The sequence below is a fragment of the Streptomyces albiflavescens genome, from assembly GCF_014645835.1.
Lineage (GTDB): Bacteria > Actinomycetota > Actinomycetes > Streptomycetales > Streptomycetaceae > Streptomyces > Streptomyces albiflavescens.
Genome location: NZ_BMMM01000002.1, coordinates 682,575 through 913,260 on the forward strand (window position 1 = coordinate 682,575; position 230,686 = coordinate 913,260).

At 70.4% G+C, this 230,686-nt stretch carries 192 protein-coding genes, 3 tRNA genes and 7 pseudogenes (3 of these 202 cut by a window edge); 85 read left to right on the forward strand and 117 right to left on the reverse strand.

Annotated features, from left to right (window positions below; all coding sequences use genetic code 11):
• Positions 1-36, forward strand: the final stretch of a protein-coding gene (locus IEY95_RS07915; RefSeq protein ID WP_189185147.1) for an MmcQ/YjbR family DNA-binding protein. The gene continues 324 nt to the left of window position 1, outside the view; only the last 36 of its 360 coding nucleotides appear in the window; the start codon falls outside the window, past its left edge; its stop codon occupies positions 34-36.
• On the opposite strand, the pseudogene IEY95_RS50595 reads toward IEY95_RS07915, so the two are convergent.
• Positions 1-177, reverse strand: a pseudogene (locus tag IEY95_RS50595) (MFS transporter) (its annotated part extends 3 nt beyond the left edge of the window); the annotation flags it as partial. The gene IEY95_RS07915 and the pseudogene IEY95_RS50595 overlap by 39 nt on opposite strands.
• Between IEY95_RS50595 and IEY95_RS07920 the strand changes: the two are divergent.
• Both IEY95_RS07920 and IEY95_RS07925 read left to right on the forward strand, forming a co-directional pair.
• Positions 166-387: pseudogene (locus IEY95_RS07920) on the forward strand (XRE family transcriptional regulator); the annotation flags it as partial. The pseudogenes IEY95_RS50595 and IEY95_RS07920 sit on opposite strands and share 12 nt — an antisense overlap.
• A 49-nt stretch (positions 388-436) precedes the next feature.
• Complete coding sequence (locus tag IEY95_RS07925) at positions 437-790, forward strand: cytidine deaminase-like protein (protein WP_189185148.1); 354 nt, start codon at positions 437-439, stop codon at positions 788-790.
• 96 nt (positions 791-886) lie between these two features.
• Here the strand turns inward: IEY95_RS07925 and IEY95_RS07930 are convergent, their stop codons facing one another.
• The 3 genes from IEY95_RS07930 to era all read right to left on the reverse strand — a co-directional run bounded on the left by IEY95_RS07930 (position 887) and on the right by era (position 2,723).
• On the reverse strand, positions 887-1,459 hold the full coding sequence (locus IEY95_RS07930; RefSeq protein WP_189185149.1) for a DinB family protein: 573 nt from the start codon (positions 1,457-1,459) through the stop codon (positions 887-889).
• 45 nt (positions 1,460-1,504) lie between these two features.
• Positions 1,505-1,639 (reverse strand): hypothetical protein, encoded by a 135-nt coding sequence (locus IEY95_RS50135; RefSeq protein ID WP_268240433.1) that lies wholly within the window; start codon positions 1,637-1,639, stop codon positions 1,505-1,507.
• A gap of 124 nt (positions 1,640-1,763) precedes the next feature.
• Positions 1,764-2,723 carry a GTPase Era gene (gene era / locus IEY95_RS07940; protein WP_189185150.1) on the reverse strand — a complete coding sequence of 320 codons (960 nt, stop codon included), beginning with the start codon at positions 2,721-2,723 and terminating at the stop codon, positions 1,764-1,766.
• A gap of 166 nt (positions 2,724-2,889) precedes the next feature.
• Here era and IEY95_RS07945 point away from each other — a divergent pair, with 166 nt between their 5' ends.
• Both IEY95_RS07945 and IEY95_RS07950 read left to right on the forward strand, forming a co-directional pair.
• Positions 2,890-4,197, forward strand: coding sequence for an ammonium transporter (locus IEY95_RS07945; RefSeq protein WP_189185151.1), 1,308 nt, complete (start codon positions 2,890-2,892; stop codon positions 4,195-4,197).
• Positions 4,194-4,532, forward strand: a complete 339-nt coding sequence (locus IEY95_RS07950) for a P-II family nitrogen regulator (protein ID WP_189185152.1) — start codon at positions 4,194-4,196, stop codon at positions 4,530-4,532. Before IEY95_RS07945 ends, IEY95_RS07950 begins: the two co-directional genes overlap by 4 nt.
• A gap of 101 nt (positions 4,533-4,633) precedes the next feature.
• On the opposite strand, the gene IEY95_RS07955 is transcribed toward IEY95_RS07950, so the two are convergent.
• Positions 4,634-5,110 (reverse strand): hypothetical protein, encoded by a 477-nt coding sequence (locus tag IEY95_RS07955; protein WP_189185153.1) that lies wholly within the window; start codon positions 5,108-5,110, stop codon positions 4,634-4,636.
• Between the two features lie 297 nt (positions 5,111-5,407).
• The gene (locus tag IEY95_RS07960) at positions 5,408-6,250 is read right to left on the reverse strand and encodes a helix-turn-helix transcriptional regulator (protein WP_189185154.1); all 843 of its coding nucleotides are present in this window, start codon (positions 6,248-6,250) and stop codon (positions 5,408-5,410) included.
• Positions 6,251-6,390: 140 nt separating this feature from the next.
• Here IEY95_RS07960 and IEY95_RS07965 point away from each other — a divergent pair, with 140 nt between their 5' ends.
• Positions 6,391-7,248 (forward strand): NAD-dependent epimerase/dehydratase family protein, encoded by an 858-nt coding sequence (locus IEY95_RS07965; protein WP_189185155.1) that lies wholly within the window; start codon positions 6,391-6,393, stop codon positions 7,246-7,248.
• Positions 7,249-7,411: 163 nt separating this feature from the next.
• Here the strand turns inward: IEY95_RS07965 and IEY95_RS07970 are convergent, their stop codons facing one another.
• The 4 genes from IEY95_RS07970 to IEY95_RS07985 form a co-directional block, all read right to left on the reverse strand.
• Positions 7,412-8,671 carry an MFS transporter gene (locus tag IEY95_RS07970; protein ID WP_189185435.1) on the reverse strand — a complete coding sequence of 420 codons (1,260 nt, stop codon included), beginning with the start codon at positions 8,669-8,671 and terminating at the stop codon, positions 7,412-7,414.
• Complete coding sequence (locus tag IEY95_RS07975) at positions 8,668-9,984, reverse strand: GH1 family beta-glucosidase (protein ID WP_189185156.1); 1,317 nt, start codon at positions 9,982-9,984, stop codon at positions 8,668-8,670. The genes IEY95_RS07970 and IEY95_RS07975 overlap by 4 nt, the downstream gene beginning before the upstream one ends.
• A 336-nt stretch (positions 9,985-10,320) precedes the next feature.
• Positions 10,321-10,587: a protealysin inhibitor emfourin gene (locus IEY95_RS07980; RefSeq protein ID WP_189185157.1), complete on the reverse strand. Its 267-nt coding sequence runs from the start codon at positions 10,585-10,587 to the stop codon at positions 10,321-10,323.
• Between the two features lie 32 nt (positions 10,588-10,619).
• The gene (locus IEY95_RS07985; protein WP_189185158.1) at positions 10,620-11,690 is read right to left on the reverse strand and encodes a M4 family metallopeptidase; all 1,071 of its coding nucleotides are present in this window, start codon (positions 11,688-11,690) and stop codon (positions 10,620-10,622) included.
• A 330-nt stretch (positions 11,691-12,020) separates the two neighbouring features.
• Here IEY95_RS07985 and leuA point away from each other — a divergent pair, with 330 nt between their 5' ends.
• From leuA to IEY95_RS08015, 6 genes are all read left to right on the forward strand, one after another.
• Positions 12,021-13,751: a 2-isopropylmalate synthase gene (gene leuA, locus IEY95_RS07990; RefSeq protein ID WP_189185159.1), complete on the forward strand. Its 1,731-nt coding sequence runs from the start codon at positions 12,021-12,023 to the stop codon at positions 13,749-13,751.
• 186 nt (positions 13,752-13,937) lie between these two features.
• On the forward strand, positions 13,938-14,633 hold the full coding sequence (locus tag IEY95_RS07995) for a tellurite resistance TerB family protein (RefSeq protein WP_189185160.1): 696 nt from the start codon (positions 13,938-13,940) through the stop codon (positions 14,631-14,633).
• 140 nt (positions 14,634-14,773) lie between these two features.
• The gene (locus IEY95_RS08000; RefSeq protein ID WP_189185161.1) at positions 14,774-16,864 is read left to right on the forward strand and encodes an MMPL family transporter; all 2,091 of its coding nucleotides are present in this window, start codon (positions 14,774-14,776) and stop codon (positions 16,862-16,864) included.
• Between the two features lie 57 nt (positions 16,865-16,921).
• Complete coding sequence (locus tag IEY95_RS08005) at positions 16,922-18,328, forward strand: sensor histidine kinase (RefSeq protein WP_373294444.1); 1,407 nt, start codon at positions 16,922-16,924, stop codon at positions 18,326-18,328.
• The gene (locus IEY95_RS08010; RefSeq protein ID WP_189185162.1) at positions 18,325-18,996 is read left to right on the forward strand and encodes a response regulator transcription factor; all 672 of its coding nucleotides are present in this window, start codon (positions 18,325-18,327) and stop codon (positions 18,994-18,996) included. The genes IEY95_RS08005 and IEY95_RS08010 overlap by 4 nt, the downstream gene beginning before the upstream one ends.
• 113 nt (positions 18,997-19,109) lie before the next feature.
• On the forward strand, positions 19,110-20,318 hold the full coding sequence (locus IEY95_RS08015; RefSeq protein ID WP_189185163.1) for a sialidase family protein: 1,209 nt from the start codon (positions 19,110-19,112) through the stop codon (positions 20,316-20,318).
• A 149-nt stretch (positions 20,319-20,467) separates the two neighbouring features.
• Here the strand turns inward: IEY95_RS08015 and IEY95_RS08020 are convergent, their stop codons facing one another.
• The 5 genes from IEY95_RS08020 to IEY95_RS08040 all read right to left on the reverse strand — a co-directional run bounded on the left by IEY95_RS08020 (position 20,468) and on the right by IEY95_RS08040 (position 27,294).
• The gene (locus tag IEY95_RS08020; protein WP_189185164.1) at positions 20,468-21,451 is read right to left on the reverse strand and encodes a dihydrodipicolinate synthase family protein; all 984 of its coding nucleotides are present in this window, start codon (positions 21,449-21,451) and stop codon (positions 20,468-20,470) included.
• Positions 21,448-22,515 carry an oligopeptide/dipeptide ABC transporter ATP-binding protein gene (locus IEY95_RS08025; protein ID WP_189185165.1) on the reverse strand — a complete coding sequence of 356 codons (1,068 nt, stop codon included), beginning with the start codon at positions 22,513-22,515 and terminating at the stop codon, positions 21,448-21,450. Before IEY95_RS08025 ends, IEY95_RS08020 begins: the two co-directional genes overlap by 4 nt.
• 101 nt (positions 22,516-22,616) lie before the next feature.
• A complete protein-coding gene (locus IEY95_RS08030; RefSeq protein WP_229702679.1) occupies positions 22,617-24,635 on the reverse strand; it encodes a dipeptide/oligopeptide/nickel ABC transporter permease/ATP-binding protein in 2,019 nt (672 codons plus the stop codon).
• 51 nt (positions 24,636-24,686) lie between these two features.
• Positions 24,687-25,646 carry an ABC transporter permease gene (locus tag IEY95_RS08035; protein WP_189185166.1) on the reverse strand — a complete coding sequence of 320 codons (960 nt, stop codon included), beginning with the start codon at positions 25,644-25,646 and terminating at the stop codon, positions 24,687-24,689.
• Between the two features lie 19 nt (positions 25,647-25,665).
• Positions 25,666-27,294 (reverse strand): ABC transporter substrate-binding protein, encoded by a 1,629-nt coding sequence (locus IEY95_RS08040; RefSeq protein WP_189185167.1) that lies wholly within the window; start codon positions 27,292-27,294, stop codon positions 25,666-25,668.
• Positions 27,295-27,529: 235 nt separating this feature from the next.
• Between IEY95_RS08040 and IEY95_RS08045 the strand changes: the two genes are divergently transcribed.
• Both IEY95_RS08045 and IEY95_RS08050 read left to right on the forward strand, forming a co-directional pair.
• A complete protein-coding gene (locus IEY95_RS08045) occupies positions 27,530-28,270 on the forward strand; it encodes a FadR/GntR family transcriptional regulator (RefSeq protein WP_189185436.1) in 741 nt (246 codons plus the stop codon).
• Between the two features lie 166 nt (positions 28,271-28,436).
• Positions 28,437-28,877, forward strand: coding sequence for a protein-tyrosine phosphatase family protein (locus IEY95_RS08050; RefSeq protein WP_189185168.1), 441 nt, complete (start codon positions 28,437-28,439; stop codon positions 28,875-28,877).
• Positions 28,878-29,076: 199 nt separating this feature from the next.
• Here IEY95_RS08050 and IEY95_RS08055 read toward each other — a convergent pair whose 3' ends face one another.
• From IEY95_RS08055 to IEY95_RS08065, 3 genes are all read right to left on the reverse strand, one after another.
• Positions 29,077-29,487, reverse strand: coding sequence for a cupin domain-containing protein (locus IEY95_RS08055; protein ID WP_189185169.1), 411 nt, complete (start codon positions 29,485-29,487; stop codon positions 29,077-29,079).
• 72 nt (positions 29,488-29,559) lie between these two features.
• Entirely contained in the window at positions 29,560-30,408 is an 849-nt protein-coding gene (locus IEY95_RS08060; protein ID WP_189185170.1) for an ABC transporter permease, read from the reverse strand.
• Positions 30,405-31,319 (reverse strand): ABC transporter ATP-binding protein, encoded by a 915-nt coding sequence (locus tag IEY95_RS08065; protein ID WP_189185171.1) that lies wholly within the window; start codon positions 31,317-31,319, stop codon positions 30,405-30,407. The genes IEY95_RS08060 and IEY95_RS08065 overlap by 4 nt, the downstream gene beginning before the upstream one ends.
• Before the next feature lie 133 nt (positions 31,320-31,452).
• Here IEY95_RS08065 and IEY95_RS08070 point away from each other — a divergent pair, with 133 nt between their 5' ends.
• Positions 31,453-32,664: a sensor histidine kinase gene (locus IEY95_RS08070; RefSeq protein ID WP_189185172.1), complete on the forward strand. Its 1,212-nt coding sequence runs from the start codon at positions 31,453-31,455 to the stop codon at positions 32,662-32,664.
• A complete protein-coding gene (locus tag IEY95_RS08075; RefSeq protein ID WP_189185173.1) occupies positions 32,661-33,317 on the forward strand; it encodes a response regulator in 657 nt (218 codons plus the stop codon). Before IEY95_RS08070 ends, IEY95_RS08075 begins: the two co-directional genes overlap by 4 nt.
• A gap of 62 nt (positions 33,318-33,379) precedes the next feature.
• Here IEY95_RS08075 and IEY95_RS08080 read toward each other — a convergent pair whose 3' ends face one another.
• On the reverse strand, positions 33,380-33,655 hold the full coding sequence (locus IEY95_RS08080; protein WP_189185174.1) for a DUF397 domain-containing protein: 276 nt from the start codon (positions 33,653-33,655) through the stop codon (positions 33,380-33,382).
• On the reverse strand, positions 33,637-34,470 hold the full coding sequence (locus IEY95_RS08085; protein ID WP_189185175.1) for a helix-turn-helix domain-containing protein: 834 nt from the start codon (positions 34,468-34,470) through the stop codon (positions 33,637-33,639). Before IEY95_RS08085 ends, IEY95_RS08080 begins: the two co-directional genes overlap by 19 nt.
• Before the next feature lie 185 nt (positions 34,471-34,655).
• Here IEY95_RS08085 and IEY95_RS08090 point away from each other — a divergent pair, with 185 nt between their 5' ends.
• The 6 genes from IEY95_RS08090 (at position 34,656) to IEY95_RS08110 (ending at position 38,071) form a co-directional block, all read left to right on the forward strand.
• Positions 34,656-34,814: a hypothetical protein gene (locus IEY95_RS08090; protein WP_189185176.1), complete on the forward strand. Its 159-nt coding sequence runs from the start codon at positions 34,656-34,658 to the stop codon at positions 34,812-34,814.
• Positions 34,811-35,029 carry a hypothetical protein gene (locus IEY95_RS48805; protein WP_229702684.1) on the forward strand — a complete coding sequence of 73 codons (219 nt, stop codon included), beginning with the start codon at positions 34,811-34,813 and terminating at the stop codon, positions 35,027-35,029. The genes IEY95_RS08090 and IEY95_RS48805 overlap by 4 nt, the downstream gene beginning before the upstream one ends.
• A 112-nt stretch (positions 35,030-35,141) precedes the next feature.
• Positions 35,142-35,756 (forward strand): DUF1266 domain-containing protein, encoded by a 615-nt coding sequence (locus IEY95_RS08095; RefSeq protein WP_189185177.1) that lies wholly within the window; start codon positions 35,142-35,144, stop codon positions 35,754-35,756.
• Between the two features lie 22 nt (positions 35,757-35,778).
• Entirely contained in the window at positions 35,779-36,525 is a 747-nt protein-coding gene (gene recO / locus IEY95_RS08100) for a DNA repair protein RecO (protein WP_189185178.1), read from the forward strand.
• A gap of 72 nt (positions 36,526-36,597) precedes the next feature.
• Positions 36,598-37,443 carry an isoprenyl transferase gene (locus tag IEY95_RS08105; RefSeq protein WP_189185179.1) on the forward strand — a complete coding sequence of 282 codons (846 nt, stop codon included), beginning with the start codon at positions 36,598-36,600 and terminating at the stop codon, positions 37,441-37,443.
• Positions 37,444-37,519: 76 nt separating this feature from the next.
• Positions 37,520-38,071: a YcxB family protein gene (locus IEY95_RS08110; protein ID WP_189185180.1), complete on the forward strand. Its 552-nt coding sequence runs from the start codon at positions 37,520-37,522 to the stop codon at positions 38,069-38,071.
• Positions 38,072-38,143: 72 nt separating this feature from the next.
• On the opposite strand, the gene IEY95_RS08115 is transcribed toward IEY95_RS08110, so the two are convergent.
• From IEY95_RS08115 to IEY95_RS08130, 4 genes are read right to left on the reverse strand one after another with little or no spacing between them, the layout of a single operon-like run.
• Positions 38,144-38,560 carry a Fur family transcriptional regulator gene (locus tag IEY95_RS08115; protein ID WP_189185181.1) on the reverse strand — a complete coding sequence of 139 codons (417 nt, stop codon included), beginning with the start codon at positions 38,558-38,560 and terminating at the stop codon, positions 38,144-38,146.
• 58 nt (positions 38,561-38,618) lie between these two features.
• On the reverse strand, positions 38,619-39,521 hold the full coding sequence (locus IEY95_RS08120) for a metal ABC transporter permease (RefSeq protein WP_189185182.1): 903 nt from the start codon (positions 39,519-39,521) through the stop codon (positions 38,619-38,621).
• Positions 39,521-40,288 (reverse strand): metal ABC transporter ATP-binding protein, encoded by a 768-nt coding sequence (locus IEY95_RS08125; protein ID WP_189185183.1) that lies wholly within the window; start codon positions 40,286-40,288, stop codon positions 39,521-39,523. Before IEY95_RS08125 ends, IEY95_RS08120 begins: the two co-directional genes overlap by 1 nt.
• Positions 40,289-40,305: 17 nt before the next feature.
• Complete coding sequence (locus IEY95_RS08130) at positions 40,306-41,268, reverse strand: metal ABC transporter substrate-binding protein (RefSeq protein ID WP_189185184.1); 963 nt, start codon at positions 41,266-41,268, stop codon at positions 40,306-40,308.
• A gap of 220 nt (positions 41,269-41,488) precedes the next feature.
• On the opposite strand from IEY95_RS08130, the gene IEY95_RS08135 reads away from it, so the two are divergent.
• Positions 41,489-42,871 (forward strand): glycine--tRNA ligase, encoded by a 1,383-nt coding sequence (locus IEY95_RS08135; protein ID WP_189185185.1) that lies wholly within the window; start codon positions 41,489-41,491, stop codon positions 42,869-42,871.
• 138 nt (positions 42,872-43,009) lie between these two features.
• Here IEY95_RS08135 and IEY95_RS08140 read toward each other — a convergent pair whose 3' ends face one another.
• Positions 43,010-44,359: an MFS transporter gene (locus IEY95_RS08140; RefSeq protein ID WP_268240441.1), complete on the reverse strand. Its 1,350-nt coding sequence runs from the start codon at positions 44,357-44,359 to the stop codon at positions 43,010-43,012.
• A gap of 182 nt (positions 44,360-44,541) precedes the next feature.
• Positions 44,542-45,594 carry a chitinase gene (locus tag IEY95_RS08145; protein WP_189185187.1) on the reverse strand — a complete coding sequence of 351 codons (1,053 nt, stop codon included), beginning with the start codon at positions 45,592-45,594 and terminating at the stop codon, positions 44,542-44,544.
• Positions 45,595-45,883: 289 nt separating this feature from the next.
• Here IEY95_RS08145 and IEY95_RS08150 point away from each other — a divergent pair, with 289 nt between their 5' ends.
• Positions 45,884-46,900, forward strand: a complete 1,017-nt coding sequence (locus IEY95_RS08150; RefSeq protein WP_189185188.1) for an aldo/keto reductase — start codon at positions 45,884-45,886, stop codon at positions 46,898-46,900.
• Between the two features lie 26 nt (positions 46,901-46,926).
• On the forward strand, positions 46,927-47,514 hold the full coding sequence (locus IEY95_RS08155) for a TetR/AcrR family transcriptional regulator (RefSeq protein WP_189185189.1): 588 nt from the start codon (positions 46,927-46,929) through the stop codon (positions 47,512-47,514).
• A gap of 9 nt (positions 47,515-47,523) precedes the next feature.
• On the opposite strand, the gene IEY95_RS08160 is transcribed toward IEY95_RS08155, so the two are convergent.
• The 3 genes from IEY95_RS08160 to IEY95_RS08170 form a co-directional block, all read right to left on the reverse strand.
• Positions 47,524-47,742 (reverse strand): hypothetical protein, encoded by a 219-nt coding sequence (locus tag IEY95_RS08160; protein WP_189185190.1) that lies wholly within the window; start codon positions 47,740-47,742, stop codon positions 47,524-47,526.
• 186 nt (positions 47,743-47,928) lie between these two features.
• Positions 47,929-49,224 (reverse strand): MFS transporter, encoded by a 1,296-nt coding sequence (locus IEY95_RS08165; protein WP_189185191.1) that lies wholly within the window; start codon positions 49,222-49,224, stop codon positions 47,929-47,931.
• Positions 49,221-49,760: an ArsR/SmtB family transcription factor gene (locus IEY95_RS08170; protein WP_189185192.1), complete on the reverse strand. Its 540-nt coding sequence runs from the start codon at positions 49,758-49,760 to the stop codon at positions 49,221-49,223. Before IEY95_RS08170 ends, IEY95_RS08165 begins: the two co-directional genes overlap by 4 nt.
• Positions 49,761-50,152: 392 nt before the next feature.
• Here IEY95_RS08170 and IEY95_RS08175 point away from each other — a divergent pair, with 392 nt between their 5' ends.
• Genes IEY95_RS08175 through IEY95_RS08185 form a run of 3 tightly spaced genes read left to right on the forward strand, consistent with a single transcriptional unit; the run spans position 50,153 to position 53,141 of the window.
• On the forward strand, positions 50,153-51,277 hold the full coding sequence (locus IEY95_RS08175) for a tyrosine-type recombinase/integrase (RefSeq protein ID WP_189185193.1): 1,125 nt from the start codon (positions 50,153-50,155) through the stop codon (positions 51,275-51,277).
• Positions 51,274-51,609 carry a helix-turn-helix domain-containing protein gene (locus IEY95_RS08180; RefSeq protein WP_189185194.1) on the forward strand — a complete coding sequence of 112 codons (336 nt, stop codon included), beginning with the start codon at positions 51,274-51,276 and terminating at the stop codon, positions 51,607-51,609. Before IEY95_RS08175 ends, IEY95_RS08180 begins: the two co-directional genes overlap by 4 nt.
• Positions 51,606-53,141 (forward strand): site-specific integrase, encoded by a 1,536-nt coding sequence (locus tag IEY95_RS08185; RefSeq protein ID WP_189185195.1) that lies wholly within the window; start codon positions 51,606-51,608, stop codon positions 53,139-53,141. The genes IEY95_RS08180 and IEY95_RS08185 overlap by 4 nt, the downstream gene beginning before the upstream one ends.
• Positions 53,142-53,181: 40 nt before the next feature.
• On the opposite strand, the gene IEY95_RS08190 is transcribed toward IEY95_RS08185, so the two are convergent.
• From IEY95_RS08190 to IEY95_RS08230, 9 genes are all read right to left on the reverse strand, one after another.
• Complete coding sequence (locus IEY95_RS08190) at positions 53,182-53,817, reverse strand: hypothetical protein (RefSeq protein ID WP_189185196.1); 636 nt, start codon at positions 53,815-53,817, stop codon at positions 53,182-53,184.
• A 483-nt stretch (positions 53,818-54,300) separates the two neighbouring features.
• The gene (locus IEY95_RS08195) at positions 54,301-54,792 is read right to left on the reverse strand and encodes a Hint domain-containing protein (RefSeq protein WP_189185197.1); all 492 of its coding nucleotides are present in this window, start codon (positions 54,790-54,792) and stop codon (positions 54,301-54,303) included.
• A 588-nt stretch (positions 54,793-55,380) separates the two neighbouring features.
• Entirely contained in the window at positions 55,381-56,355 is a 975-nt protein-coding gene (locus tag IEY95_RS08200; protein WP_189185198.1) for a hypothetical protein, read from the reverse strand.
• A 169-nt stretch (positions 56,356-56,524) separates the two neighbouring features.
• Positions 56,525-56,692 carry a hypothetical protein gene (locus IEY95_RS08205; protein ID WP_189185199.1) on the reverse strand — a complete coding sequence of 56 codons (168 nt, stop codon included), beginning with the start codon at positions 56,690-56,692 and terminating at the stop codon, positions 56,525-56,527.
• 148 nt (positions 56,693-56,840) lie between these two features.
• A complete protein-coding gene (locus IEY95_RS08210; RefSeq protein ID WP_189185200.1) occupies positions 56,841-57,752 on the reverse strand; it encodes a hypothetical protein in 912 nt (303 codons plus the stop codon).
• A 904-nt stretch (positions 57,753-58,656) separates the two neighbouring features.
• The gene (locus tag IEY95_RS08215; RefSeq protein WP_189185201.1) at positions 58,657-60,099 is read right to left on the reverse strand and encodes a hypothetical protein; all 1,443 of its coding nucleotides are present in this window, start codon (positions 60,097-60,099) and stop codon (positions 58,657-58,659) included.
• Positions 60,100-61,044: 945 nt separating this feature from the next.
• The gene (locus IEY95_RS08220) at positions 61,045-61,317 is read right to left on the reverse strand and encodes a hypothetical protein (protein WP_189185202.1); all 273 of its coding nucleotides are present in this window, start codon (positions 61,315-61,317) and stop codon (positions 61,045-61,047) included.
• A gap of 1,013 nt (positions 61,318-62,330) precedes the next feature.
• Positions 62,331-62,906, reverse strand: coding sequence for a hypothetical protein (locus IEY95_RS08225; RefSeq protein WP_189185203.1), 576 nt, complete (start codon positions 62,904-62,906; stop codon positions 62,331-62,333).
• A 393-nt stretch (positions 62,907-63,299) separates the two neighbouring features.
• Positions 63,300-63,878, reverse strand: a complete 579-nt coding sequence (locus IEY95_RS08230; protein ID WP_189185204.1) for a GNAT family N-acetyltransferase — start codon at positions 63,876-63,878, stop codon at positions 63,300-63,302.
• Between the two features lie 242 nt (positions 63,879-64,120).
• Here IEY95_RS08230 and IEY95_RS08235 point away from each other — a divergent pair, with 242 nt between their 5' ends.
• Positions 64,121-65,842 (forward strand): IS1182 family transposase, encoded by a 1,722-nt coding sequence (locus IEY95_RS08235; protein ID WP_444544760.1) that lies wholly within the window; start codon positions 64,121-64,123, stop codon positions 65,840-65,842.
• A 288-nt stretch (positions 65,843-66,130) separates the two neighbouring features.
• On the opposite strand, the gene IEY95_RS08240 is transcribed toward IEY95_RS08235, so the two are convergent.
• Together IEY95_RS08240 and IEY95_RS08245 are read right to left on the reverse strand one after the other, a co-directional pair.
• Complete coding sequence (locus tag IEY95_RS08240; RefSeq protein ID WP_189185206.1) at positions 66,131-66,358, reverse strand: hypothetical protein; 228 nt, start codon at positions 66,356-66,358, stop codon at positions 66,131-66,133.
• Positions 66,359-66,979: 621 nt separating this feature from the next.
• A pseudogene (locus IEY95_RS08245) lies at positions 66,980-67,153 on the reverse strand (Tn3 family transposase); the annotation flags it as partial.
• A 194-nt stretch (positions 67,154-67,347) separates the two neighbouring features.
• On the opposite strand from IEY95_RS08245, the gene IEY95_RS08250 reads away from it, so the two are divergent.
• Positions 67,348-68,247, forward strand: a complete 900-nt coding sequence (locus tag IEY95_RS08250; protein ID WP_189185207.1) for a hypothetical protein — start codon at positions 67,348-67,350, stop codon at positions 68,245-68,247.
• Between the two features lie 127 nt (positions 68,248-68,374).
• Positions 68,375-68,587 (forward strand): hypothetical protein, encoded by a 213-nt coding sequence (locus tag IEY95_RS08255; protein WP_189185462.1) that lies wholly within the window; start codon positions 68,375-68,377, stop codon positions 68,585-68,587.
• 436 nt (positions 68,588-69,023) lie between these two features.
• Here IEY95_RS08255 and IEY95_RS08265 read toward each other — a convergent pair whose 3' ends face one another.
• Both IEY95_RS08265 and IEY95_RS08270 read right to left on the reverse strand, forming a co-directional pair.
• Positions 69,024-69,554 (reverse strand): hypothetical protein, encoded by a 531-nt coding sequence (locus tag IEY95_RS08265; protein WP_229702688.1) that lies wholly within the window; start codon positions 69,552-69,554, stop codon positions 69,024-69,026.
• 217 nt (positions 69,555-69,771) lie between these two features.
• A complete protein-coding gene (locus IEY95_RS08270; protein WP_189185208.1) occupies positions 69,772-71,202 on the reverse strand; it encodes an MFS transporter in 1,431 nt (476 codons plus the stop codon).
• 101 nt (positions 71,203-71,303) lie between these two features.
• Here IEY95_RS08270 and IEY95_RS08275 point away from each other — a divergent pair, with 101 nt between their 5' ends.
• Complete coding sequence (locus IEY95_RS08275; protein ID WP_189185209.1) at positions 71,304-72,311, forward strand: helix-turn-helix transcriptional regulator; 1,008 nt, start codon at positions 71,304-71,306, stop codon at positions 72,309-72,311.
• 37 nt (positions 72,312-72,348) lie between these two features.
• Here IEY95_RS08275 and IEY95_RS08280 read toward each other — a convergent pair whose 3' ends face one another.
• Entirely contained in the window at positions 72,349-73,812 is a 1,464-nt protein-coding gene (locus tag IEY95_RS08280) for an MFS transporter (protein WP_189185210.1), read from the reverse strand.
• Between the two features lie 130 nt (positions 73,813-73,942).
• On the opposite strand from IEY95_RS08280, the gene dusB reads away from it, so the two are divergent.
• Entirely contained in the window at positions 73,943-75,097 is a 1,155-nt protein-coding gene (dusB, locus tag IEY95_RS08285; RefSeq protein WP_189185211.1) for a tRNA dihydrouridine synthase DusB, read from the forward strand.
• Positions 75,098-75,360: 263 nt separating this feature from the next.
• On the opposite strand, the gene IEY95_RS08290 is transcribed toward dusB, so the two are convergent.
• Positions 75,361-77,298: an amylo-alpha-1,6-glucosidase gene (locus IEY95_RS08290; protein WP_189185212.1), complete on the reverse strand. Its 1,938-nt coding sequence runs from the start codon at positions 77,296-77,298 to the stop codon at positions 75,361-75,363.
• On the reverse strand, positions 77,295-79,007 hold the full coding sequence (locus IEY95_RS08295) for an MGH1-like glycoside hydrolase domain-containing protein (RefSeq protein ID WP_373294445.1): 1,713 nt from the start codon (positions 79,005-79,007) through the stop codon (positions 77,295-77,297). The genes IEY95_RS08290 and IEY95_RS08295 overlap by 4 nt, the downstream gene beginning before the upstream one ends.
• A gap of 119 nt (positions 79,008-79,126) precedes the next feature.
• On the opposite strand from IEY95_RS08295, the gene IEY95_RS08300 reads away from it, so the two are divergent.
• Both IEY95_RS08300 and ppdK read left to right on the forward strand, forming a co-directional pair.
• Positions 79,127-80,350: an ROK family transcriptional regulator gene (locus IEY95_RS08300; protein ID WP_189185213.1), complete on the forward strand. Its 1,224-nt coding sequence runs from the start codon at positions 79,127-79,129 to the stop codon at positions 80,348-80,350.
• A 511-nt stretch (positions 80,351-80,861) separates the two neighbouring features.
• Positions 80,862-83,603 (forward strand): pyruvate, phosphate dikinase, encoded by a 2,742-nt coding sequence (gene ppdK, locus IEY95_RS08305; protein ID WP_189185214.1) that lies wholly within the window; start codon positions 80,862-80,864, stop codon positions 83,601-83,603.
• 136 nt (positions 83,604-83,739) lie between these two features.
• Here the strand turns inward: ppdK and IEY95_RS08310 are convergent, their stop codons facing one another.
• Both IEY95_RS08310 and gmd read right to left on the reverse strand, forming a co-directional pair.
• Entirely contained in the window at positions 83,740-84,456 is a 717-nt protein-coding gene (locus IEY95_RS08310) for a hypothetical protein (RefSeq protein WP_189185215.1), read from the reverse strand.
• Between the two features lie 93 nt (positions 84,457-84,549).
• Positions 84,550-85,560: a GDP-mannose 4,6-dehydratase gene (gene gmd, locus IEY95_RS08315; RefSeq protein WP_189185216.1), complete on the reverse strand. Its 1,011-nt coding sequence runs from the start codon at positions 85,558-85,560 to the stop codon at positions 84,550-84,552.
• 149 nt (positions 85,561-85,709) lie between these two features.
• On the opposite strand from gmd, the gene IEY95_RS08320 reads away from it, so the two are divergent.
• Both IEY95_RS08320 and IEY95_RS08325 read left to right on the forward strand, forming a co-directional pair.
• The gene (locus IEY95_RS08320) at positions 85,710-86,717 is read left to right on the forward strand and encodes a GDP-L-fucose synthase family protein (protein WP_189185438.1); all 1,008 of its coding nucleotides are present in this window, start codon (positions 85,710-85,712) and stop codon (positions 86,715-86,717) included.
• A 417-nt stretch (positions 86,718-87,134) separates the two neighbouring features.
• A complete protein-coding gene (locus IEY95_RS08325) occupies positions 87,135-88,061 on the forward strand; it encodes an oxidoreductase (RefSeq protein WP_189185217.1) in 927 nt (308 codons plus the stop codon).
• Between the two features lie 4 nt (positions 88,062-88,065).
• Here IEY95_RS08325 and IEY95_RS08330 read toward each other — a convergent pair whose 3' ends face one another.
• From IEY95_RS08330 to IEY95_RS08350, 5 genes are all read right to left on the reverse strand, one after another.
• On the reverse strand, positions 88,066-88,845 hold the full coding sequence (locus tag IEY95_RS08330; RefSeq protein ID WP_189185218.1) for an SDR family NAD(P)-dependent oxidoreductase: 780 nt from the start codon (positions 88,843-88,845) through the stop codon (positions 88,066-88,068).
• A gap of 75 nt (positions 88,846-88,920) precedes the next feature.
• Positions 88,921-89,505 carry a TetR/AcrR family transcriptional regulator gene (locus tag IEY95_RS08335; RefSeq protein WP_189185219.1) on the reverse strand — a complete coding sequence of 195 codons (585 nt, stop codon included), beginning with the start codon at positions 89,503-89,505 and terminating at the stop codon, positions 88,921-88,923.
• Between the two features lie 83 nt (positions 89,506-89,588).
• Positions 89,589-89,939 carry a nitrite reductase small subunit NirD gene (gene nirD / locus IEY95_RS08340; protein WP_189185220.1) on the reverse strand — a complete coding sequence of 117 codons (351 nt, stop codon included), beginning with the start codon at positions 89,937-89,939 and terminating at the stop codon, positions 89,589-89,591.
• Positions 89,936-92,542 (reverse strand): nitrite reductase large subunit NirB, encoded by a 2,607-nt coding sequence (nirB, locus tag IEY95_RS08345; protein WP_189185221.1) that lies wholly within the window; start codon positions 92,540-92,542, stop codon positions 89,936-89,938. Before nirB ends, nirD begins: the two co-directional genes overlap by 4 nt.
• Positions 92,542-93,792, reverse strand: a complete 1,251-nt coding sequence (locus IEY95_RS08350) for an NAD(P)/FAD-dependent oxidoreductase (RefSeq protein WP_189185222.1) — start codon at positions 93,790-93,792, stop codon at positions 92,542-92,544. The genes nirB and IEY95_RS08350 overlap by 1 nt, the downstream gene beginning before the upstream one ends.
• Before the next feature lie 237 nt (positions 93,793-94,029).
• Between IEY95_RS08350 and IEY95_RS08355 the strand changes: the two genes are divergently transcribed.
• From IEY95_RS08355 to IEY95_RS08370, 4 genes are all read left to right on the forward strand, one after another.
• Entirely contained in the window at positions 94,030-94,575 is a 546-nt protein-coding gene (locus tag IEY95_RS08355; protein WP_189185223.1) for a sensor domain-containing protein, read from the forward strand.
• Positions 94,576-94,786: 211 nt separating this feature from the next.
• Entirely contained in the window at positions 94,787-96,064 is a 1,278-nt protein-coding gene (locus IEY95_RS08360; RefSeq protein ID WP_189185224.1) for a sensor histidine kinase, read from the forward strand.
• A gap of 32 nt (positions 96,065-96,096) precedes the next feature.
• A complete protein-coding gene (locus IEY95_RS08365; RefSeq protein WP_189185439.1) occupies positions 96,097-96,744 on the forward strand; it encodes a response regulator transcription factor in 648 nt (215 codons plus the stop codon).
• Between the two features lie 217 nt (positions 96,745-96,961).
• A complete protein-coding gene (locus IEY95_RS08370) occupies positions 96,962-97,744 on the forward strand; it encodes a sulfite exporter TauE/SafE family protein (protein ID WP_189185225.1) in 783 nt (260 codons plus the stop codon).
• 28 nt (positions 97,745-97,772) lie between these two features.
• Here the strand turns inward: IEY95_RS08370 and IEY95_RS08375 are convergent, their stop codons facing one another.
• The 3 genes from IEY95_RS08375 to IEY95_RS08385 all read right to left on the reverse strand — a co-directional run bounded on the left by IEY95_RS08375 (position 97,773) and on the right by IEY95_RS08385 (position 100,334).
• The gene (locus tag IEY95_RS08375) at positions 97,773-98,849 is read right to left on the reverse strand and encodes a S1C family serine protease (RefSeq protein WP_189185226.1); all 1,077 of its coding nucleotides are present in this window, start codon (positions 98,847-98,849) and stop codon (positions 97,773-97,775) included.
• Between the two features lie 126 nt (positions 98,850-98,975).
• On the reverse strand, positions 98,976-99,620 hold the full coding sequence (locus IEY95_RS08380; RefSeq protein WP_189185440.1) for a class F sortase: 645 nt from the start codon (positions 99,618-99,620) through the stop codon (positions 98,976-98,978).
• 201 nt (positions 99,621-99,821) lie between these two features.
• Positions 99,822-100,334 (reverse strand): GVDTG sorting domain-containing protein, encoded by a 513-nt coding sequence (locus tag IEY95_RS08385; RefSeq protein WP_189185227.1) that lies wholly within the window; start codon positions 100,332-100,334, stop codon positions 99,822-99,824.
• Between the two features lie 358 nt (positions 100,335-100,692).
• Here IEY95_RS08385 and IEY95_RS08390 point away from each other — a divergent pair, with 358 nt between their 5' ends.
• On the forward strand, positions 100,693-101,316 hold the full coding sequence (locus tag IEY95_RS08390) for an NADPH-dependent FMN reductase (RefSeq protein WP_229702692.1): 624 nt from the start codon (positions 100,693-100,695) through the stop codon (positions 101,314-101,316).
• Between the two features lie 157 nt (positions 101,317-101,473).
• Here the strand turns inward: IEY95_RS08390 and IEY95_RS08395 are convergent, their stop codons facing one another.
• From IEY95_RS08395 to IEY95_RS08405, 3 genes are all read right to left on the reverse strand, one after another.
• Positions 101,474-102,859, reverse strand: a complete 1,386-nt coding sequence (locus tag IEY95_RS08395) for an ankyrin and HEAT repeat domain-containing protein (protein ID WP_229702694.1) — start codon at positions 102,857-102,859, stop codon at positions 101,474-101,476.
• A 61-nt stretch (positions 102,860-102,920) separates the two neighbouring features.
• A complete protein-coding gene (locus IEY95_RS08400; protein WP_189185442.1) occupies positions 102,921-103,571 on the reverse strand; it encodes a formylglycine-generating enzyme family protein in 651 nt (216 codons plus the stop codon).
• Between the two features lie 113 nt (positions 103,572-103,684).
• A complete protein-coding gene (locus IEY95_RS08405; RefSeq protein ID WP_189185229.1) occupies positions 103,685-105,328 on the reverse strand; it encodes a M4 family metallopeptidase in 1,644 nt (547 codons plus the stop codon).
• A gap of 209 nt (positions 105,329-105,537) precedes the next feature.
• Here IEY95_RS08405 and cutA point away from each other — a divergent pair, with 209 nt between their 5' ends.
• Together cutA and IEY95_RS08415 are read left to right on the forward strand one after the other, a co-directional pair.
• Positions 105,538-105,864 (forward strand): divalent-cation tolerance protein CutA, encoded by a 327-nt coding sequence (gene cutA / locus IEY95_RS08410; protein ID WP_189185230.1) that lies wholly within the window; start codon positions 105,538-105,540, stop codon positions 105,862-105,864.
• Between the two features lie 5 nt (positions 105,865-105,869).
• Positions 105,870-106,286, forward strand: coding sequence for a gamma-glutamylcyclotransferase family protein (locus tag IEY95_RS08415; RefSeq protein ID WP_189185443.1), 417 nt, complete (start codon positions 105,870-105,872; stop codon positions 106,284-106,286).
• A 259-nt stretch (positions 106,287-106,545) separates the two neighbouring features.
• Here IEY95_RS08415 and IEY95_RS08420 read toward each other — a convergent pair whose 3' ends face one another.
• Positions 106,546-108,741: a molybdopterin oxidoreductase family protein gene (locus IEY95_RS08420; RefSeq protein ID WP_189185231.1), complete on the reverse strand. Its 2,196-nt coding sequence runs from the start codon at positions 108,739-108,741 to the stop codon at positions 106,546-106,548.
• Between the two features lie 151 nt (positions 108,742-108,892).
• Positions 108,893-109,606 carry a SanA/YdcF family protein gene (locus tag IEY95_RS08425; RefSeq protein WP_189185232.1) on the reverse strand — a complete coding sequence of 238 codons (714 nt, stop codon included), beginning with the start codon at positions 109,604-109,606 and terminating at the stop codon, positions 108,893-108,895.
• 212 nt (positions 109,607-109,818) lie between these two features.
• On the opposite strand from IEY95_RS08425, the gene IEY95_RS08430 reads away from it, so the two are divergent.
• The 5 genes from IEY95_RS08430 to IEY95_RS08450 all read left to right on the forward strand — a co-directional run bounded on the left by IEY95_RS08430 (position 109,819) and on the right by IEY95_RS08450 (position 117,006).
• Positions 109,819-110,739: a sirohydrochlorin chelatase gene (locus tag IEY95_RS08430; RefSeq protein WP_189185233.1), complete on the forward strand. Its 921-nt coding sequence runs from the start codon at positions 109,819-109,821 to the stop codon at positions 110,737-110,739.
• A gap of 74 nt (positions 110,740-110,813) precedes the next feature.
• Positions 110,814-112,190, forward strand: coding sequence for a deoxyguanosinetriphosphate triphosphohydrolase (locus IEY95_RS08435; protein ID WP_189185234.1), 1,377 nt, complete (start codon positions 110,814-110,816; stop codon positions 112,188-112,190).
• A gap of 93 nt (positions 112,191-112,283) precedes the next feature.
• Positions 112,284-113,549, forward strand: coding sequence for an NAD(P)/FAD-dependent oxidoreductase (locus tag IEY95_RS08440; RefSeq protein WP_189185235.1), 1,266 nt, complete (start codon positions 112,284-112,286; stop codon positions 113,547-113,549).
• A gap of 46 nt (positions 113,550-113,595) precedes the next feature.
• A complete protein-coding gene (dnaG, locus tag IEY95_RS08445) occupies positions 113,596-115,497 on the forward strand; it encodes a DNA primase (RefSeq protein WP_189185236.1) in 1,902 nt (633 codons plus the stop codon).
• A gap of 204 nt (positions 115,498-115,701) precedes the next feature.
• A complete protein-coding gene (locus tag IEY95_RS08450) occupies positions 115,702-117,006 on the forward strand; it encodes an RNA polymerase sigma factor (RefSeq protein ID WP_189185237.1) in 1,305 nt (434 codons plus the stop codon).
• 192 nt (positions 117,007-117,198) lie between these two features.
• On the opposite strand, the gene IEY95_RS08455 is transcribed toward IEY95_RS08450, so the two are convergent.
• The 4 genes from IEY95_RS08455 to IEY95_RS08470 all read right to left on the reverse strand — a co-directional run bounded on the left by IEY95_RS08455 (position 117,199) and on the right by IEY95_RS08470 (position 122,968).
• Positions 117,199-119,178: an ABC transporter ATP-binding protein gene (locus IEY95_RS08455; RefSeq protein ID WP_189185238.1), complete on the reverse strand. Its 1,980-nt coding sequence runs from the start codon at positions 119,176-119,178 to the stop codon at positions 117,199-117,201.
• The gene (locus IEY95_RS08460; RefSeq protein ID WP_189185239.1) at positions 119,178-120,911 is read right to left on the reverse strand and encodes an ABC transporter ATP-binding protein; all 1,734 of its coding nucleotides are present in this window, start codon (positions 120,909-120,911) and stop codon (positions 119,178-119,180) included. Before IEY95_RS08460 ends, IEY95_RS08455 begins: the two co-directional genes overlap by 1 nt.
• A 186-nt stretch (positions 120,912-121,097) precedes the next feature.
• On the reverse strand, positions 121,098-122,552 hold the full coding sequence (locus tag IEY95_RS08465; protein WP_189185240.1) for an FGGY family carbohydrate kinase: 1,455 nt from the start codon (positions 122,550-122,552) through the stop codon (positions 121,098-121,100).
• 110 nt (positions 122,553-122,662) lie between these two features.
• A complete protein-coding gene (locus tag IEY95_RS08470) occupies positions 122,663-122,968 on the reverse strand; it encodes a YtxH domain-containing protein (RefSeq protein ID WP_189185241.1) in 306 nt (101 codons plus the stop codon).
• A 144-nt stretch (positions 122,969-123,112) separates the two neighbouring features.
• On the opposite strand from IEY95_RS08470, the gene IEY95_RS08475 reads away from it, so the two are divergent.
• From IEY95_RS08475 to IEY95_RS08490, 4 genes are all read left to right on the forward strand, one after another.
• Positions 123,113-123,185: transfer RNA gene (locus IEY95_RS08475), tRNA-Asn, on the forward strand.
• Between the two features lie 5 nt (positions 123,186-123,190).
• A tRNA-Asn gene (locus IEY95_RS08480) sits at positions 123,191-123,263 on the forward strand.
• Between the two features lie 165 nt (positions 123,264-123,428).
• Positions 123,429-123,502, forward strand: a tRNA-Ile gene (locus IEY95_RS08485).
• Between the two features lie 113 nt (positions 123,503-123,615).
• Positions 123,616-123,828, forward strand: a complete 213-nt coding sequence (locus tag IEY95_RS08490; protein WP_229702698.1) for a hypothetical protein — start codon at positions 123,616-123,618, stop codon at positions 123,826-123,828.
• A gap of 384 nt (positions 123,829-124,212) precedes the next feature.
• Here the strand turns inward: IEY95_RS08490 and IEY95_RS50600 are convergent.
• The 3 genes and pseudogenes from IEY95_RS50600 to IEY95_RS08505 form a co-directional block, all read right to left on the reverse strand.
• Positions 124,213-124,674: pseudogene (locus IEY95_RS50600) on the reverse strand (DDE-type integrase/transposase/recombinase); the annotation flags it as partial.
• 31 nt (positions 124,675-124,705) lie between these two features.
• Entirely contained in the window at positions 124,706-125,503 is a 798-nt protein-coding gene (locus tag IEY95_RS08500) for a hypothetical protein (RefSeq protein WP_229702700.1), read from the reverse strand.
• Positions 125,496-126,224, reverse strand: a complete 729-nt coding sequence (locus tag IEY95_RS08505) for an RNA polymerase sigma factor (protein ID WP_189185445.1) — start codon at positions 126,222-126,224, stop codon at positions 125,496-125,498. The genes IEY95_RS08500 and IEY95_RS08505 overlap by 8 nt, the downstream gene beginning before the upstream one ends.
• A 713-nt stretch (positions 126,225-126,937) precedes the next feature.
• Here IEY95_RS08505 and IEY95_RS08510 point away from each other — a divergent pair.
• From IEY95_RS08510 to IEY95_RS08525, 4 genes are all read left to right on the forward strand, one after another.
• Positions 126,938-127,435, forward strand: coding sequence for a DUF1877 family protein (locus tag IEY95_RS08510; RefSeq protein WP_189185243.1), 498 nt, complete (start codon positions 126,938-126,940; stop codon positions 127,433-127,435).
• A 291-nt stretch (positions 127,436-127,726) separates the two neighbouring features.
• Positions 127,727-128,485 (forward strand): hypothetical protein, encoded by a 759-nt coding sequence (locus tag IEY95_RS08515; protein WP_189185244.1) that lies wholly within the window; start codon positions 127,727-127,729, stop codon positions 128,483-128,485.
• Positions 128,486-128,499: 14 nt separating this feature from the next.
• A complete protein-coding gene (locus IEY95_RS08520) occupies positions 128,500-130,896 on the forward strand; it encodes a glycosyltransferase (protein WP_229702702.1) in 2,397 nt (798 codons plus the stop codon).
• Between the two features lie 230 nt (positions 130,897-131,126).
• Positions 131,127-133,229 (forward strand): transglycosylase domain-containing protein, encoded by a 2,103-nt coding sequence (locus IEY95_RS08525; RefSeq protein ID WP_189185246.1) that lies wholly within the window; start codon positions 131,127-131,129, stop codon positions 133,227-133,229.
• A gap of 171 nt (positions 133,230-133,400) precedes the next feature.
• Here IEY95_RS08525 and IEY95_RS08530 read toward each other — a convergent pair whose 3' ends face one another.
• Positions 133,401-134,141: a CPBP family intramembrane glutamic endopeptidase gene (locus IEY95_RS08530; protein WP_229702704.1), complete on the reverse strand. Its 741-nt coding sequence runs from the start codon at positions 134,139-134,141 to the stop codon at positions 133,401-133,403.
• Between the two features lie 513 nt (positions 134,142-134,654).
• A complete protein-coding gene (locus IEY95_RS08540; RefSeq protein WP_189185249.1) occupies positions 134,655-135,413 on the reverse strand; it encodes an SDR family NAD(P)-dependent oxidoreductase in 759 nt (252 codons plus the stop codon).
• 209 nt (positions 135,414-135,622) lie between these two features.
• On the opposite strand from IEY95_RS08540, the gene IEY95_RS08545 reads away from it, so the two are divergent.
• Complete coding sequence (locus IEY95_RS08545; protein ID WP_189185250.1) at positions 135,623-136,597, forward strand: alpha/beta fold hydrolase; 975 nt, start codon at positions 135,623-135,625, stop codon at positions 136,595-136,597.
• Between the two features lie 82 nt (positions 136,598-136,679).
• On the opposite strand, the gene fxsT is transcribed toward IEY95_RS08545, so the two are convergent.
• From fxsT to IEY95_RS08595, 10 genes are all read right to left on the reverse strand, one after another.
• Positions 136,680-140,615, reverse strand: coding sequence for an FxSxx-COOH system tetratricopeptide repeat protein (gene fxsT, locus IEY95_RS08550; protein ID WP_189185251.1), 3,936 nt, complete (start codon positions 140,613-140,615; stop codon positions 136,680-136,682).
• The gene (locus IEY95_RS08555) at positions 140,612-141,937 is read right to left on the reverse strand and encodes a TIR-like protein FxsC (RefSeq protein ID WP_189185252.1); all 1,326 of its coding nucleotides are present in this window, start codon (positions 141,935-141,937) and stop codon (positions 140,612-140,614) included. Before IEY95_RS08555 ends, fxsT begins: the two co-directional genes overlap by 4 nt.
• A gap of 98 nt (positions 141,938-142,035) precedes the next feature.
• Positions 142,036-142,809, reverse strand: a complete 774-nt coding sequence (locus tag IEY95_RS08560; protein WP_189185253.1) for an AAC(3) family N-acetyltransferase — start codon at positions 142,807-142,809, stop codon at positions 142,036-142,038.
• The gene (fxsBH, locus tag IEY95_RS08565) at positions 142,802-144,961 is read right to left on the reverse strand and encodes a radical SAM/SPASM protein FxsBH, inactivated beta-hydroxylase extension form (RefSeq protein ID WP_189185254.1); all 2,160 of its coding nucleotides are present in this window, start codon (positions 144,959-144,961) and stop codon (positions 142,802-142,804) included. The genes IEY95_RS08560 and fxsBH overlap by 8 nt, the downstream gene beginning before the upstream one ends.
• 654 nt (positions 144,962-145,615) lie before the next feature.
• Positions 145,616-147,082: a sensor histidine kinase gene (locus IEY95_RS08570; RefSeq protein WP_189185255.1), complete on the reverse strand. Its 1,467-nt coding sequence runs from the start codon at positions 147,080-147,082 to the stop codon at positions 145,616-145,618.
• A 25-nt stretch (positions 147,083-147,107) separates the two neighbouring features.
• A complete protein-coding gene (locus IEY95_RS08575; RefSeq protein WP_189185256.1) occupies positions 147,108-148,148 on the reverse strand; it encodes a rod shape-determining protein in 1,041 nt (346 codons plus the stop codon).
• Positions 148,149-148,277: 129 nt separating this feature from the next.
• A complete protein-coding gene (locus IEY95_RS08580) occupies positions 148,278-153,341 on the reverse strand; it encodes an SAV_2336 N-terminal domain-related protein (RefSeq protein WP_229702706.1) in 5,064 nt (1,687 codons plus the stop codon).
• Positions 153,331-154,383 carry an AAA family ATPase gene (locus IEY95_RS08585; RefSeq protein ID WP_189185257.1) on the reverse strand — a complete coding sequence of 351 codons (1,053 nt, stop codon included), beginning with the start codon at positions 154,381-154,383 and terminating at the stop codon, positions 153,331-153,333. Before IEY95_RS08585 ends, IEY95_RS08580 begins: the two co-directional genes overlap by 11 nt.
• A gap of 45 nt (positions 154,384-154,428) precedes the next feature.
• The gene (locus IEY95_RS08590) at positions 154,429-156,081 is read right to left on the reverse strand and encodes a VMAP-C domain-containing protein (protein ID WP_189185258.1); all 1,653 of its coding nucleotides are present in this window, start codon (positions 156,079-156,081) and stop codon (positions 154,429-154,431) included.
• Positions 156,078-156,443, reverse strand: a complete 366-nt coding sequence (locus IEY95_RS08595) for a CU044_2847 family protein (protein ID WP_189185259.1) — start codon at positions 156,441-156,443, stop codon at positions 156,078-156,080. The genes IEY95_RS08590 and IEY95_RS08595 overlap by 4 nt, the downstream gene beginning before the upstream one ends.
• Positions 156,444-156,669: 226 nt before the next feature.
• On the opposite strand from IEY95_RS08595, the gene IEY95_RS08600 reads away from it, so the two are divergent.
• Complete coding sequence (locus IEY95_RS08600; RefSeq protein WP_189185260.1) at positions 156,670-160,287, forward strand: S8 family serine peptidase; 3,618 nt, start codon at positions 156,670-156,672, stop codon at positions 160,285-160,287.
• A 69-nt stretch (positions 160,288-160,356) separates the two neighbouring features.
• Here the strand turns inward: IEY95_RS08600 and IEY95_RS08605 are convergent, their stop codons facing one another.
• The 3 genes from IEY95_RS08605 to IEY95_RS08615 form a co-directional block, all read right to left on the reverse strand.
• The gene (locus IEY95_RS08605; RefSeq protein ID WP_189185261.1) at positions 160,357-161,697 is read right to left on the reverse strand and encodes a carboxyl transferase domain-containing protein; all 1,341 of its coding nucleotides are present in this window, start codon (positions 161,695-161,697) and stop codon (positions 160,357-160,359) included.
• Positions 161,690-163,171, reverse strand: coding sequence for an acyl-CoA synthetase (locus IEY95_RS08610; RefSeq protein ID WP_189185262.1), 1,482 nt, complete (start codon positions 163,169-163,171; stop codon positions 161,690-161,692). Before IEY95_RS08610 ends, IEY95_RS08605 begins: the two co-directional genes overlap by 8 nt.
• Before the next feature lie 61 nt (positions 163,172-163,232).
• Positions 163,233-163,982, reverse strand: coding sequence for a metallophosphoesterase (locus IEY95_RS08615; protein ID WP_189185263.1), 750 nt, complete (start codon positions 163,980-163,982; stop codon positions 163,233-163,235).
• Between the two features lie 121 nt (positions 163,983-164,103).
• On the opposite strand from IEY95_RS08615, the gene pdxR reads away from it, so the two are divergent.
• The gene (gene pdxR, locus IEY95_RS08620; RefSeq protein WP_189185264.1) at positions 164,104-165,525 is read left to right on the forward strand and encodes a MocR-like pyridoxine biosynthesis transcription factor PdxR; all 1,422 of its coding nucleotides are present in this window, start codon (positions 164,104-164,106) and stop codon (positions 165,523-165,525) included.
• A gap of 68 nt (positions 165,526-165,593) precedes the next feature.
• The gene (locus IEY95_RS08625) at positions 165,594-166,652 is read left to right on the forward strand and encodes a MerR family transcriptional regulator (protein ID WP_189185265.1); all 1,059 of its coding nucleotides are present in this window, start codon (positions 165,594-165,596) and stop codon (positions 166,650-166,652) included.
• A gap of 130 nt (positions 166,653-166,782) precedes the next feature.
• Here IEY95_RS08625 and IEY95_RS08630 read toward each other — a convergent pair.
• From IEY95_RS08630 to IEY95_RS08655, 6 genes and pseudogenes are all read right to left on the reverse strand, one after another.
• A pseudogene (locus IEY95_RS08630) lies at positions 166,783-166,978 on the reverse strand (RNA polymerase sigma factor); the annotation flags it as partial.
• Positions 166,957-167,232, reverse strand: a complete 276-nt coding sequence (locus IEY95_RS08635; protein WP_189185266.1) for a hypothetical protein — start codon at positions 167,230-167,232, stop codon at positions 166,957-166,959. The gene IEY95_RS08635 and the pseudogene IEY95_RS08630, both read right to left, overlap by 22 nt.
• Positions 167,229-168,446, reverse strand: a complete 1,218-nt coding sequence (locus IEY95_RS08640; RefSeq protein WP_189185267.1) for an MAB_1171c family putative transporter — start codon at positions 168,444-168,446, stop codon at positions 167,229-167,231. Before IEY95_RS08640 ends, IEY95_RS08635 begins: the two co-directional genes overlap by 4 nt.
• 6 nt (positions 168,447-168,452) lie before the next feature.
• A complete protein-coding gene (locus IEY95_RS08645; RefSeq protein ID WP_229702708.1) occupies positions 168,453-169,055 on the reverse strand; it encodes a toxin-antitoxin system, toxin component family protein in 603 nt (200 codons plus the stop codon).
• Positions 169,052-169,660, reverse strand: a complete 609-nt coding sequence (locus IEY95_RS08650) for a helix-turn-helix domain-containing protein (RefSeq protein WP_189185268.1) — start codon at positions 169,658-169,660, stop codon at positions 169,052-169,054. The genes IEY95_RS08645 and IEY95_RS08650 overlap by 4 nt, the downstream gene beginning before the upstream one ends.
• Before the next feature lie 236 nt (positions 169,661-169,896).
• Positions 169,897-170,295: pseudogene (locus IEY95_RS08655) on the reverse strand (Rrf2 family transcriptional regulator); the annotation flags it as partial.
• A gap of 86 nt (positions 170,296-170,381) precedes the next feature.
• On the opposite strand from IEY95_RS08655, the gene IEY95_RS08660 reads away from it, so the two are divergent.
• Entirely contained in the window at positions 170,382-171,110 is a 729-nt protein-coding gene (locus IEY95_RS08660; RefSeq protein WP_189185269.1) for an SDR family oxidoreductase, read from the forward strand.
• Between the two features lie 208 nt (positions 171,111-171,318).
• Entirely contained in the window at positions 171,319-172,194 is an 876-nt protein-coding gene (locus IEY95_RS08665; protein WP_189185270.1) for an ATP-grasp domain-containing protein, read from the forward strand.
• Here IEY95_RS08665 and IEY95_RS08670 read toward each other — a convergent pair.
• The 10 genes from IEY95_RS08670 to pgfA all read right to left on the reverse strand — a co-directional run bounded on the left by IEY95_RS08670 (position 172,175) and on the right by pgfA (position 184,772).
• Positions 172,175-172,780, reverse strand: a complete 606-nt coding sequence (locus IEY95_RS08670; RefSeq protein WP_189185271.1) for a hypothetical protein — start codon at positions 172,778-172,780, stop codon at positions 172,175-172,177. The genes IEY95_RS08665 and IEY95_RS08670 overlap by 20 nt on opposite strands.
• A complete protein-coding gene (locus IEY95_RS08675) occupies positions 172,686-173,591 on the reverse strand; it encodes an FkbM family methyltransferase (RefSeq protein WP_189185272.1) in 906 nt (301 codons plus the stop codon). Before IEY95_RS08675 ends, IEY95_RS08670 begins: the two co-directional genes overlap by 95 nt.
• Positions 173,588-173,815 (reverse strand): Trm112 family protein, encoded by a 228-nt coding sequence (locus tag IEY95_RS08680; RefSeq protein WP_189185273.1) that lies wholly within the window; start codon positions 173,813-173,815, stop codon positions 173,588-173,590. Before IEY95_RS08680 ends, IEY95_RS08675 begins: the two co-directional genes overlap by 4 nt.
• Positions 173,812-174,717 (reverse strand): hypothetical protein, encoded by a 906-nt coding sequence (locus IEY95_RS08685; RefSeq protein ID WP_189185447.1) that lies wholly within the window; start codon positions 174,715-174,717, stop codon positions 173,812-173,814. Before IEY95_RS08685 ends, IEY95_RS08680 begins: the two co-directional genes overlap by 4 nt.
• Before the next feature lie 15 nt (positions 174,718-174,732).
• Positions 174,733-175,467 (reverse strand): class I SAM-dependent methyltransferase, encoded by a 735-nt coding sequence (locus IEY95_RS08690; protein WP_189185274.1) that lies wholly within the window; start codon positions 175,465-175,467, stop codon positions 174,733-174,735.
• Entirely contained in the window at positions 175,464-176,957 is a 1,494-nt protein-coding gene (locus IEY95_RS08695; RefSeq protein WP_189185275.1) for a condensation protein, read from the reverse strand. Before IEY95_RS08695 ends, IEY95_RS08690 begins: the two co-directional genes overlap by 4 nt.
• Positions 176,954-181,498 (reverse strand): alpha-(1->3)-arabinofuranosyltransferase, encoded by a 4,545-nt coding sequence (locus IEY95_RS08700; protein WP_189185448.1) that lies wholly within the window; start codon positions 181,496-181,498, stop codon positions 176,954-176,956. Before IEY95_RS08700 ends, IEY95_RS08695 begins: the two co-directional genes overlap by 4 nt.
• Positions 181,495-182,253: a class I SAM-dependent methyltransferase gene (locus IEY95_RS08705; protein WP_189185276.1), complete on the reverse strand. Its 759-nt coding sequence runs from the start codon at positions 182,251-182,253 to the stop codon at positions 181,495-181,497. The genes IEY95_RS08700 and IEY95_RS08705 overlap by 4 nt, the downstream gene beginning before the upstream one ends.
• Positions 182,250-183,401, reverse strand: coding sequence for a glycosyltransferase family 4 protein (locus IEY95_RS08710; RefSeq protein ID WP_189185277.1), 1,152 nt, complete (start codon positions 183,399-183,401; stop codon positions 182,250-182,252). The genes IEY95_RS08705 and IEY95_RS08710 overlap by 4 nt, the downstream gene beginning before the upstream one ends.
• Before the next feature lie 393 nt (positions 183,402-183,794).
• Positions 183,795-184,772 carry a cell envelope lipid trafficking protein PgfA gene (gene pgfA, locus IEY95_RS08715; protein ID WP_189185278.1) on the reverse strand — a complete coding sequence of 326 codons (978 nt, stop codon included), beginning with the start codon at positions 184,770-184,772 and terminating at the stop codon, positions 183,795-183,797.
• 325 nt (positions 184,773-185,097) lie between these two features.
• Between pgfA and IEY95_RS08720 the strand changes: the two genes are divergently transcribed.
• The 9 genes from IEY95_RS08720 (at position 185,098) to arfA (ending at position 194,260) form a co-directional block, all read left to right on the forward strand.
• Complete coding sequence (locus IEY95_RS08720) at positions 185,098-185,250, forward strand: hypothetical protein (RefSeq protein WP_189185279.1); 153 nt, start codon at positions 185,098-185,100, stop codon at positions 185,248-185,250.
• Positions 185,251-185,252: 2 nt separating this feature from the next.
• Positions 185,253-186,494, forward strand: a complete 1,242-nt coding sequence (locus IEY95_RS08725; protein WP_189185280.1) for a PucR family transcriptional regulator — start codon at positions 185,253-185,255, stop codon at positions 186,492-186,494.
• 218 nt (positions 186,495-186,712) lie between these two features.
• Positions 186,713-187,486, forward strand: a complete 774-nt coding sequence (locus tag IEY95_RS08730) for an IclR family transcriptional regulator (RefSeq protein ID WP_189185281.1) — start codon at positions 186,713-186,715, stop codon at positions 187,484-187,486.
• Positions 187,483-188,334 (forward strand): SMP-30/gluconolactonase/LRE family protein, encoded by an 852-nt coding sequence (locus IEY95_RS08735; RefSeq protein WP_189185282.1) that lies wholly within the window; start codon positions 187,483-187,485, stop codon positions 188,332-188,334. Before IEY95_RS08730 ends, IEY95_RS08735 begins: the two co-directional genes overlap by 4 nt.
• A 153-nt stretch (positions 188,335-188,487) precedes the next feature.
• Complete coding sequence (locus IEY95_RS08740; protein WP_189185283.1) at positions 188,488-189,846, forward strand: extracellular solute-binding protein; 1,359 nt, start codon at positions 188,488-188,490, stop codon at positions 189,844-189,846.
• Positions 189,843-190,802, forward strand: coding sequence for a carbohydrate ABC transporter permease (locus tag IEY95_RS08745; RefSeq protein WP_189185284.1), 960 nt, complete (start codon positions 189,843-189,845; stop codon positions 190,800-190,802). Before IEY95_RS08740 ends, IEY95_RS08745 begins: the two co-directional genes overlap by 4 nt.
• Positions 190,799-191,656, forward strand: a complete 858-nt coding sequence (locus IEY95_RS08750) for a carbohydrate ABC transporter permease (RefSeq protein ID WP_189185285.1) — start codon at positions 190,799-190,801, stop codon at positions 191,654-191,656. The genes IEY95_RS08745 and IEY95_RS08750 overlap by 4 nt, the downstream gene beginning before the upstream one ends.
• Positions 191,657-191,677: 21 nt before the next feature.
• A complete protein-coding gene (locus IEY95_RS08755) occupies positions 191,678-192,646 on the forward strand; it encodes an arabinan endo-1,5-alpha-L-arabinosidase (RefSeq protein ID WP_189185286.1) in 969 nt (322 codons plus the stop codon).
• 111 nt (positions 192,647-192,757) lie between these two features.
• Complete coding sequence (gene arfA / locus IEY95_RS08760; RefSeq protein ID WP_189185287.1) at positions 192,758-194,260, forward strand: arabinosylfuranosidase ArfA; 1,503 nt, start codon at positions 192,758-192,760, stop codon at positions 194,258-194,260.
• 28 nt (positions 194,261-194,288) lie between these two features.
• Here the strand turns inward: arfA and IEY95_RS08765 are convergent, their stop codons facing one another.
• Positions 194,289-197,258 carry a beta-galactosidase gene (locus IEY95_RS08765; RefSeq protein ID WP_189185288.1) on the reverse strand — a complete coding sequence of 990 codons (2,970 nt, stop codon included), beginning with the start codon at positions 197,256-197,258 and terminating at the stop codon, positions 194,289-194,291.
• A gap of 109 nt (positions 197,259-197,367) precedes the next feature.
• Here IEY95_RS08765 and IEY95_RS08770 point away from each other — a divergent pair, with 109 nt between their 5' ends.
• A complete protein-coding gene (locus IEY95_RS08770) occupies positions 197,368-197,805 on the forward strand; it encodes an RrF2 family transcriptional regulator (protein ID WP_189185289.1) in 438 nt (145 codons plus the stop codon).
• A gap of 49 nt (positions 197,806-197,854) precedes the next feature.
• Here the strand turns inward: IEY95_RS08770 and IEY95_RS08775 are convergent, their stop codons facing one another.
• From IEY95_RS08775 to IEY95_RS08810, 8 genes are all read right to left on the reverse strand, one after another.
• Positions 197,855-199,564: a pyridoxal phosphate-dependent aminotransferase gene (locus tag IEY95_RS08775; RefSeq protein WP_189185290.1), complete on the reverse strand. Its 1,710-nt coding sequence runs from the start codon at positions 199,562-199,564 to the stop codon at positions 197,855-197,857.
• Positions 199,565-199,745: 181 nt separating this feature from the next.
• Positions 199,746-200,894 carry an aldose epimerase family protein gene (locus IEY95_RS08780; protein WP_189185291.1) on the reverse strand — a complete coding sequence of 383 codons (1,149 nt, stop codon included), beginning with the start codon at positions 200,892-200,894 and terminating at the stop codon, positions 199,746-199,748.
• Positions 200,895-200,947: 53 nt separating this feature from the next.
• Complete coding sequence (mmsB, locus tag IEY95_RS08785; protein ID WP_189185292.1) at positions 200,948-202,195, reverse strand: multiple monosaccharide ABC transporter permease; 1,248 nt, start codon at positions 202,193-202,195, stop codon at positions 200,948-200,950.
• Positions 202,192-203,742, reverse strand: a complete 1,551-nt coding sequence (mmsA, locus tag IEY95_RS08790) for a multiple monosaccharide ABC transporter ATP-binding protein (protein ID WP_189185293.1) — start codon at positions 203,740-203,742, stop codon at positions 202,192-202,194. The genes mmsB and mmsA overlap by 4 nt, the downstream gene beginning before the upstream one ends.
• A gap of 32 nt (positions 203,743-203,774) precedes the next feature.
• Entirely contained in the window at positions 203,775-204,881 is a 1,107-nt protein-coding gene (gene chvE / locus IEY95_RS08795) for a multiple monosaccharide ABC transporter substrate-binding protein (protein WP_189185294.1), read from the reverse strand.
• A gap of 141 nt (positions 204,882-205,022) precedes the next feature.
• Positions 205,023-205,991: a hypothetical protein gene (locus IEY95_RS08800; RefSeq protein WP_189185295.1), complete on the reverse strand. Its 969-nt coding sequence runs from the start codon at positions 205,989-205,991 to the stop codon at positions 205,023-205,025.
• Between the two features lie 126 nt (positions 205,992-206,117).
• Positions 206,118-207,158, reverse strand: a complete 1,041-nt coding sequence (locus tag IEY95_RS08805) for a zinc-dependent alcohol dehydrogenase (protein ID WP_189185296.1) — start codon at positions 207,156-207,158, stop codon at positions 206,118-206,120.
• Complete coding sequence (locus tag IEY95_RS08810) at positions 207,155-208,312, reverse strand: mandelate racemase/muconate lactonizing enzyme family protein (protein WP_189185297.1); 1,158 nt, start codon at positions 208,310-208,312, stop codon at positions 207,155-207,157. The genes IEY95_RS08805 and IEY95_RS08810 overlap by 4 nt, the downstream gene beginning before the upstream one ends.
• A 254-nt stretch (positions 208,313-208,566) precedes the next feature.
• Here IEY95_RS08810 and IEY95_RS08815 point away from each other — a divergent pair, with 254 nt between their 5' ends.
• The gene (locus tag IEY95_RS08815; protein ID WP_189185298.1) at positions 208,567-209,346 is read left to right on the forward strand and encodes an SCO2400 family protein; all 780 of its coding nucleotides are present in this window, start codon (positions 208,567-208,569) and stop codon (positions 209,344-209,346) included.
• Between the two features lie 23 nt (positions 209,347-209,369).
• Here the strand turns inward: IEY95_RS08815 and IEY95_RS08820 are convergent, their stop codons facing one another.
• Positions 209,370-209,804 (reverse strand): MarR family winged helix-turn-helix transcriptional regulator, encoded by a 435-nt coding sequence (locus IEY95_RS08820; protein WP_189185299.1) that lies wholly within the window; start codon positions 209,802-209,804, stop codon positions 209,370-209,372.
• A gap of 146 nt (positions 209,805-209,950) precedes the next feature.
• Between IEY95_RS08820 and IEY95_RS08825 the strand changes: the two genes are divergently transcribed.
• Together IEY95_RS08825 and IEY95_RS08830 are read left to right on the forward strand one after the other, a co-directional pair.
• A complete protein-coding gene (locus tag IEY95_RS08825) occupies positions 209,951-210,973 on the forward strand; it encodes an NADP-dependent oxidoreductase (RefSeq protein ID WP_189185300.1) in 1,023 nt (340 codons plus the stop codon).
• Positions 210,974-211,112: 139 nt separating this feature from the next.
• Positions 211,113-211,532 (forward strand): organic hydroperoxide resistance protein, encoded by a 420-nt coding sequence (locus IEY95_RS08830; RefSeq protein ID WP_189185301.1) that lies wholly within the window; start codon positions 211,113-211,115, stop codon positions 211,530-211,532.
• A gap of 61 nt (positions 211,533-211,593) precedes the next feature.
• On the opposite strand, the gene IEY95_RS08835 is transcribed toward IEY95_RS08830, so the two are convergent.
• Positions 211,594-214,134, reverse strand: a complete 2,541-nt coding sequence (locus tag IEY95_RS08835; protein WP_189185302.1) for a M14 family zinc carboxypeptidase — start codon at positions 214,132-214,134, stop codon at positions 211,594-211,596.
• Between the two features lie 249 nt (positions 214,135-214,383).
• Between IEY95_RS08835 and IEY95_RS08840 the strand changes: the two genes are divergently transcribed.
• Genes IEY95_RS08840 through IEY95_RS08850 form a run of 3 tightly spaced genes read left to right on the forward strand, consistent with a single transcriptional unit; the run spans position 214,384 to position 216,727 of the window.
• Positions 214,384-215,256 carry a hypothetical protein gene (locus IEY95_RS08840; protein WP_229702710.1) on the forward strand — a complete coding sequence of 291 codons (873 nt, stop codon included), beginning with the start codon at positions 214,384-214,386 and terminating at the stop codon, positions 215,254-215,256.
• A gap of 53 nt (positions 215,257-215,309) precedes the next feature.
• Positions 215,310-216,116, forward strand: a complete 807-nt coding sequence (locus IEY95_RS08845; protein WP_189185303.1) for an EI24 domain-containing protein — start codon at positions 215,310-215,312, stop codon at positions 216,114-216,116.
• A complete protein-coding gene (locus tag IEY95_RS08850; RefSeq protein ID WP_189185304.1) occupies positions 216,113-216,727 on the forward strand; it encodes a LysE family translocator in 615 nt (204 codons plus the stop codon). Before IEY95_RS08845 ends, IEY95_RS08850 begins: the two co-directional genes overlap by 4 nt.
• On the opposite strand, the gene IEY95_RS08855 is transcribed toward IEY95_RS08850, so the two are convergent.
• Entirely contained in the window at positions 216,699-218,051 is a 1,353-nt protein-coding gene (locus IEY95_RS08855; protein WP_229702712.1) for a pyroglutamyl-peptidase I, read from the reverse strand. The genes IEY95_RS08850 and IEY95_RS08855 overlap by 29 nt on opposite strands.
• 225 nt (positions 218,052-218,276) lie before the next feature.
• On the reverse strand, positions 218,277-219,230 hold the full coding sequence (locus IEY95_RS08860; RefSeq protein WP_189185450.1) for a LysR family transcriptional regulator: 954 nt from the start codon (positions 219,228-219,230) through the stop codon (positions 218,277-218,279).
• 82 nt (positions 219,231-219,312) lie between these two features.
• On the opposite strand from IEY95_RS08860, the gene IEY95_RS08865 reads away from it, so the two are divergent.
• Genes IEY95_RS08865 through IEY95_RS08875 form a run of 3 tightly spaced genes read left to right on the forward strand, consistent with a single transcriptional unit; the run spans position 219,313 to position 220,879 of the window.
• Positions 219,313-220,125 carry an NAD(P)-dependent oxidoreductase gene (locus tag IEY95_RS08865; RefSeq protein ID WP_189185305.1) on the forward strand — a complete coding sequence of 271 codons (813 nt, stop codon included), beginning with the start codon at positions 219,313-219,315 and terminating at the stop codon, positions 220,123-220,125.
• Between the two features lie 9 nt (positions 220,126-220,134).
• Positions 220,135-220,524 (forward strand): RidA family protein, encoded by a 390-nt coding sequence (locus tag IEY95_RS08870; protein WP_189185306.1) that lies wholly within the window; start codon positions 220,135-220,137, stop codon positions 220,522-220,524.
• A gap of 25 nt (positions 220,525-220,549) precedes the next feature.
• Positions 220,550-220,879 (forward strand): YrdB family protein, encoded by a 330-nt coding sequence (locus tag IEY95_RS08875; RefSeq protein WP_189185307.1) that lies wholly within the window; start codon positions 220,550-220,552, stop codon positions 220,877-220,879.
• A gap of 16 nt (positions 220,880-220,895) precedes the next feature.
• Here IEY95_RS08875 and IEY95_RS08880 read toward each other — a convergent pair whose 3' ends face one another.
• Entirely contained in the window at positions 220,896-221,471 is a 576-nt protein-coding gene (locus tag IEY95_RS08880; RefSeq protein ID WP_189185308.1) for a TetR/AcrR family transcriptional regulator, read from the reverse strand.
• 129 nt (positions 221,472-221,600) lie between these two features.
• Here IEY95_RS08880 and IEY95_RS08885 point away from each other — a divergent pair, with 129 nt between their 5' ends.
• Positions 221,601-224,033 (forward strand): beta-glucosidase family protein, encoded by a 2,433-nt coding sequence (locus IEY95_RS08885; RefSeq protein WP_189185451.1) that lies wholly within the window; start codon positions 221,601-221,603, stop codon positions 224,031-224,033.
• 125 nt (positions 224,034-224,158) lie between these two features.
• On the forward strand, positions 224,159-225,094 hold the full coding sequence (locus IEY95_RS08890) for a hypothetical protein (RefSeq protein WP_189185309.1): 936 nt from the start codon (positions 224,159-224,161) through the stop codon (positions 225,092-225,094).
• 4 nt (positions 225,095-225,098) lie between these two features.
• On the opposite strand, the pseudogene IEY95_RS08895 reads toward IEY95_RS08890, so the two are convergent.
• Positions 225,099-226,113 (reverse strand): annotated as a pseudogene (locus tag IEY95_RS08895) (aldose epimerase family protein).
• A 37-nt stretch (positions 226,114-226,150) separates the two neighbouring features.
• Positions 226,151-227,047, reverse strand: coding sequence for an SGNH/GDSL hydrolase family protein (locus IEY95_RS08900; protein WP_189185310.1), 897 nt, complete (start codon positions 227,045-227,047; stop codon positions 226,151-226,153).
• A 220-nt stretch (positions 227,048-227,267) separates the two neighbouring features.
• Here IEY95_RS08900 and IEY95_RS08905 point away from each other — a divergent pair, with 220 nt between their 5' ends.
• Positions 227,268-227,762 carry a DUF3145 domain-containing protein gene (locus tag IEY95_RS08905; RefSeq protein ID WP_189185311.1) on the forward strand — a complete coding sequence of 165 codons (495 nt, stop codon included), beginning with the start codon at positions 227,268-227,270 and terminating at the stop codon, positions 227,760-227,762.
• A 169-nt stretch (positions 227,763-227,931) separates the two neighbouring features.
• On the opposite strand, the gene fabF is transcribed toward IEY95_RS08905, so the two are convergent.
• From fabF to IEY95_RS08920, 3 genes are all read right to left on the reverse strand, one after another.
• A complete protein-coding gene (gene fabF, locus IEY95_RS08910) occupies positions 227,932-229,203 on the reverse strand; it encodes a beta-ketoacyl-ACP synthase II (protein WP_189185312.1) in 1,272 nt (423 codons plus the stop codon).
• Positions 229,204-229,331: 128 nt separating this feature from the next.
• Complete coding sequence (locus IEY95_RS08915) at positions 229,332-229,580, reverse strand: acyl carrier protein (RefSeq protein ID WP_189185313.1); 249 nt, start codon at positions 229,578-229,580, stop codon at positions 229,332-229,334.
• Positions 229,581-229,652: 72 nt separating this feature from the next.
• Positions 229,653-230,686: the 3' portion of a ketoacyl-ACP synthase III gene (locus tag IEY95_RS08920; protein WP_189185314.1), read on the reverse strand. Its footprint extends 34 nt past the window's final position; the window shows 1,034 of its 1,068 coding nt (coding positions 35-1,068); its start codon lies off the right edge, out of view; the stop codon is at positions 229,653-229,655.

The following is a 230,686-nucleotide window of genomic DNA, read 5'->3' on the forward strand; positions in this document are numbered from 1 at the left end:
CCGAAGGCGGAGCGCCTCCGCCTCGACCGGCCCTGAGCCCGCCTTCGGGCCTCGTCGGCCGAGTCCCACCGCGACCAGCACCGCCGCCAGGACGATCGCCGCGTCGGGGGCGAGGACCGTGTGGACGCCGCTCAGCAGGTCGTCCGACGTCGTCGCGAGGACGCCGAGCGGCGGGACATCGAGGACGCCGGGCAGATCCGCAAGGAGCTCGACCATCCGCTGGTCGGTCTGCCGGCCGTCGAGTCCACCGCCATGAAGGTGCCGGCGCGGCCCGACCTCACGATCGTGCCGCACACGCCGCTGCCGGAGGCGAACACGGCGGTGAAGCTGGAGTGGCCGGCCTCGCCGGAGGGACGGCGGGGGTCGATGTACCCGGTGGCCGGGTAGCCGCGTACCGCCGCGCGGGGTCGGAGCGGGGCTTCGTATGCTCGGGGGCATGACCGACAGCAGCGCGCTCGACCCCGAGGACCGCAAGATCGTGACCCTGGCCCGTTCCGCGCGGGCCCGCAACGGTGTGCCCGAGGGGGCGGCTGTGCGGGACGAGACGGGCCGTACGTATGTCGCCGGGACGGTGGCTCTGCCCTCCCTGCAGCTCAGTGCCCTCCAGACCGCCGTGGCCATGGCGGTCGCTTCGGGGGCGAAGTCCTTGGAGGCGGCGGCCGTGGTGTCCGAGACGGAGGCCGTGTCCCCGGAGGACCGGGCAGCCGTAGGGGACCTCGGCGGGGCCGAGACGCCGGTGCTCCTCGCGGGGCCCGACGGGACGGTGCGCGCCGTCGTCACCGCGGGCTGAGGCATCAGCGGGTTTTCGTCCCCTCCGCCCCTCCCCGTCCCGTGTCCGGGGGCTGCCGCCCCCAGACACTCCGCTTCGGCCTGAACGGCTTCGTCGTCACAGGCCGGACGGGCTAGCGTCGCGTGGTGGGTCCTCACCCACCAGTCCGTCCACCGCTTCCCTGATCAGGTCGGCGTGGCCGACATGGCGTGCGTACTCCTCGATCATGTCGATGAGAATGCGGCGCAGGCTGGGGGCCCGGCCGTCGGGCCAGCCGCGGTCGGCCGGGCGGTCCAGGCCACCGTCGGTCAGCGCCTGGGCGACGAGGGAGCGGGAACGGGCCACCGTGTCCCGCCACAGGGCGTAGAGCTGCTCGGGGGTGTCCTCGGCGGCCGAGCGCCAGTCCCACTCGGGGTCGGTGTCCCAGTCCGCCGTGTCGAACGGAGGACTGGGCTCGCGCCCGAACAGCCGCCCCGAGAAGTAGTCGTCCTCGACATGGGCCAGGTGCTTGAGCAGCCCGCCCAGGGTGATCGACGAAGCTCCCACCGTCGCCGTCAGGCCGGCCGCGTCCAGTCCCCCGCACTTCCAGGCCAGGGTCGCGCGCTGCCGCTCCAGCGAGCCGAGCAGGGTGGCGGTCTCGTCGCCGGCGACGGGGGGCTCCGGGTGTACGTGCTCTTCCACGTAGGTCATGGGCGGGGAGTGTAGGCGGGCCCACCGACAACTCGCCCGGACCCCTTACTCGTTGTGCAGCACCTCGGCGATCGTCAGACGCGCCGCGCCCCGTGCCGGGAGCAGCGCGCCCAGTACGGCGATGGCCACGCCCGCGAGGGCCAGGGCGGTCAGGGCCGGGGCCTGCCAGACGTCCGTCATGTATGCGGGCAGCGTGATGTCCACGGCGCCGGCCAGACGGGGCCGTTCAGGCCGATACGGGGGTCCGGGGGCGGAGCCCCCGGGGAAGGCACGAGTAGGGGCGGAGACGGCGGGAGAACCCGGCTCAGAACCCCAGCTTCCGCAACTGCCGAGGATCCCGCTGCCAGTCCTTGGCGACCTTCACATGCAGGTCGAGGAAGACCGGCGTACCCAGCAGCGCCTCGATGTGCTTGCGGGACTTGATGCCGACCTCCTTCAGGCGCTTGCCCTTGGGGCCGATGATGATGCCCTTCTGGCTGGGGCGCTCGATGTAGACGAAGGCGTGGATGTCGAGGAGGGGCTTGTCGGCGGGCCGGTCCTCGCGCGGCAGCATCTCCTCCACGACGACGGCGATGGAGTGCGGCAGCTCGTCGCGCACGCCCTCCAGCGCGGCCTCGCGGATCAGCTCCGCGATCATGACCTGCTCGGGCTCGTCGGTGAGATCGCCCTCCGGGTAGAGGGCCGGGCCCTCCGGCAGCAGCGGCACGATCAGGTCGGCCAGCAGGCCCAGCTGCTTGTCGCCGACCGCCGACACCGGCACGATCTCCGCCCACTCGAACCCCAGCTCCTTGCCGAGCTGGTCGATCGCGATGAGTTGCTCGGCGAGAGCCTTGCTGTCGACCAGGTCCGTCTTGGTGACGATCGCGATCTTCGGCGTCTTCTTGATGGACGCCAGTTCCTTCGCGATGAAACGGTCACCGGGGCCGAGCTTCTCGTTGGCCGGCAGACAGAAGCCGATGACGTCGACCTCGGCCCAGGTGGTCCGTACGACGTCGTTGAGCCGCTCGCCGAGGAGCGTGCGCGGCTTGTGCAGACCGGGGGTGTCCACCAGGATCAGCTGGGCGTCGGGCCGGTGCACGATGCCCCGTACCGTGTGCCGCGTCGTCTGCGGCTGGTTCGCGGTGATCGCCACCTTCTGGCCGACCAGAGCATTCGTAAGGGTGGACTTGCCCGCGTTGGGGCGGCCCACGAAGCAGGCGAAGCCGGCGCGGTGGGGGGCCTCGGACGGCTTGGATGACGGGGTACGAACGCTCATGGCGCCCATTCTCCCTGATCCACAAGCCCCCGCCGCACGCTGTGCGCTCCGGCCGTGCGCCGTGAGGTTCCGGAAACCCTCACGCAACACGAAACATGCCGGAAACGCGTGTGTGCACAACCGGAAACGCGCGCCCGTGACTCTCTGACGACGCCCCCGGACCGCTGGAGAGACCGTGACCCTGGCAGCGCCCCACATCGACACCGGTGACACGGCCTGGCTGCTCGCCGCCACCGCGCTCGTCCTGCTGATGACGCCGGGCCTCGCCCTGTTCTACGGCGGCATGGTCCGCACGAAGAGCGTCCTCAACATGCTGATGATGAGCTTCGTGTCGATCGCCCTGGTCACGGTGGTGTGGCTGGCCGCCGGCTACTCGCTCGCGTTCGGGGACGACGCCTTCGGCGGGCTCGTCGGAGGGCTGAAGTACGCGGGCATGGCGGGCCTCGGCCCGGACAGTGTCCAGGGCACGGTGCCCACCCTCCTCTTCGCCACCTTCCAGCTCACCTTCGCGACCATCACCGCCGCGCTGGTCAGCGGCGCGATCGCGGACCGCGCGAAGTTCGGGGCCTGGCTGGTCTTCGTGCCGGTCTGGGCGCTGCTCGTATACGTTCCCGTGGCCCACTGGGTGTGGGGGCCCGGCGGCTGGATCCTGGACAGGCTGGGCGCGCTGGACTTCGCGGGCGGTATGCCGGTCGAGATCACCTCGGGCGCCTCCGGGCTCGCGCTCTGCCTGGTCCTCGGCCCGCGCCTGGGCTTCAAGAAGGACGCCATGCGGCCGCACAACCTGCCGATGGTGATGCTGGGCGCCGGACTGCTGTGGTTCGGCTGGTTCGGCTTCAACGCGGGCTCGGCCCTCGGCGCCAACGGTCTGGCCGCCGCCGCGTTCCTCAACACGCTCGCCGCCGGGTGCACCGGCCTGCTCGGCTGGCTCTTCGTCGAGCAGAAGCGCGACGGGCACCCGACCACGCTGGGTGCGGCGTCCGGCGCGGTCGCGGGTCTGGTGGCCATCACCCCGTCCTGCGGGTCCGTGTCGTTGCTGGGCGCGCTGGTCGTCGGCCTCGCCGCCGGTGTCGTCTGCTCGTACGCCGTGAGCTGGAAGTTCAAGCTGAACTACGACGACTCGCTGGACGTCGTCGGCGTGCACCTGGTCGGCGGGATCATCGGCACGCTGCTCATCGGGGTCTTCGCGGCCAAGGAGATGACGGGCGGGACCGAGGGGCTCCTGTACGGCGGCGGGCTGGGCCAGCTCGGCAGGCAACTGGTCGCCGTGGTGGCCGTCGGGGCGTACGCCTTCGCCGTCACCTACGGCATCGGGAAGCTGATCGACCGGCTCATGGGCTTCCGGGCGGACGAGGAGCAGGAGCAGACCGGCCTGGACCTTACGGTGCACGCCGAGAGCGCCTACGATCACGGGGTCCTGGGCCACGGTGCCCCGGTCTCGTCGTCCCTCCCCACCGCGCAGAAGGTCAAGACCCAGGCATGAAGCTCATCACCGCGATCGTCAAGCCGTACCGCCTCGACGAGGTCAAGACCGCCCTGCAGGAAATCGGCGTGCACGGGCTGACCGTCACGGAGGCCAGTGGGTACGGGCGTCAGCGCGGGCACACCGAGGTGTACCGCGGGGCCGAGTACCAGGTCGACCTCGTCCCCAAGGTGCGGATCGAGGTCGTCGTCGAGGACGCGGACGCCGACGAGGTCATCGACGCGGTGGTGAAGGCCGCGCACACCGGGAAGATCGGGGACGGCAAGGTGTGGGCGGTGCCGGTGGAGACGGTGGTGCGGGTCCGGACGGGGGAGCGCGGGCCGGACGCGCTCTGACCCTCCACCCGGCTGTGCTCATCAACTCCCGGTGCACACAGGGTGTTTGAGTGAACCGGTGCCGCTGCGCGCGGGCGGCACCGGTCTTCATGCAGGTGGGCTCAGTCGAACACGAACGGGCCCGGGGACTGCGGTGCGTCCGCCGTGCAGGTGATCGTGATGCCGAAGACCACCATCTGCAGGGAGCCGCCGTAGGCCTCCAGGCTGTCGCCGGAGGCGACCGTGCCGTCGAGCGGCCCGACGGAGACGCCGCCGCCCGCGGAGATGGCGGGGTTCTTCGTGCCGGAGAAGACGGTGGTACCGCCGCTCGCCTTCACCATGGTCAGTGTGGAGCTGACCGAGTCCTGGGCCACGTCGATCGGGGCCGTGATCTCGGTGGAGCTGAGGGTGATGGTCGCGGCCGTGCCGTCCTGGGTGGCGGTGAGGGTGGCCGCGCCGCTGCCGCCGATGCTGCAGGTCGCGTTGATGGTGGCTGTCTGTGGGGTGACGGCCGCGGCGGCGGGCGCGAAGGCCAGGCCGGTCGCGGCGAGGGTGCCGGCGGCTAACGCCGCGGAGATTGCGAGTTGCTTGCCTCTCATCGGATTCCCTTCCCTTGTACGGGAATTGCCATGTGGGGATGGTGGGACCGGACCGCCCTGTCCGGGCACACGGGCTTCTCACCTCTGTGCCGGTGAGGGTGCGGGGAGATGTGTGCGCGGACCGTCCGCGAGTGGGGTGCGGGACGCCATGCGGCGGCGTATCTGACGGTCCGTCGGAACGTGCGGTTCCATTGATGCGCGGGTGGCTCACGAATGCAAGGGATGCCGAGGCTTTCCTTCAACGGTCGTTAAAAGTGGCCGAAGTTGGGTGCCGGGTTGGGTTGCGAAGAAAAGCTGTCAGGAGCGGTCCGTGGCCGCGGACATGTCCTGGAGGCCCACCACGCGCAGGAGTTGGAGGCGTTCGTAGGACTCGGTGCCGGGGCGGGCCGTGTGGACGATCAGGAGTTGGTTGTCTCCGGAGCTCAGCAGGATTTCGCAGTCCAGGTCGAGCAGTCCGACGGTGGGGTGCAGGAACCTCTTGGTCGAGGCACGCCGCACCGCCACCTCGTGCGACTCCCAGAGCCGGCGGAACTCCTCACTGGCGGAACGGAGTTCGGCCACCAGACGCGCCGGCCCCGGATCCTCGGGCCGGGCCGCGGCGACGGCACGCAGATTGGCGACATGGTTGCGCGCGTGCTCGGCGCGGTCCTCGGGCGGAAAGAGGGCACGGCTCCGCGGGTCGGTGAAGAAGCGCCGTACGACATTGCGGTCGGCGCCCGCCTCGCCCACCAGGGCCGCCGCCAGCGCGTTCTGCGCGAGCACGTCGCCGTAGTCGGTCATCACCTGCGCGGGCGCGTCGTGCAGCCGGTCGAGGATCAGCAGCAGACCGGGGCGGACATGCGCAGAGGCGCTCTCGGCGCGCGGTGGTTCCTCGCCCACCAGGTGGAAGAGGTGGTCCCGTTCGTCGCCGGTGAGGCGGAGTGCCCGCGCCAGCGCGCCCAGCATCTGGCGGGACGGGCGCGGACCCCGCGACTGTTCGAGCCGGGTGTAGTAGTCCACGGACATGCCCGCCAGCGCCGCCACCTCCTCGCGGCGCAGGCCCGGCGTACGGCGTCGGGCGCCGGCCGTCAGCCCCACGTCGGAGGGCTCCAGCCGGGCGCGGCTGCGGCGCAGGAAGTCGGCGAGTTCGGCTCGGTTCACCTCTCCAGCCTGGCCGAACCCGCCCGTCTTATCCAGGCACTGCCGGTCCCCGGATCAGCGGGTCTCTCCCGTCGCCCCGGGCACGGGCCGAAGCTGAAGGAGACCCAAGGAGAACCGACGAACCGACGAGAGGAACCATCATGCTGACGTTGGTGACAGGCACCACTGGTCAGGTGGGCCGCCGCTTCGTACCCCGACTGTTGAGCCAGGCACCCCCCGGTGATCATGTGCGGGTCCTGGTCCGCGACGAGGCGAGGGCGGCCGCCCTCGCCGACCTCGGCGCGCAGGTCGCGGTCGGTGACCTGCGGGACGCGGAAGCGCTCGGCAAGGCCCTCGCGGGCGTCGACGCGGTGGTGAACATCGCGGCCGCCTTCCGAGGTGTACCCGACGAGGAGGCCCGGGCGGTCAACCGGGACGCAGCCCTGGAGCTGGGCCGCGCGGCCGAGACCTCCGGCGTACGCCGCTTCGTGCAGGTCAGCACGAACGTCGTCTACGGAACGGGTCGTGGCCGCCCGCACACCGAGGACGACCCGACCGTGCCCGGCGGCGAGATGTGGGGTGCGTACGCGGAGTCGAAGGGGGAGGCGGAGCGGGGCCTTCTCGCGTTGGAGGGCGGGATGGACGTACGGATCGGGCGGCTCGCCTTCGTCTACGGCGAGGGCGACCCGCATCTCGCCGACTCGATGCGGTGGGCCGCGCACTGGGCCGCCACCCAGCGCCTCCAGATGGTCCACCACGCGGATGTCGCCCAGGGCCTGCGCCGCCTGCTGTACGCCCCGGGCGCGGCGGGCGGCATCTACAACATCGCCGATGACGCCCCCGTCACCACCGTCGACCTCCACCAGCTCAACGGCGTCGACATCCCGCCCGCGCTGTACGAGCGCACGGACCCCGATCCCTGGTTCGGGATCGTGTCCACGGCCCGGATCCGCCGGGAACTGGGCTACCGCCCGCTGTACCCGTCGGTATGGAACGCCCAGGACGCGGGCGCACTGTAAGCAGGCCACCGCTCGGCAGGCAGGTCACCGGCCGGCAAGCAGCTCGCCGCTCGACAGGCAGGTTGCCGCTCGGCAAGCAGTTCACCGAGCGGCAGGCGGCAGGCGGCAGGCGGCAGGCGGCAGGCGGCAGGCGGCAGGCGGATGACGGATGACGGATGACGGATCAGTCCACGCCCCTGATCCTCCCCACGAGCACCGCCCCCGCCATTCCGATCACCGCCGCGACCAGGTACAGCACCCGGTATCCACCCAGATACGTCACGATCGGCGCGGCCAGCGCGGGCGCGGCGACCTGGGGCAGGGCGTTGGCGATGTTGATGACGCCGAGGTCCTTGCCGCGGTCCAGGGCCTTGGGCAGGACGTCCGTCATCAGGGCGAAGTCGACGGAGGTGAAGACGCCGAAGCCCACGCCCAGGACCGCCGCCGCGACGATCGCGCCCGGCCAGGTCTGCCAGCCGGACAGGGCCGCCGTGGCCACCGCCATCAGGACGCCCGACCAGATCACGAACGGTTTGCGGCGGCCCACCCGGTCCGACCACGCCCCGCCCACCACGACGGTGGCGAGCAGCGTGACACCGTTCACCGCCGTCAGGATCAGCACGCCGTTCTCGGGGTCGTCGTAGTGCAGCCGGTCCCTCAGGTAATACAGCAGGTAGAGGAGTACGAGAGCGTTGCTCAGGTTGATCAGGAAGCGGGTCAGCCAGGCCCAGGCGAGGTCCGGATAGCGGCGCGGGCTCAGCCAGAAGGAGGACAGGAAGACGCGCCAGGCCCAGGCAGGGCGGGCCGAGGCGGGCAGGCGCAGGTCCGGGTGGCGCAGTACGTACGGCAGGACGCCCGCCAGCGTGAACACCGCGCAGGCCGCGTACCCGCCGCCCACACCGCCCGCCACCGTCGCCAGGCCCGTCCCGCCGACCACGCCCAGGATCTGCGCCGCGCCCAGCCAGCCGCCCACGGAACCCCGCTGGAGTCGTGGCACCCGGTCGGGCACGGCCGCCGTGACCGCCGCGAAGGCGGCGTTCAGCGTCAGCTGGACCAGACACCAGCCGACCGCCATCGTCCACACGCCGCCCGCGCCCGCCAGGAGCAGCAGGGACAGCGCACCGCCCGCCGCTCCCGCCACGATCCACGGTGTGCGGCGGCCCCAGCGGGCGGTCGTGCGGTCGGACAGCGCGCCGAAGAGCGGATTGGCGACCAGCGAGACGACCGCGCCCGCGCCCGTGACCCACGCCAGCATCGTCTCCTTCGACATGCCGGTACCGGGAGCGAAGTCCTCCGCCTGGGAGGCGAGGAGGATCTGCAGGGGGCCGTACCAGCCCACCCAGATCGCCCCGTTGGCGAGCGAGAGCGCCGAAGTCCAGCCCCGGCCGACCCGCTCGACGGGCTCGGCGAGAGCGGTCACCCGTACAGGGTCCTCGGTGGTCATCTCCGCGCCCGCAGGGCGTCCCGCAGCCACGCGTACGACGCCTTGGGTGTCCGCTCCAGCGTGTCGTAGTCGACGTGGACGAGACCGAAGCGGCGCGCGTATCCCTCCGCCCACTCGAAGTTGTCCATCAGCGACCAGACGAAGTAGCCGCGTACGTCCACCCCCTGCTCCAACGCCCTATGCAGCGCACGGACATGACCGTCCAGAAACGTGATCCGCTCCTGGTCGTCGATGCCGTGGTAGGAGCAGCCGTTCTCGGTGATGACGACGGGCGGGAGCCGGTCTCCATAGCGCTCGTGGAAGCCGACCAGCAGCTCGGTGAGTGCCTCGGGGACGACCGGCCACCCGAAGTCGGTGACCGGGTAGCCCTCCAATTCGCGGACGGAGAATGGGAGTTCCGCGGGCAACGTCAGTCCACTGAACTCGATCTCCTCGCCCTCGGGGGCGCCGACCTTGGTCGGCTGGTAGTAGTTGATCCCGTACCAGTCGAGCGGCTCCGCGATGACCTTCAGGTCCGCCTCGACGTCTCCCGGCATCAACTCCCCGATGCCCTCGGGATATTGGCCGAGCAGGAGCGGGTCCGCGAACAGGCGGTTGAGGAGGATGTCGTAGAAGTCTGCGGCTTCCACGTCCTCGGTCCGGCGCGATGCGGCCCAGGTGGGCCCGTGGGAGTTGGCGATCCCGATGTCCGTGGCCCCGGCCGCGCGCAGGGCCCGTATGCCGAGGCCGTGGGCGAGGAGCTGGTGGTGGGCCACCGGCAGGGCGTCGAACAGGAGCTGCTTGCCGGGGGCGTGCGCGCCGAGCGCGTGGCCGAGCAGGGTGTGTTCGGCGGGCTCGTTGAGGGTGATCCACTTCTTCACCCGGTCGCCGAGGCGTGCGGCCACGACACCGGCGTACTCGGCGAAGCGCTCCGCCGTGTCCCGGTCCAGCCAGTCCAGCTCCAGCGGCAGGTCCCAGTGGAAGAGGGTCGGCACGGGGCGCACGCCCGCGGTGCACAGCTCGTCGACCAGGCGGTCGTAGAAGTCGAGGCCGCCGGGGGAGTTCACCCGGGGCCAGGAGACGGAGAAGCGGTACGCGTCCACGCCGAGGTCGGCGAGGAGTGCCACGTCCTCGCGGTAGCGGTGGTAGTGGTCGCAGGCCACCTCCGCGGTGGTGCCGTCCTTGATCCGGCCGGGCTCGGCCGTGAAGGCGTCCCATACCGAGGGGGCGCGCTCGGTCGCGGCCCCCTCGATCTGGTGGGCCGAGGTGGACACGCCCCAGAGGAAGCCGGGCGGGAACTGCGGGATGGGGTTCGTCGCCATGCGCGCGATCATCCGTACCGGCGGTAACCGAAGTCAACGGGCCGGTGTGAACTGGCCGTTACTTGTTGGGCGCCTGACGTGCCGGGGCGCCTGGGGAGAGGGGTGGTGCGACCCCGGGCCGTCGGGGACCGGTCGCGCGGTCCCCCGCGCCCCTGGCTCGAGCCCTGTTTCCTAGGCCCTGTCGTCACATTCCCGTCTGCCCCGCGACGCCATGCACGCACTCTCGCCGCACCGGGCACAGACCCAAGTACATCCAGTACGAGGGCCTGTGCCCGGCACGCCGAGAGCACGCACCTGACGCCGCAGGGCCCGCCCTCCGGGCGGACGACGGGAATGTGACGACAGGACCTAGGCGCCCTCCTTCAGCACCCGCGAAATCAGCTTCCGCTGCTCCTCCGTGAGCCGGGGATCGGCCGCGTACACCGTCTTCCCGTCCACCGTGATCTCGTAGCTGAAGCCGTCCGGGACACCGATGGGGGGCGCGCCCCGGCCGGCGGCGATCGCCTGCTCGGCCAGGGCGTGCCACTCATGGGCGTCGGGCCGTCCCGAGGTGTTCACCTCGGCATGGCGCTCGATGCCCGCGAATCCGCCCGTGCGCCTCACCTGAATACGCATGGGTCCTGTCTAGTACGAGTCGGGGGCCGGGGCTACGTGGTCGGTACTCCGACCTGTTCCCAGGCCTTCACCACGGCCTGGAGCTCCTCCCCCTCGTTGTACCGGGAGCGGGCCGCGGCGAGCGTGAGCCGTGCGAAGTCCGAGAACAGCGCCTGCGAGGGAAGCTCGCCGCCGGTCAGCACGTCGTACCAGATCTGCCCGGCCCGCTCCCACGCGTGGCCGCCGAGTGCCTCGGCGACGAGGTAGAAGGCGTGGTTGGGGATGCCGGAGTTGATGTGGACGCCGCCGTTGTCGCGGCCGGTGCGGACGTAGTGGTCCATCGTCGCGGGCTGCGGGTCCTTGCCGAGCACATCGTCGTCGTACGCGCTGCCCGGCTCCTTCATGGAGCGCAGCGCGGTGCCGGTGACGCGCGGGGCGAGCAGGCCCGCGCCGATCAGCCAGTCGGCCTCGGTGGCGGTCTGGCCGAGCGTGTACTGCTTGATCAGCGAGCCGAAGACGTCCGACATGGACTCGTTCAGGGCGCCGGGCTGGCCGAAGTAGGTGAGGTTCGCCGTGTACTGGGTGACGCCGTGGGTCAGCTCGTGGCCGATGACGTCGACCGGGATGGTGAAGTCGAGGAAGATCTCGCCGTCACCGTCGCCGAACACCATCTGCTCGCCGTTCCAGAACGCGTTGTTGTAGTTCTGGTCGAAGTGCACGGTGGCGTCGAGAGGCAGGCCCTCGCCGTTGATCGAGTTGCGCTGGTACGCGTTCAGGTAGAGCTCGAAGGTCGCGCCCAGACCGGCGTACGCGCGGTTGACGGTGGCGTCCTTGCCCGGCTTGTCGCCCTCGCCGCGGACCTTCTTGCCAGGCAGGTCCTGGTGGTGGCGGGCGTCGTAGATCGTGCGGTGCGGCTTCTGCTCGGCCGCTTCCTTGGGTGGCGCGACGGTCGGGGCGCCGATGACCGTGGTCAGCCGGCGGTGGGTGCGCTCATAGGCGTCGCGCTCCAGGGTCTGGCGCGCGGGACCGGCGAGTGCGGGGTCCTCGTGCTGGGCGAGCTTGTCGAGGACGTGGGGCGGCACGATGGTGCAGAAGACGGGCTCGAAGCCCCCGTTGGTCGTCATGCCCGGCACCCTTGCACTGAGTTATGCCTCTGTCACTACCTGCAACCATGATTGGTGAAATGGGGCGATAAGGAGCCTCGGAGTCCGGCCGGGAGTGGTATGGCGCACCTTTTTGCACCTTTCGCTCCTTTCATGGGCGCGATCCCGCATACTGATACAGCCCTCCGTACGGAGCACGGCTCGGCTAGGCTGCAGAGCATCATGCGTTTCGGGCTGCTTCTCCTTAGCTGCCGCGGCGAGGGCCTGTAGTCGAGGCCGACCCCCTCCCCGCGGAGTCTGGCGTTGCGCCGTCGGCCGTCCTTTCCGGACACCACGAGGAGCCCACGCACCATGGCGAACAGCCAGAACCGCCAGCAGCCCACGTCCATGCCGGTCCACAAGTACGGTCAGTACGACCAGGTGGACATCCCGGACCGCACGTGGCCGGAGAACCGGATCACCGTCGCCCCCCGCTGGCTCTCCACGGACCTGCGCGACGGCAACCAGGCCCTGATCGACCCCATGTCGCCCACGCGCAAGCGCGCGATGTTCGACCTGCTGGTGAAGATGGGCTACAAGGAGATCGAGGTCGGTTTCCCGGCGTCGGGACAGACGGACTTCGACTTCGTACGGTCGATCATCGAGGACGAGAACGCGATCCCGGACGACGTGACGATCTCCGTGCTGACCCAGGCCCGTGAGGACCTGATCGAGCGGACCGTCGAGTCGCTGAAGGGCGCCAAGCGCGCCACCGTGCACCTGTACAACGCGACCGCGCCGGTCTTCCGCCGGGTCGTCTTCCGCGGCTCCAAGGACGACATCAAGACGATTGCTGTTGACGGCACGCGCCTTGTCATGGAGTACGCGGAGAAGCTGCTGGGCCCGGAGACGGAATTCGGCTACCAGTACAGCCCCGAGATCTTCACCGACACCGAGCTGGACTTCGCCCTGGAGGTCTGCGAGGCGGTCATGGACGTCTACCAGCCCGGCCCGGGCCGCGAGATCATCCTCAACCTGCCCGCCACGGTGGAGCGTTCGACCCCCTCCACGCACGCGGACCGCTTCGAGTGGATGGGCCGCAAGCTGTCCCGCCGCGAGCACGTCTGCCTGTCCATCCACCCGCACAACGACCGCGGTACGGCCGTCGCCGCCGCCGAGCTGGCGCTGATGGCCGGCGCCGACCGCGTCGAGGGCTGTCTGTTCGGCCAGGGTGAGCGCACCGGCAACGTCGACCTGGTCACCCTGGGCATGAACCTGTTCTCCCAGGGCGTCGACCCGCAGATCGACTTCTCCGACATCGACGAGATCCGTCGTACGTGGGAGTACTGCAACCAGATGGAGGTCCACCCGCGCCACCCGTACGTGGGCGACCTGGTCTACACGTCCTTCTCCGGCTCCCACCAGGACGCCATCAAGAAGGGCTTCGACGCGATGGAGGCCGACGCGAAGGCCAAGGGCGTCACCGTCGACGACATCGAGTGGGCCGTCCCGTATCTGCCGATCGACCCGAAGGACGTCGGCCGCTCCTACGAAGCCGTCATCCGCGTCAACTCGCAGTCCGGCAAGGGCGGTATCGCGTACGTCCTGAAGAACGACCACAAGCTGGACCTGCCGCGCCGGATGCAGATCGAGTTCTCGAAGATCATCCAGGCGAAGACGGACGCCGAGGGCGGCGAGGTCACGCCGAAGGACATCTGGGCGACCTTCCAGGACGAGTACCTGCCCAACCCCGACAACGCGTGGGGCCGTATCCAGGTCAAGAACGGCCAGTCGACCACCGACACCGACGGCGTGGACACGCTGAAGGTCGAGGCCGCGGTCGACGGTCAGGACACCGTCCTGACCGGCTCCGGCAACGGTCCGATCTCCGCCTTCTTCGACGCCCTGCAGTCCGTCGGCATCGACGTACGCCTGCTGGACTACCAGGAGCACACGATGAGCGAGGGCGCCTCCGCGCAGGCCGCCTCGTACATCGAATGCGCGATCGACGACAAGGTTCTGTGGGGAATCGGCATCGACGCGAATACGACACGTGCCTCGCTCAAGGCCGTCGTGTCCGCCGTCAACCGCGCGGCCCGCTGACCTCGTTCACCTGGTTCTTTCCGGCTCCGTCCGCCTTTCGAGGCGGGCGGAGCCGCATCGTTTACCGGCCAATCCGCGTGGAGGTCACGAGCAGGTCTCGTCCTGGGTACTGACTCCACATCAACAATGTGGCTAACATCACGCCATCGCGGCGATGTTGCCGCAGGGTTACGGAGGTGTGCGACGGTGCTGCCAGGACGGGGACGAAACGGTCGTGCAGTTCAGGTTTCCCGCGTTCTGGGCACCCGTACCGCGTGGACCACCGTCGGCGACGGCGAGTTCTTCTGCCCCGGCTGCGGAGGCGACCGCAACTACCAGCGCCTCACCGGCCGTCGCCGCTTCACCCTCCTCGGCGTTCCCGTTCTCCCGCGCGGCGAGACCGGGCCCGTCGTCGAATGCGCCGCCTGCCGTCAGCACTACGGCACCGATGTCCTCGACCATCCCACCACCACCCGCTTCTCGGCGATGCTCCGCGACGCCGTCCACACCGTCGCCCTCGCCGTGCTCGCCGCGGGCGGCACCTGCGCCCGTACGTCGCTGGAGACCGCCGCGAGCGCGGTGCGCTCGGCCGGCTTCGAGGACTGCACGGAGGACCAGCTCGGCGCGCTGGTCGAGGCGCTCGCCGCGGACACCGGCCGGGTCTTCGGGGAGCCGTGCGGGGCGAGTCTGGCCATAGAGCTCCACGAGGCGCTGGACCCGCTGGCCCCGCACCTCGCGCCGACCGGCCGGGAGGCGATCCTCCTCCAGGGCGCGCGCATCGCGCTGGCGGACGGCCCCTACACCCCCGCCGAGCGGGACGTGCTGGCCACCGTGGGCGCGGCGCTGACGATCTGCTCGGACGATGTGACGCGGCTGCTGGTGGCGGCGCGTACGCCGTCGTAGTACTCCCCGGGGAGTAATGCCCGCGTCTCGCCACCCCTCGCAGTAGCCCCGAACTCGCCCTCCCGCGCGACGATTCCGGTCCCGCGCGCCGGGAGTCTGGTGCCTGTCCAGACATCCGGCCAGGAGGGGAGGACCCCGTCATGGGGCCCGGAAACACAACCACGCACAGGCGGCGCAGGGCCGTGCCCTGGGTGCTGCTCGGGCTCTGGGTGGCCGTGCTCGCCGTCGTCGGGCCGTTCGCGTCGAAGCTCGCGGACGTGCAGCACGACCGAGCCGTGGACTACCTGCCGGCGAGCGCCGACTCGACCCAAGTGGCGAGGATCGAGGACCAGCTGCCCGGTGGCGAGACCACCGAGCTGGTGCTCGTCTATCACCGCGACGGCGGGCTGAGCGCCGCCGACCACGCGACGGCCGCGCGCCAGGTCGCCGAGATCACCAAGGAGAACCCGCTCACCGCACCCCCGAAGGGCGTGCCCTCCCGGGACGGCACCACGCTGATGTACCCGGTCGCCAGCTCCGCGCCCGGGACGGACGAGAAGAAGCGCGACGCGTTCGTGAACGACGTACGCGACGTCGCCCGCACCGAGAACGGTATGACCGTCGACGTGGGCGGCACCGGCGCGCTCGCCACCGACGCCGCCGAGGTCTACAACTCGCTCGGCGGCCCGCTGCTCTACACCACCGTCGCCGTGGTCGCCGTCCTGCTGATCCTCATCTACCGCAGCCCGCTGCTGTGGCTCGTACCGCTCGCCGTCGCGGGCGTTGCCGACTATCTGTCGATGGGTGTCGCGTACGGCCTCCACCAGGCCTTCGGGACCACCATCTCCGGTCAGAGCTCGGGCGTGATGACGATCCTCGTCTTCGGCGCCGGGACCGACTACGCGCTGCTGCTGATCTCCCGCTACCGGGAGGAGCTGCGGCGCGTGGAACGGCCCTACGACGCGATGCGGAAGGCCCTGCGCGGCTGTGGGCCCGCCGTGCTCGCCTCCTCCGGCACCGTGGCCGCCGGACTGCTCTGCCTGCTCGCCGCCGACCTCAACAGCAGCCGGGGCATGGGCCCGATGGGCACGGTCGGCGTGTTGTGCGCGCTCGTCGCCATGCTGACGCTGCTGCCCGCCGTACTCGTCCTGCTCGGACGCCGGGTGTTCTGGCCACTCGTGCCCGCGTACGGGAGTGAGCCCAAGCAGCGGCGGAGTCTGTTCGCCGCGATGGGGTCCTCCGCCGGACGCAGGCCCTACGCCGTCCTCGCGGGCGGGGCCGTGCTGCTCGGGGCACTCGCCCTCGGCACGCTGAACCTGCCCGGCTCGCTCAAGCAGCAGGACTCCTTCGTCCACACGCCCGACTCGGTCGCCGCGATCGAGACACTCGCCAAGGCCTACCCGGGGCAGGGCACCCAGCCGATCACCGTGATCACCCCGACCGGACGGGCGGACGCCACGCTGGCCGCGGTGCGGGACCAGCAGGGTGTCGCGAGCGCCGAACGGGGCCGCAGCGGGAAGGGCTGGACGGAGATCTCCGTCATCGCCAAGGGCGCTCCCCAGTCGGCGGCCGAGACCGCCACGATCAAGTCCTTGCGGGGAGGTCTCAAGGGCTCGGGCTCGTACGTCGGTGGCCCGAGCGCCGAGCAGATCGACCTCCAGGACACCAACGCCCGCGACCGGCTCGTCGTCGTGCCGATCGTGCTCGCCTCCGTGCTGCTGATTCTGATCGCGCTGCTGCGCAGCCTGGTCGCCCCCTTGCTGCTGGTCGTCGCGGTGATCGCGGTGTGGGGCGCGGCGCTCGGCATCGGCGGGCTGGTCTTCGGGCCGCTGTTCGGGTTCGAGGGGACCGACCCGGGGCTCGGGCTGCTGTCCTTCGTCTTCCTCGTCGCGCTCGGTGTCGACTACGGGATCTTCCTCATGCACCGGATGCGCGAGGAGTCCCTCGCGGGTGCCGAGCCCGCCACCGCCGCGCTGACCGCGCTGCGGACGACGGGAGGTGTGATCGCCTCGGCCGGACTGGTCCTGGCGGCGACCTTCGCGGTGCTGACGAACATGGGACTCGTGCAGCTCGTCGAGCTCGGGTTCGTGATCGCGGTCGGGGTGCTGCTCGACACCTTCCTCGTCCGCACATACCTGGTGACCAGCGCGAGTGTGGCGCTGCGGAGGAGGGTGTGGTGGCCGGGGCGGCTGTCACAGGAGCCGTCGCAGCCACCCGAGCCGCGGCAGAAGGAACCCGTCGTCGTCGCCTGAGCGGCATGTGGGCGCCCCTGTCTCCCGCAGGGGCGCCTCCTCACGGAGGATGAACCGGTGGACCCCAAACGCATACTGCTCACGGGCTTTGCCCACCGGGGGAGCGTCAGCCCCGCACGGATCCTGCGCCAGGATGCGCTACTGGCCGCCGCGCTGCTGGTCGTCGACGTGTCCGTGGCGCTCGTGCTCGACACCGACGGCCGACGGCCGAACGGGCTCGGCTGGCCCCTCCTGATCGCCGGGCATGTCCCGATGGTGTGGCGGCGCCGCGCCCCGCTCGTCTCGTTCCTCGCGCTCGTGGCCTGCGTCGGCCCGTACCACGCGCTCGGCTTCGACCACACGGCGCCGCTGCTGGTCTCGATGCTCGGCCTGTTCACCGTGGCCGTCACGGGGCGCCCGCTGCGCTCCGCCCTGGTCGGCGGTGGCGTCATCGGCATCATGCTCACCGTCAAGTTCGGGCAGGGCACCGCCGAGGGCGCCCAGGCGCTGCGTGTCACCGGCTGGATCGTCGCGTTCCTCGTGCTCGGTGTGTACGCGCGCGTGCACCGCCAGTACGTCACCTCGGTCGTCGAACGCGCCGAACGCGCCGAACGGACCCGCGAGGAGGAGGCCCGCCGCCGGGTCGCCGAGGAACGCCTGCGCATCGCCCGCGACCTGCACGATCTGCTCGCCCACAGCATCACCCTCATCGGCGTCCAGACGTCCGTCGCCGCGCACGTCCTGGCCGCCGACCCCGACCGCCTCGACCGCACGGCGGTCGCCCGGGCCCTCGACGACATCTCCGAGACCTGTCGCACCGCGCGCGGCGAACTGCGCACCACGCTGGAGGTGCTGCGCGCCTCCGAGTTCGGCGGAGACGGGCGCGGGTCGCTGCCCGGGCTCGACGGGGTGCCGGACCTGGTGGCGGCGGCACGCACCGCGGGCGCCACGGTGGAGACCGAGGTCGCGGTGGAGGCGGGGGATGTCCCGTCCGCCGTCGGCGCCGCCGCCTACCGGATCGTCCAGGAGGCGCTCACCAACACGGTCCGCCACGCGGGTCCCGATGTGACGGTACGCGTGGACCTGCGGGCGGAGGACTGGGCGCTGCACGTCACGATCACGGACGACGGCGTCGGCGACGCGGGCGGCACACCAGGGTTCGGGCTCGTGGGGATGCGGGAGCGGGCTCGTAGTGTGGGCGGCACGCTGGAGGCCGGGGTGCGGGAGGAGGGTGGGTTCGGGGTGTCGGCGGTGCTGCCACTGGGGGCCGGGGTACCGGCGCAGATGTCCGAGCGGGACGGCGTACGTGATTCCGGGGCCGCACGTGACCCTCGAGCCGCGCGCGATCTCGAAGCCGTACATGATGTCGGAGCCGTACCTGCGTCCGGTCCTGTACCTGCGTCCGGTCCTGTACCTGCGTCCGGTCCTGTACCCGCGTCCGATCCCGGGCGTGAGCCTGAACTCGAGCGAGGCGAATCCCGATGACCATCCGTGTACTCCTCGCCGACGATCAGGCGCTCGTGCGGGCCGCGTTCGCCATGCTGCTCGAGTCGGCGCGGGACATGGAGGTGGTCGGGCAGGCGGCCACCGGGCGGGAGGCCGTGGAGCTGGCGCGCAGCGCCCGGGCGGATCTGGTCGTCATGGACATCCGCATGCCCGACCTGGACGGGATCGAGGCGACGCGGCTCATCGCGGCCGACGAGAACCTGGCCGGGGTCAGGGTCCTGGTCCTCACCACGTACGACACCGACGAATACATCGCGGAGGCGCTGCGCGCGGGCGCCTCAGGCTTCCTGGTGAAGGACACGAGGCCCGCCGAGCTCCTCGAAGCCATCCGTACGGTGGCCGGTGGCGAGGCCTTGCTCTCACCGGGCCCGACGGCCCGGCTGATCGCCCGTTTCCTGCGCAGCCCGTCGGCTCCGGCGCCCGCGGCGGGCGGTCCCGACGGCCTCTCCGAGCGGGAGCGCGAGGTGCTGACGCTGGTCGCGCGCGGCCTCAACAACGCCGAGATAGCCGGGACGCTGGGACTGAGCCCGCTCACCGCGAAGACCCACGTGAGCCGCATCATGGGCAAGCTGGGCGCCCGCGACCGGGCCCAGCTGGTGATCGTGGCGTACGAGTCGGGACTCGTCACTCCCGGCACCGCCCATTGAACCGACGCCACATCAACACGCCGTAGCCGCACGGATATTGATAGGTCACCCCGGGCGCACTACGTTCTCCTGGACATCCCACGTCCTATGTCCATCGGAGTCCGGGGAGGGCCATGAGCATCACGAGCCGCAAGGTCGCGTTGGCGGCAGCCGTCGGACTTCTCACCGCGCTCGCCGCCACGGGCACCGCGTCCGGCGCGTCGCTCGCCGGCCGGGGCTGCACCTCCTCCGTGCCGTACACGGCGGGGCAGAACGGCTACGACACGTACCGCATCCCGGCGACGGTCACCACGCGCGCGGGCACGGTGCTCGCCTTCGCCGAGGGGAGACACAACAGCGCGGGCGACACCGGCAACATCGACGTCGTCCTCAGGCGCTCCTTCGACGGCGGCTGTACGTGGGGCCCGCTGCGGGTCGTCGCGTCCGGTGACGGCGACACCCGGGGCAACCCGGCGCCGGTGGTGGACCCGAAGACCGGCCGGATCGTGCTGGTCACGTCCTACAACAGCGGTGCGGTGACCGAGGCGCAGATAATGCGGGGCGAGGTCACGCCGGAGCAGAGCCGTCGCGTCTTCGTCCAGACGAGCCGCGACGACGGCCGGCACTTCTCCGCTCCGCGGGACATCACGGCGGAGGTGAAGCTGCCGGGCTGGCGGTGGTACGCCACCGGCCCCGGCCACGCGATCGCTCTGCGCCACGGCCGGCATGCCGGGCGCCTGGTCGTCGCCGCCAACCACTCCGCCGCCCCGCCGGTGGGCTCCGCCGACACCGGGCAGGAGCCCAAGTACTACGGCGCGCACGCCATCTACAGCGACGACGGCGGGGTCACCTGGCGGCTGGGCTTCGTGGACGACTCGTACGACGGTGTCGACAACGCGAACGAGAGCGGCGCCGCTGAACTCCCCGACGGGCGGCTGTACTTCACTTCCCGCGACCAGAACGGCACGAGTACCGGAAACCGCCTCGACTCCTACTCCAGTGACGGCGGTGAAACCCTGGACCGCCCCTACGCCGTCCAGCCCACCCTGAACGACGTCCCCGTCGTCCAGGCGAGCGTCCTCCAGCTGACGGGTCCCTCGGCTCCCCTCCTCTTCTCCGGTCCCTCCGTCCCCACCGCCCGTCAGTCCATGGCCATCTGGCGCAGCACGGACGCCGGCGGGTCCTTCACCAGGGCGAAGACGCTCTCCTCGCAGCGCGCCGCATACTCCGACCTCGTGCAGCTCGGCGCGAGCCGCGTCGGCCTCCTCTACGAGACCGGCACGACCGGCACCTACGACACGATCGAGTTCCGCCGGGTGCCGGTGAGCGATGTGCTGGGGTGAGGGTTTTCTCGCCCCCTCCGCCCCTACCCGTCCCGTCCCTGGGGGCTGCGCCCCCGAGGGGCGCGGGGAACTGCGCGACAAGCCCCCACGAACCCGCAGCCGAAGGCTGGTACGGGACGGGTAGGGGCGGAGGGGGCGAAATCCATCCCTTACAGCAACCCCGCCCCCGCCAGATACTTCCCCACCAGCTCGACCTCCCCCTCCGACAGCGGAACCTGCGGCTCGGCCGTGGCCGGGCAGTCGATGACCCCCCGCAGATACAGCGCAGCCTTGAACGCACCGAGGGCGGACGAGCTACCGCCCATCCGGGCGGCATCCCCCACGTCCACCATCCGGAACAGCGCGCACAACCGTTCCTGCTCGGCCCGAGCCCGCTCCCAGTCACCGTCCCGGCAGAGCCGGAACAGCCGCACGTAGCCGACCGGATCGACGTTCCCGAGCCCGGGCACCGCCCCGTCCGCTCCGAGGGCCAGCGCGGAATCGACGACGACCTCAGAACCGGTGAGGAGGGTGAAACCGGTGATGTCGGGGTGGGACCGGGCGCCCGTGACGACGCTGCGGAAGGAGCCGAGGTCGCCGCTGGAGTCCTTGAGGCCGGCGAGGACACCGTCCGCGGCCAGCTCCAGGACCAGCTCGGCGCTTAGCTTCGTGTGGACGGAGACGGGGAGGTCGTAGGCGAAGACCGGCACGGGCGACCGCGTCGCGATCACGCGGTAGTGGCGGGCGATCTCCACCGGGTGGGTGCGGGTGTAGAAGGGGGCCGTGACGACCACGGCATCCGCGCCGGCCGCCGTCACGTCCCGAACGTGGTCCAGGACGCGCGGCGTCGTCATGTCGATCGCACCCGCCAGCACCGGGAGCCGGCCGGCGACATGGCCGGTCACGGTCTCCACGACCAGCCTGCGCTGCGCATCCGTCAGATATGCCGCTTCCGACGTGGAGCCGAGCACGAACAGACCGTCCACCCCGCCGTCCACCAGATGGTCCACGAGCCTGATGAGCGAGGGGACGTCCACCTCGCGTTCCGGTGTCAAGGGAGTGCAGACGGGCGGTACGACACCGGTCAACGGGATGGAGAAAGGCGCGAAGCGCGGCCTTAGAAGGGTGGTGGTGGGAGACGGGTGGGCGGTCATGAAGGCTCCCTGATGTGCTGCTGGATCGGAACGTCGGCCATGGCGGTGGCCGGGGCGGCGGACTCGGCCTGCGCGACCAGCGTGCGCGTGGACTGGCCCTCCTCCACAGGATGGTGGCACCGGTAGCGGTGATCGGGGGTCGACGCGGCCGCGAAGTCCGGCATGGATGACGCGCACGCGTCGTCCGCCTTCCAGCAGCGCGTGCGGAACGGGCAGCCGCTCGGCGGACGCGTTGCCGACGGGACGGGGCCCACCAGGGGGATCGGGTCGATGGGGTCGAGCAGGCCAGGGGTCGCGGAGAAGAGAGCTCGCGTGTACGGGTGGCGGGAGCGGTCGGTGACCTCGTCGGCCGGTGACTCCTCGACGATCCGGCCGAGGTACATCGTGATCACCCGGTCGCTCATCCGCCGTACCGTCTGGATGTCGTGCGAGACGAACACCAGGGCCAGGCCGAGACGCTCCTTCAGGTCCAGGAGAAGGTTCAGGATCTGGGCGCGGACCGACACGTCCAGCGCGCTCGTCGGCTCGTCGGCCACCACCAGGTCCGGGTCCAGCGCCAGGGCCCGGGCGATCGCCACGCGTTGGCGCTGGCCGCCGGAGAGCTGGCCGGGCAAGGCGTCCGCGAGGGCGCGGGGCAGGCCGACCAGTGACATCAACTCACGTACGCGGTCCGCACGTTCGGCGGTCGTGCCGCGCCGGTGGACGTCCAGTGGGTCCCGCAGGATCTGGTGGATCGTCAGCCGGCGGTTCAGCGCCGTCGACGGGTCCTGGAAGATCATGCCGGTGCTGCTGCCGATGGCCGTGCGCCGTTCCGCGGGCTTCATGGACCAGACGTCCTGGCCACGGAAGGTCACCGTGCCGGACGTCGGCCGCTGCACCCCCACCAGCACCTTCGCGAGCGTCGACTTGCCGCAGCCGGACTCGCCGACGACCCCGACCGTCTCGCCGGGCGCGATGGCGAGGTCGGCGCCCGTGAGCGCGTACACCCGGTCACGGGCGAACAGGCCGCCGGTGCGGGCCTTGTGGACGACATGAGTGTCGGACAGCGCTACCAGTGCGGTCACTTGAGGGCCTCGGCTTTCCCAGTCGGCGCGGTCACTTGAGGGCCTCGGGTTCTCCGGTCCGCGCGGTCACGTGAGGGCCTCGGCTTTCCCGGTCCGCGCGGTCACGTGACAGCCCCCTCGCTTCCGTTGGGGTCGGCCAGCGCGACGGCGCCCCCGCTCTCCCTCGCCATGGTCCCCAGGTCGGCGGCGGGGTGGTGGCAGGCCGCCGTGTGCGCCCGTGTCCCCGCCAGGTCCGGCACCGTCGTACGGCACACCTCGCTCGCCATCGGGCAGCGGTCGGCGAAGCGGCAGCCGGCCGGGAAGTCGGCCGGCGAGGGCACGACCCCCCTGATCTGGGTCATGCGCTCGGCCGCCGACTCCAGCGAGAGCACGCTGCCCAGCAGCCCGCGCGTGTAGTGGTGGGCCGGGGCCTCCACCAGGTCGGCGGTCACGCCGGTCTCGACGATCTGCCCGCCGTACATGACGACCACCCGGTCGGTGACCGCCGAGACCAGCGCCAGGTCGTGCGAGACGAGGATCAGCGCGAAGTCCAGCTCCGCGCGCAGCCGCAGCAGCAGCTCTATGACCTGTGCCTGCACCGTCACGTCGAGGGCCGTGGTCGGTTCGTCGGCGACGATCAGCTTGGGGCTGCGGGACAGGGCCATCGCGATCAGGACGCGCTGGCGCTGGCCGCCGGAGAGTTCGTGAGGGTAGCTGCGCAGGGTGCGGTCGGGGTCGAGGCCGACCAGTTCCAGCAGCTCGGCCGGGGAGCGTTTGCCACCCCTGCGTACGACCTGCTTCAGCTGGGCCCTGATCGTCATCGCCGGGTTCAGGGACGACAGCGCGTCCTGGTAGATCATCGCCATCTCGTGGCCCAGCAGCCGACGTCGTACACGCATCGGCTCGCCGATCAACTGCCGCTGGTTGAACCGGACATGGCCGCGGACGCGCGCCCCTTTCGGCTCCAGGCCCATCACCGTCAGCGCGGTCAGCGACTTGCCGCAGCCGGACTCGCCGACCAGACCGAGTACTTCGCCCGGTTGCACCTCGAAGCTGATGCCGTCGACGATGTCCACGCCTCCGTGGCGGGCGTCGAAGCCGATGGCCAGGTTCTCCACGGCGAGGACGGGCTGACCGCAGGGCAACGGGCGGGCCCGTGAGCGCAGGCGGGCTGCCGCCTCCGCGAGACCCGGCAGCTCCAGGACCTTGCCGCTGCCCGGCTCGGCGGCCTCCAGCCGGTCCTCCGCCGCGGGCGCGGACACGTCCCTGGCCGCCGGCGCCGCCCACGCGTCCGAGACGCCCTCGGAGAGGATGTTCAGCGACAGTACGGTGATCAGCATCAGCAGACCCGGGAAGACCGTGGCCCACCAGCCGCCGGTCAGCACCATGTTCTTGCCGTCCGCGATGACGCTGCCCCAGGACGGGTCCGGGGGCCGTACGCCCGCGCCGATGAAGGACAGCGACGCCTCGAAGACGATGGCCTCCGCGACCTGCACGGTGCAGAACACCAGCACGGGGGCGGCGCAGTTGATGGCCACGTGCTTGAGGACGATGTGTGGAGTGCGGGCGCCGATCACGTGCTCGGCGGTCACGTAGTCCTCGCCGTACTGGTCGAGGACGTTGGCCCGTACGACCCGGGCGACCGGCGGCGTGAACAGGAACGCGATCGCGCAGATCAGTACCGTGATGCCGCCGCCGAAGACGGCCACCAGGACCGCGGCCAGCGCGATGCCGGGGAAGGCCATCACCACGTCCAGGCAGCGCATCAGCGTCTCGTCGACGGCCTTGCGGGAGGTCGCCGCGACCGCGCCGAGGAGTGCTCCCACGACGAGGGCGAGTGCGGTGGCGCCCAGGCCGATCGCGAGGGACCAGCGGGCGCCGTACATCAGTCGGCTGAGGATGTCCCGGCCGAGGCTGTCCTGCCCCATCCAGTGGTCGGCGGACGGGTGTCCGGTGCCGTCCACGGGCGCCTGCTGGTCGAGCGGGTCGTGCGGGGCGAGCAGCGGGGCGAAGAGCGCCACCAGCACGACCACGGCCAGGAAACAGACGGCGATCTTCGACAGCAGCGGCAGCCGGCGCCAGCCACGCAGCCGGACGCCGGGCCGGGAGAGGGCCTCGGTGAGGCTCTTGCGCGTGAACATCAGGTCGCATCCCTCAGTAGTGACATCAGGTCGCACCCCCGGGCAGCGACATCAGGCGGCCTCCCTCAGTCGCGGGTTGACCAGCAGATACAGGATGTCGATGACGAGGTTCACGACCACGAAGCCGGTGGCCGTGGTCAGCACGACGCCCTGGACGACCGCCGGGTCGCCGTTCTTCACCGCGTCGATCATCAGCTTGCCCATGCCCGGCAGCGAGAAGATCGTCTCGATGACGACCGCGCCGCCGAGCAGATAACCCACGCGCAGGCCCAGCACAGTGAGCGGGTTGATCAGGGCGTTGCGCAGCACGTTCCGCCCGACCACCACCCGCGGCGGCAGACCGCTCCCGATCGCCGTCCGTACGTAGTCCTTGTCCAGCTCCTCCACCACGGAGGTGCGCACGATCCGGGTGAGCTGCGCGGCGACCGGGAGGGAGAGTGCGAGCGCGGGCAGGGCCATGGTCTTCAGCCAGCCGCTCAGCGAGTCGGCCGGGTTGATGTAGCCGCCGGTCGGGAACCAGCCCTGGTCGACGGCCAGATACTGGATCATGAGGAGGGCCAGCCAGAAGCCCGGCGCCGCGACCCCCGTGAGCGAGACGACCCGGATGATCTGGTCGGGCAGCCGGTCGCGGTAGATCGCGGCGGTGACCCCGCCGAGCAGCGAGAGCACCACCGCGATGCCGAGCCCCAGGAAGGTGAGCTGGAGCGTGAGCGGCAGCGCGGTGGTGACCTGGTCGAGGACCGACCCCCGGGTCAGCGCGCTGGTGCCCATGTCGCCGTGGAGCAGGTCCCCGACGAAGTGGAAGTAGCGCACCGGCAGCGGGTCGAGGAGCCCGTTCTGCTCCCGGAAGTCGTGCAGTTGCTGCGGGGTCGGATTGGCGCCCTGGAAGAACGCCGACGCCGGATCGACGTCGGAGAACCGCATCACGAGGAACACGAACAGGACGATCCCGAGCATCAGCGGCACGAGCAGCGCGACGCGGCGCAGCAGGATCCTGGCAATGGCGACCACGTAGGAACTCCTCCGGCGCCTAGACCCACTTGGCTTGCAACAGGTTGATGCCCGGATACGGCTGTGCCCTTATCCCCGTGAGCTTCTTCGGGTCCCATGCCGTCATCAACTCGTTGTGCACGACCGGGTAGAGCACGGCCTCTTCGGCGACGATGTCGATGTAGTCCTGGATCATCGTCTTCTTCTTGTCGGCGTCCGGCTCCTGGGTCGCCTGGTCCATGTCCTTGAAGAGCTTCTTCGCCACGGAGTTGCCGGCCCAGTGGGCGTAGCCCATCCAGAGGTTCTCGGGACCGTAGTTGTAGTGCATGATCAGGTCGGCATCCAGCCCGAACTGATTGGGATTCGAGGCGGCCGCGACGACCTGGTAGTCCTGCTTCTGGTCCATCTTGGTGAAGACGGCGGTCGTCTCCTGCGGGGACAGGGTGGTCTCCACACCGATCGCGTCCCAGGACGCCTTGATGGTCGGCAGGCAGTCGACGATCCAGCTGACGTTCACCGACAGGATCTCGATCTTCAGCCCCTTGACCCCGGCCTCCTTCAGGAGCTTCTTCGCCTTCTCGGGGTCGTACGAGTAGACGGTCTTCGCGGGTCGGTAGCTCGGGTTGCCCTCGTTGAGGAAGGAACTCGACGGCTTTCCGTGCCCCTTGAGGGCGACCTCGACCATCTTGCCGGTGTCGATGGCGTAGTGCAGCGCCTGCCGGACCCGTACGTCGTCGAAGGGCTTGTGCTGGGTGTTGAACATGAGGAAGAGGTTGTTCATGCCCGCGCCGCCCTGGACGGTCATGCCGCTCTTCTTGAGCTGTTCGATGTTGGCGTACGGGATGTTGTCGGCGATCTGCGCGCCGGCGCTGGCACCCGAGATCTTCGCGACCCGGGGTGCGGCATCCACTATGGTCAGCCAGTTCATCTTCTTGAACGCGGCCTTGCGCGGCCCGTTGTAGTCGGCGAACGCCTCGAAGGTGGTGTTCGACTTGGGGTGGTGCGCGGTCTGCCGGTACGGCCCCGAGCCGACCGCCTTGCCCTTGATCGCGTCGTCCCAGGCACCCGGCTGGGAGAAGATGTGCTTCGGCATGATCTTCGCCAGGGTGAGCCGCGAGATCCCCTCGGGGAAGGGGAACTTGAGGACCAGCTCGACGTTCTGCGCGTCGATCTTCTTGACTTCCTTCAGCCAACTGGCGAAGAAGCCCTTGGCGAGGCTCGGCGTCTTCGGATCGAGTATCCGGTCGAAGACGAACACCACGTCGTCGGCGGTGACCGGCTTCCCGTCGTGGAACTTGGCGCCCGCCCGCAGCGTGAACTTCCAGGACGTGCCGCTGAGATCGGACGGCACCTCGGTGGCGAGCGCGGCGTACGGCTCGCGGGAGATCGGGTCCGTGTCGAGCAGGCCCTCGTAGATGTGGTTGTTGGCGGCCATGCAGAAGGCGGACGCGGTCTGTGTCGGATCCCAGCTGCCGTCGTTCCCGTAGCCGATGACAGCCGTCAGCGTGGCGTTCTTGCCTCCGCCTCCGCCTCCGGTGTCGTTCGTGGACTCCGGCCCGGACGAGCAGGCCGCCAGCGACGAGGAGAGGGCGGCGGCCGCACCGAGGGCGCCGGTGTACTTCAGGAACGACCGGCGGTGCAGCGCCGGAGTGTGGGTCACGTCGCGCACGGTTCCTCCAGCAAGGAGTGGTCCAGTGAAGTGATCCAGTGAGTAGGAGATACGACGTCCTACGTCATAGGGGGCAGCGTGACCATAAGAGGGGGCGTGGAGGGGGTCAAGGGATCGCACACGAATGGCGTATCTTCCACAGGTGCGACCAATGGCGGTGTGAGACAGGGTAGTTGGCGGCAGTTGACGTTTAATCAGCCCGGAGGTGGGACGTCCGATGTCCAGCGAGCGTACGATGCGGCGCATGTCTGAGGAGACCGGGAACCGGCGCCGGCCAGAGCGCCGGGTGAGCAGCCAGATCCAGCGCGAGGTCATGCAGCTGATCCTCGACCGCAAGCTCCAGGCCGGTGCGCCGCTGCCCACCGAGACCGAGCTGATGACCGACCTCGGCGTGAGCCGGAACTCCGTCCGCGAGGCCCTCAAGGCCTTGCAGGCGCTGGACATAGTCGAGATCAGACACGGCTACGGCACCTACGTCGGCCAGGCCTCCCTGACCCCGCTCGTCGACGGCCTCACCTTCCGCACGCTCGCCCAGCCGGACGACGAGACGGGTGCGCTGGCGGAGATACTGCAGGTCCGTGAGGTCCTGGAAGAGGGGCTGATCCGCCGGGTCGCGGCGACGCTCTCCGAGGAGGAACTCGACCGCCTCGAATCCGTCGTGTCCCAGATGGAGGCCGCGGGCCGCGCAGGCCGTCCCTTCCCCGAACTCGACCGCGAATTCCATGAGTTGCTGTACGCCTCCCTCGGCAACACCTTCGTGCCGCAGCTCCTCAGTGCCTTCTGGACGGTGTTCCGCCGCGTCGCCGGCGCCCGCGGCTGGACCGACGACCCGGCACCCGAGGTGACCGTCCGCCGCCACCGCGACATCGTCACCGCACTGCGCGCCCGCGACGTCGAGGGCGCGCAACGGGCGATGGCGGACCACTTCCGGGGCATCGAGGCCCGTGCGGCACAGGAGTCACGCGGGGTGAGCTGAACGGGGAGCGCCCCGACAGGGGCGCGGGGAACTGCGCGACAAGCCCCCACTCACCCGCAGCCGAAGAACAACCCGGGCGCAGCCCCCAGGGACGATGGGGGTCCCCCCTGCTCGAGCGAAGCCGAGAGCTTGGGGGAGGGCAGGGGCGGAGGGGGCGAAAAAATCCATGGCCGAGCAATGGGACCCGCACGGTACCGGCGTGCTGCGTCTGCCCTCCGGGCGGCTGGTGCGGGGCCGCGCCCTGCGCAGGCCGCTCCCGGCAGACGCCCCGGCACCGACGTACGCCGTGTACCTCCTCGGCAAGCAACCCCCCGAAGCCCCGTGGGAAACCCACTGGCTGCGCTGGCCGGACTTCCGGCTGCCCACCGACCGGGACGAGGCCCGCAGGCTGCTCACCGAGGCCTGGAAACGAACTCCCACCCACCGCGTGGAGATCGCCTGCGGCGGCGGTCACGGCCGCACCGGCACGGCCCTGGCCTGCCTCGCCGTCCTCGACGGAGTACCGCCGGAGGAAGCGGTCGCCTTCGTACGCCGCCACTACGACCGCCACGCGGTGGAGACACCGTGGCAGCGAAGGTACGTACGCCGCTTCACGGCAGAGGGATGACCGGCGCGGAACCGGAGCCCGCCGACGGAAAACGCGTCCCGCAACTGCCGACGGCGGCGTACGACCCCACCAGCACACGTCGCAGCCTCGACCTCTGGGCCGGCCTGTACGTCACTATCAGAAACCCCCTAGCCTCTCTGGCGGCGGCCAACTGGTCCTCAGCCAAGGCGGAAAGAGAGATCCGGAATGCTGGTGGTCATCATGGCTGAGCAACCCGTAGGTGTCGTCGTTCGGCCAGTTCCTCCGCGCTGACCACGGTCAGAATCGGGGCACCGGGCGGCGCGAACATGGTCACCACCAGCTGCGACTGCGCGTCCGAAAGGTTGTTGGCGCCCTGGTAGTGGATCACGTCGCCCCCAGGCTCGAACAGGGCGTCACCGGCCTTGAGCACCCGGGGCGGCTGCCCCTCCAGCTCGAAGAGGATCTCGCCCTGGGTCACGTAACCGAAGAGCGGCCCGGGGTGCCGGTGCGGCGGCGCCCCGAGGTCACCGGGCGGCAGGGTGACGCGGATGGTCCTGGCCTCGGCGCCGGCCGGGATCCGGGCCGCCGCCTCCGCCAGGGTCGTGATCACCTCGACGCCTGGGGGCAGGTGTGCGTGCTCAGCGCTCATGTATTCCTCCAAACAGGGACTGTCCAGAGAGAAGACAGGACAGCCGCCTCGTTTGTGACAGCCCTACGCGCGTCACACGTCCCGTCGGTCCACCGCCACGACCGCGACCACCGCCGACACCGCCGCCCACGCCGCGAACGTGATCCAGGCGCCCGTGACCGTCGCCGGATGGCGCGGGACCAGAGTGAAGGGATCGTGGCCGAAGGCGATGTCGGTCAGGCGGGTCCAGGCGTTCACGGGCTGGGCGTGCTTCACGGCGGCCGTCCACCGATAGCGGTCGGTGATGAAGGTGGGGATCAGGAGGAGTACGGCGGTGGTGGCGACCATCGTGGTGGCGCTGTGCCGGATCAGGGCGCCCAGGGCCATGCCCGCGAGGGCGCAGACCGGGGCGAGCAGCGCGGAGGCCACCACGACGCGGAGGGCGCCGGGGTGGGAGAGCGGGAGGCCCCGGTCACGGGTGTCGAGGATGGCCTGCGTCAAGGCGAAGGAGGCGCCCGCGACGAGCGCGCCGTAGACCGTCATGACCGCGGTCACCAGGGTCACCTTCGCCGCCATCAGCGCGCGGCGGTCCGGAACGGCCGTGAACGTCGTACGGATCAGGCCCGTCGAGTACTCGCCCACGACCGTGATCGCGCCGATGCTCGCCACCGCGAGGATCAGGATCATGGCGGAGCCGTCGGAGAAGGCGTCGCGGAGGGCCAGCCACTGCATGTTGGCCCGCATGCGCGGGTCGAACCTGGGGAAGTCGCTCGCGTCCACCCGTGCCGCGTTCGCGTTGAAGGCGATGACCGCCAGGGCGCCGGTGCCGAGCGCCCAGTACGTCGAGCGCAGGGAGCGGAGTTTGATCCACTCGGCGGCGAGGAGGTCCACGAACCGGGGAGCGGGCGGGGCGAGGGCCACCGTGGGCGTGGTCGGTGTCATCGGGAGTCTCCGGCGAGGAATTCGGCGCTGTCGGCGGTCAGTTCCATGAAGGCCGCTTCCAAGGAGGCGGCCTGCGGGGTCAGCTCTTCGAGCAGGATCCGGTGGTGGAAGGCGAGCTCACCGATGCGCGCCGCGCTCAGGGCCGTCACCTTCAGGGTCCGGTCGTCGTACGGCGCCACGGCGGCGCCCTCGGCGGACAGCACGGCCGTCAGCCGGTCGGCGTCCGGCGTACGGACCGTCACGGTGAGCCGGGTGCCGCGTGCCGCGAACTCAGTCACGCTCTCCGCCGCGATCAGCTCACCGCGCCCGATGACGATCAACTGGTCGGCGGTGTTCTCCATTTCGGACATCAGATGGCTGGAGACGAAGACGGTGCGGCCCTCGGCGGCGAGTCGTCGGAACAACCCGCGTACCCACAACACACCCTCCGGATCGAGCCCGTTGAGCGGTTCGTCGAACATCAGCACCGGGGGATCGCCGAGCAAGGCCGTAGCGATACCGAGGCGTTGCCTCATGCCGAGCGAGAACCCGCCGACGCGACGCCGGGCCGCTGCGCCCGACAGCCCCACCTCCGCCAGCACCTCGTCGACCCGGCTGTACGGGATCCGGTTGCTGCGCGCCAGGGCCGACAGATGGGCCCGTGCGCTGCGTCCACCGTGCACGTCACCCGCGTCGAGCAGTGCGCCGACGTGGCGCAGTCCGCGGGGACGGTCCCGGAAGGGGCGTCCGTCGACGGTGGCGGTTCCGCCGGTCGGGGCGATCAGGCCGAGGAGCATGCGCAGCGTCGTCGTCTTGCCCGCGCCGTTCGGGCCGAGGAACCCGGTGACGTGCCCCGGGCGTACCTGGAACGTCAGTTGCCGTACGGCTGTGGTGTCGCCGTAGCGTTTGGTCAGTTCGTTGACTTCGATCACGCGGAACACCGTCTCGCCGGGGACGGGCCCGGGACATCGGTCCGGTGCCGACACTCACCACGGGCGGATGTCGACCAGGGTTGTACGTCCGCGGGCCGATGCCGTGCAGGGGGCGCGAGCCTACGATCGCCGCATGCATGTCACACCGCCGCTGCCTCTGCTCAAGCGTGTGCCGCCGGGTACGTGGGTGGCGCTGGCCTGGTGCGCGAGCGCCGTGTTCACGTTCCTCGCGCGCATCCGGCTCCCCGGCGAGGAGACACCGGACGAGCTGGCCGCGGCTCAGTTCTACCGCTGGGACGGACTGGTGATCCTCGCGCTCGCCACCGCGCTGGCGCTGGCGGGCGGCCGGTTGCTGTCGCGACGGCCGCTGACGGCCCTCGCGATGCTGCTCGCGGCCGCCGGTTTCGCCACCATGAACCTGGGGGTGGGGGCGATCCAGCTGACCCAGTTCCTCGCGGTCGACGTCGCCCTCTACTTCATCGCGGCCGCCCGCCCGCGTCGTACGGGAGTCACCGCGGTCTCCATGGCGCTCGGCATGCTAGTGGCCTGGCTGACCGTACGGCTGTTGTCCGGCTGGGGCATCGGTGCGTCGGCCGAACTCGCCGTGGCCATGACGGCCGTCGTGGCCTGGCTGCTCGGCGACGCCTCCCACCGCACCCGCGAGTACGCCGAGAGGCTGCGCCTCCAGGCCGCTACGCAGGCCGTCACCGACGAACGACTGCGCATCGCCCGCGAGATGCACGACATGGTCGCCCACAGCATCGGCATCATCGCCCTCCAGGCGGGGGCGGCGGCGCGCGTCGTGCACACCCAGCCGGACGCCGCGCGTGAGGCGATGACGGCGGTGGAGACGGCGGGCCGGGAGACCCTCGCCGGGCTGCGGCGCATGCTGGTGGCGCTGCGGCAGGCGGACCAGGGCAGGGCTCCCGATCCCTCGCGGTTGAGCCCTGCCGAAGGGCTGGCCGACCTCGACCGGCTGGCCGCCGCGACGACGGCCGCGGGCGTCAGTGTGCAGGTCACCCGGCAGGGCGAGCGGCGCCAACTCCCCTCGGACATAGACCTGTCGGCGTTCCGCATCATCCAGGAGTCCATCACCAACGTCGTACGCCACGCGGGCACGACCGCCTGCCGGGTGACCATCGACTACCGGGACGAGGAAGTCGCCGTGGACGTCACCGACGACGGCAGGGGCCGGGGCAGCACCATCGACACGGGCTTCGGCCTCGTCGGCATGCGCGAGCGCGTGGCCCTGCTGCACGGCGAGTTCACGGCCGGACCGCGCCCCGAGGGCGGCTTCCGCGTGACGGCCCGCCTCCCCGTCCCGGTCCAGGTGGGAGCGCGATGACGATCAGGGTCGTACTGGCCGACGACCAGCAACTCATCCGTACGGCCTTGCGGATGGTCATCGCCGACATCGAGGACGTCGAGGTGGTGGGGGAGGCGGCGAACGGTGAGGAGGCGGTGGCGCTGGCCGGTCAACTCGCCCCGGACGTCGTCGTGATGGACATCCGCATGCCCGGGATGGACGGTATCGAGGCAACCCGCCGGATCACGGACGGTGGCGGCGAGTCGAGGATCGTCGTCCTCACCACCTTCGACGACGACGATTATGTGTACGGGGCGCTGCGCGCGGGCGCGTCCGGCTTCCTGGTCAAGGACATGGCGCTGGACGACATCCTCGGGGCGGTACGCGTCGTGGCGGCCGGCGACGCCCTGATCGCCCCCAGCGTCACCCGCCGCCTGATCCAGGACTTCACCTCGCGCCCCGAACGGCCCACCGGACGCCGTAAGTTGACGGTGATCACCGACCGTGAACGCGAGGTCCTGACCCTGGTCGGCACAGGCCTGTCCAACACCGAGATAGCGGAACAGCTCTTCATCAGCGTGGCCACGGCGAAGACGTACATCACCCGCCTGCTGTCGAAGCTGGACGCGCGGGACCGGGTGCAGCTGGTGATCATCGCCTATGAGGCGGGGTTGGTCTCTGCGAACCGGTGAGGGTTGGTCGGTGGGGTGGCTGTGGGGGCGCTCCCACGGCCACTGGAGAACCGTCGGCACGGTCACCTCGTGACGGCGCCGACGAACTCCGTCCAGGCGAGGGCACTGACCAGCAGGACGGGGCCGTCCGGGACCTTGCTGTCACGGACGGGCACGACGCCGGGGACTCCGTCGGCTACTTCGACGCACTCGCCGCCTTCGCCGTTGCTGTACGTGCTCTTGCGCCATTGGGCGGCGCCGATGAAGTCGTACGCGACCTCGATGCAGGCCTCCCCGCCGTCACCGCCGCTGTAGCTGCTCTTGCGCCAGCGGGCGTTGCTCAGGTCGTACTCGCGCATCGTCTGAAGTCCTCGGCCGCCGACTCGATCAGGGCGAGGGACGCCTTCGGCGACAGCGCGGCGCCCCTGAGCAGATCGTATGCGCGCTGCGCCCGCTTCACCACCGCCGGATCGTCCAGCAAGTCGCCCGAAAACGACGTCTCTGTATAGAGGGTCGGCGGTGCGTCGTCGAACTCCATGAGCTGCAGCATCGCCGCCATTGCAGCGCACGCCCCCTCCGACCGAGGAACCACTGCCACCAGCACTTTCCGCTCGCGCGCCAGCGTGGCGATGTGATCCAGCTGCTCAGCCATGGCTGCCTGGCCAGCCACCGGCACACCCAACACGTTTTCGTGCAGGATCGCCCAATACTCGGGCCTTGTAGCGTCCTTGAGGATGTGGGCTCGCTCCAACCGCGCGGACACCTTTTCCTCAACGTACTCGGCGGTGACGAACGGGTTGGCTGCGATCGTGACCGCCCGTGCGTATGAGGCCGTCTGTAGCAGCCCCGGAATCACCGACGGCGCGAACTGACAGATCTTCGTCGCCGTCCCCTCCAGCTCCACAACCTCCGCGAAATAATCCGCGTACCGCTTGTCGTCGATCAGCTTTCGCCAGGCGCGCTCGAAAAAGCCCCCGCTTTGTAGGAGTTCGTCGATCCTCTGTGCCACATCCAACTGCGGTTTCCGAATAGCCTGTTCGAACTGGCCGATGTAGCCCCCGGAGACGAATACGCGTGCGCCCAACTCCACCTGAGTGAAACCGGCCTCCTCCCGGCGCCGTTTCAGCTCCGCACCGAAGAACTCCCACGCCGCCTGCCGCGAACCGTTGGCCACAGGCCAACCTCCTTACGCTGCGCCCCACTTGTAGAGGACACACTCCTGTCGAGTGTAGGTGCAGAGCGTCACCCTGGAGATGCGAAGCGTGAAACTCAAAGGGACAGGGGAGCACGGTGAGGGAACAACACGCACCACTCGGGGGACGACACTCGGCGCAGTGCGCCGAAGAGGCGGAGGAAACAGTGAAGGAATTGCGGGCGGCGCTCGCCGACGCCGGAATTTCGTTGCCGTCACTGCGGATCGACCCGGCGAATTTCGCGCGCGAGGCACCTTGTCCGCTGGTCGAATTGGGTGGCTGTTCCGTCGAGGTCGCCGCCCGGCTTGCGGCGGCCCTGCGGTGAAGCCGCCACCGGTCGGTTCCTACGCCGTGGACACGCGCTCAGGGAAGGTGGGGATGGTCATGGGGTACGAGGGACCGTACGTACAGCTGAGACCGCTCGGCGGTGGCAAGGAGTGGGACTGCGAACCGGACGCCGTCCGGCGAGCCACCGCGGCGGAGAGACTGAGCGCGGCGACGGCGTACGCGAATGCACGCAGTCGGGGGGAGGTCCCTTGAAGGAGCTTGAATGGGCTTGAAGGGGCCTGAATGGGCTTGGAGGGGCTTGAAGGGGCCTGAAGGGGAAGTGCCCTGATCCCGCTGAGAACGGCGTGACATAGGGTGCGGCGCCATGGCGATATGGAACCGTCGCAAGCCGAAGGCTGCGAGAAAGTACCCCGTTCCCCTCACCACGCACCAGCTGTGGATGGTGTCGCTCAGCGCGCCGGTGAACCGGGACCAGGACGCCTCCCGGACGACCCTGTACCCGTTCACCCGCATCGACGAGGACAAGGCCCGGCGGTGGCTGGCCGACCAGTGGGAGATCACCTCGCGTGACGCGCTGGTCGGCAGGCTCGACGGTCTCGCCCGGAGCGGCTACCGAGCGGGGGCGCGGCGGCGGCTCGGCGTGGAACCACTGGCGTGGGACGCCGGGCTGTATGTAGACATCTCCCGCAGGGGCTTCGCCGCCGGGATGCTCAGCGAGGCCGAGACATGGACCGCGCTCAAGAACATCGTGCCGGCGGTGGTGCGCTCGTACGCCTCCTGGAGCGAGTACGCCGAGCACTATCTGCTGGGCCGGATGGTCTGGCGGGACAACCTGCGGGGCACGCCGGACGCGGACTTCCCCGCCCCGCAGGCCGTGTCCGACGCGCATCTGAAGTCCCTCCTGGACCCGGCGAACAAGGCCAGCCCCTGGAACATGGCTCCCTGGGAAGCGATCAGCAGACCCGACCACGTGCGCTGAATCCGTACGGGAGAATGGGCCCATGAGTCTGTTCCGCGACGACGGCATCGTGCTGCGCACCCAGAAGCTGGGTGAGGCGGACCGGATCATCACCTTGCTCACGCGCGGTCACGGGCGCGTACGCGCCGTGGCCCGCGGTGTGCGGCGGACCAAGTCCAAGTTCGGTGCGCGGCTCGAACCCTTCTCACATGTCGACGTGCAGTTCTTCGCGCGGGGGAGTGAGCTGATCGGGCGCGGGCTGCCGCTGTGCACGCAGAGCGAGACGATCGCTCCGTACGGGGGTGGGATCGTGACCGACTACGCGCGGTACACCGCCGGGACCGCCATGCTGGAGACGGCGGAGCGGTTCACCGACCACGAGGGGGAGCCCGCCGTGCAGCAGTATCTGCTGCTGGTCGGCGGGCTCCGCACCCTCGCCCGCGGCGAGCACGAACCGCACCTCGTCCTCGACGCCTTCCTGCTCCGCTCCCTCGCCGTGAACGGCTATGCGCCCAGCTTCAGCGCCTGCGCGAAGTGCGGGATGCCGGGACCGAATCGGTTCTTCTCGGTCGCGGCGGGAGGTTCCGTCTGCGTCGACTGCCGAGTGCCCGGCAGCGTCGTACCCTCGGCGCAGGCCCTCGAACTGCTCGGCGCGCTGCTCACGGGAGACTGGGAGACCGCGGACGCGTGCGAGCCGCGGTATGTCAGAGAGGGCAGCGGGCTGGTGTCGGCCTATCTGCACTGGCACCTGGAGCGCGGGCTGCGCTCCCTTCGTTACGTAGAGAAGTAAGCACCACACACGCACGTCGTTACGCAGAGAAGCAAGCACCACACACGCAAGCAAGAGGGAGACGAGAAGCACATGGTCGTACGCGGGATCCTGGGACGCCAGCGCCGCGAGTACAGGACGCCGGAACCGCATCCGTCCGGTGCCCGCGCGCCGAAGCTCCCCGGTGAGCTGGTGCCGAACCATGTGGCGATCGTCATGGACGGGAACGGACGCTGGGCCAAGGAGCGTGGGCTGCCGCGTACCGAGGGGCACAAGGTCGGTGCCGAGCGCGTCCTCGACGTGCTGCAGGGCGCGATCGAGATGGGGGTCGGCGCCATCTCGCTGTACGCCTTCTCCACCGAGAACTGGAAGCGCTCGCCCGACGAGGTGCGCTTCCTGATGAACTTCAACCGCGACTTCATCCGCAAGACCCGAGACCAGCTCGACGAACTCGGCATCCGGGTCCGCTGGGTGGGCCGGATGCCGAAGCTGTGGAAGTCGGTGGCCAAGGAGCTCCAGGTCGCCCAGGAGCAGACCAAGGACAACGACCGGCTGACGCTGTACTTCTGCATGAACTACGGCGGTCGCGCCGAGATCGCCGATGCCGCGCTGGCCCTGGCGGAGGACGTGAAGGCGGGGCGGCTCGACCCGTCCAAGGTCAGCGAGAAGACCTTCGCGAAGTACCTCTACTACCCCGACATGCCGGACGTGGACCTGTTCCTGCGGCCGAGCGGCGAGCAGCGCACCTCCAACTACCTGCTCTGGCAGAGCGCCTACGCCGAGATGGTCTTCCAGAACGTGCTGTGGCCGGACTTCGACCGGCGCGACCTGTGGCGGGCTTGCGTCGAGTTCGCCTCCCGTGACCGCCGCTTCGGCGGTGCCGTCCCGAACGAGGAACTGCTCGCGATGGAGCGGGCCATGCAGGGCGACGGTTCGTAGTCCCCGAGCCCCGAGCGGCGCTGTCGGACCCTGCCGCTACGATCACGGCTCATCACCACAGAACTGGGGAGGGGCCGTGGTCGGGGACCAGGGGGCAGCGCAGCAGGAGCTGCCGGAGACGGACACGGTTGCGCTGGAGTACCGGCCGACCGTCGAGGACTTGGCGGCGGCGCTGAGAGCGCGCAGAGGCGTCAGCAGGGCGAGCCGAAGACAGTGGTGGGTGCTCGGTGCCCTGGCCGTCCTGTTCGCCCTGCAGATCGCGGCCCACATCGCCGGAGGCGCGGCGGCACCGCTCCCGCCGCTCGTCGGGTTGTTCGTCTACGGGCTGGTGGTCGCGATCACGCCTCGGCTCCAGGCACGCCAGCTGTACCGCTTCGCGGAACGGCAAGGTCAGTTCCGCGCGACGGTGACGGACGCCGGGGTCACGGTGACGACCGACGACACCACGACATCGGTGAACTGGGCGGCCTATCCCCGCTACCGGGAGACGGCGAACCTCTTCGTGCTGCTCAGCTCCGACAAGAACGCCATCGGCTTCGCCGCGCTGCCCAAGCGCGGCGCCGCGCAGGCCCGCTCGGATGTGACGCGGCTGCGGGCGATACTCGACCGCAACCTGACCCGCGTATGACCCGGCGAAGGTCCGTGTGGCCGGCCAAGGTCCGCGTGACCCGGCCAAGGCCCCTATGACCCGGTGAAGCCCTCAGCCCTTCGCCGCCGCGCACTCCGCGCACGTGCCGAAGATCTCCACCGTGTGCGCGACGTTCACATACCCGTGCTCCGCCGCGATCGCCTCCGCCCACTTCTCGACGGCCGGGCCCTCGACCTCGACGGCCTTGCCGCAGACGCGGCAGACGAGGTGGTGGTGGTGCTCGCCGGTGGAGCAGCGGCGGTAGACGGACTCGCCGTCGGAGGTGCGCAGGACGTCGACCTCGCCGGCGTCGGCGAGGGACTGCAGCGTGCGGTACACGGTGGTGAGCCCGACGGAGTCGCCCTTGTGCTTGAGCATGTCGTGGAGCTCCTGCGCACTGCGGAACTCGTCCACCTCGTCGAGCGCCGCCGCCACGGCGGCACGCTGCCGGGTGGAACGGCCCCGTACGGGCGATCCAGCGGTTGTCACCGTTGCCTCCTCGCGTCTGCCCTTGCCCGGCCATTGTGCCAGTCCGGACTGTGCGTAGTCAGACGCCGACCTTCGTCTCCTGGCCGCGCGTGGCCGGAATCGCGCACTCTGCCGGGTCCCCGGCGGCCTGCGCGGCGGCGAGTGCCCGGGCCCGGCGTCGGGCCAGCGGTGTCGCCAGCGCCGTCAGCGCTATGAACGCGCCAATCGTCAGCAGCACGATCGTCGCGCCGGGCGGCACGTCCTGGTAGTACGACGTCACGGTGCCGCCGATGGTCACGCTCACGCCGATGGCCACCGCGATCGCGAAGGTGGCGGCGAAGCTGCGGCTGAGCTGCTGCGCCGCGGCCACCGGGACCACCATCAGCGCGCTCACCAGCAGGAGGCCGACGACGCGCATCGCGACCGTCACCGTGACCGCCGCCGTGACGGCGGTGAGCAGGTTCAGGGCGCGTACCGGCAGCCCCGTCACCCGGGCGAACTCCTCGTCCTGGCTGACCGCGAACAGCTGCCGGCGCAGGCCCAGGGTGACGAGGACGACGAAGGCGGCCAGCAGACAGATCGCCGTCACGTCGGACTCGGAGACGGTGGACAGCGAGCCGAACAGGTACGTCGTCAGGTTGGCGTTCGAACCGCCCGGCGCGAGGTTGATGAACATCACGCCGCCCGCCATACCGCCGTAGAAGAGCATGGCGAGGGCGATGTCGCCGCGCGTCTTGCCGTACCAGCGGATCAGCTCCATGAGGACGGCGCCGAGGACCGAGACGGCCGTCGCCATCCACACGGGATTGGCCGAGAGCAGGAAGCCGAGGCCGACTCCCGTCATCGCGACGTGGCCGATTCCGTCGCCCATGAGGGCCTGGCGGCGCTGCACGAGGTAGATGCCGACGGCGGGCGCGGTGATGCCCACCAGGACGGCGGCGAGCAGGGCCCGCTGCATGAAGGCGTAGTCGAGGATGTCCATCAGCTCAGCAGTCCCGTCCGGATCGGTTCGGCATCGTGAGCCGCGTGCGGGTGTACGTGGTCGTGGCCGGGCAGCGCGTGCTGGCCGACCGCCTGCGGGGGCGGGCCGTCGTGCAGGACGCAGCCGTCGCGCAGCACGACCGCGCGGTCGATCAGCGGCTCCAGGGGGCCCAGCTCGTGCAGGACGAGCAGGACGGAGGTGCCCTGGGTGACCTGCTCGCGCAGGGTCGCCGCCAGCACCTCCTGGCTGGCCAGGTCGACGCCCGCCATCGGCTCGTCCATGATCAGCAGCTCGGGTTCGGACGCGAGCGCGCGGGCGATCAGCACGCGCTGGTGCTGGCCGCCCGACAGCGCGTTCACCGAGTCCTTGGCGCGGTCGGCCATTCCGACGAGCTCCAGGGCCCGCCGTACGGCCTCGTGGTCGGCCTTGCGCAGCATGCCGAAACGGGCGCGGGACAGCCGCCCGGAGGAGACGATCTCGGTCACCGTCGCGGGCACGCCACCGGCGGCGGTCGTGCGCTGCGGGACGTACCCCACACGGTGCCAGTCCCGGAAACGGCGCCGCGGGGTGCCGAAGATCTCGATCTCCCCGCCGCTGACGGCGACTTGGCCGATCACGCTGCGTACGGCGGTCGACTTGCCGGAGCCGTTGGCGCCGAGCAGCGCGACGACCTCCCCGCGGTGCACGGTGAGGTCGATGCCCCGCAGGACCGGGCGCGAGCCCAGCTCGGCGGTCACGCCGCGCAGGGATATGACGGGCTCGCTCACAGCGTCCTCCACGGTGATCACTTGGTGCCGAGAGCCGTCTGCAGAGCCTTCAGGTTCGACTCCATGACCTGCAGGTAGTCGTTGCCCTTGGACTTGTCGGTGATGCCCTCGATCGGGTCGAGGACGTCGGTCCCGAGGCCCGCGTCGTCGGCGACGGTCTTGGCGGTCTTGTCGCTGACGAGCGTCTCGTAGAAGATCGTGGAGACTCCGTCGGCCTTCGCCATCTTCTCAAGGTCCTTCACGCGGTTCGCGCTGGGCTCCGACTCAGGGTCCAGGCCGTTGATGGCCTCCTCGGTGAGGCCGTAGCGCTCGGCGAGGTAGCCGAAGGCGGCGTGCGTGGTGATGAAGACCTTGGTCTTGGTGTCCGCCAGCCCGTCCTTGTACTGGGTGTCGAGGCCGTCCAGCTTCTTGACCAGGGCTTCGGTGTTCTTCTTGTAGTCGGCCGCGTGGTCCGGGTCTTCCTTCTCCAGGGCCTTGCCGACACCCTGGGCGACCTCGGCGTACCGCACCGGGTCGAGCCAGATGTGCGGGTCGGTGCCGCCGCTCTCCTCGCCCTCGGTGTCGTCGTGGGCGGCCGCGTGCCCGCCGACCTCGTTGCCGTGCTTCTCCAACGTGGTCAGCGACGCGGCGTCGATCTTGGTCTTGACCTCGGACTGCGCCACGGCGTCGTCGACGGCCGGCTGCAGGTTCTTGAGGTAGAGGACGACATCCGCCTCCTGGAGCTGCGCGGTCTGCCGGGCGCTGATCTCCAGGTCGTGCGGCTCCTGACCGGGCTGGGTCAGATTCGTGACCTTCACATGCGTCCCGCCGATCTGCTCGGCGAGATACTGCATGGGGTAGAACGACGCCACCACGTCGAGCTTCCCGCTGCTCTTGCCGTCGGCCGCGGCAAAACCCGAGCAGGCTGAGAGGGTGCCGAGACCGAGGGCGGTGGCCGCCGCAACCGCGGACCCCGATATGAGGCGTCGTCGTACGTTCATGACAGTCATTTTCAACAAATCTGGAAACGATTGTCAACAAGCCCTTGAGTAAGCAGTCGGTAAGCCCGCACTCCGGGCACGGGGCCCAACCGATTTGATACGGGGGTGGGCCCCGCCGGTAACCTGAAGCATTCGCCCGCCCGTCTCCCGACCACCACCCCTCATCGAGGCGCTGCGCGCCGCACCTACCTATTCGTCCGTTCGTAATGAAGAGAGCACCGTGGCCGCCGACAAGATCGACACCATCGTCAGCCTGAGCAAGCGCCGTGGCTTCGTTTTCCCCTGTAGTGAGATCTACGGAGGACAGAAGGCCGCCTGGGACTACGGCCCGCTCGGCGTCGAACTCAAGGAGAACATCAAGCGCCAGTGGTGGCGCTACATGGTCACCTCCCGTGAGGACATCGTCGGTATCGACTCGTCGGTGATCCTTGCCACCGAGGTCTGGGTCGCGTCGGGTCACGTCGCCACCTTCACCGACCCGCTCACCGAGTGCACCTCCTGCCACAAGCGCTTCCGCGCCGACCACCTGGAGGAGGCGTACGAGGCCAAGCACCACCGCGCCCCCGAGAACGGCCTCGCGGACATCAACTGCCCCAACTGCGGCAACAAGGGCCAGTTCACCGAGCCCAAGCAGTTCTCGGGCCTGCTCTCCACCCACCTCGGCCCCACGCAGGACAGCGGCTCCGTCGCCTACCTGCGTCCCGAGACCGCGCAGGGCATCTTCACCAACTTCTCGCAGGTGCAGACCACCTCGCGCCGCAAGCCGCCGTTCGGTATCGCCCAGATGGGCAAGTCCTTCCGCAACGAGATCACGCCCGGCAACTTCATCTTCCGCACCCGCGAGTTCGAGCAGATGGAGATGGAGTTCTTCGTCAAGCCGGGCGAGGACGAGAAGTGGCAGGAGTACTGGATGCAGGAGCGCTGGAACTGGTACACCGGCCTCGGTCTCCGTGAGGAGAACATGCGCTGGTACGACCACCCGGCCGAGAAGCTCTCGCACTACTCCAAGCGCACCGCCGACATCGAGTACCGCTTCCAGTTCGGCGGCAACGAGTGGGGTGAGCTGGAGGGCGTCGCCAACCGCACGGACTACGACCTGAGCGCCCACTCCAAGGCCTCCGGCCAGGACCTCTCCTACTTCGACCAGGAGGCCGGCGAGCGCTGGACTCCGTACGTCATCGAGCCCGCCGCCGGTGTCGGCCGCGCGATGCTGGCCTTCCTCCTGGACGCCTACGTCGAGGACGAGGCCCCCAACGCCAAGGGCAAGATGGAGAAGCGCACGGTGCTGCGCCTCGACCCGCGTCTCGCGCCGGTCAAGGTCGCCGTTCTCCCGCTGTCGCGCAACCCCGAGCTTTCCCCGAAGGCCAAGGGCCTGGCCACCGCCCTGCGCCAGCACTGGAACATCGAGTTCGACGACGCCGGCGCCATCGGCCGCCGCTACCGCCGCCAGGACGAGATCGGCACGCCGTTCTGCGTCACGGTCGACTTCGACACGCTCGATGACAACGCGGTGACGGTGCGCGAGCGCGACTCGATGAAGCAGGAGCGCGTGTCGCTGGACCAGATCGAGGGCTACCTGGCCTCGCGTCTGATCGGCTGCTGACCCGACTGCCGACCCGGCTGTTCGCGCGGCCTCGCGTGCACAAGCCCCTGGTTCCCTCCGTGGGAACCGGGGGCTTCGTGCTGCCCCGGGGCTGTGAACGTCCCTTTCCTCGGCGTACCTGCCCGGGCCTGCGGCCGTTCAGCCGGTGTCGGGGCGAGGTGCCTTCCGTGGGATGCAGAAGAGCGCGAGGGAGGCTGCCGTCAGGTACGCGGCCGCGCCGATGGCCATGCTGGTCCGCAGCCCGGTGGTGAAGCCGGCGGTACCGGCCAGCAGTGAGCCTCCCAGCGCGACGCCTGCGGCGCTGCCGATCTGGCGGGTGGTGTTGAACAGGGCGGAGGCGGTGCCGGAGTACTTGTCCGGGGCGGCCGACATCACGGTGGCGGTGGCTCCGGTGAGGGAGAAGGACGTGCCGAAGCCCGCCGCCATCATCGGTGCCACCAGCAGCAGGTAGTCCGGGTTCGGGCCGGCGGCGGCCCAGCCGGCCAGACCCGCCGCTCCCAGGAGCATGCCCGTGACCACCAGCGGGCGGTGTCCGGTGCGGCGTGCCAGTCGCCCGGACAGAACGGAGGCGAACGTGGTCACGACCACCGCCGGGAAGAGGGCGATCCCGGTGCGCAGCGCGGTCAGGCCGCGATGGTGCTGGAAGTACACGCTGGCGGTGAAGATCATGCCGTAGAAGGCGAAGTTGAACAGCAGGCCGATGGCCGCACCCCCGCCCATGGGGCGGGAGCGCAGCAGCCCCAGGGGCAGCACAGGGGCGCGGGCCAGATGCTCGCGCAGGACGAACGCGGCGGCTGCCGGCAGGCACAAGCCGGCCCCAGCGAGGATCAGCGGGTCCGTCCAGCCACGTCGTCCGGCCTCGTTGAGGACGGCGGTCAACAGGGCCACCATCGCAATGAGCGCGCACTGGGCCGGCCAGTCCACCGGGCGGTCCCTGCGCCGGGCCGAAGCGGGCACGTGGCGCAGCGTCAACCACAGGCAGGCGCATCCGACGGGCAGATTGATGAAGAACACCCAGCGCCAGCCCACGGTGGTGACCAGAAGGCCGCCCAGGAGAGGGCCGGCGGAGGCGGCGACGCCCGCCATGGAGCCCCACAGGCCGAAGGCCCGGGAGCGCTCGGCGGGCGAGGGATACGCCTGTTGGAGGAGGGCGAGGGAGCCGGGCACGATCAGAGCCGCGCCGAGTCCTTCCACCAGCCGGGCCGCGACCAGGGTCCCCGTGCTCCAGGCCAGTCCGCAGCCGGCCGAGGCGGCGGTGAACACCACCACCCCGGTGCAGAAGATCCGGCGGTTGCCCAGCCGGTCCCCCAGCGCGCCGCCGGTGAGCAGCAGACCGGCGAAGACCAGGGTGTAGCCGTCGGTGATCCACTGGATCCCGGTGAGCGAGGCCGACAGTTCCCGTCCCACCACCGGAACGGCGACGTTGATGACGGTCACGTCCAGGATGACCATGAAGTAGCCCGCGCAGACCGCGAGCAGCGGGGCCAGGGGCCGGTGCGCAGCCGCAGGCTCCTCCGCTCGATCGGTCCGGGAACCACCGGCGCGCACCATGGCGACACGGTATTCCGGGGGCGAGCGCCTCCCGTGCCTTGAGCACTCCAGCGGCGTGCCGAGCCACTTGACGAGCTCAGGCCTTTCGCGAGCTCAGGCGTCTCACGAGCTCAGGCGTCTCAACGGCCCTGGAGGGCCTTCACGTTGTCGCCGAAGGTCCAGTTCTTCGAGCCGTCCCAGTTGATCGACCAGGTCATCAGGCCCTTGAGGCTGCTGCCGTAGTGCCTCCACGCCTGGGAGACGAGGCTCGGTGACATGTAGCCGCCGCCGGCGCCCGACTGGGCGGGGAGGCCGGGGACCTGCTTGTCGTACGGCACCTTGACGGTGGTGCCCTGGACCACCAGACCCTTGTTCAGGCAGTCGGTCTGCGCGGTGAAGCCCTGTACGGTGCCCGCGGAGTAGGAGTCGCCCGAGCAGCCGTACATGCTCCCGTTGTAGTACTGCATGTTCAGCCACCACAGGCGCCCGTTGTCCGCGTACTTCTTGATGATCGGCAGATACGCGCCCCAGATCGAGCCGTACGTGATGCTGCCGCCCGTGACGTACGCGGTCTCCGGCGCCATCGTCAGCCCGAAGTTGGACGGCATCTGGGACAGCACCCCGTCGATGATGCGGATCAAGTTGGCCTGTGAGGCGGAGAGTTGGCCGATGTTCCCGCTGCCGACGAGACCGGTCTCGATGTCGATGTCGATGCCGTCGAAGTTGTACTTCTTCAGGATCGGCACGATCGTCGCGACGAAGCGGTCGGCCACGGTGGACGAACTGAGATCGATCCCGGCCGCCGCCCCGCCGATGGACAGCAGAATCGTCTGCCCGGACGCCTTGGCCGCGCACATCTCGGCAGGCGTCGCCACCTTCACGCCCGTGTCCATCCCGTCCTCCCACAGCGCGGTGCCGTCGGAGCGGATGACCGGGAAGGCCGCGTTGATCACGTTGTAGCCGTGCGCGGCGATACGGGAGTCGGTGATCGGCGTCCACCCGAAGGGCGGGTGCACACCGTTCGACGAGCCGTCCCAGTTCTCCCAGTAGCCCTGGAGAACCTTCCCGGACGGGCGGGACTTCACCGCGCAGGCGTCGGCCGCGGATGCGGTGGGGGCGGTGGCGATCGACAGCGGGGTGAGGACGACTGCGGTCAGTGCGACGGCGAGCAGGCGCAGCTTGCGACGGATCATGCGGGGCCTCCTGGGGTGGGGGACGCGGAGGGGGCGTGTCGTGTCGTAGGCATGACAGTGCTCGCGGTCCAGACCTGTCGTCAATAGGTCTGGACCAAATTCAGAGGGGAGGGCGGGAAGCGGCAGTCGGCAGTCGGTAGGTGGCAGGTGGCAGGTGGCAGGTGGCGGGTGACGGGTAACGGCAGGTCGCAGGTAACAGATGTCAGATGACAGCTGACAGATATTGAAATCTGTCAGCTGTCATGTCATGGTGGCTGCACACCCCTCCAAGGACACCCAAGGAGTCCTCATGCACACCCGTCCCCTCGGATCCACCGGCCCCCAGGTCTCCGCCCTCGGCCTCGGCTGCATGGGCATGTCCGCGCTCTACGGCGAGGCCGACCGCACCGAGTCCATCGCGACGATCCATGCCGCCCTGGAGGCCGGCGTGACGTTGCTCGACACCGGCGACTTCTACGCCATGGGTCACAACGAGATGCTGATCGGCGAGGCGCTGCGCACGGCCCCCGCAGCGCTTCGTGACCAGGCGCTGACCAGTGTCAAGTTCGGCGCGCTGCGCGACCCGGACGGTGGTTGGAGCGGATACGACGGCCGTCCCGCAGCGGTGAAGAACTTCGCCGCGTACTCGCTCCAGCGCCTCGGCGTTGATCACCTCGACGTGTACCGGATCGCACGCCTCGACCCCGACGTGCCCATCGAGGAGACGGTCGGCGCGATCGCCCAGCTGGTCGAGAAGGGTCATGTGAAGCACATCGGCCTGAGCGAGGTCGGCGCCGACACCATCCGCCGGGCCGCGGCCACCGCCCCCATCTCGGACCTGCAGATCGAGTACTCGCTCATCTCCCGCGGCATCGAGGACGAGGTCCTGCCGACCACGCGCGAGCTGGGCATCGGCATCACCGCGTACGGCGTGCTGTCGCGCGGGCTGATCTCCGGCCACTTCACGGCCGACCGGCAGCTCGGCGCGAACGACTTCCGTGCGATGAGCCCCCGCTTCCAGGGCGAGAACCTCCAGCACAACCTCACGCTCGTCGAGGCCCTGCGGAAGGTCGCCGAGCAGAAGGGCGTCTCGGTGGCGCAGATCGCCATCGCCTGGGTGATGGCGCAGGGCCCGCGGCACAACACGGACATCGTGCCGCTGGTCGGTGCCCGCACGCGGCAGCGGCTGACGGAGGCACTGGGCGCGCTCGACGTGACGCTGGACGCCGCCGACCTCGCCGCCATCGAGGAGGCCGTGCCGGAGGGTGCCGCCGCGGGCGACCGCTACCCGCAGGCGCAGATGTCGCACCTCGGCACGGAGCGCTGACGGTACCGGCAGGTACGGTCTTCGTCATGGCACCGAGCACCGAGACACTGACCGCCGAGCGCATCCTCGAGGCGACCGAGGAGGTGCTGCGCCGCCACGGCCCCGCCAAGGCCACCGTGGTGGACGTGGCCCGCGCGCTCGGCGTCAGCCATGGGAGCGTCTACCGCCATTTCCGTACGAAGACGGCCCTGCGCGAGGCGGTGACACAGCGGTGGCTGGACCGAACCTGCCAGGCGCTCGCCGGTACCGCGGCCGAGGACCGCGACCCGGAGGCCCGCCTGCGTGATTGGATCCGGGGTCTGGCCGAGGCGAAGCGCCGCAAGGCGGCGGACGATCCCGAGCTCTTCGCCACCTACGGCGTGCTGGCCGGGGAGAACCGGGAAGTGGTCGCCGCACATCTCGTCGACCTCATCGCACAGCTGACGAGCATCGTCGAGGCGGGCGTCGCCACCGGCGCCTTCACGACTCCCGACCCCGAGGCCACGGCCCGAGCCGTCTTCGAGGCCACCAGTTCCTTCCACGACCCACGCCACGCAACCGAGTGGCAACGGCCGGGCATCGACGAGGAGTTCACCACCCTCGTCGACCTGCTGGTACGCGGACTGCGGGCCTGACGGAAGAGCCTAGGGACCCGGCGGCGCCTCCGTCGGGTCCACCGTCGCCTGATGGGCCTCGGCGAGATGTTCCTCCGCCTTCAGCCACGGCAGGAACTGCGCGCCCTTGCGCCAGCCGCAGGTGTCGCATCTGATCGTGCGCTGTACGCCCGCGCGTTGGACGCGTACGACGTGCTCACGGCCGTGCTGGTCCCAGCGGCTTACCTTGCTCGTGTTGATCTGCAGCATGACACCTCCTGGTGTTACCGCTTCGCTTGCGCAGCAAGGAGTGTGCAGCATGACGAAGATCAACGGGGGTTCTTCGGCGGCGAGTTCGGTGTGGGGTCGGTCGCGCTAATTGAGGGGGCCAGGTGTGTCTCGGCGATGGTGGCGGTGGTGGCGGTGGTGGACCGCGACGCGCCGTCGCGGCAGGCGTCACAACAAGTCGGGTGCACTCTCCTGGGCGGGGTCCTTGGATGCCAGGTGATCCGGACCGCCGGCCGGGGCGGCGGCACGCAGCGCCGCTTCGACCCGGCGGTTGCTGGTCATGGATGCCGTGACGGCCGTCATCGCCAGGAGGAGGACGGCGGCGGCGTAGAGCGGGGTGCGGACGTCGTAGGTGGTGGCCAGCCAGCCGCCGAGGAAGGCCCCGACGGGGGCCGCGCACATGGCCAGCATGCGGGAGGTGGAGGCGACCCGACCCATGAGGTGGGCCGGGACGATCGCCTGCCGGAGGGAGGGCCCGAGCACCATCGTGGCGCCCATGCCGGCCCCGCAGACGGCGAGCGCCAGCCCGGCCACGTACGGGTTCGGGGCAGCGGCCAGGCCCAGGATGGCAAGCCCTTCGACGGCGGCTGTGCAGGTCAGTGCGGTGCCGGTGCCGAGTCGTCGGCCGAGGTAGGAGGCGATGCCTGCACCGAGCAGGCCGCCGGTGGCCTCCGCCGTGAGGAGCAGGCCGAAGCCGTAGGTGTCCATGCCGAGGCGATCGTGCGCGAAGAGGGCGAGGACGGTCTCCACAGCGAGGAAGGCGACGTTCCCGACCGCCGGGCGGAGCGCGAGGCCGAGCAGCACCCGGTCCCGGAAGACGTACGAGGCCCCGGCCCGCGCCTGCCGAAGCAGCGACTCGCGGACCTCCGGCACGGGCCTGGGCATGGCGGGCAGCGTACGTACGAGCAGTGCGGAGAGCATGAACGACACCGCGTCGGCGAGCAGCGGAACCGCCCGCCCGAACGCGAGCAGCGCACTGCCCGCAGGCGGCCCCGCGAAGCCGGACATGGCGGTCTGGGCTCCGCGCAAGCGGGAGTTGGCGCGCTCCAAGAGTGCGGGGTCGCGGCGGAGCAGATCCGGCAGATAGGCCGTGGCGGCCGTATCGAAGAAGAGTCCGCCGAGGCCGAGCAGGAAGGCGACGGTCGCGAGCAGCGGAATGCTCAGCACGCCGAGCACGGCCGCCGCCGCGGGTATCCCGAGCAGCACCGCACGTGCCGTGTCCGCGACCCACATCGTGCGCCGGCGGTCCCAGCGGTCCACCAGCGCACCGCCGAGCACCCCTAAGAGCAGCCACGGCAGCGTCCCCGCGGCCGTGACGACGGCGAGCGCCATCGGATCCCGCGTCAACGTCAACGCCAGCAGCGGCAGCGCGGCATGCGTCACCCCGTCACCGAGCGAGGACACCGTCTGCGCAGTCCACAGCCGTCCGAACCCGGTCGGCAGCTTCCGGATGTCTGAGGTCACTCGGCGTCCCCTTCGGCCTGCTGGCGCGGTGCCGGGTGGAACAGTGCGAAGACGAGTGACGCGTCCGGCAGCGACGGATCGGACAGCTCCCGGTACTCGTCCGCCAGCGCCTGCAGCCGCGCCCCCAGCTCTGCGAACTGCTCCTCGGTGAGCCGCAGATGCGCCATCCGCACGTGCCGTGCGCCATCCGCCGGCGCCGCCTCCAGGTCCGCCACCGCATGCCGCATCAGCACATCCGGCCCTCCCTCGCCCGGATCCGGCAGCACGATCGCCCGCGCGGCCATCGCGTAATACCGCTCGGTGACCCCCCGCACCTTCCGCGTCCGCACCACCTTCACCAGGCCGGCCCGCTCCAGCAGCCGCACGTGATAGCTGGAACTCCCCTTCGCAAGGCCAACACGCTCGGCGATCTGCGTAATCGTCGCCGGCTCGAAGCGGAGCACGGCCATGATCCGGTGACGCGTGAGATTGGAGACGGCGCGCAGCTGCTCGTCAGTGGTGACGTGAAACGTCTCGGGAAGATCATCGGTAGGCATGCGAGAAATGGTCAACGTTTCTTGACCATTGCGCAAGGGGATTTCGCGCGGACCTCCAGAATCTGCTGCCCGGCGCTGCTCGAAGCCCCCACGCAGTAGGCAGATCAGACCAAGATCAATCTCAGCGGCACCTTCTGTACCTCAACTACAAGCGCCGCCAATTGCATCGGGTGCGAACTGGCGACGGTATGCGCATCGCGTCCCAGGCGATGCACGGCTATGCGGCTGACCAGCGGCGTCAGGCGTCAGAGCGGACTGTGACCGTAACGCTTGGCAAGGGGCGGTGGCGAGCCCTTGTCACTCGTGGGGGTGGATGGTCTGCGGTTTCAGCTCCGGCTCGCATCTGATGCGGTTTCCTCGCATCAGATGCGAGTGGCGGAGAGTGGTGGCCGGTGAGGTTCAGAGGGACGGTGCCGGGGGCGGCGACGCTGCACCTGGCGGACGGGGTCGCACTGCTGCGGCCGGAAGAGCAGGTGTTCACGGCAATGCTGGGCGGCTTTGCCAACCAGCAGCTCGCGCGGAACCTGGCCCGCTCTACGGTCGAGGGCCGGGAGAACACGGTGAAGGCGTTCGCCGCCTACGTGAACGCCTTCCCGTGGCAGTGGACGCCGGCGATGGTCGACGAGTGGCTCGGTGACCTGCGCTCATTGCGTGACCTGAAGCGTTCGACGATCCGCTCGTACTCCGAAGCCGTCCGTGCCTTCTGCCACTTCGCCACCGATCCCCTCTACGAGTGGGCCACCACCTGCGAAGAGCGGTTCGGCTCCCACCCGGTCCAGGTCGTGCACGAGTGGAACACCGCCGTCCACGTCCAGGACAACGAAGCCGACGCGAAGAAGCGGGCCTTCACCAAGGCCGAGTTGCACGCCTTCTTCGCTCACTGCGACGACGAGGTCGCCCGCATCCGGGCCTTCGGCCGCAAGGGCTGGCTGCCGGCCTTCCGTGACGCGACCCTGTTCAAGACCGCGTACGCCTTCGGCACACGAAGGAACGAGACGCGGATGCTGGACGCCGCCGACTTCGGCCGCAACCCGCACGGAGCCGAGTACGGCGAGTTCGGCCTATGCCGGGTCCGCTTTGGCAAGGCCAAGAAGGGCTCACCTCCCAAGCGTCGTTCCGTGCTGACCGTATGGGACTGGACTCCCGACATCCTGGACGAGTGGTTCACCGACGTCCGGCCGCTGTTCGGCGTTGAGGGCAGCCCTGCGGCATGGCCCTCGGAGCGCGGGCTGCGCATCGGCTGCCAGCGGCTCAACTCCCGCTTCATCGCCTACCGTCTGGCCCTCGGCCTGGACGAAGGGTTGGACTTCCACTCCTTCCGCAGGTCCTACGTGACGCATCTGATCGAGGACGGATGGGACCCGCGGTTCGTCCAGGAGCAGGTCGGCCACGACCACGCGAGCACAACCTCGATCTACACCTGCGTCAGCTCGGACTTCCGCACCCGCACCCTGCGACGACACCTGGACGGCACCGTCGCCGCCGCTCTGGAGAGCCAGAACCGGAGGCAGTCGTGAAACGCAAGGTCGGCTACACGTGGAAGCTGCGTGAGGTGATGGCCGCGCACGGCATCTTCACCACCACCGAACTGGTGCCGATGCTGCGCGACCGGGGCATCGAGCTGTCCGCCTCTCAGATCCACCGACTGGTCTCCGGCACCCCAGAGCGGCTTTCCCTCCAAGTACTGGCCGCGTTCTGCGACATCTTCGCCTGCACACCGGCCGACCTGGTCACGACAACTGCCGAGAACGCCGGAGTCCGCAAGGCCGCGACGGGCGACGTTCCGGCCCCGCCGTCGGCGGTCGCGAAACTGCGCCCCCGGCCGGCCCGGATTCTGCCTGACGCGTGAGCCCGACCTACACCCCGGAAGAGTGCGAGCGCTGGCACAAGAGGACCTGCGCCCGCTGCCAGCGGCACGGCTGGTTCGCCGCCCGCTGGCCCGATGGCCACGTATGCCGCACCTGCCACGACAAGGCCCTCCTGGTCCGCGGCATCTGTCCCGGTTGCGGCGACGAGCGAGCGCTTCCCGGCCTGCGGCCCGGCGACGGCAGACGGATCTGCTCCGACTGCGCGGGCTTCATGATGTCCTACCGATGCTCTCGCTGCGGAACGGAGGACAAGCTCCACCGCGCACGGCTCTGCACTCGATGCACCATCGCCGACCGGCTCGACGAACTGCTGGACGACGGAACCGGCCGCATCCGCCCCGAACTTCTCCCGTTGGCCGACTTGCTCCTGGCCATGGACCGCCCACTGTCCGGCCTTGCCTGGCTGAACAGGAGTAACGGCAAACCCGGCTCCACCGCTGACCTCCTCCGGCGGCTCGCTCAAGGCGACATCGAGCTGACCCACGAGGCCTTCCATCATCTCCAGCCATGGCGGGCCGCCGCCCACCTGCGGGAACTCCTCATGACCTGCGACATCTTGCCCGCCATCGACAAACGAATCTGCTCGTTCGAACGATGGCTCATCGAGCACCTCGCCAGCATCCCCGACCCCGACCACGCTCAGATCATCCGCCGATACGCCACCTGGGAGGTGCTGCCACGGCTACGGACCCGCGCCGAGAAGAAGCCGGTCACACCGGCCGCCCGCAGACGCGTCGCGGACCAGGTCAAGCAGGCCACCGCGTTTCTCGACTGGCTCGCCGACCGGGACCACACTCTCGCCACCTGCGGCCAGACCGGCATCGACGCCTGGCACGCCGAACACAACCAGCACGCCCGCAACACCATCCGGAACTTCCTGCTGTGGTGCTCGACCAGCAAGCTCACCCGGCCCTTCCGGCTTCCTCCAGTGCACATCAGCCGGGCCGCACCGATGCCGCAGACCGAGCGCCTGGAACTGATTGGACGCCTTCTCACCGACCCGAACATGCCTCTGCGAGTCCGGGTCGCGGGGTGCATCGTCCTGCTTTACGCCCAGCCGCTCAGCCGCGTCGTCCGCCTGACACTGGACGACATCACCCGCACCCAGCAGCAGACCCTTCTCCGGCTCGGCGAGCCGCCATCCCCTGTTCCCGAACCGCTCGCGGAACTCCTGTTCCGCTGGATTGACAGCCGGGACAACATGAACACCGCGACCAACCACGCCTGCCGGTGGCTGTTCCCCGGCCGCCGAGCCGGGCAACCGATCCACCCCGACGTCCTTGCGACGCTCCTCAACGACATCGGCATCCCCACCACCGCCGGTCGCACCGCCGCGATCCGGCAGCACGTGCTGGAGATGCCCGCCCCGGTCGTCGCAGAGGCTCTGAGCTACCACCGGGTCACCACGGCCAAGTTGGCCTCCGAGGCCGGAGGCACCTGGAGCCGATACGCCTCCGGTGACCACTGGCGGTCACCACCAGGCTGGACCCCTCAGCGAACTGGTGAGAGCTGAATACGCGAGCTCACCAGTATGCCGAGGCCGAAGATGGGGGCTATCTACTGTCGGAGCCGCAGTCTTTCAGCGGCTTGGGTGCGGGGATCTCGCTGAAGACTGAACCGGGTCGTGCCGATGCCATCCCTGGGGTGCCACTGCTCCCGAAGAGGAGCTGCCAGGTGTCCATAACGCGATGCTCTGTGGCCGATCGCGTAGTGATGGCAGGGGCGAGGTTCATGGCCTTCAGCGGCTTGTACCGGTCGCGCCCCCATCTTTGGCCGCGTACGTCCACGAACGAGAATCCGGCGATGGCGAAGTACTGCTCTCGTCTGATCACGCTATTCGGGATGGTGACGAGGCTGCACGGCGGTACGTCGCTGAGGTCGAGCAAGTCCTTTTCCCCGCGGTACAGGCCTTCCTGTGTCTCGCCATCTCCTCCCGCAGCAACACCGATGGTGACCTGGGAGATGGGGTCGAGCGACCGGTTCGCGAAGTAGCCCTTGGTTTGACCATCCTTGCCGATCTGCGTCCAACTGGAGACGAGAGCGGCCTGAGACTGGAGCTCCTTCTCCGATTCTTCCGCCGACTGGGCAAGTTGATCTTTGGAGGTCTGCACCTGGTAGTAGCTCGTCCAAGCTGTGGCAATCAAGCCAACGGCCGCCACAAACGACGCGATCATCGTTGCGATCAGCATCCAGTCGCGCTTCTTGGGAGCTGACGGGGCAGGCGCTCCGGTGGACGGCTGAGGTGGGCTTCCTCCGGGCTGACCCGTCTCAGGGACTACTGGAAGCTGGGCTGTGGTTTCGCCGCTGGGTGTCGGCCCTGGAACGGCAGGCGGCTGGTGCGGCGTGGGATCGCTCGTTCCAGGCTGACTGGTAGTTGTGGTGGCCCCTTGCCCCTGACTCACTGTCATCTCCGTTACTCACAGTCGCTCGGCAGGGCGGATCCTCGCAGACATCCGAGGCGCCAGCAGGAGCCTCCACGGAATCTTCAACACCCGCTTCCCCGGAGGGTGTTACTGCGAGACGCCTCCCAGGGGCACCGCACCTGGAGCCGATACGCCTCCGGTGACCACACACGGTCACCAGCAGGGGGGTTCCGCGAGGAACTGGCGACAGCTGAATAGGCGAACCCACCAGTACCGAGGCCGATGACGTAGCCGCCGACAGGGCACAAATCACCGGTCGGGATGTTCGTCGGGCTGGTCAGGTTGGGGTTCGTTCATCTTTAGGTTGTGCACCCATAGGCCTGTGCGCCCCACGAAATAGGTGTGACTCCGCTGCACGCGCAGGTTGTGCGCGGTGGTTTTCATAAACCGCTGGCTTACCCCGAGGAGTTCGGTCCGCTTACCCTCACTGTTTACGAGGAAATCACCCGGGCGTAGTTCATGCGCGGGAGTCCAATCCTCAAGATAGAATCGGTGATTGGGTGTGCAGGTGACCGTTTCGTCAGGGAACTCAAGGTCGACCCAGCTGTCCTGCCTGGAGTGAAAAGTGCGCTCCACGGCCCTGCCGATGGGGCCGCCGGTCCGGCCAGCAGACGTCACCATGTCGCCGGGTTGGATTTCCTCAATCGGAATCAATCCGTCGGGCGTGACTATAGGTGTGCCAGCAGCAAAGCACCCGCCTTCAGCCAGGCGCTGCACTATACCAACACCGAGAAGCACCACTCCACCAATCATAGTGCCGGTTCCCAAGCCGATTCCTACGCTGCCGATTCCTCCGCCGCCGATTCCGGGGGGACCGCCGCCCATTGCGCTTGCTGCTAGCCCCGCCCCTGCCGTGACTATCCCGGTCGCCACCATCACCGAACCTGCGTGTATCGTTTTCTCACCAGGCGTGCTTCCTCCGCCGCTCGTATCCCTTCCGCTCGTCTTCCGCATGATGGAAACCTTCCCTCTCATCACGGTCAGCGGGGACCGGGATTTGCGACCCCGAGGTTCCTAATTCCAGGCTCTCACTGGCAGCGGGTCACGTCTAACCGAACGGCTTTGCGCCGGGCCGAAAGTCCACCATCGAGGTTCAGGCTGGGGTTGGCGTGGGCTCGCGCCTTAATCTCCGTGCACGGCTACGACCGAGCCCCCGACCGGCGTGCTAGAAGACCATGATCAATCTCGGCGCTAACCGCTGTACCGATGTTCCCCGAAGCCGTCGTCAAATCCTTCACGACCTTCGAGGTCAACGTGCCGCATTGAGGCGTATCGCGTCGGCGCGCATGGTGGTACCTGGCTCGGCAGCCGCCGTCTGGCTTGAGGTTGTCAGCGGATGGATAGCCCGTAATCGGCCGCGGCGCGGCCGAGGACTGTGACTTCCACGAGCTCTCGACGCTCCGCATTGGCGGGATGAGCAACCTGGATTAGCCCGGCCTCCGTGAGCTTGAGTACGGCTCGGTCGAGGGCGGTCTGGCGCTCTGTCAGGGCGGTGCGGGCTGGGGCTTCCTCGACGGCGTCACTCGTGAAGGCCGCAGGGTCGATGAGGGGGAAGGGGCCGTCGGCGGCTACCGGCTCCGGTTCCTGCGCGATGACGCGCAGCAGTTCCCGTTCGGCAGCGTTCAGCATCGTGAAGGCGGCACGAGCCCGTAAGAATCGCCGCCGACCCTCCTCCGCCAGGGCAAGTTGGGCGGAGGTTGGCCGCCTCAGGCGTGAAACGGCTGGGAGCGGCTCGTTGGTGATGGCTTCGGTGCTCTGGATGAGGAAGGTGTTGATCCGGTCGTAGGTGGTGCGTACGTGGGTCTGAATGTCTGCCAGCGCAGTCTGGATCTGGGTGTCTGCGTCGTGGTGGAGGGCGTCGCGGATACGCTGGGAAGTTTCCGAAAGCTCGTCCACGAAGGGGCGATTGCGGACGCCTGGCCTCAGGAGCGGGGTCTGCAGACGCATGCCGTCCCTGTGGGCACGCCGGACCATGCAACGGTAGAGCGTTGCGGTGAACTCCTTCAGCTCTGCCTGTAACTGTTCGTCGTAGCGCTCGCTGTCGACCGGCCGTCCCTGTTGTAGATCAGATATCACGCGTTCGGAGGTCATAAGCCAGACTCGTGCGGCAACGCGCGCCGTGGCAATGATCTCCAGAGTGACTTCGTTATACGCCTCCGTGGCTGCTGCCTTTGCGCGCCCGGCTTCCGCTTCTGCAGCCACGGCGTCGTCGCGCCGCTTCGCACGCTGCACCAGGAGGGCACCGGCCGCTCCAAGGCCGGCTCCGCCGAGGCCGCTGACGGTCGCGAGAATCGTCTCCCACATTGCCACCACGCTATCGTCCACGCCCTGCCCACAAGCCCTGCACGCCGAATCTGACACCGACTCCCGCCACGGGTGCCCGTTCGATTCCCACGCGTGCCCCTTCCGGCTCTGCCGCAGTAAATCGGGCATTTAATGCGGCACTACCCTGAACAAGTCTCAACCCCCTGCTTCAGGTGTTGTCTCGGCGGATCATCTCCCGCAGGCTGGTGCGGGCGGCGGCCAAGTCCTCTTCGGTCTCCTCTAGCCGGGCCGCCAGGCCGTCCCGCTCGCGCTTGAGGTCGTCCCGTTCGGTGGCGAGTTGCTGGACGCGTCCGGCCAGCTCATCGATTCGGGCCACGAGGTCGAGCTCGCATCCGAGGTTGGCGCAGAGTGACGGCGGCCCGCATCCGTCCGGAATACGCGACATCTCAACATGCGAGCTCACCAGCCTCAACCCCCCGTCCCCTGCTGTTCAAGATCCTTCGGTCCGCCGTGAACGGCTGCGCCTACGGGCGCGGCCAAGCGGCCGGGGTGGTCGCCGGCAGCGGGATCTCGTCCAGCCTCAGCCACCGCTCCCGGCCGTCCTGATCGAGCAGGCAGAACCGCACGTCCCCGGCCTCATCCGCCTCGTACGGGGCATCCCCGACCGCCCGCAGCAGGGCCCGCAGCCTGGGGTAGGGGGCCTGCATCGCCCGGCCGCGCACACCCTCGCCGCGCAGGGCGACCAGGGTGAAGGAAGCGACGTTCACCCCGGTGCGGCGGTGACCGTCCGCGTGGGCCACCGCCTCGGGGTGCTCCACGATGGAGGCCAGTGCCTGCGGCCCGGCGACCGTGTAGGTCAGCACCAGGTCCCCGCGCTGGAGCACCACCTGCGCGCCCGGCTCCATCAGCGAACCGTCCCCGGCGAGCGACAGCGCCACTTTGCCGACCATCGGGCCCATTCCGATCTCACGGACCTCGTCGAACTGTTCCACGGTGGCGTCCACGAACCGCTGGGAGTTGGGCAGCACCAGCACGCAGTGCCCGTTCCACGAGGTCCCGGTCCAGCTCGGCGTGAGCGAGCCGTAGCGGACCCCGTCCCCGTCCTTGTTCCGGATCGCCAGGTCGACCGGCAGCAGTTCGGCCCGCACCCCCAGCTGGCCGTAGGCGTTGCGCAGCGTCATGCACGCGTCCACGCACACGTTCGCTGGAACACGGCCGTCCGCGAGGGCCACCCACAGGTACGGCAGCACCAGTTCCACCAGCTGGTCCGGCTTCGCGTGCTCCAGCATCCGCGCCGTATGGTCCATGCTCCCCCGCAGCGGCAACCCGCCACCCGGCAGCACCGCAGCCGCCGCACGCGGACGCGGTACCGAGAGGTCACGTGGGGCCCGCTTCTGCGGCGTCCGGTGCTTCCTGCCCCGCTTCTGCTTCGACATGAGCAGAGCCTAAAGATCCCAACTGCCCTGGCAACAGACCACGTTGACCACGCCGCCCGCGTGACCGGTGCGAACCCTCCGCCCTGACGTGCGAAAAGCCGTCCCGGTGGCACGGGGGAACGCCACCGGGACGGCTTGCTTCATCGTACGGCCGCACGGCCCGGCAGGACGTCAGCCGACGGAGACCCGACGGATCGGGCTACCCCCGCGGCGGCGTCCGACCGGTGGGGGGAAGGTGCAGCGAGTGCGCCCGCAGAGGGGTGGCTCCGGCTCGGTCGTCGTGCACATCTGGGACTGCCCGGACGCTCCCGCCGACGGGGACGAGGTGGACGCTCTCGGCCGTGATCATCACGCACCCCTACTGGACCGAGGTTCCCCCGTGAACGGGTCAGCGCCCGCATGCAGCTCAAGCACATCGGCGACCGCGCGACGGACGCGGATAGCGATGCCTAGCTGCCTGGCGCCTCCGTTCGGGGACACCGAGTTCTACCCCGGTATCGCCGCTGCGCGGCCCTCCACCGCGGTGGCCACGGGGTGACCAGGTTCCTGGCCATCCTGCAGTTCGAAGAGAACGGCCCTGCGGTCACCGGGGAATGGGAAAACGACGACCGCGCCGCCCGGCGGACCTACAGCACGTGGATCGGGCTCTACGGCGCACCCTGCGCCGGTGGACCGCGCAAGGCGAAGTCATTGCCGCCGGTGAGTCCACCACCTGACAGCCCCGGTCGTGCTCAGCCCACGGCCTACGGCCGCGGTGCCGTCCGGCGCGCACTCGGCTGTGCCCTCCGCTTCCGGCTCGCGCCGGTCGGTGCCGCGGAAGCGGGGGTCCGGGGGCCGGCGAAGGCCAATGCAGTTGTCTTAGCTGGCCACCACGACTCGCCCCCTGCCAAGACAACGCGGCCGGTCATGGTTGGCGTTGTGCGAGGTGGCGTTGTGCGAGGTGGCGTTGGAGGTCGAGATGTCGGAACTGGTAGACCGCTCCCGCTTGTCGTAGTACTCCGCGTCGTTCGTGGGCGTCGGCCAGGAAACGCATGAAGCGCCAGGGCACACGCCCCGCTGCCGCCAGTGCGGTCCGCGCCACTAGGAACTCCATCCACACCGACCGAGCGAGTCCGAGCAAGAACCCGACCAGGAGCCCCACCGCGATTCCGAGCACCGAGATGAATGGGAACACTTCCGTCATCCCGTACGAGAGCATGAGGGCACCCGCAAGCGTGAAGACGAGCGCGCCCATGAGGCCGCCTGCGAGCGTAATGGCCGAGAAGGTGCGACGGTCGCGGGCCAGGATTACGCCGGGTCCCACTGCCTTGCTCAGGTCAGGGTGTTGCGACCTGAGCCCGCCGATGAGCCCGAAAGAGAGTCCGACTACGAGCCCCAGCACGAGCCCGGCCTGGGACAACCCGAGCCAGAGCGCGATGGGGAGTCCGATGGTGAGCCCCAAGGCGAGCCCGACGGTAAGTCCGCACGTGAGCCAGGATTTCCCTTTCCAGCTCCAGCGGATCCCCGAACTTGGATTTCGGTCTCTTGCAGACCAGGCACACAATAGCGCCGCCACTGGGACTGGGATCGCTAGCACGAGCCCCTCGGCAAGCCCGGCTGCGAGCTGGAGCTGGTCGGGGGAGGTGAGCCCGATGAAGAGGCCGAAGGGAATCCCGCTCACGAGCCAGGCTGTCAGCCCGATCGTGAGCACTGTTACCTCCTTGGGCAGAGCTTTGGAGAGTTGCCACCAGGCAAGGTTGGGGGAACCGCCGAGGGTGCGTTGGAGGTGACAGGCCAGAAAGGAGAGGGTGCGCTGGGCTTTTTGGGCGGTCCAGTGAGTGGGGAGGTGAGGGTGGGGGCGGTAGGCGGCAGGGATGAAGGCCGCGAACAGATGGGTGTTGATGTCCTCGCGGGCGGGGAAGCGGGCCTGGTCGAGGAGTTCGTCGGGGTGGGCGAGTTCGATGAGGTGCTCGTCGGGGCGCGGGTTGTAGATCGTGCGGGCCAGGAACAGACCGAGCGGGGTGCTGAGCGCCTGGGAGACGGGACTGCTAGTGCCCAGTGAAGCGGTGACCCGGTGCCAGCGGGCTGCCGCCTCGGTTCCGGGGCCTCCGGCGTCGCGCTCCAAGTAAGCGCGCGCTCTCGCAGGGTCAAGAGGGAGGAGGCAGATTCCCGCGGCTCCGTTCAAGAGCACGGTGACCCCGGCAGGTGGGGTCAGGGCGCTGCGGTACTCGGCGGTGCGGGTGGAGAGCACCAGCGGCTGTCGGGCCGGCAGTGCCTGGTTGATAGCGTGCAGGGCCTGGGCCCGCAGGCTTTCGGGGAGCTCGTCCAGGCCGTCGAGGATCGGCAGGACCAGCCGCTGCTCGAGCAAGGCGCGTGCCTGGGAGCCAGTACTGGCCTGTGGGGGGTTGGGGGGATGAGGGCGCGTAGAGCGGGGTGGTCCTGGGCGAGTTCGTCGGCCATCCATGCGTACAGGTCCTGCCGGGCTGGGTCCCAGGAGGCTAGGGGGAAGAGGACCGGGACGGGGCCGCCGGGCGGGCGGTGTTCGAGCAGGGCCAGCAGGAGGCGGATGAGCAGCATGGTCTTGCCGGCACCGGGTTCGCCGAGGACCACCAGGCGGCGTGTGGGTACGCGCTCGAAGACCTGGATGATGTCGCCCCCCTTGCCGGCCAACCCTGCCGGGCTGAGAGCCCACGCGGAGTCGGCTCCGGGAGACTGGCCAGGCCAGTCCTCGGCCAGCTCCTTCAGGTGCGTCCACGACTCGACGAGGTCCGCGTCGGCCGCCTCCCATGCGACCGGCAGCGGGAAAGGGTCGTTGAGGCAGCGTAGCCCGGCCTCGGCCTCCCACTGCTGGCGTACCGCCTGGGCGAGCTGGTCGGCCATGTCCCCCAGACGGGCGGGCGCCGACCCGGTCTTGCCGGAGCGGAGCACGGCGACTACTGCGGCGGGCAACGCCAGCAGGGCAGTGAACGCGGAGACCACGGTAACCAGAACGTCGACCTTGTGCCCGCCTGCGATGTACCACGCCAGGAACGCCCCAACCAGGACGACATAGAGCAGCCCGACCTGCTTCGGTACACGTCTCACGCAATGATCATGCGGGACCCTGGACGGTGTTCCCGGGATTTGAGTTCGCTGACGCCGCCGGAGTGGTAGCGGCATGTGCCCGCCCGGCTCAGGGAGGTGGCGAGGTTTGCGCTGATTCGGCGAAGGGTCTTCCCGCACCTCTGTACTTGCGTTGCTTGGTCGTCTGGTTGTGGTTCCAGCGGCCGGGGCTGACCTTGACGCGCCCGGCTCGGGTCCGCAGGATCGGCCATCAGAGCGGCTTCTTGATCGCGCGAGGGCAGTCCCTCTTGGCCCGTGGCGGCAGTAGTCGGCTGCGGGCTTCCTGGGCTGCCTCGGACCATTCTCGGGTGAGCTTGGTCCTGGTGGCACCGGCCTGTGACAGGACGCTCCGGCGGATGATCCGAACGCAGCGCAGGTAGGAGAGCCGGTCGGTGTCCACGGTCGGGCCGGCGGCCGCTGCTGCGTGGGCGAACTGGCGGACGGCATGATGGACCGCGAGGTAGGCCCATTGCGCCGCCGCCACACCGGCACCGGTTTGTCGCCTCGGATATGAAGGGCATTGGTTAGACGTGATGGGCCGAGCGAGGCGGCATCTGGAACCCTCCACTCCCTTCCCGCGCCGGGCGGTGCCGCGGAAGCGGGGGTCAGGGGGCCGCCGACAGGCCGGTTGACACCTCTCGTGTCAGTCAGAGGTCGGGTGCCGTACGATGCAGAGGACTCACCGGGACCCACCAGGACTCACTGGGACTGGTCCCGTCCCGGAACGTCGCGAAGGGCCCGATGCCGGCGGCCACCGACATCAGACCCTCCGCTTCGAGTACCGCAGTCACCGAGCCCGGCCGTCCAACTAGCGGCCGGGCTCACTGCTGAGCACGGACGTTTGCCGGCGGGCTTTCCGGCTTCTGGTCAAGACCAGAAGGACCGCAGTACATCGATGGCTGCGACGATCACGGGCGCCCAGTCGACAAGTGCCTGACGCCAGGTCAGGACGCGCTTGTCGCAAGCGCAGTGCTCGTGCTGATCCATCGATGCCTCCTCTCACTCAGCCCCAAGTGGCCCTTGAGACAGGGCCTTCGCCCGGGAGGGCGAAGCACGTGAGGAGCTCCGTGTGAGGAAGCAGCCCCAAGCATACGAGCCCACCGGAGGCCTGAAGACCTGGGGGACCACAACACTTGGGCTGCTGTTGCAATCCAACCACTAGATGTGGGGATCGACGCGAAAATTGACCCACCACGCGCGTGTCGCAGACGTATTGGCATGTGCCGCGCTGCCAGACTGATCCGCCACGCCTGTGTGACCACGGCCATACCGTGAGGCACCTGCGGAGATGCCGTGCGGTGCCGCAACGACGGGACGGACGCCTCCTGCGCAGATGAGGGCTGGTTGTTGCCCGACGGGTCCCTTCCAGCCGCATGATCAAGCGACGAAGCGTGAGTGCCACATCCGCAGCTCGGGGTGGGGTGTTGTACTTCGAGAAGACTGTCGCACCGCCCTCGAAGCCTCCGGACAGCTAGCATTCGAGGTGTAGGCGAGCGCTCATCGGCGTCGCAGGAGGCCTCTACGTGTCGGCCGGTCCCGCTCGGTGGGGCGGAGTATCTTGCGGCACCCGGCGGTGAAGTTGTCGAGCATCCGCTCCATGTCGCCCTGGTCCCGGAGGGCGAACTGCAGCTGGCTCTGGAGTAGTTCGTCGCGGTCGCGGCCACCAGCGACTTCCGCAGTCCAGTCGCGGATCCGTCCGGACAGAAGCTCGATGGCCTTCGCGGCGAACTCGGCACTGTTGGCGATGTCGTACGGGCCCTCGATCGCTACGGCGCCGACGGCCCGCGCGACCGCATCACGCTGCTCGTCGACCTCCTGGAGCCGTGCCTGCACGGCGGCCTGGTCGAAGTCGTCGCCCTTGAACATGTCCAAGAGTGCGTCTGCGGCGTCCCGCCGGGCGAGGAGAGCCGTAGCGCATGCGCTGTACGCCTGCCGACGGGCCTTCTGTTCCTCCGTGTTCGTCTGTGCCCGGCTGGTGATCCTGGCCGAGCCCAGCGTGCCAGCCGCTCCGACGACCGCGCCAAGAAGCGTGCCGCTGATGCCGGCGAGGCCGAGCAACGTCGTTGAGTCCACGGGGGCATTGTCGGGGGCGGGGAACATCTCAGGGAATCGTGGGCCAGGCACGCCTTCATGCCTCGCGCACGCGGCACGGCGCCATTGGACCCGCCGCCACCCTGGGCAAGGTGTCCTGAAGCGGCCCCGGGGAAAATCGGTACGGCTCGCCGAAGAGCTGAAGGCGAGCGACGTCGGCCTGGAGTTCCTCACCGGGGAGCTGAAGGGCTTGCACGACCCCTACCGGGCGTGCGCGTACGCCGGGCATCACTCGCCGCGCTGATCCTGTGGTGGGTGGTGATGCGCTCTAAGCGCGCCGCCGTCTCCGGCCGCACCGCCGAGGACATCGCCCTGTGGAATACGACACTCCGAAATCGGGGTGCCGGTAAGAACCGCGTCACCGATCCTGCTGGCTTATTCCGTGCCCGGTGTGGTTTTGTCAGCGGAACCTGACACCACTTGTCGCTCAGTACCCGCGGCCGACCCGGAGGTCTTCTCCAGAAGGGTGAACGACTTGGGTGCACCGCCCGGCTGCGGCTTGCCTGCCTTGTGGCCGACGACCCGGTAGCCGGCGTTCAGGTAGTAGGCGTTCAGGCGTGTGTTGCCGGCCAGGCAGTCCAGACGCACGAACGCCCGCCCCGCCGCGGCAACGCGGCGCTCCGCAGCACGCAGCAGAAACTGCCCCGTCCCCGGCTGAGCGCTGCTGCGGTCCACCATCAGCCGATGCACATAGCCGGCCACCGGCGGTTGCGGTCCCCAGGCGTCCTCGTCTTCCCACCACAGCTCCCATGCCCCGGCCACGCGACCATCGGCCTCGGCGAGCCAGACCTCACCACTCACCATGGTCTTGCGGAAGTGGTCCTCGTCCAGTTGGCCGGGGTGCCACTGGCCGGTGATGCCCTGGGCGAGCATCCAGCGGGCAGCGTCGTCACGCAGACGAACGAGAGTGGCGAGGTCGGTGTCTTCGGCGAGGCGGAAGTGCAGATCGTTCACGTCGCGATCCTCGCACGGCTCGCGCAAGCACTCGACGCTGTCCTTCCAGTCACAGCCGAGCGCCAGCGTTGTCAGTTCTCATCGACATTTTCGAACTGCCCGATCGCTAAGTGCTGCCCGAAACCGTGGACAAACGTTGCTCGCTCTCGCTTACGAAACCCCCGGTAGGACTGACGGCTCGTTGTCCCGTAGAGCAGCGGCCGTCTTGGCGTTCCCGGTCGCGGGTGGGGTGTGGGATGTCGATGCAGCCGAGGCCGTGGCCGCAAGTGCCGGAGCTGACCGCGCAGGTAGCCCGGTCGGTAGCGGCGCAGGGGCCGTATCCCCTGGCGATGCGGGTCCGTGACGAGCTGGGTGAGCTGTTTGCGGATGCCGAGTTCGCCGAGACGTTCGGGGCGCGAGGGCGGCCTGGCTGGTCACCGGGCCGACTGGCGCTGGTGACGGTCCTACAGTTCGCCGAGAACCTCACCGACCGGGCGGCAGCGCATCGGGTGCGGTACGACATGGACTTCAAATACGCGCTCGGTCTGGATCTGGACGATCCGGGGTTCGACGCCTCGGTGCTGTCGGAGTTCCGTGCGCGATTGGTCGAGCACGGGTTGGAGGAGAAGGCGCTCGACCTGCTGCTGACCGCGCTCAGGGACCGGGGCCTGGTGAAGGCGGGCGGCAAGCAGCGCACCGACTCCACCCGCGTGCTGGCGGCGGTACGGGACCTGAACCGACTGGAGCTGGCCGGGGAGACGCTGCGGGCCTCGCTGGAGACGCTGGCCTGCGCGGCACCGGACTGGCTGGCCAAGGCGGTGCCCGTGCGGGAGTGGGCCGAACGCTACGGTCCACGGACCAACTCCTGGCACCCACCCGCTTCCAAGGCCAAACGCCAGGAGATGGCCCTGGTCTACGGCCAAGACGGGTTCACGCTGCTGGAGGCCGTGCACGCCCCTCACACGCCGGTTTGGCTGCGGGAGCTCCCGGCGCTGCGGGTCCTGCGCTCGGTGTGGCTACAGAACTATCACCGCACCGTGACCGAGGCCGGGCCGGAGGTGGCGCGGCGGGAGAGCGGAGACCTCCCGCCAGGCAGACTCCGGCTGGCCTCCCCTTACGACACGGACGCGCGCTACGGTCTCAAACAGGGTTCCTGGTGGACCGGCTACAAGGTCCACATCAGCGAGACCTGCGAGGAAACCGACCACCAGGCCGCGGCCGTCGACTACCGGGCGGTCCACGGCCCCGACGGTCCACCGCCGCGCATCATCACCAACATCGCAACCACCGACGCCACGGTGACCGACGCGGAGATGACCGAGCCGATCCACCACATGCTCGCCGCCCGTGACCTGCTGCCCGCCGAGCACTACCTCGATTCCGGCTACCCCTCCGCCGAGCTGATCGTGGGCGTGAAGAAGCGCTTCGGCGTCGCCCTGATCACCCCGGTCCTGCTGAACAGCTCGCCCCAAGCACGCGCCGGCGCCGGATTCGACCGCACCGCCTTCACCATTGACTGGGACAAGCGGCAGGCCACCTGCCCACGCGGCAACACCAGCACCTGGTGGAGCCCCGCCAGCCAGCGCGGCACCAAGGCCATCGTGGTGAAGTTCGACAAGGAGATCTGCCGCCCCTGCCTGGTACGTGACCAGTGCACTCGCTCCAAAACCGGAGGCCGCACCCTCTCGCTGAAGCCCCGAGACCGGCAAGAGGCTCTCGACCACGCGCGCGCCCAGCAGACCGACGAGCAGTGGCGCGCCAAGTACGCGGCCCGCGCTGGTGTCGAGGGAACCATCCACCAGGCCGTCGTGGTCACCGGCATGAGACGCGCCCGCTACCGCGGTCTGCCAAAGACCCACATCGAGCACGTCTTCGCCGCTGTCGCGCTCAACCTCATACGCCTTGACGCCTGGTGGAGCGGGCATCCTTTGGACCGCACCCGCGTCAGCCATCTCGCCCGGCTCGACCTCTCCCTCGCCGTGTGACCCCGAATAAGCCAGCAGGATCGGTGACACGGTTCTTACCGGCACCCCAAATCGGCGCGCTGAGCCCGCGCGGCCCACAACCGGCGAGCGCGACCGGCAGGCCCCCGCACGCTGCGGGGGGCCTGTTCGCGTTTCGCGGGACGTCACGCACGACTCCGCCAACGGCTGTACGCCTGCGCCCCAACGCCGGACGACGTCGACACGGCCGCCTGATCCACCCGGCCGACGGGGAGCGCTCCACCCGGCCGACGGGGAGCGCCCGGCACTGGGACGCTCCCCGTCCGCACGTCAGTCGCGGAAGTCGACGACGTCCGAGGCGAGGAACCCGAACGCGGTGAGCGCGAGGGTGAGCGCGGCCCCCGGGCCGACGGGGATGTAACCGGCCGCCTGCGCCGCCTGGGTCCCCAGGGAGGAGACGACCGCTGCTGTCGTCTTCGACGGGAGCCGGAGCCGGAACCGGACGGCGATGGACGGGTCGCGCTTGCCGGATTCGATGATCTTGTCTCGTGATGTCACGATGGTGGTGCCTCCAGTGATGTCGTTGCCTGCGAAGTGCGATTCACGGAGCGCATGGGGTCGCCCTTCCTAGGGGGCGACCCCTCTCCGTATCGGCGGTCTTGCGACTGCCGAGAACAGTTGAGCAGCAGGTCAGGCCGTTCACGTAGCCGGTGGCGCCGCGACGACTTGCGGAGCCATGAGCTTCGTTGGCGCGTTCGCGTGCGCGTGCGCCCCTGGGGTTGATCTGCGGGTTTGCGCTTCGTGGGCGACCTGAATAGCAGGACCGTCGATTTTCTCTACACTCGCACCTCTCGCAGGCCTCTGACCTGCGGAAACAGTGCTGTGGGGGTCTCGGCTAGCTGGCGCAGGGGCTCCTGAATGGCAGCACCAAAATTCACCCGTTCGAGTGAATGTGAGCGTCTTCTGTGCGACGCGTTGCTGTCCGGCCGGTTCTGAGCGCCTCGGAGTGGGTGAGGGAGCAGTCCGTGAAGAGGACCGCCCCGCCCCGCGCGAGAGGCTCAACGATGACTCAGAACCCGACCCGCACCTACAAGGTGATCAACCCCGCCCCGCTCTTCGCCCCCGACCGTGACATCACCTTCAGCACCGCCGCTCCGGCCGGTTCTGTTGGCTTCATCCGGAGTACCGGCCCAGCATGTTGATGTGCTGCCGTACAAACGGCGAGAGGCGGGCCACGTCCTCGTCGCGGACGTCGAAGCCGTCCGCGCGCAGTTGGTTCACCGCGGCGTCCATGTACCTGGTGTTGAAGAGGACGACGGCGTTGAGGACCAGGCCGAGGGCGCCGATCTGGTCTTATCTGAACTAGCCCAGCACCGCCTTGAACCGGCTGACTCCCTTCTCCACCACGGAAAGTAGTGGTGGAGAAGTTGGAGAGCTGAGTGTCGTCGGGCGTGTCGGCGCTCTCCTCCGATGGGAGCCTCCACGTACAGAGAGCGATGGACCTGAAACGTCGTCACCGACACGGTTCAGGCTCTTAACCTGGCCCGATGGATACAGCTGTCGAGATAGTCAGCGCCCGGACGCGCCAGCTCTTCTGGGAGCTCAGCTCCATCATCGAGCTGAGTCCCCTGCGAGCATGCTGGACAGGTGAGGGCTTCTCTCCCGTGGAGGCCGCGCAGACTCGCTCGGGTGGAGCTCGCAAGCAGGTCTTCAGCTCCTTCGCCGAAGGCGTTGACTGGACCGACGAGGGACAGGTACAGCGGGCCCTGCGCGCGTTCGAGGGCATGCTGGATGAGTGCACCGGTTCCTACGGCTGGGACGGGACGCTGGCGAAGGTCACAGCCGCGCTGGCCCGGGACGGCTACCAGGTCAGCCCGACCCTCCAGATCCTGCCGGTCGGCGAGTGGCGGCCCGAGGTGGCGCGGCACGACGCCAGGGCGTACGCGGAATCCCTCAGGCTTCTGCGGGGTGCCCGTAACGCGATGGAGCGGTTGGGCCTCCTGACCTCCGACATGCCTGAGGAGCGGCTGCGAGACGTGCTGCTCGTCGCCCTCAACGCCTACTTTGAAGGGCAGTCCACGGGCGAGACCCTGAACGGCAAGGGCAAGACGGACATCCTGATCCGAGTCGGAGACCGCAACGTGTCGATCTCCGAGTGCAAGTTCTACACCGGGCCGAAGTCGGTCACCGACGCGCTGGACCAGCTGCTCAGGTACACGGACAACGGCGGCCGCCGGACGTCTCTGCTGATGTTCTACCGGGAGAAGGACCCGGATGCCCGGATCGCCGACACTATCTCCGCGATCCGTTCCCACCCGCAGTGCGAGTCCTTCGACTCCAGCAGAGCTGACGAGGACCGGCAATGGGGTTTCGTTGTCCGGGGCAGCGGAGATCCGGGCAGTGCTCCCCGTGCCGAGGTGGCGTTCATCCCCTTCGTCATCGCCTGACTCAACCCCTACCAGGACTTCAAGATCATCCCGTGGCGGCTTTTGGCCTCACCTTGGCTGGACCCCTACGGAACGTGTGATGGCCCCGGCAAGGGTCGGGGCCACCCAGACGAGGAGAACGACGACGATGAACCTGTTGAAGCTGCTGTTCAAGGCGATCACGTCCAACCGCGAGCCCGACGCCCTGCCCCGCTCGGAGGTCTACCACTGGCGCTGCGACACGTGTGGCGACAGGTATGTCGGCGCCGGACGGCAGCATGTCGGGAACGTCGCCGCTTCACACCGGCGGCGGATGGGCGGCAAGTGCCGGACGCCGAAGGTGTACGCCTCCGAGGTGTGACAGCGCCGGGCGGCGGGCGAGTCCGTCGAGCAGATCGACCTGATCATCCCTACCGGCAAGCGCAAGGGCCAGAACCCCGGCCTGGCCAGCATCTACCGGGCGCTCGCCGAACACGAGAGGCGCCAGGCGTACCCGGAAGCCGCCGAAGCAGCTCAGGCCGCCTTCGCCGCCCTCCGAACCGGCTGACAGTGAATCGACCTTCAAGATCATCTCATGGCCCGTTTTGCACGTACCTTGGCTGGACCCGACCTACGCGAGATCGGTGTCCCACCACAGCGCGGCAGGACCTCCGCGATCCGCCAACTCGTCCTCCAGGCCCCGGCCCCCGTCATCGCGAAGGCACTCGGCTACCACGACAAGACAGCCACCCGTCTGGTCACCGAAGCCGGCGGGACCTGGAGCCGATACGCCCCCCGGCGACCACAGCCGGTGATCGCTACAGATCTCCGGTCTCGCCCGTTTCCACGAAACGGACGACGCAGCGGCGGACGCGATCAAGGAACTGCGGCAGATGGTCGGCGGCCTTGTCGAACTCCGCACCGTCCAAGGACGCGGTCCGAGACCGGTAGATCGCGCCACCCCGGTCTGCGACATAGAGGATGCCCCCACCATTCGAAGCGATCACCATCCCGTGAGGGTCGTCCGCTTCCGGGAGGGAGACCGGCCCTTCCTCCGCGAGCCGGTGCAGGACGTCGCACGGCGAGTGGACGAAGAAGCCGTTGCCCACGTCTGGCAGCACGACCTCCCCGATCGACTCGTAGAACGTCAGCAGATCCTCGAATCCCTGAAGCTCCCGGCCACCGTCACGGACAGCCCGAGAATCCTCTTTACCGGCGAGCCGGACTTCATTCGTGCCCGGCTCGTAGCCGTTCGTCTCCTCGAACGTCAACACCAGGGAGCTCACCGCATCCGTGACCTCGTCACGCCACCGTGACAGCCATGCAGTCGAGTACGAAAGCTGATCCATGGCCCGGATCATGCCACCGTCGCTTTCAACGCAGACCCAGGACCCCGCATGAGTGGTCGACGCAGAGTGATGGAGCCCCCGCATCCCAGCCTGAATACGCGACACCTCGACATGCGAGCCCACCAGTCTCACACCCGGGAGACCCTGGTCGCCCCACCTGCCCAGGCCTCCGCCGCGCACGGGCGCACCCCCTGCGGGGCGCCTCCGACGGTCGAGGTCAGCCGATCGTCCGTGGCAGGCGCAGGCTCAGTGCCGCGGTCAGGATCACCCCCGCCAGTTGGACCAGGAGGGTCGTCACGAGGGCATCACGCATGCCGTGGGTCGAGGCGAGGGAGAGGAAGAGGGTGCCGAGGGTGGCGACGCCGAGGGCGAGGGCCGACTGCTGGGTGGTGATCATCACGCCACTGCCCACGCCGGCCCGGGCGGGCGGGACCTCGGACAGAATGATCCGGAAGATGACGGGGAGTTGGAGGGCCTGCCCCGCGCCCGCGACCGCCGCGCCCGGCAGCAGCTCCCACACGCCGAGGTGCGGCCAGGACCGCCAGGCGGTCACCACGAGAAGGGACACACCCACCGCTTGGATCAGCCCGCCGGCGGTGACGATCCGGGTGCCGTACCGGGCGACCAGCCTGGGACCGCACAGGGAGACGACGAAGAAGACGACCGCCATGGGCGCGAGAGCCAGGCCCGCGGGCACCGGACCGAGGCCCGCACCCCGCTGCAACGCCACCGCGATCACGAACATGAACCCGCTGAAGCCGATCGAGAACGGCACGATCATCACGAGGCCGCGGCGCAACGAGAGCAGCGAGAAGAGGCTCGGGGGGACCAGCGGCGTACGGCCGCCGCGGTCCTCCCGGCGTTCGACGATGTAGAACGCCGCCGCCGCGACGGGGAACAGGGCGAGTGACACCCAGGTCCACAGGGGCCAGCCCGCCGCCCTGCCCTCCGTCAGCGGGACGAGGAGGGTGAGCAGGGAGATCGCGAGCAGTACCGTGCCCGGCGCGTCGATCGGCTCCGGGTGCTGCGAGCGCGTCTCGGGCACGGCGCGTGCGGCCAGGATCAGACCGAGGATCACGACGGGCACGTTGACGAGGAACACCGAGCGCCAGCCGGTACCCGCGATGTCCGCCGCGACCAGGATGCCGCCGAGGATCTGCCCGGCCACCATGGACAGGCCGGCCGTCGCCCCGTACAGACCCATGGCTTTGGCGCGGCGCGGGCCCGCGGTCGCCGACTGGATGGTGGCGAGCACCTGCGGCAGCATCGCCGCGGACGCCGCGCCCTGCGCGACGCGCGCCGCCACCAGCGTCCAGGCGGTGGGCGCGAGCCCGCACACCAGTGAGGTCAGGCCGAAGGCCGCCATGCCGCCGAGGAAGAACTGGCGGCGGCCGAAGAGGTCGCCGAGGCGTCCGCCGAGGACGAGCAGGACGGCGTACGCGACTCCGTAGCCGGCGACGACGAGTTCGAGGACGGCCTCGCTCGCGTTCAGGTCATGGCCGATGGTCGGCAGGGCTACGTTGACGATGAAGAAGTCGATGAGAGGCAGTGCCGCACCGAGCAGCACGGTGAAGAGTCCGAGACCGCCGAGCACGGGTGGTGCGGCGGCGGAGCGGACTGGGGTTGTGATAGTTCCGGTTTCGGTCACGTGGTCCAGCCTTCTCCCGGCCTCAGGCTGGTACCAGAGTCTTCTTATCCTGGTAGAAGCAGTACCTGGAAACAGGTTCCGGTGAACGGCAGGCTGGAGGCATGACGACCATGGCGCAGGAGACGACGACCGGCAGCCCTGCCCCGAAGGCCACCGCCGCCGCGCCGGGGACGACGCTGGGCACCGCCGCCCCGGTGGACACCCCCGAACCCCCGCAGCCGCACGGCACCGCAGCCCCCCGCGGCAGTGAGATCCGGCGGCACGAGCTAGCCACCTTCCTGCGCAACCGCCGCGAACGCATCACGCCCGAGCAGGTCGGACTGCCCCGCGGCCGTCGCCGGCGCACCCCGGGCCTGCGCCGCGAGGAGGTCGCGCAGCTCTCCGCCGTCGGCGTCACCTGGTACACCTGGCTCGAGCAGGCCCGTGACATCCAGGTCTCCGAGCAGGTCCTCGACGCCCTGGCCCGCACCCTGCTGCTCGACTCCAGCGAGCGCGCCCACCTCTTCCAGCTGGCCGGCGCCATCGACCCCTCGCCCGCCGCGCAGTGCCCGACCATCACCCCGGCCCTGCGCCACGTACTCACCCAGCTGGAGCCGCTCCCGGCCTGCATCCAGAACAGCCGCTACGACATCCTGGCCCACAACCGCACGTACGCCCGTCTGATGATGAGCGATCTCGACGCCCTACCGCCCGAGGACCGCAACTGCATGATCCTCGTCTACACGAACGCGGAGTGGCGCAAGTCGATCGTGCTGCTCGACGAGACCATGCGTGTGATGGCCGCCAAGCTGCGCGCCTCGATGGCCGGACACCTCGGCGAACCCGCCTGGAAGATGCTGGTCAAGCGGTTGAAGGCGGAGTCGACGGAATTCCGGGAGATCTGGGAGCGGTACGAGGTGGTCGGCGGCGCCCGCAGCAAGACCAAGCAGTTCCTCAACCCGTACGTCGGGCTGCTCACCCTCGACCACACAGACCTGTGGCTGGCCCCCGACATGGGCGCCCGGATGGTGACGTACGCCCCCACGGACGAGGCGACCCGCGAGCGCCTGGAGAAGCTGTACGAGATCGCGCTGGGGGCGGACGTCGAGGCCGGGGCCGGGGCCGCATAGGCGGCACCGGGGCGTCTGTGCCGCGGGGGGCCCGAAGCTAGGCGGCGGATGCGTCCGGGGCCCGTACGCCCACCTCGTCCGGTACCTCCGGGGCCTCCAGCTGTCGTGCCGTCCGCTCGGCCGTGCCGCGCGCCCAGCGTCCGCTGGTCAACGCGCCCAGGACCAGGACCGCGAGACCGCACCCGGCGATGATCCACCAGCCGGGGCGGGCGGCCGACACGAACGTGTCCTGGTAGGCCGATGCCCGCACCCCGGACGCCAGCACGGCGCCGACCACGGCGACGCCGAGGGTGCCGCCGATCTGGCGGCTGGTCGAGGCGACGGCGGCGGCGACGCCCGCCTGGCTGCGGGGCATGCCGGAGACGGCGGTGTTGGTGATGGGGGCGTTCACGAAGCCGAAGCCCAGGCCGAAGAGGACGTAACCGAGGACCAGTGTGGCGTTCGAGGTCTCGGCCTCGAAGGCGGCGAAGAGGATGCCGCTCGCGGTCATCGCGACCCCGGCGACCAGGAGCGAGAAGCGCGGGCCGCGGCTGCCGACCAGTCGGCCCGACACGGGCGCGCAGACGAAGCACATGGCTGCCATGGGCAGCATCCACAGCCCCGCGTCCAGTGCGTTCAGGCCGCGGACGTTCTGCAGATAGAGCGTCGACAGGAACAGGAAGCCGCTGAGCGCCGCGAACGCGCTGACGGCGATGACGGTGGCCCCGCTGAACGGCGCCGAGCGGAAGAAGCGCAGGTCGATCAGGGGTTCGGCGCGCCGGGGTTCGTACCACAGAAGGCCGAGCAGCGCGGCGACGGCGATCGCGCCGAGGTCGAGGGTCTTGAGGGTGCCGGAGCTGGGCGCCTCGATGATCGCGTACGTCAGTGAGCCGAGCAGCGCGATGACGAGGAGCTGGCCGACCGGGTCGGGGCGGCGGGCCTTGGGGGCGCGGGACTCGGGAACGTAGCGCAGGGTGAGCAGGAGCGCGGCCAGGCCCACCGGGAGGTTGATCCAGAAGATCGACCGCCAGCCGACCGAGTCCACGAGCAGGCCGCCGACCAGTGGTCCGGCGGCCATCGAGATGCCGACCACGCCGCCCCACACACCGATCGCGCGGGCGCGCTCGCGCGGGTCCGTGAAGGTGTTGGTGATGATCGACATCGCCACCGGGTTCAGCATCGAACCGCCGACCGCCTGCACCATGCGGAAGGCGATGAGGGAGTCGAGGTTCGGGGCGAGGGAGCACAGCACCGAGCCGATCGTGAAGATGATCAGGCCCGCCATGAAGACCTTGCGCCGCCCGATGCGGTCGGCGGTCGAGCCCGCGAGCATCAGCAGCGAGGCCAGCACCAGGGTGTAGGCGTCGATCGTCCACTGCATGCCCGCCACGCTCGCGTGCAGTTCCTTCTGCATCGAGGGCAGGGCGACGTTCAGAACCGTGTTGTCCAGGCTCACGATCAGCAGGCTCATACAGCAGATCGCGAGCACCAGCATCCGGTGACGGTGGCTGAGCTCTGGCATCCCACCAGAGTACGCCCTTTTCAATAGTGCGTCTAACTAATGACCGCTACATGATCTTCCGTTCCGCGTCGCGCGATCTGTTCGCCCCGGGGCCGTACGAGCACACGTCGCCGTACGCGACAATGGGGGAATGTCCACGCCCACCCTCGCTCCCGCGTCCCCGCTGTCGATCGGCCCCCACACGGTCCAGCCGCCCGTCGTCCTCGCCCCCATGGCGGGGATCACGAACGCGCCGTTCCGCACGCTGTGCCGCGAGTTCAGTGGCGGCAAGGGTCTGTTCGTCAGCGAGATGATCACCACGCGGGCGCTGGTCGAGCGCAACGAGAAGACGATGCAGCTGATCCACTTCGACGCGAGCGAGAAGCCGCGCTCGATCCAGCTGTACGGCGTGGACCCGGCGACCGTCGGCAAGGCCGTCCGCATGATCGCGGAGGAGGGCCTGGCCGACCACATCGACCTGAACTTCGGCTGCCCGGTTCCGAAGGTGACCCGCAAGGGCGGCGGCTCCGCCCTCCCGTACAAGCGGAACCTGCTGCGGGCGATCCTCCGCGAGGCCGTCAGCGGCGCCGGGGATCTGCCGGTCACGATGAAGATGCGCAAGGGCATCGACGACGACCACATCACGTTCCTCGACGCCGGCCGGATCGCGGTCGAGGAGGGCGTGACGGCGATCGCCCTGCACGGGCGCACCGCCGCGCAGCACTACGGCGGCACGGCGGACTGGGACGCCATCGCGCGCCTCAAGGAGCATGTGCCGGAGATCCCGGTGCTCGGCAACGGCGACATCTGGTCCGCGGAGGACGCGGTGCGGATGGTGCGGGAGACCGGGTGCGACGGGGTTGTCGTGGGGCGCGGCTGCCTCGGCCGGCCCTGGCTGTTCGGCGACCTGGTGGCCGCCTTCGAGGGCCGTACGGACGCCTACGCCCGCCCGACGCTGCGCGAGGTCGCTGCCGTCATGGTCCGGCACGCCACCCTGCTCGGTGAGTGGATCGGTGACGAGGCGCGCGGTGTCATCGACTTCCGCAAGCACGTCGCCTGGTACCTGAAGGGCTTCGCGGTCGGCTCCGAGATGCGTAAGCGCCTCGCGATCACCTCGTCGCTGGCCGAACTCTCCGAGGGGCTCGACGAGTTGGACCTCGACCAGGCCTGGCCCCTCGGTGCGGACGGGCCTCGCGGTCGTACCTCCGGCAACAACCGGGTCGTCCTGCCGGACGGGTGGCTGAAGGACCCGTACGACTGCGCAGGGATCGGCGAGGACGCGGAGCTGGATACGTCCGGGGGCTGAGTGCCGCCTTGCTTCGCCTTGCTTCGCCTTGCTTCGCCTCGCCTCGCTTCGCGGGTTCGCCTACCAGCAGTGGGTGGGTCGGGGCCGTGCCGGTACATCCGCCCGTCGCGTGGCGTGCGTACTGCTCGAGGTTGCAGATGGTTCGACTTGGCTGTGCGGAGCTGTAAGCGACGGGCGGTGATGTACCGGCACGGCCCCTTCCGTGTGTGGGCGGCTGCGGGTCGGACGTGATTCCTTTTGGCTGCGGGCGGTGAACGGGCTGGTCAGGCGCCCCCTACGGCGGTGAGCAGAGCCAGTGGTGCCGCTGCCGAGCGGGATTCTCGGACGCAGGCGTGGGGGTACGGGACCGGCTCGCCATGGGTGTCGCGGCCGTAGCCCGCGAGGACCTCCGGGAGGCGGTGGCCGGCGGCCGTGGCCGCGTCGACGAGGGCGTGGGCGACCGTACGGGCCTCGTCGTGCAGGCCGTAGCGGGCCAGGCCCAGGGTGATCAGGGCGTTGTCGTGGGGCCAGACCGAGCCGCGGTGGTACGAGAGCGGGTGGTACGCCGGCTGGTCGGCGGCCAGCGTGCGGACGCCCCAGCCGGAGAAGAAGTCCGGCTCCAGGAGACGGCGGCCGACCAGTTCGCCGTACTCCTTGTCCAGGAGGCCGGACCACAGGAGGTGGCCCGCGTCCGACGCGAGCGCGTCCACGTGGTGGCCGTCGCCGTCCAACGCCAGTGCCGGGAAGGCGTGTTCGGTCATCCAGAAGTCCCGTTGGAAGCGATCGCGCAGGTCACTGGCGGCCTGCTCCAGGAGGGCCGCGTACACCTCGTCGTCCCAGACCGTGCGGGCCAGGTGTGCGGTGCGGCGCAGGGCGTCGTACGCGTACCCCTGCGCGCCCGCCGCCATCACCGGGCCGGTGGGACGGCTGCCGTCGGCCGAGCAGATGGCGCCGGGGGAGTCCTTCCAGTTCTGGTTGGCGAGGCCGCCACCGTCCGCGCGGTAGACGAGATAGCCGCGCGAGGTCAGCCCGCCGTGGTCCAGCATCCAGCCGATCGCCGCGCGGGCGTTGGCCTCCAGGCGCCGGGCCGGAGTCAGGTCGCCGGTCTGCTCCGTGTACGAGCCGAGGAGCACCAGGAAGAGCGGGGTCGCGTCGACCGAACCGTAGTAGCGCCCGTACGGCACCTGCCCGAAGTGCGCCAGCTCGCCGTGCCGCACCTCGTGCACGATCTTGCCGGGCTGGGCCACCGCCCCGGCTCCCGTCTCCGTCGCCTGGGTCGCGGCCAGTGCGGGCAGCGTGGCGGCGGCGAGCTGGGGGCGGTAGGGGAGCGCGAAGAGAGAGGTGAGGAGGGCGTCACGGCCCAGGAGGGTGAGGAACCAGGGAACTCCGGCCGCGGGAACGCGCAGTTCCTCGCCGTCCGGGCCCGTCGCCGGGACCTGCAGCACCGCCAGGTCGGACAGGCCTCGCGCGCAGGCCGCGGCCAGCTCGGGCCAGCCGGTCGGGAAGGGCACGCCCTCCGCGAACTCGTCTTCCAGAGCCAGGAGTTGCTCGTTGGCGACTGCGGGGGAGAGCGGTACGCGAGGCTTCTGCGTGGCGCCGTGCGGACGCGCCGCGACCCGCAGCGAGAGCTCCGCCGAGCCATGCGGTTCGAGGTCCAGGGCCCATACGAGGCGACGGGCGCCCGTGCCCGTCTCCTCGACGCCGTCCGGGGCGGGCTCGGAGGTGACCGTCGTGGAGGACCGCCATTCACCGCGCCGGTAGCTGAACTCCACGCCGTCGTCCAGGACTTGACGCTGGCGGACCACGCCCGTCTTGGCGTACGTGCGGTAGTCGGAGCGCAGTTCGAACTGGTCCGTGAAGTCGGCGTCCGCGGTGACCGCGATCCGGACCGTGGTGGGTGTCGGGCGATTGCTGGTGACCCGCAGCGCCTCCACGAACGCGCTGTCCGCGACGGCCTGTTCACGGAAGAGCGTGTACGCGGGCGGCTCGGTGCGACCACCGCGCGGCACCAGCACACAGCGTGCCGTGTCGCCGTCCGCGACCGGCGTGAGCGCCTCCGGCACCGCGCCGTCGACGGTCAGCTGCCAGCGGCTGAGGTGCCGGGCGTCCCGTACGAATAACCCGTCCGGGGAGCTGCCGCCCCGCACACCGCTGATGTCCCCGCCGTCGCCCACGGCTGCGAACGTCCCACCGTGCACGAGCAGATGATGCCGGTCCGTCATCCCCGGTCCCCTCCCTTGGCGCCCGTCTCGAATGCGCTGTGTCGTGTGGTGCCGTGCCCCGTGGAGCTGTGTGCCTTGTCGAACGCGTCGTGCCCCGGGTGGGACACGACCTGGTCCGCCCCGGAGGGCTCGTGCAGCAGGTCCAGTGTCAGCGCGGCCGTCCAGCTGAAGCCGAGTGCTCCGCAGGCCTCGCCGGTGTACGGGTCCACGTACTCCGCGAACCCGGACTCCCCGGCCGTGTCGAGCAGCGCGGCCCGCAGCCCGTCCGCCCGCGCGTGCTCCCCGTGCAGCCGCAGCCCGCGCTCCAGCAGCCAGTTGGTGTTGAACCAGGCCGGCCCCCGCCAGTACCGGTGAGGATCGAACGCGTGCCCGGTCAGGTCGTAACTCGGCACGAGCCGCGTTTCTCCGCCGAGCCCGAAGTGCCGGCCGCTCGCGGTGCGTACGAGGGTGGCGGCGATGTCGCGGGGCAGTGCGGGGAGGATGAGCGGGAGCAGCCCGGCGACACTGCGCTCGGGGATCAGGGCACCACTCGGAGAGCGCCGCTCCGAAGCGTGAGCAGTGCTCTGAGAGCCCCGCTCCGAAGCGTGAGCGCCGCTCTCGTCTTCGTCCCCGCCGTACACATCCCGGCAGAAGAACATGCCCGCCGACGGATCCCACAGCCGCTCCACCAGTGCCGCCGTCAGGCGCTCGGCCCGGGCATGCCGGGCCGTCCCCGCCGCGCCCAGCTCCTGCGCGATGCGCGCCAGCGCGTGTTCCGACGCGATCAGCAGGGCGTTGAACGCAGGGTCCTCGACGGCGAACTCGCCCGCCCGTCTCCCATCACCACCCTCAACCGAGGCCCTGCGGGCCACCCCCTCGTCCACCCCGTCCGCGTACCCGCGGTCCCGGTAGTCGGTGGCGAGGCGTACGTAGCGCCCGTAGTCGAGGTCGGTCGGACGGTCCTCGGGGGTCCCGTGGTCGAGGTCGGCGCGGCGGAAGGAGCGGGCCGGGGCCGGGGTGATCCGGCTCAGCGGAGCGTCCCAGCAGGGGCTGTTGTCCATGCCCTGTTCCCAGGGGTGGACCACGGAGGCGAGACCACCGCCGCCCAGGTCCCGGCGGTGCAGGAGATAGCGGTGCCAGGCCGCCAGGCGGGGATACATCCTGGGGAGGAAGTTGCGGGCGCGGGACAGCCCCGGGTCGGCCCGGTGCACCAGCCACACGGCGAGCGCGTGCACCGGTGGCTGCACGATTCCCGACGTCTGTACGGTGCGCGGGGCGCCCGCAGCGCGCCCCGCGGTCGAGGAGCGCCAGAAGTCGGGGCTCGGGAAGTACGCGTCGAGCGGCACGGAGGGGTTGAAGACGATGTGTGGGATCCGTCCGTCGCCCCACTGCGCGCCGAGCAGGGTCTCCAGCTCCGTCTGTGCCCGCAGCGGGGACACATGGCGCAGTCCGATCGCGATGAACGCGGAGTCCCACGACCACTGGTGCGGATACAGGCCGCGCGAGGGCACCGTGGACGTTCCCGTCCAGTTGCCGTTCAGGACCCGGGCGGCCCTGACGTGCAGTGAACCCGTCGGGTCCCCGGGATCGTATACAAGCGATCCTGAATGGCTGATCTCGCCCGGACCGGGCGAAGAGGGCGGGCCGGAGGTGTGCACGGGAGTGCCGGAGGTACGCACGGGGGTGGTGATGCCCGTGCGCAGGGCGGTGAGCTGGGTTGTGCTGTCCACTCAGGTCTCCCCGAAGACGTCCGACCGGCCAGTTCGGCAGTAGGCACCGTAGAGTTACGTCTATTTAACACGCAAAACTCAATATGTAATGCAGAGTTGGGGAACGCAAGGGGGTGCGCATGACGGGAAGGGCAGGGAGAACCGTGAAGGCCGGGAATCAGGCAAGCGCCGGAGATCTGCTCGAACTGGTGCGCAGTGGTCGCGCCACGACGCGCGGCGCACTGCAGCAGGCCACAGGCCTGTCGCGGGCCACGGTCGGCCAGCGGCTCGACCGGCTCTTCCGCGCGGGCTGGCTGCGCGAGGGTGCGGGGGGTCCGGTGGACTCGCCGCTGGGCGGCCGTCCCTCCATCACCCTGGAGTTCGACGACGCCCACGCCGTCGTCCTCGCCGCCGACCTCGACACCCGGCACGGCCGGGCGGCCGTCCTCACCCTGACCGGCGAGATCCTGGCCGAGCACACGGGCGTCCTGGTGATCGACGAGGGCCCCGAGGCGGTCCTCGGCGAACTCGGGCGCTGGTTCGCCGAACTGCTGGAGAAGGCCGGGCACCCGGCGGACGCGGTGTGTGGCATCGGGCTCGCGGTGCCGGGTCCCGTCGACAGTGACACCGGCCGCGTCGTACAGCCGCCGATCATGCCGGGCTGGGACGGGTACGACATAAGAGGACGCCTGGGCCGCGCCTTCGCCGAGTGCTCGGGCGCCAGGGCGGACGTCCCCGTACTCGTCGACAACGACGCCAACCTCATGGCGTACGGCGAACAGCGCGCCGGATACCCGCACTGTTCGGCGTTCGCCCTGGTCAAGGTCTCCACCGGTATCGGCGCGGGCATGGTCGTGGGCGGCGCCATCTATCGCGGCGTCGACGGAGGCGCCGGCGACATCGGGCACATTCGGGTGGGCGCCGACGCGCTGTGCCGGTGCGGCTCGTACGGCTGTCTGGCCGCCGTCGCGAGTGGTGGCGCGGTAGCGCGACGGCTCGCCGATTCCGGGGTTCCCGCCGCCTCCGGCTCAGATGTGCGCGACCTGTTGACGGCCGGGCACCCCGAGGCGATGGCGCTCGCGCGGGAGGCGGGGCGGCAGGTCGGTGACGTACTGGCCACCGTGGTGACGCTGCTCAACCCCGGTGTGCTGATGATCGCCGGGGATTTGGCCGGAACTCCCTTCCTCACCGGTGTGCGGGAGTTGCTGTACCAGCGGGCGCTGCCCCGTTCCACCGCTCATCTGGACGTGGTGACCTCGCGGCTGGGCGAGCGTGCGGGGTTGGTCGGGGCCGGCGCGCTGGTCGTGGAGTACCTGTACGCGCCGGAGCGGGCCGAGAAGCGACTGGCCGCGCTCGGCGTGTGACCCCCAGGCGCACTCAGGCGCACTCAGGCGCACTCCGGCGTACTCGAACGTGCTCAGGTGTGCGCAGGAGCATTCGGGCACATCAGGGCACATCAATGCGGGGGACATCCATGTGTGGTGTCCACATCGCGGTCCGCATGGTGAAATTTGGCCGCCCTTTACGGCGTGATTCTCGCCACCCTTGATAAGGGTTCCGCTCAGATGAGCAGATCGTGGGCGACTGCACTTCCCTAAGGGGTGGCACTCAGTGCCACCCCTTGATCGTTCATCGATTAAACTCAGACGTGCCGGACGTCGCTCACCTGAGCGTCAGTGGGGGTCTACGGGCGTTGATTCGTTCAAGAAGTGAAAACATCCCGCCTCGATGACTTGCCAAGCTTTGACTTTCGATCTGCTGGCGGACGAGTGGTTACAGGCGCATGACGCGCAAGTGGACGTACCCAGGCGCCTTCGATCTGGGTATGTTCCCCGTCGTCAGGGCAGCCACCGCGACGTCGAGGAGTCGAGACTCGTGTCGGAAAACAAAGATCCCCACGTAGCTGAGAGCGGCGTCGAGGGCGTGAAGTTCGTTTATGACTTCACCGAGGGCAACAAGGACCTCAAGGACCTCCTTGGCGGCAAGGGCGCGAACCTTGCCGAGATGACCAACCTGGGCCTCCCGGTCCCTCCCGGCTTCACCATCACCACCGAGGCGTGCAAGACGTACCTCGAAAGTGGCGAGGAGCCGGCGGCGCTGCGTGACGAGGTGAGTGCGCACCTCGAAGCCCTAGAGGCGCAGATGGGCAAGAAGCTCGGTCAGGCCGACAATCCTCTGCTCGTATCCGTCCGTTCCGGTGCGAAATTCTCGATGCCGGGCATGATGGACACCGTCCTGAACATCGGCCTCTCCGACAAGTCGGTCCAGGGCCTGGCCAAGCAGGCCGGCGACGAGCGCTTCGCGTGGGACTCGTACCGCCGCCTCATCCAGATGTTCGGCAAGACGGTCCTCGGCGTCGACGGGGAGCTCTTCGAGGACGCCCTGGAGGCGGCCAAGAGCGCCAAGAAGGTCACGGTCGACACCGACCTCGAAGCGGCCGACCTGAAGAAGCTGGTCACCAAGTTCAAGAAGATCGTCAAGACCGAGGCCGGTCGCGACTTCCCGCAGGACCCCCGTGAGCAGATGGACCTCGCCATCAAGGCGGTCTTCGACTCGTGGAACGGCGACCGCGCGAAGCTGTACCGCCGCCAGGAGCGCATCCCGCACGACCTCGGCACGGCGGTCAACATCTGCTCGATGGTCTTCGGCAACCTGGGCCCCGACTCGGGCACGGGCGTCGCCTTCACCCGCGACCCGGCCTCCGGCCACCAGGGCGTGTACGGCGACTACCTGCAGAACGCGCAGGGCGAGGACGTGGTGGCGGGCATCCGCAACACGGTCCCGCTCGCGGAGCTGGAGCAGATCGACAAGAAGTCGTACGACCAGCTGATGCAGATCATGGAGACCCTGGAGAACCACTACAAGGATCTCTGCGACATCGAGTTCACCATCGAGCGCGGCCAGCTGTGGATGCTGCAGACCCGCGTCGGCAAGCGCACGGCGGGTGCGGCCTTCCGCATCGCCACACAGCTGGTGGACCAGGGCCTGATCGACGAGACCGAGGCGCTCCAGCGCGTCACCGGCGCACAGCTGGCCCAGCTGATGTTCCCGCGGTTCGACGAGCACGCCAAGGCCGAGCAGGTCGGCCGGGGCATCGCGGCCTCGCCGGGCGCCGCGGTCGGCAAGGCGGTCTTCGACTCGTACACCGCCGTGAAGTGGTCCCGCTCGGGCGAGAAGGTCATCCTGGTCCGCCGGGAGACCAACCCCGACGACCTCGACGGCATGATCGCGGCCGAGGGCATCCTGACCTCCCGCGGCGGCAAGACCTCCCACGCGGCCGTCGTCGCGCGCGGCATGGGCAAGACCTGTGTCTGCGGCGCGGAGGAGCTGGAGGTCGACACCAAGCGCCGCCGTATGACGGTGCCGGGCGGCCACATCGTCGAGGAGGGCGACCTGATCTCCATCGACGGCTCGACGGGCAAGGTCTACCTGGGCGAGGTCCCGGTGGTCCCCTCCCCGGTCGTCGAGTACTTCGAGGGCCGGATGCACGCCGGCGCCGACGACGCCGACGAGCTGGTCGAGGCGGTCCACCGCATCATGGCCTTCGCCGACCGCAAGCGCCGCCTGCGGGTGCGCGCCAACGCGGACAACGCCGAGGACGCGCTGCGCGCCCGTCGCTTCGGCGCCCAGGGCATCGGCCTGTGCCGTACGGAGCACATGTTCCTCGGCGACCGGCGTGAGCTGGTGGAGCGGCTGATCCTGGCCGACACGGAGACTGAGCGCGAGGCGGCCCTGGAGCAGCTCCTGCCGCTGCAGAAGAAGGACTTCGTCGAGCTGTTCGAGGCGATGGACGGTCTGCCCGTGACCGTTCGCCTCCTCGACCCGCCGCTGCACGAGTTCCTGCCGGACATCACCGAGCTGTCGGTCCGGGTCGCCCTGGCGGAGTCCCGCAAGGACGCCAACGAGAACGACCTGCGCCTGCTCCAGGCCGTCCACCGGCTCCACGAGGCGAACCCGATGCTGGGCCTGCGCGGCGTACGCCTCGGTCTGGTCATCCCCGGTCTGTTCACCATGCAGGTGCGGGCCATCGCCGAGGCCGCGGCCGAGCGCAAGAACGCCAAGGGCGACCCGCGCGCCGAGATCATGATCCCGCTCGTCGGCACCGTCCAGGAGCTGGAGATCGTCCGCGACGAGGCCGACCAGGTCATCGCCGAGGTCCAGGCCGCGACCGGCGTCGAGCTGAAGCTGGCGATCGGCACGATGATCGAGCTGCCGCGCGCCGCGCTGACGGCGGACCAGATCGCGGAGGCGGCCGAGTTCTTCTCGTTCGGCACGAACGACCTGACCCAGACCGTGTGGGGCTTCAGCCGCGACGACGTCGAGGCCTCCTTCTTCACGGCCTACCTGGAGAAGGGCATCTTCGGCGTCAGCCCGTTCGAGACGATCGACAAGGACGGTGTCGGCTCCCTGGTGAAGGCGGCGGCCAAGGCGGGCCGCGAGACCCGCCCCGACCTGAAGCTCGGCGTCTGCGGTGAGCACGGCGGAGACCCCGAGTCGGTCCACTTCTTCCACGAGGTGGGTCTGGACTACGTCTCCTGCTCCCCGTTCCGCATCCCGGTCGCGCGCCTCGAGGCCGGCCGCGCGGCGACTCAGTCGGCGGGCAGCGACCACCGCTAGGCCCCCCGGCCACCGAACCCCGGAGCCGTCGTCGGTCCCCGACCCTCAGACCGATCGGCGGCGGCTCCGGCGCCAAAGAGGAAAGGGCGGCACCCTGTGCGGGGGTGCCGCCCCCTCGCGTTGCCGACGGCCTCGGTCACGAGGCCACGCGTGTCCTCGCCGTGGTCAGCTCGGCCACCTCGTAGGCCAGGTGCAGGCCGAGGTAGTGCTCGAAGGCGGCCCGGTCGCGGGCGTACATGAGAGGGGCGTTGACGCGCTGGTAGCCGTCGTCCCATTCGGCGGTGCCGCCGAGGGGGTGGAGGTGCTGGACGATCACCTCCGGAAGGTAGGTGATGCAGCCGGCCTCCTGGCCGAGGACGAGCCAGTAGTTGTCCATGTACAGGTGTGTGAGCACCGGGGGCGCCATGTGGCCCAGCCGGCGCACGATGCCGGTCGTGACGGCGAACTGGCTGCACAGCTTGGCGCCCTGGATGAGGTCATTGCCGTAGACGATGCCGGGCAGCGCGGCCAGCGCGTCGAGGTAGGCGGTGTCCCAGCCCTGTGTGCGGGGCCGGTGGTCGTCGCCCATGAAGCCGATCGCGTCGGGCACGACCGCCTCGTCCAGCAGCAGGCGCGCCGCCCGGTTGAGCGCGGTGACCATGGTGCCGCGCGGCTGTGACACCAGCTGGACCGGGAATCCGGCGGCGCCGGCCTCGCCGACGGCGTCCCGGTACACCGGGTACTCCGGGTCGTCCTCGTCGACGGCGAGCAGCAGCCGGGTGTCGGCGGTGCAGGTGTCGCGGAACGCGGCGGCCAGCTGGGGCACGGTGTGCGGCCGGCCGCGGCTCGGGACGATGACGGTGAGGTTCGGCACGACGGATTCTCGCTTCGGATTCGGGGCTGTCTCAGTGATGTTCGGGGGCCGGCGCGGTGGCCGGGCGGCGACCGGGGCGGTCCCGCGTCCGCGTCAGGAGCGGGCGTGGACGGGCGTGGAGGGATGTGGCAGGCGTGCCAGTTCGGCGTCGACCATGATGCGGGCGAGCTCCGGGGCGTACACGGACGGCCGCCACGACAGGTCGCGTTCGGCCGCCGAGGCGTCGCCGATCAGGTCGGGGACCTCCGAAGGCCGCAGGTAGCGTTCGTCGAAGCGGACGTGCTGGTCCGGGTCGAGGCCCGCGTGCTCGAAGCAGAAGCCCAGGAAGTCCCGGACGCTGTGGCTGGTGCCGGTGGCGATGACGTAGTCGCCCGGTCGCTCGCGCTGCAGCATCCGCCACATGGCGTCGACGTATTCGGGGGCGTAGCCCCAGTCGCGGCGGGCCTCGAGGTTGCCGAGGTAGAGGTACTCCTGCTCGCCGCGGGCGATCCGGGCGGCGGCACGGGCGATCTTGCGGGTCACGAAGGTCTCGCCGCGGCGCGGCGACTCGTGGTTGAAGAGGATGCCGTTGACCGCGAACATCCCGTACGCCTCCCGGTAGTTCCGGGTGATCCAGTACGCGTAGACCTTGGCGGCGGCGTACGGGGAGCGCGGGTGGAAGGGGGTGTCCTCCGACTGGGGAGGCGGGCTCATGCCGAACATCTCGGAACTGGACGCCTGATAGAACCGGCAGGGCAGCCCGGTCATCCGGATCGCCTCCAGGAGGCGCACCGTTCCCAGACCCGTGGTGGAACCCGTGAACTCCGGTTCGTCGAAGGAGACCCGGACATGTGACTGGGCGGCCAGGTGGTAGACCTCGCAGGGCTGTAGCCGCTCCAGCAGTGTGGTGAGGCGGCTGCCGTCGGCCAGGTCGCCGTAATGCAGCACGAGGCGGGCCCCGGTGTCGTGCGGATCCCGGTAGAGGTGGTCGATCCGCTGTGTGTTGAAGGCCGACGAGCGGCGGATCAGGCCGTGGACCGTGTAGCCCTTGGCCAGCAGCAACTCCGCGAGGTAGGAGCCGTCCTGACCGGTGATGCCGGTGATCATTGCGGTCTTGGCAGACATGCGCGAACCCTAGCCAGGCAAATCGGGCGAAGTGTGGTTCATTGGGCGGGCGTGTTGGGACCGCCCCGCCGGGCGCTCCCGCGTCGCCGAGAGGTTGCGGCCCAGCCGAAGGAGAACGGCAGATGCATGGCGGTGTCCATCCCGGACGGATGGCCCTGGCCACGGCGAGCGACGTCACCGCGGCACCGCACGGGGAGGTCCACCGGCTCCTGGACCGCTCCGCACGGGTGTTCGTGGCCGGCAGCCGCGGACTGGTCGGCTCGGCCGTGTGCCGGCATCTGGCGCGGAAGGGGTTCACGGACGTGGGCGGACCCGGCTCCGCGCAACTCGACCTGCGTGAACGCCGAGCCGTCTTCGAGTGGTTCGCGGCCGAACGACCGCACGTGGTCGTGCTGGCCGCCGCCCGGGTCGGGGGCATCAGGGCGAACGCCACCCGTCCCACCGAGTTCCTCTCCGACAATCTGCGCATCCAGATCAACGTGCTGGACGCGGCGCTGAGGCACGGGGTCGAACGGCTGCTGTTCCTCGGCTCCAGTTGCATCTACCCGAAGTTCGCCGATCAGCCCATCCGCGAGGAGGCGCTGCTGACGGGTGCGCTGGAGCCGACCAACGACGCGTACGCCATCGCCAAGATCGCCGGAATCCTCCAGGTGCAGGCAGTGCGGCGGCAGCACGGCCTGCCGTGGATCTGTGCCATGCCGACCAACCTCTACGGCCCCGGTGACAACTTCCATCCCGAGCACTCCCACGTACTGCCCTCGCTCATCCGGCGATTCCACGAGGCCCGCCTGGCAGGCGCACCACGCGTGGTGAACTGGGGCACCGGGACGCCGCGTCGTGAGTTCCTGCACGTGGACGACCTGGCCCGGGCATGCCTGCATCTGCTGGAGCGGTACGACGCGGACGGGCCCGTCAACGTCGGAACGGGTACCGACCTGACGATCAGGGAAACCGCGGAGATCGTCGCGCGGGTGGTCGGTTACCGGGGTGCCGTCGAATGGGACGCCTCTCAGCCGGACGGCACCCCGCGCAAGCTCCTGGACCCTTCCCGGCTCGCCGCCCTGGGCTGGACGTCCCGCATCGGGCTGCGCGAGGGAGTCGCCCGGACCTACGCGTGGTACGTGGAGAACCTCGCGACCGGCACCGTGCGGCACTGACGCGGTGCGCCGCCGGGCGAGCCGACCGCCTCGTCGGCGGGATCTGTGTGCCGGCCGCTGCGGTGCTCGCCTGGGTGCTAGGTCCTGTCGTCAAATTCCCGTCGTCCGCCCGGAGGGCGGGCCCTGCGGCGTCAGGTGCGTGCTCTCGGCGTGCCGGGCACAGGCCCTCGTACTGGATGTACTTGGGTCTGTGCCCGGTGCGGCGAGAGTGCGTGCATGGCGTCGCGGGGCAGACGGGAATTTGACGACAGGGCCTAGGCGCCCTCTGGTCGAATCCGTCCAGAAGGAGCACGCCACGCCGCCGTCCTGTCACGCGGGCCATTCGCGGGCGACGCCGCACGGGTCCTTGGCGAACCATGACGGTCACGACATCCTGGGCCGGTGATTCCCGTGGCACCCTCGGAAGGACCAGACCCCATGCCCGGCTGGACCGCGCACGACATCCCCGACCAGACCGGCCGCGTCGCTGTCGTCACCGGAGCCAACAGCGGCCTCGGATACGTCACCGCGCGGGAACTGGCTCGCAGGGGCGCCCGGGTGGTGCTCGCGTGCCGGAGCGAGACGCGGGGGAGAGCGGCCGTACACCGGGTCGCGGGCGAACTGCCCGGCGCCGATGTCGAGTTCGGGCGACTGGATCTCGGGGATCTGGCCTCCGTGCGGGACTTCGCGGAGGGGTTCTCGTACGACCGCCTCGATCTGCTCGTCAACAACGCCGGGGTGATGGCGCCTCCGTACGGGACGACGGCAGACGGGTTCGAGACACAGTTCGGGGTCAATCACCTGGGGCACTTCGCCCTCACCGGGCTGCTGGCCCCCGCGCTGCTCGCGGCGCCCGGTGCGCGGGTCGTGACCGTGTCGAGCATGATGCACGCGTTGGCCAACATCGACATTCATGACCTCAACAGCGAGCGCAGGTACCGGCGTTGGGTCGCCTACGCCCGCTCCAAGACCGCCAACCTGCTCTTCACCCACGAGCTGGCGCGCAGGCTGACGGCCGGCGGGGCGGACGTGGTCGCGGCCGCCGCCCATCCCGGGTACGCCGCCACCAACCTCCAGACTGCCGGGCCGCGGGCCGAGGGGCGCCGGGGTGCCGAGCGGCTGATGGAGGCCGGCAACCGGGTCTTCGCCCAGTCGGCGGAGGCGGGCGCCCTGCCCACTCTGTACGCGGCGACCGCCCCCGGCGTGGGGCCCGACTCCTTCTTCGGGCCTTCGTTCGCGATGTGGCGGGGCGCCCCGGCACCGTCCTGGCGGGCACCGTGGACGCGCGACGACGAAGCGGGGGCACGCCTCTGGGGCGCGTCCGAGCGGCTGACGGGCGTGACCTGCGACGCGCTCAAGGCGTGACCGGTCAGAGGGTCGCGCCGCTGTCCACCACCAGGTCGGTGCCGACGACGGAGGCCGCGTCGTCGGAGGCGAGATACAGGACGGCGGCGGCCACCTCCTCGGTGGCCGAGACGCGGCCGAGGGGCAGGGTGGCCCTGGCCCGCTCGGTGCGGTCGGCCTCCGTCTCGCCCGGTCGCAGGGACATGCTCGTGGCGGTGGCGCCGGGGCTCACCACGTTGATGCGGACGCCCTCCCGGATGTGGTCCAGGGCGGCCCCGCGGCTGAGCGCGGTCACGGCGGCCTTGGTCGCGGAGTAGGCGGCGGCACCGGCGGAGGCGGTGTGCGCGCCGAACGTGGAGGAGATGTTGACGATCGTGCCGCCCGACGGCTGGGTCCGCATCCGGGCGATCTCGGCCCGCAGGGCCAGGAACACGCCGGTGACGTTGATGCCGAGCTGGGTGTGCCAGTCGTCCTCCGGCAGGTCGGCCAGGGGCCGACCGCCCCGGAAGACGCCCGCGTTGTTGACGGCCACGTCGAGCGAGCCGAAGTGCTCCACGGTGGCCCGTACCAGCTCCTCCGCGTCGGCGGCACGGGAGACGTCCGCGGTCACCGCGAGGGCCTTGCCGCCCTGCTCTTCGATCAGCCGGACGGTCCCGGCCAGGGCCTCCGGCCGCCGCCCGGCCACGACGACCCGGGCGCCCTCCGCGGCGAGGGCGAGCGCCACGGCGCGGCCGATGCCGGACCCGGCGCCCGTGACGAGGGCGGTCCGGTCGGTGAAGCGGCCGTTCGTGCTCCGCATGGTCATGATCTCCCCTTTTTCTTGACCGATCGTTTCAGTATGAGGATGAGAAAAAGCGCCCTCCGGTGGAGGGCGCTGCACTCAGTCGAGCAGGGCCAGGGCCTGCTCCGCGGCGTCCCGGACGCGGGCCGGGTCCGACGACGCCTTGCCGACGATCCGCAGGCCCTGCATCAGGACCACGAGCATGCGAGCCAGGGCGAGCGGGTCGCGGTCCCCCGGCAGTTCGCCCTGGGCTTGGGCGCGGACCAGTGTGGTGTGCAGGACGGTCTCCAGGTGGTCCCAGTTGCGCTCGACGCGCCGGGCGGAGGCCGGGTCGTGCGGGGCCAGCTCGGCCGCTGTGTTGGTGACCAGGCAGCCGCTGCGGCGCAGCTCCTCGTGGGCCGCCTCGCCCGCGTAACGGCGTACGACCTCTCGTACGGCCGGCAGCGCGGGGCCCGGTCGGGACAGCTCGCGCACGATCCGCGTGAACCCCGCCTGCTCGTACCGGTCGAAGGCCTTCAGGTACAGCTGGTGCTTGTTCCCGAAGGTCGCGTACAGGCTCGCCCTGCCGATCCCCAGGTGGTCGACCAGGTCGGCCATCGACGTCGCCTCGTAGCCGCGCCGCCAGAACAGCTCAAGGGCTGCCTGCAGCGCGGCGTCGGGATCGAACTCCTTGGTCCTGGCCACGAGCGTGACCCTAGGACTTTCGGGAACGATCGGTCAAGTAAGTCCGAGGTGGCCGGCGGGCACCGGTCCGGCCACCCCGGCGGTCAGGAGGTGCGCACTTCGTACGTCGGCACCCGCACCGTCTCGTCGTCCAGGCACTGCCCCGACTCCAGGTCGAAGCGCTGCTTGAGGAGCGGGGAGGCGACGAACGGGCGGCCCTGGTGAGTGCCCGTCAGGCCGCGGGAGAGCACCGCCGCTCCGCTGAACGGGTCGCGGTTGTCAATGGCGTACGTCCGGCCCGCGCGGTCCAGGAACACCGCGACCTGGCGGCCGTCGGGGAGGAGAGCGGCGACTCCGCGGCCGGGGTTCAGCTGGGACAGGTCGCAGACCGTCAGCCAGCCGTCTTCCAGCCGCAGTTGGATCTTCAGGTCGGTCGTCTCGGGTGCCAGGGTCATCGCTGGGCGCTTCCTTCCAGGGGGCGAGTGCCGATGGTCAGCAGCGGCAGGTCGGGCTTGATCTGGTCGCGCTCGGGGACGAAGCCGACGACCGGGTCGGGGGTGTCCGGGGCGTTCACGAAGGACACGAACCGGGCCAGCTTCTCGGGGTCGTTGATGGTCTCGGCCCACTCGTCGCGGTAGTTCGCCACGTGCGCCGACATCAGCGCCTCCAGTTCCTCGCAGATGCCCAGCGAGTCGTGGACCACCACATCGCGTACGTGGTCCAGGCCGCCCTCGATCCGCTCCAGCCAGGTCGAGGTGCGCTCCAGGCGGTCGGCGGTGCGGATGTAGAACATCAGGAACCGGTCGATGAGGCGGACCAGTTCGGCGTCGGACAGGTCCTGGGCCAGCAGGTCCGCGTGGCGCGGGGTCGCGCCGCCGTTGCCGCCGACGTACAGGTTCCAGCCGCTCGAGGTGGCGATCACGCCGAAGTCCTTGGACTGGGCCTCGGCGCACTCGCGGGCGCACCCGGAGACCGCCGACTTCAGCTTGTGCGGGGACCTGAGCCCCCGGTAGCGCAGCTCCAGGTCGATGGCCATGCGGACCGAGTCCTGGACGCCGTAGCGGCACCAGGTCTGGCCCACACAGGACTTGACCGTGCGGAGCGACTTCCCGTACGCGTGGCCCGACTCGAATCCGGCATCCACCAACCTCGCCCAGATCAGCGGGAGTTGCTCCACCCGCGCACCGAACATGTCGATGCGCTGGCCACCGGTGATCTTCGTGTAGAGGCCGAAGTCCCTGGCCACCTCGCCGATCACGATGAGCTTTTCGGGGGTGATCTCGCCGCCGGGGATGCGCGGCACGATCGAGTACGAGCCGTTCTTCTGGAGGTTGGCGAGGAAGTGGTCGTTGGTGTCCTGGAGTGCGGCCTGTTCGCCGCCCAGGACATAGCCGTCCGCGCCGATCGTCGGGGCGAGCGAGGCGATGATCGAGGCGACGGCGGGCTTGCAGGTCTCGCAGCCGTCGCCACCCTGGGCGCCCTCACGGCCGTGGCGGTCGAGGAGCTGCTGGTACGAAGTGATCCTCAGGGCCAGGACGATCTCGTACAGCTCCTCGCGGGTCTGCGCGAAGCAGCCGCACAGGCCCTTGTCGACCTCGACGCCGGACGCCTCCAGCTCGGCGTTGACCAGCTGGCCGAGCACCTTGACGCAACTGCCGCACGTGGTACCGGCCTTGGTGCACTTCTTCACCTCGGGCACGGTGGTGCACTTGTGCTCGGTGACCGCGCCGCGGATCGTGCCCTTGCGCACGTTGTTGCAGGAGCAGATGATCGCGTCGTCCGGCAGTGCGGTCGGGCCGAGCTGGGCGGACTCCCCGGTGCCGGCGGGCAGCACCAGCGACTCGGGCGAGACCGGCGGCACCGAACCGGTGAAGGCCTTCAGCGTGCCGTACGCCTCCGCGTCGCCAACCAGGATTCCGCCGAGCAGCGTGCCGTCGCGGCCGATGACCAGCTTCTTGTACAGGCCCGCGCGGGAGTCGGAGTAGACGACGTCCAGGCAGTCCTCGGTGGCGCCGTGCGCGTCACCGAAGGACGCCACGTCCACGCCGAGCAGCTTCAGCTTGGTGGACAGATCGGCGCCGACGAAAGCTGCTTCGTCGGAAGCGATGGTCGCCGCCGCCGTCTCGGCCTGCTCGTAACCGGGGGCGACCAGGCCGTACACCCGGCCGTCGGAGGCCAGCGCGCACTCGCCGATCGCGAAGACGTGCGGGTCGGCGACCGTACGGCACTGCTCGTCGACCGTGATGCCGCCGCGCTCGCCGACCGTCAGGCCGCAGTCGCGGGCCAGCTGGTCGCGGGGGCGGACACCGGCGCTGAACACCACCAGGCCGGTGGCGAGTTCGGAGCCGTCGGACAGCTTCATGCCGGTGACCGCGCCGTCCTCGCCGACGACGATCTCCTGGGTGCCCACCCCGGTGTGGACGGTCAGGCCCATGTCCTCGATCGTGCGCAGCAGCGCGGCGCCGCCGCCCTCGTCGACCTGCACCGGCATCAACCGCGGCGCGAACTCGACGATGTGGCTGGTGAGTCCGAGACCCTTCAGCGCACCAGCGGCCTCCAGACCGAGCAGACCGCCGCCGACCACGGCACCGGTCGAGCGGGTCTTGGCGTACTCCTCGATGGCGAGGAGGTCCTCGATCGTGCGGTAGACGAAGCAGCCCTTGGCGTCCTTGTTGGGGACCGGCGGCACGAAGGGGTAGGAGCCGGTGGCCAGGACGAGGATGTCGTAGTCGACGACCAGACCCGAGCGGGCGGTCACCTTCCTCGCCTCGCGGTCGATCGTCTCCGCCGGGTCACCGATGTACAGCTCGATGCCCTCCTTCTCGATGAACTCCATGTCGGTCATCGAGAGGTCCTCGGGCGTCTTGCCCGAGAAGTACGAGGTGAGCGCCACACGGTCGTACGCGGGACGCGGCTCCTCGCACAGCACGACCACGCGGTGCGTGGCGGTCAGGCCGCGCTCGGCGAGCGCTTCGAGGAAGCGCTGGCCGACCATGCCATGGCCGACGAGCACGATCGTGGGGCGGGGCCGGTCCCCACCGAGTGCGGTCGTGGACATCAGGAGCCTCCATCATTGGTGAGCAGGTGGAGCAGGGGTGCGCCGTCCGAGGGGAGCGGCTCTGCTCCCTCCCAGGCGCGGGCGAGCGCGCCGACGGTGCCGAGTTCGCCGACGAGTACGCCGCCGACCACGCGGTCGTCGCGGACGACGACCTTGCGGTAGGTGCCGCGGGTGGCGTCGGTGAGCTGGACGACGTCGTCGCCCGGCCGGGGTTCGGGTTCGCCGAACGCGGCGAGGTCGAAGGGGGTGTCGCCGCCCGAGAGGGTGAGGCGGGTCAGGGAACGGGTGCCGGTGTAGCGGGGGTTCGTGTCGCCCGCGATCGACTCGGCCAGGATGTCCGCCTGTTCGAGGGCAGGTGCGGCCAAGCCGTAGACGGTGCCCTCGTGCTGGGCGCAGTCGCCGATCGCCCGGATGTGCGGGTCGGACGTCCGCAGTTCGTCGTCGACGAGGATGCCCTTGTGGACGGCGAGTCCCGCGTCCTGGGCGAGGCCCACGCGGGGGTGGACGCCGCAGGCCAGCACGACGAGATCGGCGTCGAGGGCGTATCCGTCGGCCATCTCGACCGAGCGGACCGCGCCGCCGACACAGCGCACGTCGCGCACCCGGCACTCGGTGTGCACCTCGACGCCCAGGTCCGTGAGGTGCCGGTGGACCAGGCGGGACGCGGACGGGTCGAGCTGGCGCTCCATGAGCCGCTCGGACTGCTGGGCCAGCACCACCTGGGCGCCGCGCACGGCGAGCGCGCGGGCGGCGGAGACGCCGAGGAGACCGCCGCCGATCACGACGGCGCGGGCGCCGGGCCGTACGGCCTTCGACAGGCCCAGGCAGTCGTCCATCGTGCGGAAGGCGTGGACACCTTCCGGGAGCTCGTGGCCGCCGTGGCGGAACAGACCGCGCAGCGGCGGGAGTACGGGGTTCGAGCCGGTCGCGAGGACCAGCGTGTCGTATGCGATCACCGAGCCGTCCGCACAGCGCAGCGTGCGCGCCGCGCGGTCGATACCGGTGACCCGGGCGCGGGTCAGCCGGCCCGGCACCGGGAGGGCGATCACCTCGGGGGCGTACCGACCGGCCAGGACCTCGGCCAGTAGCACGCGGTTGTACGGGCGGTGTTCCTCCTCGCCGACGAGCTCGACGGACAGGGCGGGGGCTCCCGCCGTGGCGCCGGACGCACCGAGCTCTTCGAGGCGTCGGGCGAGCCGGGCGCCCGCGAGCCCGGCGCCGATCACCACCACACGCTTATTCGAGGTCATGACCACACGGTGCGGTGCCGGTGTTACCCGGCCGCATCACGACTGTTTCCCGGGAGGAACGCTGCCCTCAGCGGGGAAGGGGTCCGGATGTGAGGGTTCGGCGCACCGGCCGGGGGCGGGCGTGAGGTGGGGTCAACCGAACCCATGGTTTCCGTGCAGGCACGATCGATCACGGCGGCCCGGCGCGGAAGCCTTGAGGCGTCGGGTTCCACCACCTCACGCCCAGGGGGACAGATCATGGCCATCGCCCGGAAACTCCAGCCGCAGCCCGTCCGCGACGACTCCGCCGTACGTGTCTGGCGGGTCGTCCGGGAACCGTTCATGGCGGACACCTGGCGCCGGGTCGCCTACGCGCTGCTGGCCTTTCCGGTGGGGGTGATCTGCGTCCCACTGGCGCTGGCCGGTGCTCCGACGGCGCGTGGGCAGCGAGCGCTCGTACGCCGTTTCCTGGGTGACCCGGGGGGTGCCCCGGGCGTCCCCGGCGTCCCGGGCAGGGAGCCGCCCGGGGCCTCGCGCGGTCTGGCCCACGCGGTTCTCGCGACGCCCCTCAACCTCGTGGTGCTGGCGGTCACGGTCTACGGCTGGTCCCTGGTGCCGATGAACGTGGGCTGGCCCCTGCGCGCCGGTTCCGACTACGCGGACGCCTGGGGCGGGCCCACCTTCGCCGGGGCCTGGACCTTCCACGCGATCGTCGGCGGGCTCGGCTTCCTGCTCCTCATGCCGTGGCTCGGCCGGGGCATGGCATCCGTACAGCGCCGCCTCGCGGCGGCGCTCCTCTGCTAGGCCCTGTCGTCACATTCCCGTCTGCCCCGCGACGCCATGCACGCACTCTCGCCGCACCGGGCACAGACCCAAGTACATCCAGTACGAGGGCCTGTGCCCGGCACTCCCCCAGCCTTCGGCCGGGGGGACCCCCAGAGCACGCACCTGACGCCGCAGGGCCCGCCCTCCGGGCGGACGACGGGAATGTGACGACAGGACCTAGGTTGATCCCATGAACCGCCTCCGCGCCACGCTGCGCTTCCCCTTCGGGCGGCAGGCCCTCGCGGCCCTCCTCTACGGGCTGATCGCCTTCCCGCTCGCCCTGATCGGGTTCGTCCTCACCCTCGTGGGGCTGCTGGTCGGCGGCGTGCTGTCGGTGACCACGCTGGGGCTGTGGCTGATCGCCGTCACCGTACGGGGAGCGCTCGCCCTGGGCAGGCTCCAGCGCGCGCTGGCCCGGCGTCTGCTGGGGCTGGAGATCGAGGACCCGGCGCGTCGCGAGGGCGCCGGGATCCTGGGCTGGCGACGCGCTCTGCTCGCCGACCGGAGCGGCTGGCGCGCCGTCGCCTGCGCGCTGGTGACGCCCTTCACCGCCGTCTTCGCGTACGCCGCCCTCGTCATCGGCTACGTATACGGCGTCCTGCTCACCCTCCACCCTCTCCTCAAGCACTGGAACTACAACACCGAGCGGGCGAGTGACGGCACGGAACGCCGTGTGTCGCTGGAGTTCTTCGGGTTCCAAGTCGACTCCTGGCCACGGTGGTTGATCCCCGTGGCCCTGGGACTGCTGCTGCTCGGCACTGCCTCCTGGCTGCTGCGGTACGGACTCGGCCCGCACCGCGCGCTGCTCACCGTGCTGCTCGGTCCCGATGCCGCCGAGCGCCGCATCCGCGCCCTGGAGGAGACCCGTGCCCAGGCTGTGGACGATGCGGCGGCGACCCTGCGGCGCATCGAACGCGACCTGCACGACGGCACCCAGGCCCGGCTGGTCGGCCTCGCGATGCACCTCACGATGATCCGCGAGCTGATCGGCACGGGGGCTTCCCCAAAAGAGCTGCTCGCCGTCGTCGACACCGCGCGGGGCAACGCCACGCAGGCCATCGCCGACCTGCGCCATCTCGTCAAGGGCATCCACCCGCCCGTACTGGACCAGGGCCTGGACACCGCCCTGGCCACGCTCGCCGCCGACAGCGCCCTGCCCGTCGGCGTCGACACCGACATCGCGTCCCGGCCGAGCCCGGCGGTCGAGTCGATCGCGTACTTCTGCGCCGCCGAACTCCTCGCCAACGCGACCAAGCACAGCGGGGCAAGCGGTGCCACCGTGACGGTTACCGCGCGGGACGGGCTGCTGCGACTGAGCGTGCGCGACGACGGACGCGGGGGAGCGGTCATCGGCGCGGGCTCGGGCCTGACCGGGCTGCTCACCCGGGCACGGACCGTCGACGGCACGCTCACCTGCGACAGTCCGCCGGGAGGGCCTACGGTGGTCACGGTCGAGCTGCCGTACTGATCACGAGGGGGCACGAGGGTCACATGGGTCGTATGCGCGTCGTCATCGCCGAGGACTCCGCCCTGCTGCGGGACGGGCTGGTGCAGCTCCTCCAGCTGCGCGGCGTGGAGGTCGCGGCCGCCGTGGGGGACGCCGACGCGCTGCTGGCCGCCGTGGCCGAGCACCGCCCGGACGTCGCCGTCGTCGACATCCGGCTGCCGCCGACCCAGACCGACGAGGGGGTCCGGGCGGCCGTACGACTGCGCAAGGACCACCCCGGCACCGGGGTGCTGATCTTCTCGCAGTACGTGGAGACGACGTACGCGACCCAACTCCTCGGCGAACCGGCCGGATTCGGCTATCTGCTCAAGGAGCGCGTCGTCGACATCGGCGAGTTCGTGGACGCCATGGAACGGGTCGCCGGAGGCGGCACGGCGCTCGACCCCGAGGTCGTCGCCCAGCTCTTCGGTGCGAGCCGCCGCGCCACCGCGCTCGACACGCTCACGCCTCGCGAGCGCGAGGTCCTCGCCCTGATGGCCGAGGGCCGCACGAACCACGCGATCGCCGCCGCGTTCACCGTCTCCGAACGGGCCGTCGAGAAGCACATCGCCAACATCTTCTCCAAGCTCGACCTGCCGCCGTCCGACACCGGTCACCGGCGGGTGCTCGCGGTCCTGCGCTACCTGGACACGGTGAAGTGAGGCCGCGCAGACGGAGGCGCAGCCGCGAAAGGACGCGGACAGGCGGCGAGTGACGCGCACCGGCGAGGAGTGACGCGAGGAGTGACGCGGACAGGCGGCGAGTGACGCGCACCGGCGAGGAGTGACGCGGACACAACTCGTTTCTAACCTCAGAGGACCCTCAATCTTCACCTGGATTCATGGACGGCACATCTATCCCGTCCGTAGGGTCGCGATCATGCCCGACATATCGCTGACCATGGTCGCCCTCCTGTGCCTCGCCTCCCTGGCGGCGGGCTGGATCGACGCGGTCGTCGGCGGCGGCGGGCTGCTTCTGCTCCCCGTGCTGCTGCTGGGGCTGCCGAGCGGCACCCCGGCGGCGTACGCGCTGGGCACGAACAAGGCGGTGGCGATCGTCGGCACGACGGGCGCTGCGGTGACGTACGCGCGCAAGGCGCCCGTCGATGTGCGCCTGGCCGTACGGATCGGGCTCGCGGCGCTCACGGGTTCGACGGCGGGGGCGTTCGTCGCGGCCGGGCTGAGCACCGACGTCCTGAAGCCGGTCGTCATGGTCGTCCTCGTCGGCGTCGGCACCTTCGTCATCCTCAAGCCCGCCTTCGGTACGGCGCCCTCGACCACCCCCGTCTCCCCGCGCCGTGTCCTCGCCGCGATCGGGCTCGCGGGTCTCGGCATCGGCTTCTACGACGGGCTGATCGGACCCGGCACAGGTACGTTCCTCGTGCTCGCCCTCACCGCACTCCTCCACCTCGACCTGGTGACCGCCTCCGCCACCGCCAAGATCGTCAACTGCTGCACCAACGCGGGCGCCCTCGCGACCTTCGCCTGGAAGGGCACGGTGCACTGGCAGTTGGCCGCGCTGATGGCCGTCTTCAATCTCGTGGGCGGCACGGTGGGGGCGCACACGGCGCTCAAGAAGGGCAGCGGCTTCGTACGGGTGGTGCTGCTGACGGTGGTGTTCGCGCTGGTGGCGAATCTGGCGTATCAGCAGTGGATCGCGTAGTCCGGTGGTGTAGGGCGGTGGTGGGGCTTCACTGCTTCAGCGTGACGCTGATCTCCCAGATGTCGCCGAACGCGTAGGGGGTCCCTTCGGGATCCGTCCCGCTGCTCGTGAATGCGCCGTTGACGGTGAGCTTCTCACCCGGTGTGGACGACTGGAGGATGCCGCAGACCTGCGGGACGGTACCGACCGGAGTGCTCTTGAGCTCGGTGATGACATCACCGGCCCCAAGGCCTGCCTTGCTTGCCGGAGAGTTGCTGTCCACGCTGCCCACGAAGAGACCGTCGATGTCCTTGGCGGCGAGGCGCTTCTGAAGCTTCACCGCGTCGGCCTTGTTCTCCTCGGGGAAGTAGTCCGCGAAAGAGGGGTCGCCGAGCGCGATCAGGCTCTGCCATCCGGGATTGTTCTTGCTCTTTCCGTCGGCCAGCCCTTGCAGAAGGGGCTCGGCGTGATCACTGCTGATGGAGTAGTACTGACCCTCGGTCCCCGTGAGGCTGTACGTGTTGATTCCGACGAGCTCCGCATTGCTGTTGAGCAGTGGGCCTCCCGAATTGCCCTGGTTGAGCGTTGCCGAATGCTGGACGGCGGACGGCAGGTTGGGCGAGCTGACCTGGTCCGTCAGAGCGACGTCGGGCGACTGGACCACTCCGCTGGTCAGTACGGCCTTCTCATGGCTGGTGTCGCCGGCCGCCATCGGGTAGCCGATGGCCGTCACCTCGTCCCCCTGCTGGAGATCGCCGCTGTTGCCGAACTCCACCTGTTTGAGGTCGTCCTGTGGCGTGGCGAGCTTGATGACCGCCAGGTCCTCGCAGAGGTCGCTGGCCATCACCCGGACGGGGACGGGCGTACCGTCCTCGATACGGACCTGGAGGGAGGTCTGACCGGCCACCACATGGTCGTTGGTGAGGATGAGACCTTGTTCGGCGTCGTAGATGATTCCCGTGCCGTCGGCCTGATTGGCGGCCAGTACCTGCACGGTCGCGGGCGCCACCTTTTCGAAGATCTCTTTCGGTGACAGGTCGTCCGCTCGCGCCTGGGTCGCGGTGATACCGCCGCTCAATGCGATGGCCGACACCGCGGTGACGACCATTCTCGCTATCCGCCGCATTCGGGCCCTCCCAGCTCCCGGCCGGAGGCCCCAACACCCAAGCCGGGGAAAAGAACTGCCCTTTTCAGCCTAATACCACAGAAAACGCCTGTCGCGGCGAGGGAGCGCCGCCGGCTGTCCGGCCCCTCAGGCCGGTCCGGGGCGGCTGCCCGTCAGATGGGCGAAGACGACCACGTTGCCCTGGTATCCCGTCGTCTTCGAGTAGCCGCCGCCGCAGGTGATGACGCGGAGTTCGGGGCGAGGGGCGGCGCCGTACACCTTCTCGTCGGGGAAGTCGCGGGCCTGGTACACCTCGACGGCGTCGACGGTGAAGACGGCCGTGCCGCCGTCGCGTCGCGCCACCTCGATGGCGCTGCCCTTCTTGACGGCGCCGAGGTCGTAGAAGACGGCCGGGCCCTCGGCGTTGTCGACGTGTCCGGCGACGATGGCGGTGCCCCGCTCGCCGGGGGCGGTGCCGGCCTCGTACCAGCCGGCCAGGTTCTTGTCCTCGGGGGGCGGGACGTCCAGGCTGCCCTGCGGGGTGAGGCCGAGGCCCATCAATGGGGCGTCCACCCGGATCGAGGGGATGCGGATGCGTTCGGGCGGAGAGTGCCGCAGCGCGGGCGCCGAAGAGGGCCGGTCTCGGGTGTCGGGTGACGCGGCCTGCGCGGCGGACGGCTGGGGCGGCGCGTGGGTCTCGGCTCCGCTGCCCAGCAGCCAGGCGCCGGTGCAGAGTGCGACCACGGTGACGGACGCTATGGCGATGTTGCCGGCGTGACCGGCCTCTCGGATCCCGACGATCTTGCGGATCCTGCGAACCTTGCGGATCCTGCCGATCTCGTAGAACCTGCCGGTCCTGCTGAAACGCCGCACGTGAGCCTCCTTTCTGCTACTCCTCTCTCGGTCCCGTTCCCCCTCCGGGCCGCGAGGGGCGTCGGGCCACGGAGGGGGAGGGGACGGCGGTACCGGTGGACGGACAGCGGAGGGTGTCCGTCAGATCCCGTCGCCTCTCGCCCGGCGATGCAGGAGCCAGGTACCGCCCGCGGCGGCGACGGCCAAGGCCGCCACTCCCGCCGCGGTCTTCACGGGATCGGGGCCCAGTGCGCCGCCGACCCCCGTATTCACACGTCCGCGCGGTTGGGTCTGTTCGCGCGTGGACGTCAGGGTCACCACCAGGTCCCCCGTCACCTTCCGGCCGCCGCACGTCGCGACGATCTCGTACGTCCCCGGCTGCGCGCTCGGCGGCACCCGGAACTGGCCGATCACGTCGTGCTCGTGCGTGCTCGGGGCGAGGGCGAAGGCGCCCGCGCCCACCGCGCTGGCGTCACCTGTCGCCGCGTCCGCGCCGCACGCCGCCGTGTTGACGGTGACTGCCGAGCCCGGGATGACGGTGGAGGGGAACACTTCCAGACGGCCCGCGTCCCCGCCGTACGCGGGCACTGTGGCGAGGCTCGCGGTGGCGACGGCGAGCGCGGTACCGGTCAGCAGACGGGCGGTACGTCGCATCGTGTTTGCTCCTCCGAGGGGGCGCGGCCCGCGACACCCCCAAGTGCCGCTGTGTCGGTCGCGCCCCTGCCCTACCGAGGTAAGTGGCACATGCCCACGCCCGCTTCCTGAGGGGGCGTCAGAAATGATGTGAATGGGTGTCAGGCGCGCGGCAGGAAGGAGCTTGGCCGGTGGCATTTCAGCAGGTCACTGGCGTGTGGCGGGCGTGTCGGGGGAGAGAACCCGAAGGGCGGGGGTTGGGGGTGTGAACGGGTGACCGGGGTGGATGTCCGGGGCACGTGGATTGCGGCCCGGCTCGAGGCCTGTGCCGCTTGACCTTCTTGACCTCAACGTTGCTTGAGGTATGAGGCTGTGCGTCATGACGACAGCCACAGCTGATTCCACCGTTCCCGTCCGGACGTCGGAGACCCCCGTGCGGGTCGCCGTAGTCCTCGGCAGCAATCGAGAGGGCCGCTTCGGGCCGGTCGTCGCCGACTGGCTGCTGGCCCGGATCCGCGAACGCGACGACTTCGCCCCCGAGGTCGTCGACGTCGCCTCCGTCCAGCTCCCGACGGCCCTCTCACACTCCCCGTCCCCCTCGGTGGCCGCCGAGCTCGCGAAGGTCACGCCCACCCTTGCCGCCGCCGACGCCTTCGTCGTCCTCACCCCCGAGTACAACCACTCCTTCCCCGCCGGCCTCAAGAACCTCATCGACTGGCACTACGCCGAGTGGCGCGCCAAGCCCGTCGCCCTCGTCTCGTACGGCGGCGTCTCCGGCGGCCTTCGCGCCGTCGAACACCTTCGCCAGGTGTTCGCGGAACTTCACGCCGTGACGGTGCGGGACACGGTGTCCTTCCATGGCTCGGGTGCCGCGTTCGACGGGGAGGGGCAGCCGCGCGATGCCGCGGCTCCGGCGGCCGCGGCGAAGGTGATGCTGGACCAACTGGGCTGGTGGGCACGGGCATTGAGGGAGGCGAAGGGGGTGAGGCCGTACGGGGGGTAGGGCGGAGGGGGCGAGTGTGCTCCGCCGGCGTCACTCCCGCCGTGATCGTCTTCGTGGTCGTCCACGGTCTCGTCGACGTCGCCACCGTCCCGCCGGTCGTCGTGGTGGCGCCGAGGAAGACCCCGTAGAGATCTCCCGTGGCCGAGAACCCGGGGCCTCAGGGCGTGGAGGTCGCCTTCTCCCTCCGCCACCTCCACTGCCAGAGCTCGTTGGCCCGGTGGTCCTCGTCGAAAGCGGCGCCGAGAAGAGGTCCCACCCGCTCGTACGCCTCTTCGGTGCGTGGATCGTCGCGCTTGGCGAGACCGTAGGCGGCCTCCAGGCGGACCAGTTGGTTGTCCTCGTCGAGCAACGCGAGCAAGGCGTCGGTGACGGCGGGCGTGCGGTCCCCGGACACGGCCAGTGCCGCCGCGGCCGCACCCCGCGCGCCGGCATCCGGGTCCTGAGCCAGGTGGAGCAGCGCCCGGGTGGCCTCCGGCAGGAAGTCGTCGTCCCATGTGCCCACCGTGCAGGCGGCGATGCGCACTTCGGGGTCCGGGTCCCGCCTGAGGGTGCGCAAGGCGGTCCCGGCCGCCGGCGTGACGGGAGTGCCGTACGGGCAGAGGGCGTCGGGCACGTGGCGGCGTACGCGGGGGTCCGGATGGTCGGCGTAACGGAGCCCGATGGCCTGCTGGGCGGGGTGTTCGTGGTCGTTGAAGACATCGAGCACCTGCGCGAGCACCTCGCTGTCGGTTTCCTCGGCCGCCCAGACGGCCAGGAGTTCCCCCTCCTTCTTCTCGTAGGAGGAGGCGCCGGTGCGAAGGAGCGCCGTGATCCGCAGGTAGTCCGTCACGAACCGGCGGCGGACCGGGTCGGGGTGGTGGCGATGGTCGACCACGGCGGACCAGGTCTCGTAGCTGCGGCGCTGACCGAGGATCCAGCGGACCGTCGACCAGTTCGCGTCGTCATCCTCGGGCCGCCCCACGGCGCGGGTGATCAGTTCGTCGACAGGCGTCAGGATACGGAAGGCCCACTCCAGCGAGGTCAGGATGGCGCCGTGCCCGGCCCGTACGGAGAGGCCACCGAGCGAGACCTGATCGATTCGGTCGTACTCGTCGTCTCGCACCCGGACCGTCGCGGCGGGACCCGTCGCGCCCGTCCTGCGCCGCAGCTCCTCGACCGGGCCCGTCTCGTACCAACTCCGCGCCAGGGCGAGCAGTCGTTCACGAGCGGCTTCCGGAAGCCGCAGCCGGGGCTCCTTGCCCAGCGCGGCCGAGAAGACCGCCGGGGAGCCGCCGTCGATCGAGCGCCAAAGGGGCGTGGTCCCGTCCGGCAGCACCCGGTCGGGGTCCGCGCCGCCCTCCACCAACGCCTCGGTGACCGGCTCGTCGTAGGCCGCGACGGCCACGCACAGCACCGGCAGCCCTTCGGTGTCCACCGTGTCGACGGTGTCCGGATCCGCGCCCTCTTCCAGCAGGGCCCGCACCGTCTCCGCGTCCCCCGCCCGCACCGCCGTCACAAGCCGGCCGTCCAGTCCGTCCTCGCCCATACCCGCGTTCCCCCGCACGTCCCGAATGGTTCATCAGCACCGCGAGTATTGCGCGCGGGTCCGACAGCGGCACCGTCATTCAGTGCGCGAGCGACCGCGCCACCCGGAACCCCACGTCGTCGACCCGGAAGGTCGGGTGGCTGCGGCGGCGCGCGGAGGTGCGGCAGCTCCAGTGTTCGTCGAACCAGCCGCCGCCGCGCAGCACGCGGTAACTGCCGTAGACCTCGGGGTCGTAGAGGTCCCAGCACCAGTCCCAGACATTGCCGATCATGTCGTGGAGGCCCCACGGGTTCGGCCGCTTGGTGCCCACATCGTGGATCGTCTCGTGCGAGTTGTCGCGATACCAGGCGATCTCGTCGAGCGGCCCGTACCGCGGTCCGGTGGTTCCGGCACGGCAGGCGTGTTCCCACTCCGCCTCGGTCGGCAGCCGGTACCCGTCGGCGGACGCGGCCCACTCGACCCGCTCGCCGTCACCGCCGAAGCGGTAGGCGGGCGTGAACCCGTCGCGCTCGGACAGTGCGTTGCAGAACCGGACCGCGTCCCACCACGAAACGCTCTCGACGGGCAACCGCTCCCCACGGGAGGCACTCGGCCACAGACCCGTGATCCGCGCGTACAGCTCCTGCGTGACCGGGAAGGCCGCCAGCTCGTAGGGCGCGACCTCGACCGGCCAACTCCGCCGCGTGCGCCGGTCCGACAGCGTCACCCGCCCCGCCGGGACGGTGACCATCGTCGCCCGCCCCGTCGGGACCGGGGGCAGCTCGTTTCCTGGGTTCGCGCTCATGGGCAGGCGATCCTATCGGCGCCTGCCCATGAGCGATCGCCCGCCGCCGGGCGGGCCGATCAGCCGACCGACACCGCCGACCAGGCAGCCGCCACCGCGTTGTACTCCGTGCTGCCCGCCCCGTACAGGTCCTTCGCCGCGTTCAGGGTGGCCGTGCGGGCGCCCGCGTAGTTCGTCGAGGACGTCATGTAGACGGTCAGCGCGCGGTACCAGATCCTTCCGACCTTGTCCCGGCCGATGCCTGTCACCGTGGAGCCGTTGCACGTCGGGGAGTTGTAGCCGACGCCGTTGATGGTCTTCGCGCCGCTGCCTTCCGACAGCAGGTACGCGAAGTGGTTGGCCACGCCCGAGGAGTAGTGCACGTCCAGGTTCCCCACCGAACTGCTCCAGCAGTCCGCCGAGTTGCCGTCCTTCGACGGCTTGTCCATGTAGCGCAGGGCCGTCTTGCCGAAGCCCGGGCGGACGATCTTCTCGCCGATGAGGTAGTCGCCGAGGTCGGAGGAGTTGTTCGCGTACCACTCCACCATCGTGCCGAAGATGTCCGAGGTCGCCTCGTTGAGCCCGCCGGACTCGCCCGAGTACGTCAGCCCCGCCGTCTTCGACGTGACACCGTGCGACATCTCGTGCCCCGCCACGTCCAGCGCGACGAGCGGGCCGAACGTCGTCCCGTCACCGTCCCCGTACGTCATGCAGAAGCAGGTGTCGTCCCAGAAGGCGTTGTTGTAGTCGGTGCCGTAGTGCACGCGGTTGTACGAGCCCTTGCCGTCGCCCGCGATGCCGTTGCGGCCGTGGACGTTCTTGTAGTAGTCCCAGGTCTCGTTGGTGCCGTACTGCGCGTCGACGGCGGCCGAGGAGCGGTCGGCCGTCGTGCCGGTACCCCAGTGGTTGTCCGCGTCGGTGAAGAGGGTCGCGGGGGCGCGGCTGATGCAGACCCCCAGGATGCAGAGGTCCGTCTTGTTCGCGGCGTCGCCCGTGTAGGTGTTGCCCCGCGTCGGGTCCTTGAGCTGGTACGTCGATCCGGAGAGCGTCGTCTCCAGCGGGACCGTTCCGCTGTAGAGGGACTTTCCGTCGCCGCTCGCGGTCTCGATGCTGTCCCACGCGTCGATCTGCCGGCCGGTGCGGGCGTCGGTCAACACCGTGCGGGCCACCGGGTTGCCCAGCGAGTCCTGGCCCGCCACGTCGGTGCGCCAGGCCAGCTTGGGCGCGCCGTGCAGGGCGTCGACGACGAGCTGGGGCTTGGCCGTCACCTTGCGCAGCAGCTCGCCGGCGTTCGCGGCACGCAGCGCGTTCGTGGCCAGATCGGCGGCCTGCGGGGCCAGGACGGCAGGGGTGATCGTCGGTACGGAGATGGTGCGCTTCGTGGCCCGGTTCGCGCCGCGATACGAGCCGTTCGGCGCCAGATGGAGAACGAAGTCGCCGCCCAGTACAGGGAGTTGGTGGTACGTCCGGTCGTAGCGCACATGCTGGCTGCCGTCCGCGTCGACGACCACGTCGCGGACGCTGGTGCCCTGGTCCGAGGTGAGGCCCAGGCTCGCGGCCTGGGCGGTCAGCGCCGATACGGCGTTGCTGATCGCGGTGGCCCGGCTCGGCCTGGCGTCCGCACTCGCTGTGGGGGCGAGCGCGGCGGCCAGCAGGGTGGCGGTGGTAGCGGCCACGCCGGCGGTGGCGAAACGGGAACCTCGGATGTGTCGTATCCGACTCATCGGTCTCCTAGGGAAGGCGCCTCGGGGCGCGTGGGGTCGCGTGGGGGCGGCGCAGAAGTTGACTCAGATTTAAAGGTCCATGACATGTCATGTCCATAGCGCGCACTGGCGGATGTGTGTGGGTGTGTGAGGGTGTGGCGAGGGGCGAGAATCGTTTCTGCGAAGGGCTCCGGCGGGGCCATGGCAAGGACTCGAAAGGGAGGCCGATCATGGCCACGGACGGCTGGCTGACCGTGCTGACCACGACCGATGCCGTCGAGAAGGCGGAGGCCCTCGCCCGCGGAGCGGTGGAGGCGCGGGCCGCGGCCTGTGCGCAGATCTCCGGGCCGGTGACGTCGGTGTACCGCTGGAAGGGGGCCGTCGAGACCGCCGCCGAGTGGCAGGTGCTGTTCAAGACGACGGGTGCCCGGTACGACGCGCTGGAGGCGTATCTGCGCGAGGCGCACGACTACGACACCCCTGAGATCGTCGCGACGCCGGTCGTCCGGGGGAGCGCGGACTATCTGCGCTGGCTGGAGGAGGAGACCGCTTCTTGAACGAGGTGGAACTGCCCTTCTTCGTCTACGGCACCCTGCGTCCCGGCGAGCACAACCACGACCTGTTCCTGCGCGGGCGCACGGAGTCCGAGGAGCCGGGACGCATGCGGGGGGTCGTGCTGTACGACGGGCCCGGATATCCGTACGCCGTGGAGGAACCCGGAGGAGTCGTGTGCGGGGAGGTGGTCACCGCCTCGCCCGAGGCGTACGGGGAGTTGCTCGCCGCACTCGATCGGCTGGAGGAGTACGTGCCGGGCGACCCCCGCAACCTGTACGAGCGCGTGGCGCGGGACGTGACCCGCGCGGACGGGACCGTCGTACGGGCCTGGGTGTACGTGGCCGCGCCCGGCGTCGCCGCGCGATTGCGGGGCCGGGGCAGGCCCATCGAGGGCGGGGAGTGGCGCTCGCCGCAGTCGTCGTAGCTGCGGGCATGCGTGCCGGGCGTCGCGACGCCGCGGAGATCCATCAGAAGCCCCCTAGGGGCGTTGGGGGTCCCCCTTGTTCGAGCGAAGCCGAGTACTTGGGGAGGGTGGGCACTGGGGGTACTCCCACGCCATCAGGGCAGTGGGGGAGGCACCCTGCAGGCGCCGGCGAGCGAACCCACCCCGACGGCAACCCCACTCCGGTGCCCGTGCACGGCGGCGCCGCGTGCCCGGGATGCCAACTTCCGGACCGATACCCCTACTTCACCGACTCCACCCGCACCGCGCAGGTCTTGAACTCCGGCATCCGGGAGGTCGGGTCGAGGGCCGGATTGGTCAGCGTGTTGGCCCGGCCCTCGCCCGGCCAGTGGAAGGGCATGAACACGGTGTCGGGGCGGATGGTGGTCGTGATCCGGGCCGGCGCGACGGCCCGGCCACGCCGTGACACCACCGCCACCGCGTCCCCGTCCGCCGCCCCGAGGCGCTCGGCCAGCCGCGGATGCATCTCCACGAAGGGCCCGGGCGCCGCGGCGTTGAGTTCGTCGACCCGCCGGGTCTGCGCACCCGACTGGTACTGCGCGACCACACGGCCGGTGGTCAGCAGGACCGGGTACTCCTCGTCCGGCTCCTCGGCCGCCGCCCGATGGGACACCGGAACGAAGCACGCCCGGCCGTCCTCGGTGGCGAAACGATCGAGGAAGAGGCGGGGGGTGCCCGGGTGGGCGCCGCCCGGGACGTCGTCCTCGCCCGGGGTGTCCGGGAGGAGCTCGGCCGAGGTGTCCTCGGCCGGATCGTCCGGAAGTACGTCCAGTGAGGCGTCCTCGCAGTCGCCGGGGCCCTCCGCGCCGGCCGGCGCCGGGCACGGCCAGAACACCCCGCCCTCCTTTGCGAGCCGCCGGTAGGTGATCCCCGAGTAGTCCGCCGCCCCGCCCGCGCTCGCCCTGCGCAGCTCGTCGAAGACCTCCTCCGGGTTCACCGGGAAGCCCTTCTCCACACCCAGTCGGGCGGCGAGTTCGTGCAGGACGTGCAGGTCGCTGCGTACCCCGTCCGGCGGGGTGATCGCCTGGCGGCGCAACAGCACCCGGCCCTCCAGGTTCGTCGTCGTGCCGGTCTCCTCGGCCCACTGCGTCACCGGCAGGACGACGTCCGCGAGGGCGGCCGTCTCGGAGAGGACGACGTCCGCGACCGCCAGGAAGTCCAGGGACTTCAGACGCCGCTCGATGTGCGCGGCGCGCGGCGCGGACACCACCGGGTTCGAGCCCATCAACAGCAGTGAGCGGATGTCCGTCCCCATCGCGTCGAGGAGCTCGTACGCGCTCCGCCCGGGCCCCGGCAGCGAGTCCGGGTCCACCCCCCACACCTCGGCGACGTGGCGTCGCGCCGCCGGGTCCGTCAGCTTGCGGTAGCCGGGCAGCTGGTCGGCCTTCTGGCCGTGTTCGCGCCCGCCCTGCCCATTGCCCTGCCCGGTCAGGCAGCCGTACCCGGACAGCGGACGCCCCGAGCGGCCCGTCGCGAGACACAGGTTGATCCACGCGCCCACGGTGTCCGTGCCCTTGGACTGCTGCTCGGGCCCGCGCGCGGTGAGCACCATGGCGGCCTCCGGCTCGCAGAACAGCCGTACGGCTTCGCGCAGTTGTGGAACGGACACCCCCGTGATCCGCTCCACGTACTCGGGCCAGTGCGCCATGGCCGCGGCCCGCGCCTCCTCCCAGCCGCTCGTACGGGCCCGGATGTACTCCTCGTCCGTACGCCCCTCGGCGACGATCAGGTGGAGCAGCCCCAGCGCGAGCGCCAGGTCCGTACCCGGGCGCGGCGCCAGATGCAGGTCCGCCTGCTCGGCCGTACGGGTGCGGCGCGGGTCGACGACGATCAGCGTGCCGCCGTTCTCCTTCAGCTCGGTGAGGTAGCGCAGCGCGGGCGGCATCGTCTCGGCGAGGTTGGAGCCGACGAGGATCACACAGCCGGTCCTCGGGATGTCCTCCAGCGGGAAGGGCAGCCCCCGGTCGAGGCCGAAGGCCTTGATGCCGGCCGCCGCCGCGGACGACATGCAGAAGCGTCCGTTGTAGTCGATCTGTGAGGTGCCCATGACGACGCGGGCGAACTTCCCGAGCGCGTACGCCTTCTCGTTCGTCAGTCCGCCCCCGCCGAACACCCCGCACGCGTCCGGGCCATGCTCCGTACGCGTGCGGGACAGCCCTTCTGCGATCCGGTCGAGCGCCTCGCCCCAGGTCGCGGGCTCCAGAACGCCCGCGTTGCGGACCAGCGGGGAGGCCAGCCGCACCCGGGACGAGAGCACCTCGGGCGCCGTACGGCCCTTGCTGCACAGCGCGCCCCGGTTCACCGGAAAGTCCGCGCGCTCGCTCACCTCGACGCCCCCGCCGGGCGCGGGCGACAGATTCATCCCGCACTGCAGGGCGCAGTACGGGCAGTGGGTCGGCGTCGCGGAGGTGTTCATACCGCTCAGCGTGCGTCGGGCGTGTTACGTGCCGGGGCGGCGAGCGTTACACGGGCGGGACGGTGACCTCCCGGCCGGGTACGGCCCGCAGTGAGGGTCCGCCTGATCGGCCCGTCAGGGCGGAGCCGGTGAGACCCACCGCGGCAACCCCCTACCGTCCCGCGTCCAACGCCCGGGCAACCCCCGACTCCTTCGGCCCCAGGAACCGCGGGTCGGGCTGGAACACCGCGTCCAGCGCGGCCTTCCCGGCCGCGAACACCTCCCGCGCACCCCCGTAGTACCAGGTGACGTCGTGCTTCGCGTCGACACCGATGCCGTACGACGAGACACCCGCCGCCTGGCACAGCGCGACGGCGCGGCGGATGTGGAAGCCCTGGCTGATCAGCACGGCCCGGTCGACGCCGAAGATCTTCTTCGCGCGGACGCAGGAGTCCCACGTGTCGAAACCGGCGTAGTCGCTGACGATCCGCCCGTCCGGCACGCCGCGCTTGGTCAGATAGGCCCGCATCGCGTCCGGCTCGTCGTAGTCCTCGCGGCTGTTGTCGCCGGTGACGAGGACCACCTCGATCCGGCCCGCCCGGTACAGCTTCGCCGCCGCGTCGAGCCGGTGGGCGAGGTACGGCGAGGGCTCGCCGTCCCACAGGCCGGCGCCGAAGACCACCGCGACCTCGGTGCGCGGGGCGTCCGCCGTCGTGCGCAGCCGGTCACCGGTCACCACGTACATCCAGGTCGCCGGCAGCAGCGCCAGGACGCACAGCAGCATGATCCCCTGCACGGCCCGCCGCTGTCCGGTACGCGTGCGCGGCAGCCGTGGCATGCGCGGCCTGCGCGGTTTCAGCAACGTACGCAGCTTCGGATGGCGCATTGGTACGGTCCCCTCCCCAGGTGGCCTCGCCCATGGAGGACGCGGCGTGCGGTGATCCGGTTCGCGGCCGGAAGAGTGACCAGATTCACTCGCGGCGTATCTCCGCAGGTCACGAAAGCTCACACACCCCGTGCATCCCATCGTGAACCCTCGGAAAACACCCGTCATGCCCGCGCAACGGCCCGGCAACCTCCTGCCGCCAGGATCGGTCCATGACGGCGTCGAACCCTCCTCGCGACGAGTCCCGCCACCGCCCCGGTGGGCGGCCGCCGCGGGGTGCCCACCCAGACAGTCACCTCGACAGTACGGCGCAAATCATGAACCGGATCACCAGCCAGCTCGGCAGTCAGCTCAGCCTCGTCTCGCTCAACGGCACCCGCCGCCCGGCAGCGCCCGCGCTCGTCCTCGTGGCGCACGGCAGCCGCGACCCGCGCGCGCTGAGCACCGTACGCACCCTGATCGAGCGGATCCGCGAGCTGCGCCCTCACCTGTCCGTGCACCTGGGCCACATCGAGCTGAACGAGCCCCTGCTGACCGACACGCTCGCCTCCCTCGGCGGCAAGGAGGACGCCGTCCTCGTGCCGCTGCTGCTCAGCCGCGGCTACCACGTCAAGCACGACATCCCCGAAGCCGCGGCCGCCGCGGCCGACGTGCGCACCCGCGTCGCCGCCCCGCTCGGCCCGCACCCGCTGCTCGTGGAGACGCTGTACGCGCGGCTCGTCGAGGCCGGATGGCGCACCAGAACGAGCGACAGCGCCCGCCGCGCGAGCGGAGTCGTGCTCGCCGCCGCCGGTTCCCGCGACCCCGACGCGGCCCTCGACACCCGCCGCACCGCCCAGCTGCTCGCCGAACGCCTCGGTGTGCCCGTCGTCCCCGCGTACGCGTCCGCCGCCGCGCCCACCGTCCCCGCGGCCCTGCGTGCCCTCGCCGCCCGCGGCCGTCACCGGGTCGCCGTCGCCTCGTACTTCACCGCCCCCGGCCGCTTCGCCACCGAGTGCGCCGAGGCCGCCCCCTGGATCGCCGCCGATCCGCTGGGCGACCACCCGGCGATGGCCCGCCTCGTCCTGCACCGCTACGACCAGGCCGCCGCGATCCCCGAACCCGCTGCGGAGCGCGCACTGGCCTCGGCCTGAACCGCACGGCTCCACCCCTTTCGCCACCGCCGAGTACGTCCCGATTGTCACTGCGTGCGTTTACTGTCGGTGGCATGGAAGGCATCGCACCGAAGGCACCCCAGGCATACGAGAACCACGCGGCGCACGACGGACGGCAGGCGTACGACGAGTCCGGTGTCGAGCGCTTCGCCGTCGAGCCCGACAAACGCCCCGGCCGCACCGCCTTCCAGCGCGACCGCGCGCGCGTGCTGCACTCCGCCGCCCTGCGACGCCTCGCGGGCAAGACCCAGGTCGTCACCCCGGGCACCCGGAGTCAGGTCTGGGACGCCAGCCCCCGCACGCGCCTGACCCACTCCCTGGAGTGCGCCCAGGTCGGCCGGGAACTGGGCGCGGCCCTCGGCTGCGACCCCGACCTGGTCGAGGCGGCCTGCCTCTCCCACGACCTCGGGCACCCGCCCTTCGGGCACAACGGCGAACAGGCGTTGAACGAGTTCGCGGAGGACTGCGGGGGGTTCGAGGGCAACGCACAGTCCCTGCGCCTGCTCACCCGTATCGAGCCCAAGCGCTTCGTCCGCTCGGACGCTGTGACATCGGCCGCCGGCGCGGCGGGCGGCGACCTCGTCAGCGTCGGGCTCAACCTCACCCGTGCCGCCCTCGACGCCGCCACCAAGTACCCCTGGCCGCGCGGCGCGCACCCCACCGACCCCAAGTCGCCCAAATTCGGGGTCTACGAGGACGACCGGCCGGTCTTCGACTGGGTCCGCAAGGGCGCCCCCGGCACCCGTACGTGCTTCGAGGCCCAGGTCATGGACTGGTCGGACGACGTGGCGTACTCGGTGCACGACGTCGAGGACGGTCTGCACGCGGGCCACATCGACCCCAACTGCCTGCACGCGGAGCCCGAGCGGCAGGAGATCTTCGCGGTGGCCATCGGACGGTACGTGCCCGCGGACACGGACCCCGCAGAGCTGTCCGAGGCCCTCGACCGGCTCCTGGACCAGGAGTGGTGGCCGCACGGGTACGACGGATCGGCCGTCGCGCAGGCCCGGTTGAAGGACGCCACCAGCCAGCTCATCGGCCGCTTCTGCCTGGCGGCGGAGGGCGCCACGCGCGCGACGTACGGCAGCGGACGGCTCACGCGGTACGCGGCGGAGCTGGTCGTCCCCCGCGGTGCGCGCCACGAGTGCGCCGTGCTCAAAGCCGTCGCCGACCGGTACGTCATGCAGCGCGCCGAGCAGGAGCGGCTCCGCGCCGACCAGCGGATCGTCGTCGCCGAACTGGCTCAGGCGCTCACGGCCCGCGCGCCCGACGGCCTGGATCCGCAGTTCCGGGCGCTGTTCGACGACGCGTTCGACGACCGTGCCCGTAAGCGCGTGATCGTCGACCAGATCGCTTCGCTCACCGATGCCTCGGCGCGTTCCCTGCACCTCAGGCTCATCAGGGGTTCCCATGGGGGCGGAGGAGTGTGACCCTGCGTGGCCTGATCGGGCCACTACCTCTTCCCGCATCACGCTCTGTGCGGGACGCTCGCATGTGGCGACATCCTTACGAGGAGGCATCAAGTGGTCGACGCGGATCAGACATTCGTCATCGTCGGAGGAGGTCTCGCCGGCGCGAAGGCGGCCGAGACGCTCCGAGGGGAGGGCTTCACCGGCCGCGTGATACTGATCTGCGACGAACGCGACCACCCCTACGAACGCCCGCCGCTGTCCAAGGGCTATCTCCTCGGCAAGGAGGAGCGCGACAGCGTCTTCGTGCACGAACCCGCGTGGTACGCGCGGAACGACATCGAGCTGCACCTCGGCCAGACGGTCGACGCCATCGACCGCAGCGCGAAGACCGTCCGCTTCGGTGACGACGGCACCCTCGTCCACTACGACAAGCTGCTCCTCGCGACCGGCGCCGAGCCGCGCCGGCTCGACATCCCGGGCACCGACCTCGCGGGCGTCCACCACCTGCGCCGCCTCGCGCACGCCGAGCGGCTGAAGGGCGTCCTCGCCGCCCTCGGCCGTGACAACGGGCATCTCGTGATCGCGGGCGCCGGCTGGATCGGCCTGGAGGTCGCGGCAGCGGCCAGGGAGTACGGCGCAGAGGTCACCGTCGTCGAGCACGGGCCGACTCCGCTGCACGCGGCCCTCGGCCCCGAGCTCGGCCAGGTCTTCGCCGAACTGCACCGCGAGCACGGCGTCCGCTTCCACTTCGGCCGCCGGCTCACCGAGATCGTCGGCCAGGACGGCATGGTGCTCGCCGCCCGCACCGACGACGGCGAGGAGCACCCCGCCCACGACGTCCTCGCGGCCATCGGCGCGGCCCCGCGCACCGCCCTCGGCGAGGCCGCGGGCCTCACCCTCGCCGACCGCGCGCACGGCGGCGGCATCGTGGTCGACGAGCGGCTGCGCACCTCCGACCCCGACATCTACGCTGCCGGTGACGTGGCGGCCTTCCACCACACCCTCTTCGACACCCGGCTGCGCGTCGAGCACTGGGCCAACGCGCTCAACGGCGGACCGGCCGCGGCGCGCTCGATGCTGGGGCGCGAGGTGACCTACGACCGGGTGCCGTACTTCTTCACCGATCAGTACGACCTGGGGATGGAGTACTCGGGGTGGGCGCCTCCGGGCTCCTACGACCAGGTGGTGATCCGGGGAGACGCGGGCAAGCGGCAGTTCATCGCCTTCTGGGAGAAGGACGGTCGGGTGCTGGCCGGGATGAACGTGAATGTGTGGGACGTCACGGAGCCGATCCAACGCCTGATCCGATCCCGGGCCCAGGTGGACACCGAGGCACTGGCCGACCCGCACGTTCCGCTGGACAGCCTGGTCCCCTGACCGACGGCGGCGCTCGACTGTCACAGCCTCACCGTAGAATTCACGCGTGGCTGGAAGGATCAACGACGAGGACGTGAAGGCTGTTCGGGACGCGGTCCCGATCGACGCCGTGGTGTCCGAGTACCTCCAGCTGCGCAACGCGGGCGGCGGCAACCTCAAGGGCCTGTGCCCGTTCCACGACGAGAAGTCACCGTCCTTCCAGGTCAGCCCGAGCAAGGGACTCTTCCACTGCTTCGGCTGCCAGGAAGGCGGCGACACCATCACGTTCGTGATGAAGGTCGACCACCTCTCCTTCTCGGAGGCCGTCGAGCGCCTCGCCGGCCAGGCGGGCATCACGCTGCGGTACGAGGAGGGCGGGTACAACCCCTCCCACCAGCGCGGCGAGCGCATCCGCCTGGTCGAGGCGCACAAGGCGGCCGCGCAGTTCTACATCGAGCAGCTCGGCACCAGCGCCGAGGCCGACACGGGACGCACCTTCCTCGCCGAGCGCGGCTTCGACCAGGCGGCCGCCGCCCACTTCGGCGTCGGCTACAGCCCCCAGGGCTGGGACCACCTCACCCGCTATCTGCGCGGCAAGGGCTTCACCGACAAGGAACTGCTCCTCTCCGGCCTCTCCCAGGAGGGCCGCCGCGGCCCCATCGACCGCTTCCGTGGCCGCCTGATGTGGCCGATCCGCGACATCGGCGGCGATGTCGTCGGTTTCGGCGCGAGGAAGCTGTACGAGTCGGACAACGGGCCCAAGTACCTGAACACGCCCGACACGGCGATCTACAAGAAGTCCCAGGTCCTGTACGGCATCGACCTCGCCAAGAAGGAGATCGCCAAGAGCAGCCGGGCGGTCGTGGTCGAGGGCTACACGGACGTGATGGCCTGCCATCTGGCGGGGATCACGACCGCGATCGCGACCTGCGGCACGGCGTTCGGCGGCGACCACATCAAGATCCTCCGCCGACTGCTGATGGACAACGGCTCGGCGCGCGTGATCTTCACCTTCGACGGCGACGCGGCCGGCCAGAAAGCGGCCCTGCGCGCCTTCGAGGACGACCAGAAGTTCGCGGCGGAGACGTACATCGCGATCGCCCCGGACGGCATGGACCCCTGCGAGCTGCGCCTCGCCAAGGGCGACGAGGCGGTCGCCGACCTGGTCGAACCCCGCACCCCGCTCTTCGAGTTCGCGCTGCGCCAGATCGTCCTGCGCTACGACCTGGAGACGCCGGCGGGGCGCGCGGCCGCCCTGGACGAGGCGGCGCCCATCGTCGCCCGCATCAAGAACAGCGGTGCGCAGCACGAGGTCGCCGTGCAGCTCGCCGGCATGCTCGGCATCCTCGACACCCAGTTCGTGGTCAAGCGGGTGGCCCAGCTGGCCCGTTGGGCCCGCGACCGCGGCGGCAAGGGCCCGGCGCCGACCGGGCAGCGCGCCCAGCAGACGTACGCCGCCGTCCAGGCACCCGTCGGCGGCCCGGCGCTCAACCTCCGCAACCCCGTCTTCGCCACCGAGCGCGAGCTGCTCAAACTCGCTCTCCAGCGGCCGGAGTTGGTGTCCCCGGCGTTCGACGCGTACGGGATCGACGAGTTCACCGCACAGCCGTACGCGGCCGTGCGCCAGGCGATCATGGAGGCGGGTGGCGCCGAGTACGGCGTCCAGGACTCCCAGGAGTATCTGGTCCGGGTCCGTGAGGCCGCCCCGGACGACGTGGTGCGTGCGATGGTCACCGAGCTGGCTGTCGAGGCGATCATGCGCAAGACCGTCGACGAGGGCTACGCGGGCGACCAGCTCGTCATGGTCCGCCGCCGCGCCGTCGACCGCCGTATCCGGGACGTCCAGGGCTCCCTGGCCCGGCAGAGCGCCCACGGTGACCCGGCGCAGCTGGCAGCCGTGCAGAACGAGCTGTGGGTGCTGCAGCAGTACGGGCAGGCGTTGCGCGAGCGGGGTGCGGAGGCGCTCTGAGGCCCCTGGGCCCCGATGCACGGCGCGGGGCGCAGATGCCAAATCCGGTACGCCCTTCAATCTGTTTCGCGCCCGGCAATCTGTTTCGCGCCCGGTGAGCTGCGCACTCGTACGGCACGGTAACCGCGCGGTCACGGACCGGACGCAAAAAGTCACCGCACGCCCCTCGTGGCGGCGATGTGTCGTACTCCACACTGGGTTCCGGTGCCTGAGTCCTCGGAGCGCGGCCGACCCGCACGCGACGGGTTCCCGATCCCCGCGGTTCCGCTAAATGACTACGGGATGGACAGCGGCGAGGCCGTCGACCCCATCCCCGACGTACCGCTGCCGCACGCCTCAGCAGCGACATTCCTGGAGGTCGCCCCCGTGCAGACCCAGACCCTCACCCAGACCGACAACACCACCGACACGGACGCGGATACCGACGTCGTCACAGCGGTCCCCCCGCAGAGCCGTGCCGCGCACCACCCCGAGACGGAGCCGGAGGGCCCGCCCGGGCCGGACGAGCCGCCCATGAGCGCCGTCGGGGCCCCCGAGGTCGAGGCCGAGGCCCCCGAGCCCGTCGAACTGCCCCGCGGCCGTACGGCCGACACCGGTGGTCCCTCGTCCGACCTGTTCCGTCAGTACCTGCGGGAGATCGGCCGCATTCCGCTGCTCACCGCGGCCGAGGAGGTCGAGCTCGCCCGCCGGGTCGAGGCCGGACTCTTCGCCGAGGAGAAGCTGCGTCTCACCCCCGACCTGGACAGTCAGCTCGCCCTCGACCTGGACAAGCTGGTCGTCATGGGCCGCATGGCCAAGCGCCGGCTCATCGAGGCGAACCTGCGGCTCGTCGTCTCCGTCGCCAAGCGGTACGTGGGGCGGGGACTGACCATGCTCGACCTGGTCCAGGAGGGGAACCTCGGGCTCATCAGGGCCGTCGAGAAGTTCGACTACGCCCGTGGCTACAAGTTCTCCACGTACGCGACCTGGTGGATCCGGCAGGCCATGTCGCGTGCGCTCGCCGACCAGGCCCGTACGATTCGCGTCCCGGTGCACGTGGTCGAGCTGATCAACAGGGTGGTCCGCGTCCAGCGGCGCATGCTGCAGGAGCGCGGGTACGAGCCCACCCCCGAGGAGGTCGCCGCGCAACTCGACCTTCCCAGCGAGCGTGTCAGCGAAGTCCTGCGCCTGGCCCAGGAGCCGGTTTCGCTCCACGCGCCCGTGGGGGAGGAGGACGACGTCGCCCTCGGCGACCTGATCGAGGACGGTGACGCGACGAGCCCGGTGGAGTCCGCGGCCTTCCTCCTGCTCAGGGAGCACTTGGAGGCGGTTCTGTCCACGCTGGGCGAGCGCGAACGCAAGGTCGTCCAACTCCGGTACGGCCTCGCGGACGGGCGCCCTCGCACCCTGGAGGAAATAGGCCGCATCTTCGGCGTCACCCGCGAACGTATCCGCCAGATCGAGTCCAAGACCCTGAACAAGCTCCGGGACCACGCCTTCGCGGACCAGCTACGGGGCTACCTGGACTGAGGGCCGGGAAAGACGTTGTATTCGCCCCCTCCGCCCCTGCCCATTCCCGTACCTGGGGGCTGCGCCCCCAGACCCCGCCAAAAGATTGCGCAGTTCCCCGCGCCCCTGAAAAGGGGCGCGGGGAACTGCCCGTCCCGTACCTGAGGCAGAGCCCCAGGTACGGGACGGGCAGGGGCGGAGGGGGCGAGGAACTCAGTCCACCTCGGCCACCGCCTCGGCGAACTGGGCCTTGTACAGCCGCGCGTAGGCCCCGTTCGCGGCGAGCAGCTCCGCGTGGGCGCCCTGTTCGACGATCGAACCGTTCTCCATCACGAGGATGGTGTCGGCATCGCGAATCGTCGACAGACGGTGCGCGATGACGAACGACGTCCGCCCGTGCGCGAGCTTCGCCATCGCCTTCTGGATCAGCACCTCCGTACGGGTGTCCACCGAACTCGTCGCCTCGTCGAGAACGAGGATCACCGGATCCGAAAGGAACGCCCGAGCGATCGTGATCAGCTGCTTCTCACCCGCGCTGACGCCGGTCCCCTCGTCGTCGATCACGGTGTCGTACCCGTCGGGCAGCGTACGGATGAACCGGTCCGCGTGAGCGGCCCGCGCCGCCTCCTCGATCTCTCCGGCCGTGACGCCCACCCGTCGCCCGCCACCGCCCTTGCCGGAGGCGCTTCGCGCCGCTCCTTCTACTCCGGCCCCGTACGCGATGTTCTCGGCGATCGTGCCCCCGAACAGCCAGGTGTCCTGGAGCACCATCCCGATCCCGGCCCGCAGTTCGTCGCGGGACATGGTCGCGATGTCGACCCCGTCGAGAGCGATGCGCCCGCCCGTGACCTCGTAGAACCGCATCAGGAGGTTCACGAGCGTCGTCTTGCCGGCGCCGGTCGGGCCGACGATGGCCACCGTGTGCCCGGGCTCCACCTTCAGCGACAGATCCTCGATCAGCGGCTTCTCGGGGTCGTACCGGAAGGACACGTTCTCCAGCGCCACCCGACCGCGCAGCTCGTCGGGACGGGCCGCCGGGACCGGGTCGGTCTCCTGCTCGTCCGCGTCGAGGAGTTCGAAGATGCGCTCGGCCGAGGCGACACCCGACTGCACCAGGTTCGCCATCGACGCGACCTGCGTCAGCGGCATCGAGAACTGGCGGGAGTACTGGATGAAGGCCTGCACGTCACCGATGGACAGGGAGCCGGACGCGACGCGCAGACCGCCGACCACCGCCACCAGCACATAGTTCAGGTTCGACACGAACATCATCAGCGGCTGCATGACCCCGCTGTTGAACTGCGCCTTGAACCCGGCCTCGTACAACTGCTCGTTCTGCTCGGCGAACTGCGCCGCCGACTCCTCCTGCCGCCCGAACACCTTGACCAGGGTGTGCCCGGTGTACATCTCCTCGATGTGCGCGTTGAGCTTGCCGGTGGTGCGCCACTGCTGCACGAAGTGCGGCTGCGACCGCTTGCCGACGCGCGTGGCGACGAAGAAGGAGAGGGGGACCGTGACCAGCGCGACCAGGGCGAGCAGCGGGGAGACCCAGAACATCATCGCGAGCACTCCGACGATGGTGAGCAGTGAGTTGATGAGCTGGCCCATCGACTGCTGGAGCGTCTGCCCGATGTTGTCGATGTCGTTCGTCGCCCGGCTGAGCACCTCACCGCGCTGCCGCTTGTCGAAGTACGACAGCGGAAGCCGCGACAGCTTCGCCTGGACGTCCTCACGCAGCCGGTACACGGTCTTGTTGACCGCCCGGTTCACCAGCCGGGTCGCCACCGCCATGAACAGCCCGGCCAGCACGAACACCACGAGCGCGAGCCCGAGCACCTCGCCGACCGCGTTGAAGTCGATGCCCTTGCCCGGGGTGAAGTCCGTCCCCGCGAGCATGTCGGCCATGCCGCCCTCGCCGCGCTCCCGCATGGACGCGAGCACCTCGGCCTTGCTGGCGCCGGACGGCATCTGCCGCCCGATGATGCCCGCGAAGACCAGGTCGGTGGCCTTGCCGAGGATCTTCGGGCCGACCACCGAGAGGCCCACGCTCAGCACGACGGCGACCAGCATCGTGTACATCGTGGTGCGCTCGGGCCTGAACTGTGCGAGGAGCCGTTTGCCGGACCCCTTGAAATCCATCGAGCGCTGATCGGGGCCGCCCCCGGCCATCATGCGTCCCATGGGCCCCGCCATCAGGCAGCCTCCGCTTCCGTCAGCTGGGAGAGCACGATCTCCCGGTAGGTGTCGTTGTCCGCCATCAGTTCGTGGTGGCGCCCGGTGCCGACGACCCGGCCCTCGTCGAGGACCACGATCCGGTCGGCGTCCCGGATGGTCGACACCCGCTGGGCGACGATCACGACGGTCGCCTCGGCGGTCTCCTCGGCGAGCGCCGCCCGCAGCGCCGCGTCGGTCGCGTAGTCGAGCGCCGAGAAGGAGTCGTCGAAGAGGTAGATCTCGGGGCGCTGCACGAGGGTGCGGGCGATGGCCAGGCGCTGGCGCTGGCCGCCCGACACATTCGTGCCGCCCTGCGCGATCGGCGAGTCCAGGCCGTTTTCGAGAGCCTTCACGAAGCCCTTGGCCTGCGCCACCTCCAGCGCGTGCCACAGCTCCTCGTCGGTCGCGTCCGGGTTGCCGTAGCGCAGGTTCGTGGCGACCGTGCCCGCGAAGAGGTAGGGCTTCTGCGGGACGAGGCCGACCGTCCTGGCCAGCAGCTTGGGCTCGATGGTCGCGACGTCCACGCCGTCGACGAGCACCTCCCCGTCGGTGGCGTCGAACAGGCGGGGGACCAACCCGAGCAGCGTCGACTTGCCACTGCCGGTGGATCCGATCACGGCGGTCACCTCGCCGGGCCGCGCCACCAGGTCGATGGCCTTGAGCACCGGCTCCTCGGCACCCGGGTAGCGGAACCCGGCCCCGCGGATCTCCAGGTGGCCGTGGCGCCGCAGCTCCAGGACGGGCGCGGTGGGAGGCACCACGCTGCTGTCCGTGGCCAGGACCTCCTGGATGCGCTCGGCGCAGACCTCCGCGCGCGGCACCATCATGAACATGAAGGTGGCCATCATCACGGACATCACGATCTGCATGAGGTAGGCGAGGAACGCCGTCAGATCGCCGATCTGCATGCCGCCGCTGTCGATGCGGTGAGCGCCGAACCAGACGACCGCGATGGACGACAGGTTCACCACGGTCATGACGATCGGGAACATCAGCGCCAGCATCCGCCCGGTGCCGAGAGACACCTTGGTCAGCTCGGTGTTCGCGCCCCGGAAACGGTCCTTCTCGTAGTCGTCGCGCACGAAGGCACGGATCACGCGGTTGCCGGTGATCTGCTCGCGCAGCACCCGGTTCACGGTGTCCAGGCGGACCTGCATGGTGCGGAACAGCGGGCGCAGCCTGCGCACGATGAGGGCCACGGAGACGCCGAGGACCGGTACCACGGCCAGGAGCACCCCGGACAGCGGCACGTCCAGGCCGAGGGCCAGGATGATGCCGCCCACGCACATGATCGGCGCCGACGCCAGCAGGGTGAACGTCATCAGGGTGAGCATCTGCACCTGCTGGACGTCATTGGTGGTGCGGGTGATCAGCGAGGGCGCCCCGAAATGACCGACCTCGCGCGCCGAGAAGGACTGGACGCGGTCGAAGACGGCGGCCCGGATGTCGCGGCCCACCGCCGACGCGGTACGGGCGCCGTAGTAGACGGCTCCTGTGTTGCAGACCACCTGCGCCAGCGAGATTCCGATCATCACGGCGCCGAAGGACAGGATGTAGCCCGTGTCCCCCTTCACGACACCGTTGTCAATGATGTGCGCGTTGAGAGTGGGCAGGTACAGAGTGGCGCATGTCTGCAGGAACTGCAGCAGCACCAGCAGGGAGATGGGCTTCTTGTACGGACTGAGATGGGTCCGAAGGAGTCGTATGAGCACGCGGGGTCTCTCGGAGTCGACGACGGCAGGGCGATCGATGCACGATCAGTGGTCGATCGGCAGCGAGGGGTGGTGCAGCACCCCCTATCGTCGAACACTCCACCCGTGTTACCTCAACTGATTAACCCAACTGCGGGCCAAGAGTGGACAAGACCTCAGACCTCTGACGTAGGCCGCTGGGGCGCGTCACGCCCGGAACGCCCCCGGATGCGTCTGTTCGCGTACGGAGACGTACTGCTGTCGTACGGCCTGCCCCACGGCGAGTTCCTCACCCGGCTCCAGCACCTGGGCGACCGCACCCTGCCAGACGGGAGGCAGCCGCGGGTCGAGCGTCCCTTGCGAGACGCCGAGGGCCCAGGCCGCCTGCCGGGCCGCGCCGAGCGCCGCGTAGTCCGCGGGCTGCGGCACGACGACCTGCGCCCCGAACAGCGCGGGCGCGACAGCCTGGACGGCGGGCAGCTCGGCGGCGGGTCCCAGGAGGAAGATCCGCCGTACGTCGACACCGCGCCCGCGCAGCACGTCCAGCGCGTCCGCGAGCCCGCAGAGCATCCCCTCGAAGGCGGCCCGCGCCAGATGCTCGGGCCGCATCGACTCCCGTCGCAGCCCGGACAGCGTCCCCGCGGTGTGCGGCAGACTCGGCGTCCGCTCGCCCTCCAGATAGGGCAGCAGTACGAGTCCGTGGGCGCCCGGAGTGGACTTCATCGCCAGGTCGGACAGGCCCTCCAGATCGGACACGCCGAGGAGTTCGGCGGCGCCGCGCAGTGCCCGTACGGCATTGAGCGTGGTGACGACCGGCAGATGCATGCCGGTGGCGTCCGCGAGGGAGGTGATCATGCCGGTGGAGTCCACCAGTGCCTCGGGGTGTACGGCCATCACGGACCCGGAGGCGCCCAGTGACACCACGGCGTCCCCGAGCCCGATGCCGAGCCCGAAGGCCGCCGCCATCGTCTCGCCGGTCCCGGCGGAGATCAGCAGCCCCTCCGGCGTCGTACCGGCCGCGTCGGACGGGCCGAGCACGTCCGGCAGCGACGCCTGGTGCCCGAGCGCCAGCTCGACGAGATCCGGCCGGTATGCGCCGGTGGCCGCCGACCAGTAGCCGGTTCCGGAGGCCCCGCCCCGGTCCGTGGTCCTGCGCACCGGGCGCCCGAGCAGTTGCCAGACCAGCCAGTCGTGGGCCTGCATGAGCAGGGTGGTCCGCAGCGCGGCCTCCGGCTCGGTCTTGTTCAGCCAGCGCAGTTTGGTCACCGGCTGCGCGGCCTGGGGCACACAGCCCACGGCCTGCGCCCATGCCTCGCGTCCGCCGAGTGCGTCGATGAGATCGGCCGCGGCGACCTGCGCCCGCTTGTCGCCGCCCACCAGGGCCGGCCGCACCGTGTTGCCCTGCGCGTCCAGCGGGACCAGGCCGTTCTGCTGTGCCGAGACGCCGATGGCCTGCACACCTTCGAGCAGTCCGCCGCCGGCGGCCTCGCCCAGGGACAGCAGCCAGGCCTGTGGATCGACGTCGGAAGGACGCCCGCCGCCCTCGGTGGCTTCCACCGGATGCGGCGCATACCCCTGCCTGAGCACGGCACCCGTATCCGTGTCGCAGACGACGATACGAGTGAAATCGGGCGAGCTGTCCAACCCGGCGACTATCCCCATGGCGCAAATTCTGCCGTACGCCGGGGCATGACGGCGCCGCGTGGGCGCGGCGGGGTCGGAGCTCGCGCCCCGGGCGTGGTCGGAAAGGCCGGCCCTGGGTGTTGCCGGCCCTAGGTGTTGCTGGTGCCCCAGTCGTCCTCGCCGGTGCCGTTGGTGTTCCGCTCGCGCAGGGAGCGCACCCGCTCGGCCACCGAGTCGGGGACGTGGTCGCCCACCTTCTCGCTCACCGCGTGGTACGCCTTGCCCGCGAACTCGCGGCCCTGCTGGGCGGCGGTCTCCGCGGTGTTGCGCACCGCCGGGTTCTGGGCGACCTCACGCGCGGACTTCTTCAGCTGCTCGTAGCGCTCGCGCCCGGCGCGCGTGCCGAGCACGTAACCCAGGGCCAGTCCGGCGACGAATGTGAGCCGGTAGCGCATGACGGCCACCCTTCCCTTGCGTCGGCATCGGTGCGGGGGGAACCGATTGGGAGCACCCCCCCTGCTTGCGCTAATGTATGTGTCGCAGCGAGCGCACGCCCCCTGGCGAATACCCAGGTAGGTGCGTTCGATGCAACGAGGCATTCCTCCGTAGCTCAATTGGCAGAGCAGCCGGCTGTTAACCGGCAGGTTACTGGTTCGAGTCCAGTCGGGGGAGCTCGATCTCCTGTAGCTCAATTGGCAGAGCAGCCGGCTGTTAACCGGCAGGTTACTGGTTCGAGTCCAGTCGGGAGAGCAGCGGAAGAGGGCCCCTCAGGGGTCCTTTTTCATGTCTGCGGGAACCGCGTGGGCCGCGCCGAAGTCCTCATGGTCGTGCGATGCCGACCATCCGAAGCAGGAGATCGTATGAGCGGCTATGCTGCGGCAGACGGCGCGCACAAATGTGCGCGACACGCCGCATGGGGCGGTAGCTCAGCCGGTTAGAGCAGCGGACTCATAATCCGTCGGCCGTGGGTTCGAGTCCCACCCGCCCCACTCTCACGGTCCGCGTGAAGAAACGATCTGACCTGCAACCTAGCTGGTGGGTCGGCTGACTTGAGGGATCTTGGCGGCGGACAGGCGGGAGCCCGGACAGCTCCACCAGGCGCTTGAACCGCCGGCTGATCCAGTCCGGGTGGTACGGCTCCCCGCTCTCCTGCGTGAAGACACGGTTCGTCTCCACCCAGGCGTTCTCGCCGGACCACTGTTCGCGCTCCTGGTCCTGCTTGCTCTTCCAGGCCCGGAGAACCGCGGCCGACTCGGAGCTCATGGAGATCGTACGGACGCTGTCGGCTTTCGGTGGCTCGCCGTACACCCGGTAGGCGACCTCGACTGTCTGCGCGGAGATCCGCATTCACAGAGCTGTGAGGCTGACTTCTGGCCGGGGCAAGGCGCACAGCCCACCGCGCCGCCGGCCGAGGAAGATGAACGTGTGTCAGAGGGCGTACAGACGGCCGGAGCTCACGATGTCGAGGAACTGGCCCGTTTGCTCCGGGGGCCAGGCCATGACCGGCCCAGGCTTCTCGCCGGTCCGTTTCCGCTCCCCGACCCGCTCCGGGGTCCCAGCGGTTTGGGCCGCTCGACTGCCGGAAGTTCGACGAGCTGAGCCCAGTTGGTCGCATACTCGCCCCGCTTGATACGGGGGCTTCCCCCCCCGAAGTGTGGACGCCGTTTGCTGTGCGGCAGCGGCGAGCGGGTCCCACGCCGAGCCTGCGGCGCACGTTTGCGAACTCCTTCGACGCGTATCGCGCGCCGTTGTCGCTGTGGAAGATCGCTCCGGCCAGGCTGCCGCCGCGGGTGCGGGCGGCAGCTCCGAGCGCGTCGGTGACCAGCTCGGTGCGCATGTGGTCGGCGATCGACCAGCCCGTGAGCGGCTTGGAATGCAGGTCCAACATCGTTGCCATAGAGAGGAATTGACCGTCCCCGATGGGAAGACACGTGATGTCGCCGACGTGTTGGTGTTCGGCTCGCTCGCGGTGAAGGCGCGCCACAGCATCCACGTCCCGCAGCACACGCAACGACGGCGCGGCGTGCTCTACGACGACGAGACGAAGAACCGCCGCCGCCGTGCATGCCGCTTCCCGCGATGTGTATCGCGCCGCGTCGCCGACTCCGTCGGCCTTCGCGTCATCCGGCTGATCGCACCGCTGTCGGCCGTGGTGGTCCATCCCCTACGGGCACGGAGTGGGCGCGGTGGGGCTATTTGTGCTTCCCGCTGTCCTTGTCGCCGCTTGCCTGGCCGTTCCCGGCGGTGTTGTCCGTGCCGCCGGGGTTGTTGCCGGAGGTGCTGGTGCTTCCCGCCGTGCCGTTCTCTGCGTCTGCGGCGCCCCCGCTGGGTTTGCCCGTGCTGTCCGGCCTGCTCGGCGTCGCCGTCGCTCGCGCCAGCTGCTCGGAGCAGTAGGCGGCGACCTTGTCCTTGCCGCCGGCGGCCGCGACGAGCCGCTGCCAGGCCGTCGCGTCGAGCGCCTTGCCGCGGTCCCTGACCTGTTCGTAGGCGCGGCAGTGGGCCTCGGTGTCCTTGGCGGTGGCCGGGCCGTCCGTCGCTCCGGGGCCGCCGTCGGAGGCCGACGAGGCCGCATCGCCCGGCCGGTCCGGGGCGACCGCCGAGGGGTGCGCGGTCCCCCGTCCGTCCCCGGCACCGTCCGTGGACGAGCCGGCGGAGCCGATGGCCGCGACCGCGACTCCACCCAGAGTGAGGCTGGCGAATACAACGCCGAACGTCATCTTCACCGAGCGCCCGGCCCGCCGCTCCGCAGCCGGGCGCCAGTCGTCCCGGCGCCGGGTACGCGCCCGGTGCGCGCCCGCGGCGTGGGCGGTGCGGAAGGCGGCCACGGCCCGCTGCTCCGCCTCGGGGTCGAGATCGCCTCCGCGGATGACGGCGGCCAGCGCGCTTTCCAGCGCGGCGTCGTCCCGTACGTCCCGCGGACCGGACACGGTGCCGCCAGGGTGCACACGCCGACGGCCCAGAGCTCCGTCACCGCTCAGCCGTTCACCCATGTCCGCTTCCGTTCCTGTTCGACCGGTTCGATTCGTTCGGGGCACCGGATCTGATGCCTGCCCGTCGGCGACTGTCGCCGCTCTGGTTCATTTCGACCCCCCCTAGCGTTCGGGAAGCCTCATCCGTCACACCCTCGTCCGCCTCGCCGTCGATGCCCAGTTGGCGGGCGAGGCGTTTCAGGCCTCGGTGGGCGGCGGTGCGCACCGCTCCAGGGCGTTTTCCGAGGACGCGTGCGCTGGCGGGACCGCCAAGGCCGACGACGACCTGCAGGAGAACGGCCTCGGCCTGGTCCCGCGGGAGTCCGCGGACCAGTTCCAGGGCCCGCTCGGTGGAGAGGGACTCCAGGGCCTGTTCATGGGTGCTGTGCGGGCCGGGCAGGTCCAGCACGTCCTGCTCGATCCCCCCCGGCCGGGGCCGCACCCGCTGGCGGCGCAGATGGTCCAGTGCCCGGTGCCGGGCGATGGTCACCGTCCAGCCGCGGAACCCGGCTCCGTCCCCCTTGAACCGTCCGAGATCGCGGGCAATCTCCAGCCAGGCGTCGGACGCCACGTCCTCCGCGTCGTCGCCGACGAATCCGCGCAGATACCCGAGCAGGCCCGGCTGCACGATCCGGTAGGCGCGAGCGAAAGCGGTCTCATCGCCTTCCTGGGCCCGCGCGACTGCCGCGCCCAATTCCCCGTCGTACGCCTGTACGCGCCGGGGTTGCCGTACCTGGCCCAAGAGTGTCCTCGTTCGTACCGGGTTCATAGCGAGTCCGTACCGCCCGAAGCGTTCCGGTCGCATCGATGGCCCCCATCTTTCTCAGCGTCCGTTCTCACAGAAGTGTCACCACGCACCAGGCGCCCCTCCCGTCGCGGCCGGGCCCCGTCGCGCGGTCGCCGACGGCGCGCGGGTCGTCGCCGCAGGTCCGAGAGGTGCGCCGGGTCGGGGACACCCATGTACCCGTGTCGGGGCCGGGTCGGCGTGACAGCTCGTCGGCGACCCGTGGACACGGCGCCCGGAACGGCGGTACGCGACCCGCACTGTCCCGGCCGGGTGACGTTTCGCGCCGACCGTGCGCTGGATGAGCACCGGGTTCGTGCTGTACGGACGCAGGCCGACCGCCCGACCGGGCGCCGACAACCGCGACCCACCGCTCCCCGGACCTCTCTCCGTGTCGCTCTTGATTCCCCCCGAGAGCGGCACGGAGAGGGATGGGGCGGCCGGGCCCCGCCCACTGCACGGGGTTCCGGCCGCCCCTACGCATGTGCCGTGCATGTGCCGGACGAACAGCCGGCGGGCAGGCGCGGGTCATGGAGCTCACCGCGGCCGCCGATCCCGGGGTCAGCCGCTTCGGCTGTCGCGTCGCGGTACAGGAGCCGCAGCGAGAGTCTTCCCGGAACGGGGCTGTCGAGCCGCGTGACGCTTCGGCGCCCCCGTGCGCTCCTTGTGGCATGAGTAGTACGTACCTCCGTCTGCGAGCGGTGCCGCCCCCGGCGCTGCGCAACAGTGCGACCTGGTTGGAACGACTTTTCGAGGACGAGTCGGAGACCGTCCGGCAGCCGGTCGTCCGGCACCGTGAGGAGGTGCTGGACACGCGTTACCTGGACCAGGAGCGCATCTACGCCGGCGCTTCCCCGAATCCTGCCGAGGCCCGGCCCCGGACCCAGGTGGTGCTCGGTGGCCGCCCGGTGTTCCGCGCCGACCGGCACAAGCCGCCGTTCCTGGTGCTGACGGCGGCTCAGGCCCGCCAGGTGGCCGGGTTCCTGGCGATGGCCGACTTCGACGCGCTGTGGGATTTCGCCCGCGACGAACTGCTGCCGCGCTACGGCGGCGTGACCGGGGAGCCCGAGGCGTGGCATGCGTTCGCGTCGGCGCACCAGGAGTTGAGAGCGTTCTACGCCCGGACTGCCGAGTACGGGGACGCGGTGGTGAAATCGCTGCCGGCCTGAGGTGCCCGCAGGGTGCGGGTCAGGAACCTGCGGCCGAGAGAGGCATCGCGTGTCCGCCTCACGGAGGGTCAACGGCAGACTTGCTCCCCGTCGGCCTTGCGCAGACCGGCCGTCCTCCCGCACGCGGCCCCACGGCAAGGCATTGGCACAATTGGCCACTTCTTGCCTGCCCGATGAATCCCTTTCGTTCGAGTTGTCCGTGATGCGCTGCCGAGGTGTAACACTTTCGGCCGGGTGCGCTCTTTCCATGCGGAGGACCGCGTCGGTCGGCCAGGACAGGGGGCACGACTCGTGCAGTGGACAGACCAGAGCGGCGGAGCGTACGGCGAGGATCCGTACAGCGACGTCGGGTACGCGTATGCCCACGGGTACGGGTACGGGTACGGCGGCAGCGCCACCGCCGACACGGCCACGCTGTCCTGGCATCCAGAAGAGCCCGCGCAGTGGACGTACCCGCAGAGCAACGCCCAAGCGACGGGGGCGGACCCCTACGCCGCCGAGATGCCTCTCTACGCGGCCGGGCCGGGCCCCGCCACGACGGCGTGGGGCGTTCCCCATGGCGGCGTCCTCACCATGCCGCCTCCACCATTCGACGCACCCGGCCATCCCGTACCAGGACCGGACACGCCGGTGAGTGAGTCGGTGCGGCCGGTCTTCGTCGATTCCTCGGGGCGTCGCCAGCGCCGCGTGCTCCGCGCCGCCCGGCTGCTGGTGATTCCCGCCGGCGGCTACGTCGCCCTGCTGATCAGCACCATGCTGGGCGGCCCCAGCATCAGCTCCCCGTTCGTCCCGCAGCAGGACTCCGCGCACCCGGCCACGCCCCGGGCGACCGCACCCGACTCCTCGTCCGGCACCGGACACTCCGGAGAGAGCGCGAGCTCCACCGCGGCGCGGGAGATCTCCAGCCCCGCAGCGCGGAAGACCCCCAGCGCCCCTGCGGCCACGTCCGGGCCCACTGCGGCACCCACCCGGATCACTGCCCCGACCTCGACCGTCACCCGCACCTCCAAGGGCCGCGCCGTCGGCTCGTCCCACAAGCCCGTGAAGTGATCCAAGGCCCTGACGTGACCGACCGCCGACGCCGCAACACCTCTGCTCGCCGCCGCAGCCGCACCCGCCAGATCACGCCCCGCACCCACTGGCTGCTGCTGAGCGTGCTCGCGGTGACCCTGTCGACGGCCCTCCTGCTGCAGGGTTACACGCAACACATGTTCGGGATCGCATCGGACGACGTGAGCGGTGCCCGTGGCCGGAACGAGGCGGTGCCCAGCCAGGTGACCCATGGCGGCCCGGTGATCGCGGATGCCGCCACCTCTCCGCACACCGCCCGGGTGAAGGCCCGCACCATCGCACTCACCTTCGACGACGGCCCCGACCCCCTCTGGACGTCACGGATCCTGGACGTGCTGCGCCGCAACCATGTGCACGCGACCTTCTTCGTCGTCGGAACCGAGGTCGTCGCCCACCCGGAGCTGGTCCGCCGGATCGTCGCCGAGGGGCACCAGATCGGCATCCACACCTTCACCCATCCCGATCTGGCCCGTCTCGCCCCATGGCAGCGCTCCCTGGAATTGCGGGAGACGCAGTTGGCGGTGGCCGGCGCCGCCGGGGTCACCACCGCACTGCTGAGGCCGCCGTACTCCTCCGCGAACGACGCCCTGGACGACGCCGACTGGTCCGTCCTCGAACAGGCCGGCGCGGCCGGCTATGTCACCGTGCTCTCCACCCAGGACGCCGAGGACTGGCAGCGTCCCGGTGCGGACCGCATCCTCGCGAACGCGACACCGCACGGCCACGCGGGGCAGATCCTGCTGATGCACGACGGCGGCGGTGACCGGTCCCAGACCGTCGCCGCGCTCGGCGCCCTGATCCCACGGCTCAAGGCACACGGATTCCGGTTCGCCACGGTCGGCGCCGCGGTCGGCATGGCCGGACCCGTCCAGCCCGCCGGGCTCGGCGACCATCTGCAGGGAATGGCCCTCATCAAGGTGCTGCAGGGCGGCGACTGGGTGGTGTGGCTGCTGGGCGTGCTGATGTGCGCGGCCGGAGCGATCAGCGTGCTGCGCGCGGCGGTCGTGCTGGGCGCGGCCCGTCGGCACCGTCGCCTGCGCTCCCGGAGCCGGGGCCGGTCCTGGGGGCCGCCGGTGACCGAGCCGGTCAGCGTCATCGTTCCCGCGTACAACGAGAGCGCCGGGATCGAGGCGGCCGTGCGCTCACTGCTCGCCTCGGACCATCCGGTCGAGATCATCGTGGTGGACGACGGCTCGACCGACGGCACCGCCGACCTGGTGCAGTCGCTCCACCTGCCGGTACGGGTGATCCGCCAGCAGAACGCGGGCAAGCCCGCCGCACTCAACACCGGACTCGCCGCCGCCACCTTCGACCTGGTGGTCATGGTCGACGGCGACACGGTCTTCGAACCCGACACCGTCCGCACGATCGTGCAGCCCTTCGCCGACCCCCGGGTGGGCGCCGTCTCGGGCAACGCCAAGGTCATCAACCGCGGTGGCCTGCTGGGCCGCTGGCAGCACATCGAGTACGTGGTCGGGTTCAACCTCGACCGCCGCCTGTTCGATCTCGCCGAATGCATGCCGACCGTTCCCGGAGCGGTCGGCGCGTTCCGCCGCCGGGCGCTGCTCGACCTCGGCGGCGTCAGTGACGTCACCCTCGCCGAGGACACCGACCTCACCATGGCGCTGTGCCGCGCCGGCTGGCGCGTGGTGTACGAGGAGAGCGCGCGGGCCTGGACCGAGGCCCCCGCGTCACTGAACGCCCTGTGGCGTCAGCGGTACCGCTGGTGCTACGGCACCCTGCAGGCGATGTGGAAGCACCGCGGCGCGCTCGTGCAGCGCGGCGCGGCCGGAAAGCTCGGCCGCCGGGGCCTGGTCTATCTGCTGCTCTTCCAGGTACTGCTGCCGCTGCTCGCGCCCGCCGTGGACATCTTCGCCGTGTACGGCCTGCTCTTCCTCGATCCGGTCCGGATCGTCGGGCTGTGGCTGGCTCTCCTCCTGCTGCAACTCATGATGGGCCTGTACGCGTTCCGCCTGGACGGAGAGCGACCAGGCCCGCTGTGGAGCCTGCCGCTGCAGCAGTTCGTGTACCGGCAGCTGATGTACCTGGTGGTGATCCAGTCCGTCTTCACCGCCCTGTCGGGCTCACGGCTGCGGTGGCAGCGCATGGAGCGGTACGGCAGCCTGCAGGCCCCGGTGGCCGCGAAGGCGCCCGGCAATGACCTCCCTTGGCAGGACCCCGGCTTTGCGCGGTCGGCGCCGTACGACGGTCGTCCGGACCCGGCGCGGTACGACGGCTTTCCGCAGCAGGCACCGTACGACGCCCCCCAGCAGCCGGCACCGTACGAATTCCTGCAGCAGCCGGCACCGTACGACGCCCCTTCGCAGCCCCCACCAGCCCACCAGGGCTTCCGGCAGCCCGGACCGTACGAGACACCGCAGTGGTACTGAGAGGACAGTGAGCAGAGCTCATGAGCGGACACCGGCGCCGACCGCCGCAGCGCGTCAACGGTGGCAGGCGTGCTGGGGGTGACCGCGCCACGAGCGGCCGGGCCGCACGTCGTGACCAGGCCCCCCGACAGGACATGCCACGCCGTGTCCGGAGAAGGGCGCCACAGAAGAAACGTTGGATCGACTACCCGCGCCGAAGCAGGACGGGCCCGCGCCGCTGGCTGCCTTCGGTGCGCCAACTGCTGGCGCTCTTCCTGCTCTTCTTCGGCGGCACGGCAGCGGCCGTCGGCTATGCCTACGCCACGGTCACCATTCCCGACCCCAATCCCACGACGCTGCTGCAGAACAACGTCTACTACTGGTCGGACGGCACGGTCCTGGCGACCGACGGCAGCGTCAACCGGCAGAACATATCGCTCTCGCAGGTGCCCGCCGACGTGCGGTGGGACTTCATCGCAGCGGAGAACGCCTCCTTCTACACCGACCCCGGCATCGACCCGAAAGGCATCCTCCGCGCCGTCGCCGACATGGCCGAGGGCGGTTCCGTCCAGTCCGGATCGACGATCACCCAGCAGTTCGTCAAGAACACCTACCTGGATCAGTCGCAGACGCTCTCACGCAAGTTCAAGGAGCTGCTGATCTCCACCAAGATCGGCGCCGGCATGACCAAGGAGCAGATCCTCCAGGGGTATCTGAACACCTGCTTCTTCGGCCGTCAGGCCAACGGCATCCAGGCCGCGGCCCGCATGTACTACGGCCTTCCGGCGGAGAAGCTCGACGTGAGCCAGGGAGCCTTCCTCGCCGCGGCGGTCAACGAGCCGAGTCTCTTCCAGCACGTGGACTCCGATCCCGCGGCCAAGGCGCAGGCGCAAGCACGTTGGTCCTGGGTGCTCGACCGGATGGTGAAGATCGGCAAACTGACGCCACAACAGCGGGCACGGTATGCGGCCGACGGATTCCCCGCACCCAGGAAATGGACCCCCGGTTCGGGGCTCACGGGCGAGACCGGCTACCTGGTCCAACTCGCCAGGTCGTACATCGAGGCACACGACCGGACCATCACCGACAGCAGCCTGAGCCGGGGTGGCTACCAGATCCACACGACCTTCGACAGGAAGAAGACGGCGGAACTGGCCAGGGCCGTCGCAAGGGTGCGCAAGCAACGCCTCGACCCCGCCCACCGGTCGGTCGACCGGGACGTCCAGGTCGGAGCCGCCTCGGTGGAACCCAGGACCGGCAGGATCCTCGCCGTCTACGGGGGCCCCGGCTTCGACCACGCCCACTACTCGGACAACGCCGATACCTCCGGCGTCCCGGTGGGATCGACCTTCAAACCCGTCGTCCTCGCGGCCGCGCTCCGGCACGGCGCCGTCCTGCAACCCGGCAAGACCCCGGAGCCGATCACCCCGGCCAGCAGGTTCAACGGTGACGACGGCATCAAGATCAAGGACCAGCAGGGCAACTACGTCGCCGACTCCAAGGACCCCACCGGCCTCCTCCACCAGCACAACGACACCGACCAGCGCTGGGGCTACATCTCCCTGCGCAAGGCGATGGAGCAGTCGGTCAACACGCCGTACGTGCAACTGGGAGAGGACGTCGGTCACGGGAACGTGGCGAGGACAGCACAAGCCCTCGGCCTGCGCCCGGGCAGCCTCGCCGCCCCCAGCGCCGGTTTCTACATCGGCACCTCGACACCGAGCGCCATTCGGATGGCGGGTGTCTACGCGACGTTCGCGGCCAAGGGGATGCAGACATCCCCGTACTCGGTGACCAAGGTGACCCACAACGGCTCCGCACTGTCCGGCTTCACCGCCCCCGCCCCCGTGCGGGCCCTGCCGACGGCGGTGGCCGGCAACGTGACCGACGTGCTCCGGGGCGTCGTCGCCCGGGGCACCGGCACAAAGGCCCAGGCTCTCGGCAGGACCGCGGCGGGCAAGACCGGAACCACCGACGACTTCCGGTCGGCCTGGTTCATCGGCTACACGCCGCAACTCGCCACCTCCGTTGTCCTCTTCCGAGAGGACCCGAAGCACCCGCAGCTGCAATCCCTGGTAGGCGTCGGTGGCCTGCAAAAGGTGTTCGGCGGTGACATCCCCACCGAAATCTGGACCCAGTACATGCGCGACGCCCTCGCCGGCCTGCCCGACGCCCCCTTCCCTGCGCCCGCCTCCCTCGGCCGTGGCACCGACGAGCCCGGCGCTCCCAAGCCGTCCTCGTCCGCGGCCCCCGTCAAGCGGGGCGGCAAGACGGGCAAGAGGACGACCACCACTGCCGCCCCCACGCCGGGCGCTCCGACGACCCCCAAGTGCCGCCACCACAAGTGCCGTTGACCACGGAGGGCGACCACCACTGTCGCCCCCAGGCCTGGAGCCCGGACGGCAAGCTCCAGGGCCTGTGTACCCAGATGCGTCGCCGGAGGGAACCCGACGCGCCGAGGGCGCCGCAGGGGCTCCCGGGACGGGCGTGCGCGGGCGCCCCTCGGGCGGGCGCGGGCGGTCGGCTCAGCGCAGGATGAAGGCGAAGAGGTAGCCGAGGGCGTTGGTGGCCCAGTGCAGCCCCATGGGGGCGAGCAGGCTGCCGCTGCGGCGCCGCAGTTCGCAGAGCAGGCAGCCCGCCGCGGCGGTGAACAGCACGGCTCCGGCGTCGACCACGACCACACCCAGGACGGAATCCCCGAAGACATCACCCAGCGCGGGCTTGGCCCCCGCGAGGCCGAGCGACGGGAGGATGTGCCAGAGCCCGAAGAGCCCCGAGGAGAACAGCGTGGCGAAGAGCGGCCCGCGGACGCGCAGGACGAGGCCGTACAGGACGCCCCGGAAGGCGACCTCCTCCAGCATCACCGTGCCCAGCGGGACGGTGACCAGGACGCGCAGGGCCACCTCTCCGGCGCTCAGTCCGCTGGTCCGCTGATCGGCGAACAGGCTGCGCGTGAAGGGCAGCACGGCACCGCACACGTACACCGCGGCGACGATGCCGATCAGGGCCGGCGCCCACCGCAGGCCGCGTCCGAGGGTCTCCCGTGCCAGGCCCACGTCGCCCCAGCCGCCGCCCGCCCAGTACACGATCGCGAGCAGGACCCCCGTGACCACGAGCGAGACGGCCAGGCTCCAGCCCTGGGCCCACCGGTTGTTGGCGATGTTGGTGAACACCAGCACCACGATGGTGGTGACGAGGGCCGTCGCCGTCGTGACGGGCCGCCGCAGGGAGAACCGTCGAACGCGGGGGAGCGAGGCGTGGGACACGGGGATGAGCCCTCCGGCCGGGAGCGCAGCCGACTGCGTGGTGATCCCATCGTGCGGCGGCCCGCCTGATGCGGCCACCTGGCCCCGGACGGTCACTCCGTCGCGACGCGCGAGCGCGCGGAGGGAATCGGGGCCGTTAGGGGGCTTCTGATGGATCTCCGCGGCGTCGCGACGCCCGGCACGCACTCTCGCCGCACCGGACAAAAGCCCTAGTAGCTCCTCCCCCACGCTCGGCTTCGCTCGCGCGGGGGGACCCCCATCGAGGACTTCCGCCCGGCACGCCGAGAGCACGCACCGAACGCCGCTCCTTCTTCCACGGAGATCCATCAGAAACCCCCTAGCGTACGGATCATGCGCAGCGCGGCCTTGCTCGACCCGTACAGGCCCATACCGTTTGCGCCGTACTCCGCGACCGGCGTGGACCTGGTCGAGGATGCCCCGCTCGGAGGGGCTGCCCTCCGAGCACGGTGCCGCACCGCGGCGGCGCCGTCCGGCCGGCTCAAGGGCGCCTGACTAACGCCCGAGCGCCGCACCGCCGTTGATGTGGAGGAGCTGGCCCGTCATGTACGCCGCCTCGGGAGAGACCACGTACCGGATGGCCGCCGCGATCTCCGACGGATGACCCGGCTGACCCGTGAGGGACTGGGCCACCCGGGACGCCACGAACTCCGCGGTCGCGCGGTCGCCGAAGAACTCCGTGTCACCGACGAAGCCGGGAGCGACCGCGTTCACGGTGATGCCCTCGGAACCGACGCGCTGGGCGAGGTCGTACGTGTAGGTGTTGACCCAGCCCTTGGAGCCGCCGTACGAGCCGGGGCCGCGCAGCGAGGCGATCGAGGAGAGCTGCACGATACGGCCGCCGGGGCGCCGTACGTGGGGGAGCAGGGCCTCGGTGAGCAGGACCGCGGTCAGGACGTTGGCATCGAAGTTGCGGCGGTAGCTGTCGGCGACGGAGGCGAGTGAGCCGTCATGCGAAGGGGCCACGTTTCCGCCCGCGTTGGCCACCAGCACATCGACGGGGGTGTCGTCCGCGATGATGAACTCCCTGGCCGCTCCGACCTGTTCGGGATCGGCGAGGTCCGCCGCGTACCAGGATGCGGTCCCCTCTCCGTAGCGGCCGTCCAGTCCTTCGGCCGCCTTGCGCAGCACGTCCTCGCGGCGGCCCAGGAGCACGACCCGGTCCCCGTCCTCGGCGAACGCCTCCGCCGTCGCCAGGCCGATTCCGGTTCCGCCGCCGGACACCACCACACGTCGCCGCGCTCGCTGGGTCATGCCGCCCCGCCCTCGTCCTCGAATGTGAATTCCGGTCACATGCGCGTACGAGGTGTGACGCTACGGAGGCCGCCCGATGCCGTCAAGTGGCTTGATATGAAGGCTCGTTGACCTGCTCGTTCGTTTCGTCGTGCGGGCGGCTGGGCAGGGATCGTGCAGCGTTTGTCCCGGTCCGCCGGGCCGGGGGAGACCGGGGGAGGGGGAGCGCTGTGCGCGACCATGTACGGACGGCGGACGGGCGGCTGCTGCGCGTCGAGGTATCGGGGGATCCACGCGGGCGCCCGGTGTTCCTGCTGCACGGGATGCCCGGCAGCCGGGTGGGACCCCGGCCGCGGTCCATGTTCCTGTACCAGTGCGGTACCCGGCTCATCAGCTACGACCGTCCGGGGTACGGGGGCTCCGACCGTATGCCGGGGCGTCGCGTCGTCGATGTCGTCCACGACGTGGCGGTTGTCGCCGACGCCCTGGGCCTTGAGCGGTTCGCGGTGGCCGGGCGGTCCGGAGGCGCGCCACACGCGCTGGCGTGTGCCGCGCTGATGCCGGAGCGGGTGACCCGGGCCGCCGCGCTGGTCGGGCTCGCGCCGCGGAACGCGGAGGGACTCGACTGGTTCGCGGGGATGGCGCCGTCGAACGTCAACGAGTTCCGGACCGCGTTCACCGATCCGGAGCGGTTCGTGGCGCGACTGATTCCGCGGTCGGCGGCGATTCGGCGCGACCCGGTGCGGCTCCTGCAGGAGTTGCGGCACGAACTCACCGACGACGACCGGCAGATCGTCTCGGACAACACCATTCGGTCGATGCTGCTCCGCAACTACCGGGAGGCGTTGCGGACTTCGCCGTACGGGTGGATCGACGACGCGTTGGCGCTGACCGGGAACTGGGGGTTCGAGCCGGCGCAGATCCAGGTACCGGTGCTGTTGTGGCACGGCGTGAAGGACGTCTTCTCGCCGGCATCGCACTCGTCCTGGCTCGCCGCCCGGATTCCGCGGGCCACGGCTGTCCTCGAACCGACCGCGGCGCACTTCGCGGCGTTGCGGGCGCTGCCCAAGGTGTTGACCTGGCTGTTGTCGGACGTGCCCGCCTGGCCGGGCCGACGGGGGCGCACCGCGGGTGTTCTCGCCCCCTCCGCCCGTGCCCTTCCGATGTCCGGGGGCTGCCGCACCCAGACCCCCGCTTCGGTCTGAACGGCCTCGGCGTCGTACTCGGACGCCGGAGAGGCTGAGATGCAGCCTCTCCGGCGTCCGAGGGCGGAGACCCCAAGGGCCCTCACACCGCCAGCGGCTCCAGGTCCCGGTAGATGCGGCGCTCGTCCGCCGCCACCCGGGTCATTCCGTTGTCGTCGCCCAGCAGCGTGCGCAGCTCGCCCAGGGCGTCGTCACGCAGGCGGCGGGCCTCGTCCTTGTGGCCCAGCGCGGCGAGCGTCAGCGCGGAGTTGGTGACGATGGCGAGGGTTTCCGGGTGGTGGGCTCCGAGGACCGCCCGGAGTTTGACGACCGCGTTCTCCTCCAGCTTGCGGGCCTCGGCGAGACGGCCCTGGTCGGCGAGGACATTGGCGTAGTTGATGCCGGTGAAGAGGGTGTGGGGGTGTTGTTCGCCGAGCACCTCGCCCATGCGGCGCAGGACTTGGCGGAAGACGGTCTCGGCCTCCTCGGTGTCGCCGCAGCCCCAGTGGAAGATGCCGAGGTTGTTGAGGGCGGCCTGGGTGTAGGGGTGGGCCTCGCCCGGCACCTTCATGTACTCGGCCAGCGCCTCCCGGGCGACCTCGCGCGCGGCATCCCGCTCGTCCGCGGCGAACAGGTCGGCCGCCATGTTCAGATCGCAGGCGAGGGAGTCGGGGGTCGACGTCGGGTACTGGGCCCGGTACTGCGCACGCGTCGCCGTCGTCAGCCGGCGGGCGTCCTCGAACTGGCCCGCCCTGCGCAGCGACACGGCGAGCGACTTGGCGCAGCTCAGCGTGCCGGGGAACTCCTTGCCGAGGATGCGTTTGTGCGCGTCGTAGGCGCGGGAGAGGAGGGAGACCGATTCCGAGTAGCGGCCCACCTCGCGAAGGTCGCGGCCCAGGCGCGCCGCCGACGCCAGCGTGTACGGGTGGTCGGGGCCGAGCACCTCGATGCGGCGGTCGTAGGTGTCCTGGTCGATGGCGCGGGCCTCGCCGTAGCGGCCGACCATGCGCAGCGCGAGCGCGAGGTTGTTGGCGGCGCTGAGGGTGCGGCGGTGCGACTCGTGGAAGATCTGGCTGAAGCCTTCGTGTGCCTCGCGCGCGAATTCCACCGCCGACCCGTACACACCGAGCGCCGCGAGGTCGCTGGCGAGGCCGGACATGGTGACGTAGGTGTGGGGATGCGAGGGGCCGAGCACCCGCTTCTGGCGTTCGAGGAGTTCGGTGTTGATTTCCCGGGCCTCCACATAACGGCCTTGCGAGCGCAGCACGTTGCCGAGCTGACAGCGCAGATACAGGTACTGCACGTCGTCCTCGCCGAGGATCGGCTTCCAGTGGTCGAGGAGGTCCTCGGCGAGCGCCTGGGCGCCGGGGAACTCACCGCGCTTCCACAGATAGCGGACGCGGTCGATGAGCAGCCTGCGGGTCTCCGCCTCGGTGCAGTTGCGGGCGTCGGAGGCGCTCAGGTGCGGCCAGATGACCGCGAACCGCGGCCAGGTCTCGGGGTCGTCGATCGGCTCGTCGCCGTCGGGCCGGCAGCCCGCGAGCACCGTGTGCACGACATGCCGGGCGTGCCGCTGCTCCTCCTCGGACAGCTGCGAGCGGATCACCGCCTGGACCAGCCGGTGCACCTGGATGCTGTTGCTGACCTGGTCGACCTTGGCGAGCGCGAACCGGCCGATCTCCCGGATGACCCGGCCGAGCAGCAGACTCTCCTGGAGGGCGGGGTCGTACGGCTTGAGGGCGTCGATCATCTCCTTGCTGTAGAGCAGGTGCGAGGAGATCGGTTCGGCGGCCAGGAACGCGCAGAGCTGCAACAGGCGTACGGAGGCCGGGGAGCGTTCCCGGAGCCTGGCGATGGAGATGTTCCAGGTCGCGGCCACCGTCTTGGGGTAGTCGGCGGGCTGGTTGAGGTCCAGCACCTCCGTCGTCTGCTCGGCCAGCTGCCGCAGGTAGTCCTCGATCGGGGTGGCCGTCTCGGCGAGCCAGGCGGCCGCCTGCTCCACGGCCAGCGGCAGGTCGCCCACCGCGACCGCCACCTGGTCGGCCTCCTCGACGGTGAGCCCCGAGGCGCGCCGGGTGAGGTGCTCCACGCTCTCCTCGCGCAGGAACACGTCGATGGGCAGCGAGGCTCCCTGCTGCGCCCAGGCCTGGTTGCGGGAGGTGACGAGGATGTGCCCGCCGCCTCCGGTCGGGAAGTAGCGGGTGAGCTTGGTGGGGTCGTCGGCGTTGTCGAAGACCAGGATCCAGCGTTTGGTCGGCGCGCCGCGGCTCAGCATCTGCACGGCTTCCTGGCTGGCCAGATTAATGTCCTCGCCGCCGGGCGCGCCGATGCGGGCGGCGAGTTCGGCGAGTGAGGAGACCACGTTGCCGGGGTCCTCGGCGGAGATCCACCACACGAGGTCGTAGTCCGCCATGAACCGGTGCACGTACTCCAGCGCCACCTGCGTCTTGCCGACGCCGCCGAGTCCGAACAGTGCCTGCGGCTGCGGCAGGACGACCGAGATGCCGCCGCCGAGCTGATCGCGGACCCGGTCCAGGATGACGTTGCGGCCGGTGAAGGTGTTGTTGCGCTGGGGCGCGTTCCAGATCGCCGGGGTGCTGCCGGGGAAGCGGGGACCCGAGGGGCCGCCGTCGAGGGGCCGGCCCGGCAGCTCCAGGACGCCGAGCAGCGCGGTGACGCACTGGGACTCGTCGAGCCGGTGCAGATCGACCGGGTTGTGGTCGAGATACGACTCCGGCAGCCGGACCTCGTCGACCCGCAGCGGAATCAGGGCGGTGCCCGGGGCGTCCGTGTCGGACTCGATGAGGGCACGCCACACGGCGTCGGCGTAGCGGGACTTGCGGAAGGCGTTCGACAGCAGGACGAGGTGGTGTGTCGTCGGGTCCTGGTGTTCGAGGGGGCCGGTGGCGATGTCGTGCGGGGTGACATTGCAGCCGGCGCGCTTGAGAAGCGCCTCGGCCCAGTCGGCCCACATGCGGTTCTCGGCCGCGTACGTGATGACGACGTCCGCCGCGGTGGTCATCGGCCTCCGCCGCAGGAACGCGTCGCGGCAGCGCAGCCGCACCGGCTCCGGCACCGGCGGCAGCGTGGTGACCTCGCCGTCCGAGATGACCGCGGTGAGCCGTTCGAAGGCGGACAGCAGCGAGTTGGCGATGCCGCTCTCGTCGCCGACGGTGGCGAGCGTCTCCTCGTACGCGTAGTACGGGCGGTACGGGATCTCGACGGCGCCCCAGTACGCGGTCAGCTCCTCACCGCCGAGCTCCTCGCCGCCGAGCCCCTTGGGCAGCCCGTCGAACTTGAGCCGGGCCAGCGCCCGTCCCGCGTCGACCTTCTCCTTCTCGCCCTCGTCGATCCGCATCGGCACGGGCAGTACCCGGATCTTGCGCTTGCGGTAGCCGTCCTCGACGCTGCGGGCCACGGCCGCAGCGCCGTCGAGGGACTGGTCGCTGAGCGTGAAGCAGTCCACGAGCACATCGGGCATCTGCATGGTGCAGATGTCGGCGTTGTCGGACAGCCCGGTGCGCGAATCGATCAGGACGTAGTCGTACGACGCCTTCATGTCGTCGCGCAGCGCGTCGAGGAACAGCCCGCCGCCGAGCCGCTCGTAGAAGTTGTCCCACTCGAAGGACGACACGGTCGCGGAGTACGAGCGGTCCTGGCGTCCGGCCGAGAGGAAGTCGAGCGAACCGCCGTCCACGAAGCGCAGCCCGAGCCGCTCGGGGGTCAGCGAGATGGCGTGCTGCTCCACCCGCGCGTAGTCCAGGTGCCAGGCGCCGGAGCGCTGGGTTCCGGTGGTCGCGGCCCAGGCGTACTCGTTGATGATGTCGATGACGCCCGTGGTGGCCGCGAGCGCGTTGGGGTCGAGGAAGGGGTGGAAGAAGCGGTGCAGACCCGGGGCCTCCAGGTCCCAGTCGACGGCCAGGACGCGTTTGCCGTTGGCGGCGAGGATCCACGCGGTGTTGGCCAGGGCCATCGTGCGGCCGGTGCCCCCTTTGTACGAGTAGAAGGTGATGATGCGTCCGTCCTGCGCGGCCGTCATGCTTCTTCTCCTCCGTGGTCGGATCCGCCTTCGGGCAGCGGCGGGTGGGTGGGGCCCGTGATGGGGCCCATCAGGCGCGGCCGGTGGATCGGCGGGCCCGGCGGCGGATGCGCCTCGGCGTGCTTGAGGTACTGCCGGGTCGCGTGCGCGACGACGGCCGGCAGGACGTCGGTGAAGGCCTTCAGGGTGGGTACGCCGTTGACGGCGACCCGGCAGTCGGTGCGCCGGCCCCGGTCCAGGATCAGCGGCAGCGTCCGCTCCAGGTCCGCCGCGAGCTTGCGGCCCTCCTCGCCGTGGCACTGGATGTCGGACCGGTTCCACGGGACGATCGCGCTGACCCAGGGGCGGGCGTTCGCGTCGAACGCCTTGAGTCTGCGTGTCCGTTCCTCGTCGGTCAGCGCCCACCGGTCGACGAGCAGAATGCCGGGGTGGCTCGGCGCCGCCTTGTCGGAGTCGTCCGTGACCAGGGTCTCGCCGGTGTCCTCGTCGTCGAAGGACGACACCGTGATCCGGTAGTCGAGCGAGCGGATCAGCTCCTCGGCGAGCGAGGGCAGCGGGCGGGTCGACTCCGAGTGGTACGGATTCCAGTCCTGCGCGTCCTCGCCGTACGGGCGGGCGTCGCGGTGTTCGGGGATGCTGTGCCGGGTGGGCGCCGCCACCGTCAGATGGATGCGCCGGGGGCCCTCGCCGCGCGGCTTGAACGCGCTCGGCGTGCTCTCGTAGGGGCGGGGCCTGCTGGACGGCAGCGGCGACTCCTGGGCGACCCGCACGATCCGCTGGGCGAGCCCGAGGACGGTCTCCTCGTACTCGTCGTGCAGCCGGTTGAGCTTGATCAGACCGTATATCCCGTTGGCGGCGTACCGGTCGCCGAACGCCCCCTGGTCCACATGTATATGCCGTACGGAATCGGGGAGTTGGGCGTAATCGATATGCGTCCACAGCGCGGGGACGATGGCCGGAACGACGCCGGAACCGGCCGCCCGCGCCCGCAGGATTCGTTCATTGAACGCGAACCATTCCCGGCCGCAACTCTCACTCGTGAAGTATCGCGGCGAGAACAGCGGCACGAACACCCGGCATGTCGCGAGATTCTCACTGAGCTTTTCCGGCCAGCCGTCCCCCGAGCGCATCTCCCGGTCCATGAAACCCGCGGGCGCGCCCGCCGGTAGATCCGTGAGCGCCATGATGTGGTCGCACAGATCCGTGAAGAGGACATGCACCCAGTGGTCCGGATCGCCGCCGCCGGGCCCCCAGGCCGGCGTGTGCGCGTAACTCAGGAAGAAATAAGGCCGGTTGTCCGAAGCCCGTTCAGGTATGTCCACGCGCCCCCCTGCCTGTGGATGAGCCCCTACGGGATGTTCGGTTCACCTGGCCGGAACCCACAATCTTCCCGACCGAGCGCCCGCACGGGTCGCCTCTTTCACGTCAATCCATGGCGATATCCAGACATCTGGACACCGGCCTGGTCGACGGCGTCCCGCATACGGACGAGCAGCACCGCCTTCCCCGCCACTTCCCGTTCCGTCACAAGATCACGCGGCAGCCGCGCCCCGATCGCCCCGAAGTCCCCGTCGTACAGCACGATGTCCTCGTACGAGGTCCAGTGGCCCCTCTCGCCCCACACGCAGTGGTACGCCCGTCGCGCGGGCGCGGGGTGCATCCGGTACTCGGCGAGATGGAACGCGCTGCACACCTCGAACCCCACGCGGAACAACAGGACGTGGGCGCCTGCGGCGTACAGCTTGGCCAGCGGGGAGCGCTCGCCGAGGTGACAGTGCGGATCGTGGTCGCCCAGCAGTTCCCCGGCCCGCGGACCGATCCCGGCCAGCGAGGTGTGCGGATGCCCGCTGCGGACGGCGCCCGGGGTGGTCCGTACACACTCGGCGAGCACCCCCATCGTCGGGCAGGGCGTCGTATCGGGATCGAACGGGGGCACCGACGCCCGGAACACCGCCTCCTCGTCCTCGGACATGCCGTCGGTGAGCGTCTTGTACGCCCGGGAGGTCAAGGAGTTCTCCGGCGAGAAGGCGGGTACGACGAGCGTGCCCGCGGGGCCGAGCGCGTCGAGCAGCGCGTCCCGCACATCGGTGTCGCGCAGCCCCGCGCCGCCGAGGGAGGCGTGCACCATGAGGATGCCACCTGGCCTTACGCCCAACTCGACGAACATCTTGGCCAGTTGGGTGCGGTCAGGCATGGTGGCTCGCCCACTCGGTCCGGAGTTCTTCGGCCAACACCGCGCCGGTCTGGGTGAGTTCACCGCCCGGCCGGGCGGCCAGCTGCTCCAGGGCGCGGCCGGCCCGCCCCAGCGCGGCGGCGCGAGCGTCCTCGTGCCCCTTCCAGTAGGTGGCGTCGCCGAGCTCCCGGCTCGCCTCGTCGAGGAGTCGCCCGGCCCCGCTGCCCGGCACGTTCAGGTCCGCCGTCTCGCGCAGCGCCGCGAGCCGCGCCAGGCGTCCGGTGCGCGGCAGTTCACGCACGAACTCCTCCGGTTCGAAGTCGACGGCCACCCCCAGCGCGCCGAGACCGTGCGCGCCGAGCCGCACTCCCGCGCCGGCCACGAGCGGGGTGATGGCGGTGGCGAGCAGCGCGTTGACGTCGGCACGCCAGCCGGGCTCGTACTCGTCCATCAACTCATGGGCCGTGCACAGTCGTTCGGCGAACTCGGCGAGTTCGCCGGGGCCGAGGGGCGGGGTGACTCGTGCGGGGTAGCAGTCGCGCAGGGGGTCGGCGTCGTCGAGGAGCAACGGGGTGCCGTCCGCCAGGGTCGTACGGTGCAAGGGGCGCCATCTGCCGGCGCCGTCCTCGGCCGTGTACTCCGTGCCGTCCTCGGTGCGCACATGGAGGCGGCCCGCGGTCACCGCGACCTCCACGCGGCCGGGCTCAGGGAGGGTGAGGGTTCCCAGAGTGGGGAGGTGCAGGTCGGGGCTGAGGTGGTCCCAGCTGAGCTTTACATCGACTTGGGCACGCAGAGCGGCGACCGCGACCGCCGCGGCGAGCGGCCCAGGGGTGGTGACCCGGTCGTGCAGGCACTGCTTGAGCGTGGTGTGGAAGTAGGGGTGGGCGAGGATCTCGTCCACGTGGCGTGTGGCACCCGCCGCGCCGTCCAGATACACGAAGGCCCGCCACATCTCGTCCCAGTCCGGCTCCCCGGCGTACCGGTACGCGAGGCGGGAGAGCAGGCGCCGGTTCAACTCACCCTGAGCGAACGAGAGTTCCTCTCTGTCGCCGACGGCCGGGCTGAGGGCGTGGTCGGTGATGCGCTCGGCCACGCCGTCGACGAAGGCGCGCAGATCGGAGCAGAACACGGAGGGATTGTCGAAGCCGCGGCCGCTGCTGTACCGGTGGGCGTAGAGCCCTCCGCCGCACGATTCGATCACCGGGCAGCGGCGGCAGGTCGCGCTGACGCCCGCGAGGCCCAGCTGGCGCGCGCGAACGCCGGGATGCCGCGCGAACTCCGCGAATCGGTGCTGGAAGACGTCGTAACCGGTCGCCGGGGCCCCGTCGTACGCCGTCTTCAGTGAATCCGCCTGCTCGAAGGTGCCGTCGGTCTCCACCACCGCGAGATCGCTCGGCGCGAGCCCCATCGCCTCCGTCAGGCTCGGTCCGCCCCGAAGGGTGCTGAGGACCGACTCGAAGGTCCGCACCGCGACGGTGCGCCCCTGCTGGTCCCAGCGGTCGAAGATCTTGAGCAGCCAGTCGGCGTAGGCGGTGGGCGAGTCGACCGGTCCGGGCGGTGGACTGTCCCAGGTGGAGTGCGGCAGCAGGTAGTCGATGCGGGGCGGATGCAGCGAGGTGAGCGCGTCGTGCACGGCGACCGGGTCATTGGCCACGTCCACGGTGCACAGCAGGCCGCTGTAGAGATGCCGGTACTCGGGTGTGCGCAGCAGATTGATCGCGCGCAGCACCCGGTCGTAACTGCTTCGCCGCCGACGATCACGCCGATGCCGGTCGTTGGCGGCACGGTCCCCGTCGAGCGAGATGCTGACCTTGACGCCGAATTCCTTGAACACATTGAGATGACGTGTGTTGAGCTGCACGCCATTGGTGTGAATACGGAGATCGAGAGCGGTGACGGGGGCGATGGTACGAGTGAGTTCCGCACAGATGTTTCTCATGCGGACGGGGCCGACGAGAAGAGGTTCGCCGCCGTGAAGGATCACTGAAACGGACGGGAGTTTTTGTTCTTCCGCATAGTCCGCGAATCGCCGGGCCACTTTTCCGAGTGTTTCTTCGGAAATGAAGGTCGGGCGGCCTTTCCAGCTTTGATCGGCATGCTCGTACACATAACAGTGATCACAGGCGAGGTCGCATCGACTGTGGATCTTGAGAACGAGCTGCTGCAGCTTCACGGGGTGAGGATAGTGCCGACGGGGCGCTGCTTGTACCGCCAACCCCTTGATCGGTCAAGGTGGTTGACGGCTCCGGCGCACGAGCGCGGGCGCACCGGACGGTCGTCGTACCGCCGGATGCGCCCGTGCCGAAGTCTGCGTGCTGGACCGCGCCTACAGTGCCGAGTCAAACGTGATCGGCTTCGTCGGACGCCGTCCGGGGATGTCGGTCACTCGACCGGCGGACCTCACGGCGGCAGCCCCGAGCGGGTCGATGGCCGACAGGGGAGTGTGCGGTCGGCGCACGGGCCTGGGGGCGGCGGAACGGTGCGTCGCCGGCGTCACCGGAAGGTTCATTTTTTGGGACTTTCGTTGGGTTGAGTGACTGTCGAGGCGGAGGCTATCAGTTGGATCTACGGTGCGGGGTTGATTGTTGCTAGATTTCATGCTTAGCGCCGAGTCCGGGTTTTCGCAATCGGAGCGGGGCTGACAGTGTGAATACGATTTCCGGGCGACACGAAGGCTTGGCCTGGGAGACGTCAGTTCGGCGGGTGCCGGTTGCGTGCGGCGGTGACGGCGCACAGCGGTGACGGCTGACAGCGGTGGCTGACGGCTCACAGCGGTGGGCTGAGGGCTCACAGTGGTGCCTGAGGGCTCACAGGGGTCCCTGAGGGCTCACAGCGGTGACTGCCACATGAACGTGGTGCCCGCGCCGCCGTCGCCCGTGGTGCCGTCGTCGTGGACCGTCAGGCGGACCCCGGCGCGGCCGTCGGGCAGGGACGCCGTCGCGTCGACCGTGACGTCGATGCGGGACACCCCGGCGTGGCGCGACGCGACGGCCAGCGCTCGGCGCAGGCTCGCGAGCAGATGGCCGGCCACGGCCTCGGGGATACGGCTCTCCACGGCGCCGGTGAATCGCGTGGACGGCTGGAAGCCGAGGACCGCCGCCGCGCCGGCCGTCTCGCGCAGCACCTTGCCGCGGAACGTCGTGGGCGCGTCCGCCGGGGGCTGCTGCAGCGCGAAGATGGCCGTACGGACCTCCTGGACGGTGGACTGCAGCTCGTCGACCGCCCGGCCGATCGCTTCGTGCACGTCCTCGCCCGAGCCGCCGCTCTCCCTGTCCCCGCGGGCGCCGAGGCTCCTCCGCTGTGTGGATTCGAGCATCATGCCGGTCGCGAACAGCCGCTGGACGACCAGATCGTGCAGGTCGCGTGCGATGCGGTCACGGTCCTCGTAGACCGCGAGGCGCTCGCGGCTGTGCTGGGCGTCGGCGAGGACCAGGGCCAGCGCGGCCTGCGAGGCGAACTGTGTGGCCAGCAGCCGTTCGACGGAGGTGTACGGTCGGCCGCCGCGCCCGCGGGGCAGTGCGAGCGTGCCGATGAGGCGGCCGCCCGCCTGGAGGGGCAGCATCATGCTGGGCCCGAAGCGTGTCCGTACATGGGTCGTCATCCGGGGGTCGGTCGCGGAGTCGTCGACGAACACCGGCTCGCCGCCCAGGAGTTGTCGGAGGACCGGGCTGCCGGGCGCGATCGTGGTGCCCACGATGTCGCCGGGGTCGTCGATCGTGACCGCGGTCACGATCTCCATGCCGCCGTCCCCCGTCGGCTGGAGGATGACGCCCGCCGAGGCGTCGGCGAGGATCCGGGCCCGGTCGGCGACGGTCGTCAGCGCGTCGGCGGCGGCCTCACCGGTGAGCAGCGCGGTGGTCACGGCCGCCGCGCCCTCGATCCACCGCTCGCGCTGCCGGGCCGTCTCGTACAGCCGGGCGTTGGCGATCGCGATGCCCGCCTGCGCGGCGAGGACGCGCAGCAGCTGCTCGTCCAGGTCGGTGAAGGGGCCGCCGGACTTCTCGGCGAGGGACAGATTCCCGAACACCTCGTCGTGGACGCGGATCCGGACGCCCAGGGAGTCGTCCGTACGCCCCACGAAACTCCTTCGGCCGGACTCGGGCAGCTCCGCCGTACCGATCTCCGTCAGCCCCTCGTGCCCCGGGCCGACCATGCCCAAGGCCGCGTACCGGGCCCCCGTCAGCTCGGCGGCGCCCTCCACGATGCGCCGGAGCGTGGCGCGCAGTTCGAGGTCGCTGCCGACGCTGAGGACGGCTTCCAGGAGGGCCGGGAGGCGGGGGACGGGGTCGGTCATACGAGGCCCCCGGGACGCGGGGGCGTCAGCTCGTCAGCGGGTCGAGGATCAGCGGCTCGATCTTGCCCTCCAGCATGTAGCCGAGCCCCTGCACGGCACACACGTCGGGCCGCTCGGCGATGTGCACCGGCATGCCCGTGGCCTCCCGCAGCATCTGGTCCAGGCCCGGCAGCAGCGCGCTGCCGCCGACCATCATGATCCCGCGGTCCGCCAGGTCGGCCACCAGGTCCGGCGGGCAGGCGCGCAGCACCTTCCCGATTCCGTCGAGCACCGCGGTCAGTGGGGTCTGGATGGCATCGCGTACGGCGGCGGTGTCGACCTGCACGGAACGGGCCAGGCCGGTCGCCACGTCACGCCCGTGGATCTCCGTCGACGTGGGGCCCTGCGGGGTGAGCCCGTTCCCGGAGAGGGCGAGCTGCAGGGGCCGTACGGCCTGACTCGGCAGCATCAGCTCGTGCTGGTGCCGCAGGTGCTGCACGATCGCGTGGTCGACGGCCTCGCCGCCCACCGGGACGCGCTCGGCGGTGACGATCGAGCCCAGCGACAGCACGGCGAGTTGGGTCGCGGCGGCCCCGCACACCATGACCATGGTGGCTTCGGGCTGCTCGACGGGCAGACCGCACCCGACCGCGGCGGCGATGAGCGTGTCGACCAGCTCGACCCGCCGCGCCCCCAGCCCCACCAGCGTCTCGATCGCGGCGCGCTGCGCCAGCGGGTCGGCGTCGTGCGGGGTGCAGGCGGCGGCCCGCAGCCGGGGCTTGCGGCGCAGGGTACGGCGTACCTTGTCGCCGAGCAGCTGGCGCAGCATGCGCTGGGCCATGTCGATGTCGACGACCGTGCCGCCGCTCACCGGCCGGACGACACGAATGTAGTCGGGTGTACGGCCCGTCATCTTCTCCGCGAACTCGCCGACCGCGATCAGGGCGCCCGTCTTCGTGTTGATCGCGGCGACGCTCGGCTGGTCGACGACCAGACCCGCGCCCTTCACGTACACACGCGTCCTCGCCGCGCCCAGGTCGACGGCGAAGTGACAGCGGCGCAGCTGCTCCAGACTGACGACGGTCATGGCAGTTCCTCCCGAGAGCGCGGACCGTGGGGTCGCCGGGTGGCGGTCCTCTCTCGCATCGTGCGGGCCCTGAGGAGATGTCGCCTTTTGTGGGGGGCCGGGTGGGGCTCGGCTGGATGGGTGGTTCGTTCAGCGGGACTGGGCCGCCCTGAGGAGGGGGCGAAGGCCCGAAATCAGGAGTTGCCCGCCGTCCCGCGTGCGCAGCCGCCGTCGGACCTGTTCGTCGCGCGCGAAGCCGATGAAGGGCAGACCGATCGCGCCGGCCGCCGACTGCTCGGCGGCAGTGGAGCCGACCAGCAGGCAACGGGAGGCGGGGGCGCCGAACCGGTCGAGGGCCCGGTGCAGGGTGTACGGGTGAGGCATCATCCGGGCGGGATCGGTGCCGCGCCCGTGGATGCCCCCCGAGAGAAATCCGGTCAGCTCTCGCCGTTGCAGATAGGTCTCGGCCGCAGGGGTGGCATGGTCCGTGACCACGGCGACGGGCACACCTCGGGAGTGCAGGGCACGGACCAGATGGTCGGCCAGAGCCGTGGGCTGCGCGGTTCGGGCGGCCCGGACCTCGTGATGGTCGAGCCGCCTGCGCAACTCGTCAGCCAGCGCGTGCCCCGCGAACGCGCGCAGCAGGTCGAGAGGGTTGGCGTACCCCTCCAGCGGTGCGACAGGGCCTTCCTGGGGCGTCAGGGGGTGTCCTGACAGGGCGTCATCGGGGTCCCGTCCTTCGACGATGAGCCGTGCGAGGTCGTGCATCACCTCAGCCGCGTCTCCCGGCCGGTAGAGCCTGGCCAGTGTGCCCTCGAAGCCGAGAATCACGCCCTCGGCCGTGGAGAGCAGATCGGTGGGCGAGGGCCGGGTGCGGCTCGGCTGTGCCGTGGAGCCGGCAGTTCGCCACGGGGGCGGCTGCGCTGTGGAGTCGCGTACTCGCCACCGGAGCGCATATCCGGACACGTGCCACCGGCTCAGATTCCCGGCCAGTGTGTCGAGTCCGTCGCGGAGGGCGGCGCCGACCACGTCCGTCAGTACGCGTGGCATGTCCAGGTCGGGGCTGCGGGACGCTTCCACCGGATCCGAGACACACCACGCCACCTCGACCTCGGGAGCGGAGGGGACGGCGAGGAGACGCTCGGCGAGGTCGACTTCGTAGTACCGCCAGGTCGCGCGGGTCGATGGCGGGGCCAAGCGGACCGTGGGGGAGTCCGGAAGGGCGAGCCCGTTGTCGCGGAGGAGATAGACGACGGCCTTCTCCCCCTCGGGGAGGGGCACCCAACCACCGGCCGGGACGGGGAAGGGGCCCTGCACCGGCTTGCCCGCAGGGGGGAGGGTGGAGCGCCTGCGAGAGGGAGGTGGCGTGTGGATGAGGCGGTACCAGCCGTCATCCGTGGCGAGGGGGGCCAACAGGTCGGGGTCGACGAAGCTCGGTCGCTCGTCGACTTCGGCGTGGACCGACGGCGAGACGGCGACGACGGCGCGAGCGTCGGACGAGGCGAGGATGTCTTCGACGGACTGGGGATCGGGTCCTTCGGCGCCCTCGTCCGTGGTGAGACGTCGGAAGGCCACCGTGAGTCGCGCATCGTCCAGTTCGTCGAGTCTGCTGGGGAGTTGATTCAGGGTGACCAACAGCAGGGGGAGGGCGGACACGTAGGGATTGAGGAGCACCGTGTAGCCCTCCTCGCGGCTCAAGATCCGGTACTCGTTCTCCGCGAGCCCGCTCGCCGTGAGCAGCCTGGCGACCAGTCGGCCCAGTGCCGCGAGCTTGTTCAGGTCCCGACCGCCTTCCGCCAAGTCGAAGAAGACAGAGGTGCGGTAGGAGAGGGCGGGACGCTCCCAGAGGTCCTCCGGGGGGTCGTCGTAGGCATCGTCGAGATCGTGCGGTGGCTCCTCGTAGGGGTCGTAGGAGTCGTAGGAGTCGTAGGGGGGCTCCGGAGGTTCGTCATAGGCGTCGGCGGGCGCCTCGGCCAGTTCGTCCTCGACGGCGAACGGTCTCTCCGCCGCGTCGTCGTCGGGGAAGTCGGTGTCTTCGGTCGATTCCTCCTGCGGGGAGAGGAGGGGCGTCGAGAACTGGTCTTCCGTGGGGAAGGGACCTTCGGGCAGCTCGTCCGGCGCGGCGACGAGTCCGTCGTAGGGCGTGGCGTCGGGCGTTGTCTGCTCGTACGTCGACTCCGTTTCCTCTTCGGGCGGTTCGCCGAGTTCCTCGCGCAATTCACGTCCCAGGATCAGCAGCTCCGGACTTTGGCCGCCGAAGTCCCCGTATTCCTCGAACGCCTCCAGGGCGTCCTCGGTACGGCCCTGGCGCTGGAGCGCGACGATGTGCAAGCGGCGGAAGTCCTCGCGGGACGGGTGTGCCCGGACCAGGGCGGCGAGTTCGACGGCGGCGCCCTCGAACTCGCCCAGGTCCAGCCTCAGTTCCGCACGCGTGGCACAGAGGGAGAGGCGGAGCTGGAGCAGCCGGGTTCGCGTGGTGTCGGCAGCCGGGCCCGGGACGCTGTCGAGGGCGGTGCCGCGCCACAGATCCAGGGCGTTGTTGACATGGGCCAGAGCGAATTCGGTGTTGCCGGTCGCGCGCTCCGCCTCCGCCCGTGCCACCGAGCGCTGGCAGTCGACGACGTCCACGAAGTCCGCGCTGGTGTGCAGGGCGTACCCGTCGGACAGGGTGGCCAGCACGCCGGGGCCCAGGGCATTGCGCAGCCGGGACGCGTAGGTGCCGATGAGGGCCTGGGAGCGCTGGGGTGGCTTCCGGCCCCAGATGCCCTCGGTGAGTTTGGCCTGGGTCACCTTGCGGCCGTGCTGGAGGAGGAGCATGCAGAGCATCGCCTGCTCCTGGGGGGAACCGACGGCCAGGGGGTGTCCGGTGCCGCGGTGGACTTCGGGTGGTCCGAGCAAGGAATAGCGGAGCGGGGAGTACGCCGATTCGGCCAGACGGGAGAGGTCGCTGCTCCGGAGCCGGGCCATGCCCTGTCGCCGCTGCCGTGGGGTGATGGAGCCCTCGGACAACAGCAGGCGGAGGGCCGATGCGTACAGCGGGCGCAGCTCGGTCGGCAGGCACGCCAGCCGTTCCGGCGCGACGGACGTACCGGCATGTGCCGGACCACCCGACGACAGATGGAAGACAAGTCGTCCCAGCGCCACCAGGTCCGCCCCGAACCGGTCCCGCTGCTCCCTCCGGCCGAGATCGAAGAGCGTGAGTTTGGCCGTTCCGTCGGGCAGGATCAGGACTCTGGTCATGTCGAGTGCGCCGTGTGTGACACCGGTCGAGTGGAGCGTGGTGAGAGCGGCGGCGAGCTGCTGCCCGAGCGACACCAACAGCGGCACCGGAAGGCGGTAACCGCCCGCCGAAGCCAGGGAGTTCAGGGCTATTCCGTCCAGGTGCTCCATGACGACGAACGGCACTTCGCCCTCGACGCCGTAGTCGAGGACCGCGACCACATTCGGGTGATCGACACCCGCGAGCGCCCGCGCATCCCGCACAAAGGCCTGAACGTCGGTCTGCGGCGGATACAGCCGCACCACCACCGACCGCCCCAGGTCGGTGTCCTCGGCCCGCCACAGGGTGCCGCTCGGCCCGAGCCGCTCGACGGTGCGGTACCGGTCGCCCAACGTCGGCGGACGCTCGGGCGCCGCCTTCCCCAACAGCCGCCGCACACTCTCCGGACTCACCGTCGCGATCGGTTCGTCCTCTGCCACGGCGCCCGGACCGGACGCCACCGGCGTACTCGCCCGGAACTCCCCGGCCGTCATCCCCGCCCGCTCGTCGATCAACGCCCCCATCCGGGCCAGCAGCCGAGTCGTCCGGCCGCGGGCGGTGCGCGGCAGACTCCGCAGCAGCAGATCCCGTACGCCGGGCCGGAAGGCGTAGGAACCTGGTGGCCCCGGCACGCTGGTGAGCATGCCGCTGAGGATGACCTCGGCCAGGTGCTGGGGGCGGGGACGCGGTTCGACAGCCGCATGGACCAGGCGCATGACGGGCAGGTCGGGGCGCCCGACGGCGAGGTGGCCCGCCAGGCGGAACGCTTCGGGGGACGCGGTCGCGCGGAATCGCAGGACGAGTTCCTCGGCGGGCAGCCGGGTGATGTCGCTGCGATTTCCGGACGCGTCGAGCTGACCGGGACGCGGCGTCAAGTGGGCTACTGAGCCGGGTAGTTGACTGCTGCCGCGGCTCGCCACGAGCGTCGACCAGTGCGCGAGCCAGGGCGCGTCCGGCTCCAGTACCGGGAGCGGAACGGCTCCGGTGGGTAGCTGCCCTTCCGAGGTGTCGTACGGCGTGAAGGCGAGCGAAGACAGCGGGGCGGCGGGGAAGGGCGCGGAGAGGAGCCCGGGTTCGGTGGGCAGCGCGGTGTCGCGCCACAGGCGTTCCGGAAGGGGCTGGACGATGGCCAGTGGCATCCGGTGGGCCAGGCGGTGCAGCGTGGTGTGCCAGCGGTCGCCGGTCGGGCCCGCCCACCACTGGGGTCCCATGCAGTCGCTGACCAGCAGGGTGACGGTGCGGCCGTCGGCGGGGACGTGCGCCCCTGCCCCCGTGATCGAGCCGTCGGGGCGGGCGCGGTGCACGGTCATCGTGCGGAAGACGCCCGACTGGGCCAGCGCGGTGTGCAGTTCACGGATCAGGGGGCGCCAGACGGGCATCGTGGGACCGGTGTCGTACACCAGGTTCAGACGCAACCAGCGTTCGCGCGCGGGGCGCATGACCGGCAGCCACCACTCGGGGTGGCCGCCCAGGCGGGCGATGCGGTGGGCGGTAGCCCGCTCGTCGAGCTCGTGGCCGACGGGCGCGTCGGTATGCCGCTTGAGTGGCCGCAGAGCCCGCTGCAGCGCGAGCGGGCGGCGCAGCATCGGGGGAGCGGGGGCCAGCAGCGACGCGTGGGGCTTCGTCCGGCCGGAGGGGGCCGGCAGATGGAGCGGGACACGGCTGTTGTTGCGCGTCGGCACGGGGACCTCGGGTCCCGCCGCGGGCAGGGGCGGTTTCTCGGTGGGCGGCTCGGACGGTGTCGGCTCGGACGGTGTCCGCGGTTCCCGTGCGTCCGAAGGGGAGGGAGCAGGCGTCGCGGCGGATCCGGGAACCGGGTACGCGCCATCCATGTGCGGGGCCAGCCACAGCAGTTCGGCCAGTTCGACCGGGGTCGGGGGCATGCCGTCGCCCGCCTCGGCCAGGATCTCGGACAGACGGCTCAGCAACCGTGCACCGGTTGACTCAGAACGCATCGGACTCGGGTGCCTCGCTCAGGTACGGCATCAGCTCCTCCGCCAATTCGTCGAGTGACTCCGGGGTCAGACCCGACGTACCGGCCAGGTAGATCGCGTTGAGGAGCTGGTCGGTGGCGAGGTCGCCGCCGGAGGCGCGGGAGAGGAAGCGCGTGATGAGGCTCTGTGCGTAGTCGTCCGGCTCGCCCAGGTGCGCGCGGACGATCCCCGCGAGGTGGCTGTCGTCGGGCTGGCGCAGTCGCAGGGTGACGCAGCGGCGCAGGAAGGCCGGAGGGAACTCGCGTTCGCCGTTGCTGGTGAGGACGACGAAGGGGAAGGCACGGCAACGCACGCGGCCCCGAACCACCGGGACGCGTGCGTCGGTGCCGTCGACCATGACCCGAGTCTGGGGCGTGTGGCGCGCCGTGCGCACCAGCTCGGGGATCTCGTACTGCCCCTCTTCCAGGACGTTCAGCAGGTCGTTGGGCAGGTCGAGGTCGCTCTTGTCGATCTCGTCGATGAGCAGAGCGCGGGGGCGGTCATAGGGGAGGAGGGCGGTGCCGAGCGGGCCGAGCCGCAGATGGTCCTCGACACCTGACTCCGGTCCGGGATCCGGTGCCGGCGGGGCTCCCGGTCCGGGCGTCTTCGCCGGTTCCCCGACCCGCTGTCGCGCCGCGTAGAGCCGCGACAGCGGGTCGTACTGGTACAGGCCGTCGTGCAGAGTGCTGCGGCTGGTGATGTTCCAGCGCAGTACCGGCCCCAGCCGCAGTTCGCGGGCGACCGCGTACGCGAGGGACGACTTGCCCGTGCCGGGCGGGCCGGTCACCAGCAGCGGGCGGCGCAAGTACAGTGCGGCGTTGACGAGTTGGACACTGCGTTCGGTGGCCTGGTAGGTGCGGGCGCGGTGCCTGCGGTCGGGGGAGGTGGCGGAGCTGTCGTCGGCTTCGGCCGGGGTGTCCAGGACCGGCCCGCCGTCGAAGGCTCGCCAGGGTGGGGGATCGGGCAGCCGGGTGATGCCGTCGTGCGGCTCGTTCGTGCCGGTGTAGACGGGCCACAGGGGCATGTGAGGGTTCTCCGTGGGGTCGGGGGCTGCGAGGCTTGGGTGGCTTCAGGCGACGGGCGAGCTCAGGGGCGCGGCAGGTTCGGGGAAGCGTCGGGGGTCGTCCCACAGGAGCTGAACGTCCTTGGCCCAGTGCCTGTCCGGGGCGTCCGACGCCTCGACCGTCTCGCGCAACGCCATGATGTGGCGCGGGAGTTCCGCAGGTGCCAGCCCCTCGGCGTACGCGGTCAGCTCGTCGAGGAAGACACAGCTCCCGTCGTGCTCGGGGCCGCCGGCGCATCCCGTCCGGGTCCACAGCAGCACCGGGACCGGGGCGTTGAGCGTCACCTCGAAGAGCTGTCCGGTGCGGGCGGGCGGCAGGGAGAAGGCGGCCAGGTGGGCATCCTCGTGCCGTAGTCGGAAGCGGAGCTTGGTCGGCTTCTCGTCGGTCCCGCAGTCGATGCGGTGCAGGGAGGCGCCGGGCTTCCCCTCCAAGTCCTGCCATTTGCGGATCAGCTGGTGCCGTACGCCACCCCGGCGGCGCGTCCGGTCCGTGACGACGAGCGGATACACGCAGCCCAGTGGTGTGTCGTCGTCAGCGCTGCGTGCCCAGTGAGCCACCGGCTCGTTCAGCCACTCGCGGGGCAGCACGAAGGCAATCAACTCATCCGATCCGGGGGCGAGTTGGTTGAACGCCTTGTCGATGTGCTCCTGCACGTAGGCCCGTACGCCGGTCCGGGGCAGCCGAAGGGCGCCCACCGGGCGGCGCAGTCCGTCGCGGCAGGCAGACACCTCGACGTTGACCTGGTCACCACCCGCGCCAGTGTGCTCGATCTCGACGAGGATGGGGGACCAGGAGGGGGTGCGGGAGCGGCCGGGAGGCGTGCCGAGGAGCTCCGCCAGCCGGTCGGCGAATCGCGTCACCGCCTGCGGGTCCGGCACCTCGCACAGTACGTACCAGGCAGCCGCCCACAGCGAATCGAACCCCCGGTCCGGCAGCTGCGGACCCAGCGGACCCACGGCGTCGACGTACAGCCGGTCCGGATCGCAGGGGAGCCGCAGTGCCTCTGCCCTCTGCACCAGTCGGCGCAGCCGTTGCTGCGCGTCCGGCCGGTGGTCGGGAGTGGGGATCAGCTCGCCGAGCCCCGGCCAGTAGCGGGCCATGACATGGCTGGGCAGCATCCGTCCGTTGCGCACGTCCCGAGCGCCGGAGGCCGCCGAGACCATGCCGACCACCCGGCCGTCCGCGAGGGTCACCGCCGCGCCGCTGAACCCGGCCGCCAGTGGCTGGCCGTGTGGACTCCATGCCTCCAGCTGTATCCACTCGTCCGCGATCAGTTGGTCCGAGGTCGCCCGGTACTCGGCGAGTGTCCCCTCGTCGTACCCCCTCGGGAAGCCGTAGGCGATGAGTTTGGGGTGCGGGTCCGCGTACGCGTCCCCCGGCGGGGCGAAGACGGCCGGGGCGAGCGGCACCTCGCGGTCCAGTTCGAGGACCGCGAGGTCACCGGGGTCGGTGGCACCCCCGGCCCAGTCGCCGCGCGCGATCACGGTGGCCGTCAGCGGGCCGAGCCCCCGGCTGTGCGGGAAGGAGACCGTCACCGCCGACGCCTCGCTTCTGCGGATGACGTGCGCGCACGTCAGGACACGGCGGCCGGAGACCAGGAACCCCGCGCCGACCTCGCCTCCACAGGCGATCCGGGCGTGCCAGGACGTGCTGCTCATGACTGCGGGGCGGTCTCCGGGGAGCCGTCGGACCGCGGCCCCGGCCGCTCGGGCGCCCAGGAGAGCTTGACCACCAGATGGCCCTCGACCGCGCTCTTGGCGATCAACGCGCCCGCCTCCGCGGTGAGTTTGACCCCGAACTCGATCTCCACGGAGTCGGGGCGCAGGCTGCCGTCGCGGAACACCCGCAGCGCGGACTCCGCGGCGGCCCGTACGCCCTCCAGGGAGCCCTCGAAGGTGCGGGTCGCCTGGACCGCGCCGTCGTCGCCCCGTGCGACGAGGCGAGATCCGGACTCGTCCTCGATGCCCTCGACGACGATCACGGCGCCGTCGTCGGTCTTGAACTCCACCAGGCCGTCCATGAAGCCGAGAACCCCCGTTGTGTGTGACGTCCACTCATCTTCATTGTCAGGGACGGTACTTGGCACTGTCCCGGTTTCCGCCGTTCGTACCCGCCCGTCCTGGCGGGAAGCCGCCAGGGCGCCTTCCCGCCAGGTTTCGTCAACTCCCCCGCAACGCGAGCCCCCCGACACTCGTCGCAGCGCAGCAACACAGCAGAGCCCGGTCGCCGACGAAGAGAGGGCACACATGACCAGAGGACCAGCGAGACGCGGGGCCGGACTGTTGTCGGCCGGGCTCGTGCTCGCCCTGCTGCCGATGGGGCAGGCGGACGCGCAAGAAGCCAGTTCCGCGTCGCCCCGGGCCGCCTCCGCCGCCCGCACCGTCACCCTCGTCACCGGTGACAAGGTGACCGTCACCGGCCTCGGCGGGGGCACGAAGACCGTCACCGTCGAGCGCCCCGAGGGAGCCACCGGCGCCGTGCGCACCCAGGTGGCGAACGGCGCCGTCAGTGTCGTACCGGACGAGGCGCTGCCGTATCTGCGGGCGGGCACCCTGGACCGGCGGCTGTTCGACGTGAGCGAGCTGATACGTCAGGGGCTCACCGACCAGAAGACGGACGAGCTGCCGCTGATCGTGACGTACGAGAAGAAGAGCGGCACCGCCACGCCGCGTGGGGCCGAGCGGACGCGCGCGCTGCCGAGCATCCGCGGTGCCGCTGTGGACGCGGACAAGGGGCGGACGTTCTGGCGGGCCATGACCCACCAGGACGGGATCGGCAAGGTCTGGCTCGACGGGCGCGTCAAGGCGGACATGGCCGAGAGCAACGCGCAGATCGGCACGCCGAAGGCCTGGGAGGCCGGGCTCACCGGGAAGGGGGTCACCGTCGCCGTCCTCGACACCGGTGTCGACACCAGCCACCCCGACCTGGCGGACAGGGTCTCGCAGACCAAGAGCTTCATCGACGGGCAGGAGGTCGCCGACCGCAACGGGCACGGCACGCACGTCACGTCGACCGTCGGCGGCAGCGGTGCCGCTTCCGACGGTACGGAGAAGGGCGTCGCGCCCGGTGCGACGCTCGCCGTCGGCAAGGTGCTCAGCGACCAGGGCTCGGGCAGCGAGTCGCAGATCATCGCCGGTATGGAGTGGGCCGCGCGCGATGTGCACGCCAAGGTGATCTCCATGAGCCTCGGCTCGACCGAGGCCAGTGACGGCACCGATCCGATGGCCGAGGCGGTCGACACCCTGTCCAAGGAGACCGGCGCCCTGTTCGTCATAGCCGCCGGAAACACCGGCGCCCCCTCCTCCATAGGCTCGCCCGGCGCCGCCGACTCCGCGCTGACCGTCGGCGCGGTGGACTCGGAGGACCAGGCCGCCTACTTCACCAGCGCAGGACCGCGCTACGGCGACAACGCGCTCAAGCCCGACCTCTCCGCACCCGGCGTCGGCATCCTGGCCGCCCGCTCCCAACTGGTGAGCGGCAGCGGTTACTACACCTCCATGAGCGGTACGTCGATGGCGACGCCGCATGTCGCGGGCGTGGCGGCACTGCTCGCCGAGAAGCACCCCGACTGGACCGGCGAGCGGCTCAAGGACGCGCTGATGTCGACGTCGAAGCAACTCGACGCGTCCGCCTATGTGCTGGGCTCGGGACGAGTGAGTGTTCCGGACGCGATCGACGCTGCCGTGACCGCCACCGGGAGCGCCGACCTCGGCTTCTACAGCTGGCCGTACGACGCGAACAAGCCCGTCACCAAGACGGTGTCGTACAGCAACTCCTCCGACAGCGCCGTCGAGTTGAGCCTCGCCGTGCGAGGTGCCGCCGACGGGGTCGCGACTCTCGCCGACTCCACGCTCACCGTGCCCGCGCACGGCACCGCGTCCACGACGGTGACGGGTGACGGCTCCAAGGCGCCCGTGGGCAACACCTCCGGACAGATCGTCGCGTCCGTGGCCGGCACCCCCGTCGCGCACACCGCGTTCGGACTGGTCAAGGAGGAGGAGCGGTACACGCTCACCGTCCATGTCAAGGACCGCGAGGGCGCCGCCACGCCGGCCTACGTCGTGGTTCAGCAGCTCGCCCAAGGTGTCGACCCGTACCCCGCGCAGGTCGGTGACTCCGGCACCCTGAAGCTCCGGCTCGCGCCGGGGACGTACAGCCTCACCTCCTTCCTCGACGTGCACGGCAGCCACGGCGCGGACTCGCTCGGCCTCGGCTTCCTCGCGGCGCCCGAGATCACGCTCGACAAGGACCGCGAGATCACGTTGGACGGGCGGCAGTTGAAGGAGGTCGACGCGAAGGTCGACCGGCGGACCGAGACCCGGCAGCTGCTGATGGAGTACGACCGGAACGCGGGCGGCTCCGACCTGTTCGACGCCGTGCAGGTGCCCGTCAAGTACGACAGCGTCTTCGCGGCGCCGACCGCGAAGGTCACCCAGGGCAGCTTCGAGTACCGGACGGTGTGGCGGCTCGGCAAGCCGCTGCTGGAGGTCGAGGGCATCGGCGAGGCGGTCGTCCAGCCGGGCGGCACGCTGATCGAGGGGCGCAGCAGGCTGGCGCTGGTCGATGTCGGTGACGGTGTCTTCTCCGGCAAGGACGTGCGCGGCAAGGCCGTGCTCGCACGGCTCGCCGACGGTGTCGAACCCGCCGCTCTCGCCCAGGCCGCCCAGGACGCGGGCGCCAAGGCCCTGTTCGTCACCGACGACACGGCCGGACGCCTCAACGCCTGGTTTGGTACGGACGACAACGCCGACCGGCCGCTTCAGATCGCCACGGTCGACGCGGCGGACGCGGCACGGCTGCGGGCGGCCAAGGGTGTCGCGATGACCGGGACGCGCAACACGCCGTACGTGTACGACCTCTCGCAGGGGCATCAGGGCGCCATCCCGCGCGGAGACCTCACCTATGAGCCCGGCACGGATGAACTCGCCGTGCTGGACACCAGGTTCCACGCCGTGAAGCCCGTGTCGGGCGGCGAGTTCCGGTACTCGATCACCGACACCTTCCCCATCGGGATCGGCTTCCAGGAGCGGATCGACTACCCGGCCGAGCGGACCGACTATGTCTCCACGGGCGCCGGGCAGCTGTGGCACGAGTCCGTGAGCGTCGGGCCGGGCACGCTCGAGGAACGCAGCGGACTGATCGCCTACCGGGGTGGCACGCACCCGACGCGCAACTGGTTCAAGCCCGTCTGGCACCCCTGGCTCGGCACCGGACTCGGCTGGGGCCAGCAACGCGCCGGCAACCAGATCCAGTTCAACACGCCCGGCTGGGGCGACTCCGGGCCCGACCACACCGGCTTCGGCGACGTGTGGAGCGACGACACCGGGATGACCCAGTTCACGGAGGTGTACCAGGACGGGTCGCTGGTCGACCGGCGGATGAGCTCGGGCGCGTACGTCTGGGACGCACCCGCCGACGAGCACATGTACAAGGTCGTCACGGACACGACTCTGGACGCGGACCGCTGGAAGCTCTCCACGAAGGGCCACTCCGAGTGGACCGTCGGATCGGCGGCCACCCCCGAGGACCACTTCACCTTCCTGCCGCTCCTCAACCTCGGATACGACGTCGACACCGACCTCGCGGGCGACGTGCGCGGCGGCAGCCGGGTGCCGGTGGGGATCTACGCCGAGTATGTGAAGGGCGCGCCGGACACCGGGACCATCGGGGGCGGGAAGCTCGAGGTGTCGTACGACGACGGCAAGACCTGGAAGGCGGTCCCGCTCTCCGGTGGCAAGGCGTCCTGGACGGGGACACTGAGCGTGCCGCGCGGCGCGGAGTTCATCTCGCTGCGGGCCTCGGCGCGCGACGACCGGGGCGGCTCGGTGAGCCAGGAGATCATCCGGGCGGTGGGAGTGCGGTAACCGGCCCGGGGGCCTTGTGCGGGTGGTGCCGGCTTCCTTTGGGAGGCGGAGCCGGCACCACCGATCTGTTCATGTCCCGGGGATCTCCGTGATGCCCCGGATCACCCCCAGGTCCAGCAAGTCCTGGGGCCGGATGCGGAGTTGGTCGGCCGTCGCTTCGACCTCGCCCGGGGTCCGCTTCAGGATCGCGGCCGCGAGCTCCGGTGCGATGACCGAGAAGTAACTGTCCGGCGTGGCCCAGGTGTTGCCGGGTGCGGCCAGCGCGAGCGCGCCACCCGAGCCGCCCTCGCCGATCACCAGCGTGGTGACCGGCGTACGGGCGGTGGCCACCGCGGCGAACAGGTCCGCGATCGCCGCGCCGGCGCTCTGCCGCTCCGCGTCGGCGTCATTGGCGGCGCCGGGCGTGTCCACCAACGTCAGTACGGGGATGCCGAGCCGGCCCGCCAGCCGGATCAGCCGGGCGGCGGTGCGGTATCCGGCGGGCCGGGTCGCGGTGCCGCGCTGGGCGGCGTAGGCGAGGGGCCGTCCGTCCCGCGCGAGGCCGAAACCGCACAGCATGCCGTCGTCGGTGCCGCCGCAGCGGTCGCCGCTGATGGCTGCCCGGTGGGTGAAGTACGCGTCCAAGTAGGCATCGGCGCGGGGGCGTTCGGCGGCGCGGGCGCGCCGGACGGCGTCCCAGCCGGTGGCGGGGAGATCGAGTGCGCCCAGGGCGGGCGGGACCCGTGCGGCCTCGGCCGACGGCTGGGTGAGCAGGCCCAGCCACAGCGCGAGCGTGCCCCGCAGCTCCCTCGGCCGTACGACGGCGTCCACCGCCCCTGCCGCCAGCTGGGCCTCCGCCGTGTACGCGGCCGGGTCCGCGTCGGGCGGGCGGACCCGGGAGCCCGCGAAGCCCACCTGGACGCCGGGCAGTGCCAGGGTCACGTCGGCGCCCGCGCCCAGCGTGGCCCAGCCGCCGCCCGTCGTCGGGTCCCGCAGCACGGCGATCTGCGCGAGCCCGGCCTCGCGGGTGAGCGCCGACTCCCGCGCCACCCGCTGGAGCTGGGTGAGCGCGAGCATGCCCTCCTGCATCCGGCTGCCGCCCGTGGCGACGAGCGAGACGACGGGGAGGCGGTGCTCGCGGGCGTGGGTGTACGCCGCCTGGAGGCGGTCGCCGGTGCGCTCGCCGAGCGAGCCGCCGAGGAAGCCGAACTCGAAGGCGATCAGTACGGCGGGGGTGTCGCCGATGGTCGCGGTGCCGCACACGACGGACTCCTCCTCGCCGGTGCGGGCGGCGGCGCGAGCGCGCGAGTCGTCGTATCCCTGCCAGGAGAGTGGGCCGTCGGGTGGGAACGCCCTTGTGGGAGAGGGGAGTTCTGCGAAGGTGTCGGTGACCAGGGCGATGGTCCGGCGTGCCGAGAGCCGCTCAGTCACGCGGCAGCGCCCGCTTCAGGATCTTGCCCATGTCGTTGCGCGGCAGGGATTCGAGGAAGCGCACGGTACGCGGCCGCTTGTGCGGGGCGAGGCGGCGGGCCACGTGGTCGGCCAACTCTTCGGCGGACGGCGGTGATGGGGGATCGGAGGGCACGATCCAGGCCACGACCCGCTCGCCCAGATCGTCGTCGGGCTCACCGGTGACGGCGGCCTCGCGCACCGCCGGATGTTCAAGCAGCGCGTTCTCGATCTCCCCGGCGCCGATCTTGTGGCCGCCGCTCTTGATCAGATCGGTGGCCTTGCGGCCGACGATGCGTACCAGGCCGTCGGGGTCGAGCACGGCCATGTCGCCGGTGCGGAACCAGCCGTCCTCGGTGAACGCGGCGGCGGTGGCGTCGGGCCGGTTCAGGTACTCGGTGAAGAGGTTCGGTCCGCGGACCTGGATCTCGCCGACGCTCTCGCCGTCGTATGCGCCCGTGGGGGTGCCATCGGCGTCGTATCCGGCGAACGCTGTCCCGTCCTCCTCGACGAGCCGCAGGTCGACGCCGGGCAGCGGCACGCCGACGGTGCCGGGGCGCGCCGCACCGTCCACCCGGACACTCGTGTTCATCAGCGTCTCGGTCATGCCGTATCGCTCGACCACCCGGCTCCCGGTCGCGGCCGTGATCCGCTCGTGGTCGTGCACGGGCAGCGCGGCGGAACCCGACACGAGGAGCCGCGCCCGGCCGAGCGCCTTGGCCAGTTCGGCGTCCTCGGCGAGTGCCTCGGCGAGCCGGTGGTACATCGTCGGCACCCCGAACAGCATCGTCGCGCCGCCGTTCAGCTCCCGCGCCACCCCCTCCGTGCTGAACCGTCCCAGATGCCGTACGGACCCGCCGCGCCGCAGCGGCCCCAGAATGCCCAGGATCAGCCCGTGCACATGGAACAGCGGCAGCCCGTGCACCAGCACGTCGTCACCGGTCCACTGCCAGGCGTCGGCCAGCGCGTCCAGCGTCGAGGCGATCGCACGACGCGGGATGACAGCGCCCTTGGGCGGGCCGGTGGTGCCGGAGGTGTAGACGATGAGGGCGGGGGCACCGGGGTCCGCCTCGGCGGGCGGTACGGCGCCTCCAGGACTGTGCGTGCGGATGTCGATCCGCTCCCACGTCCTCATGGCCTCGGGCAGCTCGTCGCACGAGCCGGCGAGCACCAGCGACGGCGCACTGTCGCGGAGAATGTGGCCCAACTCACCCTCCCCCGACTTCGGGTTGAGCGGTACGGCCGGCACCCCGGCGAGCAGCGCGGCCACGACACCGACGGCCGTCTCCAGGGTCGGCGTCGCCCACACGGCGACCCTCCCGGCACCGCCGAGCCGCCCGGCCAGTTCACCCGCCGAGGCGGCGAGCTGCGCGTACGTCAGGGACCGATCACCGAAGCGCAGCGCGGACCGCTCCGCGACGGAACCGCCCACCAGGGCCGGGAAGAGGGAGGGCACGCGTACTCCTTGGGAGTAGGGGACGTTCTGCGGGCACTGTCACAACCTTTCCCGACCGTTCCTACACGATGACGCTTCTGTAGTGGGTGGTGAGTCGCCCGTCCCCGTCCAGGACGTGGAACGCGAGCGCGGGCGGCAGGTCCAGGTGGACGTGGTCGTCCGGGTGGGCGCGGTGTTCCCACGGGAGGCGGCTGGTCGAGACGACGCCGGGCGCCACCAGGAGGGGGCGGCCCGCGAAGGTGGTGACCGCGGGGGTGTGGGCGTGACCGGTGAGAAAGGCGGTGAGGTGGGGGTGGCGGGCGGCCAGGTCGGCGAGGGGCCGCTCGTCCCGGAGGCGGATGCCGTCGAGGTACGGCATGCCGAGGGTGGCCGGAGGGTGGTGGAAGGCGACCAGAACCGGGGTCGTGGCCCGGGTCAGGACGGTGTTCAGCCAGGTCAGGGTCTCGTCCTCCAGGTGGCCGTGGTCCTTGCCCGGTACCGAGGAGTCGCACAGGGCCAGGGTGAAGCCCGGCGCGTGATGCACCTGGTTGACCGGGCCCGGCGCGGCAGGACGGCCCAGCAAGTGCTCGCGGAACGCGGCGCGTTCGTCGTGGTTGCCGGGGCAGACCAGGACCGGATGCCGGGAGGCGAGGAGACCGCGCGTCTCCTCGTACTCGGACGGCAGACCGTGGTCGGCGATGTCGCCCGTGACGAGGACGGCGTCCAGGTCGTGGGGGAGGCCTTCCAGGTACGCCATGACGGCGCGGGCGCGCTCCACGCTGCGTCGGTCGCTGTCGATGTGGAGGTCGCTGATGTGGGCGATCACGATCACGGGGGATTCCTTTCGCGGGCCGACATCGGCCGCCCGCTTGTCCGTCGGTCCTTCATCCCTTGGTCTTTTGTCCCTGCCACGAAGCTATGTGTCGTCCGGACCATGAATAAGATCCAGTCCCATGCCGGAAAACTGGTCCAGTTCGCGGCTCGACCTGCACCTCGACCTCGACACGGAGGGCGGTCGCCGTGCCCGCCTGGAGACGGCGCTGCGCGAGGCGATCCGCGCCGGGCGGCTGACGGCGGGGACGCCGTTGCCCTCGACGCGGGGGCTCGCCCAGGAGATGGGTCTGTCGCGCGGAACGGTCACCGCGGCCTACGACCAGCTCGCCGAGCAGGGGTACTTGCTCACCCGGCCGGGAGCCGCGACCAGGGTCGCCGACGTGCCGCCGCAGCTTCCGCCGGAGACGGCGCCCGACACCGGTACGCGTCCCCCGGCGCACGACCTGCGCCCCGGACGGCCCGACGTCAGCGCCTTCCCCACCCGCGCCTGGCTCGCCGCCACGCGCCGTGTCCTCGACCGGGCCCGACCCGAGGTGTTCGGCCCCGGCGACCCCCAGGGCCGTATCGAACTGCGCGCCGCGCTCGCCGACCATCTGGGCCGCACCCGCGGTGTCCTGACCACCCCCGACCGGATCGTGATCACCTCCGGCTACTACCAGACGGTCCAGCTGCTGTGCCGGGTCCTGACGGCGGGGGGCCGTGAGGTCGCCGCGCTGGAGGACCCCGGCCACGACTTCTATCGGGACACCGTCCGCCGCGCGGGCCTCACCACGTACCCACTGCCGGTGGACGCGCACGGCGCGGATGCCGAGTTCCTGACCGCCCGCACCGACGCGGTCTTCCTGACCCCCTCGCATCACTATCCGACGGGTGTGCCGCTGCACCCTGGCCGTCGGCAGGCCGTGTGCGCGTGGGCGCGCTCCACCGGCGGGCTGATCGTCGAGGACGACTACGACGGCGAGTTCCGCTACGACCGCCGTCCGGTCGGCGCGCTGCAGAGCCTGGCGCCCGACCACGTCGCGTACTGCGGTACGGCGTCCAAGACGCTGGGGCCCGCCCTCCGGCTGGCCTGGGCCGTCCTGCCGCCCGACCTGGTGGCCCCGGTCGTCCGGGCCAAGGAAACGGACGACCTGTACACCGAGACGCTCGGCCAGCTGGTGCTGGCCGAGTTCATCGCCACGCACGCGTACGACCGCCATGTGCGCGCGGCCCGCCTGCGCTACCGCAGACGCCGGGAGCTGTTGATAGCCCGGCTGTCCGCGGTCCCGGGCCTCACCGCCCACGGCGTCCCGGCCGGCCTGCACACCCTGGTCACCCTGCCGCCCGAAGGGCCCGTCGAGGCCGGATTCCTGAGCGCATGCGCCGACCGGGGCGTGGCCCTGCGCGGTCTCACCGAACTTCACCACAGCCTCGACGGCGACCGCCCCGAGGGGCTCCTCATCGGCTTCGCCGCCCCTTCCGAACGCGCATACCCGGCGGCCCTCGACGCTCTGTTCGCGGTTCTGGAGGAGTCCGTCACGTGCGGGAAGCCATCGGGTTGACCTTCACCATGGGGCAAGCCCCAGCATCGGTGGCGGAACGAGGAACGACCGGACCACGGGGTGGGCGCATGGACATGCTGACGATCGGGGCCTTCGCGAAGGCGTGCCGGCTGTCGCCGAAGGCGCTGCGGCTGTACGACGAGCTGGAGCTGCTGCGGCCCGCCCGGGTCGACCCCGAGACCGGGTACCGGTATTACGCGGTGGGGCAGCTTGAGCAGGCGCGTCTGGTGGCGTGGCTGCGGCGGCTCGGGATGCCGCTCGCCCGGATCCGGCGGGTGTGCGCGATGGCGCCTGAGCCGGCCGCGCGGGAGATCCGCGCGTACTGGGCCCAGGTCGAGGCCGAGACGGTCGCCCGCCGGGATCTGGCGGCGTTCCTCGTGGACCATCTCTCGCCGTCCCCCAGGAAGGACACCAGCATGCTGGAGCTCCGTTACTCCGCTCTCTCCGACACCGGTCTGGTCCGCAGCGCCAATCAGGACACCGCCTACGCGGGCACCCGCGTCCTCGCCGTGGCCGACGGCTTCGGGCCGAACGGGGCACCCGCCAGTACGGCGGCGGTGGAGGCCCTCAAGTTCCTGGACGACGAGCCGCTCCCGGCCGGAAGTGTGCTCAATCTCCTCGAGGACGCCGTCCGGGGCGCCACGCAGGCCGTCCAGGACCTCGCCCCCGGGGAGGACGCCGGTACCACCCTCACCGCGATGGTGTGGACCGGCTCCCAGCTCGCGCTGGTCCACATCGGGGACTCGCGCGCGTATCTGCTGCGCGACGGGGAGCTGTTCCGGATCACCCACGACCACACCGTGGTGCAGTCGATGATCGACGAGGGCAGCCTGACGCCCGAGGAGGCGACCGCCCACCCTCAACGCTCCCTGCTCCTGAAGGCGTTGGGGATCGGCTCGGCCGCCCCCGTACCCGATCTGCGGCTGCACGACGCCCGGCCGGGCGACCGTCACCTGCTCTGCTCGGACGGCCTGTCCGGTGTTGTGCCGGATGAGGGGATCGCGCGGATTCTCACGTCGAGTGCCTTGCCGGAGACGGCCGTTCGGGCCTTGATCGGTGCGGCGAACGAGTCCGGGGGACCGGACAACGTGAGTTGTGTGGTTGCGGACGTGGTGTCCCAGGTGTGATCCGAAGAACGGGGCCCAGCCGTCCGGCATGGTGAGCCTCACCGGAACGCAGGGCTTGACCTCGCCCTTGGACGCATAGGCGTTGACCCTGTGCGGCCGGGCGTTGGCCGTGAGGTTGTCGAAGACCAGCCTCCCGGGCGGCTCGGCGGCGCTCCGACGACACGACGTTGCGCGCGATGCCGTACAGCCAGGCCGTCTCACTGCCGAGGCCCGGTCGGTAGGAGTGGGCCGAGTCGAGGACGGCGAGGAAGATCTCGGCCGTCAGGTCGGCCGCGGTGTGCGGGTCGTCGACACGCCGGGCCCGTTACCGAGTGAACCCGGTGAATCCGGCCGTCGACCTGCGGCGACGCCGTCGCCGCAGCCGGGTTCGGTTCTTGCGGCGCTCGGGCCCGTCGGGCAGGACGTCGCGCTCGACGACGGTGACGACGTCCGCGAACTCGGCCAGGGCGCGGGCCGCGAGCAGTCCGGCGAGGCTGCCGCCGAGGACGACGACGGATCTCAGGGGCCGTGCGCCGGAAGAGCGCTCGCGGGAATCGGGGCGATCGCCCGGGGGACGATCGCTCGTGGGGCCGACAGTCATGGGGCGGCGACGCTCTCTGCTGCGGCGGCCGCGCGCTCGCGGACCGCCTTGATGTCGTCGGTGTGACGAAGGGCCCGGGACACGGCCTCGATCCCCTCCAGCAGGTCTTCGATGTCCGTGCTGGCGAGAGGGGCGTCCGCGTCGTCCTCCCGGGAACGTCGTTTGGTCTCGATGGCGTCCTGGATCGCCACGACATGGGCGAGCGGCCTCGCCCGCGCGGGCTCGCGCCCCAGGCTGAGGGCGGCGTCGTAGGCCCGCCGTTCCAGGTCCTCGTCGATGTACCGGGCGAGGTGGAGCAGCGCGTCCCGGATGAACGTCTCGCGGCGCGTCAGGCGCAGTTCGGGGGTGGCCCGCAGCTTGAACGGGACGCGGCCGCCGGTGACGGTGCGCGTCAGCAGGTAGAGGGACCGCAGGCGCCAGTGGCCGAGCCGGGTGCGGGCACGGCGCTGCAGGTACTGGCCGGCGTGCGGAAGGACGAACCCCACCGCGATCAGGATGGCGGCGAGACAGGCGACGGGCGGTGACAGGGCCGTGCTCAGCCAGTCCAGGTCGTGGCCGGTCCACCGGGCGACGACCGCCGCGGTCTTCGAAGCGTCGTAGACCAGGTTCATCGCGTAGCCGACGCCGAGGAACTTCAGGCCGCTGCGCAGCCACACGTCGAGGCCGTCGGTGCGGATCCAGTTCCGGATCAGCCGGTAGGTGATGAGGCAGGCCACGGTATGCGCGAGCAGGTAGAGCACGATCTCTTCGCGCATGAAGGCGGTGTTGGCGTAGTACGTGTCGAGGTCCCGCACCCGCTCGACGGGGGCGTCGGCGAGTGCGAACAGCACCCACAGCGCGACGATCACGCCCGAGTAGACGCTCACCACCCATGCCGTGGCGCGGCGGGTCGTCCGTGAGCGGTCGGAGATGCCGTTGCGCCAGGCGGTGATGAGCAGCAGACAGGATCCGCAGAACGCCGTGATGAGGCTGTAGACCAGCGGTGCCGAGAAGTTCGGTACGCCGGTGACACGGTTGGTCCAGACGATGGTGGGCGGTGCCGCGAAGACGAAGACGCCGCAGGCGAGGAGGAGCAGGCCGCCGACCGCTCTGAGCAGCGGGTCCTTCCAGAGCTTGATGATGCTGGGCAGTTTGATCGCCAGGGCGGCGGTCAGGACGGCCGCCGGTATCCAGAAGGAGATGTACAGGCCGTCGAAGAAGCGGGAGGGATTCATCGGCGGTCAGTCCTTGGGTCCGCGATAGCCGAGGGACGCCTGGATCGCCCGGCCCACCGGGTCGACGGGGCCTTGGGTACGGGGACCGGTCACCCAGGAGCGGAAGATGCTGGCGAGGTGCAGGCCGAAGTCCTCGGCCTCGGCCTCGTCGGCTTCGTGGGATCCGTTGCGGGCGGCGACGGTGAGGGCGATCTCCTGCCAGTCGGGGCTCTCGGAGAGGGCGCGTGCGGCGGCGGCCGCGCTGTCCATGTGATGGTCGCGGTGCCCTTCCTTCATGTGCCACAACTCATGGCCCAGGATGACGAGTTGCTGCACGGTCTCGGCGCGCTCCTCGATGATGACGAGGTCGAAGTCGTGGAACTCCATCCACAGCCCGGTGACCTCGATCTCGTCGGGAAAGCGCTCGAAGCGCAGTTGGACGGGACGGCCGTCACGCCGCCTGCTCATCTCCTCGCACAGGGCGTCCGCCAACTCCCGTACGTCGACCGGGGTGTCGATCCTCTTCCGCAGTACCCGGCTGAGCTCCACCGCGAGGGCCCGCATCTCGGAGTCCGCCCTGGGTGACCGCAGCGCCGCCGCCAGCGTGCGCATCCTGCCGAACAGCTTCATCGTTCCGCCTCCTCGCCGCCCAGCAGGCCTTCGAGCATCAGCACGAGCGCCTCCTGCTTGCGCGGCGTGAGCCGCTTGCCCCGCAGCGCGAGCGTCACGACCCCGTGCTTGATCGTGAACTTGAGCAGCGGGCCGTCCTCCGCGCCGCCCTCGAGTTCCTGAAGGGTGCGCTGAAGGGCTCCGTTCAGGGCGACGGCGGCCGGGTCGGTGAAGAACTTGGTGCCCTGGTCGATGTGGAAGAACTCCGCGAGCCGGGTGAGGTCCGGTACGTTCGGCATCTTGTCGCCGTTGAGCAGGGACCGCGCCCATTTCTCGCTGATCCCGAGCCGGGCGGCGACCTCCCGGCACACATCGGCGGGCCTCCTCCCGCTCTCGGCGAGATACGCCTCGTACAGCGTGCGCACCCGCCCCCGGACCCGGTCGTCCACCTTGTCCTCGCGCGCCGCCTCGCCGTCGAGCAGGGCCCGGATCTCCACTTCGGGGACGGCGATCCGCCCCGACAGGGCACAGGTGTCGAGGACTTCGCCTCGGTCCAGACGCTGCTCGGCGATCTGTGCGTCGAGGCGTGCGAGTGTCTCGGGAAGAGGCGGCGGGGACTCACTCACCAAGGGGCTCCCGGCAGTTGACTCATAAAGTTGTCGCGGTGGCCGAGACTACGTGGCCGGGTCGGCCCGCGCCACGGTTTCCGAACGATCGTTCCCGGTTCAAGAACGATCGTGGCCGACGCTGCCGTCGGCGAGGACGTCCCACGCATGCGCCGTGGCTGCCGGGGACCCGTGTTCGGAACGAGCCGTGACCCCGGTTGTCCGCGGGCCGGTGTCCGTCCCGCGCCGCGGGGTCCTCAGGCGTTCGGTGCGGTCAGCCACGCGCTGATGCCGGCCAGCGCGCGGGGGCCGGAGTCCGAGCCGACGTCCTCGACCAGATCGGCGATCGAGACGGCCCGAAGCGCCGCTCGCCAGGCCGCGTCCGCCCGGGTCATCGCGCGGGCGATCGCGCAGGGTGTGGCGCACGATTCGGCCGGGGTGGCCAGTGGTCCCCGCTGGCGGATCTCCGTGCAGGTGAAGGCCTGGCCGGGACCGTCGACCGCTTCGACCACGTCGAGCACCGTGATTGAGCCGGGTTCCCGGGTGAGCACGTAGCCGCCCGCCTTGCCCTGCACCGAACGCACGAGTCCGGCGCGCGAGAGCGCTTGCAGCTGCTTGGCCAGATAGCTCGCCGAGACGTCGTGCAGCTCTGCCAGAACGTGTCCGAGTTAGATGCATGCAGCGCCCGCATGGGGGTTATATGTGATATTGCGGACATATATCTCCGGACGAAAGGTGTGTCATGAAGTTCGCGGTCATCGGCGGTACCGGGCTGATCGGGTCGCAGGTCGTCAAGAATCTGAACGCCGCCGGACACGAGGCGGTACCGCACTCGCAGTCCACCGGCGTCGACGTCATCAGTGGCCAGGGACTGGACGAGGCGGTGGCGGGAGCCGATGTCGTCGTCAACCTGACGAACTCCCCGACCTTCGACGAAGCCTCCCCGGCCTTCTTCCAGACCTCGATGGACAACCTCCTGGCCGCGGCCCGCAAGGGCGGCGTCGGCCACTTCGTCATCCTCTCGATCGTCGGCACGGACCAGGTGCCGGAGCTGGACTACTACCGGGCCAAGGCGCTCCAGGAGAACATCCTCGCGGCCGGACCGATCCCCTACTCGATCGTCCGCGCCACGCAGTTCATGGAGTTCATCGACGCGGTCATGTCCTGGACCGCCGACGGCGACACCGTCCGGCTGCCCGCCACGCCGATCCAGCCCATCGCCGCCAAGGACGTCGCCGCCGCGGTGACCGAAGTGGCCGCGGGCACCCCGCTGAACGGCATCCGCAACATCGGCGGCCCCGACGTCTTCGCCCTGGACGAACTGGGCCGGATCACCCTGTCCCACAAGGGTGATCACCGCACCGTCGTCACCGACCCCACCGCCGGCATGTTCGCCGTCGTCAAGGGCGACGTCCTCACCGACAAGGACGCCCACCTCGCCCCCACCCGCTACACCGACTGGCTCTCCTGAACCGTTCGCGCACTCCCCGGCGCACGACTTCGCAAGTAGGCCCCTGACCGCGGCGCGTGTCGGCAGGAATCCTGCCCGGCGGTCAGGGGCGGTACGAACGCGGATTCGCCGGTGATCACGGTGCTCACATGGCTTGCCGCGGTCGCGCGGGGGGTTGTTACCCTGCGGCGGGATCGTCCCGAGATGTGCTCCGAGCAGGGAGACCGCCGTGGCCCGTGTCGCGCTCGTCAGCTACAACCCGGGCGAGGAGCCCGGCGCGGATCGGGATCTGCCCGTGCTGCGGGCGGCCCTGGAGGACGCCGGAGCCGAAGCCGCCGTCGCCTACTGGGACGACCCCGAAGTCGACTGGGCGGGATTCGACCTCGCCGTGATCCGGTCGACCTGGGACTACAGCTGGCGGGTGGCGGAGTTCGTGGCGTGGGCCGAGCGGTGCGCGGGGCTCACGCGGCTCGCGAATCCGGCGGGGGTCGTGCGGTGGAACACCGACAAGCGCTATGTCGGGGATCTGGCGGCAGCGGGGGTCCCGGTCGTGCCGACCCGTTATCTCGCGCCGGGGGACCCCGTCGAGCTGCCCGAGGACCAGGAGTTCGTCGTGAAGCCCACCGCCGGTGCGGGGGCACGGTACGCCGCCCGGTACACGCCCAGGGAGCGGGAGACGGCGATACGGCAGCTCGCGCGGATGCACGCCGAGGGGCTGACCGCGATGGTGCAGCCATACGTGAAGAACATCGACGTCCGTGGTGAGCGGGCGTTGCAGTTCTTCGGCGGGCGGCTGCTGCACGCCAGTCGCAAGGGTGCCGTGCTGGAGCCGGGGACGCCGTTCGACGGGGACAAGGTCCCCCATCCGCGGCTGGCGGCCTGGGAGCCGACCCCTGCCGAACTGGCCGTCGCCGAGCGGGCGTTGGCCGCCGTGCCGGACGGATCCGATGCCGTGCTCTACGCCCGCGTCGACCTCGTCGACGGCGACGACGGCGAGCCGCGGGTGATGGAGCTCGAGCTGGTCGAGCCGAATCTCTTCCTCTGGCTGCACCCTCGGTCGCTGCCCGTCGTCGTGGAGGCGATCCTCAAAGCCGCTGCTCTTTGACGGCCACCCGTTGCAGCAACCCCCAGGTGAACTCCGCCGCGCATTCCCGTCGTACGCCCGACGCGTCAGGCGCCGTGAAGGCCAGACCCCAGCGCGTCGGGGCCGTGCCCTCCAAGGGGCGGGCGGGGGCGAAGGCGCGGGCGGCCTCGTCGACCGTGCAGGACCAGGGAGTGAGGTCGTCCAGGGTTTCCAGGACCGCACCGGGGGCGCCGGGGGCCCGCACCAGCCACTCGTTCCAGGCCACCCCGTTGGGCGCGACGAGGACCTCGAAGCGGAGGTCGGGCCAGAGAGGCACGGGCCACAGGAGCGCCTCGCAGGCCAGGTCGCCGATCCGGCGGGGGGTCACCGACTCCGGGGTGCCGAGGATTGAGTGGTAGCGGGAGAGGGCCCCGCGGGAACGCGCGGCGTGCAGCATGGCCTGCCAGCGGCGGTTGGCCTCGCGCATGTCGGCGATGGAGACGCCCAGCTCGTGGCGGGCGTCCTCGACGAGGTCAGGGTTGTGGTCGGCCATGCGGCGCAGCAGGACCAGCTGGAAGTCGAGAGGGGTGAACGGGGCGGTGGGGCGTTTGGCCGGCATGCGGTCCATGGTCGCGTACGGCGGCCTCGCCCGGGCGGCGCCCGTCGGGCAGGAACAGGACCGAGTTGACGTAACGGGGGCCGTGCGGCGGCAGCACCCGACGCAGCAGGCCCTGGGAGGCGACGTACGACGTCTGCGCCTGGTGGGCCTCCAGGGGGAAGGAGGTCAGGGGCAGCCAGGTGGTGCCGGGGAGCACCCAGCCGTCGTAGCCCTGCTCGGCGAGGTGCTCGACAACCGGCGTGATCGGCTGGATACGGGACTCCAGTTCGATGAAGAGGGCCGGGCGGTCGCGGGTGAGCAGCGCTCGCGCGCCGCGCAGCACCGCCGGCTCGTTGCCGTCCACGTCGATCTTGATGAAGCCGACGTCACGCAGGTCCAGGCTGTCGAGGGTCAGACAGGGGACCTTCAGCGCACGGGCGTGGATGTCCCTGCGGACCAGGGAGGACACACCTCGGTCGCCCGCGTCGTCGGGCGGTAGCCACAGGTGGGCCGTGCCCCGGTGGTCGGAGGCGGCCGCGCTGATGACGCGGACGTTCCCGGGGGTGGCGGCGGAGAGGAGTCTGGCCAGGTGGGGGACTGGTTCCACGGTCACCACGCGGCGGGCTCGGGCGGCGAGGCGGCGGGTCCAGGGGCCGTACCAGCCGCCCACGTCCACCGCCGTGCCGCAGCCGGGCGGGCAGAAGTCGGCGATCCGGGCCAGCTCGGGTTCGAAGCGCGGGTAGACGAGCCGGGCGGTGGCGGCGACCAGACGGATGGGGAGCAAGGGGGCGAGGCGGGCGGCCAGGGTCTTGTGCCCGTGCCCGGTCCTGGGGTCCGTCATGGGGCCATCCGCTTGAGGAGCTCCTCGTGCTCGTCCTCCGTGACCTGCTCCCCGGAGGACGGCAGCAGCTGGGGGATGCCGTCGACGATCGGATAGCGGCGGTGCAGGCGTGGGTTGTAGAGGGCCTCCTCGGAGGTGAGGGCCTCGTCCGGGACAAGCAGATGCAGCGGGCCCTTGTCGAGCGGGCAGGCCAGGATCTTCAGCAGCGGGTCGTCGGGATTCATGGGGGAGTCAACTCCTTGGCACCGATGGGGCGTTGGGGTGCTTGATCGTGCTTGGGCATGGCGAGCAGGACCGACACCGCGAGCGCGGTGCCCGCGAGGCGCAGGGCGAGCCGCACCGGTTCGTGCGGCAGCGCCTCGCCGAACGCGAGCGTGCCGAGCACCGCCGTGAACAGGCAGGTCACCGTCGTACAGACGGGCACGATCAGCGAGGCCCGGCAGCGCTGAAGCGCCGCCTGCGACATGACCAGGCCGAACGCGCCGGTGAAGAGGAGGAGATAGGGGTACGGGGAGCGGAGGAGGCCGACCACCGCTCCGCCCAGGTCGCTTGTCGTCAAGTAGCTCGACACGCCCTTGATGGCGAGCGAACTCACGCCGTACAACAGGCCCACCGCCACGCCGTATTCGACACCCGTGGTCGGCATGCGGTGCCGGTGCTTGGAGCGGCGCTCGGCGGCTCCGTACAGCCACACGCCCAGCGAGAGAGACGGCAGGCAGACGGTGAGGATCAGCGGTACCGGGGCGCTGCGGCTCACCGTGTCCGTGCCCTCGCGCAGGGACAGCACGACCATCAGCAGGGCGGCGAGGATCGCGCCGAGCGCGTACCGCTCGCGACCGGTCGTCTCCTCGCCGAGCAGCCGGGAGGAGAGCAGCACGAGCAGGACGAGCCCGGAGACGAAGATGCCCTGGGCCGCGGCGATCGGAAGGGTGCGGTAGACGGCGAGCTGGGCGCCGAAGCCCGAGGCGAGGGCCAGCGAGCCGCCGATCCACAGGGGGCTGCCGAGGACCAGCCGCAGCAGCCTTGCGGGGCGGCGGATGTCCACCTCGGGCAGGGCCGCCAACGCGCGTTTCTCCAGGACGAATCCGGTGCTGTACAGGACGTTCGCCAGCAGGGCCGCGGCCACTCCCCACCACATGGGCTAGGTCCTCCGGGCGTGCAGGAGCAGGATGGAGGCGGCCGACGGGACCGCACAGGCCAGCCGGTCCAGCGGCCGCAGGGGGCGCGGTACGCCGTGGAAGGGCGCACCCGCCAGGCGTACGACCTCGAAACCCGACGCGGTCACGAACTCCCGCAGCGCGCGGGCCGTGTAGAGCCGCAGATGGCCCACGACCTCGCTTCCCGGGCGGCCGTGGATGGCGCGCAGGCTCACCTCCGAGAAGACGGGCTGGACGCCGGCGAGCAGCAGGGCGCGGTTGTACCAGGCGGCCAGGTTCGGGGTGGAGAGCATCAAGTGGCCGCCGGGGCACAGGACTCGGCGGATCTCGTCGAGCGCGCCGTCCGGGTCCACGAGGTGTTCGACGACCTCGCTGAAGAGCACGGCATCGGCCGATGCCGTCCTGAACGGCAGCCCGCCGTCGGTGAGTTCGCCGCGGATCGCGTACGGCATGTGGGCGTGGGCGCGTCTGAGGGCGTCCTGCGACCAGTCGACGCCGATCAGACGGTGGCCGGCCAGGAGGGGGGCGGCGGTCGCGGCCGCGGTGCCGTCGCCGCAGCCGATGTCCAGGACGGTCTTCGCGCCCGCCGTGGCCGGGCCGAGCGCGGCGGCCAGCATGCGGGCCTGGCGCAGGCTGCGCGGGGTGCCGGACGCGACGGGGACGGCGGGGTCCTCGTAGAAGTCGCGAAGTCCGCGCCGCGCGGGCGCTGTTGTGGTCATGGGGTGTCCCCCTCCGTCGCGTGCAGATAGTGCTCGAAGAGGTCGCGGAGGTGGGCGCCGTCGCCGTGGCTGAGCAGGGTGCGGGACCAGCGCAGGGCGAGGTGCAGGCGGCCCGCGGTGGACGCGGTCGTGACGGTCAGGCCGCGGGGCATGCGGGCGGGGGCCGAGAACCAGACCGCGTGGGCTCGGCCCGCTGCCTCGCCGAAGTCCAGGGGGTACGGGATGCGGCCGATGTTGCTCAGCAGGGTGGTCGAGGTCCAGGGGCCGGCCGCTCTGCGCAGGCCTCTTGTGACGGCCGCTCGCCATGCCACGGGAACCACGGGTGCGGTCAACAGGGCGGCCCCGTGCCCGAGTTGGGGGCGGTCGAGGGACTTCAGCGCGCGGGTGCGGTTCGCCGTGCGGAGCAGCAGCTCGCTCATCCTGTGCGCGTCCACCTCCTCGGGGGCGAAGGTGACTTCCACGAGCCGCGTTCCGTTGCCGATCGGCATGTCCGCGCCGCGGGGGCGGTCGTCGACCGGCATCGTGATGCGCAGGGGGCGGGGGCGGGCGCCGTGTTCCCTGTTCCAGTGGGCGAGCATCAGGGCCGTGGTGGCCATGAGCTGGTCGTTGACCGTGTAGGGGGAGCCCTTGGGGCGGCGCGGGACGTTCAGTTCGGCGACGAGCAAGCCGTTGCCGGGGGAGGGTTCGGGGGTGCCGGGGGCCACCCGGGCGGGTGGGGTCCAGGTCGAGGGGGCGTCCACCCCGGGAGTGTCCGTCGCGTCGAGGGTGCGCACCGGAGGCGCGGCCGGGGTGTTGTCCTTGCCTCCGTAGAGTTCGGCCGCGGTGGCCAGGATCCGCAGGCAGGCCGGGCCGTCCAGGGCCGTGTGGTTGATGGTGAGGAAGAGGACTGTGCCCTTGGCCTCCGGGTGCCCGGACGTGGGGCCGGCTGGGCGAGGGGTGCGCGGCTCGGCGCCACGAGGTGCCGCTCTCTTCGGTACGGGTGGTGCCCCAGCCGCACGAGGGCCCGTAGCGAGGTCGGCGTGTGCGCTCGCCGTGGTGTTGCCCACCGCGTCCGTCGCCTCGCTGCCCACCGCTCGGCCCGCCCCCTGGACCACCTCCAGGCGTATGGGTGGGGACAGGGACAGAGGCGGTGCCTCCAGCAGGGCCCTGGTCCGGGCGTCCCGGAGTGCGTCGGAGTCGGCGGAGGTGAACGACACCACCTCCACGTCCGGTCCCGGCGTCAGCTCCCACTCGTAGCGGCGGCGGTACCAAGGGCCCGGGGCCTCGCGCATCAGGATGCGGGGGTGGCGGCGGAGCGCTTCGGCGAACGCCGTCCTCAGCCGGTCCGGGTCGAGGCGGCCCGGCAAGTGGACCTCGATGTGGACCGTCTCGGGTTCCGCCTCCTGGAGGCAGTGCCGGGCGACCTCGTCCACCACCGGGAACGGGATGCGGACGGGGGGCCGGCTCGGACCGTCGGTGCCGTCCCGTGCCGGGTGCTCCACCGCTGTCATGTGCTCTCGCCCCTCCCCGTGTCCTCCTGGACGCCGGGCTCCTCGGGCGGTGTAGCCCTGAACCTCGGCTTGCGGAACGTGAGGCGCGCGGTCGGGGGCTCGGGCTCGGGCGATCCGGGGCCGCGTGCGGAGACGGTCGGGCCGGCGGCGACCCCGGCCGCGCTCCCGGTTCCGGACTCTGTCCCGGCCCCGCTTCCAGTCCTGGACTCGGACCCGGCCCCGGTTTCGGACGCGCCGGGCTTCTCCCCGGCCGGGCCGGCCCCCGCGCCGGGCTTCTCCTCGAAGCCCCCGGGCAGTGCACCGGGCAGGGCCCCCGGCCCCCCGCTCTCCCCCCGCACCCGTTGCGGCAGCGGTGCCGTAGGTGCCTCCGACGAACCCGGTGGCGCCTCCCACCGTGCGTTCGCCGCCCCGGAGGCGCCCGGCTCCCGTACGCTCACCAGACCGGCGAACAGGCCGATCAGCGCGAGCAGTTGGGCCGCGGGCCCGAACGCACCCCCGTCCGCCGACACCGGCGACCCCGCCCCCGTCGCGGCGGCGATCCCCGCCCCGGCGAGCGCGAGGAACGCGATCGGTACGAGCAGGGCGTGCCGCCGACGGGCGAGCAGGGCCAGTGCCGGGACCAGCAGGGCGAAGAAGCCCGCGATCACGATGCCGACCAGGGTGAGCGCGACCAGACCCGGCCACAGCCCGGGCAGTGGCGGCACCGGCTGCGGCTCGTCGGGGTTGGGTGAGCGGCGGCGCCACAGGACGAGACCCGCGAGAGCGGCCACGGCGACCCCGCCGCCGATCAGCCCGGCCTCGTACGTCGTCGACGGCTCGTACGACAGCTTGACCGTGCCGCCCGCGCCGGACGGGATCCGCCAGCCCTGCTGCCAGCCGTCGAGCCGTACCGGTGTGAGTTCCTTGCCGCCCAGCGTGGCCTTCCAGCCGTCGTTGTAGTTCTCGTACGTCGTCAGGTACGAGGCCGCGCCCGAGCCGACCGTCACCTCGCGACGATCGCCCAGCCAGTCACGTATCTTCAGATCGCGCCCGGCGGTGGCCGCGTCCGCGACGGTCCCGCGCGTCAGCGTCACGTCCGTCAGGGCCAGCGGACCGGCGTCGCCCGCCTCCACGCGGTGCGAGCCGTCGGTGAGCTCCAGGGCCGTGTCCGTGCGGCCCTCCTGACAGAGCGTCACCTCAATGGCCCGGCGCTCCACCAGATCCCGTACCGTCCCCGTCGCGCTCGTCTCGTACAGCTTCCCGTCGACCGCGACGACCGGACCCTTGCCGCAGGGGAGCGAGAACTGCCGGGTGCCGGACGGCTGCGGGGTGCGGTACTGGTCGAGGCCCGGGATGTAGGCCTCCGTCAGTCCGACCGGGAGCTGCAGATCGTCGTCGGCGACCGGGTTGTGGACGGTCAGGGGCGCGGTCTCGGTGATGGTGATGTCGAGGTGGTCGGTGGTGATCGGGTCGAAGCGGGCCCAGCCGTTCTCGTCGACTCCGACGATCGCCGCCCCGTCCGGGGAGCTGATGTTCACCTTCGTCGGGCGGGTCGACAGGCCGCCCGCCGGGGCCAGCACGAGGGACGAGACCGGTTGTTTGTCGGGCCAGCTCAGGTGGATCGTCGGGTTGTCGCCCGCGATCCATGCCGTTGTCAGGTCGCCGTCCGTGAGGTTGCGCGCGGACAGGCCGGCGCCCAGCTTCGCCGTCGAGTCCGCCGTCGCGACGATCCGGCTCTGCTGCTCGGGCGCGACCTCGTACAGCAGCTTGTCGAGGTCCTCGCCCGGGACCGGGACGGCGCTCGCCTTCATCGCGTACGTGCCCGCCGTCGAGGTCGAGAAGCTGCGGTGCAGGCCCGCCTCGGTGCCCGTCGGGGAGAGCCCGGTGGGGTCGGTGGTGCGGTGGAGGGAGACGATCTCGGCCGACGCCGCGGACGCGTCCGAGTCGGAGGCGTCCGTCGGAAGCCGCAGCAGGCGGGTCACCTGGACGTCCGGAAGGTCGATCTCGGAGAAGCCCGCACCGGTGAGACCGGCATGCTGCTCGGTGGAGCCGACGATCGTGATCCTCAGCCAACTCGTGGACCCGGGGCGGGCCTTGATCGCCTGGGCCATGCCGTTGGGCTGGAGGTAACTGGTGACGGAGCCCTTCTCCGTCTCCACTCGTACCCGCGTCGCCGCCGACCGCACCCCGTCCTGGGGCAGCGGAGTCACCTTGAACGACGACGGCACGTCCACGGACCCCTCGAAGCGGATCCGCAGCCACTGCCCGTTCGCCGAGCCCGCCGCGCCCTCGGCCCACGCGGTGTCGGGGTTGCCGTCGAAGGCGTTCACGGGGTCGTACTGCGGCAGGTAGAACAGCCAGTTGCCGGTCGACGACGCCGTCACCGAGCGGGCGCCGCGCAGCTCCGCCACCGTCTGGTGCCGGATGCCCTTCGTCGGCAGGATCTGGTGCGGTTTCTTGCCGGGGTCCTGGACGCTGTCGCTGTCGTTGCGCTGGTCGCGCGTGTACGTGTACGAGGTGTTGGAGTTGACCAGGCCGAAGCGGGTGTCGGCGCGGCGCAGGCCGTCGCCCACCACCTGCACCTCGGGGGTGCCGAGGCCCGGATGGTTGTCGCCGGTCAGCACGGTGGCGCGGCCCCGCATCGACGGGTCGGCGGCCAGCGGGAGGAGCGACTCGGGGCCGCCCGATACGACGGCCGTGTCCGCGATCGGCTTCAGCCCGGCCTGTCCGGGCCTGGGCACGTCCGTGTCGGTCGGCTCGTAGATCTCGACGGCGCGCTGGCGCGGATACAGGCCCTCGACCTGCAGGGGGGTGTCGTTCGCGATCCGCCCGCCGGTCATGACCGGCCCGAGGCCGGTGACCCGCTGGTACCCGGACTGCTCCAGGGTCCGCTTCACGGTCGCCGTCGGGACGTAGCCGAGTTGATCCGGGTCCAGGTCATTGCGGACGACGACATAGTAGAGGCCGGCACGGCTCAAGTAGTCGGCCAGGCCCGGGACATCGCCGCCCGTCATCAGCGCCTGCTCGACCGCGTCCATGGCGCGCCGGTTGCCCGCGGTGCCGAACGGGACGTAATCCCGTTCCGCCCAGCGGGAGTCGGCGAGCACGTCGAGGGGCTGGTCGATGGGGGAGCCCCAGGTGTAGATGCCGTGCGCGGTGGCGGGGACGACGAGGGCGCGGGAGTCGGGGGAGTACTTCTTCAGCCAGTCGGCCGTGGTCTGCCAGTACTTGGGGAGCTCCTGAAAGGAACCCGGCTGCAGGATCGACCCGTTGAGATACGGCCAGGCGAGCCCCGGCAGGATCAGCACAGCCGCCACGAGGGGCGCGAAACGGCGGCCGCGCACGGGCCGGGCGCCGCGCGTCTCGGAGGCGACGCCGACCAGATGGGCGAGGCCGAGGACGAGGGCGAGCGCGAGCCCCGTCTGGAACTTGTAGATGTTGCGGAAGGGGACGAGCCCGCCGTTCAGCCAGTCCTGGACCACGCCGTGGAAGGGCGCGCCGAACGAACCGCCGTACCCGGCAAGGGTGATGAGTGCGACCGACAGCACGGTCAGCACGAGCCAGCGGCGCTCGGGCATGTCCCGTCTCGCCAGGCCCGCGAGACCGAGCCCGGCCGCGAGCGCCGAGCAGACGATCACGATCACCGAGGACGCGACGGTCCAGCCGGCCGGCAGCCAGGCCTCGCCGAAGTGCAGATACGCGACCCAGTTGCCGGCGCCGCGCAGTGACTCGGTGGCCGACATCGTGGCCGTCGTGGTCGCGGAAGTCTCCACATAGGGAAGGAAGTTCTCGCCGTAGATGCCGAGCATCAGCAGCGCGATCCACCACCAGGCCGTCGCCAGGATCACGCCCGGCACCCACCAGGCGATCAACTTGCGCTGCCGGGGGCCGCGCGGGCGGGAGAGCAGATACAGCCCGACCGGGAGCAGGGACGCCAGGGTCGCGGCCGCGTTCACGCCGCCCATGAAGGGGACGATCAGCGCCGAGCGCAGGGCGGCGACGCGGGCGCTGTAGCGCTCGTCGGTGAGCGGCAGCAGGACCCACGGGAGGAAGGCGCCGGGCAGCGCCGCGGCCGAGGTGGAGCCGACGACGACGGTGAAGACCGGCCACAGCGCGTAGGCGACGGCGGCGAGCAGTCGTGAGGAACCGCTCCCGATCCGCAGCCGCTCGGCCAGTCGCAGCGCGCCCCAGAAGGCGACGGAGACGACGATCGACAGCCACAGCCGCTCCGCCAGCCACACCGGCAGGTGGATCAGCTTGCACAGGCCGTAGAACGGCAGCATCGGCCAGACGTAACCGACGTACTGGTCCTGAATGCCGCCGAAGCCGCCCCGGTCGTGCCACAACTGGCCCAGGTCGGAGAGGAACTGCCAGGGGTCGAGCGCGACACCGAGCTTGGTGTCGAACGTCGTCCGCCCGGGGTGCACGGCCAGGAACAGTACGAAGACCACGGCCCAGAAACCGAGCAGCCACCGCCGCGAGCGCGGCCCCTCCGGGGGGCCTGAGGTGGTCGCGGCGGGGCGGACGGCTGCTGGAGGAGGAGCCTGGACCGTGCTCGTCATGGTGGACACCGCCGGAGGATGAGGAGGAGGTTCCAGGTGGCGAACTCGCGCAGCACCGGAGTCTTGGTGACGGCGGAGGCGAGGAACGGCCAGTAGCGGGAGCGCGCCGCGACGACCGTCACGTCGTCGCGGGCGCGCACCTGCCGCAGGGTGGTGCCGATGTGTACGGCGAAGAGGTTCTCGCCGAGGGTGTGCTTGGCTGTCTTGCCGGTACGGCGCCGGTAGCGGGCCCGTGCCCGCTCGGCGCCGAAGTAGTGCCAGGGCGCCCACTCGTGACCGCCCCATGGGGACAGCCAGTTGGTGAACGACACGTAGATCAGCCCGTCCGGGCGGGTCACGCGCACCATTTCGCTCAGGAATGTCTGCGGATCGGCCACGTGCTCCAGGACGTTGGAGGAGAAGCAGACATCGGCCACCCCGCTCGCCAGCGGCAGCAGATACCCGTCCGCGACGACCGCCGAGTCGGGTGGCTTCGGTCCCAACTCCCGTACGTCCGGCTCGAAGAGGTACGCGTTGGCCCCGCGGCGCCGGAACTCCTGGGTGAAGTAGCCGCTGCCGCCGCCGACGTCCACGACGGTACGGCCCTCGACGGCGCCGCTGTACGCCTCGACCTGGTCGGCGGCGTCCCGGGCGAGCAGCGAGTAGCAGGTCTCGGGGTCGTCCTGCTCGTGCAGGAAGGCACGGAAGAGGGCGAGGGAGCGACGTATGGAGGGATCCTTGAGGCCGGTACCCGCACCCTCACCGGCGGCCCTCACGGCGTCCAGCCCCTCACCGCCTCCGCGGCCACCGCTCTGAACTGGCGGACCGTGTGGTTCCAGCGGTACCGGGCCGCCCGGTCCCGGGCGGCCTTGCCCATGAGGGTGCGGCGGTGGGTGGACAGGGCGAGCGTGCACCAGGCGGCCGCGAAGGAGGACTCGCCGCGAGCCAGCAGACCCGTCTCGCCGTCCACGACGGAGTCGCGCAGTCCGGGCACGTCGAAGGCGATCGCCGGGGTCTCGCGCGCGGCCGCCTCGGTGACGACCAGGCCCCAGCCCTCGACGGCGGACGGGTGCAGCAGCAGCCAGGCGGCGCACAGCAGACGGTGTTTCTCGGCTTCGGAGACATGGCCGGCGAACTCGACGCCGGGGCCCGCGAGTTGCTCCAGCCGCTCGCGCTCGGGGCCGTCTCCCACGATCACCAGCCGGCCACCGGTGACCGGGCGGACCCGTTCCCACAGCCTCAGCAGCAGATCGATCCGTTTGTACTCGACGAGCCGCCCCATCGCCACGAACAGCGGCTCCGGCGAACGCGAGGCCCGAGGGCCCGGCTCCTCGACCCCGTTGTGCACGACCCGGATACGGTCCCGCTCGACTCCGATCGCGCGCAGGGCGTGTGCCGTCGACGGAGAGACGGCGACCAGCAGATTGCGGCGCTGCGCGCCGGCCAGCGCCCAGTGCTCGAGTCTTCGGCCGAGCCGGGCGGCGGGTGCCAGCGGTCCGCCGAACCGCATCTTCCACAGGTCCGTGTGGACGTGGTTGACCAGACAGAGGGTGGGGCCGTGGTGCCACAGCGGTGCCAGGTACGGCAGGCCGTTGCACACCTCGACAAGGAGGTCGCAGTCACCGACCTGGCGGTGCAACGCGGGGCGGGCGCGTAGAAAGTGGCCCAGGTCGCCGCCCGCCGAGACGACCCGGTAGTCGCGGTAGGCCGCGGGGCCGCCGCACAGCAGGGTGACCTGGTGGCCGAGCTCGGTCAGTCCTTCGGCCAGACGGTCGACGAGCAGTTCGGAGCCGCCCGCCGCCGGGTTGCCGAGATCACGGCGGGCGAGAAAAACGATACGGCGCGGCTGTGGGGGGAGCGCCGGGAGGTGCTGCGCGGGGCGGGGGAGCGCGGCGCGCAGCGGGGAAGGCACGTGCTGGGGCATGGGTGCTCCAACTCGTCTCAGGGTGCGGAACTCAGCGTGGGGGGTGGGGCGTGGTGCGGATCTCTGCATCGTTCGGTGGGTGAGGTCTCTCCGGTCTCTTGCGGTGGGTCTCGCCGTGGGGCGGCGCTGGTCCGGTCGCTCGGTGGGGCGGCGGTGTTCTGGTCCTGCGGTGGGGCGACGCTGTTCCGGTCTTTCGGTGGGACGGCGGCGCTGCTCTGGTCTTTCGACGGGATGGGTCTGAGAATCTGCCCAGCTGTGGGGGCTTTGGGTGTTCGCCGTGACGGGGATGTGGGCGGGCTGTGTTCGGGTGGGGTTGGACAGTTTTCGCCCAGCGGTTCGATGCGGCTACTCACCGAGGTGACAATTTCCGGGCTTTGTGGAGCTGACGCCACATCACATCGTGAGCGGAGGCTGGGACGACTCGGACGTATCGGGATCCGGTCGCCCGCGCACCACCAAAACGACCCCCACCGCGGCCAGGACGAAACCGAGCACACCGGCACCAATCGGCAACGTCTGTCCCACCATGCGCAGCTGACCGCTCTCGGTCTTCGCCTGGTCGACCTGGTCCTTCTGCGTCGCGGTCGTGAAGGCCAGCTTCTGGCTGTCCAGGAGCACCGCCGCGTCCTTCTTGCCGCCCGGGGCGCGCAGCGTCTTGCGCGGCCCGACCTGCGCGTAGATCACCCGTCCTGTGCGCTGGTCGACGACGAGCTCGATCAGGTGGTTGGCGTACCACTCCTCGGCGAGCACCTGGCTGCGCTTCGGCTCCCCGACGATCGCGCCTGGCACCAGACGGGTCCCGGTCCTGGTGGCGGGGACGGTGCCGGTGAACCGGTAGCCCTCGTACCCGTGGATCTTCTTGGTGCCCCGGTAGTTCAGGGTGACCGTCGCGCCGAGCGAGTTGTCCCACCAGCGGTACGCGCGTTTTTGCACGTCGAAGGGGAACTTGAGGTAGGCCTCGCCCTCGAAGTACGGCTTCTCCCGGCAGCAGTGCGCCGGCGCGTTGGTCTTCCGGTTGGTGACCCAGCGGCCCGGCATGAACTCCAGGGCGTCGTGCGGGTCGGCCGCGGGCAGCGATTTGTCCGTGTCGACCGTGGTCGTCACGTCCCAGACGGCCTTCCCGCTGCGCTCGCTGTCGGCGACGTCGCCGCGCACCGTCTGGGTGACGGTGATCTTCTGGTCGGGCACGGTCCCGACCTTGTCGACATCGAAGACGCTGCCCGTGCCGGTGTAGATCGCGGTGGTGTCGATGTCGATCGGGTTCACGGCGGCACGCGGTTCCACGTACCACGCGAGCATCGGGGCCAGCACGAGCAGGAAGGTGCCGAGGCCGAGGAGGATCAGGGAGACGGGTGAGACTCTGCGACGCATCCGGGCACTCCAGGGGCGTGAGGAGGCTCGACGCACGGGTGATATCGGGTGTTACGAGGTGTTATGGATGCGTCGACACCAGGAGGGTAAGTGCACGTGCGGTATGGGCCGGGAACCGTAGGCGCACCCTTGACGGGTGTCAATGCATTGTCGAGACTGTGGACTTGCCGGACGGGACCGGTGAACCGTCATGGGTCGGGACCGGTGGACAGCCACCGGACACGACCGGTGAACGGGAGTGGGCAGGGGCCGCGCAGCCGGATGACCACGGCCGCGCGGAGTACCGGGGTGGGGGACGACCTCCGACAGAGAGGCTGACCCTGCGATGTCCAGACTGCTCGCCGCAGCATTGACCGTCGCGGCCGCCGCCGCACTCGCCGTGGGCGCCGCGCTCGGTGTCGTCGCGCTGCTCGACGCGACGCCGGACCAGCCGAACACGCCCCTGATCACCTATGAGCATGCCGGCCAGGAGCGTTGACCGTGACGGCCCGTCCGGGAACCGTCACCCTGCATTCGGCCTGGCACGACGTTCCCCGCGTCCAGGTGCGACAGTTCGCGGCGATCGCCATGGCCGAGGCGCCCGCGCTCGCCGAGGAGATCCTGCGTGAGATCCGCCGCGAGTACCCGCATCTGCCGGTCGTCCTCGACGACTCCGGGGAACCGATGGCCCTGGTCGGCATCCGCCGCGCGATCGAGGTCTTCGTGCAGCATCTGGAGACGGCGGAGGGGCGCCCGCGCGTCCACCCCGAGGTGTTCCAGGAGTTCGGCCGGGGCGAGGGGCTGCACGGCCGCAGCCTCGACTCGCTCCAGGCGATCTACCGGCTCGGGGTACGGCTCGCATGGCGGCGGTTCGCCGAGATCGGCCAGCGGGTCGACATCCCGCCACCGGCGATGTACGAGCTCGTCGACGCCGGATACGAGTATCTGGACGGCCTGGTGGATCAGTCCGTACGGGGGTACGCCGAAGCCGCGGCCCGACAGGCGGGGGAGCGGCTGCGCCTCCAGCGGCGCCTGATGGAGTTGCTGCTCGCCGAGCACCATCGGGGCGACCCCGCCGAGGCGCTCGTCGAACGTGCCGCCCGGATCGGCTGGCCGCTGCCCGACCGGGTCGCCGTCGGGGTGCTGCTGCGGCCGGCCCGGGAGGCCGTCGCACCGGCCGTCGGGCAGAGCGTCCTGCTCGACATGGAGTACGAGCAGCCCCGCATGGTCGTGCCCGAGCCGGAGGCGGCCGGGCGCCCCGAGCTGCTGCACCGGGCGCTGACCGGGTGGTCCGGCGCGATCGGGCCGCCGGTGCCGCTCGCCGACGCGGCGAAGTCGCTGCGCTGGGCCGAGGCGGCGGTACGGCTCATGGAGCGCGGGCTGCTCCCCGCCGGTGAGGTCCTGCACTGCACGGAGCACACGGAAGCCCTGGTTCTCCTTCAGCCCGAGGAGCTGATCGACGACCTGGCGCTGCGCTGCCTCGCCCCCCTCGCGCACTGCGGTCCCACCCACGGCCGTCGCCTCGCCGAGACGCTGCTGGCGTGGCTGGAGACACGCGGTGGCGCACCCGAGATCGCGGCCCGTCTCGGGGTTCATCCTCAGACCGTCCGCTATCGCCTCCGTCAGATCCGCGAGCTCTGGGGCGACGAGATCGACGACCCGGACCGGCGCTTCGAGCTGGAGCTCGTCCTGCGGGCGCAGCGCCTGCGCGGCGAACTGGGCGACCCGAGGGCCCGCCGCTGACGGTGCCCGACCGTCGCGAGCGGAGTCCCGGAGACGACGGGGATCCCCCTGTTCGAGCGAAGCCGAGAGCTCGGGGGAGGGTAGGGGCGGAGGGGGTGAAATCCCTGGAGGGCTCCCAACCGTTACCCGCCCATTGCCCGCCCAAGCCCACTATGACTAGCCTGTGTTCGTCATGCCGATCGTCTGTTGAAATTTCGAACACAAGGAGGGGGCCGGTTGTGGGACGCCTCGTACCTGCCGTGACCCGGGCTCTCGACATACTCGAGCTCTTCCTGGACGGGGACGGGACACTCTCCGCCCCCGACATCGTGCGCAAGCTGCAGCTGCCCCGCACCACGGTGCACGAGCTGGTCACCACGCTCGCCGCCCGGTCGTACATCGTCCAGGTGCCCGGCCAGCCGGGACGCTACCGGCTCGGTGTACGTCCGTACCAGCTCGGCAGCCGCTACGCCGAGCAGCTGGACCTCGCCGCCGAGGGCCAGCAGGTCGCCCGCTCCGTGGCCGAGACCTGCGACGAGACCGTACATGTGGCCATCCTCGAAGGCACCGACGTCATCTACATCGCGAAGGTCGACTCCACGCACGCCGTGCGCATGGTGTCGGCGGCGGGCCGTCGCCTGCCCGCGCACTGCACCTCCGTCGGCAAGATGCTGCTCGCCTCGCTCCCCGAGCCGGAGCTGACGTCCCGCATCCCCGACAACGCCGAGCTGGTCGCGATGACGCCGAACAGCATCACCGAGCCGGCCGCCCTGCGCGAGGCCCTCGCCGAGATCCGCCGCCGCGGCATCGCCGTGGAGAGCCGCGAGTCCAACCCGGACGTCAGCTGCGTCGCCGCCCCGGTGCGCGACCGTACGGGACAGGTCGTCGCCGCGCTCTCCATCTCCGTACCGATGATCCGTTGGAGCGACGAGCGCCGCGCCGAACTGGAGCAGCTCGCGGTGAAGGGCGCGGCCGAGCTGTCCGAGCGGCTCGGCCACCGGAGCGTCGGATGACGGCCGTCGAGGTCGCCGTACGCGCGTACGCGACCCTCGGTGAGGGCCCGACCTGGGACCCGCACGCACAGCGGCTCATCTGGGTCGACATCCTCGGCTCCCGGCTGCACACGTACGACCCGGTCTCCGGGCGCCGCACGGTCATGGCCACCGAACAGCACGTGGGCGCCGCCAAGCCCCGCGCGGGCGGCGGCCTGGTCGTCAACCTCCGTGACGGAGTGGGGCTCTACGGAGCACCGGGGTCCGGTGAGCCCTTCCGGTGGCTGCACCGGGACCCCGTCCCGGGCCGCCGCGCGAACGACGCGGCGGTCGCTCCCGACGGCTCGCTGTGGTTCGGCACCATGCGCTACGACGAGGCGCCACGTGGCGGTTCGCTGTCCCGGCTCAACCCGGACGGAACCGTACGGACGATCCTCGACGACGTCGCCGTCAGCAACGGCACGGGCTGGAGCCCGGACGGCCGGCTGATGTACTACATCGACTCCCCGACCCGACGGATCGATGTCTTCGACGTGGGCGACGATCAACTGCCCACCGACAGGCGGCCGTTGGCGACCATTGATGACGGTTTCCCCGACGGGCTCACGGTCGACGTCGACGGCTGCGTCTGGGTGGCCCTCTGGGACGGCGGAGCGGTCCGCCGCTACACCCCGGACGGGGTCCTCGACCGCGTGATCGAGCTCCCCGTCCGCCGCCCCACCGCCTGCGCGTTCGGCGGCCCCGACCTGGCCGACCTGTACATCACCACGGCCCGTACGGGCCTGGAGGCGCCGCATCCGCTCTCCGGCTCGGTGCTCGTCGTTCCCGGCGCGGGGAAAGGCCTTCCGGGGCCCGCGTTCGCGGGCTAGCAACTCCTGCGAAGTCCCTGCCCAGTCGTCGGTCGACGGCTGGGCGGGGACTTTCGATTTTTGCGCAAACCATTGACGAGTAAGCGCTTCCTATCTACGGTCCCGTTCGAAGTTGCGATCATCTATCGAAATCTCGAACAGTGAGGGCGGGGAATGGGACTACCTGGCCTGAATCGAAGGCAACTCCTGGCCGGAGTGGGTGGGTTGACGGTCGCGGGCAGTCTGGGCTTCGCCGCGCTCGGCACCGGCGCGGACGCGCTCGCGTCCAGCGCCCGGACCCGGGTGCGGTACTGGAACCTCTTCAGCGGCGGCGACGGCGCCAATCAGGTCGCGATGGTGGACGCCTTCCGCACGGCGCATCCGGATGTCGCCGTCAAGGCCTCCACGCTGACCTGGGGCGGCCCGTACTACACCAAGCTCGCCATGGCCGCGGCCGGCAACCGGGCACCGGACCTCGCCGTCATGCACCAGGGCCGCGTGCCGGGCTTCGCGCCCGGCCGTCTGCTGGACCCCTGGGACATGGACCTGCTCACCAAGTACGGCGTGAAGGAAGCCGACTTCAACCCGGTGCTGTGGCAGCGCGGCATCGTCGACGGCAAGCTGTACGCGCTGCCCCTCGACATCCACGTCCAGCTGAACTTCTACCGCAAGGACGTCTGCGAGAAGGCGGGCCTGCTCGACGCCGACGGGAAGCTGCCCTCCGCCGGCTCCACCGACGAGTGGTTCGAGATCCTCAAGTCGGCCAAGAAGCAGCTGAGGAACGGCGTGCAGACCCTCGGCCTGCACGCCAACGACCAGAACTTCGCCTGGTGGTTCTTCGTCGCCTTCTACCAGCAGCTCGGCGGCTCCTACTTCAACGACGACCAGACCGACGTCACCTTCGACACCGACAAGGCCACCCAGGTCCTGGAGTTCTTCCGCAAGCACGTCACCGACGGGTACGTCACCGTGGGCGCGGCGGACGGCGAGGCCTTCATCGCCGGGTCGCCGTTCACCTGGGAGGGGAACTGGTCGGTGCCGTACTTCAACGGCGAGAAGGTCGGCTACGGCGCCCAGCCGCTGCCCCCCGTCTTCGGCACACCGGCCACTCACGCCGAGTCGCACTCCTTCGTGCTGCCCCACCAGTCCGACCGCGGCGGCGCCGCCAACGAGGGCGCGCACATGCTGGCCGCCTACATGATCAAGCACGCCACCGCCTGGGCGGGCGGCGGTCACGTACCGGCGTACCTGCCCACCTTCGAGGACCCGGCGTACCTCAAGCTCAGCCCGCAGAGCGAGTACTCCAAGCCGGCCATGGAACACCCCGCCACCGAACCCCACATCTGGTTCGCCGGCTCCACGGGCATCCTCGCCCAGCGCATCGGCCCGGTCGTCGCCGCCTCCAACCTCGGCTCCGCCAAGCCGGATGCCGCGGCCCGCCGTATGAAGTCCGGACTGGAACAGCTACTCGCGATGAAGAACCCGATGGATGGCAGGACGGCCGCCCAAGAGCTGAAGGGAGCCGGCGCATGAGCAGCGTGAGCAGCACGACAACCGCGGTCGCGCCCGCCACCACCCTGCGGCCCCGCACGGCCACCGCCGCGGAGTCCGCCCGGGCGCGCTGGGGGCGCCGGTTCCAGCACGGCGGCTGGTTCGTCGCCCCGTTCTTCGTCATGTACGGGCTCTTCGTCATCGTGCCCGTCGTCCGCGGCCTGTACCTCAGCCTCACGGACGCCAACATCTCCGGCGACCACACCAGCTTCGTGGGCCTCGCCAACTACCGCGAGGCCCTCAAGGACGATCTCGTCTGGTCCTCGCTGTGGCACAGCGTCAAGTTCACGATGTACGTGGTGCCCTGCATCATCGTCGTGGCGCTGCTGATGGCGCTGATCGCGCACCACGCCGTGCACTTCAAGTGGCTGTGGCGGCTGTGCTTCTTCGCGCCGTTCCTGCTGCCGTCGGCCGTGGTCGGCAACCTGTGGTGGTGGCTGTTCCAGCCCACCAACGGCATGGTCAACCACGTGCTCGGCCTGGACACCCCGTGGCTGGCACAGAAGTCCACCGCGATGACGGCGGTCGTCATCGCGACCCTGTGGTGGACGGTCGGCTTCTCCTTCCTCCTCTATCTGGCCGCCCTGCAGAACATTCCCCAACATCTTTACGAAGCAGCCGAGTTGGACGGCGCGAACGCCTTCAAGCGCCTGCTGCACATCACCGTGCCGAACCTGCGGAACATCACCGGTCTGGTTCTCGCCCTGCAGATCCTCGCCTCGCTCCAGGTCTTCGACCAGGTCGTCGTCATGTACCAGTTCGGCCCGGGACCCGAGGAATCGACCCGCACCTTCGTCCAGTACACCCTCGAACAGGGCTTCACCAGCTACCGCGTGGGCTACGCCTCCGCGATCTCCTTCATCCTGTTCCTCATCATCGCCGTGGTCGCGCTCGGACGGATGTGGCTGCTGCGCAACCGCGAGGAGGCCGCCCGATGACCGCACCGACTCCCGTAATGCGCAAGTCCCGCAGTACCTGGACACCCGCGCAGATCGCCCTGACCGTCGTCGCCGCGGCCCTCTCCCTGATCTGGGTGTCCCCGCTCGTCTGGGCGCTGTCGACCTCGCTGAAGACTCCCACCGAGTCGGTGACGTCCCCGCACTGGATCCCGAAGGACTTCACCCTCGACTCCTGGAAGAGCGTCTTCGAGGCCGGCAACATCCCCAACTGGTTCGTGAACTCGCTCGTGGTGTCGGTCTGCGTCACCTTCATCGTGATGCTCGTCGCCTCGCTCGCCGCGTACGGCTTCGCACGCACCGAGTTCCGCGGCAAGTCAGCCCTGATGGCGCTGACGATGGCGGGCCTGATGTTCTCCCCGGCGATCCTCGGCGTACCGCTGTTCACGACCGTGCAGTCGCTCGGGATGGTCGACACCTACTGGGGCATGATCCTGCCGCAGTGCGCGCCCGCGGCGATGGTCTACATCCTCTACAAGTTCTTCCAGTCGCTGCCACGCGAGCTGGAGGAGGCAGCGTTCATCGACGGCGCGGGCCGCTGGCGGATCTTCTTCACCATCGTGCTGCCGCTGTCGAAGCCCTCCCTCTCGGCGGTCGGGATCTTCACCTTCATCGCCTCGTGGAACAACTTCCTGTGGCCGTACATGGTGACCAACAACCCCGACCTGATGACCATGCCGAACGGCATCGCCACCGTGCAGAACGCCTTCGGCATCGTCTGGCCGAAGCTCATGGCGGGCGGCCTGATCGCCGGACTCCCGCTGATCATCGTGTTCGTCTTCTTCCAGAGCCAGATCGTGCGAGGCGTGGCCCACACAGGTCTGGCAGGTCAGTAACTCATCGCAGGAGGTACTGAATTGAAGCGTCTCAGACTCGCGGCCCTGCTGGCCGCGGCCGCCCTCGCCGTGCTGCCGGGCACGGCCCGGGCGGACGTCACCTACCCCGACCCGGTGCCCATCACCGGCCAGCAGATCATCCACGACCCCACGGTCATCCACCTCAAGTCCGGTGGATACGTGGCCTATTCGACGGGCGGGATCATCGGCGCGCGTCTCTCCAAGGACCGTGTCCAGTGGGACGACGCGGGCAACGCCTTCGCCACGCACCCGAGTTGGTGGTACGAGTACAACTCGACCGGCGATCCCTGGGCCCCCGACATCTCCTACCGCGACGGCCGCTACTGGCTCTACTACGCCGTCTCCTCCTGGGGCACCAACCACTCCGCGATCGGCGTCGCCACCTCCCCGACCGGCCTGCCCGGCACCTGGACCGACCACGGCAAGGTCTTCACCTCCGAGAGGACCGACACCTGGAACGCCATCGACCCGGCCGTGACCAGGGCCGACGGCAAGCTGTGGATGGCCTTCGGCTCGTACTGGACCGGCATCCGCATGGTCGAGTTGGACCCGAGGACCGGTAAGGCCGTCGAGGGCGCCACCGTCCACCACCTGGCGACCCGCCCGGACGCGCCGTACGCGGTCGAGGGCCCGTACGTGGTCAAGCACGGTCGCCACTACTACCTCTTCGCTTCGTACGACGCGTGCTGCGCGGGGGTGAACTCCACCTACAAGATCAGGGTCGGCCGGTCGACGAGCGTCACCGGCCCGTACGTCGACAGCACCGGTACGCCGATGCTGGAGGGCGGCGGAGACCTCCTCCTCGCCGGACACGGCCGCTTCGTCGGTACCGGTGGCGAGTCGGTGTTCCGCGACGGGGGCCAGGACTGGCTGGCGTACCACTACTACGACGCAGACGACAACGGCACGCCCAAGCTGGGCCTGAACAGGCTGAGCTGGCACAAGAACGGCTGGCCCGGGGTGCGTTAGGGGCGCGGGGCCGCATCCAAGTGCGGCTCCGCCGCGTGGGCACGACCAGCCCCCACAGCCGGCGATCAGCCCCCGGCGCCGGCAGACAGAACCGAACCTCGAAAGGACACCATGCGCACCGCCCGCTTCGCCCTCGACCCCGCCTTCACTGTCGGTGAGGTCAACCCCCGTCTCTTCGGATCCTTCGTCGAACACCTCGGCCGCTGCGTCTACACCGGCATCTTCGAGCCCGGCCACCCCTCGGCCGACGAGGCGGGTCTCCGCACGGACGTGCTGGACCTGGTCCGCGAACTCGGCGTCACCACGATCCGCTACCCCGGCGGCAACTTCGTCTCCGGCTACAACTGGGAGGACTCGGTGGGCCCCGCCGAGGACCGCCCCCGCCGCCTCGACCTCGCCTGGCGCTCCACGGAGACCAACCGCTTCGGCCTCTCCGAGTACATCGCCTTCCTGAAGAAGATCGGCCCGCAGGCCGAGCCGATGATGGCCATCAACCTCGGCACGCGCGGTGTCGCCGAGGCGCTGGAACTCCAGGAGTACGCCAACCACCCCTCCGGGACGGCCCGTTCGGACCTGCGAGTGGCGCACGGCGACAAGGACCCGTTCGGCATCAAGCTGTGGTGCCTCGGCAACGAGATGGACGGCCCCTGGCAGACCGGCCACAAGACCGCCGAGGAGTACGGCCGGCTCGCCGCCGAGACCGCCCGCGCGATGCGCCAGATCGAGCCGGACCTCGAACTCGTCGCGTGCGGCTCCTCCGGGCAGTCCATGCCCACCTTCGCCGAGTGGGAGGCGACGGTGCTGGCCGAGACGTATGACCTCGTCGACCACATCTCCCTGCACGCCTACTACGAGGAGACCGACGGCGACCGGGACTCCTTCCTCGCCTCCGCCGTCGACACGGAATCCTTCATCGAGAACGTGGTGGCGACCTGCGACCACATCGGCGCCCGCCTGAAGTCCAAGAAGAAGATCAACCTCTCCTTCGACGAGTGGAACGTCTGGTACCAGAGCCGGCCCAACCCGCACCCCGTCGAGGACTGGCAGGAGGCCCCGCGCATCCTGGAGGACGTCTACTCCGTCACGGACGCGGTCGTCTTCGGCTCCCTGCTCATCGCGCTGCTGCGGCACGCGGACCGGGTCACCGTCGCCTGCCTCGCCCAGCTCGTCAACGTCATCGCGCCGATCATGACGGAGCCGGGGGGCGCGGCCTGGCGGCAGACGACGTTCTTCCCCTTCGCGCAGGCCTCGCAGTACGGGCGCGGCCAGGTTCTCGACGTCCGCGTGGACTCGCCGACGTATGCGACGAAGAAGTACGGCGAGGCGGACCTGCTGCACGCGACCGCGGTGCGCGCCGAGGACGGCTCGGTCACCGTCTTCGCCGTCAACCGGGGCCAGACCGAGCCGCTGCCGCTCGAAGTCGCCCTGAACCGGCTGGGGCTGACGTCGGTCGTCGAGCACAGCGCGCTCGCCGACGCCGACCCGGACGCCACCAACACCGTCGACGACCAGGAGCGGATCACCCCGCACCCCGTCGAGGGAACGGCCCTCCAGGACGGCACGCTGAGCGCCGTCCTGGAGCCGTTGTCCTGGAATGTGATCCGGCTGGTCTAGGACCCGTCCGCCGGACACGGCAATACATCTAGTGCTTCACCGCGCGGCCGGGGGAGTTCACCACCGCCACCGGCACTCCTCCGGCCGCGCTGCCCAACAGTGTCAGTGCTACCTTGCCCGGTCCCGCCGGTGTGGTCCCGTCGGACAGCACCGCGAGGGCCAGTGTGTTGGGCCCCCGTGTGCGCAGCAGCCCGTTCGGCAGGACGAAGGTGTGCTGGGGGCCTACGTCGTTGATGTACTGGCCCATGTTCCAGCCGTTCAGGAAGATCTGGACGCGGTAGGCGCGGGCCGGGTCGTCGGTGAGGGTGAGCCCGATCGAGGCGTCCACGCTCGCGTCGACGGCGAGCCGGAAGTCGGTGCGGTACCAGACGACGCCCTGGCGCCGCTCGTCGCGCGGGAAGTCGACGACCTTCCAGCGGCTGTCGGCGAACCCTGGCAGATGCCAGCCGTGCCGCTCTCCGTACAGCCCTCCGTTGTTGACCGGTCCGCGCACCGGGTCGGGGATCACTTCGCCCCGGATCCGCCAGGTGACCGCCGGGGAGTCGCCCTCGAAGGTCACGGCCGTCAGCCCTCGGGCCACCTTGTGGGTGTCCTTCGCCGCCCCGTCCTCGTCGTGCTGCATACGACGCACAAGAACGGACAGCACGCGCGGCCCCTTCTTCTCCGGGACGGGGAACGTCGCCGTGGCCGACCACGTCCCCAGCCTGACCGTCTTCTTGTCCGGCACCGGCATCCGATGCGTACCCAGCGGCTTTCCGTCCAGCCAGGCCATCAGCAGCCCCTGCGCGCCGGAGATGTAGGAGAAGGACACCGACCCGGCCTTGCCCGCGTCGGTGAAGCGCCCCCGGTACCAGACGTCGCCGTAGTGGTAGCCGTAGTCGTCGGCGAAGAGTACGGGCTGTCCGGCGGGTACGGGGGTGACGCTGTAGGAGGACTTCTTGTTCGCGGCCTTCCAGCCGGAGTCGTCGTAGTCGGCGGCGGACTCCGGGTTCTCGGCGGACCGGCGCCAGTTGGTCAGGGTGGGGAGCAGGACGACGGGTACGCCGGGCAGCCGCTGCTCGACCTGCAGGCTGCCGGACGTGGTGGCCACTGTCTTCAACGTGCCTTGGTTCCAGACGACTTCACTCACGCCGCGCGGCCCCCAGACCTCCAGGTCCGCAGCTTCGATCGTGTCCCCGGTGAGATGCACGGTGGTGCCGCGCAGGGCGGCGGTGCGCAGGAGTGCGGGGCCGCGTACCAGCACCGGACCGGACGGGGTGTCGTGGCGCCACAGCCGTCCGGAGGTCTGGTCGTCGGCGAACAGCAGCAGGAGAGGCGTCGAGATGCCGCCGCCTTGCACCAACACCCGGGTGAGCGAGTTCAGCCGGGCGTCGATCCGCAGGACGCCGTCCGCGTACACGTGCACCGGGTTGCCCTCCAGCACGGTGACCGTCGGCTCGCTCGCGCACTCCAGCGCGGTCCGTGTCGACTCGCCCGTCCGGCCGGTGAACACGGCGATGTCCTGGCGCCCGGCGGCGAGCCACATCATCGGCTGGGCGGTGGAGTAGCGCAGCTTCCGCCGCCCCAGGGTGATTCCGGTGGCGAGCAGCCGGGCGTCGAGGCCGGGGACCGGCACGGGGAGGGTCGTGCCGGCGAGCGGGACGGAGGCGACGGCTTCGGCGGAGGCGTCATTGCGCAGGATGTAGAAGTGCGCCTTCGTGTCCGGGTTGACGAGGTGGTACGCCTTGACGCCGGTGTCGCCGACCGAGATGTCTTCGGCGCGGTCCAGCTTCGCCAGGTCGGGCACGGAGTGCAGGAGCTGCCCGATCTGGTGCATCGGGATCAGCTTCGCGGTGGGCTGCCGGGCCTCGTCGAGGGCGGCACCGTAGTCGTACGAGGTGTAGACGATCGGTGCGGGCAGCCAGCCCCAGGACGTGCCGCCGAAGGTCATGTAGACGTTGTGGACCTTGATGCCGTTGGCGAGGTTGGTGAGGTAGAAGCGCCGCTCGTACGCCGCGTCGCGGGTCCGGCGCGACTCCGCGTACCCCTTGCCGTCGAACTCCACCCCACCCCACGGATCGAACCAGCCGCCCCCGAACTCGGCGATGAGTCCCGGGGTTTCGGGACTCGCGGTCGAGCCGCCCTTCGTCCCGCCGACGCCGAAGTAACCCCAGTCGGGCGGGGGCGCGAACGGCGAGGGATAGCCGTCGAAGCCGTACAGGTAGCGGTCCTTCTCGCCGCCGGTGTCGAAGGTCCCCGGGGCCCAGTGCCCGTTCCTGCCCTTGTCGTTGTGGAAGAGCGGCACGTCGATGCCGTCCCTGCGGACCTTGGTGTACAGGTGGGTCATGTAGTCGCGGCCGAGGGGGCTGCTGACGTTGTTCGCGTACTCGTTCTCCAGCTGGTAGAGGACGATCGTGCCGCCGCCCTTGGTGTAGAGGTGCTTCGCGGCGATCCGGTCGACGGCGGTCAGCCACTCGTCGACGTACTTCAGATAGGTCGGGTCGGAGGTGCGGGCCGTGCCCTGGGTGACGGTCAGCCAGCCGGGGAAGCCGCCCGCGTCCACCTCGGCGTTGATGTACGGGCCCGGCCGCAGGATGACGTACAGGCCGGTCTCGGCGGCCGTGCGCAGGAACAGGTCGAGGTCGCGGACGCCGGTGAAGTCGTACTTCCCCGGCGCGGGGGAGTGGTAGTTCCACGACACGTAGATGCTGATCGTGTTGTAGCCGTGGGCGCGCAGCTTCTCCAGCACGTCCCGCCACAGCGAAGGGCTGGGCAGACGGAAGGGGTGGACCTCGCCGGACCACAGCACGAGGCGCTTGCCGTCGATCAGCATCGAGTAGCGGTCGAAGCCGACGGTGTGTGCCTTGCCGTCGGCCGAGGGAGGTCCGGGCGCGGGTCCGGTGGGAGCGACGGGCGCCCTTCCGGCGGCGCACGCCATTTCGCTCCCGCTGCCGCTCAGCGAGAAGCCGAGCGCGGCGGTGCCGGCGAGTGCGCTGAAGGTACGTCTGCTCAACACCATGTGGGGTCCTCCCGGGGACAGCGATGGGGGTCCCCCCTGTTCGAGCGAAGCCGAGAACTTGGGGGAGAGTGCGGCCATTGTCCACAGCGATACCTCCCACAATGGTCATATGAGGATCTCGGCGCGGGCGGATTACGCGGTACGGGCGGCACTGGAGCTGGCCGTACGGCAGGACGGCGGCCCGGTGAAGGCGGAGGTCATCGCCCTCGCGCAGAACATTCCGCACAAGTTTCTGGAGGGAATCCTCGGCGATCTCCGGCGCGGCGGCCTCGTCACCAGTAGGCGCGGCGGCGGTGGGGGTTACCGGCTCGCCCGTGCCGCCGAGGCGATCACTGTCGCGGACGTCATCCGAACGGTGGACGGCCCGATCGTCTCCGTGCGCGGCGAACGGCCTACCCGACTCGCGTACACCGGCCCCGCCGAGCCCCTGCTCCCCCTCTGGGTCGCGGTCCGCGCCAACGTGCGGAAGATCCTGGAGGGCGTCACGCCGGCGGACATCGCGGAGGACGCGCTGCCGGAGCCCGTGCGGGAGCCGGCGGGCTGCTGAACTGGAGCAGTGGGTGGCCCGTCGCGTACTGACCTTCCCGAGACGGGACCTAGCCCGCCTGGCCGTACAGCATGGCGCCCACGGCCGGCCAGCCGGTGGGCTGCTGCGGCTGGGGCTGCGGTTCCGGCTGGGTGCGGCCCCGGACCTGGGCGGCGGTCAGGCCTCCCTGGGCGCCCAGCGAGGCGGCGTTCGTCATTCCGGGCATGCCTGCCTGGGCGACGGGCTGGAGACCCTGGGCCTGGGCCGCGGCGGGCATCGCCGGCGCGGGTGCCGAACCCGGGGCCAGGCCCGGCATCGCCCCGGGTGCCTGGGCCGCGGCAGGCGCCGGCCAGGTGGTGGGCTGCGGGGCGGCGGGCTGCGGCGTGGGGGACGGGAAGTTCGACACCGCCGCGGGCTGCGGGGACGAGAAGTTCGACACGGCCGCCGGCTGCTGCGGGACGGGGAAGTTCGACACCTGCGCGGGCTGCGCGGCGGGCAGGCTCGGCATCGGTCCGGGCTGTGCCGCCGCGGGCCCCGGCCACGCGTTCGCCTGTGCGGCCAGGCCCTGCATGCCCGCCCCGTTCGTGGCGCTGACCAGGCGGTCCACCGCCGCCGTACCCGAGCTGTAGCTGGTCCCTGTGCTCAGCTCGGGTACGGCGGCTCCCCTCCTGGTCCCGTAGAGCACCTGTTCCAGGCCGGACACCAGGCGACGCACGTCCACCTGGGGGCGCACCACGAGTCTCAGGAAGCGGCTGGACGAACCGATCTTGTTGCCGCACTCGCGGACCAGGATCCGGTGCTCGGTCAGCAGCCGGTCCCGGACCACGGTGCCTTCGGCGCCCACGGGGAGGCGCACGAAGAGGAAGTTGCCCTGGGACGGGTAGACGGTGAGACCGGGCAGTGCGGACAGCTGGCGGGCCATGTCGAGCCGGTCCCGGCGGACCATGTGCAGGCTCTCCATGTACTCGGCGCCGTGCTCCTTGAGCATGAACACCACGGTCTCGGCGAAGGAGTTGAGGTTCCACTTGGGCAGCATGGAACGGACCCGGCCGGCCAGGGCCGGGTTGGCGACCAGATAGCCGAAGCGGATGCCGTGCAGGCCGAAGTTCTTGCCGAGGCTGCGCAGCACGATGACGTTGGGCCGCATCACCGCGTCCTCGACCACGCTCGGTTCGGATTCGGCGTCGGCGAACTCCAGGAACGACTCGTCGATGACGATCAGGTCCAGGTCCGCCATCGCGTCCATGAACTGGATGACCGACTGGCGGGGGAGGAAGCCGCCGTCGGGGTTGTTCGGGTTGCAGATCACGGCGACACGCGAGCCGCGGGCGCGGATGAACTCGGCGTACTTGGCGAGGTCGAGGGCGAATCCGGTGGACTCCTGGAGCGGGAACATGTCGACCCGCTTGCCGGTCTCCATCGGCTGGTCGGTCCAGCGGCCGAAGGTGGGCACGGGTATCGCGAGGGACTCCCGGACCAGCAAGTGGTCGATCCAGGTGATGAGTTCGGTGGATCCGTTGCCCATCGCGACGCACTGCGGCGGCAGCTGGAGCAGCGAGCACAGCTCGGCGGTGATGGTGTCGGCGCTGCTCGGGTAGTACGTGATGATCTCGCGCAGCCGGCCCGCCAGCTCGTCGAACATCGCGGGTGTGGGGAAGTACGGATTGCACGGGATGCAGAAGTCCACGGGGCCGGCCCCGTCGCCCTCTCGCGTCAGCGCGGCCATCGACGGGCTGTGCGCCGCAGTGCCGCGAAAGAGCGAGGTGACATTGCCGGCCATGGAACCTCCGTTTGGGCGGGCCCGTTGGGACGGACGGGCCCTCCGTCTTTGGGTGGCCCGTGCGGGGGAGCACGGGCCGCCCTCTCATACGGATACGGAGGTGGCGCTGTTCAACTCGTGTGCATTCAGTGTGGGTTCGCTTCGCGGGGCAACCGGAGGCCCCGCGAAGCCGTCGAGGGCCTCAGGCGCTGAACGAGTGCACCGTCGTGCTGCGGTACGTCTCGCCCGGCCGCAGGACCGTCGAGGGGAACTTCGGCTGGTTCGGCGAGTCCGGGAAGTGCTGCGTCTCCAGGCACAGCGCGTCGCCCTGCCGGTAGATGTGGCCGCCGGTGCCGACGAGGGTGCCGTCGAGGAAGTTCCCGGAGTAGAACTGCAGGCCCGGCTGGTCGGTGGCGATCTTCAGGGTGCGGCCGGAGGACGGGTCGCGCAGGGTGGCGATGTGCTCGGGCTTCGCCGTGATGCCCTTGTCGAGCACCCAGTTGTGGTCGATGCCCTTGCCGTACAGCAGCTGCTGGTTGGCGACCCGGATGTCGGCGCCGACCGTCTTGGTGTGGCGGAAGTCGAAGGGGGTGCCCGCGACCTTGGCCAGCTCGCCGGTGGGGATCAGGCCCGAGTCGACGGGCGTGTAGCGGGAGGCGGCGATCTTCAGCTCATGGTCGTAGATCGAGCCGCTGCCCTCGCCCGCCAGGTTCCAGTAGACGTGGCTGGTGAGGTTGACGACGGTGGCCTTGTCGGTGGTGGCCTCGTAGTCGATGCGCCAGTCGCCGTGCCGGGTGAGGGTGTAGGTGACCTTCGCCTTGAGCGTGCCGGGGTAGCCCATCTCGCCGTCGACGCTGGTGTAGTGCAGCACGAGGCCGACGTCGGAGCCGGAGGTGAAGCCCTCCACGTCCCAGACGTGCTTGTCGAAGCCCTTGGCGCCACCGTGCAGACTGTTGACGCCGTCGTTGACGGACAGCTGGTAGCTCTTGCCGTCGAGGGTGAACTGCCCCTTGGCTATGCGGTTGCCGTAGCGGCCGATCAGCGCGCCGAAGTACGGGGTCTTGGCGACGTAGTCCTCGATGTTGTCGAAGCCCAGGGAGACGTTCTTGTACCGGCCGTGGCGGTCCGGGATCTCCAAGGACTGGACGACGCCGCCCCACGACAGGACCTTCAGGCGCGTGCCGCCGTTCTCCAGCGACCAGCGGTAGACCTTCGTCCCGTCGGCGAGCTTGCCGAAGAGCTCCTTCGCCGGCTTTCTGCCTCCCGCGGCGTGTGCCGTTCCCCCGAGCGTGGTCGCGGCGATGCCCGCGGCCGCGGCTCCTGCGATGACCGTGCGTCTGTTCAGTTCCATTTGCGGCTCCCGTAAAGGGTGGGGCCCCGCCTTCGTGGCGGGGCCCAGCTGACTTACGAACCGGACTTGCGCTTGTTCCACACGTCGAAGCCGACCGCCGCCAACAGGGCCAGGCCCTTGATGACCTGCTGCCAGTCGGTGCCGACGCTGAGAAGGTTCATGCCGTTGTTCAGCACGCCGAGGACGAGACCACCGATGATCGCGCCGAGGACGGTACCCACGCCGCCGCTCATGGACGCGCCACCGATGAACGACGAGGCGATGGCTTCGAGTTCGAAGTTCAAGCCCGCCTTCGGCGAGGCCGCGTTGAGGCGGGCGGCGACCACCAGACCCGCGAGGGCCGCGAGCACGCCCATGTTCAGGAAGACGTAGAAGGTGACCTTCTTGTCCTTGACGCCGGACAGCTTCGCCGCCGGCAGGTTGCCGCCGATCGCGTAGATGTGGCGGCCGAACACCGCGTTGCGCATGACGTAGCCGTAGCCGACCACCAGCACACCGAGGATGATCAGCACGGTCGGCGCGCCCTTGTAGCTGGCGAGCAGCATCGTGACGACCAGGATCGCGGCGACGATGGCGACGAGCTTGAGCAGGAAGATGTTCTTCGGGAGCACATCCAGCGAGAACTCCTGCTGCCGCTTGCGGTCGCGCACCTCCTGCAGAACCGCGAAGACGATCAGGGCGAGGCCCAGCAGCAACGTGATGTTGTGGTAGTTGGTGTCCGGGCCGGCCTCCGGCAGGAAGCCGTTGCCCATCTTCTGCAGCCCGTCCGGGAACGGGCCGAGGGTCTGGCCCTTCAGCAGGATCTCGGTGAGGCCGCGGAAGAGCAGCATGCCGGCGAGGGTGACGATGAACGACGGTATGCCGAGATACGCGATCAGAAAGCCCTGCACCGAGCCCGCGACCGCGCCCACCACCAGGCACAGCACCAGGGCGAGCGGCCACGCGATACTGTGCTGCACCATCAGTACGGCCGCGAACGCGCCGATGAACGCGGTCAGTGAGCCGACCGACAGGTCGATGTGGCCCGCGATGATCACCAGCATCATGCCGATCGCGAGGATCAGGATGTAGCTGTTCTGCAGCACCAGGTTGGAGACGTTGCGCGGCAGCAGCAGGTCGCCGTCGGTCCACACCGCGAAGAGGGCGACGATCAGGCCGAGGGCGATCAGCATGCCGTACTGGCGCATGTTGCGGCGCAGGCCGTCCAGCATCAGCTGCAGCAGGCCGCCGCCCGCGGCCGCGCCCCCGCTCTTCCCGGGCGGCGCCGGGGCCGGGGTCTTGGCGGTTACATCCGTGCTCATCGGGATACCTCTTTGTCCTTCGTCATCTGGCGCATCAGCACTTCCTGCGTGGCCTCGGCCCGCGGGACCTCGCCCGTGAGCCGCCCGGCGGCCATGGTGTAGATGCGGTCGCACATGCCGAGCAGCTCGGGCAGCTCGGAGGAGATGAAGACGACCGCCTTGCCCTCGGCGGCCAGCTGGTCGATGACCGTGTAGATCTCGTACTTGGCGCCCACGTCGATACCGCGGGTGGGCTCGTCCAGGATCAGCACCTCCGGACCCGCGAAGATCCACTTGCTGAGGACGACCTTCTGCTGGTTGCCGCCGGACAGCTTGCCCACCGGCTCGAAGACGGTCGGCGCCTTGATGTTCATGGACGTGCGGTAGCGCTCGGCGACCTGCCGCTCCTCGTGCTCGTCGACCACACCGCGCTTCGCGACCTTGTTCAGGGCGGTCAGTGAGATGTTGCGGTTGATGGTGTCGATGAGGTTGAGGCCGTAGTGCTTGCGGTCCTCGGTGACGTACGCGATGCCGTGCCCGACCGCCTCGGCGACGGTCTTCGTACGGATCTCCTTGCCGTCCTTGAGGACCGAGCCGCCCGCGTACCGGCCGTAGGTGCGCCCGAAGACACTCATCGCCAGTTCGGTGCGGCCGGCGCCCATCAGGCCCGCGATGCCGACGATCTCCCCGCGCCGTACGCTGATCGACACGTCGTCGACCACCTTGCGCTGCTGGTCGATCGGGTGGTGGACCGTCCAGTTGCGGATCTCCAGGGCCGCTGCCGCGCCCACCTCTCCCTCGTACGCGGTGCGCTCGGGGAAGCGGTGGTCGAGGTCGCGGCCGACCATGCCGGAGATGATCCGGTCCTCGGTGGTCTCCGGCGCCTTCACGTCGAGAGTCTCGATGGACCGCCCGTCGCGCAGGATCGTCACCGAGTCGGCGACCCTGCGGATCTCGTTCAGCTTGTGGGAGATGATGATCGAGGTGATGCCCTGCTTCTTCAACTCCAGGATGAGATCGAGGAGTTTGCCGCTGTCCTCGTCGTTCAGAGCCGCGGTCGGCTCATCCAGGATGAGCAGCTTCACCTTCTTCGACAGCGCCTTCGCGATCTCCACGAGCTGCTGCTTGCCCACGCCGATGTCGGCGACGCGGGTCTCGGGGTGATCTTCCAGACCGACCCGGCGCAGCAGCTCGGTGGCGTGCCGCAGGGTCTCGTTCCAGTTGATGAGCCCGCCCTTGGCGTGCTCGTTGCCGAGGAAGATGTTCTCCGCGAGGGAGAGGAACGGCACCAGCGCCAGCTCCTGGTGGATGATGACGATGCCGTGGTGCTCGCTCGCCCGGATGTCCTTGAAGCTGCAGACCTCTCCCTCGAAGAGGATCTCACCCTCGTAACTGCCGTGCGGATGGACGCCGGAGAGCACCTTCATCAAGGTGGACTTCCCGGCGCCGTTCTCACCGCAGATGGCGTGGACCTCGCCCTGGCGGACGGTCAGTGTGACGTCCGACAGCGCCTTGACGCCGGGAAAGGTCTTGACGATCGAGCGCATTTCCAGGACGGGTCCCGCCATGGTCGTGCCTTCCAATCACTAGGAGTCGGCGGTTACTTGAGGTCGGACTCGGTGTAGTAGCCGCCGTCGACCAGCACCTGCTTGTAGTTGGACTTGTCGACGCTGACCGGCTGCAGCAGGTAGGCGGGGACGACCTTGGCGCCGTTGTCGTACGTCTTGGTGTCGTTGGTCTGCGGCTTCTTGCCGTTGAGGACGTCGTCGACCATGGTCGAGGCGACCTTGGCCAGCTCACGGGTGTCCTTGTAGACGGTCTGCGTCTGCTCGCCCGCGATGATCGACTTGACCGAGGCCAGCTCGGCGTCCTGACCGGTGACGACGGGCAGCGGCTTGCTCTTGGAGCCGTAGTCGTCCGACTTCAGCGCCGACAGGATGCCGATGGAGATGCCGTCGTACGGCGAGAGCACCGCGTCGACCTTCTTGCTCTGGTACGACTTGGTGAGGATGTCGTCCATGCGCTTCTGCGCGGTGGTGCCGTCCCACCGCAGGGTGGTGACCTGGGTGAGGCCGGTCTGGCCGGACTGGACGACCAGCTTCTTGCTGTCGATGTACGGCTTCAGGACGCTCATCGCACCGTTGAAGAAGTACTTGGTGTTGTTGTCGTCGTTGGAGCCGGCGAACAGCTCGATGTTGAACGGGCCCTTGCCGCTCTTCAGACCGAGCTTGTCGACGATGTAGCCGGCCTGCAGCTCGCCGACCTTGGTGTTGTCGAAGGACGCGTAGTAGTCGACGTTCTTGGTGCCGAGGATCAGCCGGTCGTAGGCGATGACCGGGATCTTCGCGTCGGCGGCCTGCTGGAGGACGTTGTTCAGCGACTTGTTGTCGATCGCGGCGACGATGATGGCCTTCACGCCCTGCGTGATCAGGTTCTCGATCTGCGAGACCTGCTGGTCGGGGTCGTCCTCGCCGTAGACCAGCTTGGTCTTGTAGCCCTTGGACTCCAGGTCCTTGACCACGTTCTTGCCGTCGGCGATCCAGCGCTCGGAGGACTTGGTCGGCATCGCGATGCCGATGGTGCCGCCCTTGCTGCTGCCCTTGCCCTCGTTGCTGCCGCCCTCGCTGTCCTGGCCGCAGGCGGTGAGGGTCAGGGCGAGGGAGGCGGCTCCGGCTATGGCGGCGAGTGCGGCTCTGCGGTTACGCATGATCATCATCCTTGATGTGTGTGCAGGGCTCGGTCTCGCGGTGCGAAGACGCTCCCGAGGGTGGCGCCGGAAAGACCGAGGACAGGTGTGTGGGATTGTGCGCGGCTGTGTCGGCTTTTGTGAAGCAAGGTTTCCGGAACGTTATGCCCGGAGGTCGAACCTGTTGAGTTCGCCCGGCAGTCGAGAACCGAGCGGCGCCATGTCGCCGTCCGCTCCGTGCCGCGCGAGCAGGTCGAGGGCGAGCCGGCCGCGCCGCACCCGCTCCCGGGCGGTGGACAGGGTCAGTTCCCGCAGGTGGTGCCCGTACGGGTAGATCCCGGGCGCCTTGGACAGACCGAACTTCAGATAGAGCGGTGCGCCGCGCCGGATCAGCTCGGCGACCTCGTACATCCGCACGTACCCGCCGAGGTCGTCGGGGGCCTCGATGTACATGTCCATGGGGGCGGCGGAAACCCGCCGGATCTCGGTGAGGTGATCGAGCGTCAGATCACTGGGCACGTTGACCGAGTCGGCGCCGAGGTTCTCGTACACGGCGTACGAGGCCGGGTTGACCGGGCCGATCAGCGCCGAGACCTTCAGGGTCGTGTCGGCCGGGATGATCCCGGCGACGCGGGCCCGGTGCAGTGTCCACAGCACGCCCTCGTCGGCGACGAGCAGGCACTTGACGCCCAACTCCGTGGCCCGGACGGCGTCTTCGACACAGCCGGCGACCGCGTCGTGGCCCCGGGCGCGCAGGCCGGCGCCGCGCGAGTCGGTGCGTACGGAGGCGCCGATGTCCCAGGTGCCGCGCGGTCCGGTGAAGAGGCAGAGCTCGATGTCGCGCTCGCCGGTGGCCTCGACCATCTCGGTGATCTCGGCGTCGGTCAGCATCCAGACACCGCTGCCCTGGCTGATCCGGTGGATCGGCACATCGAGCCGGGAGGACTCCTTGAGGACCACGGCAACGGCCTCGGGGCCTTCGACGGACGGAACCTCGGTGCGCCAGCGGCCGCCTCCCGGGAAGGTGTGCGGCGAGGCGTCGGCGGGGGAGAGGTCGGGCGCGCCCAGGCCGAGCGCGGCGAGCGCCTGCTCACCGGGTCGACGGGCTGCCGTAGGGGAGGCGTCGGTCACAAGCTGTCCTTCGCGTTCGATATTTCGGACATGGTTCGTGTCGGTGGGTGTACGCCGGTACGGAGCGTCAGGTCTCCGTACCGGCGTACGGATCAGGGGTGCGGAAGAACCTGGCTCATGGACGGCTCATGGACGCAGCAGGACCTTTCCGACCTTGGGATCCCCGGACCCCACCAGCTCGATGGCCTGGGGGAACTCGGCGAGTGGCAGCTCGTGCGTGACCAGCGGTGACGGGTTCAGCAGCCCCGCGCCGAACACCCGCACCGCGTGCGCCCAGGCCTCCGGCGGCGCCCCGAACACGGTGTGCACCTCCAGCTGCCGTACGACGAGATCGGTGGGGTCGAGTCCCTCGGCGCCCGGCGCCGGGATTCCCGTCAGGACCAGGCGTCCGCCGCGCCTGAGCAGGGAGGCGGCGGTGCGCGCGGCGGACGCGGACCCGGCGGTCTCGATGACGACGTCGAAGTCGTCGGGGAGTTCCTGGATGGGGGTCCCCCCGCTCGAGCGAAGCCGAGAGTGGGGGATGGTACGGAAGTCGGTGGCGCCGAAGTCCCTGGAGAGCGCGGCCCGGTCGGGGCGGGTGCCCACCACGAGCAGCTCGGCCGGGGAGCCCGCCCTCAGGAACTGCACGGCGAACATCCCTAGCGTCCCCGTGCCCACCACCGCGACCCGCTCACCGGGCCTGGCGTCGGCCTTGAGCGCGGCGGCCGCGATGCAGGCGGCGGGCTCCAGCAGGGCGGCGGCCGTCAGGTCGGCGTCGTCCGGCAGGACATGGAGCAGCCGGGCGGGGAGGGTGAGCGTGGTGGCCATCGCGCCCGGCTGGGTGAAGCCGGTCTCCTCGTACCCCGCCGTGCACAGCGTGGTCTCGCCCGCATGGCAGCGGTCGCAGACCTGGCAGTTGCGGAAACCCTCCCCGACGACCTTGCGGCCGACGAGGGACTCGGGCACTCCCGCGCCGACCCTCTCCACCGTCCCGGACCACTCGTGGCCGGGCGTGAGCGGGTAGCGGACGTATCCGTCGGGCCGGTTGCCCTGATAGACCTCCCGGTCGCTGCCGCAGATGCCGACGGCGTGGACGCGGACGAGCGCCTCGCCGGCCTCCGGCTCCCGGGGCTCGTGGGCGGTCAGCCGGTGCTCGCCCGGCGCCTCGATGACGACCGCGGTGCTCACTGCGTCCCCTTGGGCTTGCGCTGCTCCCAGCCGTCCGCCCAGAGGTCGAAGCGGGCCTGCTGCTGCGGGAATTCGGCCGCCGCGTCGACGTCCAGCTCGACGCCGAGACCCGGCTCGTGCGACAGCTGGAAGTAGCCGTCGACGACCTGCGGCGCGCCCTTCACGACCTTCTTGATCTCCGCGTCCGCGAAGTCGTTGAAGTGCTCCAGGATCTTGAAGTTCGGCGAGGTGAAGCCGACCTGGAGGGAGGCGGCGGTGAGGACGGGCCCGCCCACGTTGTGCGGGGCGACGAGCACGTAGTGCGCCTCGGCGGTGGCGGCCAGCTTCCGCGTCTCCCAGATGCCGCCGATGTGGCCGACGTCCGGCTGGATGATGTCGGCCGCCTGGCTCTCGAAGAGCTCGCGGAACTCGATGCGGTCGTGGATGCGCTCACCGGTGGCGACCGGGATGTCGACCTTGGCGGCGACCTTCTCCAGGGCCTTGAGGTTCTCCGGCGGGACCGGCTCCTCCAGCCAGGCGGGCTTGAAGGGAGCGAGCTCGCGGGCGAGCCGGACGGCGGTGGCGGGGGAGAAGCGCCCGTGCATCTCCAGCATCAGCTCGGCCTCGGGCCCGATGGCGTCGCGCACGGCCTCGATGAGCGAGACGGCGTACAGACTCTGCTCGTGGTCGAGCTCGAAGTGACCGGTGCCGAAGGGGTCGATCTTCAGCGCCTTGTACCCGCGCGCGACGACCTCCTGCGCGGCCTTGTGATACGCCTCGGGCGTCCGCTCGGTCGTGTACCACCCATTGGCGTACGCCTTGACCTTGTCGGTGACCTTGCCGCCGAGCAGCTGCCACACCGGCACCCCGAGGGCCTTGCCCTTGATGTCCCAGCAGGCCATCTCGATGACGGCGATGCCGGACATCACGATCTCGCCGGCGCGCCCGTAGTCGCCGTACTTCATCCGTCGTACGAGGTCCTCGACAGCGAACGGGTCGGAGCCGAGAATGTGATTGGCCTCCGCCTCTCGCAGATAGCCGATCAGTGCGTCGGTGTGGCCCAGCATGCGGGTCTCGCCGACTCCGGTGATGCCCTCGTCGGTGTGCACCTGGACGTACGTCAGGTTGCGCCAGGGCGTCCCGACCACGTGTGTGCTGATTCCCGTGATGCGCACGGCAGTTGCCCCCTGTGCTCTTCGGCTCTGTTCGAAATTTCGTCACACGTTCGAAATGCTGGCGTGACAGTAAGGAGGTGGCCCCGGGGGTGTCAATGGGTCGAACGCATAACGGTTTCGACGCGATGGGATCGGGATGGCGGGGAATGTTCGGGGGTGTCTCAACTCGGCACGCCGGAACGGCCAGTTCCCCACACAACATTCACAGCTGTGCCTACCAACGTTACCTATGAGGAACTTAGTCTTCCCGCGTCATGGACTACTGCCTCCCGTGCCGACGGCACCTCAACGGCGCCCTTGCCTGCCCGGGGTGCGGCACCCCAGTCGAAGAGCTCCACGCGCATGCGGAGGAGGCCGACGCGCGCCCGGAAACGGATGTGGACGCGGCCGACGACGACGCGTACCACGACGAGGGCGACGACGCGGACGAGCGGCCGGGGCGGGCCGCGCGGCGGCGGGATCGGGGTCGAGGCCGCGGGCGCGGTGCCGAAGCCCCCGGTGGCCCGGAAGGTCCGGATGCCCCCGGTGGTGCGAGCCGACGAGACCGCAAGGCCGCGGCGCACCGACGACGGCGGCGCCGGACCCTGCTGATCGTGGCGGGGTTCGTGCTGGCGGCAGGTGGGCTGAGTCTCGCCGAACTCGGCATCGACGCACCCGGGTTGAGCCCGAAGCCGGCTGCGGCCGGGGACGAGTCGGCCGACGGTTCGACGTCCTCGGACGCCAAGGAGACGGCGCGGCCGCAGGGTGACACGTCCGGGGCGGGCGGCGCCTCGCCGACCGACTCGCCCGGCGCTTCCGCGTCGCCCTCCGGCTCCGGGTCTCCGTCCGCGTCCGCCTCCGGCAAGGACAAGAAGACCGAGGACGAGGAGTCCGCGGCCACCGGCACGACCCCGGGCCGCCCGACCTCGGCCCCCACCCGCACCACGGCCCCCGAAACGACCGCCCCCGCCACATCCGCCCCGACGACGTCCGTGCCGACCCCGGACCCTGCACCGTCGGAAACCTGCAACCGCTTCTTGTGGTGGTGCACGTAGGGGTGTTTTCGGGGGCGAGGGAACTACGCCGTCAGCATCCGCCGCAGCAGATCCCGCAGCGCCAGCCGCTCCTCCTCCGACAGCCCCGCGAGAGGCTCGCGCGCGAAGTTCAGTGAGTCGCGCATCCCCCGGGCCACGTTCCGCCCCTCGGGCGTCGCCGCGGCCAGCTTCACCCGGCGATCCGCCGGGTCCGGGCGGCGCTCCACCAGCCCCCGCGCCTCCAGCCGGTCCACGATCCCCGTGACGTTGGACGGCTCGCACTTCAGCTGCTGCGCCAGCCGCCGCATCGGCAGCGGCTCGAGCGACAGCAGGCTGAGCAGCCGCGCCTGCGCACCGGTCAGCGCGTGCTCGGCCGCCGCGTCCTCGTACTCCTCGTGGTAGCGCGCCACGACCGTGCCGATCAGTTCGACGACCTCCATGGTCAGGGGGTCGATTCGGGTTGTCTTCTGCGTGGCCATGGACTCCAGGTTACCCGGTTACTTGACATCATGAAATATTCAGGAGCATTGTTGTTTCAGATAGTGAAGTATTCGCCCGCGGAGTCGCACGCAGGAACCCGTGGGACATCGCGGGAATCCGCAGGAAACAGGAGAGGCGCACCCTCATGACCGACACCCCCCAGCTCCCCGCCGTCAGCCGCGAATGGCACCTGGTCAGCCGCCCGGTCGGCTGGCCCAAGCCGGAGGACTTCGCCCTGGTCGAGGCCGAGGTCCGGCAGCCGGGGGAGGGTCAGGTCCTGGTCCGGAACAAGTACGTGTCCGTGGACCCGTACATGCGTGGCCGGATGAGCGCCGCCAAGTCGTACGTCGCCCCCTTCGAGCTGGGCAAGGTCATGCAGGGCGGCGCGGTCGGTGAGGTCGTCGCCTCGAACGCCGAGGGGATCGAGGTCGGCGACCACGTCCTGCACTTCTTCGGCTGGCGCGAGTACGCCGTCGTCGACGCCAAGCAGGCCGTCAAGGTGGACCCGGAGGCCGCGCCGCTGTCGACGTACCTCGGCGTCCTCGGGATGACCGGACTCACCGCGTACGCGGGCCTCCTGCGCACCGCCTCCTTCAAGGAGGGCGACTCCGTCTTCGTGTCCGGCGCCGCCGGTGCCGTCGGCAGCCAGGTCGGGCAGATCGCCAAGCTCAAGGGCGCCTCGCGCGTCATCGGCTCCGCCGGCTCCGACGAGAAGGTCAAGCTGCTCATCGAGGAGTACGGCTTCGACGCCGCCTTCAACTACAAGAGCGGCCCGGTGGGCGAGCAGCTGCGTGAGGCCGCGCCCGACGGCGTCGACGTGTACTTCGACAACGTGGGCGGCGACCATCTGGAGGCGGCCATCGGCTCCCTCAACCAGGGCGGCCGCATCGCCGTCTGCGGCATGATCTCCGTCTACAACAGCACCGAGCCGGTCCCCGGACCGAAGAATCTCGCCCGGCTGATCCAGACCCGCGGCCGCATCGAGGGCTTCCTCGTCGGCGACCACTACGACCTGCAGCAGCAGTTCGTCCAGGAGGTCGGCGCCTGGGTCCGCTCCGGCGAGCTCAAGTACAGCGAGACGGTCGTCGAGGGCGTCGAGAACAACCTGGAGGCGTTCTTCGGCGTCCTGCGCGGCGACAACATCGGAAAGATGATCGTCAAGCTCTGAGCCCGCGGCGATCCCGAGCGGGCCTGTGTCGGCGATCCCGAGCGGGCCTGTCGCTGGACTTCCGACATGCGGTAACTTCTTTCCGAAGTCGTCGCGATCGTGGGCGCGAGTCGCGGCGGACCAAGGAGGAACGCACCGTATGTCCATCCAGCAGTCCGATGTCCTGTACACCGCCGTCGCCACCGCCGAGAACGGTCGCGACGGCCGGGTCGCCACCGACGACGGCAAGCTCGACGTCGTCGTCAACCCGCCCAAGGAGATGGGCGGCAGCGGCGCGGGCACCAACCCGGAGCAGCTCTTCGCCGCCGGGTACAGCGCCTGCTTCCAGGGCGCCCTCGGTGTCGTCGCCCGCCAGGAGAACGCCGACATCTCCGGCTCGACCGTCACCGCGAAGGTCGGCATAGGCAAGAACGAGGAAGGGTTCGGGATCATCGTCGAGATCTCCGCCGACATCCCGAACGTCGATGCCGCCACCGCTCGTACTCTCGTCGAGAAGGCCCACCAGGTGTGCCCGTACTCGAAGGCGACTCGCGGCAACATCACCGTGACGCTTGCCTGACGGCATTCGTTGCTCACGGCGGAGGCCGCACCCTAGGACGTGGGGTGCGGCCTCTGCCGTGTCACCAGGTTCGGGACACCGCCAGCAGTGCCCTGCCCACCTGGGGGAATTCCCCCTTCGGATGGTCGCGGAAGAGCGGCTCGGTGCCGAACAGCACCGCGTGCGGACCACTGACCACCGACGCCTGGCCTCCCGCCGCCGTGGGCCCGCCGGTGCCGTCTTCCAGCGCCCGCCAGTGCCCGGAGACGAGCGGATCACCCGTCGCGTACGACTGCTCGACGCGGACCCCGGGCCCGAGATCGGTGAACCAGAGGGGGGCGTACACGAAGCTGTGATCGGGCGCCCCCGCCGTGACCGGGCCGCCCGAATTCACCACTCTCACCACGCCGTTGGCGTCCCCGTTGCCCTCGACCGGTCGCACGGAGAGCAGTCCGGCGGCAGTGTTGACCGCGGCACCGGTGGCTCCGCGGCCGACGAGGCCGTGGATGCCCAGGAAGGCGTCCAGGGCCGTCCGCGCCGACGCGGTCAGGGCCGTGTGGTCCAGTCCCGACGACACGAACAGCACATCCGCCGAGGACCAGTCGAAGCCCGCGTTGAGGATCGCCGTCGACACCGGGACCACGTCGAAGTTCATCTCGCGGAGGGCGAAGAGCTCACCGGCCGTGACGGCGGCGGCGACGCGGGTGGGGTGCAGGAGGGTGCCGCCGGTCGTCTTCGTTGCGTCGAAGACGACGTCGTACGCGCGGGCGAGGGCATCGGCCTTCGGGCGGGCCGACGACGGGACGAGCGCATTGCCGTCGGCGGTCCGGCGTACGGAAACACCCTGCCGAAGAAGGGAGTTGAGCGCCGCGATCTCCTGCGGGGTGTCGAGACGCAGACGGAGGTCGCCGCGCGGAGCGACGTATCCGACGCGCGTGGCGGCGGCGACCGCGCGCAGCGCGACGGCGGACAGACTTCCGCTGCGCACGCGCTCGACCGTCGCGCCCCACAGGCGGCCCAGGCTCCAGCCCGAGATGTCGTACATCGTCGACACCTTGGCACTGATGTCCCGGCCGTCCGCGAGCATCACATTGGCGAGACCGCGTTTGGGCTGGTGCAGGTCGACGACGTACGAGCCCTTGGCGTACGACCGTCCCGCGAGCCGGACGTCACGGGTCGCGCGGGTGACGCGTACGTCATGGGCGAGGAGGTGGTCGACGAGACGGGCGGCGGCCGTGGCCGACCGCTGTGCGGGACCGGCCGGAATGACGTACGCGCGCGGGAAGTCGGTCGTGTACACGTCCTCGGGGCCGATGCCCGGGACGCCCGGGACCGTCTCGGCGGAGACCGGCACCTGGGGCGCGCCCGTCGCACCGCGCCGGAAGAGCTCGATCTGGTCGGCGATCAGGGAAGTCCGGTGGGACTGGGCGAAGTCGAGGGTCGCGCGCATGGCCGCGCCCGCGACGTCGACGTTGATGGCCGAACGGCGCCTGAGCTCGTCCACCGGCAGGGTGTCGTACGCCGAGTTGTTCACCGTCAGCGGGATCTCGACGGTGTGCGCGGCGACCGTGCCGTGGAACGCCGCGTACTGGGGTGTGAAGATCGGCGGCCAGTCGTCCCAGCCCTCCTGCTGGTCGCGGAAGGGGATCTGGGCCGGCTCCACGCCGTCCTTGGCGGGGGTGTAGCCGAGGCCGTTGACGGCGGCCTCCATGCCGAGGGCGTTGGCGTAGGTGTTCTTGAGGAAGAGGTCGTACTCGTAGTTCTCGCCGTGCGGCGGGGTGGCCGGCTCGATGAGGGTGCCGTTGACGTAGCCGTGCAGGTCGAGCATGACGGCCGGCTGCTTGTCGATCTCGATCTGCCGCATGGCGCGCGCCTCGGGCTGCGAGGCGGTGATCAGGTCGCGGTTCAGGTCGAAGCCGTTGGCGTTGGCGCGGGTGCCCGCGATACGGCCGTCCGGGTTCGCGGTGATGTTGAAGTAGAGGCGGTTGTGGGCGAGGAGATCGGTGGTCTTCGCGTCGTGCGCGGTCGCGAGCCGCTCGATCAGCTTGAGGCCGGCGTCCGTGCCCTCCCACTCGTTGCCGTGGATGTTGCTGTTGAAGAAGACGGGCGTCTTGTAGGTCTTCTTGACGGCCGAGTCCTTGGCGGCCGTCCGGGGCGCGTTCTCGATGAGCTCGCGCATACGTTCCTGGGCGCGGGTCTCGCGGGCGCTCTCCGGGGCGGTGACGGTGACGAGGTAGAGCCGGTGACCGCCGGCCGAGCGGCCCGCGACCTCGACGCTGACCCGGTCGCCGAGACGCTGCAGGGCGTTCAGCTTCGGGGCGATGCCGTGGTACGGGGTGAGGCCGAGCTTGATGGACTTGTCGGCGGGGTTCTCCGGGTCCGGGGTGAGGACCTGCTCGCGGGGGTAGCCGCCGGCGCTCGCGCTTGCGGAGAGGTCGGTGACGGGGGCGGTGAGGGCGTTGCGGGCGGCGCTCGCGGGTGCCCCGGCCGCGCCCTTCGCCGAGGCGGATCCCTCACGGACCGGCGGTCTGCGGTCCGCGGTGGCGCTGGGGGGAGTGAACAGGAGCGAGCCGGCCGCGGTGACGATGACGGTGGCGATCAGGACGGGTCTGCGAAGACGCATCGGACGGGACTTCGGTGAGCGCACGCGTCGTACCTCCTGAGGCGGGGGTCCTGTGAGCGGTACGGCGAGGTGTACCTGTTCGACTCTTCCGCAACAAGAGGGCGTTGCTGTCACGGCGGTGGTCATGGATGCCCCGGATGGCGCATCCCCGGAGGGCCGGAAGGGGCATGCTGAGTGCGGGCGCCGGCGCGAGGGCGGGCCGCGCCGCAGGTTCGGCCGAGCGGTTGCAGCGCGTGGCGAGGAGGGCCCATGTCCCCGATTCCGTCGATCCCGTCGCTTCCCAGCAGGGAGGACGTGGTGCGCATGGCGCGCAACACGACCGACCTCACGGGCCAACTCCTCGACACGGCGGGGAACATCACCAGAATCGCCGTCAACACATTCGATCCCCGGGACGGATCGGGGGCGGAGGTGCTGCGCGTCCTGCGCGAGACGACGGCCGAGCTGGCCGAGGCGAGCGCCTCCCCGCAGGCGCAGGAGGCGTTCTACCGGATCGTGGACACACTGACGCGGCTGGGCACGAGCGGGGCGCCGCTGGCCGTGCATCCCGTGAGCGAACCGGCGCAGGCGCTGCTCGCCGCGCTGGGCGACAGTCTGTTGCCCATCCTCGACGCGGTGGAGCCCGCCGTGGAGGAGGCGGCCGTCGCGCTGGGGGAGCTGGCGGAGGCGACATCGCCGCTGCTGCCCGCGGCGGCGGGGGTCGCGGCGGGGGCGCTGCTCGCGCTGACTCCGGTGGTACGGGCCGCCGCGGACGTCCTGCGGCATTCGGCACCCGAACTCCGGCGCATCGCCGATGCGTTGACCGCCGCGCTGGCTCCGCTGCTGCCGTTGCAGGTGGCGTTGGCGGAGCGGGCGGCCGCCGCGGGGGCGGGGGTCGTGCGGGCCGGGCTGCCTCCCCTCGCCGATCTCACGGAGGCGGCGGCCGCCGCGATGACCGCCGTCCGTCCGCTGCTCATCGCGAGCGAGGAGCTCCTGGTCTCCGGCCTCGAACAACTCCAGCCGGTCCTTGTCGCCAGCGCCTCCCGCGCGGGGCGCGTCGCCCGGGCGGCGGCCGTCCGTGTCTCGGCAGCGGTGTCGCCCGCGGCGGAACGGGGCGTGGTGGTCGCGGTCACACCCGTGTAGTTCCGAAAACCCACCACCCGCACCCCCACCCACCGCCCGCTAAAGTTCCCCCCATGCGCGATCTCGGGGTGGGCTTCACCTACTTGGTGCAGGGCCAGCGATGGGTGGCCCGGCACGGGAAGCAGTACGGGTTCGGACTGGTCCCGGGGCTCATCACCCTGGTGCTGTACGCGGCGGCGCTCGTCGCCCTCGCCCTGTACGGCGAGGACTTCGTCACCTGGGCCACCCCCTTCGCGGACGACTGGACCAGCCCCTGGCAGGGCCTCTTCCGCGGCTTCCTCACCGCCGTACTCTTCGCCCTCGCCCTGCTCCTCGCCGTCCTCACCTTCACCGCGGTCACCCTCCTCATAGGACAGCCCTTCTACGAGAGCCTCTCGGAGAAGGTCGACCGCGACGTCTCACCGGACGGCACGGCCCCCGAGTCGGGACTCCCGCTCTGGCGAGAGCTGTGGATCTCGGCGCGGGACAGCCTCCGTATCCTCGTCAGGGCGGCCCTGTGGGGCGTGCTCCTCTTCGGCCTCGGCTTCGTCCCGTTCGTCGGCCAGACGGTCGTCCCGGTGATCGGCTTCTTCGTCACCGGGTTCTTCCTCACCGAGGAGCTCACCGCCGTGGCCCTCCAGCGCCGCGGTATCGACCTCCGTGCCCGCCTCTCACTGCTCCGCTCCCGCAAGATGCTCGTCTGGGGCTTCGGTACCCCCCTGGGCCTGGCCTTCCTGGTTCCCTTCGTCGCGGTCTTCCTGATGCCCGGCGCCGTCGCGGGCGCCACCCTCATGGCCCGCGACCTGCGGGGCGAGGAGTCGGAGACGACCGAGGACGCCCCCGAAACCACAGACGCCCCCGAGGAGGGAGCCACCCCGTGACCGAGACAGTCGCCGTCGCCGTCATCACGGTCCTGGCCGTCATCGCCCCCGGCGCCGACTTCGCCATGGTCGTCCGCAACAGCTACCTCTACGGCCGCCGGACGGGGCTGTTCGCCGCCACGGGTGTCGCCGCCGGCGTCCTGGTGCACGTGACGTACACGATGCTCGGCGTCGGACTCCTGATCGCGTCCTCGACCGCCCTGTTCACCGTGATCAAGCTGATCGGTGCGGCGTACCTCGTCTACATCGGCGTACGCACCTTCCGGGCGCGCGGGGACGTCGAGGTCGACCTGGACGACAAGACGGCCCTGACCCCGTTCGCCGCCCTGCGCACCGGCTTCCTCACCAACGTCCTCAACCCCAAGACGACCCTCTTCGTCGTCTCGACCTTCGCCCAGGTGGTCAGCCCCGGCACCCCGGTCTACCAGCAGGTGGGCTACGGGCTGTTCATGTCCTTCGCCCACCTGCTGTGGTTCGGCGTCGTCGCGGTCTTCTTCTCGCACGACCGGATGCGCACGCTGATGCTGCGCGGCCAGAAGGTCCTGAACAAGGTCATCGGATCGGTCCTGGCCGGGCTGGGCATCAGCCTCGCGTTCGCTCCGTCGCACTAGCGGGAGCGGGTACCGGAGCCGTCGCCGGAGCGGGAACGGGAGCGGTCGCCGAAGCGGTGGTGGTCGCGTCCACCGCCACCGTCAGGATCGCCCGCACCTGATCGATGATGTCCAGCCGGTTCCGCACGAACTCCGGATCGGTGACCGTGCCGGTCGCCGGGTCCGTGTTGCCCGTGCCGAACTGCAGCACCGGCGTGTGCACATGCCCTCCGGGGAGTGTGGAGTGCAGCCCGAGGCGGTCGCGGAGCAGCGTCGCGCGATAGGCGATCTCGTTGGAGAGGTAGTTGCCACCGCCCCCGGCGCGGGCCGTGGAACCCGGGGTCGGGCCGTCGGGGCGTACGACCGGGTCCGTCCCTCCCTCCGGGATCTCGGTCACCGGTGTGTTGTCGTACACGGGGAAGCGGCCGGTGTTCGCGGCGACGATCTCCTGGTACGGGAGGGTCGTCGACGTCCACTGCGGCTGCGAGGCCGGGTCGGTGACCGGGATCGTTTCGGTCACCGAGAGGTTCAGGTTGTCCGGATAGCCGCCCCGCCAGGCCCCGTTGGTCCGCTCCACGTCGAAGCGGCCGACGCGACCCTGGCTGACCGTCGTGAACAGGTCCACGTGCGGCAGATACGGCCGAAGCGTGCGCTCCACCGTGCCTCCCCCAGTGCCGAATGCCTGGGAGGTGCCCCCAGTGAAGTCCTGCCAGCGGACCGGGAACATGGCCGTCTCGACGCGCGCCGGACCGTTTGCCGTCTGGATCGTCGTGCCGTCGAGGGCGAGCGCGGTGGCCCCGGAGGGGTTGGAGATCCGGATGTCGCGGTCCAGCGTGAACGGGTCGAAACCGGTGACGAGGATCCGCTTCACACCCTTGGCGTGCGGGTAACGGATGGCATTCTGGCCGCGCGAGTTCCGCTCCAACGCGTCCAGCAGCTGGGCGCGTTGGGCGTCGGAGAGGTCGAACTCAGGTGTCCACCGGCGCACTTCACGTGTCATACCGAGCCGGGCCCAGTACAGCGGCCGGTCGTCGTCCCGGCTCAGGTCCCCGCCGACCGGACCCCGGCCCTGCGCCCGGTCGACGGCCCGCCGCCAGAGCCGCGCGCCCTGCTCCACGACAACGTGCCGGGCCTGCTCGTACGAGTCCGCCCTGCCCAGCGCCCGCGCGAACGCCGGTGCCACGGTGTCGAATCCGGAACGCCGCAGGATCTCCTGGGGTGCCGTTCTGTCGAGCCGCTGCTCCTCGACCGTGGAGGTGTCGGCGGCCGACGCGCTGGGCGTGGCCGTCAGACCCGCGAGCAGGGCCAGTCCGAGGACGCCGATCCGAACGCGTAGGTGAGTCAAGGGAGTTCGGGCCTTCCGTCGCGGTGATGGGGGGTGCCCCCTGCTCGCACGACGTCGCGAGCGTGGGGGAGCCGCCGGACGGCGGAAGTATCCCGTGACGGCCGGGGCGTGCGCCATGGTGCGTGACGGGTGCGGCACAGGGGAGTCCTGATGAAGTCCCCCTGGCCCTCCGGCCCTTGGTGTCCGGATCAAGTCGCCCTGGCCGCCCGGCCCTTGGTGTCCGGATCAAGTCGCCCTGGCGCCGGGAATCCTGGAGGCCGACTCCCGCAGAGCGGCCAGGAACGCCTCGGCTGCCGGTGCCAGGGACCGTCCGCGCACGGTCGCCGCGTACACCGCCCGGGCGGGCGCGTCCTCGTCGAGCACCGGGAGCAGAGCGATGTCGGGCCGTACGGACTCCGCGGCGAGCGCCGGGATCAGCGTCACCCCGAGACCGGCGGCGACATATCCCTGCTTGGCGGTCCACTCGGCCACGACATGCGCGACGCGCGGGCGGAACCCGTGCCGCAGGGCCGCGTCGAGCAGCGTGCCCTCGGGGCGGGACCCGCCGGATATCCAGTCGGCGTCGACGAGTTGGGGAAGTCGTACGGAGGGCTCGGCGGCCAGGGGATGGTGGGCGGGGACCGCGACGTAGAGGGACTCGTCGAGCAGGTGGTGCAGGGTGTAGGCATCGAGCGGGGCGCGGCCCGTCGTCGAGACGACGGCCAGGTCGAGGTGGTCGGCGGTCAGCCGGTCCAGGAGTGTGGGGGTGAAGCCCTCCTCGCGGGTGAGCCGGACCCCGGGATGGCGGGCCCGGAACGCCGCGATGGCCCGCGGTACGAGGGCCGCGTCCGCCGTGGCGAAGGCGCCCACCCGTAGCCGCCCGCCCGCCACCTTTCGCAGCGCGGCGAGTTCCCGCCCCGCGCCGTGCAGCCGCTCGACCACCGACTCGGCGTGCGGTACGAGGACCCGCCCGGCCTCGGTCAGCCGCACACCCCGGGCCAGCCGGTCGAAGAGCGGGGCCCCGCCGAGCGACGCCTCCAGCGAGGAGATCTGCCGCGACACCGCGGACTGCGTCCACCCGAGCGTCCGTGCGGCCACGGTGAACGAACCGTGCCGGGCGACTTCGAGGAAGACCCGCAGCCAGACGGTCGAGAGATCGGGTACGTCGTTCCGCCCCCTGGCGTCGACGGCACCGACCATCCGAGTGTCATGCGAGTTCTGCATGACGCACATGCTAGACATTCGCTTGTCGCATCACCTGTGGGTGCCTAGCGTCGAAGACATGGAAAAGATCGCTTTTCTCGGACTCGGCCACATGGGCGCCGCGATGGCACGCCAACTGCTCGGCACCGGGCACCCGTTGACGGTCTGGAATCGCACCGCCGCGAAGGCGGAGCCGTTGGTCGCCGAGGGTGCCACTCCGGCCGCCTCCCCGGCCGAGGCGGTGCGGGACGCGGACGTGGTCATCACGATGCTCGCCGACCCGGCCGCGCTCGACGCCGTCGCGGACGCGATCGTGCCGGTGCTGCGACCGGGCGCGTACTGGGTGGAGATGTCGACGGTCGGCCCGGACGCGATCAAGGAGCTGGCCGCCCGGCTCGGGGAGGGCGTGACGCTCGTCGACGCGCCCGTGGCAGGCAGCACCGACAAGGCCGCCGCGGGCCAACTCGGCATCCTCGCGGGCGGTGACGTGGCCCCTGTGGAGCAGGTGCTGGCGCACTTCGGCACCGTCACCCGCACCGGACCGCTCGGTTCCGGCGCCGCGCTCAAGCTCGTGGTGAACGCCGCCGTACTCGGCGGAGTCGCCCTCGTCGCCGAGATCATGGCCCTCGCGGACGCGCTGGGCATCGACGAGGGCACCGCCCGCACCGCCCTCGCGAACGGCCCGCTCGGCGGCGCCGCCGCCCGCGCCTTCGCCGAGGGCGTGCACTTCGACACCTCGCTCGCCGTCAAGGACGCCGACCTGGCGACCAAGGCGGCCCGACTCCCGGTCATGGAGGCGGTGTTGGGGCACTTCGGGCGGGCCGCCGTGGACCCGGACATCGCCCACGCGGACATCGCCGAGGCGGTCACCCACATCCGTCGATCAAGCTGAAGGAACGCCGTGCAGATCACGTTGGACAACCCGGCCTCCGCGCCCCAGCCCGCCAACGCCTACTACTCCCAGGTCGCCCGCGTCGAACTCCCGGGCGGAGGTGCGCTGTTGTATGTCTCCGGTCAGGTGGCGGACGGCGCGGACCTGGCCGCTCAGAGCCGCGGCGTCTTCGAGGCCATCGACGCCCTGCTCAAGGCGTACGGCGCGACCCTCGCCGACATCATCAACATCCGTACATACCTGACCGACATCGACAAGCTCGCCGAATACGGCGCCGTGCGCCGGGAGTTCCTCACCGGCACCGCACCCACCAGCATGACCTTCGAGGCTTCCCGCCTCTTCAGGCCGGACGCCCTCATCGAGATCGAGGTCGTCGCCGCCACGGCCGGGTCGGAGTGATCCGTTCCGGGTGATACTGCCGCGCATGAAGGCAGCGAACCTGGGCGTGCTCTTCCTCATCGAGCTCGGCGCCCTCGCGGCCGTCGGGTACTGGGGATTCACCCGCGATGTGGCCACGCCGCTCGCCTGGTTCCTCGGCCTCGGCGCACCGGCCGTGCTGATCGCGCTGTGGGGGCTGTTCGGCTCACCGAAGGCGAGGTACAAGACGCGCGGCGCGGTCCGCGTCGGCTTCGAGGTGCTCTGGTTCGGGGCCGGCGTGGTCGCCCTGCTGCTCGCCGGGGCATACGTCTGGGGGATCGCTTTCGCCGCCTTGTGTGCGGCGAGCAAGACGCCGGCCGTCATCTGGCGTCAGTGAGACGGCCGTCGGGGCCTCAGGTCTCGCCCAGCAGTGCGAGAAAGTCCCTGAACGCCCCCGGCATGTCCACCGACTCCGGATCCAGCAGCCACTGGTACTGGAGTCCGTCCATCACCGCCACGAGCAGGGGGGCGGTGCGCTCGGGCGTGAGCCCGTTCGGCAGCCGCTCCCCGTACTCGGCGCGCAGCACCGTCGCCATGCTCGCGCGCACCCGGGCGTACCGCTCGGTGAAGTACTCGCGCGCCGGATGTCCCTCCGTGACGCTCTCGCCGAGCAGCGCCGAGAAGGTCTGGATGATCCCGGGCCGCATGGCGTTGTACTCGACCAGAGAGGCGAGCAGATCGACCCGCCACTGGGTGTCCGGCACGGCGTCCCACTGGTCGCGCTCCTCGAGGACGGCGACGAGCAGGGCGTCCTTCGTCGGGAAGTAGTGCAGCAGCCCCTGTTGGGTGAGTCCCACACGCTCCGCGACCGAGGCCAGGCTCGCGCCCCGGTAACCGCGCTCGGCGATCACCTCCAGGGCCGCCCGGACGATCTCCGCGCGCCGCTCCTCGCTTCTGGCCCTGGTGTTCATGGCGTCACCGTACGACATCCGATCACCCTGAATATAACGGCAAGATTACGAAACCTACCGCTCTACAGGTAGCGGGTGCAGGATGAAGACGTCCAAGGACTTCGACGAGGAGGTGCCGCCGTGGCGGAAACAGCGGAGAACGCGGGGATGAAGGCCGGGAACGTGGCCGATCAGGCCCGCGAGGCGGTCGTCGAGGCAGCCCTCGGCAAGCTCGGCCTGGACGCGAAGGCGAGGCTGCTGTCCGGCAAGGACATGTGGTCGCTGCCCGCGCTCCCGGAGATCGGGCTGACGTCCCTGGTCATGTCCGACGGTCCGATCGGCGTCCGCGGAGTCCACTGGACCGCGGACGACCCGTCCATCGCGCTCCCGTCCCCGACCGCCCTCGCCGCCACCTGGGACCCGGCCCTCGCCCACCGCGCCGGCGCCCTGCTCGCCCAGGAGGCCCGCCGCAAGAGGGTCCACGTCCTGCTCGCCCCGACCGTCAACCTGCACCGCTCCCCGCTCGGCGGCCGTCACTTCGAGGCGTACAGCGAGGACCCGTATCTGACCGGCCGGATCGGCAGCGGTTACGTGCGGGGCGTGCAGTCCGGCGGCGTCGGCACCACCGTCAAGCACTTCGTCGCCAACGACGCCGAGACCGACCGCTTCACGGTCAGCAACGTGGTCTCCGAACGCGCCCTGCGCGAGCTGTACTTGGCTCCCTTCGAGGCCATCGTCGAGAACGCCCACCCCTGGGGCATCATGACGGCCTACAACTCGGTCAACGGCACCACGATGACCGAGCACCGCTACCTGGTGAACGAGATCCTGCGCGGCGAATGGGGCTTCGACGGCTTCAACGTCTCCGACTGGACGGCCGCCCGCTCGACCACCGGCGACATCGAGGGCGGCCTCGACGTCGCCATGCCCGGCCCGCAGACCGTGTACGGCGCACCGCTGGCCGCCGCCGTGCGCGCCGGCGAGGTCGAGGAGGCCAAGGTCGACGAGGCCGTCCGCAACGTGCTCCGCCTCGCCGCCCGCGTCGGCATCCTGGACGGCGCCGAGCCGGTCGTCACCGAGCCGCCCGCCGCCATCGACGGCGAGGCGCTGGCCCGCGAGATCGCCCGCCGCGCCTTCGTCCTCGTACGCAACGAACGTCAGGCCCTGCCCCTGAAACCCGGCACAGTCGCCCTCATCGGCGCGGCCGCCCGCGACGCCCGTGTCCTCGGCGGAGGCTCCGCCACCGTCTTCCCCACCCGGATCGTCTCGCCCCTCGACGGCCTCACCGCCGCCCTCCCCGAGGGCAGCCTCACGTACGCCGTGGGCGCCGACCCGACCGAGGAACTCGCGGTGGCCGACAAGGGGTTCGAGCTGCGCGCCGTCTGCCGCGACGCGAACGGCGAGGTCATCGGCAGCGGCTCCGCGCCCAACGGCCAGATCCAGTGGATGGGTGACGACCTCCCCGAGGGTGTCACCCACGACACCCTCCACACGGTCGAACTGACCGGCACCTTCACCCCGCGCGACAGCGGCCCGCACACCTTCGGCATCAAGGGCCTGGGGGCGTTCACCCTCACCGTCGACGGCACGACGTACTTCGACGACGCCCAGCGCACCGACAAGGACGACCCCTTCGAGGCGTTCTTCGGCGCTCCGGTGCCCCGCGCCCAGGCCGAACTGACCGCGGGCGAGCCGGTCGAGGTCTCCCTCACCCACGTGGTCACTCTCCCCGAGGGCATCCCGATGAAGGTCGTCGGCTTCTCACTCGCCCATCAGGAGCCGCAGCGCGACGCGGACGAGCTGATCGCCGAGGCCGTCGAGGCCGCCCGCGCCGCCGACACCGCGGTCGTCGTGGTCGCCACCACCGACCGCGTCGAGTCCGAGGGCTACGACCGCAAGGACCTCCGACTCCCGGGCCGCCAGGACGAGCTGGTGCACGCCGTCGCCGCCGCCAACCCGAACACCGTCGTGGTCGTCAACTCCGGCTCCCCGGTGGAACTGCCGTGGCGCGACGAGGTCGCCGCCGTGCTCTTGACCTGGTTCCCCGGCCAGGAGGGCGGCGCCGCGCTCGCCGACGTCCTCACCGGCGCGCACGAGCCGGGCGGCCGGCTGCCCAGCACCTGGGGTTCCTTCGCGGACGCCCCGGTCACCCAGGTGGTTCCGGCCGACGGAGAGCTGCCCTACACCGAAGGCGTGTTCATCGGCTACCGCGCCTGGGAGAAGGAAGGGAAGACCCCCTCGTACCCCTTCGGGCACGGCCTCGGCTACACCGATTGGACGTATGAGTCCCTCGAGATCAGCGGTATGACCGCCACGATCCGTGTGCACAACTCGGGTGAGCGCGCCGGGCGCGAGGTCGTCCAGGTCTATCTGGCTCCGGTGGAGGCCGACGCCGAGCGGCCCGCCCGCTGGCTCGCCGGCTTCGCGGGCGTCGAGGCCGGACCGGGCGAGAGTGTCGAGGCCGTTGTGGACCTCCCGCGCCGCGCCTTCGAGATCTGGGACGAGAACGTGGCATCGTGGGCGTTTGTGAAGGGTTCGTACGAGGTTCAGGCGGGCCGTTCGATCATCGACCGCAGGGTCGCGGCGGCGATTAACGTCTGATCCGGGACAAGCTCCCCACCGAGCAGCCCCGGTCCGGAACCTGACCTCCGGGCCGGGGCTCGTCGCCTCTCGGGCACCTGTGGCAGACTCGCGGGCCGATACACGCCGGTTCGGGGGAGAAGCGCATGTACCCAGGTCAGCAGCAAGGTCCGTACCCGCCTCAGCAGGGCTACCCGCCCCAGCAGCCGTACCCGCCCCAGCAGGGCAACCCGCAGCAGCCCTATCCGCCTCAACAGGGCTACCCGCAGCAGCCGTACCCGCCTCAGCAGGGCCACCCGCAGCAGGGATACCCCCAACAGCCGTACCAGCCCTACCCGCCGCAGCCAGGGCCTCAGCAGCCGATGGCTCCCCAACAGAGCCTGGGCGACGCCCGGATGAGGCTGGACCCGAACCTGAGTGCCGGTCAGCGCGAGCTGGTGCTGAAGATCCAGCAGACCAGCAAGGTGTACGCGTTCGGCTTCGTCCTGGGCATCCCGCTGACCTTCGGCGGCGCCCACTACGGCATCACCGAGAAGCCGATCGGCTTCGCCGGGACCGGGCTCGGCCTCGTCGGCCTGGTCGTCGGCGTCCTCGCCCTGCTGAAGGCGAGGGGCCTCAAGGAGCAGCTGCGCCGGCTCACCCCGGACGCCTGGCGCTCCCCGGCAGCACACCTGCCGAGCGCCCGCAAAGCGGCCACGCAGGCCGCGTACGTCAATGGCGTCCTGGTCCTGCTGTCCCTGAGCGCCGCCGGCTATCTGCTCGTCAAGGGCGCCGACTGGGGCGCGTACGGCAACTCGTTCGGCTTCGGCGGGCTGATGCTCGCCGCGTTCATCCCGCTCGGCATGGGGATCGCCGCCGCGACGACGATCCCGCAGCTGCTCCAGGTCATTCCGGCCGGTGCCCGGGTCGGCCAGAGCCTGTACTCCATCATCATGGCGCTGGGGGCGCTGATCCTATTCAACGGGATCAAGGGCTTCGACCCGCTCCCCATCGCCGTCGGCGGCGGCGTCACCGCGATCTGCCTGGGCGCCATGTCGATCCTCGGCAAGGCCACCAAGCGGATGCGCGGCGAGAGCTCCTGAACTCCTAGTCGCGCACGGCGAATCCGTACACCGTCTCCCATCTGTACACCCCGCCCGGCCGCAGCTCCGTGCTCGGGAACTCCGGCCGGTTCGGGGAGTCCGGGAAGTGCTGTGTCTCCAGCGCGATGCCGTCGCCGGGCGCGAAGGGGTCGCCCAGGTGGTCCGCGGTGTAGAGCTGCAGCCCAGGTTCGGTGGTCGCCACGGTCAGCACGCGCCCGGAGACGGGGTCGTGCAGCTCCGCGACCTCGGCGGCCGCCGGCGTGACCCCCTTGTCGAGCACGAAGTTGTGGTCGTACCCGGCGCCGGCCTTCCGCGCCTGCCGGAAGTCGAAGCGCGTGCCCTCGACGGGGGCGAGCTCCCCGGTCGGGATGAGATCGGCGTCCACCGGCGTCAGCCGCGAGGCGGCGATGCGCACTTCGTGCCCGCTCGCGCTCCCCGATCCGCTCAGGTTCCAGTAGGTGTGGTTCGTCAGGTTCACCACGGTCGGCGCGTCGGTGACAGCCTCGCAGACGATCCGCAGCGCGCCTTCCTCGCCGAGGGTGTACGTCGCCGAGACCTCCAGGCGGCCCGGGAAGCCCTCCTCGCCGTGCGGGCTGACCCGGGTGAGCCGCACTCCGTGCTCGACCGGCTCGGCGTCCCACACACACTTGTCGAAGCCGAGCTCCCCGCCGTGCAGGCAGTTGGGCCCGTCGTTCCGGGGGGAGGTGGTAGTTCAGACCGTCGAGGGGGAAGCGGCCGCCCGCGATCCGGTTGGCGTACCGTCCGACCAATGCCCCGAAGTACGGCTCCGGATGCGCGAGGTAGCCGGCCAGGTCCGGGAACCCCAGCACCACATCCACGGCCCGCCCTTCCCCACTCCCGACTTGGCTGGAGCGGGGGGACTCCCCTCGGTCGGGAACCTCGACCGACTGCACGATCCCGCCGTACGTCAGGACCCGCACCCGCACGCCGGACCGCTCCAGTGTCCAGCGGTGGACCGGGGTGCCGTCGGGAAGGGTGCCGAAGAGTTCGCTGCGCATGATCGAAAGCCTAGGCCAACGATCTGTGCGGGAGTGGTCATGCCACCGGCTTCTTCGCCGTCACCATGCGGTACGCGATCTCCGCCAGCCGGGCCTGGCCGTCCTTGCTCGGGTGGAACCAGTCCCAGTGGCTCAACTGGTCCGTTCCGAAGCGGTAGTCGAAGACCGCGCCCCCGTCGAAGCGGCAGCGCCGGTCCTTGGCGCAGACCTCCCGAAGAACCTCGTTGTACGCCTCCACCCGGTCCTGCACCCTGGCGCGCCGCAGGGTCGCCGCCGAGTCCAGGGCGTCCGCGTCGTCCAGCATCGAGGGGCAGATGCCCAGCTTCCACACCTGCTTGCCCACCGGGTTGGTGCGGCCCTGGGACCACAGCCGCTTCAGGTCCGGCACGCTCGACACGTACACCTGCGTCTTGGGCAGGGCGCTGCGCAGCGTCCGCATCGCGTCCTCGAAATCGGCGCGGAAGTCGGCGACGGAGGTCATCGCCGAGGCGGAGGAGCGGCAGGCGTCATTGGCACCCGCCATCACGGTCACCAGCTCCGGCTTCCTGGTCGCCGCCTGTGCCATCTGGCCGGGGAGATCCGCCATCCGCGCACCGGTCACCGCGTAGTTCCAACTGTGCTCGGCGGCCCCGGCCGTGCCGAGCAGCCGTACGGCCAGACTCCGTACCTTCACGTCGCTGCCCGTCGCCCAGGACGCCTCGGGGCAGTCCGACAACACGGCGCACGCGTCGAAGCCGCGGGTGATGGAGTCGCCGACCGCGGCCACCGACTGCGGGCTGCGGTCCCAGGTGGGCTTCGGGGAGGGGAGCGCCTTCGCCGTCGTACCTCTTGGGGCCGGGGAGTTGCCACCGGAGGCGTCGCACCCGGCGATGCCCAGCAGAGCCGCCGCCGCGACGGCGAGGACGGCCCGTGAACGGTGGCTGCGCTTCGGCATCCCCTGGTCCCCTCGTTCGTTGTGCAGGGTCGAACGCCACCCCTTGGACACGGTCGGTCAGCACGCGCGTCCCGTTGGGTGAAACCTCGGTGTTTCCAGGCGTCGGGACCGACGGTACGTCACACTCCTTGCCCCGCTGCACGGTAGCCTCGCCCCGTGGCCGCCCTGCCACTGCCGTTCCGCTAAGTTACAAGATGTCTCGCTCTGTCCGGAGGCCCCAGTGACGACACGTGGAGTTCTCTACGTGCACTCCGCGCCCCGCGCGCTGTGCCCGCACGTCGAGTGGGCGGTCGCGGGGGTGCTCGGCACGCGTGTGAACCTCGACTGGATCCGGCAGCCCGCGTCACCGGGCACCTGGAGATCCGAGTTCTCCTGGAAGGGCGAGGTCGGCACCGCCTCCAAGCTGGCCTCCGCGCTGCGCGGCTGGCAGATGCTGCGCTTCGAGGTCACCGCCGAACCGTGCCCCACGGCCGAGGGCGAGCGCTACAGCTGCACCCCCGAGCTCGGCATCTTCCACGCGGTCACCGGAATCCACGGCGACATCCTGATCCCCGAGGACCGACTGCGCGCCGCCCTCCTCCGCTCCCAGCGAGGCGAAACCGACCTGGAGGCCGAACTCGCCAAGCTCCTGGGCAAGCCCTGGGACGACGAGTTGGAGCCCTTCCGATACGCGGGCGAGGGCGCCCCGGTCCGCTGGCTTCACCAAGTGGTCTGACCCCCTTGTGCGCTTGAGCCGGGGCCGCTCTCGCGGAAGTGGTCGCTCGCCGCGGGGGTTCCTCAACTGATGGGTGCGGTGCTCGTCGTTCGAACACCGCAACCTGCACGTAAGGGGAGGGCCCACCCGACATCTCCGGGTGGGCCCTCCCCTTACGTGGCCGTCGTGATCAGACCGACCGGAACGCCAGCACCACGTTGTGCCCACCGAACCCGAACGAGTCGTTGAGGGCGGCGATCCGTCCCTCGACGGGGAGCTTGCGGGCCTCACCGCGAACGATGTCGGCGGCGGCCTCCGCCTCGGGGTCGAGGTTGTCCACGTTGATGGTCGGCGGCGCGACCCGGTGGTACAGCGCGAGCACGGACGCGACCGACTCCACGCCCCCCGCGCCACCGAGGAGGTGGCCCGTCATCGACTTGGTGGCGGACACCGCCATGTGGTCGGCGTCGTCGCCGAACACCTTGCGCAGAGCCTTCAGCTCGGCCACGTCACCGGCCGGGGTCGAGGTCGCGTGCGCGTTGACGTGCACGATCTCGGCCGGGTCCAGGTCGGTGTTGTCGAGCAGGTTCTGCAGCGCGTGCGAGATGCCGCGGCCCTCGGGCTCCGGCTGCACGATGTCGTGGGCGTCGGCCGAGATGCCCTGGCCGACCGCCTCCGCGTAGACGCGGGCGCCGCGCTTGGCGGCGTGCTCGGCCGACTCCAGGACGAGGACGCCGGCGCCCTCACCGAGGACGAAGCCGTCACGGGCGACGTCGTAGGGGCGCGAGGCGCCCTGCGGGTCATCGTTGTTCTTGGACATCGCCATCATGTTGCCGAACGCGGCGATGGGCAGCGGGTGGATGGCCGCCTCGGTGCCACCGGCGACGACGACGTCGGCACGGCCGGTGCGGATCATCTCGATGGCGTAGCCGATGGCCTCGGCGCCCGAGGCACAGGCGGAGACCGGGGTGTGCACGCCGGCGCGGGCGCCGACGGCGAGGCCCACATTGGCGGACGGGCCGTTCGGCATCAGCATCGGCACGGTGTGCGGGGAGACACGGCGTACGCCCTTCTCCTTCAGCACGTCGTACTGGTCGAGCAGGGTCGTCACGCCGCCGATGCCGGAGGCGATGACCGCGCCGAGCCGGTCGGGGTCGACGCTTGCGTCCTCGCCCGCCTTGTCGGTGTAACCGGCGTCCGCCCAGGCCTCCTTGGCCGCGATCAGCGCGAACTGCGCCGAGCGGTCCAGGCGGCGGGCCTGCGGGCGGGGAATGACCTCGCCCGGCTCCACGGCGATCTGCGCCGCGATGCGGACCGCCTGATCGGCGGCCCACTCCTGCTCCAGGGCGCGGACACCGGAACGTCCGGCGACCAGGCCCTCCCAGGTAGAGGCTGCGTCGCCACCCAGCGGTGTGGTTGCGCCGATACCGGTGACGACCACGGTGCGATTGGTCGGGCTCACGGGAATTCTTTCTCCAACGGATACGAGGATTCAGCGGCGCCACCGCCGGGTGGCGGGGCATACAGCCCAGGCGGACCAAGGGCTTTCAGCCCGGGTGAACCGGGCCTTCAGCCCAGGTGATCGGAAGATCAGGCCTGGTGCTTGAGGATGTAGTTCGTCGCGTCGCCGACGGTCTTGAGGTTCTTGACGTCGTCGTCCGGGATCTTGACGTCGAAGCGCTCTTCGGCGGCGACGACGACCTCGACCATGGACAGCGAGTCGACGTCCAGGTCGTCGGTGAAGGACTTGTCCAGCTGGACGTCCTCGGTGGGGATCCCGGCGATCTCGTTCACGATCTCGGCGAGACCTTCGACGATCTCTTCCTGAGTGGCGGCCATGTCAGGCGCTCCTTCGGTATGTATCCAGAGGGTGTGGCGGAACTCCGGCCGGAGATGATCCGGACGGTGTGCCTAGGGGAGGGTAACGACCGTGGCGGCGTACACGAGACCCGCCCCGAAGCCGATGACGAGCGCGGTGTCGCCGCTCTTCGCCTCGCCGGTCGCCAGAAGCCGCTCCATCGCGAGCGGAATCGAGGCGGCCGAGGTGTTGCCGGTGGTGCGTACGTCGCGGGCGACCGTGACATGCGCCGGCAGTTTCAGCGTCTTCACCATCGAGTCGATGATCCGCTCGTTGGCCTGGTGGGGAATGAAGACATCCAGGTCGTCCGGGGTGATTCCGGCCGCGTCCAGCGCCTGCTGAGCGACCTTCGCCATCTCGAACACGGCCCAGCGGAACACCGCCTGGCCCTCCTGCGTGATCGCAGGGAACTTGATCTCGCCCTTGGAGTCGAGCGGAAGCTTCGAGACATCGCCGGTGGCGGTCCCCCCGCTCGAGCGAAGCCGAGAGTGGGGGAGGAACTCGTTCCACGGCACCGTCTGCTTGATCGTGCCCGCCTTGTCGCCCTCGGAACCCCACACGGTGGGACCGATGTGCGGCTCCTCGGAGGGACCCACGACGACCGCGCCCGCGCCGTCGCCGAACAGGAAGGCCGTCGCGCGGTCTTCCAGGTCGGTGAGGTCCGACAGCCGCTCCACGCCGATGACCAGGACGTACTCCGCCGAACCTTCGACGATCATGCCCTTGGCGAGCGTCAGGCCGTACCCGAAGCCCGCGCAGCCTGCCGAGATGTCGAAGGCGGCTGCCTTGTTCGTGCCGAGCTTGTCGGCGATCTCGGTGGCGACGGCCGGGGTCTGGCTGAAGTGCGACACGGTGGAGACGACCACGGCGCCGATCTGGTCGGCGTTGATCCCGGCGTCGGCGATGGCCTTGCCGGACGCCTCGATCGACATCGCGGCGACGGTCTCCTCGTCGTTCGCCCAGTGCCGGGTCTCGATGCCGGAGCGCGAGCGGATCCACTCGTCGGACGAGTCGATCGTCTCCAGGATCACCTCGTTGGGCACGACCCGGACGGGGCGGTAGCCGCCGACGCCGATGATGCGCGCAA

What these genes read in the sequence shown, in the direction of transcription:
- IEY95_RS07925 (WP_189185148.1), top strand. Translation starts at nt 437, where the DNA reads ATGACCGACAGCAGCGCGCTCGACCCCGAGGACCGCAAGATCGTGACC.
- IEY95_RS07930 (WP_189185149.1), bottom strand. Translation starts at nt 1,459, where the DNA reads ATGACCTACGTGGAAGAGCACGTACACCCGGAGCCCCCCGTCGCCGGC.
- IEY95_RS50135 (WP_268240433.1), bottom strand. Translation starts at nt 1,639, where the DNA reads ATGACGGACGTCTGGCAGGCCCCGGCCCTGACCGCCCTGGCCCTCGCG.
- era (WP_189185150.1), bottom strand. Translation starts at nt 2,723, where the DNA reads ATGGGCGCCATGAGCGTTCGTACCCCGTCATCCAAGCCGTCCGAGGCC.
- IEY95_RS07950 (WP_189185152.1), top strand. Translation starts at nt 4,194, where the DNA reads ATGAAGCTCATCACCGCGATCGTCAAGCCGTACCGCCTCGACGAGGTC.
- IEY95_RS07955 (WP_189185153.1), bottom strand. Translation starts at nt 5,110, where the DNA reads ATGAGAGGCAAGCAACTCGCAATCTCCGCGGCGTTAGCCGCCGGCACC.
- IEY95_RS07965 (WP_189185155.1), top strand. Translation starts at nt 6,391, where the DNA reads ATGCTGACGTTGGTGACAGGCACCACTGGTCAGGTGGGCCGCCGCTTC.
- IEY95_RS07970 (WP_189185435.1), bottom strand. Translation starts at nt 8,671, where the DNA reads ATGACCACCGAGGACCCTGTACGGGTGACCGCTCTCGCCGAGCCCGTC.
- IEY95_RS07975 (WP_189185156.1), bottom strand. Translation starts at nt 9,984, where the DNA reads ATGATCGCGCGCATGGCGACGAACCCCATCCCGCAGTTCCCGCCCGGC.
- IEY95_RS07980 (WP_189185157.1), bottom strand. Translation starts at nt 10,587, where the DNA reads ATGCGTATTCAGGTGAGGCGCACGGGCGGATTCGCGGGCATCGAGCGC.
- IEY95_RS07985 (WP_189185158.1), bottom strand. Translation starts at nt 11,690, where the DNA reads ATGACGACCAACGGGGGCTTCGAGCCCGTCTTCTGCACCATCGTGCCG.
- leuA (WP_189185159.1), top strand. Translation starts at nt 12,021, where the DNA reads ATGGCGAACAGCCAGAACCGCCAGCAGCCCACGTCCATGCCGGTCCAC.
- IEY95_RS08000 (WP_189185161.1), top strand. Translation starts at nt 14,774, where the DNA reads ATGGGGCCCGGAAACACAACCACGCACAGGCGGCGCAGGGCCGTGCCC.
- IEY95_RS08010 (WP_189185162.1), top strand. Translation starts at nt 18,325, where the DNA reads ATGACCATCCGTGTACTCCTCGCCGACGATCAGGCGCTCGTGCGGGCC.
- IEY95_RS08015 (WP_189185163.1), top strand. Translation starts at nt 19,110, where the DNA reads ATGAGCATCACGAGCCGCAAGGTCGCGTTGGCGGCAGCCGTCGGACTT.
- IEY95_RS08020 (WP_189185164.1), bottom strand. Translation starts at nt 21,451, where the DNA reads ATGACCGCCCACCCGTCTCCCACCACCACCCTTCTAAGGCCGCGCTTC.
- IEY95_RS08030 (WP_229702679.1), bottom strand. Translation starts at nt 24,635, where the DNA reads ATGTTCACGCGCAAGAGCCTCACCGAGGCCCTCTCCCGGCCCGGCGTC.
- IEY95_RS08045 (WP_189185436.1), top strand. Translation starts at nt 27,530, where the DNA reads ATGCGGCGCATGTCTGAGGAGACCGGGAACCGGCGCCGGCCAGAGCGC.
- IEY95_RS08050 (WP_189185168.1), top strand. Translation starts at nt 28,437, where the DNA reads ATGGCCGAGCAATGGGACCCGCACGGTACCGGCGTGCTGCGTCTGCCC.
- IEY95_RS08055 (WP_189185169.1), bottom strand. Translation starts at nt 29,487, where the DNA reads ATGAGCGCTGAGCACGCACACCTGCCCCCAGGCGTCGAGGTGATCACG.
- IEY95_RS08060 (WP_189185170.1), bottom strand. Translation starts at nt 30,408, where the DNA reads ATGACACCGACCACGCCCACGGTGGCCCTCGCCCCGCCCGCTCCCCGG.
- IEY95_RS08070 (WP_189185172.1), top strand. Translation starts at nt 31,453, where the DNA reads ATGCATGTCACACCGCCGCTGCCTCTGCTCAAGCGTGTGCCGCCGGGT.
- IEY95_RS08075 (WP_189185173.1), top strand. Translation starts at nt 32,661, where the DNA reads ATGACGATCAGGGTCGTACTGGCCGACGACCAGCAACTCATCCGTACG.
- IEY95_RS08080 (WP_189185174.1), bottom strand. Translation starts at nt 33,655, where the DNA reads ATGCGCGAGTACGACCTGAGCAACGCCCGCTGGCGCAAGAGCAGCTAC.
- IEY95_RS08095 (WP_189185177.1), top strand. Translation starts at nt 35,142, where the DNA reads ATGGCGATATGGAACCGTCGCAAGCCGAAGGCTGCGAGAAAGTACCCC.
- recO (WP_189185178.1), top strand. Translation starts at nt 35,779, where the DNA reads ATGAGTCTGTTCCGCGACGACGGCATCGTGCTGCGCACCCAGAAGCTG.
- IEY95_RS08105 (WP_189185179.1), top strand. Translation starts at nt 36,598, where the DNA reads ATGGTCGTACGCGGGATCCTGGGACGCCAGCGCCGCGAGTACAGGACG.
- IEY95_RS08120 (WP_189185182.1), bottom strand. Translation starts at nt 39,521, where the DNA reads ATGGACATCCTCGACTACGCCTTCATGCAGCGGGCCCTGCTCGCCGCC.
- IEY95_RS08130 (WP_189185184.1), bottom strand. Translation starts at nt 41,268, where the DNA reads ATGAACGTACGACGACGCCTCATATCGGGGTCCGCGGTTGCGGCGGCC.
- IEY95_RS08145 (WP_189185187.1), bottom strand. Translation starts at nt 45,594, where the DNA reads ATGATCCGTCGCAAGCTGCGCCTGCTCGCCGTCGCACTGACCGCAGTC.
- IEY95_RS08150 (WP_189185188.1), top strand. Translation starts at nt 45,884, where the DNA reads ATGCACACCCGTCCCCTCGGATCCACCGGCCCCCAGGTCTCCGCCCTC.
- IEY95_RS08155 (WP_189185189.1), top strand. Translation starts at nt 46,927, where the DNA reads ATGGCACCGAGCACCGAGACACTGACCGCCGAGCGCATCCTCGAGGCG.
- IEY95_RS08160 (WP_189185190.1), bottom strand. Translation starts at nt 47,742, where the DNA reads ATGCTGCAGATCAACACGAGCAAGGTAAGCCGCTGGGACCAGCACGGC.
- IEY95_RS08170 (WP_189185192.1), bottom strand. Translation starts at nt 49,760, where the DNA reads ATGCCTACCGATGATCTTCCCGAGACGTTTCACGTCACCACTGACGAG.
- IEY95_RS08190 (WP_189185196.1), bottom strand. Translation starts at nt 53,817, where the DNA reads ATGCTGATCGCAACGATGATCGCGTCGTTTGTGGCGGCCGTTGGCTTG.
- IEY95_RS08200 (WP_189185198.1), bottom strand. Translation starts at nt 56,355, where the DNA reads ATGTGGGAGACGATTCTCGCGACCGTCAGCGGCCTCGGCGGAGCCGGC.
- IEY95_RS08210 (WP_189185200.1), bottom strand. Translation starts at nt 57,752, where the DNA reads ATGTCGAAGCAGAAGCGGGGCAGGAAGCACCGGACGCCGCAGAAGCGG.
- IEY95_RS08235 (WP_444544760.1), top strand. Translation starts at nt 64,121, where the DNA reads ATGCAGCCGAGGCCGTGGCCGCAAGTGCCGGAGCTGACCGCGCAGGTA.
- IEY95_RS08250 (WP_189185207.1), top strand. Translation starts at nt 67,348, where the DNA reads ATGGATACAGCTGTCGAGATAGTCAGCGCCCGGACGCGCCAGCTCTTC.
- IEY95_RS08255 (WP_189185462.1), top strand. Translation starts at nt 68,375, where the DNA reads ATGAACCTGTTGAAGCTGCTGTTCAAGGCGATCACGTCCAACCGCGAG.
- IEY95_RS08265 (WP_229702688.1), bottom strand. Translation starts at nt 69,554, where the DNA reads ATGGATCAGCTTTCGTACTCGACTGCATGGCTGTCACGGTGGCGTGAC.
- IEY95_RS08275 (WP_189185209.1), top strand. Translation starts at nt 71,304, where the DNA reads ATGACGACCATGGCGCAGGAGACGACGACCGGCAGCCCTGCCCCGAAG.
- IEY95_RS08280 (WP_189185210.1), bottom strand. Translation starts at nt 73,812, where the DNA reads ATGCCAGAGCTCAGCCACCGTCACCGGATGCTGGTGCTCGCGATCTGC.
- dusB (WP_189185211.1), top strand. Translation starts at nt 73,943, where the DNA reads ATGTCCACGCCCACCCTCGCTCCCGCGTCCCCGCTGTCGATCGGCCCC.
- IEY95_RS08290 (WP_189185212.1), bottom strand. Translation starts at nt 77,298, where the DNA reads ATGACGGACCGGCATCATCTGCTCGTGCACGGTGGGACGTTCGCAGCC.
- IEY95_RS08300 (WP_189185213.1), top strand. Translation starts at nt 79,127, where the DNA reads ATGACGGGAAGGGCAGGGAGAACCGTGAAGGCCGGGAATCAGGCAAGC.
- gmd (WP_189185216.1), bottom strand. Translation starts at nt 85,560, where the DNA reads ATGTCTGCCAAGACCGCAATGATCACCGGCATCACCGGTCAGGACGGC.
- IEY95_RS08320 (WP_189185438.1), top strand. Translation starts at nt 85,710, where the DNA reads ATGGCCCTGGCCACGGCGAGCGACGTCACCGCGGCACCGCACGGGGAG.
- IEY95_RS08325 (WP_189185217.1), top strand. Translation starts at nt 87,135, where the DNA reads ATGCCCGGCTGGACCGCGCACGACATCCCCGACCAGACCGGCCGCGTC.
- IEY95_RS08330 (WP_189185218.1), bottom strand. Translation starts at nt 88,845, where the DNA reads ATGACCATGCGGAGCACGAACGGCCGCTTCACCGACCGGACCGCCCTC.
- nirD (WP_189185220.1), bottom strand. Translation starts at nt 89,939, where the DNA reads ATGACCCTGGCACCCGAGACGACCGACCTGAAGATCCAACTGCGGCTG.
- nirB (WP_189185221.1), bottom strand. Translation starts at nt 92,542, where the DNA reads ATGTCCACGACCGCACTCGGTGGGGACCGGCCCCGCCCCACGATCGTG.
- IEY95_RS08350 (WP_189185222.1), bottom strand. Translation starts at nt 93,792, where the DNA reads ATGACCTCGAATAAGCGTGTGGTGGTGATCGGCGCCGGGCTCGCGGGC.
- IEY95_RS08355 (WP_189185223.1), top strand. Translation starts at nt 94,030, where the DNA reads ATGGCCATCGCCCGGAAACTCCAGCCGCAGCCCGTCCGCGACGACTCC.
- IEY95_RS08360 (WP_189185224.1), top strand. Translation starts at nt 94,787, where the DNA reads ATGAACCGCCTCCGCGCCACGCTGCGCTTCCCCTTCGGGCGGCAGGCC.
- IEY95_RS08365 (WP_189185439.1), top strand. Translation starts at nt 96,097, where the DNA reads ATGCGCGTCGTCATCGCCGAGGACTCCGCCCTGCTGCGGGACGGGCTG.
- IEY95_RS08370 (WP_189185225.1), top strand. Translation starts at nt 96,962, where the DNA reads ATGCCCGACATATCGCTGACCATGGTCGCCCTCCTGTGCCTCGCCTCC.
- IEY95_RS08375 (WP_189185226.1), bottom strand. Translation starts at nt 98,849, where the DNA reads ATGCGGCGGATAGCGAGAATGGTCGTCACCGCGGTGTCGGCCATCGCA.
- IEY95_RS08385 (WP_189185227.1), bottom strand. Translation starts at nt 100,334, where the DNA reads ATGCGACGTACCGCCCGTCTGCTGACCGGTACCGCGCTCGCCGTCGCC.
- IEY95_RS08390 (WP_229702692.1), top strand. Translation starts at nt 100,693, where the DNA reads ATGACGACAGCCACAGCTGATTCCACCGTTCCCGTCCGGACGTCGGAG.
- IEY95_RS08400 (WP_189185442.1), bottom strand. Translation starts at nt 103,571, where the DNA reads ATGGTCACCGTCCCGGCGGGGCGGGTGACGCTGTCGGACCGGCGCACG.
- IEY95_RS08405 (WP_189185229.1), bottom strand. Translation starts at nt 105,328, where the DNA reads ATGAGTCGGATACGACACATCCGAGGTTCCCGTTTCGCCACCGCCGGC.
- cutA (WP_189185230.1), top strand. Translation starts at nt 105,538, where the DNA reads ATGGCCACGGACGGCTGGCTGACCGTGCTGACCACGACCGATGCCGTC.
- IEY95_RS08420 (WP_189185231.1), bottom strand. Translation starts at nt 108,741, where the DNA reads ATGAACACCTCCGCGACGCCGACCCACTGCCCGTACTGCGCCCTGCAG.
- IEY95_RS08425 (WP_189185232.1), bottom strand. Translation starts at nt 109,606, where the DNA reads ATGCGCCATCCGAAGCTGCGTACGTTGCTGAAACCGCGCAGGCCGCGC.
- IEY95_RS08430 (WP_189185233.1), top strand. Translation starts at nt 109,819, where the DNA reads ATGACGGCGTCGAACCCTCCTCGCGACGAGTCCCGCCACCGCCCCGGT.
- IEY95_RS08435 (WP_189185234.1), top strand. Translation starts at nt 110,814, where the DNA reads ATGGAAGGCATCGCACCGAAGGCACCCCAGGCATACGAGAACCACGCG.
- IEY95_RS08455 (WP_189185238.1), bottom strand. Translation starts at nt 119,178, where the DNA reads ATGGCGGGGCCCATGGGACGCATGATGGCCGGGGGCGGCCCCGATCAG.
- IEY95_RS08465 (WP_189185240.1), bottom strand. Translation starts at nt 122,552, where the DNA reads ATGGGGATAGTCGCCGGGTTGGACAGCTCGCCCGATTTCACTCGTATC.
- IEY95_RS08470 (WP_189185241.1), bottom strand. Translation starts at nt 122,968, where the DNA reads ATGCGCTACCGGCTCACATTCGTCGCCGGACTGGCCCTGGGTTACGTG.
- IEY95_RS08500 (WP_229702700.1), bottom strand. Translation starts at nt 125,503, where the DNA reads ATGGGTGAACGGCTGAGCGGTGACGGAGCTCTGGGCCGTCGGCGTGTG.
- IEY95_RS08510 (WP_189185243.1), top strand. Translation starts at nt 126,938, where the DNA reads ATGAGTAGTACGTACCTCCGTCTGCGAGCGGTGCCGCCCCCGGCGCTG.
- IEY95_RS08540 (WP_189185249.1), bottom strand. Translation starts at nt 135,413, where the DNA reads ATGACCCAGCGAGCGCGGCGACGTGTGGTGGTGTCCGGCGGCGGAACC.
- fxsT (WP_189185251.1), bottom strand. Translation starts at nt 140,615, where the DNA reads ATGACGGCCGCGCAGGACGGACGCATCATCACCTTCTACTCGTACAAA.
- IEY95_RS08560 (WP_189185253.1), bottom strand. Translation starts at nt 142,809, where the DNA reads ATGCCTGACCGCACCCAACTGGCCAAGATGTTCGTCGAGTTGGGCGTA.
- IEY95_RS08570 (WP_189185255.1), bottom strand. Translation starts at nt 147,082, where the DNA reads ATGACCGACCCCGTCCCCCGCCTCCCGGCCCTCCTGGAAGCCGTCCTC.
- IEY95_RS08575 (WP_189185256.1), bottom strand. Translation starts at nt 148,148, where the DNA reads ATGACCGTCGTCAGTCTGGAGCAGCTGCGCCGCTGTCACTTCGCCGTC.
- IEY95_RS08580 (WP_229702706.1), bottom strand. Translation starts at nt 153,341, where the DNA reads ATGCGTTCTGAGTCAACCGGTGCACGGTTGCTGAGCCGTCTGTCCGAG.
- IEY95_RS08585 (WP_189185257.1), bottom strand. Translation starts at nt 154,383, where the DNA reads ATGCCCCTGTGGCCCGTCTACACCGGCACGAACGAGCCGCACGACGGC.
- IEY95_RS08590 (WP_189185258.1), bottom strand. Translation starts at nt 156,081, where the DNA reads ATGAGCAGCACGTCCTGGCACGCCCGGATCGCCTGTGGAGGCGAGGTC.
- IEY95_RS08595 (WP_189185259.1), bottom strand. Translation starts at nt 156,443, where the DNA reads ATGGACGGCCTGGTGGAGTTCAAGACCGACGACGGCGCCGTGATCGTC.
- IEY95_RS08600 (WP_189185260.1), top strand. Translation starts at nt 156,670, where the DNA reads ATGACCAGAGGACCAGCGAGACGCGGGGCCGGACTGTTGTCGGCCGGG.
- pdxR (WP_189185264.1), top strand. Translation starts at nt 164,104, where the DNA reads ATGCCGGAAAACTGGTCCAGTTCGCGGCTCGACCTGCACCTCGACCTC.
- IEY95_RS08625 (WP_189185265.1), top strand. Translation starts at nt 165,594, where the DNA reads ATGGACATGCTGACGATCGGGGCCTTCGCGAAGGCGTGCCGGCTGTCG.
- IEY95_RS08635 (WP_189185266.1), bottom strand. Translation starts at nt 167,232, where the DNA reads ATGACTGTCGGCCCCACGAGCGATCGTCCCCCGGGCGATCGCCCCGAT.
- IEY95_RS08640 (WP_189185267.1), bottom strand. Translation starts at nt 168,446, where the DNA reads ATGAATCCCTCCCGCTTCTTCGACGGCCTGTACATCTCCTTCTGGATA.
- IEY95_RS08645 (WP_229702708.1), bottom strand. Translation starts at nt 169,055, where the DNA reads ATGAAGCTGTTCGGCAGGATGCGCACGCTGGCGGCGGCGCTGCGGTCA.
- IEY95_RS08660 (WP_189185269.1), top strand. Translation starts at nt 170,382, where the DNA reads ATGAAGTTCGCGGTCATCGGCGGTACCGGGCTGATCGGGTCGCAGGTC.
- IEY95_RS08670 (WP_189185271.1), bottom strand. Translation starts at nt 172,780, where the DNA reads ATGGACCGCATGCCGGCCAAACGCCCCACCGCCCCGTTCACCCCTCTC.
- IEY95_RS08675 (WP_189185272.1), bottom strand. Translation starts at nt 173,591, where the DNA reads ATGACGGACCCCAGGACCGGGCACGGGCACAAGACCCTGGCCGCCCGC.
- IEY95_RS08680 (WP_189185273.1), bottom strand. Translation starts at nt 173,815, where the DNA reads ATGAATCCCGACGACCCGCTGCTGAAGATCCTGGCCTGCCCGCTCGAC.
- IEY95_RS08690 (WP_189185274.1), bottom strand. Translation starts at nt 175,467, where the DNA reads ATGACCACAACAGCGCCCGCGCGGCGCGGACTTCGCGACTTCTACGAG.
- IEY95_RS08695 (WP_189185275.1), bottom strand. Translation starts at nt 176,957, where the DNA reads ATGACAGCGGTGGAGCACCCGGCACGGGACGGCACCGACGGTCCGAGC.
- IEY95_RS08700 (WP_189185448.1), bottom strand. Translation starts at nt 181,498, where the DNA reads ATGACGAGCACGGTCCAGGCTCCTCCTCCAGCAGCCGTCCGCCCCGCC.
- IEY95_RS08710 (WP_189185277.1), bottom strand. Translation starts at nt 183,401, where the DNA reads ATGCCCCAGCACGTGCCTTCCCCGCTGCGCGCCGCGCTCCCCCGCCCC.
- pgfA (WP_189185278.1), bottom strand. Translation starts at nt 184,772, where the DNA reads ATGCGTCGCAGAGTCTCACCCGTCTCCCTGATCCTCCTCGGCCTCGGC.
- IEY95_RS08720 (WP_189185279.1), top strand. Translation starts at nt 185,098, where the DNA reads ATGTCCAGACTGCTCGCCGCAGCATTGACCGTCGCGGCCGCCGCCGCA.
- IEY95_RS08735 (WP_189185282.1), top strand. Translation starts at nt 187,483, where the DNA reads ATGACGGCCGTCGAGGTCGCCGTACGCGCGTACGCGACCCTCGGTGAG.
- IEY95_RS08740 (WP_189185283.1), top strand. Translation starts at nt 188,488, where the DNA reads ATGGGACTACCTGGCCTGAATCGAAGGCAACTCCTGGCCGGAGTGGGT.
- IEY95_RS08745 (WP_189185284.1), top strand. Translation starts at nt 189,843, where the DNA reads ATGAGCAGCGTGAGCAGCACGACAACCGCGGTCGCGCCCGCCACCACC.
- IEY95_RS08750 (WP_189185285.1), top strand. Translation starts at nt 190,799, where the DNA reads ATGACCGCACCGACTCCCGTAATGCGCAAGTCCCGCAGTACCTGGACA.
- arfA (WP_189185287.1), top strand. Translation starts at nt 192,758, where the DNA reads ATGCGCACCGCCCGCTTCGCCCTCGACCCCGCCTTCACTGTCGGTGAG.
- IEY95_RS08765 (WP_189185288.1), bottom strand. Translation starts at nt 197,258, where the DNA reads ATGGTGTTGAGCAGACGTACCTTCAGCGCACTCGCCGGCACCGCCGCG.
- IEY95_RS08770 (WP_189185289.1), top strand. Translation starts at nt 197,368, where the DNA reads ATGAGGATCTCGGCGCGGGCGGATTACGCGGTACGGGCGGCACTGGAG.
- IEY95_RS08775 (WP_189185290.1), bottom strand. Translation starts at nt 199,564, where the DNA reads ATGGCCGGCAATGTCACCTCGCTCTTTCGCGGCACTGCGGCGCACAGC.
- IEY95_RS08780 (WP_189185291.1), bottom strand. Translation starts at nt 200,894, where the DNA reads ATGGAACTGAACAGACGCACGGTCATCGCAGGAGCCGCGGCCGCGGGC.
- mmsB (WP_189185292.1), bottom strand. Translation starts at nt 202,195, where the DNA reads ATGAGCACGGATGTAACCGCCAAGACCCCGGCCCCGGCGCCGCCCGGG.
- mmsA (WP_189185293.1), bottom strand. Translation starts at nt 203,742, where the DNA reads ATGGCGGGACCCGTCCTGGAAATGCGCTCGATCGTCAAGACCTTTCCC.
- chvE (WP_189185294.1), bottom strand. Translation starts at nt 204,881, where the DNA reads ATGCGTAACCGCAGAGCCGCACTCGCCGCCATAGCCGGAGCCGCCTCC.
- IEY95_RS08815 (WP_189185298.1), top strand. Translation starts at nt 208,567, where the DNA reads ATGGACTACTGCCTCCCGTGCCGACGGCACCTCAACGGCGCCCTTGCC.
- IEY95_RS08820 (WP_189185299.1), bottom strand. Translation starts at nt 209,804, where the DNA reads ATGGCCACGCAGAAGACAACCCGAATCGACCCCCTGACCATGGAGGTC.
- IEY95_RS08825 (WP_189185300.1), top strand. Translation starts at nt 209,951, where the DNA reads ATGACCGACACCCCCCAGCTCCCCGCCGTCAGCCGCGAATGGCACCTG.
- IEY95_RS08830 (WP_189185301.1), top strand. Translation starts at nt 211,113, where the DNA reads ATGTCCATCCAGCAGTCCGATGTCCTGTACACCGCCGTCGCCACCGCC.
- IEY95_RS08835 (WP_189185302.1), bottom strand. Translation starts at nt 214,134, where the DNA reads ATGCGTCTTCGCAGACCCGTCCTGATCGCCACCGTCATCGTCACCGCG.
- IEY95_RS08840 (WP_229702710.1), top strand. Translation starts at nt 214,384, where the DNA reads ATGTCCCCGATTCCGTCGATCCCGTCGCTTCCCAGCAGGGAGGACGTG.
- IEY95_RS08845 (WP_189185303.1), top strand. Translation starts at nt 215,310, where the DNA reads ATGCGCGATCTCGGGGTGGGCTTCACCTACTTGGTGCAGGGCCAGCGA.
- IEY95_RS08860 (WP_189185450.1), bottom strand. Translation starts at nt 219,230, where the DNA reads ATGGTCGGTGCCGTCGACGCCAGGGGGCGGAACGACGTACCCGATCTC.
- IEY95_RS08865 (WP_189185305.1), top strand. Translation starts at nt 219,313, where the DNA reads ATGGAAAAGATCGCTTTTCTCGGACTCGGCCACATGGGCGCCGCGATG.
- IEY95_RS08875 (WP_189185307.1), top strand. Translation starts at nt 220,550, where the DNA reads ATGAAGGCAGCGAACCTGGGCGTGCTCTTCCTCATCGAGCTCGGCGCC.
- IEY95_RS08880 (WP_189185308.1), bottom strand. Translation starts at nt 221,471, where the DNA reads ATGTCGTACGGTGACGCCATGAACACCAGGGCCAGAAGCGAGGAGCGG.
- IEY95_RS08885 (WP_189185451.1), top strand. Translation starts at nt 221,601, where the DNA reads ATGAAGGCCGGGAACGTGGCCGATCAGGCCCGCGAGGCGGTCGTCGAG.
- IEY95_RS08890 (WP_189185309.1), top strand. Translation starts at nt 224,159, where the DNA reads ATGTACCCAGGTCAGCAGCAAGGTCCGTACCCGCCTCAGCAGGGCTAC.
- IEY95_RS08900 (WP_189185310.1), bottom strand. Translation starts at nt 227,047, where the DNA reads ATGCCGAAGCGCAGCCACCGTTCACGGGCCGTCCTCGCCGTCGCGGCG.
- IEY95_RS08915 (WP_189185313.1), bottom strand. Translation starts at nt 229,580, where the DNA reads ATGGCCGCCACTCAGGAAGAGATCGTCGAAGGTCTCGCCGAGATCGTG.